Source organism: Pseudomonas sp. MPDS, from assembly GCF_013283895.1.
GTDB classification, from domain to species: Bacteria; Pseudomonadota; Gammaproteobacteria; order Pseudomonadales; family Pseudomonadaceae; genus Aquipseudomonas; species Aquipseudomonas rhizophila.
In genome coordinates, this window is sequence record NZ_CP054128.1 from 4,218,302 (window position 1) to 4,448,987 (window position 230,686).

Annotated in this window: 190 protein-coding genes, 1 other RNA gene and 1 pseudogene (2 of these 192 cut by a window edge); 96 read left to right on the plus strand and 96 right to left on the minus strand. The window is 61.0% G+C overall.

Translation table 11 applies throughout. The annotated features are described in order from the left end of the window. Both queF and HQ912_RS18575 read right to left on the minus strand, forming a co-directional pair. Positions 1-137: the start of an NADPH-dependent 7-cyano-7-deazaguanine reductase QueF gene (gene queF, locus HQ912_RS18570; RefSeq protein WP_139050702.1), read on the minus strand. Its footprint begins 694 nt before the window's first position; only the first 137 of its 831 coding nucleotides appear in the window; the start codon lies at positions 135-137; its stop codon lies off the left edge, out of view. Positions 138-198: 61 nt separating this feature from the next. Beyond that, positions 199-720 (minus strand): plastocyanin/azurin family copper-binding protein, encoded by a 522-nt coding sequence (locus tag HQ912_RS18575; RefSeq protein ID WP_047227226.1) that lies wholly within the window; start codon positions 718-720, stop codon positions 199-201. 151 nt (positions 721-871) lie between these two features. Here HQ912_RS18575 and HQ912_RS18580 point away from each other — a divergent pair, with 151 nt between their 5' ends. Together HQ912_RS18580 and HQ912_RS18585 are read left to right on the plus strand one after the other, a co-directional pair. After that, positions 872-1,552 (plus strand): heavy metal response regulator transcription factor, encoded by a 681-nt coding sequence (locus tag HQ912_RS18580; RefSeq protein ID WP_047227225.1) that lies wholly within the window; start codon positions 872-874, stop codon positions 1,550-1,552. After that, positions 1,549-2,901, plus strand: a complete 1,353-nt coding sequence (locus tag HQ912_RS18585) for a heavy metal sensor histidine kinase (RefSeq protein WP_173407143.1) — start codon at positions 1,549-1,551, stop codon at positions 2,899-2,901. Before HQ912_RS18580 ends, HQ912_RS18585 begins: the two co-directional genes overlap by 4 nt. Positions 2,902-3,085: 184 nt before the next feature. Here the strand turns inward: HQ912_RS18585 and HQ912_RS18590 are convergent, their stop codons facing one another. The 3 genes from HQ912_RS18590 to HQ912_RS18600 form a co-directional block, all read right to left on the minus strand. Beyond that, on the minus strand, positions 3,086-4,330 hold the full coding sequence (locus HQ912_RS18590) for a lipoprotein-releasing ABC transporter permease subunit (protein WP_076385584.1): 1,245 nt from the start codon (positions 4,328-4,330) through the stop codon (positions 3,086-3,088). A 63-nt stretch (positions 4,331-4,393) separates the two neighbouring features. Then, the gene (gene lolD / locus HQ912_RS18595; protein ID WP_162843734.1) at positions 4,394-5,077 is read right to left on the minus strand and encodes a lipoprotein-releasing ABC transporter ATP-binding protein LolD; all 684 of its coding nucleotides are present in this window, start codon (positions 5,075-5,077) and stop codon (positions 4,394-4,396) included. A gap of 7 nt (positions 5,078-5,084) precedes the next feature. Continuing rightward, on the minus strand, positions 5,085-6,335 hold the full coding sequence (locus HQ912_RS18600; RefSeq protein WP_173407144.1) for a lipoprotein-releasing ABC transporter permease subunit: 1,251 nt from the start codon (positions 6,333-6,335) through the stop codon (positions 5,085-5,087). Between the two features lie 94 nt (positions 6,336-6,429). Between HQ912_RS18600 and HQ912_RS18605 the strand changes: the two genes are divergently transcribed. Together HQ912_RS18605 and HQ912_RS18610 are read left to right on the plus strand one after the other, a co-directional pair. Further along, positions 6,430-7,026, plus strand: coding sequence for a PilZ domain-containing protein (locus HQ912_RS18605; RefSeq protein WP_076385586.1), 597 nt, complete (start codon positions 6,430-6,432; stop codon positions 7,024-7,026). After that, complete coding sequence (locus HQ912_RS18610; RefSeq protein ID WP_047227220.1) at positions 7,023-7,745, plus strand: glycerophosphodiester phosphodiesterase; 723 nt, start codon at positions 7,023-7,025, stop codon at positions 7,743-7,745. Before HQ912_RS18605 ends, HQ912_RS18610 begins: the two co-directional genes overlap by 4 nt. A gap of 42 nt (positions 7,746-7,787) precedes the next feature. Here HQ912_RS18610 and sthA read toward each other — a convergent pair whose 3' ends face one another. Together sthA and HQ912_RS18620 are read right to left on the minus strand one after the other, a co-directional pair. Next, positions 7,788-9,182 carry a Si-specific NAD(P)(+) transhydrogenase gene (gene sthA / locus HQ912_RS18615; protein ID WP_047227219.1) on the minus strand — a complete coding sequence of 465 codons (1,395 nt, stop codon included), beginning with the start codon at positions 9,180-9,182 and terminating at the stop codon, positions 7,788-7,790. A gap of 210 nt (positions 9,183-9,392) precedes the next feature. Continuing rightward, positions 9,393-10,391, minus strand: coding sequence for an FAD:protein FMN transferase (locus HQ912_RS18620; protein ID WP_230682616.1), 999 nt, complete (start codon positions 10,389-10,391; stop codon positions 9,393-9,395). A gap of 225 nt (positions 10,392-10,616) precedes the next feature. Here HQ912_RS18620 and HQ912_RS18625 point away from each other — a divergent pair, with 225 nt between their 5' ends. Next, on the plus strand, positions 10,617-11,915 hold the full coding sequence (locus HQ912_RS18625) for an MFS transporter (protein ID WP_173407145.1): 1,299 nt from the start codon (positions 10,617-10,619) through the stop codon (positions 11,913-11,915). Positions 11,916-12,067: 152 nt separating this feature from the next. On the opposite strand, the gene HQ912_RS18630 is transcribed toward HQ912_RS18625, so the two are convergent. Beyond that, on the minus strand, positions 12,068-13,531 hold the full coding sequence (locus HQ912_RS18630) for a glyceraldehyde-3-phosphate dehydrogenase (protein WP_047227217.1): 1,464 nt from the start codon (positions 13,529-13,531) through the stop codon (positions 12,068-12,070). 168 nt (positions 13,532-13,699) lie between these two features. Between HQ912_RS18630 and mfd the strand changes: the two genes are divergently transcribed. From mfd to HQ912_RS18645, 3 genes are read left to right on the plus strand one after another with little or no spacing between them, the layout of a single operon-like run. Beyond that, on the plus strand, positions 13,700-17,149 hold the full coding sequence (gene mfd, locus HQ912_RS18635; RefSeq protein ID WP_173407146.1) for a transcription-repair coupling factor: 3,450 nt from the start codon (positions 13,700-13,702) through the stop codon (positions 17,147-17,149). Between the two features lie 10 nt (positions 17,150-17,159). Then, positions 17,160-17,726, plus strand: a complete 567-nt coding sequence (locus HQ912_RS18640; protein WP_160893006.1) for a CsiV family protein — start codon at positions 17,160-17,162, stop codon at positions 17,724-17,726. A gap of 11 nt (positions 17,727-17,737) precedes the next feature. Beyond that, a complete protein-coding gene (locus HQ912_RS18645; protein ID WP_173407147.1) occupies positions 17,738-20,431 on the plus strand; it encodes a DEAD/DEAH box helicase in 2,694 nt (897 codons plus the stop codon). A gap of 200 nt (positions 20,432-20,631) precedes the next feature. Here the strand turns inward: HQ912_RS18645 and HQ912_RS18650 are convergent, their stop codons facing one another. The 6 genes and pseudogenes from HQ912_RS18650 to HQ912_RS18665 form a co-directional block, all read right to left on the minus strand. Then, the gene (locus HQ912_RS18650; RefSeq protein WP_260990042.1) at positions 20,632-21,468 is read right to left on the minus strand and encodes an IS3 family transposase; all 837 of its coding nucleotides are present in this window, start codon (positions 21,466-21,468) and stop codon (positions 20,632-20,634) included. Continuing rightward, positions 21,465-21,767 (minus strand): IS3 family transposase, encoded by a 303-nt coding sequence (locus tag HQ912_RS27880; RefSeq protein WP_047230570.1) that lies wholly within the window; start codon positions 21,765-21,767, stop codon positions 21,465-21,467. The genes HQ912_RS18650 and HQ912_RS27880 overlap by 4 nt, the downstream gene beginning before the upstream one ends. 1,311 nt (positions 21,768-23,078) lie before the next feature. Further along, positions 23,079-23,225, minus strand: a pseudogene (locus HQ912_RS28155) (hypothetical protein); the annotation flags it as partial. 57 nt (positions 23,226-23,282) lie between these two features. Next, positions 23,283-24,023, minus strand: a complete 741-nt coding sequence (locus HQ912_RS18655; protein WP_173407148.1) for an S-methyl-5'-thioinosine phosphorylase — start codon at positions 24,021-24,023, stop codon at positions 23,283-23,285. An 11-nt stretch (positions 24,024-24,034) separates the two neighbouring features. Further along, positions 24,035-25,033: a beta-N-acetylhexosaminidase gene (gene nagZ / locus HQ912_RS18660; RefSeq protein ID WP_173407553.1), complete on the minus strand. Its 999-nt coding sequence runs from the start codon at positions 25,031-25,033 to the stop codon at positions 24,035-24,037. 183 nt (positions 25,034-25,216) lie between these two features. After that, a complete protein-coding gene (locus HQ912_RS18665; RefSeq protein WP_047227211.1) occupies positions 25,217-25,924 on the minus strand; it encodes a TetR/AcrR family transcriptional regulator in 708 nt (235 codons plus the stop codon). A gap of 240 nt (positions 25,925-26,164) precedes the next feature. Here HQ912_RS18665 and lexA point away from each other — a divergent pair, with 240 nt between their 5' ends. Then, entirely contained in the window at positions 26,165-26,773 is a 609-nt protein-coding gene (gene lexA, locus HQ912_RS18670) for a transcriptional repressor LexA (RefSeq protein WP_047227210.1), read from the plus strand. A 10-nt stretch (positions 26,774-26,783) separates the two neighbouring features. Further along, complete coding sequence (sulA, locus tag HQ912_RS18675; RefSeq protein WP_047227209.1) at positions 26,784-27,257, plus strand: SOS-induced cell division inhibitor SulA; 474 nt, start codon at positions 26,784-26,786, stop codon at positions 27,255-27,257. Between the two features lie 71 nt (positions 27,258-27,328). Here sulA and HQ912_RS18680 read toward each other — a convergent pair whose 3' ends face one another. The 7 genes from HQ912_RS18680 to HQ912_RS18710 all read right to left on the minus strand — a co-directional run bounded on the left by HQ912_RS18680 (position 27,329) and on the right by HQ912_RS18710 (position 35,795). Next, positions 27,329-27,562 carry a hypothetical protein gene (locus HQ912_RS18680; protein ID WP_047227208.1) on the minus strand — a complete coding sequence of 78 codons (234 nt, stop codon included), beginning with the start codon at positions 27,560-27,562 and terminating at the stop codon, positions 27,329-27,331. Between the two features lie 106 nt (positions 27,563-27,668). Beyond that, a complete protein-coding gene (locus tag HQ912_RS18685; RefSeq protein ID WP_107322906.1) occupies positions 27,669-28,193 on the minus strand; it encodes a DUF6586 family protein in 525 nt (174 codons plus the stop codon). Positions 28,194-28,441: 248 nt separating this feature from the next. After that, positions 28,442-31,054: a type I DNA topoisomerase gene (gene topA, locus HQ912_RS18690; RefSeq protein ID WP_173407149.1), complete on the minus strand. Its 2,613-nt coding sequence runs from the start codon at positions 31,052-31,054 to the stop codon at positions 28,442-28,444. Positions 31,055-31,169: 115 nt separating this feature from the next. Continuing rightward, complete coding sequence (locus HQ912_RS18695) at positions 31,170-31,406, minus strand: DUF1653 domain-containing protein (protein WP_047227205.1); 237 nt, start codon at positions 31,404-31,406, stop codon at positions 31,170-31,172. Between the two features lie 108 nt (positions 31,407-31,514). Further along, positions 31,515-32,690: an acetyl-CoA C-acyltransferase FadA gene (gene fadA, locus HQ912_RS18700; protein WP_025212747.1), complete on the minus strand. Its 1,176-nt coding sequence runs from the start codon at positions 32,688-32,690 to the stop codon at positions 31,515-31,517. A gap of 30 nt (positions 32,691-32,720) precedes the next feature. Further along, positions 32,721-34,868 carry a fatty acid oxidation complex subunit alpha FadB gene (fadB, locus tag HQ912_RS18705; protein ID WP_047227204.1) on the minus strand — a complete coding sequence of 716 codons (2,148 nt, stop codon included), beginning with the start codon at positions 34,866-34,868 and terminating at the stop codon, positions 32,721-32,723. A gap of 489 nt (positions 34,869-35,357) precedes the next feature. Next, complete coding sequence (locus tag HQ912_RS18710) at positions 35,358-35,795, minus strand: hypothetical protein (RefSeq protein ID WP_076385600.1); 438 nt, start codon at positions 35,793-35,795, stop codon at positions 35,358-35,360. Positions 35,796-35,905: 110 nt separating this feature from the next. On the opposite strand from HQ912_RS18710, the gene HQ912_RS18715 reads away from it, so the two are divergent. Then, positions 35,906-36,346 (plus strand): universal stress protein, encoded by a 441-nt coding sequence (locus HQ912_RS18715; RefSeq protein ID WP_047227202.1) that lies wholly within the window; start codon positions 35,906-35,908, stop codon positions 36,344-36,346. 168 nt (positions 36,347-36,514) lie between these two features. Here HQ912_RS18715 and HQ912_RS18720 read toward each other — a convergent pair whose 3' ends face one another. Beyond that, the gene (locus tag HQ912_RS18720; protein ID WP_076385602.1) at positions 36,515-38,434 is read right to left on the minus strand and encodes an ATP-binding cassette domain-containing protein; all 1,920 of its coding nucleotides are present in this window, start codon (positions 38,432-38,434) and stop codon (positions 36,515-36,517) included. 214 nt (positions 38,435-38,648) lie between these two features. On the opposite strand from HQ912_RS18720, the gene HQ912_RS18725 reads away from it, so the two are divergent. After that, complete coding sequence (locus HQ912_RS18725; RefSeq protein ID WP_076385604.1) at positions 38,649-40,577, plus strand: transglycosylase SLT domain-containing protein; 1,929 nt, start codon at positions 38,649-38,651, stop codon at positions 40,575-40,577. Positions 40,578-40,784: 207 nt separating this feature from the next. On the opposite strand, the gene HQ912_RS18730 is transcribed toward HQ912_RS18725, so the two are convergent. Continuing rightward, positions 40,785-42,563, minus strand: coding sequence for an ABC transporter transmembrane domain-containing protein (locus HQ912_RS18730; RefSeq protein ID WP_160892048.1), 1,779 nt, complete (start codon positions 42,561-42,563; stop codon positions 40,785-40,787). 249 nt (positions 42,564-42,812) lie between these two features. Here HQ912_RS18730 and HQ912_RS18735 point away from each other — a divergent pair, with 249 nt between their 5' ends. After that, complete coding sequence (locus tag HQ912_RS18735; RefSeq protein WP_003199629.1) at positions 42,813-42,992, plus strand: PA1571 family protein; 180 nt, start codon at positions 42,813-42,815, stop codon at positions 42,990-42,992. Between the two features lie 204 nt (positions 42,993-43,196). Here HQ912_RS18735 and pdxB read toward each other — a convergent pair whose 3' ends face one another. Beyond that, positions 43,197-44,339 carry a 4-phosphoerythronate dehydrogenase PdxB gene (gene pdxB / locus HQ912_RS18740; RefSeq protein ID WP_173407150.1) on the minus strand — a complete coding sequence of 381 codons (1,143 nt, stop codon included), beginning with the start codon at positions 44,337-44,339 and terminating at the stop codon, positions 43,197-43,199. Between the two features lie 243 nt (positions 44,340-44,582). On the opposite strand from pdxB, the gene HQ912_RS18745 reads away from it, so the two are divergent. Beyond that, a complete protein-coding gene (locus HQ912_RS18745) occupies positions 44,583-46,025 on the plus strand; it encodes an MATE family efflux transporter (protein WP_409936831.1) in 1,443 nt (480 codons plus the stop codon). Here the strand turns inward: HQ912_RS18745 and tusA are convergent. Then, positions 46,022-46,273: a sulfurtransferase TusA gene (gene tusA, locus HQ912_RS18750; RefSeq protein WP_107322910.1), complete on the minus strand. Its 252-nt coding sequence runs from the start codon at positions 46,271-46,273 to the stop codon at positions 46,022-46,024. The two genes, HQ912_RS18745 and tusA, sit on opposite strands and share 4 nt — an antisense overlap. A 187-nt stretch (positions 46,274-46,460) precedes the next feature. Continuing rightward, positions 46,461-47,534: a 23S rRNA (cytidine(2498)-2'-O)-methyltransferase RlmM gene (rlmM, locus tag HQ912_RS18755; protein ID WP_047227196.1), complete on the minus strand. Its 1,074-nt coding sequence runs from the start codon at positions 47,532-47,534 to the stop codon at positions 46,461-46,463. Positions 47,535-47,706: 172 nt separating this feature from the next. Here rlmM and acnA point away from each other — a divergent pair, with 172 nt between their 5' ends. From acnA to HQ912_RS18770, 3 genes are all read left to right on the plus strand, one after another. After that, on the plus strand, positions 47,707-50,448 hold the full coding sequence (acnA, locus tag HQ912_RS18760) for an aconitate hydratase AcnA (protein ID WP_047227195.1): 2,742 nt from the start codon (positions 47,707-47,709) through the stop codon (positions 50,446-50,448). 125 nt (positions 50,449-50,573) lie between these two features. After that, positions 50,574-51,362: a CPBP family intramembrane glutamic endopeptidase gene (locus HQ912_RS18765; RefSeq protein WP_107322911.1), complete on the plus strand. Its 789-nt coding sequence runs from the start codon at positions 50,574-50,576 to the stop codon at positions 51,360-51,362. A 76-nt stretch (positions 51,363-51,438) separates the two neighbouring features. Next, complete coding sequence (locus HQ912_RS18770) at positions 51,439-53,004, plus strand: methyl-accepting chemotaxis protein (protein WP_076385612.1); 1,566 nt, start codon at positions 51,439-51,441, stop codon at positions 53,002-53,004. Positions 53,005-54,000: 996 nt separating this feature from the next. On the opposite strand, the gene HQ912_RS18775 is transcribed toward HQ912_RS18770, so the two are convergent. Beyond that, positions 54,001-54,687: an alpha/beta family hydrolase gene (locus HQ912_RS18775; protein WP_047227192.1), complete on the minus strand. Its 687-nt coding sequence runs from the start codon at positions 54,685-54,687 to the stop codon at positions 54,001-54,003. A 96-nt stretch (positions 54,688-54,783) separates the two neighbouring features. Between HQ912_RS18775 and ccoN (HQ912_RS18780) the strand changes: the two genes are divergently transcribed. The 20 genes from ccoN (HQ912_RS18780) (at position 54,784) to HQ912_RS18875 (ending at position 77,026) form a co-directional block, all read left to right on the plus strand. Beyond that, complete coding sequence (gene ccoN, locus HQ912_RS18780; RefSeq protein ID WP_014339375.1) at positions 54,784-56,208, plus strand: cytochrome-c oxidase, cbb3-type subunit I; 1,425 nt, start codon at positions 54,784-54,786, stop codon at positions 56,206-56,208. A 10-nt stretch (positions 56,209-56,218) separates the two neighbouring features. Next, complete coding sequence (gene ccoO / locus HQ912_RS18785) at positions 56,219-56,827, plus strand: cytochrome-c oxidase, cbb3-type subunit II (RefSeq protein ID WP_047227190.1); 609 nt, start codon at positions 56,219-56,221, stop codon at positions 56,825-56,827. A 4-nt stretch (positions 56,828-56,831) separates the two neighbouring features. Then, on the plus strand, positions 56,832-57,035 hold the full coding sequence (locus HQ912_RS18790; protein ID WP_047227189.1) for a cbb3-type cytochrome oxidase subunit 3: 204 nt from the start codon (positions 56,832-56,834) through the stop codon (positions 57,033-57,035). Continuing rightward, complete coding sequence (gene ccoP, locus HQ912_RS18795; RefSeq protein WP_047227188.1) at positions 57,032-57,985, plus strand: cytochrome-c oxidase, cbb3-type subunit III; 954 nt, start codon at positions 57,032-57,034, stop codon at positions 57,983-57,985. Before HQ912_RS18790 ends, ccoP (HQ912_RS18795) begins: the two co-directional genes overlap by 4 nt. A gap of 481 nt (positions 57,986-58,466) precedes the next feature. Next, positions 58,467-59,909 carry a cytochrome-c oxidase, cbb3-type subunit I gene (gene ccoN / locus HQ912_RS18800; RefSeq protein ID WP_047227187.1) on the plus strand — a complete coding sequence of 481 codons (1,443 nt, stop codon included), beginning with the start codon at positions 58,467-58,469 and terminating at the stop codon, positions 59,907-59,909. Further along, complete coding sequence (gene ccoO / locus HQ912_RS18805) at positions 59,909-60,517, plus strand: cytochrome-c oxidase, cbb3-type subunit II (protein ID WP_014339380.1); 609 nt, start codon at positions 59,909-59,911, stop codon at positions 60,515-60,517. The genes ccoN (HQ912_RS18800) and ccoO (HQ912_RS18805) overlap by 1 nt, the downstream gene beginning before the upstream one ends. 5 nt (positions 60,518-60,522) lie before the next feature. Continuing rightward, positions 60,523-60,708 (plus strand): CcoQ/FixQ family Cbb3-type cytochrome c oxidase assembly chaperone, encoded by a 186-nt coding sequence (locus HQ912_RS18810; protein WP_003183474.1) that lies wholly within the window; start codon positions 60,523-60,525, stop codon positions 60,706-60,708. After that, a complete protein-coding gene (gene ccoP, locus HQ912_RS18815; RefSeq protein ID WP_076385618.1) occupies positions 60,705-61,688 on the plus strand; it encodes a cytochrome-c oxidase, cbb3-type subunit III in 984 nt (327 codons plus the stop codon). Before HQ912_RS18810 ends, ccoP (HQ912_RS18815) begins: the two co-directional genes overlap by 4 nt. A 148-nt stretch (positions 61,689-61,836) precedes the next feature. After that, the gene (locus HQ912_RS18820; protein WP_076385620.1) at positions 61,837-62,091 is read left to right on the plus strand and encodes a type II toxin-antitoxin system Phd/YefM family antitoxin; all 255 of its coding nucleotides are present in this window, start codon (positions 61,837-61,839) and stop codon (positions 62,089-62,091) included. Further along, the gene (locus tag HQ912_RS18825; RefSeq protein WP_076385622.1) at positions 62,091-62,501 is read left to right on the plus strand and encodes a type II toxin-antitoxin system VapC family toxin; all 411 of its coding nucleotides are present in this window, start codon (positions 62,091-62,093) and stop codon (positions 62,499-62,501) included. Before HQ912_RS18820 ends, HQ912_RS18825 begins: the two co-directional genes overlap by 1 nt. A 90-nt stretch (positions 62,502-62,591) precedes the next feature. Further along, complete coding sequence (locus HQ912_RS18830) at positions 62,592-66,995, plus strand: RHS repeat-associated core domain-containing protein (protein ID WP_260990043.1); 4,404 nt, start codon at positions 62,592-62,594, stop codon at positions 66,993-66,995. 6 nt (positions 66,996-67,001) lie between these two features. Further along, positions 67,002-68,012, plus strand: a complete 1,011-nt coding sequence (locus HQ912_RS18835; RefSeq protein ID WP_076385624.1) for a hypothetical protein — start codon at positions 67,002-67,004, stop codon at positions 68,010-68,012. A gap of 488 nt (positions 68,013-68,500) precedes the next feature. Continuing rightward, positions 68,501-69,916 (plus strand): cytochrome c oxidase accessory protein CcoG, encoded by a 1,416-nt coding sequence (ccoG, locus tag HQ912_RS18840; RefSeq protein ID WP_047227182.1) that lies wholly within the window; start codon positions 68,501-68,503, stop codon positions 69,914-69,916. A gap of 11 nt (positions 69,917-69,927) precedes the next feature. Continuing rightward, positions 69,928-70,467, plus strand: a complete 540-nt coding sequence (locus tag HQ912_RS18845) for a FixH family protein (RefSeq protein ID WP_047227181.1) — start codon at positions 69,928-69,930, stop codon at positions 70,465-70,467. A 147-nt stretch (positions 70,468-70,614) separates the two neighbouring features. Continuing rightward, on the plus strand, positions 70,615-73,065 hold the full coding sequence (locus HQ912_RS18850) for a heavy metal translocating P-type ATPase (RefSeq protein ID WP_076385626.1): 2,451 nt from the start codon (positions 70,615-70,617) through the stop codon (positions 73,063-73,065). Between the two features lie 24 nt (positions 73,066-73,089). Then, positions 73,090-73,308, plus strand: a complete 219-nt coding sequence (ccoS, locus tag HQ912_RS18855; protein WP_047227179.1) for a cbb3-type cytochrome oxidase assembly protein CcoS — start codon at positions 73,090-73,092, stop codon at positions 73,306-73,308. Further along, positions 73,301-73,984, plus strand: coding sequence for a sulfite exporter TauE/SafE family protein (locus HQ912_RS18860; protein ID WP_047227178.1), 684 nt, complete (start codon positions 73,301-73,303; stop codon positions 73,982-73,984). Before ccoS ends, HQ912_RS18860 begins: the two co-directional genes overlap by 8 nt. A gap of 207 nt (positions 73,985-74,191) precedes the next feature. Further along, entirely contained in the window at positions 74,192-75,574 is a 1,383-nt protein-coding gene (gene hemN / locus HQ912_RS18865; RefSeq protein ID WP_160891999.1) for an oxygen-independent coproporphyrinogen III oxidase, read from the plus strand. 93 nt (positions 75,575-75,667) lie between these two features. After that, on the plus strand, positions 75,668-76,402 hold the full coding sequence (gene fnr, locus HQ912_RS18870) for a fumarate/nitrate reduction transcriptional regulator Fnr (RefSeq protein ID WP_047227176.1): 735 nt from the start codon (positions 75,668-75,670) through the stop codon (positions 76,400-76,402). 75 nt (positions 76,403-76,477) lie between these two features. Then, positions 76,478-77,026, plus strand: coding sequence for an adenine phosphoribosyltransferase (locus HQ912_RS18875; protein WP_041020481.1), 549 nt, complete (start codon positions 76,478-76,480; stop codon positions 77,024-77,026). Positions 77,027-77,158: 132 nt separating this feature from the next. On the opposite strand, the gene recR is transcribed toward HQ912_RS18875, so the two are convergent. The 4 genes from recR to dnaX all read right to left on the minus strand — a co-directional run bounded on the left by recR (position 77,159) and on the right by dnaX (position 81,605). Next, positions 77,159-77,761 carry a recombination mediator RecR gene (recR, locus tag HQ912_RS18880; protein ID WP_047227281.1) on the minus strand — a complete coding sequence of 201 codons (603 nt, stop codon included), beginning with the start codon at positions 77,759-77,761 and terminating at the stop codon, positions 77,159-77,161. 66 nt (positions 77,762-77,827) lie between these two features. Further along, positions 77,828-78,862, minus strand: coding sequence for an NADP-dependent oxidoreductase (locus HQ912_RS18885; RefSeq protein ID WP_047227175.1), 1,035 nt, complete (start codon positions 78,860-78,862; stop codon positions 77,828-77,830). 273 nt (positions 78,863-79,135) lie between these two features. Next, positions 79,136-79,474, minus strand: coding sequence for a YbaB/EbfC family nucleoid-associated protein (locus HQ912_RS18890; RefSeq protein WP_003183512.1), 339 nt, complete (start codon positions 79,472-79,474; stop codon positions 79,136-79,138). A 64-nt stretch (positions 79,475-79,538) separates the two neighbouring features. Then, positions 79,539-81,605: a DNA polymerase III subunit gamma/tau gene (dnaX, locus tag HQ912_RS18895; protein ID WP_173407151.1), complete on the minus strand. Its 2,067-nt coding sequence runs from the start codon at positions 81,603-81,605 to the stop codon at positions 79,539-79,541. 143 nt (positions 81,606-81,748) lie between these two features. Between dnaX and HQ912_RS18900 the strand changes: the two genes are divergently transcribed. Continuing rightward, complete coding sequence (locus HQ912_RS18900; RefSeq protein ID WP_047227173.1) at positions 81,749-82,516, plus strand: substrate-binding periplasmic protein; 768 nt, start codon at positions 81,749-81,751, stop codon at positions 82,514-82,516. On the opposite strand, the gene HQ912_RS18905 is transcribed toward HQ912_RS18900, so the two are convergent. After that, on the minus strand, positions 82,468-84,210 hold the full coding sequence (locus HQ912_RS18905) for a bifunctional diguanylate cyclase/phosphodiesterase (protein ID WP_173407152.1): 1,743 nt from the start codon (positions 84,208-84,210) through the stop codon (positions 82,468-82,470). The genes HQ912_RS18900 and HQ912_RS18905 overlap by 49 nt on opposite strands. A 338-nt stretch (positions 84,211-84,548) precedes the next feature. On the opposite strand from HQ912_RS18905, the gene HQ912_RS18910 reads away from it, so the two are divergent. Continuing rightward, entirely contained in the window at positions 84,549-84,863 is a 315-nt protein-coding gene (locus HQ912_RS18910) for a helix-turn-helix domain-containing protein (protein WP_047227171.1), read from the plus strand. A gap of 105 nt (positions 84,864-84,968) precedes the next feature. Here HQ912_RS18910 and HQ912_RS18915 read toward each other — a convergent pair whose 3' ends face one another. From HQ912_RS18915 to HQ912_RS18930, 4 genes are all read right to left on the minus strand, one after another. Continuing rightward, entirely contained in the window at positions 84,969-85,259 is a 291-nt protein-coding gene (locus tag HQ912_RS18915) for a type II toxin-antitoxin system RelE/ParE family toxin (protein ID WP_076385640.1), read from the minus strand. After that, entirely contained in the window at positions 85,252-85,497 is a 246-nt protein-coding gene (locus tag HQ912_RS18920; RefSeq protein WP_047227170.1) for a type II toxin-antitoxin system ParD family antitoxin, read from the minus strand. Before HQ912_RS18920 ends, HQ912_RS18915 begins: the two co-directional genes overlap by 8 nt. A 258-nt stretch (positions 85,498-85,755) precedes the next feature. Further along, positions 85,756-85,852, minus strand: an RNA gene (gene ffs, locus HQ912_RS18925) — signal recognition particle sRNA small type. 147 nt (positions 85,853-85,999) lie between these two features. Continuing rightward, complete coding sequence (locus HQ912_RS18930) at positions 86,000-87,160, minus strand: putative zinc-binding metallopeptidase (protein WP_047227169.1); 1,161 nt, start codon at positions 87,158-87,160, stop codon at positions 86,000-86,002. A 419-nt stretch (positions 87,161-87,579) separates the two neighbouring features. Between HQ912_RS18930 and HQ912_RS18935 the strand changes: the two genes are divergently transcribed. Further along, positions 87,580-87,939, plus strand: a complete 360-nt coding sequence (locus HQ912_RS18935; protein WP_160891993.1) for a DUF6124 family protein — start codon at positions 87,580-87,582, stop codon at positions 87,937-87,939. 178 nt (positions 87,940-88,117) lie between these two features. On the opposite strand, the gene ligA is transcribed toward HQ912_RS18935, so the two are convergent. The 4 genes from ligA to HQ912_RS18955 form a co-directional block, all read right to left on the minus strand. Then, complete coding sequence (gene ligA / locus HQ912_RS18940) at positions 88,118-90,475, minus strand: NAD-dependent DNA ligase LigA (RefSeq protein ID WP_173407153.1); 2,358 nt, start codon at positions 90,473-90,475, stop codon at positions 88,118-88,120. Positions 90,476-90,731: 256 nt separating this feature from the next. After that, positions 90,732-91,577 carry a cell division protein ZipA gene (gene zipA, locus HQ912_RS18945; protein WP_047227166.1) on the minus strand — a complete coding sequence of 282 codons (846 nt, stop codon included), beginning with the start codon at positions 91,575-91,577 and terminating at the stop codon, positions 90,732-90,734. Between the two features lie 258 nt (positions 91,578-91,835). Next, positions 91,836-95,324, minus strand: coding sequence for a chromosome segregation protein SMC (gene smc, locus HQ912_RS18950; RefSeq protein WP_173407154.1), 3,489 nt, complete (start codon positions 95,322-95,324; stop codon positions 91,836-91,838). Positions 95,325-95,326: 2 nt separating this feature from the next. Next, the gene (locus tag HQ912_RS18955; protein WP_047227164.1) at positions 95,327-95,986 is read right to left on the minus strand and encodes a GntR family transcriptional regulator; all 660 of its coding nucleotides are present in this window, start codon (positions 95,984-95,986) and stop codon (positions 95,327-95,329) included. A gap of 382 nt (positions 95,987-96,368) precedes the next feature. Between HQ912_RS18955 and xdhA the strand changes: the two genes are divergently transcribed. From xdhA to guaD, 4 genes are all read left to right on the plus strand, one after another. After that, positions 96,369-97,823 (plus strand): xanthine dehydrogenase small subunit, encoded by a 1,455-nt coding sequence (gene xdhA / locus HQ912_RS18960; RefSeq protein WP_173407155.1) that lies wholly within the window; start codon positions 96,369-96,371, stop codon positions 97,821-97,823. Beyond that, the gene (gene xdhB, locus HQ912_RS18965; RefSeq protein WP_173407156.1) at positions 97,816-100,209 is read left to right on the plus strand and encodes a xanthine dehydrogenase molybdopterin binding subunit; all 2,394 of its coding nucleotides are present in this window, start codon (positions 97,816-97,818) and stop codon (positions 100,207-100,209) included. The genes xdhA and xdhB overlap by 8 nt, the downstream gene beginning before the upstream one ends. 128 nt (positions 100,210-100,337) lie before the next feature. Then, entirely contained in the window at positions 100,338-101,180 is an 843-nt protein-coding gene (gene xdhC / locus HQ912_RS18970; RefSeq protein ID WP_173407157.1) for a xanthine dehydrogenase accessory protein XdhC, read from the plus strand. Positions 101,181-101,199: 19 nt separating this feature from the next. Continuing rightward, on the plus strand, positions 101,200-102,504 hold the full coding sequence (gene guaD, locus HQ912_RS18975) for a guanine deaminase (protein ID WP_173407158.1): 1,305 nt from the start codon (positions 101,200-101,202) through the stop codon (positions 102,502-102,504). Between the two features lie 131 nt (positions 102,505-102,635). Here guaD and HQ912_RS18980 read toward each other — a convergent pair whose 3' ends face one another. Then, positions 102,636-103,400, minus strand: coding sequence for a GntR family transcriptional regulator (locus HQ912_RS18980; RefSeq protein WP_058545542.1), 765 nt, complete (start codon positions 103,398-103,400; stop codon positions 102,636-102,638). 240 nt (positions 103,401-103,640) lie between these two features. Between HQ912_RS18980 and HQ912_RS18985 the strand changes: the two genes are divergently transcribed. Then, positions 103,641-104,831: a benzoate/H(+) symporter BenE family transporter gene (locus HQ912_RS18985; RefSeq protein WP_173407159.1), complete on the plus strand. Its 1,191-nt coding sequence runs from the start codon at positions 103,641-103,643 to the stop codon at positions 104,829-104,831. A 158-nt stretch (positions 104,832-104,989) separates the two neighbouring features. Here the strand turns inward: HQ912_RS18985 and HQ912_RS18990 are convergent, their stop codons facing one another. Next, complete coding sequence (locus HQ912_RS18990; RefSeq protein WP_047227158.1) at positions 104,990-105,334, minus strand: YggL family protein; 345 nt, start codon at positions 105,332-105,334, stop codon at positions 104,990-104,992. A 232-nt stretch (positions 105,335-105,566) separates the two neighbouring features. Here HQ912_RS18990 and dacB point away from each other — a divergent pair, with 232 nt between their 5' ends. Further along, positions 105,567-107,033, plus strand: a complete 1,467-nt coding sequence (gene dacB / locus HQ912_RS18995) for a D-alanyl-D-alanine carboxypeptidase/D-alanyl-D-alanine-endopeptidase (protein WP_076385650.1) — start codon at positions 105,567-105,569, stop codon at positions 107,031-107,033. A 125-nt stretch (positions 107,034-107,158) separates the two neighbouring features. On the opposite strand, the gene HQ912_RS19000 is transcribed toward dacB, so the two are convergent. Then, entirely contained in the window at positions 107,159-109,543 is a 2,385-nt protein-coding gene (locus HQ912_RS19000) for a GGDEF domain-containing protein (protein ID WP_173407160.1), read from the minus strand. Between the two features lie 143 nt (positions 109,544-109,686). Beyond that, positions 109,687-111,957 carry a bifunctional 23S rRNA (guanine(2069)-N(7))-methyltransferase RlmK/23S rRNA (guanine(2445)-N(2))-methyltransferase RlmL gene (rlmKL, locus tag HQ912_RS19005; protein WP_139050738.1) on the minus strand — a complete coding sequence of 757 codons (2,271 nt, stop codon included), beginning with the start codon at positions 111,955-111,957 and terminating at the stop codon, positions 109,687-109,689. Between the two features lie 531 nt (positions 111,958-112,488). On the opposite strand from rlmKL, the gene rmf reads away from it, so the two are divergent. Continuing rightward, entirely contained in the window at positions 112,489-112,704 is a 216-nt protein-coding gene (rmf, locus tag HQ912_RS19010) for a ribosome modulation factor (protein WP_003223300.1), read from the plus strand. Positions 112,705-113,011: 307 nt separating this feature from the next. Here the strand turns inward: rmf and HQ912_RS19015 are convergent, their stop codons facing one another. Continuing rightward, on the minus strand, positions 113,012-114,031 hold the full coding sequence (locus HQ912_RS19015) for a quinone-dependent dihydroorotate dehydrogenase (protein ID WP_047227154.1): 1,020 nt from the start codon (positions 114,029-114,031) through the stop codon (positions 113,012-113,014). A 238-nt stretch (positions 114,032-114,269) separates the two neighbouring features. Here HQ912_RS19015 and HQ912_RS19020 point away from each other — a divergent pair, with 238 nt between their 5' ends. The 8 genes from HQ912_RS19020 to cobA all read left to right on the plus strand — a co-directional run bounded on the left by HQ912_RS19020 (position 114,270) and on the right by cobA (position 126,027). Further along, on the plus strand, positions 114,270-115,481 hold the full coding sequence (locus tag HQ912_RS19020; protein WP_047227153.1) for a CmpA/NrtA family ABC transporter substrate-binding protein: 1,212 nt from the start codon (positions 114,270-114,272) through the stop codon (positions 115,479-115,481). Positions 115,482-115,495: 14 nt separating this feature from the next. Next, complete coding sequence (locus HQ912_RS19025; RefSeq protein ID WP_047227152.1) at positions 115,496-116,071, plus strand: ANTAR domain-containing response regulator; 576 nt, start codon at positions 115,496-115,498, stop codon at positions 116,069-116,071. A 387-nt stretch (positions 116,072-116,458) separates the two neighbouring features. After that, positions 116,459-117,670, plus strand: a complete 1,212-nt coding sequence (locus HQ912_RS19030) for a nitrate/nitrite transporter (RefSeq protein WP_047227151.1) — start codon at positions 116,459-116,461, stop codon at positions 117,668-117,670. Between the two features lie 9 nt (positions 117,671-117,679). Further along, on the plus strand, positions 117,680-119,350 hold the full coding sequence (locus tag HQ912_RS19035; RefSeq protein ID WP_173407161.1) for a bifunctional protein-serine/threonine kinase/phosphatase: 1,671 nt from the start codon (positions 117,680-117,682) through the stop codon (positions 119,348-119,350). Positions 119,351-119,776: 426 nt separating this feature from the next. Continuing rightward, the gene (nirB, locus tag HQ912_RS19040; RefSeq protein WP_047227149.1) at positions 119,777-122,230 is read left to right on the plus strand and encodes a nitrite reductase large subunit NirB; all 2,454 of its coding nucleotides are present in this window, start codon (positions 119,777-119,779) and stop codon (positions 122,228-122,230) included. After that, complete coding sequence (gene nirD, locus HQ912_RS19045; protein WP_047227148.1) at positions 122,227-122,544, plus strand: nitrite reductase small subunit NirD; 318 nt, start codon at positions 122,227-122,229, stop codon at positions 122,542-122,544. The genes nirB and nirD overlap by 4 nt, the downstream gene beginning before the upstream one ends. Continuing rightward, positions 122,544-125,261 carry a nitrate reductase gene (locus HQ912_RS19050; RefSeq protein ID WP_107322191.1) on the plus strand — a complete coding sequence of 906 codons (2,718 nt, stop codon included), beginning with the start codon at positions 122,544-122,546 and terminating at the stop codon, positions 125,259-125,261. Before nirD ends, HQ912_RS19050 begins: the two co-directional genes overlap by 1 nt. Positions 125,262-125,271: 10 nt before the next feature. Beyond that, positions 125,272-126,027, plus strand: a complete 756-nt coding sequence (gene cobA / locus HQ912_RS19055) for a uroporphyrinogen-III C-methyltransferase (RefSeq protein ID WP_173407162.1) — start codon at positions 125,272-125,274, stop codon at positions 126,025-126,027. Between the two features lie 203 nt (positions 126,028-126,230). Here cobA and HQ912_RS19060 read toward each other — a convergent pair whose 3' ends face one another. The 8 genes from HQ912_RS19060 to ppsA form a co-directional block, all read right to left on the minus strand. After that, positions 126,231-127,265 (minus strand): OmpA family protein, encoded by a 1,035-nt coding sequence (locus HQ912_RS19060; protein ID WP_047227145.1) that lies wholly within the window; start codon positions 127,263-127,265, stop codon positions 126,231-126,233. A 107-nt stretch (positions 127,266-127,372) separates the two neighbouring features. After that, the gene (gene sigX / locus HQ912_RS19065; RefSeq protein WP_042729583.1) at positions 127,373-127,963 is read right to left on the minus strand and encodes an RNA polymerase sigma factor SigX; all 591 of its coding nucleotides are present in this window, start codon (positions 127,961-127,963) and stop codon (positions 127,373-127,375) included. A gap of 91 nt (positions 127,964-128,054) precedes the next feature. Next, positions 128,055-128,879, minus strand: a complete 825-nt coding sequence (locus HQ912_RS19070) for a mechanosensitive ion channel family protein (protein ID WP_047227144.1) — start codon at positions 128,877-128,879, stop codon at positions 128,055-128,057. Positions 128,880-128,881: 2 nt separating this feature from the next. Further along, a complete protein-coding gene (locus HQ912_RS19075; protein ID WP_014337331.1) occupies positions 128,882-129,127 on the minus strand; it encodes a hypothetical protein in 246 nt (81 codons plus the stop codon). 63 nt (positions 129,128-129,190) lie between these two features. Further along, complete coding sequence (locus HQ912_RS19080) at positions 129,191-130,186, minus strand: zinc transporter ZntB (protein ID WP_047227143.1); 996 nt, start codon at positions 130,184-130,186, stop codon at positions 129,191-129,193. A 25-nt stretch (positions 130,187-130,211) separates the two neighbouring features. Continuing rightward, a complete protein-coding gene (gene rraA, locus HQ912_RS19085; RefSeq protein WP_047227142.1) occupies positions 130,212-130,703 on the minus strand; it encodes a ribonuclease E activity regulator RraA in 492 nt (163 codons plus the stop codon). Positions 130,704-130,830: 127 nt separating this feature from the next. Then, positions 130,831-131,820: an alpha/beta fold hydrolase gene (locus HQ912_RS19090; protein ID WP_047227141.1), complete on the minus strand. Its 990-nt coding sequence runs from the start codon at positions 131,818-131,820 to the stop codon at positions 130,831-130,833. Positions 131,821-132,033: 213 nt separating this feature from the next. Then, positions 132,034-134,409 carry a phosphoenolpyruvate synthase gene (gene ppsA / locus HQ912_RS19095; protein WP_047227140.1) on the minus strand — a complete coding sequence of 792 codons (2,376 nt, stop codon included), beginning with the start codon at positions 134,407-134,409 and terminating at the stop codon, positions 132,034-132,036. Between the two features lie 179 nt (positions 134,410-134,588). Here ppsA and HQ912_RS19100 point away from each other — a divergent pair, with 179 nt between their 5' ends. Further along, positions 134,589-135,407, plus strand: a complete 819-nt coding sequence (locus HQ912_RS19100; protein WP_003199510.1) for a pyruvate, water dikinase regulatory protein — start codon at positions 134,589-134,591, stop codon at positions 135,405-135,407. A 138-nt stretch (positions 135,408-135,545) separates the two neighbouring features. Here the strand turns inward: HQ912_RS19100 and HQ912_RS19105 are convergent, their stop codons facing one another. The 5 genes from HQ912_RS19105 to HQ912_RS19125 form a co-directional block, all read right to left on the minus strand. After that, on the minus strand, positions 135,546-135,773 hold the full coding sequence (locus tag HQ912_RS19105; protein ID WP_047227138.1) for an MbtH family protein: 228 nt from the start codon (positions 135,771-135,773) through the stop codon (positions 135,546-135,548). Between the two features lie 84 nt (positions 135,774-135,857). Continuing rightward, positions 135,858-137,270 (minus strand): aspartate aminotransferase family protein, encoded by a 1,413-nt coding sequence (locus tag HQ912_RS19110; protein WP_047227280.1) that lies wholly within the window; start codon positions 137,268-137,270, stop codon positions 135,858-135,860. Between the two features lie 118 nt (positions 137,271-137,388). Beyond that, positions 137,389-137,895: a GNAT family N-acetyltransferase gene (locus tag HQ912_RS19115; RefSeq protein WP_047227137.1), complete on the minus strand. Its 507-nt coding sequence runs from the start codon at positions 137,893-137,895 to the stop codon at positions 137,389-137,391. A 116-nt stretch (positions 137,896-138,011) separates the two neighbouring features. Continuing rightward, the gene (locus tag HQ912_RS19120; RefSeq protein WP_047227136.1) at positions 138,012-139,337 is read right to left on the minus strand and encodes an ATP-binding protein; all 1,326 of its coding nucleotides are present in this window, start codon (positions 139,335-139,337) and stop codon (positions 138,012-138,014) included. Then, the gene (locus tag HQ912_RS19125) at positions 139,334-140,014 is read right to left on the minus strand and encodes a response regulator (RefSeq protein ID WP_047227135.1); all 681 of its coding nucleotides are present in this window, start codon (positions 140,012-140,014) and stop codon (positions 139,334-139,336) included. Before HQ912_RS19125 ends, HQ912_RS19120 begins: the two co-directional genes overlap by 4 nt. 175 nt (positions 140,015-140,189) lie before the next feature. On the opposite strand from HQ912_RS19125, the gene dsbD reads away from it, so the two are divergent. The 3 genes from dsbD to dsbG are packed head-to-tail and all read left to right on the plus strand — an operon-like array spanning position 140,190 to position 143,529. After that, positions 140,190-141,917, plus strand: a complete 1,728-nt coding sequence (gene dsbD, locus HQ912_RS19130; protein WP_173407163.1) for a protein-disulfide reductase DsbD — start codon at positions 140,190-140,192, stop codon at positions 141,915-141,917. After that, positions 141,917-142,786, plus strand: coding sequence for a TlpA disulfide reductase family protein (locus tag HQ912_RS19135; protein WP_139050747.1), 870 nt, complete (start codon positions 141,917-141,919; stop codon positions 142,784-142,786). Before dsbD ends, HQ912_RS19135 begins: the two co-directional genes overlap by 1 nt. Next, a complete protein-coding gene (dsbG, locus tag HQ912_RS19140; protein WP_076385669.1) occupies positions 142,762-143,529 on the plus strand; it encodes a thiol:disulfide interchange protein DsbG in 768 nt (255 codons plus the stop codon). Before HQ912_RS19135 ends, dsbG begins: the two co-directional genes overlap by 25 nt. 122 nt (positions 143,530-143,651) lie before the next feature. Here dsbG and HQ912_RS19145 read toward each other — a convergent pair whose 3' ends face one another. Then, positions 143,652-144,458: an alpha/beta fold hydrolase gene (locus HQ912_RS19145; protein ID WP_076385671.1), complete on the minus strand. Its 807-nt coding sequence runs from the start codon at positions 144,456-144,458 to the stop codon at positions 143,652-143,654. A 199-nt stretch (positions 144,459-144,657) separates the two neighbouring features. Beyond that, positions 144,658-157,644, minus strand: a complete 12,987-nt coding sequence (locus tag HQ912_RS19150; RefSeq protein ID WP_173407164.1) for a non-ribosomal peptide synthetase — start codon at positions 157,642-157,644, stop codon at positions 144,658-144,660. A gap of 325 nt (positions 157,645-157,969) precedes the next feature. Between HQ912_RS19150 and HQ912_RS19155 the strand changes: the two genes are divergently transcribed. Further along, entirely contained in the window at positions 157,970-158,518 is a 549-nt protein-coding gene (locus tag HQ912_RS19155) for an RNA polymerase factor sigma-70 (protein WP_025212663.1), read from the plus strand. Between the two features lie 136 nt (positions 158,519-158,654). On the opposite strand, the gene HQ912_RS19160 is transcribed toward HQ912_RS19155, so the two are convergent. The 3 genes from HQ912_RS19160 to HQ912_RS19170 all read right to left on the minus strand — a co-directional run bounded on the left by HQ912_RS19160 (position 158,655) and on the right by HQ912_RS19170 (position 161,266). After that, complete coding sequence (locus HQ912_RS19160) at positions 158,655-159,668, minus strand: GNAT family N-acetyltransferase (protein WP_139050752.1); 1,014 nt, start codon at positions 159,666-159,668, stop codon at positions 158,655-158,657. Positions 159,669-159,738: 70 nt separating this feature from the next. Next, entirely contained in the window at positions 159,739-160,536 is a 798-nt protein-coding gene (locus tag HQ912_RS19165; RefSeq protein ID WP_260990044.1) for a substrate-binding periplasmic protein, read from the minus strand. Positions 160,537-160,642: 106 nt separating this feature from the next. Next, positions 160,643-161,266, minus strand: coding sequence for a TetR/AcrR family transcriptional regulator (locus HQ912_RS19170; protein ID WP_139050753.1), 624 nt, complete (start codon positions 161,264-161,266; stop codon positions 160,643-160,645). A gap of 181 nt (positions 161,267-161,447) precedes the next feature. On the opposite strand from HQ912_RS19170, the gene HQ912_RS19175 reads away from it, so the two are divergent. From HQ912_RS19175 to HQ912_RS19200, 6 genes are all read left to right on the plus strand, one after another. Beyond that, on the plus strand, positions 161,448-163,238 hold the full coding sequence (locus HQ912_RS19175) for an acyclic terpene utilization AtuA family protein (RefSeq protein WP_173407165.1): 1,791 nt from the start codon (positions 161,448-161,450) through the stop codon (positions 163,236-163,238). A 43-nt stretch (positions 163,239-163,281) separates the two neighbouring features. Continuing rightward, on the plus strand, positions 163,282-164,898 hold the full coding sequence (atuC, locus tag HQ912_RS19180) for a geranyl-CoA carboxylase subunit beta (RefSeq protein ID WP_076385681.1): 1,617 nt from the start codon (positions 163,282-163,284) through the stop codon (positions 164,896-164,898). A 44-nt stretch (positions 164,899-164,942) separates the two neighbouring features. Further along, positions 164,943-166,100 carry a citronellyl-CoA dehydrogenase gene (atuD, locus tag HQ912_RS19185; RefSeq protein WP_107322182.1) on the plus strand — a complete coding sequence of 386 codons (1,158 nt, stop codon included), beginning with the start codon at positions 164,943-164,945 and terminating at the stop codon, positions 166,098-166,100. An 81-nt stretch (positions 166,101-166,181) separates the two neighbouring features. Further along, positions 166,182-168,152, plus strand: a complete 1,971-nt coding sequence (locus HQ912_RS19190; protein WP_107322181.1) for an acetyl/propionyl/methylcrotonyl-CoA carboxylase subunit alpha — start codon at positions 166,182-166,184, stop codon at positions 168,150-168,152. Between the two features lie 62 nt (positions 168,153-168,214). Further along, positions 168,215-168,757 (plus strand): exonuclease domain-containing protein, encoded by a 543-nt coding sequence (locus HQ912_RS19195; protein ID WP_047226403.1) that lies wholly within the window; start codon positions 168,215-168,217, stop codon positions 168,755-168,757. A 95-nt stretch (positions 168,758-168,852) separates the two neighbouring features. Next, entirely contained in the window at positions 168,853-169,137 is a 285-nt protein-coding gene (locus HQ912_RS19200; protein ID WP_173407166.1) for a pyrimidine/purine nucleoside phosphorylase, read from the plus strand. A 126-nt stretch (positions 169,138-169,263) separates the two neighbouring features. Here HQ912_RS19200 and HQ912_RS19205 read toward each other — a convergent pair whose 3' ends face one another. After that, complete coding sequence (locus tag HQ912_RS19205; protein WP_173407167.1) at positions 169,264-170,073, minus strand: MOSC domain-containing protein; 810 nt, start codon at positions 170,071-170,073, stop codon at positions 169,264-169,266. 71 nt (positions 170,074-170,144) lie between these two features. Further along, positions 170,145-171,068 (minus strand): chemotaxis protein CheV, encoded by a 924-nt coding sequence (locus HQ912_RS19210; RefSeq protein ID WP_076385689.1) that lies wholly within the window; start codon positions 171,066-171,068, stop codon positions 170,145-170,147. A gap of 480 nt (positions 171,069-171,548) precedes the next feature. Between HQ912_RS19210 and HQ912_RS19215 the strand changes: the two genes are divergently transcribed. The 3 genes from HQ912_RS19215 to HQ912_RS19225 all read left to right on the plus strand — a co-directional run bounded on the left by HQ912_RS19215 (position 171,549) and on the right by HQ912_RS19225 (position 173,802). Then, a complete protein-coding gene (locus tag HQ912_RS19215; protein WP_047226399.1) occupies positions 171,549-172,019 on the plus strand; it encodes a hypothetical protein in 471 nt (156 codons plus the stop codon). Between the two features lie 233 nt (positions 172,020-172,252). After that, on the plus strand, positions 172,253-173,146 hold the full coding sequence (locus HQ912_RS19220; RefSeq protein WP_107322180.1) for a sensor histidine kinase: 894 nt from the start codon (positions 172,253-172,255) through the stop codon (positions 173,144-173,146). Beyond that, positions 173,143-173,802, plus strand: coding sequence for a response regulator (locus HQ912_RS19225; protein ID WP_047226397.1), 660 nt, complete (start codon positions 173,143-173,145; stop codon positions 173,800-173,802). The genes HQ912_RS19220 and HQ912_RS19225 overlap by 4 nt, the downstream gene beginning before the upstream one ends. Here the strand turns inward: HQ912_RS19225 and yegS are convergent. Next, a complete protein-coding gene (gene yegS, locus HQ912_RS19230) occupies positions 173,786-174,703 on the minus strand; it encodes a lipid kinase YegS (RefSeq protein ID WP_047226396.1) in 918 nt (305 codons plus the stop codon). The two genes, HQ912_RS19225 and yegS, sit on opposite strands and share 17 nt — an antisense overlap. A 343-nt stretch (positions 174,704-175,046) precedes the next feature. On the opposite strand from yegS, the gene HQ912_RS27885 reads away from it, so the two are divergent. Continuing rightward, a complete protein-coding gene (locus HQ912_RS27885) occupies positions 175,047-175,355 on the plus strand; it encodes a hypothetical protein (RefSeq protein ID WP_225248412.1) in 309 nt (102 codons plus the stop codon). A 61-nt stretch (positions 175,356-175,416) separates the two neighbouring features. Here HQ912_RS27885 and glp read toward each other — a convergent pair whose 3' ends face one another. Both glp and moaB read right to left on the minus strand, forming a co-directional pair. Next, positions 175,417-176,604, minus strand: coding sequence for a gephyrin-like molybdotransferase Glp (glp, locus tag HQ912_RS19240; RefSeq protein ID WP_173407556.1), 1,188 nt, complete (start codon positions 176,602-176,604; stop codon positions 175,417-175,419). A gap of 22 nt (positions 176,605-176,626) precedes the next feature. After that, positions 176,627-177,166, minus strand: a complete 540-nt coding sequence (moaB, locus tag HQ912_RS19245) for a molybdenum cofactor biosynthesis protein B (RefSeq protein WP_047226393.1) — start codon at positions 177,164-177,166, stop codon at positions 176,627-176,629. Positions 177,167-177,244: 78 nt separating this feature from the next. On the opposite strand from moaB, the gene mobA reads away from it, so the two are divergent. Together mobA and HQ912_RS19255 are read left to right on the plus strand one after the other, a co-directional pair. Next, positions 177,245-177,847, plus strand: a complete 603-nt coding sequence (gene mobA, locus HQ912_RS19250; protein WP_047226392.1) for a molybdenum cofactor guanylyltransferase MobA — start codon at positions 177,245-177,247, stop codon at positions 177,845-177,847. A gap of 76 nt (positions 177,848-177,923) precedes the next feature. After that, positions 177,924-178,145, plus strand: a complete 222-nt coding sequence (locus HQ912_RS19255) for a YgdI/YgdR family lipoprotein (RefSeq protein ID WP_047226391.1) — start codon at positions 177,924-177,926, stop codon at positions 178,143-178,145. Between the two features lie 78 nt (positions 178,146-178,223). On the opposite strand, the gene HQ912_RS19260 is transcribed toward HQ912_RS19255, so the two are convergent. The 3 genes from HQ912_RS19260 to HQ912_RS19270 all read right to left on the minus strand — a co-directional run bounded on the left by HQ912_RS19260 (position 178,224) and on the right by HQ912_RS19270 (position 179,837). Next, positions 178,224-179,114: a pseudouridine synthase gene (locus tag HQ912_RS19260; RefSeq protein ID WP_047226390.1), complete on the minus strand. Its 891-nt coding sequence runs from the start codon at positions 179,112-179,114 to the stop codon at positions 178,224-178,226. A 70-nt stretch (positions 179,115-179,184) separates the two neighbouring features. After that, positions 179,185-179,505: a transcriptional regulator gene (locus HQ912_RS19265; protein WP_047226389.1), complete on the minus strand. Its 321-nt coding sequence runs from the start codon at positions 179,503-179,505 to the stop codon at positions 179,185-179,187. A 92-nt stretch (positions 179,506-179,597) separates the two neighbouring features. Beyond that, a complete protein-coding gene (locus tag HQ912_RS19270; protein ID WP_047226388.1) occupies positions 179,598-179,837 on the minus strand; it encodes a glutaredoxin family protein in 240 nt (79 codons plus the stop codon). Between the two features lie 191 nt (positions 179,838-180,028). On the opposite strand from HQ912_RS19270, the gene HQ912_RS19275 reads away from it, so the two are divergent. Next, complete coding sequence (locus HQ912_RS19275; RefSeq protein WP_173407168.1) at positions 180,029-181,741, plus strand: cation:proton antiporter; 1,713 nt, start codon at positions 180,029-180,031, stop codon at positions 181,739-181,741. Between the two features lie 2 nt (positions 181,742-181,743). On the opposite strand, the gene HQ912_RS19280 is transcribed toward HQ912_RS19275, so the two are convergent. Continuing rightward, entirely contained in the window at positions 181,744-182,952 is a 1,209-nt protein-coding gene (locus tag HQ912_RS19280) for an ammonium transporter (RefSeq protein ID WP_047226386.1), read from the minus strand. Between the two features lie 337 nt (positions 182,953-183,289). On the opposite strand from HQ912_RS19280, the gene HQ912_RS19285 reads away from it, so the two are divergent. From HQ912_RS19285 to HQ912_RS19315, 7 genes are all read left to right on the plus strand, one after another. Beyond that, the gene (locus HQ912_RS19285; protein WP_047226385.1) at positions 183,290-183,604 is read left to right on the plus strand and encodes a YqjD family protein; all 315 of its coding nucleotides are present in this window, start codon (positions 183,290-183,292) and stop codon (positions 183,602-183,604) included. A gap of 2 nt (positions 183,605-183,606) precedes the next feature. Beyond that, positions 183,607-183,996, plus strand: a complete 390-nt coding sequence (locus HQ912_RS19290; protein WP_047226384.1) for a phage holin family protein — start codon at positions 183,607-183,609, stop codon at positions 183,994-183,996. Next, entirely contained in the window at positions 183,993-184,328 is a 336-nt protein-coding gene (locus HQ912_RS19295) for a hypothetical protein (protein WP_047226383.1), read from the plus strand. The genes HQ912_RS19290 and HQ912_RS19295 overlap by 4 nt, the downstream gene beginning before the upstream one ends. Positions 184,329-184,412: 84 nt before the next feature. Then, positions 184,413-185,741, plus strand: coding sequence for a deoxyguanosinetriphosphate triphosphohydrolase (locus tag HQ912_RS19300; RefSeq protein WP_047226382.1), 1,329 nt, complete (start codon positions 184,413-184,415; stop codon positions 185,739-185,741). Positions 185,742-186,118: 377 nt separating this feature from the next. Continuing rightward, a complete protein-coding gene (locus HQ912_RS19305) occupies positions 186,119-186,745 on the plus strand; it encodes a response regulator transcription factor (RefSeq protein ID WP_047226381.1) in 627 nt (208 codons plus the stop codon). A 74-nt stretch (positions 186,746-186,819) separates the two neighbouring features. Next, positions 186,820-190,377, plus strand: coding sequence for a transporter substrate-binding domain-containing protein (locus tag HQ912_RS19310; protein ID WP_155417160.1), 3,558 nt, complete (start codon positions 186,820-186,822; stop codon positions 190,375-190,377). A gap of 117 nt (positions 190,378-190,494) precedes the next feature. After that, positions 190,495-193,443, plus strand: coding sequence for an HD domain-containing phosphohydrolase (locus HQ912_RS19315; RefSeq protein ID WP_076385706.1), 2,949 nt, complete (start codon positions 190,495-190,497; stop codon positions 193,441-193,443). 69 nt (positions 193,444-193,512) lie between these two features. Here the strand turns inward: HQ912_RS19315 and HQ912_RS19320 are convergent, their stop codons facing one another. Together HQ912_RS19320 and HQ912_RS19325 are read right to left on the minus strand one after the other, a co-directional pair. Further along, the gene (locus HQ912_RS19320) at positions 193,513-193,995 is read right to left on the minus strand and encodes a GAF domain-containing protein (protein ID WP_173407170.1); all 483 of its coding nucleotides are present in this window, start codon (positions 193,993-193,995) and stop codon (positions 193,513-193,515) included. Then, positions 193,992-194,882, minus strand: coding sequence for an ATP-binding protein (locus HQ912_RS19325; protein WP_047226377.1), 891 nt, complete (start codon positions 194,880-194,882; stop codon positions 193,992-193,994). Before HQ912_RS19325 ends, HQ912_RS19320 begins: the two co-directional genes overlap by 4 nt. Positions 194,883-195,045: 163 nt before the next feature. On the opposite strand from HQ912_RS19325, the gene HQ912_RS19330 reads away from it, so the two are divergent. Next, a complete protein-coding gene (locus tag HQ912_RS19330) occupies positions 195,046-197,367 on the plus strand; it encodes a response regulator (RefSeq protein ID WP_173407171.1) in 2,322 nt (773 codons plus the stop codon). On the opposite strand, the gene HQ912_RS19335 is transcribed toward HQ912_RS19330, so the two are convergent. The 3 genes from HQ912_RS19335 to msrB form a co-directional block, all read right to left on the minus strand. Beyond that, positions 197,351-197,812, minus strand: coding sequence for a MarR family winged helix-turn-helix transcriptional regulator (locus tag HQ912_RS19335; RefSeq protein WP_047226375.1), 462 nt, complete (start codon positions 197,810-197,812; stop codon positions 197,351-197,353). The two genes, HQ912_RS19330 and HQ912_RS19335, sit on opposite strands and share 17 nt — an antisense overlap. Continuing rightward, a complete protein-coding gene (locus HQ912_RS19340) occupies positions 197,809-198,294 on the minus strand; it encodes a glutathione peroxidase (protein WP_047226374.1) in 486 nt (161 codons plus the stop codon). The genes HQ912_RS19335 and HQ912_RS19340 overlap by 4 nt, the downstream gene beginning before the upstream one ends. A 184-nt stretch (positions 198,295-198,478) precedes the next feature. Then, positions 198,479-198,874, minus strand: coding sequence for a peptide-methionine (R)-S-oxide reductase MsrB (gene msrB / locus HQ912_RS19345; RefSeq protein WP_047226373.1), 396 nt, complete (start codon positions 198,872-198,874; stop codon positions 198,479-198,481). A gap of 220 nt (positions 198,875-199,094) precedes the next feature. On the opposite strand from msrB, the gene HQ912_RS19350 reads away from it, so the two are divergent. Further along, on the plus strand, positions 199,095-200,306 hold the full coding sequence (locus tag HQ912_RS19350) for a pyridoxal phosphate-dependent aminotransferase (RefSeq protein WP_047226372.1): 1,212 nt from the start codon (positions 199,095-199,097) through the stop codon (positions 200,304-200,306). 299 nt (positions 200,307-200,605) lie between these two features. Then, positions 200,606-201,493 (plus strand): protease HtpX, encoded by an 888-nt coding sequence (htpX, locus tag HQ912_RS19355; RefSeq protein ID WP_047226371.1) that lies wholly within the window; start codon positions 200,606-200,608, stop codon positions 201,491-201,493. 193 nt (positions 201,494-201,686) lie between these two features. Here the strand turns inward: htpX and HQ912_RS19360 are convergent, their stop codons facing one another. Continuing rightward, the gene (locus HQ912_RS19360; RefSeq protein ID WP_173407172.1) at positions 201,687-202,340 is read right to left on the minus strand and encodes a thiopurine S-methyltransferase; all 654 of its coding nucleotides are present in this window, start codon (positions 202,338-202,340) and stop codon (positions 201,687-201,689) included. A gap of 104 nt (positions 202,341-202,444) precedes the next feature. Between HQ912_RS19360 and HQ912_RS19365 the strand changes: the two genes are divergently transcribed. Continuing rightward, entirely contained in the window at positions 202,445-203,212 is a 768-nt protein-coding gene (locus tag HQ912_RS19365) for a DODA-type extradiol aromatic ring-opening family dioxygenase (RefSeq protein WP_173407173.1), read from the plus strand. 184 nt (positions 203,213-203,396) lie between these two features. Here the strand turns inward: HQ912_RS19365 and HQ912_RS19370 are convergent, their stop codons facing one another. Together HQ912_RS19370 and HQ912_RS19375 are read right to left on the minus strand one after the other, a co-directional pair. Beyond that, the gene (locus HQ912_RS19370; protein WP_173407174.1) at positions 203,397-205,070 is read right to left on the minus strand and encodes a DEAD/DEAH box helicase; all 1,674 of its coding nucleotides are present in this window, start codon (positions 205,068-205,070) and stop codon (positions 203,397-203,399) included. 338 nt (positions 205,071-205,408) lie between these two features. Continuing rightward, positions 205,409-206,164, minus strand: a complete 756-nt coding sequence (locus HQ912_RS19375) for a spermidine synthase (protein WP_047226367.1) — start codon at positions 206,162-206,164, stop codon at positions 205,409-205,411. 135 nt (positions 206,165-206,299) lie between these two features. Between HQ912_RS19375 and HQ912_RS19380 the strand changes: the two genes are divergently transcribed. Beyond that, positions 206,300-207,646, plus strand: coding sequence for a class II 3-deoxy-7-phosphoheptulonate synthase (locus HQ912_RS19380; protein ID WP_047226366.1), 1,347 nt, complete (start codon positions 206,300-206,302; stop codon positions 207,644-207,646). A 133-nt stretch (positions 207,647-207,779) separates the two neighbouring features. Here the strand turns inward: HQ912_RS19380 and HQ912_RS19385 are convergent, their stop codons facing one another. Further along, positions 207,780-209,009, minus strand: a complete 1,230-nt coding sequence (locus HQ912_RS19385; protein WP_047226365.1) for a winged helix-turn-helix domain-containing protein — start codon at positions 209,007-209,009, stop codon at positions 207,780-207,782. A 64-nt stretch (positions 209,010-209,073) separates the two neighbouring features. Beyond that, entirely contained in the window at positions 209,074-209,295 is a 222-nt protein-coding gene (locus HQ912_RS19390) for a DUF1127 domain-containing protein (RefSeq protein ID WP_047226364.1), read from the minus strand. A gap of 97 nt (positions 209,296-209,392) precedes the next feature. On the opposite strand from HQ912_RS19390, the gene HQ912_RS19395 reads away from it, so the two are divergent. Beyond that, positions 209,393-210,247 (plus strand): LysR substrate-binding domain-containing protein, encoded by an 855-nt coding sequence (locus tag HQ912_RS19395; protein ID WP_171061402.1) that lies wholly within the window; start codon positions 209,393-209,395, stop codon positions 210,245-210,247. Here the strand turns inward: HQ912_RS19395 and HQ912_RS19400 are convergent. Beyond that, entirely contained in the window at positions 210,237-210,971 is a 735-nt protein-coding gene (locus HQ912_RS19400; protein ID WP_047226362.1) for a sulfite exporter TauE/SafE family protein, read from the minus strand. The genes HQ912_RS19395 and HQ912_RS19400 overlap by 11 nt on opposite strands. Before the next feature lie 161 nt (positions 210,972-211,132). Here HQ912_RS19400 and HQ912_RS19405 point away from each other — a divergent pair, with 161 nt between their 5' ends. The 3 genes from HQ912_RS19405 to HQ912_RS19415 all read left to right on the plus strand — a co-directional run bounded on the left by HQ912_RS19405 (position 211,133) and on the right by HQ912_RS19415 (position 213,426). After that, the gene (locus HQ912_RS19405) at positions 211,133-211,594 is read left to right on the plus strand and encodes a MarR family winged helix-turn-helix transcriptional regulator (protein WP_047226361.1); all 462 of its coding nucleotides are present in this window, start codon (positions 211,133-211,135) and stop codon (positions 211,592-211,594) included. 363 nt (positions 211,595-211,957) lie between these two features. Further along, positions 211,958-212,377 carry an organic hydroperoxide resistance protein gene (locus tag HQ912_RS19410; RefSeq protein ID WP_047226360.1) on the plus strand — a complete coding sequence of 140 codons (420 nt, stop codon included), beginning with the start codon at positions 211,958-211,960 and terminating at the stop codon, positions 212,375-212,377. Between the two features lie 35 nt (positions 212,378-212,412). Next, positions 212,413-213,426 carry an alpha/beta hydrolase gene (locus tag HQ912_RS19415; protein ID WP_173407175.1) on the plus strand — a complete coding sequence of 338 codons (1,014 nt, stop codon included), beginning with the start codon at positions 212,413-212,415 and terminating at the stop codon, positions 213,424-213,426. Positions 213,427-213,634: 208 nt separating this feature from the next. On the opposite strand, the gene HQ912_RS19420 is transcribed toward HQ912_RS19415, so the two are convergent. Both HQ912_RS19420 and earP read right to left on the minus strand, forming a co-directional pair. Beyond that, positions 213,635-214,204, minus strand: coding sequence for an elongation factor P (locus tag HQ912_RS19420; protein ID WP_003199385.1), 570 nt, complete (start codon positions 214,202-214,204; stop codon positions 213,635-213,637). A 48-nt stretch (positions 214,205-214,252) separates the two neighbouring features. After that, positions 214,253-215,386, minus strand: a complete 1,134-nt coding sequence (gene earP / locus HQ912_RS19425) for an elongation factor P maturation arginine rhamnosyltransferase EarP (RefSeq protein WP_047226358.1) — start codon at positions 215,384-215,386, stop codon at positions 214,253-214,255. A 124-nt stretch (positions 215,387-215,510) separates the two neighbouring features. On the opposite strand from earP, the gene HQ912_RS19430 reads away from it, so the two are divergent. Then, positions 215,511-215,897 carry a cytochrome b/b6 domain-containing protein gene (locus HQ912_RS19430; protein ID WP_139050766.1) on the plus strand — a complete coding sequence of 129 codons (387 nt, stop codon included), beginning with the start codon at positions 215,511-215,513 and terminating at the stop codon, positions 215,895-215,897. Positions 215,898-215,899: 2 nt separating this feature from the next. After that, positions 215,900-216,382, plus strand: coding sequence for a GreA/GreB family elongation factor (locus HQ912_RS19435; RefSeq protein ID WP_173407176.1), 483 nt, complete (start codon positions 215,900-215,902; stop codon positions 216,380-216,382). A 10-nt stretch (positions 216,383-216,392) separates the two neighbouring features. Here the strand turns inward: HQ912_RS19435 and cysB are convergent, their stop codons facing one another. From cysB to HQ912_RS19455, 4 genes are all read right to left on the minus strand, one after another. Next, positions 216,393-217,367 carry an HTH-type transcriptional regulator CysB gene (gene cysB, locus HQ912_RS19440; RefSeq protein WP_018603112.1) on the minus strand — a complete coding sequence of 325 codons (975 nt, stop codon included), beginning with the start codon at positions 217,365-217,367 and terminating at the stop codon, positions 216,393-216,395. Between the two features lie 111 nt (positions 217,368-217,478). Then, positions 217,479-217,979 (minus strand): universal stress protein, encoded by a 501-nt coding sequence (locus tag HQ912_RS19445; RefSeq protein WP_047226355.1) that lies wholly within the window; start codon positions 217,977-217,979, stop codon positions 217,479-217,481. A gap of 96 nt (positions 217,980-218,075) precedes the next feature. Then, positions 218,076-218,981: a 5'-nucleotidase gene (locus HQ912_RS19450; protein WP_173407177.1), complete on the minus strand. Its 906-nt coding sequence runs from the start codon at positions 218,979-218,981 to the stop codon at positions 218,076-218,078. Positions 218,982-219,002: 21 nt separating this feature from the next. Continuing rightward, positions 219,003-219,956: a putative 2-dehydropantoate 2-reductase gene (locus HQ912_RS19455; RefSeq protein ID WP_160892035.1), complete on the minus strand. Its 954-nt coding sequence runs from the start codon at positions 219,954-219,956 to the stop codon at positions 219,003-219,005. Positions 219,957-220,249: 293 nt separating this feature from the next. On the opposite strand from HQ912_RS19455, the gene HQ912_RS19460 reads away from it, so the two are divergent. After that, complete coding sequence (locus HQ912_RS19460; RefSeq protein ID WP_003199364.1) at positions 220,250-221,326, plus strand: 3-deoxy-7-phosphoheptulonate synthase; 1,077 nt, start codon at positions 220,250-220,252, stop codon at positions 221,324-221,326. A 136-nt stretch (positions 221,327-221,462) separates the two neighbouring features. Here HQ912_RS19460 and HQ912_RS19465 read toward each other — a convergent pair whose 3' ends face one another. Further along, on the minus strand, positions 221,463-221,744 hold the full coding sequence (locus HQ912_RS19465; protein ID WP_047226353.1) for a GNAT family N-acetyltransferase: 282 nt from the start codon (positions 221,742-221,744) through the stop codon (positions 221,463-221,465). Positions 221,745-222,376: 632 nt separating this feature from the next. Between HQ912_RS19465 and oprI the strand changes: the two genes are divergently transcribed. After that, entirely contained in the window at positions 222,377-222,628 is a 252-nt protein-coding gene (gene oprI / locus HQ912_RS19470) for an outer membrane lipoprotei OprI (RefSeq protein ID WP_011335311.1), read from the plus strand. A gap of 126 nt (positions 222,629-222,754) precedes the next feature. On the opposite strand, the gene HQ912_RS19475 is transcribed toward oprI, so the two are convergent. The 3 genes from HQ912_RS19475 to HQ912_RS19485 form a co-directional block, all read right to left on the minus strand. Continuing rightward, positions 222,755-223,726: a L,D-transpeptidase family protein gene (locus HQ912_RS19475; protein ID WP_047226352.1), complete on the minus strand. Its 972-nt coding sequence runs from the start codon at positions 223,724-223,726 to the stop codon at positions 222,755-222,757. 243 nt (positions 223,727-223,969) lie between these two features. Continuing rightward, positions 223,970-224,263, minus strand: a complete 294-nt coding sequence (locus HQ912_RS19480) for a hypothetical protein (protein WP_047226351.1) — start codon at positions 224,261-224,263, stop codon at positions 223,970-223,972. Between the two features lie 56 nt (positions 224,264-224,319). Next, positions 224,320-224,925 carry an arylesterase gene (locus tag HQ912_RS19485; RefSeq protein WP_047226350.1) on the minus strand — a complete coding sequence of 202 codons (606 nt, stop codon included), beginning with the start codon at positions 224,923-224,925 and terminating at the stop codon, positions 224,320-224,322. A gap of 10 nt (positions 224,926-224,935) precedes the next feature. On the opposite strand from HQ912_RS19485, the gene HQ912_RS19490 reads away from it, so the two are divergent. Genes HQ912_RS19490 through greB form a run of 3 tightly spaced genes read left to right on the plus strand, consistent with a single transcriptional unit; the run spans position 224,936 to position 228,655 of the window. Continuing rightward, positions 224,936-225,619, plus strand: a complete 684-nt coding sequence (locus HQ912_RS19490; RefSeq protein ID WP_092397715.1) for an ABC transporter ATP-binding protein — start codon at positions 224,936-224,938, stop codon at positions 225,617-225,619. Beyond that, the gene (locus HQ912_RS19495) at positions 225,619-228,123 is read left to right on the plus strand and encodes an ABC transporter permease (RefSeq protein ID WP_076385720.1); all 2,505 of its coding nucleotides are present in this window, start codon (positions 225,619-225,621) and stop codon (positions 228,121-228,123) included. The genes HQ912_RS19490 and HQ912_RS19495 overlap by 1 nt, the downstream gene beginning before the upstream one ends. Positions 228,124-228,157: 34 nt before the next feature. Further along, the gene (gene greB, locus HQ912_RS19500; protein WP_047226347.1) at positions 228,158-228,655 is read left to right on the plus strand and encodes a transcription elongation factor GreB; all 498 of its coding nucleotides are present in this window, start codon (positions 228,158-228,160) and stop codon (positions 228,653-228,655) included. 47 nt (positions 228,656-228,702) lie between these two features. Here greB and HQ912_RS19505 read toward each other — a convergent pair whose 3' ends face one another. The 3 genes from HQ912_RS19505 to HQ912_RS19515 form a co-directional block, all read right to left on the minus strand. Next, positions 228,703-229,011 carry a hypothetical protein gene (locus HQ912_RS19505; RefSeq protein ID WP_047226346.1) on the minus strand — a complete coding sequence of 103 codons (309 nt, stop codon included), beginning with the start codon at positions 229,009-229,011 and terminating at the stop codon, positions 228,703-228,705. Between the two features lie 250 nt (positions 229,012-229,261). Then, on the minus strand, positions 229,262-229,696 hold the full coding sequence (locus HQ912_RS19510; RefSeq protein ID WP_047226345.1) for a DoxX family protein: 435 nt from the start codon (positions 229,694-229,696) through the stop codon (positions 229,262-229,264). Between the two features lie 99 nt (positions 229,697-229,795). Beyond that, positions 229,796-230,686, minus strand: the 3' portion of a protein-coding gene (locus HQ912_RS19515; RefSeq protein WP_047226344.1) for a transglycosylase SLT domain-containing protein. The gene runs 531 nt beyond the window's last position; 891 of the gene's 1,422 nt are visible here — the last part of the coding sequence; its start codon lies beyond the right edge, outside the window — the gene reads right to left on this strand; the stop codon is at positions 229,796-229,798.

Consider the following 230,686-nt stretch of genomic DNA (forward strand, 5'->3'; position numbering starts at 1 on the left):
TACGGCAGGGTCTCGGCCGTCAGGCCCAGTTCCGCCCATTTCGCGGTGCGCGGGATCGGAAACAGCAGTGACGGCGTGTACGTGGCGATGTATTCGCTGGATTTGCCCAGCGGCGAATGTTCGGCTGCGGGATGCATGACGGAAACCTGACTGAAGAATCAGCCAATTCTATCAGCCTTTGCCCCAGCCTTTGAGTGCTTACTGACTGACTGTCAGCTTGCCTTTCATCCCGGCCTGGTAGTGGCCGGGCACATTACAGGCGAACTCCAGCCGCATGGCCTTGTTGAAGGTCCAGGTCAGCTCGGCGGTTTTGCCCGGCTCCACCAGCACACTGTTGGGGTCTTCATGGCGCATGCCGGCCTCCCCGTGCCCCATGGAGTCATGGGCCATCCCTTGCTTCATTGCGGTCGGGGTCAGTTGTCCGCTCTGTTGCATCTTGAGCATTTCCTGCTGATGCTGGGCGTGCATCGCGGCATTGCCCAGGTTGAACTCATGCAGCAACTGACCTTTATTGATCAGCACGAACCGAACGGTCTCGCCAGCCTTGATATCAAGTGCACCGGGGTCGAAGGTCATGTCCCCCATCACCACATCGATGCTGCGACTGGCCTTGGCCGCCGAGGCAGGCTGGCCGAAATCAAAATGGCCCGGTGACGCCCACGTGGGCGTACTGAGCACCAGTGCAAAGGCGGTCAGGATCAAGCGGTTTGCCATTAACATGTCCATACTCCTGTCAGATTCAGCGTGTGAGAACTCTATCTCTGCACACCTGCCAATCGGCTTACGGCTCGATTACAACTTTGTCAGGTAGAGCCACGGCTACGTCCGACGCGGTATAACGCCCTCGTTCCAACAACGCCTTGAGCTGCCTATGAAACTGCTGATCGTCGAAGACCAAACCAAAACCGGCCAATACCTGCGCCAGGGCCTGACCGAAGCCGGGTTCAACGCCGACCTGGTGGCCGATGGCATTACCGGCCAGCAATTGGCCTTGAGCGGTGAATATGCCTTGCTGATCCTCGATGTGATGCTGCCCGGCCGCGATGGCTGGCAGATTTTGCAGGCCGTGCGCGGGGCCGGCCTGGATACGCCGGTGCTGTTTCTCACCGCGCGGGATGCGGTCCAGGATCGCGTGCATGGCCTGGAGTTGGGCGCCGACGATTACCTGGTCAAACCCTTTGCCTTTTCCGAACTGCTGGCGCGAGTCCGCAGCCTGTTGCGCCGTGGTAGTTCGACGCCCCAGGAAACCAGCTTGCGACTGGCGGACCTGCGCCTGGACCTGATCCGCCGCCGCGTCGAACGCAGCGGCCAGCGCATCGACCTCACGGCCAAGGAGTTCGCGTTGCTGGAAATGCTCCTGCGTCGCCAGGGCGAGGTCCTGCCCAAATCCCTGATTGCTTCCCAGGTCTGGGATATGAATTTCGACAGCGACACCAACGTCATCGAGGTCGCGATACGGCGCCTGCGAATCAAGATCGACGACGATTTCCCCAGCAAGCTGATCCACACCGTGCGGGGCATGGGGTATGTCCTTGAAGAGCGCAACCTGTGAGGGGGCGTTGGTCGCTGAGCAGCCGGCTGGCGCTGCTGTTCGCCGCCTGCACCGCCGTGGTCTCCCTGTTTGCTGGCGTGCTGTTCAGCCGTGGCAGCGAGGCGCACTTCATCGAGCTGGATCAGCAACTGCTCGAAGGCAAACTGATCGGCCTGCGTCGCGCCCTGCAGGGGCTGGATGCCGAGCAAACCCAAAGCCGTCTGGCAGATGAACTCAGTCGCCAGGCCGACCTGGCCTTGCGCATCAAGGATAGCGATGGCGTGCGCTGGTACGACAGTTCGCTGCGGATTCCGGCTCAGTTGCCGGAGCGTCCTGGCCTGTCCACCCTCAGCGATGCCGACACTGACTACCGGGTATTGAATGCACCGCTGTACCCCGACCGCCCGGACTCGCCGCAACTGACGCTGCTGCTGGACATCACCCACCACCAGCATTTCCTGCAACGCATGCAGCGCCTGATCTGGCTGACGGTCGGCCTCTCGGCCCTGGCTACCGCCCTGCTCGGGGCCTGGGCCGCCCGGCGCGGCTTGCGACCGTTGCGGCGTATGGGGGCCATCGCCGGCAGCGTCTCGGCCCGCTCTCTCAATGCCCGACTGCCGGAAGAACACATGCCCGCCGAACTGGCGGAACTGGCCCACAGCATCAATGACATGCTCCGACGTCTCGATGATGCGTTTCAACGGCTCTCGGCGTTCTCTGCCGACATCGCCCATGAACTGCGCACCCCTTTATCGAACCTGCTGACCCACACCCAGGTCACCCTCACCCGCGAACGCTCGCTGGAGGATTATCGCGAAGCACTGCACAGCAATCTTGAAGAGCTGCAATGGATGGCGCAGCTGGTCAACGACATGCTCTACCTGGCCAAGGCTGACCACGGCTTGCTGGCACCCAGCCGCGAACCGCTGGAACTGGCTCAGGAAGTGGATCTGCTGCTGGAGTTTTTCGCCCCGCTGGCCGAAGACGCCCACGTCCGCTTGAGCCGTGAAGGCAACGGCCGCATCGACGGAGACCGCAGCATGCTGCGCCGGGCCCTGTCCAATTTGCTGGACAATGCTTTGCGCTTCACGCCTGACGGTGGCGAAGTACGAGTACATATTGTCGAGGGCGTTGGGCAGATGCATGTAAACGTGGAGAACAGCGGTGACGGGATTTCAGCGCACTTGCTGCCGCGTCTGTTCGACCGTTTCTATCGCGCCGACCCGGCCCGCCAGGAAGGCAGCAGTGAACACGCCGGGCTGGGGCTGGCCATCACCCGCTCCATCGTCCGCGCCCATGGCGGGCAGATCCGCTGCGAATCGGCCGATGGCTGGACGCGGTTTTTGATCGAGTTGCCCAAGGGGGATTAAGCCCAACGCAAACCCTGGTGGCGAGGGGATTTATCCCCGCTGGGCTGCGAAGCGGCCCTAAACCCTGGCACCTGGGTGTAGCAGGCAGGTTGAGTTGACTGTATTGGGGCTGCTTCGCAGCCCAGCGGGGATAAATCCCCTCGCCACAGAGAGTGTCGCCCTTGGCACAAGGTTTTGCGCTGATTCAGGAATAGCGCAACGCCTGTGCCGGCTCGACCTTCGCCGCACGCCAGGCCGGGTAAACCGTGGCGAGGAAGCTCAGGATGAACCCGGCCGAGCAGATCAGCACTACATCACCGCGTTGAAGCTCCGAAGGCAGGTTGCTGACGAAATACACGTCGGAACTGAAAATATGCTGGCCAGTGACCCTTTCCACCCAACCCACTAAATCACTGACGTTCAGTGCCGCAATCACCCCCAGCACGCCGCCAATCAGCGTGCCGACCACGCCAATCACCGTGCCCTGGACCATGAAAATCGCCATGATCTGCCGTGGCGTGGCGCCGATGGTGCGCAGGATCGCGATATCCGCGCCCTTATCGTTCACCACCATGATCAGGGTCGCGATGATGTTGAAGGCCGCCACCGCGACAATCATCAACAACAGCAAACCGATCATGGTTTTTTCCATCTTCATGGCACTGAACAGGCTGCCCTGAGTGTGGGTCCAGTCGTCGGCCTTGTAGTCCGCGCCGAGGCCCGTGGCGATGTCGCCGGAAACTCGCGGCGCGGCGTACAGGTCCTTGACCGCCAGGCGCACACTTTGCACCTGGTTTGGCTGCCAATGTTGCATTTGCGCGGCGTCGGCCACGTGGATCAGCGCCATGGAGCCATCCAGTTCGGCGCCTACCTTGAACACGCCGACCACATTCAAGCGCTGCATCCGCGGGGTGATGCCACCCGGCGCGGTGCTGATTTCCGGCACGATCAGGGTCAGTTTGTCCCCGACGTTCAAACGGAAGCGCCGAGCAGTGATTTCGCCGATCACCACGCCAAACTCGCCCGGTTTCAAGGCATCGAGACGCCCCTGGACAATATGCTGGGCGACAATGGACACCTTGCCCTCCTGGGCCGGGTCGATGCCGCTGATCTGGATCGGTTGCATCGCGCCTTTATGGCTGAGCATGCCTTCCATTTCAGTGAACGGCACGGCAGCGATCACCTCAGGATTTTTCAGCGCCGCGGCAGCCACCGGCTGCCAGTCGTCGATCGGCTTGACGCCGATGATGGTGGCGTGGGGCACCATGCCCAGGATGCGCGAGCTCATTTCGCGCTGGAAGCCATTCATCACCGACAGCACCACGATCATCGCCAGCACCCCCAGGGCGAGGCCGATCATCGAGGTCATGGAAATGAACGAAACAAAGCGATTGCGGCGCTTGGCGCGGGTATAGCGCGTGCCGATGAAGATCGATAACGGTCTGAACATTCGCGGGGCACCGTATGAAAATAAAAGACCCGGCGCTTGCAGCAAGCGCCGGGTTTCGGTCGGTCAAATGGGCGTCAGGCAACCTTCCTGCAAGTGCAGGACGCGGTCCATCTGCCGGGCCAGGTTCATGTCGTGGGTCACCACCAGGAACGCGGTACGCATCGAGGTACTGAGTTCCAGCATCAGGTCCTGAATGCCTTGGGCGGTGTGGGAGTCGAGGTTGCCGGTCGGCTCGTCGAGCATCACCAGCCCCGGCTTGTTGACCAGGGCCCGAGCAATCGCCACGCGCTGGCGCTCGCCACCGGACAACTCCGCCGGCTTGTGCTCCAGACGATGGCCCAACCCGACCCGCTCCAACAACGCCGTGGCCCGCTGGCGGGCTTCAGGGATCGCGGTGCGACCGATCAGCAGCGGCATGCAGACGTTCTCCAGCGCGGTGAACTCCGGCAGCAAATGGTGGAACTGGTAAACGAAGCCCAGGGAACGGTTGCGCAGCAGGCCACGGGCCTTCTCGTTCAGCGCCGAGAGTTCCTCGCCGGCCAGCCAGACACTGCCGGCAGTCGGTGTATCGAGGCCGCCCAACAGATTGAGCAGGGTACTTTTGCCCGACCCGGACGTACCGACAATCGCCACACGCTCGCCCGGATGCAGCTCCAGCTGCAAGCCCGACAACACCACCACCGATTCCGGCCCCTCCTCGTAGGATTTGCCCAGGTTACGGCAGCTCAAGATTGCTTTTTCACTCATACCCGACTCACTCATAACGTAACGCCTCCGCAGGCTGGGTGCGCGCGGCACGCCAGGCTGGATACAGGGTGGCGAGGAAACTCAGGACCAACGCGGCGCCGCAGACCATCAACACATCGTCTGTCTGCAACTGCGACGGCAGGTAGTCGATGAAGTACACGTCGGCGTTGAGAAACTTGTGCCCGATCAGGCCTTCGAGAGCGGCAATCGCGGCGCTGACGTTCAGCGCGGCAAACATCCCGACCAAGGCGCCGACCACCGTACCGATCACGCCAATGACCGTGCCCTGGACCATGAAGATCCGCATGATCTGCCCCGGCGTGGCGCCAAGGGTGCGCAGGATGGCGATGTCACCTTTCTTGTCGTTCACCACCATCACCAGAGTGGAGATGATGTTGAATGCCGCCACCGCGACGATCAGCAACAAAAGCAGACCGATCATGGCTTTTTCCATGCGGATCGCCTGGTACAGGTTGCCGTGGGTGCGGGTCCAGTCTCGGGCGTAGTAGCGCTCTTCGCCGAGCTGCTGGGCGATGGTCCACGCGACGCGCGGCGCCTGGAACAGATCATCGAACTTCAGCCGCAGGCCCTGGACCTGATCCGGCTTCCAGCGATGCAGGCGCGCCAGGTCCTGAAGGTTGGTGACGCCCAGGTAACCGTCCAGCTCGCCGGCGCCGACATGGAAGATGCCGACCACGGTAAAGCGCTTCATGCGCGGGAACATACCGCCCGGGGTCACGGTGACTTCCGGTGCCACGAAGGTCAGCTTGTCGCCGATGGCGGCGCCGAGCTTGGCAGCGGCCTTGTCACCGATGACGATGCCAAAGCTGCCTGGCGCCAGGTCGTCGAGTTTGCCCTGCTTCATGAAGTTGTCGATGATCGACACCTGCCGCTCAAGCCCAGGGTCAATGCCATTGAGCAAGACCTTGGAAACCTTGCCATTGTGGGTCAGCAGCCCCTGCATCTGGGTGAACGGCGCAACCGCCAGCACCTGCGGGTTCTGCTTGACCTTGGCGGCCAGGCTCGGCCAGTCGCTGATGGCTTCGCCGGTTTCGAGGGTGGCGTGGGGCACCATGCCCAGCACGCGAGTGCGCATCTCATGGTCGAACCCGTTCATCACCGACAGCACGACGATCATCACGACCACGCCAAGGGCCAGCCCGATGATTGAAGTCAGGGAAATGAACGATACGAAATGATTGCGACGTTTTGCACGGGTATAACGCGTGCCGATAAATACGAAGAGAGGTCTGAACATGTCGGGGCTTGTTCGGAGGGAAAAGGAACGTCCTTGTGGCGGGGGTCACAAACCAGCTTTACACTCAGACCACCGCCGCTACCATGGGTTCGCCATGTCGACATTAGATGAAGAAGATCGCCGCGAATACTACCGTATCGAGGACACGATCGCACTGGAAATTCGGCCCCTCTCCATTCCTGAAGCTGCTGGCCAGGAAGTGTTGCAGGATGCTTCTCCACTATTCAATCTGCTCAGCGAATTACACCTGAGCGAATTCGAATCGCAACACCTGCTGCGCCAGATCAGCGAGCGCGAGCGCAGCATCGCGGCTTACCTCAAGGCGATGAATAAACGCATCGACCTGCTCAGTCAGGTCATTGCCCTGACGGCGCTCGGCGAAATCGGCGAACCGCAGCCGGTGATCATCTCCGAGGGCGGCATCGACTTCCAGCACGCCACGCCTGTCGGCGTTGGCACGCACCTGTCGATCAAGATGGTGCTGATGCCCCAGGCCCTGGGGCTGTTGCTCCGGGCCCGGGTCACTCATTGCGACCCCAAGGGCGACGGCTATGACGTGGGCACCGAGTTCGAACGCCCCACCGACGCCCAGCGCCAGTTACTGGCCCGCTACATCCTGCAGAAACAGGCGCAAGAGCGACGCCTGGCGCGGGAACTGAACGAATCCGGCATCAATAAGGAAGAACCGTGACCCTCATTTATGGCCACCGTGGCGCCAAGGGCGAAGCGCCAGAAAATACCCTGACCGGTTTTCAGGAGTGCCTCAAGCACGGCGTGCGCCGATGCGAGCTGGACCTGCACCTTTCAATGGACGGCGAGTTGATGGTGATCCACGACCCGACCCTCAAGCGCACCACCGATCGCCGGGGCAAGGTGGTGGAGCATTCGGCCGCCGAGCTGGTGACCTACGATGCGCGCAAGGGTGGCCCGGGCTGGATCAAGCCGTGCCCGATCCCGCGCCTGGAGGAGCTGTTCGAAAAATGTGATTTCGAGCATTGGCAACTGGAGGTCAAGAGTGCCTCACGCACCCGCGCCGCCGCCACCGTGCTGGGGATCCGCGAAATGGCCCAGCGTTTCGGGTTGCTGGACAAAATCACCATCACATCCAGCTCCCGGGAAGTGCTCAAGGCTGCCCTGGACCTGACCCCGGACATCTCCCGCGGGCTGGTGGCCGAATACGCCTGGCTCGACCCACTGAAGGTCGCCCAGAGTTACGGCTGCGAGATTCTGGCGCTCAACTGGACGCTGTGTACGCCGGAACGCCTGATCAAGGCCCAGCGTCAGGGGTTGCATGTATCAGTGTGGACGGTCAACGAACCCGCGCTGATGCGCAGGCTCGCCGACTTCGGCGTTGACAGCCTGATTACAGACTTTCCCGGTTTGGCCACTGCCACCCTCGAGAATTGCTGAAATCGGTCTCCCCGGCCGGCTCAGGCCACCGGCCGGAGCCGCTCAAAAAAGCCGGTTGAGCCCGTCATAGGCCGCTACCCGATAGGCTTCGGCCATGGTCGGGTAGTTGAAGGTCGTGTTGACGAAGTATTTCAGCGTGTTCAGCTCGCCCGGCTGGTTCATGATCGCCTGGCCGATGTGAACGATCTCCGACGCCTGGTAACCGAAACAGTGCACGCCCAGCACTTCCAGCGTCTCGCGGTGGAACAGGATCTTCAGCATGCCCTGCGGCTCTCCGGCGATCTGCGCCCGCGCCATGCTCTTGAAGAAGGCCTTGCCCACTTCATAGGGCACCTTGGCCTGGGTCAGCTCCTGCTCGTTCTTGCCGATCGAGCTGATCTCCGGAATGGTGTAGATGCCGGTCGGTACGTCGTTGACGAAGCGCCAGCTCCCGTTGTCAACAATGCTGCCGGCCGCTGAACGGCCCTGGTCATGGGCGGCGCTGGCCAGGCTCGGCCAACCGATCACGTCACCGGCACCGTAGATGTTCGTCACACAGGTGCGGTAGTTCTCGTCAACTTCGATCTGGCCACGGCTGTTGACCTTCACGCCGATGTTTTCCAGGCCCAGGGTGTCGGTGTTGCCGGTACGGCCGTTGCACCAGAGCAAGGCGTCGGCCTTGATCTTCTTGCCGGACTTGAGGTGCAGGATCACGCCGTTGTCCACGCCTTCGACGCGGTCGTAGTCCTCGTTGTGACGCACGGTGATGTTGTTGTTGCTGAAGTGATAGCTCAGGGCCTGGGAGATTTCCGAGTCCAGGAAGCTCAGCAACTGGCCACGGTTATCCACCAGCTCCACCAGCACACCGAGGCCGCTGAAGATCGATGCGTATTCGCAACCGATCACCCCCGCGCCGTAGACAATCAGCTTACGCGGGGTGTGGCCCAGGCTCAGGATCGTGTCGCTATCGTAGATACGTGCGTGGTTGAAATCGATATCGGCCGGACGATACGGGCGCGAGCCGGTGGCGATGATGATGTGCTTGGCCACCAGCTTTTCGACCACGCCATTGCCGCAAACCACTTCAACGGTCTGCTCGTCGGCAAAGCTGCCGGTGCCGAAGAACACGTCGACCCGGTTGCGGGCGTAGTAACCGGTGCGCGAGGCGACTTGCTTGGAGATCACCTTCTCGGCGCTCTTGAGCACGTCCGGGAAGGAGAACCAGCGCGGCTCGCCGATGGCGCGGAACATCGGGTTGGTATTGAACTGCATGATCTGCCGGACCGAGTGACGCAAGGCCTTGGACGGGATGGTGCCCAAGTGGGTGCAGTTGCCACCGACCTGCCGACGGCTGTCGACCATCGCGACCTTGCGCCCTGCCTTGGCGGCGTTCATTGCCGCGCCCTCTCCCGCCGGGCCGGAACCCAATACCACCACGTCGTAGTTGTAGACAGCCATGCGTACTCCTCAGAACAGGCCGCGGCGCCACATTTGGCTCCACGGCTAAATCATGCCGGCCAGCGACATGAAGGAACAATTTGGGGCCGGTTCATGAGCCCGGCCACAGTCTATAGAAGCGTCAACGCCGCGCACATTACCCCTTGGTCGCGTCGTAGGCTAGTTTTGCCTGCGCTATTTCGCCACAGGTGCGCTTTCAGCGCGCTGTCATCATTGGGTTTTTCCGCCAGTCATCCGTTCAAATGCTTCATTGGTGCGAACGATGAAACGGTCATTGTCCCGCAATACGAAAAATACCCCGATGCCATGCTTCTGGGCATAGTCCCAACCCCGTTCAGGACCGAGAATGAGCAACAGCGTCGATAGTCCATCGGCCATCAACGCCGAAGGATGAATCACGGTGACTGACGCCAGGTTGTGTAGGACTGGTGTACCGGTGCGCGCATCAAAGGTATGGGAGTAACGCCTGCCGCCCTGTTCGAAATATTTACGGTAGTCGCCCGAGGTGGAAACCCCGTAGCCGTTGACCTCGATGACGCGCTCAGCCACCCGCCGGTCGTCCCGGGGTTCTTCCAGGGCGATACGCCAGGCGGCACCATCGGGTTTGCGTCCGGCGGCCTTGAGTTCGCCAGTGACCTCGGCCAGATAGCTGTCGATGCCCAAGGCCTTGAACCGGCTGGCGATCCGGTCGACGGCATAACCGGCGGCGATACTGTTGAAGTCGACTTCCACCGCGGCGTCTTTGCACAAGCGGTCGCCGTCGATGCGCAGATGAGCATGCCCGACGCGTTGGCGCACCTGGGCCAGGGCTTCTGCGGTCGGTACTTTCTCTGCTCGGGACTGGGGACCGAAGCCCCACAGGTTGAGCAGCGGCTCCACCGTCAGATCGAAAGAACCGTCGCTTTGGGAGGACAACTGCTCACCCACGCGGATCAACTCCAGGACAGGGCCAGGCATGATCTGGCAGCTATTGGCCGGCAACGCATTGAACCGTTCGATGTCCGAATCGCTGCGATAGGTCGAGAACTGTCGATCCACTTCGGCGAGGATGCTTTCCACCTCGGCCCGCACCGCTTTCGGTGCAGGCGCGGCGGAATGCCTGACGTACTGAATCGAATAGTGGCTGCCCATGGTCGGGCCGTCGAAGCGCTCCAGGGTGTCGCCGTTGCCGCAACCGGACAACACGCCGACCAGCACCACAAGCCCCATCCATCGTCCAGTTAACAAATCTTCATCCCCCCTCGAAACCGCGCCGGCCATTATGGGCTTCAGCGCCCTTCAGTCCAGATGCAAAAAACTGTGGGAGCGAGCCTGCTCGCGATAGCGTCGGATCAAACGACATTGATGTGACTGACACACCGCTATCGCGAGCGGGCTCGCTCCCACAGTGGGTGCAGCGCTTTCATACAAGATTGTCAGAGTGAGTACCTACCCATGCCTTCCAACACCAGCAACGGCAAGGCGATCTTTCGCGTTGTCAGCGGCAACTTCCTGGAGATGTTCGACTTCATGGTCTATGGCTTCTACGCCACGGCCATTGCCAAGACGTTCTTCCCGACCGACAGTGCTTTCGCCTCGCTGATGCTGTCCCTGGCCACATTTGGCGCCGGGTTCTTGATGCGCCCGCTGGGGGCGATTTTTCTCGGGGCCTACATCGACCGGCACGGCCGCCGCAAAGGCTTGATCATCACCTTGGCGATGATGGCCGCCGGCACCGTGCTGATCGCTTGTGTGCCGGGTTACACCACCCTCGGCGTGGCGGCACCGCTGCTGGTGCTGCTGGGGCGATTGCTGCAGGGCTTTTCCGCCGGGGTTGAGCTGGGCGGCGTATCGGTGTATCTGGCGGAAATTTCCACGCCGGGGCGCAAGGGTTTCTTTGTCAGTTGGCAATCCGCCAGTCAACAGGCCGCCGTCGTGTTTGCCGGCCTGCTGGGCGTTGGCCTCAATCACTGGCTGAGCCCCCAGGAGATGGGCGAATGGGGCTGGCGCGTGCCGTTTCTGGTGGGTTGCATGATCGTGCCGGTGATATTCGTGATTCGTCGCTCCTTGGAAGAAACACCTGAGTTCCAGGCGAGAAAACATCGCCCTACCCTGTCGCAAATCATCCGTTCCATCGGTCAGAACTTCGGCATCGTCCTGGCGGGCATGGCGCTGGTGGTGATGACCACGGTGTCGTTTTACTTGATCACGGCGTACACGCCGACCTTCGGTAAAGCCGAACTGAACCTGTCGGACCTGGATGCGTTGCTGGTGACGGTATGCATCGGGCTGTCGAACTTCTTCTGGCTGCCGGTGATGGGCGCATTTTCCGACAAGATCGGACGCAAGCCCTTGCTGCTGGGTGCGACTATTCTGGCGATCCTCACGGCATATCCGGCGCTGTCCTGGCTGGTGGCGAACCCCAGCTTCAGCCATTTGCTGATCGTGGAGTTGTGGTTGTCGTTCCTGTATGGATCGTACAACGGTGCCATGGTAGTCGCCTTGACGGAAATCATGCCGCTGGAAGTGCGCACCACCGGTTTCTCCCTGGCCTACAGCCTGGCAACAGCGACCTTCGGCGGGTTTACGCCAGCGGCCTGTACTTATCTGATTCATGTGCTGGGCAACAAGGCCGCGCCAGGGATCTGGCTCAGTGGCGCGGCAGTGCTGGGGTTGATTGCTACCTTGGTGTTGTTCAAGGGTAATCGGCATGAACTGCGGACTGCGCAGGCATTAGCGGCGAGCGGTGCCTGACAGATTGCTATCGCGAGCAGGCTCGCTCCCACAGGGATTTACGCGCTCCAATGTGGGAGCGAGCCTGCTCGCGATGAGGCCAGCCCAGGCGACAGAAAAGCCAGAAAAAAAACGCCCCGACAAGTCGGGGCGTTTTCACAAGCGGCTAAAGCTTAGCGCGGGAATGCTGGCGGGTTTACACCGGCCATGTCTTCCATCACGCGAACGACCTGGCAGCTATAACCGAACTCGTTGTCGTACCAGACGTACAGCACAACGCGGTTATCCTGAACGATGGTCGCTTCAGCGTCGACCACGCCGGCATGGCGCGAGCCAACGAAGTCGGTGGACACCACTTCCTGGGAATTGACGAAATCGATCTGCTTGTGCAGGTCGGAGTGCAGCGCCATATAGCGCAGGTACTCGTTCATCTCTTCACGGGTGGCGGCTTTCTCAAGGTTCAGGTTGAGGATGGCCATCGACACGTTCGGCGTCGGTACACGGATCGCGTTGCCGGTCAGCTTGCCGGCCAGCTCAGGCAAAGCCTTGGCAGCAGCGGTGGCGGCACCGGTCTCGGTGATCACCATGTTCAGCGCGGCGCTGCGGCCACGACGGTCGCCTTTGTGGAAGTTGTCGATCAGGTTCTGGTCGTTGGTGTACGAGTGAACGGTTTCAACGTGACCGTTGATGATGCCGAACTTGTCGTTCACAGCCTTGAGCACCGGCACGATGGCGTTGGTGGTGCACGAAGCGGCGGAGACGATCTTGTCGTCAGCGGTGATTTCGTTGTGGTTGATGCCGTGAACGATGTTCTTGAGCTTGCCCTTGCCAGGTGCGGTCAGAACAACGCGGTCGACACCCGGGCATGCCAGGTGCTGGCCCAGGCCATCGGCGTCACGCCATACACCGGTGTTGTCCACCAGCAGTGCGTCCTTGATGCCGTACTGGGTGTAATCCACCTCGGTCGGGTTCTTCGCGTAGATCACCTGGATCAGGTTACCGTTGGCCGTGATGGTGTTGTTTTCTTCGTCGATGGTAATGGTGCCGTTGAACGAACCATGGACCGAATCGCGACGCAGCAGGCTGGCGCGCTTGGTCAGGTCGTTCTCCGCGCCTTTGCGCACCACGATGGCACGCAGGCGCAAACCATCGCCACCACCGGTTTTCTCGATCAGGATGCGCGCCAGCAGACGACCGATACGACCGAAGCCGTAGAGCACGACGTCGGTGCCTTTGCGTGCCGAAACGTTTTGCTGGCCAACCACATCAGCCATCTCTTCGCGAACGAACTGCTCGGCGCTACGGCCGTTGCCCTCGTTACGGAATTTGAACGCCAGCTTGCCCAGGTCCACCGAAGCCGCGCCGAGCTTGAGCTCGCTCATGGCCTTGAGCAGAGGGAATGTTTCGTGGACGGAGAGTTCGCTGTCGTCGGAAGAACGGTGGCGAGCAAAGCGGTGAGCCTTGAGAATCGCGATGACAGACTGGTTGATCAGGCTGCGGCCATAGATCGAGCTCACCACGTTGTTATTGCGGTAGAGCTGACCGATGAGAGGGATCATCGCTTCTGCGAGTGCTTCACGATCGATCCATTCACCAAGACACTGGTCGGGCTTCTGAGTCACGGGAACCTTCCACATGTAGGGGCTGAAAAAAGGGGCTACATTATGCCGCCGACTCTTCGGCGGAGCAATGCGCGCCTGTCGCACCGTGGTTTTCCTGTTCGCCAGGGTAGTCTGCGACTGACAGCTGCCCCCTTCCCCCGCTACAATTGCCGACTTTGTCGCAACGCTGGAGCTCAACCTTCCGTGCCCGTTCTGCGTCTCCCGCTTCTCCCTGCCGCGGCAGGTAAACAGCACTGGGGCAACCTGCCCGGTGCCGCCCTGAGCCTGGCCATTGCCGAGGCTGCCAGCGCTGCAAAGCGCTTTACCCTGCTGCTGACCGCCGACAGCCAAAGCGCCGAGCGGCTCGAACAGGAACTGAGTTTCTTCGCCCCGGATTTGCCTGTGCTGCATTTCCCGGACTGGGAAACCCTGCCCTACGATCTGTTTTCGCCCCACCAGGACATCATTTCCCAGCGAATCGCCAGCCTTTATCGATTGCCGGAGCTCAGTCATGGCGTTTTGGTAGTGCCGATCACCACGGCCCTACATCGTCTGGCACCGACCCAGTTTTTGCTCGGCAGCAGCCTGGTGCTGGACATCGGCCAGAAGCTCGACGTCGAGCAAATGCGCAGCCGTCTTGAAGCCAGTGGCTATCGTTGCGTCGACACGGTGTACGAGCACGGCGAGTTCGCGGTACGCGGCGCGCTGATCGATCTGTTCCCGATGGGCAGCAAGTTGCCTTACCGCATCGACCTGTTCGATGACGAAATCGAAACCCTGCGCACCTTCGACCCGGAAAACCAACGCTCCATCGACAAAGTACAGTCGGTGCGCCTGCTGCCGGCCAAGGAATTCCCGCTGCAAAAAGACGCCGTGACCCGCTTCAAGGCGCGCTTTCGCGAACGTTTCGATGTGGATTTCCGTCGCTGCCCGATCTTCCAGGACCTGAGCAGCGGGATCACTCCCGCCGGTATCGAGTACTACCTGCCGCTGTTTTTCGAAGAAACCTCCACCCTGTTCGATTACCTGCCCCAGGACACTCAGGTGTTTTCCCTGCCCGGCATCGAGCAGGCGGCGGAAAACTTCTGGAACGATGTGCGCAATCGCTACGAAGAGCGCCGCGTCGATCCTTCCCGTCCTTTATTGCCACCGGCCGAGCTGTTCCTGCCGGTGGAAGACTGCTTCGCCCGGCTCAAGAACTGGCCACGCGTGGTGGCAAGCCAGCAGGACGTGGAAACGGGCGTCGGCCGCGAACGCTTCCCGGCCAAGGCCTTGCCGGACCTGGCGATCGAAGCCAAGGCCACGCAGCCACTGGCGGCCCTGGCCGGTTTTCTCGACGGTTTCCCCGGCCGCGTGCTGTTCACCGCCGAATCCGCCGGTCGTCGTGAAGTGCTGCTTGAACTGCTTGAACGCCTGAAACTTAGGCCGAAAACCGTCGATAGCTGGCCAGACTTCGTCGCCGGCAAAGACCGCCTGGCGATTACTATCGCGCCGCTGAACGATGGCCTTGTCCTGGAAGACCCGGCCCTGGCGCTGGTGGCCGAAAGCCCGTTGTTTGGTCAGCGCGTCATGCAGCGTCGTCGTCGCGAAAAACGCGCCGACGCCGCCAACGACGCGGTCATCAAGAACCTCACCGAGCTGCGCGAGGGCGCGCCAGTGGTGCACATCGACCACGGCGTAGGCCGCTACCTGGGCCTGGCGACCCTGGAAATCGACAACCAGGCCGCCGAGTTCCTCACCCTGGAATACGCCGAGGGTGCCAAGCTCTACGTGCCGGTGGCTAACCTGCACCTGATCGCCCGCTACACCGGTAGCGACGACACCCTGGCGCCGCTGCATCGGCTGGGTTCGGAAACCTGGCAGAAAGCCAAGCGCAAGGCCGCCGAACAGGTGCGCGACGTGGCTGCCGAACTGCTGGACATCTATGCCCGTCGCGCCGCCCGCGAGGGGTATGCCTTCGCCGACCCGAAAGCCGACTACGAAACCTTCAGCGCCGGGTTTCCCTTCGAGGAAACCGTCGACCAGCAGACCACCATCGAGGCCGTGCGCGCTGACATGCTCGCGCCCAAACCGATGGACCGGCTGGTGTGCGGCGATGTCGGTTTCGGCAAGACCGAAGTGGCGATGCGCGCCGCATTCATTGCCGTGCACGGCGGCAAGCAGGTGGCAATCCTGGTGCCCACCACCCTGCTTGCCCAGCAGCACTACAACAGTTTCCGCGACCGCTTCGCCGACTGGCCGGTGACCGTGGAGGTGATGAGCCGCTTCAAGTCCACCAAGGAAGTGAACGCGGCGGTGGCCGATCTGGCCGAGGGCAAGATCGACATCGTCATCGGCACGCACAAACTGCTGCAGGACGATGTGAAGATCAAAAACCTGGGGCTGGTGATCATCGACGAAGAGCACCGCTTTGGCGTGCGCCAGAAAGAACAGCTCAAGGCCCTGCGCAGCGAGGTCGACATCCTGACCCTGACGGCCACGCCGATCCCGCGCACGCTGAACATGGCAGTGTCGGGCATGCGTGACCTGTCGATCATCGCCACGCCGCCGGCCCGTCGCCTGTCGGTGCGCACCTTCGTCATGGAGCAGAACAAAAGCACGATCAAGGAAGCCCTGCTGCGCGAGTTGCTGCGTGGCGGCCAGGTCTATTACCTGCACAACGACGTCAAGACCATCGAGAAATGCGCCGCCGATCTGGCCGAGCTGGTGCCGGAAGCGCGCATCGGCATCGGCCACGGGCAGATGCGCGAACGTGAACTCGAACAGGTGATGAGCGATTTCTACCACAAGCGCTTCAACGTGCTGATCGCCTCGACCATCATCGAGACCGGCATCGATGTGCCGAGCGCCAACACCATCATCATCGAGCGCGCCGACAAATTCGGCCTGGCCCAGTTGCACCAGTTGCGCGGTCGGGTCGGGCGCAGTCACCACCAGGCCTACGCCTACCTGTTGACGCCACCGCGCCAGCAGATCACCCCGGACGCGGAAAAGCGCCTGGAAGCCATCGCCAACACCCAGGACCTGGGTGCCGGTTTCGTGCTGGCCACCAACGACCTGGAAATCCGCGGTGCAGGCGAATTGCTGGGCGACGGCCAGAGCGGCCAGATCCAGGCCGTGGGTTTCACCCTGTACATGGAAATGCTCGAACGGGCGGTCAAGTCGATCCGCAAGGGTGAGCAACCGAACCTCGACCAACCGTTGGGCGGCGGGCCGGAAATCAATCTGCGGGTGCCGGCGCTGATCCCGGAAGACTACCTGCCGGATGTCCACGCACGGCTGATCCTCTACAAACGCATCGCCTCGGCCACTGACGAAGAAGGCCTCAAGGACCTGCAAGTGGAGATGATCGACCGCTTCGGCCTGCTGCCGGAGCCAACCAAGAATCTGGTGCGTACCACCTGGCTCAAGCTCAAGGCCGAGCAACTGGGCATCAAGAAAGTCGACGGCGGCCCCAATGGTGGTCGTATCGAGTTCGAAGCCCAGACGCCGGTCGATCCGCTGGTACTGATCAAGCTGATCCAGGGCCAGCCCAAACGCTACAAGTTTGAAGGTGCCACGATGTTCAAGTTCATGGTGCCCATGGAACGCCCGGAAGAGCGTTTCAATACCGTAGAAGCGCTGTTCGAGCGCCTCACTCCGACCCCTGCTTGAAGGACGCCCCATGCGCCTGTTTCGCTCACTGACCTTGTTGATGACCCTGGTCGCTCCCCTGGCGTTTGCCGATGACCTGTATCAGGTTGAAATGATCCTGATGCGCCAGAACGCCGAACCGGCGATTGTCAGCCGCGCCGCACCGGAGGACTGGGACGCGGGCGCGCAACGCCTGGACGCGAAGAGCCAGCGCACGCCTGCATTGGGTCACATCGTGGAAAAACTCAACGCCAGCGGCCAGTACACGGTGCTGATGCACAAAGCCTGGCAGCAGAACCTGGGCGAACAGGGCAGCCGAATCGCCGTCAGTGATGGCGTAGAACAGTTCGGCCAGTTTCCCATCGAAGGAACCCTGGAACTGAAACTGGGGCGGTTTACCGACGTGGACGCCGACTTCTGGATCAACCAGATCGACACCAATGGCCTGGTCACTTCCAGCGAACGCCTCAAACAGCAGAGCCATACCAAAAATGGCCAGTTGAATTTCCTCGACAACGGCCACCTCGGCCTGCTGATCAAAATCACCTCGCTGACTGCGCCTGCGCCACGGCAGGCGCCTGACGTCATTCCGGACTGATCGGCGCGCCTATGCCCTCGCCCCTGAGCAAACCCCTGGCACCCTCCTGGGTCAATCGATTCAAGGAACAGAGCCTGGAGCGCGGGCGCCGTTACGCGCTGGAAAACCGCGTCAGGATCGTCGAGGCTGGCGACAGCACCATCACCGCCAGCTGTGAAGGCTCTGGGGGTAACGTTTACCGCCAGACGATTCGCCTGAAAGAATCAGCCAAAGGCACGTTGATTCTGCTTGAAGCCGCCTGTACCTGCCCGGTGCGCATCAACTGCAAGCACTGCGCGGCGGTGCTGCTGCAAGTCCAGGAAACCCTGGCCTACCCGGCCGCCGAGAAAGACGCGCAGTTGCTGGAGAAACTCCAGGCCGTGCTGGAAAACCGCAGCCCCAAGGCCCCGCCGCAAGTGCTGGTGGACAACGTCCAACCAATGCCGCGGCTGTGGCTGGCGAGCATCGAGTTCAGCGCTTTCGAGCCGCGCAATGGCAAGATGCAGCGCTACATCCAGCACCGCGCCGCCCTGTCTTTCAGCTACCTGGACGAATACGTCAGCGGCCAGCGCAACACTGACGTGCTGATTCGCCAGGACACACAGACGCTGCGGATAAAACGCCAGACAGAAGTGGAGCAGTCCTACCGCGAACAGCTTCGAATCCTCGGCTTCAAAATCGCAACCCGCCAAAGCAAGGCCCTGCCCGAAAGCGCCGGTGAACTGTACGAGATGGTCAACGACAGTGCGTGGCTGACGTTCACCCTCAACGATCTGCCGAAACTGCGTAGCCAGGGCTGGGAGTTGCAGATCGACGAGGATTTCGGTTTCGACCTGACGGCGGTGGACGAATGGTACGCCACGGTCGAAGAAGCGCCGGAACGGGACTGGTTCGATCTGGAACTGGGGATCATCGTCAACGGTGAGCGATTGAGCCTGCTGCCGATTCTGCTGAACCTGATGCGTTCGCACATCGAGCTGTTCAACCCGGAACGCCTGGCCAGGCGCCGCGATGACGAACTCATTCTGGTCAACTTGCCTAACCGCCCGAACTCCGAGTTCGGCCCGCAGCAAGTGGCCCTGCCCTATGGCCGGCTGAAACCGGTGCTGGCCACCCTGGGCGAGTTCTACCTGCAAGAACCGGGCACCACCAAACTGCGCTTGAACAGCGCGGATGCCCTGCGCCTGAACCCGCTGCAAGACATGCCCCTGCGCTGGGAAGGCGGCGAGCACATTCGTGGCCTGGCCCAACGCCTGCGGGACATCAAGGACTTCACCAGCACGGCGCCAGAAGGCCTGAACGCCACGCTGCGGCCTTATCAGCTCGAAGGTTTAAGCTGGATGCAATCGCTCAGGCAACTGGAAGTCGGCGGCATCCTCGCGGACGACATGGGCCTGGGCAAAACCCTGCAAACCCTGGCGCACATCCTCAGCGAAAAAAACGCCGGGCGCCTCGACCGCCCTTGCATGGTGGTCATGCCCACCAGCCTGATCCCCAACTGGCTCGACGAGGCCGCCCACTTCACCCCGCAACTCAAGGTGCTGGCCTTGTACGGCGCCGGGCGCAAGAAGCACTTTGACCGGCTGAACGATTACGACCTGGTCCTCACCACCTATGCGCTGTTGCCCAAGGATGTCCAGCGCCTGGCGGAGCAGCCGTTACACGTGCTGATCCTCGATGAAGCCCAGTACATCAAGAACCCGAACAGCAAAGCCGCCGAGGCCGCCCGCGAACTCAACGCCCGCCAGCGGCTGTGCCTGTCCGGTACGCCGCTGGAAAACCACCTGGGCGAATTGTGGTCGTTGTTCCACTTCCTGCTGCCGGGATGGCTCGGGGACGTCAAGAGCTTCAACCGCGACTACCGCGTTCCGATTGAAAAGCGCGGCAGCGATGTGCGACTGCAGCACCTCAACGGTCGGATAAAACCTTTTCTGCTGCGCCGGACCAAGGAGCAAGTGGCGACAGAACTGCCACCCAAGACCGAGATCATCCATTGGGTCGAGCTCAGCGATGCCCAGCGGGACGTCTACGAAACCATGCGCCTGGCCATGGACAAGAAGGTACGCGACGAGATCACCCGCAAAGGCGTGGCTCGCAGCCAGATCATCATTCTCGAGGCGCTGCTCAAGCTGCGCCAGGTCTGTTGTGACCTGCGCCTGCTCAACGATGCCGCCCTGCCTGCCCGCGGCAGCACCTCAGGCAAGCTCGACAGCCTGATGGAGATGCTCGAAGAGCTGTTTGAAGAAGGTCGCCGGGTGCTGCTGTTTTCTCAGTTCACATCGATGCTGTCGCTGATCGAAGACGAACTGAAGAAACGCGGCGTCGATTACGCCATCCTGACCGGCCAGACCAGGGACCGACGTACGCCGGTCAAGGAATTCCAGAGCGGCAAGCGTCAGATCTTTCTGATCAGCTTGAAGGCCGGCGGCGTAGGCCTGAACCTCACCGAGGCGGACACGGTGATCCACTACGATCCATGGTGGAACCCCGCCACCGAAAACCAGGCGACCGACCGCGCCTATCGCATCGGCCAGGAGAAGCCGGTGTTCGTCTACAAAATGATTGCCCGAGGCACGGTGGAAGAGAAGATTCAGCTGCTGCAGAAGGAAAAATCCGACCTCGCAGCCGGCGTATTGGACGGGCGCGTGGCCGGAGACTGGAAACTGCAAAGCGACGATATCGAGGCGCTATTCGCGCCACTGCCGGACAAGCTGGAAAAACGCTGATTCACAGCAATCCCTGTGGGAGCCGAGCTTGCTCGCGATAGCGGTGGTTCAGATGTTGAAGATGTTGGCTGTGCCGCCGTCATCGCGAGCAAGCTCGCTCCCACATTGCCCTGAGGTGAGCGCTGGATAGGTCTGCACCCCGAATCTCCTGTGGGAGCGAGCCTGAACTGGTCAAGTAATTCTGGACACCAGTTAAGGTTTCACGCCGCCAGTTTCTCCATGGCTACCGGCGACCGGTAGTCGTTGTAGCTATGGAGCCTGACGTTGTTGTATCGCATCACATAACGTTGCACATCCACGCGGGCTTCATGCTCCGAGCTGTAGCCATCGTCTGGCACCCACTCTGATTTCAGGCTCCCAAAGAAACACTCCATCGGGGCGTTGTCCCAGCACTCACCTTTACGACTCATGCTGTGCAGGAGTCCATGCTTGCGCATCTCATTCCTGAATTTGTGGCTGGTGTATTGGCAACCTTGGTCAGAATGAAACAGCACCTCTTTTGGACAGCCTCGCAATTGAACCGCCATTCGCAACGCTTCGCAGGTCAGCGTGGCATCGGAAATCATTGAAAACGACCACCCCACGATCCGGCGAGCAAACAAATCCAACACTGCCGCGAAATACATCCAGCGCTTACCCACCTTGATGTACGTCACATCTCCACACCACACCTGGTTGATCGCCGTGACATCAAACTTGCGCTTGAGCACATGCGGCGCTACCAGCGCTTCCACGCCGGAAGATTTGTACTTGTGCCGCCGCCGCTGATGACTGGCAACACCGGCTTCGCGCATCAAACTGCGAGCCAGATGTCGCCCGACACGATGCCCCTTTGCTTGCAGTTCCTTGGAAAGGGTGCGAGACCCGGCGGATGCTCTGGATTCCTTGTGATGCTCGACCAGCACGGCTTTGAGTTTCTCCCGCTCAGGCTTCACCTTGCCTTGGCGCTGACGCCAGGCGTAAAAGCTGCTGCGGTTGACCCCAAACGCCCGACAGCAATTGTTAACGCCGTACTGCTCGTCCAGCTCGTTGATCAACGAGAATGATCTTTGGAGTCCAAAAGCAGGAGAGCACTGGCCTTTTTTAGGATTTCAATGTCCAGGTCTTTTTGCCTGAGCAACGCTTTGAGCTGCTGAATCTCTCGCTGATCGGCGGTAATCGCCTTAGCCCCCTCGGGGGTCGAACCCAAGCGCTCTTTGCGAACCTGGTCGACCCAACGGCGCAAGGCGGTAGGGCCAATATCCAGGCTGGCACAGACTTCGGGAACGGACTGGCCCTCGTCCAGCACCATGCTGGCAGCCTTGAGCTTGAACTCACTGGAATAAGATTTGCGCATATCCAAACACCTCAGATTTGGGCGCCATCATAGCGCCCGATTGAAGTGTCCAAAATCATTAGGCCAGTTCAGCCTGCTCGCGATAGCGGTGATTCAGATGTTGGAGATGTTGGCTGTGCCGCCGTCATCGCGAGCAGGCTCGCTCCCACATTGCCCTGAGGTGAGCGCTGGATAGGTCTGCACCCCGAATCTCCTGTGAGAGCGAGCTTGCTCGCGATAGCGGTGGTTCAGTTGTTGGATATCTTGGCTGTGCCGCCGTCATCGCGAGCAGGCTCGCTCCCACATGGCCCTGAGGTGAGCGCCGGATAGGTCTGCACCCCGAATCTCCTGTGGGAGCGAGCCTGCTCGCGATAGCGGTGATTCAGATGTTGAAGAGGTTGGCTGTGCCGCCGTCATCGCGAGCAGGCTCGCTCCCACATGGCTCTGAGGTGAGCGCCGGATAGGTCTGCACCCCGAATCCCCTGTGGGAGCGAGCTTGCTCGCGATAGCGGTGGTTCAGTTGTTGGATATCTTGGCTGTGCCGCCGTCATCGCGAGCAGGCTCGCTCCCACATGGTCCTGAGGTAAGCGCCGGATAGGTCTGCACCCCCGCATCTCCTGTGGGAGCGAGCCTGCTCGCGATAGCGGTGGTTCAGTTGTTGGAGATGTTGGCTGTGCCGCCGTCATCGCGAGCAAGCTCGCTCCCACATGGTCCTGAGGTGAGCGCTGGATAGGTCTGAACCACAAAACCTCCTGTGGGAGCGAGCCTGCTCGCGATAGCGGTGATTCAGTTGTTGGAGATCTTGGCTGTGCCGCCGTCATCGCGAGCAGGCTCGCTCCCACATTGCCCTGAGGTGAGCGCCGGATAGGTCTACACCCCGAATCTCCTGTGGGAGCGAGCCTGCTCGCGATAGCGGTGGTTCAGATGTTGAAGAGGTTGGCTGTGCCGCCGCCATCGCGAGCAGGCTCGCTCCCACATGGCCCTGAGGTGAGCGCTGGATAGGTCTGCACCCCCGAATCTCCTGTGGGAGCGAGCCTGCTCGCGATAGCGGTGGTTCAGTTGTTGGAGGTCTTGGCTGTGCCGCCGTCATCGCGAGCAAGCTCGCTCCCACATGGCCCTGAGGTGAGCGCAGCATAGGTCTGCACCCCGAATCTCCTGTGGGAGCGAGCTTGCTCGCGATAGCGGTGGTTCAGTTGTTGGATATCTTGGCTGTGCCGCCGTCATCGCGAGCAGGCTCGCTCCCACATTGCCCTGAGGTGAGCGCAGCATAGGTCTGCACCCCGAATCTCCTGTGGGAGCGAGCTTGCTCGCGATAGCTGACTAACCGGTAGACACCTTGTCACTTTGAAAATCCCTCACCGGCGTACGCCGATCCGTGGTGCTGCCGGTCAACAACGAATAGTCAAGGCTGCGCTTTTGCAGCTCCTCCTCAATCAAGGCCAGCATTGAGGTGAACTGGGAAAACAACAGAATCTTGCGCGAATAGCCCTTGCTGGCAGCAGGAAACCTTTGCGCCCGTTTTCACTGCCTGTTCCGCTAGCCAGCCATCAATACCCGCGCCAACGTCGACTTCACCTTCCCCATCCCGTCATGCAGCGCCTGCTCGATTTCCGCCATGGTGATCACAGCCGTGGACTTTCCCGCCGCCGGATTCACCACCAGCGCCAGGCAGGCGTAATCGAGCTCCAGCTCACGGGCCAGCGCCGCTTCCGGCATGCCGGTCATGCCGACGATGTCGCAACCGTCGCGCTCCAGGCGGGCGATTTCGGCCACGGTTTCCAGGCGCGGGCCCTGGGTGCAGGCGTAGACGCCATGGCTGCTGTAGCCACAGCCTTCGGCGGCCAGGGCGGCGATCAGTTGCTGGCGCAGCGCCTCGCTGTAGGGGTAGCTGAAATCAATGTGGGTAACCGCCTCCAGGTCATCGGCAAAATAGGTGTGCTGACGGCCGCTGGTGTAATCGATCAATTGGTGAGGCACGCAGAAATGCCCGGTCCCCATCGCGGCGTGAATCCCGCCCACGGCGTTGACCGCCAGGATCGCCTCGGCGCCGGCCTGCTTCAGGGCCCAGAGATTGGCGCGATAGTTCACTTGGTGAGGTGGAAAGCGATGAGGATGGCCGTGACGGGCCAGAAACAGCACTTCGCGCCCGGCGTAGTCACCGATCTGCACCTCGGCCGATGGCGCACCATAGGGCGTTTCTACTGCCAGGGACTGGCGAATGGTCAGACCTTCGAGTTGGGTCAGGCCAGTGCCGCCGATAATTGCGCAAACGGTCATGACAAACGTCCTTAATCGATCAGTTGGGCGGCTTTCAGCGCGCTGATTGCCGTCAGCCAGCGTGGGTCCTGGCGGTACTCGGTGGAGGCGAAGGCCTGCCCGCGCATGCGTGCGATGCGCGCCGATGGTTTGACCTTCAACTGCTGGGCGGCGCTCAAGGCCAGTTCGGCGGCGGCGCGGTCGTTGCACACCAGCCCCATGTCGCAACCGGCCGACAACGCCGCCTCGATACGACTGGCGGCATCACCCACCACATGAGCACCCGCCATCGACAGATCATCGCTGAAGATCACACCATCGAACTGCAATTCGCCACGCAGAATGTCCTGCAGCCAGCGCCGGGAAAAACCGGCTGGATTGGCATCGACCTGCGGATAAATGACATGGGCCGGCATGACGGCCGCCAGTTGCTTGCTCAGTTTGGCGAACGGAACGAGATCGTGGGCGCGGATCTGTTCAAGGCTGCGCTCATCGTTGGGAATGGCCACATGGGAATCGGCTTCGGCCCAGCCGTGGCCGGGGAAATGCTTGCCGGTGGCAGCCATACCGGCGGCGTTCATACCCCGAATGAAGGCACCTGCCAGCAGCGCTGCGCGCTCGGGGTCGCCTTCGAAGGCACGACTGCCGACCACCGCGCTACGTTGATGATCGAGGTCCAGCACCGGGGCAAAACTCAAATCGAGGCCGACCGCCAGCACTTCAGTGGCCATGATCCAGCCGCACTGCTCGGCCAGGTATTCGGCATTCGGGTTGTCGGCAATCGCCCGCATTGCCGGCAAACGCACAAACCCCTGGCGCAGGCGCTGCACACGCCCGCCTTCCTGATCGACCGCCAGCAGCAGGTCGGGGCGGATGGCGCGAATCGAGGCGCTCAGCTCGCGCACCTGGCGTGGATGCTCGATATTGCGAGCAAAAATGATCAGGCCACCCACTTCGGGCTGGCGCAACAGGTGGCGATCTTCGGCCGTCAACCAGGTACCGGCGACGTCCACCATCAACGAGCCTTGCAGGCCAGCAGTCATAATATTTCCTTGATAACAATGAACCCGCACAGCGGCGCACGCACGACCGCGCCGCCGGGCTCCAGGCCCGGCAGGTCACGGTTATGCAATGAAATATAAAGCGGGTTCGAAACGAGAGTCGGCATGGGCCGCTAGCTTAGCGGATGTAGGCAGCCGCGCCCACCCGTGCACTCAGGCCTTGGCGAGCGCCGGGGTTGATTTGCTGCGCGGGCGCAACTGCGCGGCAGCCATGGCCTCATCGGTGACGCCACTTTCGGCGCGCATGCCAGCAGCCAGGAATGGCACCATCAGACGCATCACTTGCTCAATCGAGGTATTCACACCGAAATCGGTTTCAGCGATGGCCCGCAGCGCCTTGATGCCGGACATGCTGAAGGCAGCGGCGCCGAGCATGAAATGCACGCGCCAGAACAACTCGATCGGCGGAATGCGCGGCGCGGCCTCGTTGACCAGAAGCATATAGCGGCGGAAAACCTTGCCGTACATGTCTTCCAGATACCGCCGCAGGTGGCCTTGGCTCTGGCTGAATGCCAGGCCCAGCAAGCGCATGAAAATGGAAAGGTCGTTACCGCTGCGTGGCTGCACGACAAGGGCTTGCTCGACCAGGATCTCCAGCAGCTCTTCCAGGGTTGGCTTGACGTCAGGCTTGGCCTGACGCCGCTCCAGCTCACGATCCAGGCTGACACAGAAAGGCCCGAGGAAACGCGAGAACACGGCCTGGATCAGCGCTTTCTTCGAACCGAAGTGATAATTCACCGCCGCCAGGTTCACCCCGGCCTTGCTGGTGATCAGACGCAATGAGGTTTCAGCGAAACCTTTTTCCGCGAACAATTGCTCGGCAGCATCGAGAATGCGTTCTACGGTTTCCGACTGGGCCATGGCTACTCCGCCTGACAAACACTTGTTTGAAACATACGTTTCAGCCTTGGGGTTGTCAAGCCTGCCGGGACGTTTTGCGAACGCTCGGTCAGATATTTAACCACACCTGCGGCCCGCTGTAGCCCATGACGTTTTTGCGGCCCGACCGACCGTCCAGCGGCCTGTGCGAAAAGGAGGATTGCCAAGCCGCGCCCACTGTATATAATCCCAGTCACTGTATAAAAAGACAGAGCGATCAATATGCTAAAGCTGACGCCACGCCAAGCAGAGATTCTAGCCTTCATCAAACGCTGCCTCGAAGACAACGGCTACCCGCCGACCCGCGCGGAAATCGCCCAGGAACTGGGCTTCAAGTCGCCCAACGCGGCTGAAGAGCACCTCAAGGCGCTGGCTCGCAAGGGCGCTATCGAAATGACCCCGGGCGCGTCCCGTGGCATTCGCATCCCCGGTTTCGAGGCCAAGGCCGACGAAACCACCCTGCCGATCATCGGCCGGGTAGCAGCAGGTGCTCCGATCCTCGCCGAGCAGCATGTCGAGGAATCCTGCAACATCAACCCATCGTTCTTCCATCCGCGAGCTGACTACCTTCTTCGCGTGCACGGCATGAGCATGAAGGACATCGGCATCTTCGACGGCGATCTTCTTGCGGTCCACACCACTCGCGAAGCCCGCAACGGCCAGATCGTGGTGGCGCGAATCGGTGATGAAGTGACCGTCAAGCGTTTCAAGCGCGACGGCAGCAAGGTCTGGCTGATTGCCGAGAACCCCGAGTTCGCCCCCATCGAAGTCAATCTTAAAGATCAGGATCTGGTCATCGAAGGCTTGAGTGTCGGCGTTATTCGCCGCTAAAGGAGGCTTTATGCAGTTCCCACACACACCACAACACACTCAACTTCCGCTGTTCGAGGCGTTCATGGCCCAACCGCTGGTTCCCGCCCTCAAAGAGGTGATCGAGTCACCTTGGGGCGCCGAGCCCGAAGCCTTCAGCGAACTGTCGTTACGTGGTGCCGCCGGGAACTGCCTGAACCTGCTGGCGCCGATCCTGCGCGAGCTGAGCCAGGACCAGGACGCTCGCTGGCTGACGCTGATCGCACCACCGGCCAGTGTCACCCAGGCCTGGCTGCGAGATGCGGGCCTGAACCGTGAGCGCATCCTGCTGCTACAGCCGCGGGGCACTCAAAGCGCCCAGCAACTGACCTGCGAAGCGTTGCGCCTGGGCCGCAGCCATACGGTGGTCAGCTGGCTCAATCCGTTGACCACGACCGCACGGCAACAGTTGATCAGCGCCGCGCGCACCGGGGACGCACAAAGCCTGAATATTCGATTGGGCTAAAAAACTCAGGGCTTCTCCAGGACAGAGAAGCCGGCTAGGAACACTATCGTCCAAAAAGCCGACAGGCGGGATCAATGAAGAACCCGCGGCCCCTCTTCCTTGTTGAATTCGCCTTCAACCAGACGACCTGCCATCTGCACGCCCACACTCAACATCGCCTTGGCGACTTCGACGTGCTGGCCTTGCAGGAAGGCCTTGGCGTCCTCAGAGAAGTTCAAGGTAACCAGAGAACCCTCGTCCTCGGCCCTGCGCAGCTCGATGCGGCCATCAGGAAGTTCGACAATTTCTAGAAAGGACGTTGGCATAAAAGTCTGTTCTCCACGAAAGGCGAGGATTATATAGTCATCGGCCAGGCTTCGCTCGGGATCTTGACCAAGCGTTATGGGCGAATATTACGGATCGAGGGAAAACTCAGCACTCGTTCAGCCCTTCGCGAAAGCGGATTGCCAGGCTCTTGAGGTTCTGACGCCAGCTTTCCAGCTCCTCTCGGCTCAACGCCTGCTCGGGCTCTTCTTCGTCCAGATTGACCGCCATGATCAAAGGTTGGGTCACGTCGCCCTTAGGCTTGCGAGGAGCACGGGGTGGCTCGAACAGTGCCGCGTGTGCCGCCAACAGTTGCGCCAGCCAGGTTTGCGGGTTGTGCGCCAGCTCGACCATTTCGGCCAGTTCCGGAATGGCGACGGTTTCCAACACTTCTTGTGTCAACAACAGTTCGGCCCGGGGCGCATTTGCCTGCGGCAGACGGTAGAAACCGGCAATTTCGTGGCAAAGCCCCAACAACGCGCCGTACAGATGAAACAGCGCTGATTCGCGCCCAGCCTGGGTCAGCGCGGGGGAATTCATCGCACGCCCATCCTCTGCCCTGGCGAGCGCTTCGAGCGACAGGCCGGCGAAATAAATTTTCTGATTGGTGCGGGTGTAGAGTTCGTGGGCCATGGCGGCATTCTCCCCAACGAAATAAAAGCTTCACGCAAGGGCGACAGTGTCGTGGAACAACCGAGGCCACTGCAAGGCAAAAACAAAAAGGCCGCATGAAAACCTACGGGTTGTCATGCGGCCTTTTGTTTACTTGAGGCTATTGGGACGGCTGCGCCCGAAATATCGGACTGGTCCAGCGGGAGCAAGCTCCCTCGCCACAGGGAGCCCTAAAGCAAGCCCCCCCCTCTTCAGACAAGCCTTTGCGATCAGCGCTTGTCTTCAACCGTCCATTTACCGCCGTCGTAGTACGCCTTCCAGCCGGTTGGCTTGCCGTCGACTTCGGTCTGCACGTACTGCTCCTTGGTCTTGCGGCTGTAACGAATCACCGCCGGCCGACCCTCCGGATCCTTCTGCGGAGCTTCGCAGAGGAAATGGTACTTCGGATCGATTTCGTCCTTGTGCGGCACGATCTCCAGCACCAGCGGCGCACGGGTCTCGCGGTTTTTCGGGAACTGGCTCGCCGCCAGGAACAGGCCGGACGCGCCGTCGCGCAGGATGTAGGTGTCGTTGACCTTCTCGCACTTGAGTTCAGGCATCTTCACCGGGTCCATCTTCGGCGGCGCCGCATCACCGCTCTTGAGCAGTTTGCGGGTGTTCTTGCAGGTCGGATTGGTGCAGCCGAAGAACTTGCCGAAGCGGCCGGTCTTGAGCTGCATCTCACTGCCACACTTGTCGCACTCAAGGCTCGGACCTTCATAGCCCTTGATGCGATAGGTGCCCTCTTCGATCTCGTAACCGGCGCAATCGGGATTGTTACCGCAGATGTGCAGCTTGCGCTTCTCATCCAACAGGTAGGCATCCATCGCTGTGCTGCAGATCGGGCAGCGGTGCTTGCCGCGCAGCACCAGGGATTCCGATTCACCCTCGTCGTCCGCGGCGATTTCGTCGCCCGGCACCAGGTTGACCGTCGCCTTGCAGCGCTCCTTGGGAGGCAGACTGTAGCCCGAGCAACCCAGGAACACGCCAGTCGAGGCGGTACGGATCTGCATCGGACGACCACACGTCAGGCATGGGATGTCGGTCATGACGGGCTGGTTGGCCCGCATGCCGTTCTCGGCACTTTCGGCTACTTCGAGCTTTTTCTTGAAGTCGCCATAAAACTCGTCGAGGACGTTTTTCCAGTCCCGCTCACCCTGGGCCACATCGTCGAGGTTCTCTTCCATGCCGGCGGTGAAGCCGTAGTCCATCAGGTTGGAGAAGCTCTCGGACAAACGTTCGGTGACGATGTCGCCCATCTTTTCCGAATAGAACCGACGGTTGTGCAGCGCCACGTAACCGCGGTCCTGGATGGTGGAAATGATCGCCGCGTAGGTCGAAGGACGACCGATGCCACGCTTTTCCATTTCCTTGACCAGGCTGGCTTCCGAATAACGGGCCGGCGGCTTGGTGAAGTGCTGGGTCGGATCAAGCTCGATCAGCTTCATCACATCGCCCTGGGCCATGTCAGGCAGGACGTCGTCGTCACCCGGCTTGGTGATTTGCGGCATGACGCGGGTGTAGCCGTCGAACTTCAGGATGCGGCCCTTGGCGCGCAGCTCGAAGTCGCCAGCACCGACGGTGACCGTGGTCGACAGGTATTGCGCCGGCAGCATCTGGCAGGCCAGGAACTGGCGCCAGATCAGCTCGTAGAGGCGCTCGGCATCGCGCTCCATGCCCGACAGCTTGCTTGGCTCGGTGTTGGCATCGGAGGGACGAATCGCTTCGTGAGCCTCTTGTGCGCCTTCCTTGCTGCTGTAGACGTTCGGCGTCTCCGGCAGGTATTTCTTGCCGAACTCGCTTTCTATATAAGTGCGCGCCATTGTCACGGCATCGGCCGAGAGGTTGGTCGAGTCGGTACGCATGTACGTGATGTAGCCCGCTTCGTACAAACGCTGAGCCATCATCATGGTTTTCTTCACGCCGAAACCCAGGCGGTTGCTCGCGGCCTGTTGCAACGTGGAGGTGATGAACGGTGCCGACGGCTTGCTGCTGGTCGGCTTGTCTTCGCGCTTGACGATGCTGTAGCTGGAAGCCTTGAGCTTCTCCAGCGCAGCCATGGCCTGGGCTTCGTTGAGCGGCTTGAAGGCTTCACCCTTCTCGCGCGCCACGTCGAAGCGCACGGTGGCGCCCTTGGCGGTGCCGAGGTCGGCGTGGACTTCCCAGTATTCTTCAGGGATGAACGCACGGATCTCCCGCTCGCGCTCCACCACCAGCTTCACGGCGACCGACTGCACACGCCCGGCCGACAGGCCACGGGCGATCTTGGCCCACAGCAGCGGCGAAACCATGTAGCCCACCACGCGATCAAGGAAGCGCCGCGCCTGTTGGGCGTTGACCCGATCGATGTCCAGCTCGCCTGGCTGGGAGAAGGCCTCCTGGATGGCCTTCTTGGTGATTTCGTTGAACACCACGCGCTTGTAGCGGCTGTCATCCCCACCGATGGCTTCGCGCAGGTGCCAGGCAATGGCTTCCCCTTCGCGGTCCAAGTCCGTCGCCAGATAGATGGTGTCGGCATCCTTGGCGAGCCGACGCAGTTCTTCGATGACCTTTTCCTTGCCCGGGAGGATCTCGTACTTGGCTTTCCAGCCGTGTTCCGGATCAACCCCCATGCGCGAGACCAGCTGCTTGCGCGCCTTGTCCTTGGGCGACAGCGCCGGCGCTTCACCGGCAGCAGCCTTGCCGCGCTTGGCGGCTGGCTCCTTGCTGGCGCTAGCCGAACCGCTGGTGGGCAGGTCTCGGATATGGCCGATACTCGACTTCACCACGTATTGGTTGCCCAGATACTTGTTGATGGTCTTGGCCTTAGCCGGGGATTCCACAATGACCAGCGATTTGCCCATGGATCAGAAAATTCCTGAATTCTAAAAAGTGAAAGGCGGTTGGCGCCTGACGCGGCACCGCTATATATAGTGGCTGCAAGGTGAGGTCAAGCGCAGGGTTGCCCCGGTATCGGCCTCAAGGCTTGGAAAAAAGGCTCTCTTCGGCCTGCACCAAAGCAAAGCGTGGCACCTGCTCGCCGTCAACTTCGACAGACTCCTGAAACATGCTCAACGGTCGTACCCAAAAGCCGTAATCGCCATACAGGGCTTGATAGAAGACCACTTCTTCCTCGGTCTCGGAATGCCGCGCGATGCTGAATACGCGGTACTGCGGACCTTTGTAATGTTGGTAGAGCCCAGGTTGTATCGGCATGCTTCGGCCCTCGCTCAAATATTTTTTAAATAAAAACAAAATCTTTTTTTCTAAACCCGGAAAAACAAAAACCGGGGCACTTGGCCCCGGCTTCCATCGACGTAACGCTTAGACGCGTTCGAAGACAGTGGCGATGCCCTGGCCGAGGCCAATGCACATAGTGGACACCCCAAAGGTGCCGCCGTTCTGCTTCATGACGTTGAGCAGCGTGCCGGAGATACGCGCACCGGAGCAACCGAACGGGTGACCCAGGGCGATCGCGCCGCCGTGCAGGTTAACCTTCTCGTTCATCTTGTCGAGCACTTTCAGATCTTTCAGCACTGGCAGGGCCTGTGCGGCGAAAGCTTCGTTGAGCTCGAAGAAGTCGATATCGGAAATACTCAGACCCGCACGCTTCAAGGCTTTCTGCGTCGCCGGTACTGGACCATAGCCCATGATTGCCGGATCAACACCGGCCACGGCCATCGAACGAATCACCGCCATCGGCTGGATGCCCAGGTCCTGGGCACGCTGGGCCGACATCACGATCATGCACGAAGCACCGTCGGTGATCTGCGAAGAAGTACCGGCTGTCACGGTGCCGCCCTTTGGATTGAAGGCCGGCTTGAGGGCTGCCAGGCTTTCCAGGGTGGTTTCCGGACGAATGGTTTCGTCGTAGTCGAACAATTTCAGGAAACCGTTCTCGTCATAGCCCTGCATCGGGATGATTTCGTCCTTGAACTTGCCTTCCACGGTCGCCTTGTGGGCGAGCTGGTGGGAGCGCACGCCGAAGGCGTCCTGCTGTTCGCGGGTGATGCCGTGCATTTTGCCGAGCATTTCCGCGGTCAGGCCCATCATGCCCGAGGCTTTCGCCGCGTACAGCGACATGTGCGGGTTCGGATCGACGCCGTGCATCATGCTCACGTGGCCCATGTGCTCGACACCGCCGACGACGAACACATCACCGTTGCCGGTCATGATCGCCTGAGCAGCGGTATGCAGCGCGCTCATGGACGAACCGCACAGACGGCTGACGGTCTGGCCGGCCGCGGTGTGAGGGATCTGGGTCATCAGCGAAGCCATGCGGGCGATGTTCCAGCCCTGCTCCAGGGTCTGGTTCACACAGCCCCAGATTACGTCTTCGACTTCGTTGGGGTCGACCTTGACGTTACGTTCCAGCAGCTTGCTGATCAGGTGCGCCGACATGTCTTCGGCGCGGGTGTTGCGGTGCATGCCGCCCTTGGAGCGGCCCATCGGCGTACGACCGAAGTCGACAATCACGACGTCTCTAGGATTCAAGCTCATAAATGTTCTCTCGCTCTAGTCGTTGGGCGCTTAACCGAAGAAGCTCTGGCCGTTCTTGGCCATTTCACGCAGCTTCGCGGTCGGGTGGTACAGCGCGCCCAAATCAGCGTACTGGTCTGCCAGGGCAACGAACTCGGCCACACCGATCGAATCGATGTAGCGCAGCGCACCGCCACGGAATGGAGGGAAACCGATACCGTAGACCAGACCCATGTCGGCTTCGGCGGCGGTTTCAACAATGCCGTCTTCCAGGCAACGCACGGTTTCAAGGCACAGCGGGATCATCATCCAGTTGATGATGTCCTCGTCGGTGACTTCGCGCTGCTCGTAGACGATCGGCTTGAGCACTTCCAGCACCGACGAATCGGCCACTTTCTTCTGCTTGCCGCGCTTGTCAGTCTCGTAGGCGTAGAAGCCCTTGCCGTTCTTCTGGCCCAGGCGCTTGGCTTCGTAGAGCACGTCGACGGCCGACCGGCGGTCGTCTTTCATGCGGTCTGGGAAGCCTTCAGCCATGACGTCACGACCATGGTGGCCGGTGTCGATGCCGACCACGTCCATCAGGTACGCCGGACCCATTGGCCAGCCGAATTTTTCCATGATCTTGTCGATGCGCACAAAGTCCACACCGGCGCTGACCAGCTTGGCGAAACCGCCGAAGTATGGGAACAGTACGCGGTTGACCAAAAAGCCCGGGCAGTCGTTGACGACGATCGGGTTCTTGCCCATTTTCTTGGCGTAGGCCACGGTGGTGGCGATCGCTAGTTCGCTGGACTTCTCGCCACGGATCACTTCCACCAGCGGCATCATGTGCACCGGGTTGAAGAAGTGCATGCCGACGAAGTTTTCCGGACGCTTGAGGGCCTTGGCCAGCAGCGAGATGGAAATGGTCGAGGTGTTCGAAGCGAGGATGGTGTCCTCTTTGACCTTGTCTTCGACTTCAGCCAGTACCGCCTGCTTGACCTTCGGGTTCTCGACAACGGCTTCGACCACCAGGTCGACATGGCCGAAATCGCCGTAAGACAAGGTCGGACGAATGCCGTTGAGCACTTCGGCCATCTTCGCCGCGGTCATGCGACCTTTATCGACGCGGCCAACCAGCAGCTTGGCCGCCTCGGCCAGGCCTTGCTCGATACCGTGCTCGTTGATGTCTTTCATCAGGATCGGCGTGCCTTTGGACGCCGACTGATAGGCGATACCGCCACCCATGATACCGGCGCCGAGTACGGCGGCCTGCTTCACGTCACGGGCGATTTCGTCGTAGGCCTTGGCCTTTTTCTTCAGTTCCTGGTCATTGAGGAACAGACCGATCAGGCTTTGGGCAGCCGAGGTCTTGGCCAGTTTGACGAAGCCGGCGGCTTCGACTTCCAGGGCCTTGTCGCGACCGAAGTTCGCGGCTTTCTGGATGGTCTTGATCGCTTCGACCGGCGCCGGGTAGTTCGGGCCTGCTTGACCTGCGACGAAACCCTTGGCGGTTTCGAAAGCCATCATTTGTTCGATGGCGTTGAGCTTGAGCTTTTCCAGCTTCGGCTGGCGCTTGGCCTTGTAGTCGAACTCGCCACTGATGGCGCGCTTGATTGTTTCAAGGGCCGCTTCCTGGAGTTTGCCAGGCTCGACCACGGCATCCACGGCGCCGACTTTCAGTGCGTCTTCTGCACGGTTTTCCTTGCCGGCGGCAATCCACTCGATGGCGTTGTCGGCACCGATCAGGCGCGGCAGACGCACGGTACCGCCAAAGCCCGGGTAGATGCCCAGCTTGACTTCCGGCAGGCCGATCTTGGCCGTGCTGGACATGACGCGGTAATCCGCTGCCAGGCACATCTCAAGGCCGCCACCCAGGGCGATGCCGTTGATGGCCGCGACGGTCGGTACGTTGAGGTCTTCGAAGTCGCTGAAAATACGGTTCGCTTCAAGGTTGCCAGCGATCAGTTCGGCATCGGGCAGCTTGAAGTTATCGACGAATTCGGTGATGTCGGCGCCGACGATGAAGACGTCCTTGCCGCTGCTGACGATCACACCCTTGATCGAAGCATCTGCCTTGATAGTGTCCACAGCCTGACGCAGTTCATTCAGGGTTAGACGGTTGAACTTGTTGACGGACTCACCCTTGAGATCGAACTTCAGTTCGACGATGCCACTTTCAAGAGCCTTAACCGTGATGGCTTTACCTTCGTAAATCATCAACTGATCTCCACGATATGGAAGCTGAACAGTACACGTTGAACGCTGACTGCTGGTTCGGCATTGACGTTTACCGCCGATGCTACGCCAATCCGCCAGGCACACCCGTCAACGCGATAGTCGGGGTTCTGTAGGAACGTTCGGAAAATACAAACGCTCAATTCATACGCCCGTTTGATTTGGGTACGCCACCTTCACGGAATTTCCGACAATTGTCAATCGCCCTAAACAGGGGCTTGAACGCGACTTCCCGGTCATTTGCGTACCGCACGGATCCCAACACGGCGCTGCATGTACAGCCATTCACAGGATCAATAATTAGAAAAGTCGCCCTAATTCCAAGCGCGCTGGATTCAACCGACTACTCTGTCGGGAGCGCGATTGAAGATTTTGAGCAAAGGACGTTACGAACGAACGTCCGGATAGGCGTTTTGATTACCGGCCTGCCTGGCCAACCCGCCCGATGAGACTGTCGGGCTTTTTTATGCCTCAGGCCAGCGCCTTGAGCACCGCGCAAATATCCTGCAACACAGCGGCTTCGCCCTTCTCGCCCCAATACAAGGCGATCATTTGCCCATCGGCCTCGATTTTGTAGACGTTGGCTGGCAATTTTTCGAAATGATTGAGCAACGACTCATCCTGGCAGACTTCGCGCCACTGATTGACCCATACGCCCGGCGCGGTTTGCCAGTAGGTCCAGATAGCCGGCTGCTTGCCCCGTCGGGGCCGATGGTACTGGGCGCAGGGGTTTGGCGCCTGCTGCCCGAGCCAGTGGGGCCACTCCTGCGGAGCCAGTTGCATGGCCAGGCCAAGGCGTCGCGCCTCCATGCGCAACGCCATGCGACCGCTCTGAACACGGGACGGGCGCAACCATGCCAGGGGGCTTAATACCACCAACAGGATTGACACCACTATCCAGACCGTCATATTCGTACTCCCCGAATTCTGATGAGCCCATTGACGATTGACCCACGTCGCCGTCGATGCGCTTGAAACCAGCCATACTTACCGTATCGCAATTCTCTGGAGTGCCTTCCATGTACTACGAACACGTCCTGGTCGCCGTCGACCTCACTGAAGAATGTGATCCCGTCGTCAAGCGTGCTCTGGCCCTTTGCGAAGGTCGAGACACCAAACTGTCGCTGGTTCACATCGTCGAACCAATGGCCATGGCCTTCGGTGGTGATGTGCCGATGGACCTTTCCCAGTTGCAACAACAACAATTCGATCAAGCCAAGGAACGCCTTGACCGGCTGATCGTGAAATATCCCGCCCTGAAAAAGGAATACAGCCACCTGACCTACGGCCAGCCGCGTCAGGAGATCCATCACCTGGCCAAGGAACAGGGTTGCGACCTGATCGTCGTGGGCAGCCATGGCCGTCATGGCCTTGCACTGCTGTTGGGCTCTACAGCCAACGACGTGCTGCATGGCGCGCCTTGCGATGTGCTCGCGGTGCATCTGGTCAAGCGCACATAAAACCTAAACCTGTGGGAGCGAGCCTGCTCGCGATAGCGTTGGGTCAGCCAATACCCATATTACTGACCCACCGCTATCGCGAGCAGGCTCGCTCCCACAGGGGAATAGCGTTTCAAATAGAAATCCCGGCGTTCATCTCTGAGCACCGGGATTCTTTACAACAGTGGATCAAGCGTCCAGTTCAGCCCAGCGCTCGACCAGCGCATCCAGCTCGGCCTGCAGCTGCTCCAGATGCGCGATCACCTTGGCGGTTTCAGCCGCAGGGCGCTGGTAGAAGCCAATGTCAGCCATTTCGGCTTGCACCGCTGCGATCTGCTGTTCCTTCGCGTCGATATCACCCGGCAATGCTTCCAGCTCACGCTGCAACTTGTAGCTGAGCTTCTTCTTTGCCGGTGCCGCCGCCGGTGCAGCAGCAACCGGAGCAGGCTCGGCCTTGACCACCGCCGAATTCAGGTCGGCCTTGCCGGACTTGCTCTCAGTCACGCCCAGCAAGCGCGGCGAGCCACCCTGGCGCAGCCAGTCCTGATAACCACCGACGTATTCACGCACCAGGCCTTCGCCTTCGAACACCAGGGTGCTGGTCACCACGTTGTCGAGGAATGCCCGGTCGTGGCTGACCATCAGCACAGTACCGTTGAAGGTCAGCAGCACCTCTTCCAGCAACTCGAGGGTTTCCACGTCCAGGTCGTTGGTCGGTTCGTCGAGCACCAGCAGGTTCGCCGGCTTGCTGAACAGTTTGGCCAGCAGCAGACGGGCACGTTCACCGCCGGACAGCGCCTTGACCGGGGTACGAGCACGTTGAGGGCTGAACAGGAAGTCGCCCAGATAGCTCAACACATGGCGGCTCTGGCCATCGATGTCGATGAAATCGCGGCCTTCGGCAACGTTGTCGATGACGGTTTTTTCAAGGTCCAACTGATGGCGCAACTGGTCGAAGTAGGCGACGTCGATCTTCGTGCCCTCCTCCACCTTGCCATTGGTCGGTACCAGACCGCCGAGCATCAGCTTGAGCAAGGTGGTCTTGCCGGTGCCGTTGGCGCCCAGCAGACCAATGCGGTCACCACGCTGCAGCACCATGGAAAAGTCCTTGATCAGGAACGGGCCGCCAGGGTGCGCAAAACTCACGTTCTCAAGAACCATCACCTGCTTGCCGGACTTGTCAGCGGTATCCAGCTGAATATTGGCCTTGCCGGTGCGCTCGCGACGCTCACTGCGTTCCATGCGCAGTGCCTTGAGCGCTCGTACACGGCCTTCGTTGCGGGTGCGACGGGCCTTGATACCCTGGCGAATCCAGACCTCTTCCTGGGCCAGCTTCTTGTCGAACAGCGCGTTCGCGGTTTCTTCCGCCGCCAGCGCCGCTTCCTTGTGCACCAGGAAGCTGGCGTAGTCGCCGTTCCAGTCGATCAGGCCGCCGCGATCCAGTTCGAGGATACGGGTCGCCAGATTTTGCAGGAAAGAACGGTCGTGCGTGATGAACAGCACCGCGCCCTGGAAATCCTTCAGGGCTTCTTCAAGCCAGGCGATGGCGCCGATGTCCAGGTGGTTGGTGGGCTCGTCGAGCAGCAGCAGGTCCGGCTCGGACACCAGGGCCTGGGCCAACAACACCCGGCGACGCCAGCCACCGGACAGCTCGGCCAGGGTCTTGTCGGCCGGCAGTTGCAGACGGCTCAGGGTGCTGTCCACCAACTGCTGCAGGCGCCAGCCATCGCGGGCTTCGAGGTCGTGCTGCACGTGCATCAACTTGTCCAGGTCGGCATCGGTGACGATGTTCTGGCTCAGGTGGTGATACTCGGCCAGCAGCGCGCCGACACCGTCCAGGCCTTCGGCGACCACGTCGAACACCGTCCGCTCGTCGGCCACCGGCAGTTCCTGGGGCAATTCGCCGATTTTCAGGCCTGGCGCGCGCCAGACCGAGCCGTCATCGGGCTTCTGATCGCCCTTGACCAGCTTCATCATGCTGGACTTGCCAGTGCCGTTGCGGCCGATGATGCACACCCGCTCACCACGGGCGATCTGCCAGGACACCTTGTCCAACAACGGCATAGCGCCGAAAGCAAGGGACACATCGCTGAATTTGAGCAGGGTCATGAGCTTCTCCAAAAACCGGGCGCGCATTCTACCTGAGATGAGGCCTCAGAAGTCCGCCAATTTCGCCCTCGAAGCACTCTGCATAACAAATGTTGCGAACTTGCGCGGATGACCCCGCAAAGCTTTCGCCCATTGCTGGCAAAAGGCTAAGCTACAGACAGTTACCCTGGGTCAAACCTTGGGCTTGTCATGTTTTTTTCTGCCCGGACGTATCATGCGCAGTCGCCTTTTCAGTGTTTTATCTTGCTTGTTTGTATGTGCCACTGCCGTTCAAACCGCCCAGGCGGTGGATATCTCCACCCAGCGTCAGTATTACGATGAAGCCAAGCGTGCCTTGGCCAAAGGTGATTCCGGCCCCTATTTTCGCTACAGCCAGGCCCTGCGTGACTATCCGCTGGAACCCTACCTGGCCTACGACGAACTGACCGCTCGCCTCAAGAGCGCCAGTAATGCCGAAATCGAGAAATTTCTCGCCGAACATGGCGACCTGCCCCAGGCCAACTGGATGAAGCTGCGCTGGTTGCGCTGGCTGGCCGACCGTGGCGATTGGGCGACCTTCGTCAAGTACTACGACCCCAAGCTCAACTTCACCGAACTGGACTGCCTCAACGCCCAGTATCAGCTCAGTCATGGCCTCAAGGCCGAAGGCTACGCCAACACCGAAAAGCTTTGGCTCACCGGCAAATCCCAACCGGCCGCGTGTGATGCGCTGTTCGGCCTGTGGGCGACCCAGGGTCAACTGACTGAACAGAAGCGCTGGGAGCGCGCCAAACTGGCCGCCCAGGCCCGCAATTATCCACTGGCTAAAAGCCTGATCAGCGGCCTGAGCACCCTCGCCCCTCGCGGCCAACTGCTGATAGACGTGGCGCAAAAACCGGAACTGCTCAATCAGCCATCGCGTTTCCGTCCGGCCGATGAGCCGATGGCCGATATCGTCAGCCTCGGCTTGCGGCGCCTGGCCCGTCAGGATCCAGAGAAAGCCATGGCGCTGTTGGACGGCTACGCCAGCACCATGCATTTTTCCAAGCCTGAGAAAGTCGCCATCGCCCGGGAAATTGGCCTGACCCTGGCCAAGCGTTTCGACAGTCGCGCCTTGGGCGTGATGACAAAATATGACCCGGAACTGCGCGACGATACCGTCTCGGAATGGCGCTTGCGCCTGCTGTTGCGCCTGGCCCGCTGGGACGACGCCTATGAGTTGACCCGCCGCCTGCCCGAGACGCTGGCCAGCACCAGTCGCTGGCGTTACTGGCAGGCCCGCAGCCTGGAGCTGGCGCAGCCTCAGAATCCCGAGGCGCTGACGCTTTACAAGCATCTGGCCCGTGAGCGGGACTTCTACGGTTTCCTGGCCGCCGATCGTTCTCAATCGCCCTATTCGCTCAACAACAAGCCGCTGGTGATGAGCCAGGCGCTGATCAATAAAGTGCGCAACACACCGGGTATTCGTCGGGCCCTGGAGTTTCATGCCCGGGGTCAGATCGTCGACGGTCGCCGCGAGTGGTATCACGTCACTCGCCACTTCAACCGGGACGAGATGGTCGCCCAGGCGAAACTGGCCTACGACCTGAAATGGTACTTCCCGGCGATCCGCACCATCAGCCAGGCCAAGTATTGGGATGACCTGGATATTCGCTTCCCAATGGCCTACCGCGACACTCTGGTGCGTGAAGCCAAGGTTCGCGGCCTGCATTCAAGCTGGGTGTTCGCCATCACTCGACAGGAAAGTGCCTTCATGGAAGATGCGCGCTCCGGTGTTGGCGCCAGCGGCCTGATGCAGTTGATGCCGGCCACCGCCAAGGAAACCGCACGCAAGTTCAACATCCCGCTGGCCTCGCCCAAGCAAGTGCTGAACCCGGACAAGAACATCCAGCTGGGCGCGGCGTACCTGAGCCAGGTTCACAGCCAGTTCAACGGCAACCGCGTCCTGGCCTCCGCCGCCTACAACGCCGGCCCTGGTCGGGTGCGCCAGTGGCTGCGCGGTGCCGACCACCTGAGCTTCGATGTCTGGGTCGAAAGCATCCCCTTCGACGAAACCCGGCAATACGTGCAGAACGTGTTGTCGTACTCGGTGATCTACGGCCAGAAACTCAACTCGCCGCAACCGCTGGTGGACTGGCATGAGCGCTATTTTGATGATCAGTGAGTGGGCAGCAGCAAGCCATAGGCTTCAAGCGGCAAGTTGTTCCTGAAAAAATGCCCGCATCTTTCGATGCGGGCATTTTTTTGCTCGGTTGCAGACCCTGTGGGAGCGAGCCTGCTCGCGATAGCGGTGTGACAGTCGACCTCATGGTTGCCTATCTGCCCCTATCGCGAGCAGGCTCGCTCCCACATTGGTTTCGGCTCGGCAGGCTCACGGAACAGAATCACCCTGCTGATTGAACTGCAACGCTGCCAATCGCGCATACAGCGCGTTACTGGCCACCAGTTCCTGATGGGTGCCCACGGCGACTACTTTGCCCTGGTCCATCACCGCGATCCGGTCGGCATTTTTCACCGTGGCCAGGCGGTGGGCGATGACCAGGGTGGTGCGATTTTTCATCAGGCTGGGCAGCGCTTGCTGGATCAAGTGTTCGCTTTGCGCGTCGAGGGCGCTGGTGGCTTCGTCCAATAGCAGGATCGGTGCGTCCACCAACAGCGCTCGGGCGATGGCCAGACGCTGGCGTTGACCGCCGGATAACCCCAGACCGCCGTCACCCAGGTGGGTCTGGTAACCCTCCGGCATTTTTTCGATGAAATCGTGGGCATGGGCGATCTGCGCGGCTTCGCGCACCTGCTCGGACGTCGCCTCGGGGTTGCCGTAGCGGATGTTCTCTTCAACCGTGCCGAAAAACAGCGCCGGGTTCTGCGAAACCAGGGCGAAATGGCGACGCAGGTCCAGTGGATCGAGCTGGGTCAGCGGCACATCATCGATGAGAATCCGCCCTTGCGCCGGGTCGTAGAAGCGCAGGAGCAAGTCATACACCGTGGATTTCCCGGCACCGGACGGCCCGACCAGGGCCAGGGTCTCGCCAGCCTGGACGCTCAGGTCCAGGCCGTCGACCGCATAGCTGTCTGGCCGGGACGGATAAGAGAAGCGCACGCCTTCGAGACGCAAATCACCCCGTACCCGCTCAGGCAGAGTCACCAGGCCAGAAACCGGCGGCTGGATGATGTTTTCCGAGCGCAGCAATTCGGCAATGCGCTCAGCCGCACCAGCCGCCCGCTGCAACTCGCCGATGACTTCGCTCAGGGTGCCGAAGGCGCTGCCGACGATCAGGCTGTAGAACACAAACGCCGCCAGTTCACCCCCGGAAATCCGTCCGGCGATCACATCCATGCCCCCGACCCAGAGCATCACCCCCACCGCCCCCAGCACCAGCACGATCACCAGTGTGATCAGCCAGGCCCGCTGGGCGATGCGCTTGCGGGCGGTGTCGAAGGCCTGCTCCACGGTCACGGCAAAGCGCCGTTCATCCTGGACCTGATGGTTGTAGGCCTGCACAGTTTTGATCTGGCCGAGGGTCTCGGAGACGTAGCTACCGACATCGGCAATGCGGTCCTGGCTCTGGCGTGACAGGCTGCGCACCCGCCGCCCGAATATCAGGATCGGCGCCAAGACCAACGGCAGCGCGATCACCACGATACTGGTGAGTTTGGGGTTGGTGATGAACAACAACACAATGCCGCCGACCACCATCAAGGCGTTACGCAAGAATAGCGACAACGACGAGCCGATTACTGACTGCAACAAGGTCGTATCGGCGGTCAGGCGCGACTGGATTTCCGAGCTGCGGTTGTTTTCGTAAAAGCCCGGGTGCAGGTACACCAGATGGTTGAAGACCTGCCGGCGGATATCGGCCACCACTCGTTCGCCAATCCAGGACACCAGGTAGAAACGGGAAAAAGTGCCGATCGCCAATCCCACCACGAGCACCATGAACAGGCCAATGGACTGGTTGAGCAGGTGCGGGGAGCGCGTCATGAAGCCCTGGTCCACCAGCAACCGGATGCCTTGCCCCATGGACAAAGTGATTGCGGCGGTGACGATAAGGGCCAATAAGGCGCCAGCAACCTGCTTGCGATAAGGAGCAATGAAGCCACTGGCCAGGCGTATGGCACGGCGTTGTTGGGAAGAGAGCATCAGAAGCATCCGATAATGCAGCAGGAAATGGACCGCCCGGCGACACCGAAGCGCAGCGGAACTTGGTTGAATCAGAATGAGTCAGGTTAAATATGACCGTAGCGACTAGAGGCTAGATGTTATCGGTCTAAAGTCTGGCTGGAAACGCGACCGTGTTTCTGATTGAGTGGAGCTGTCGCCATGAACCTACAAGGAGTGTCATGGCTCGGTCACCTGGCGACACTAAAATAGGCACACAACCTGATGAGGAGACAGGCCATGTCCTTGCAACACAGCAGCGACGACAAGATTCAAGTGATCCGCACGCAACCGGACCAGTCTCTGGGCTGCTCGTTCATCGACGCCCAAGGGCGCGAAGTACCGATCACCGAAGACATGATCCAGAAAGCCTGCAGCGAGCTGGAAAAACGACTGGTCAAGCCTGCCGAACAAAAGTGATACAGCCCGTCTTCATTGAACCCGACCATGATGTCGGGTTTTTTATGCCCGCAGCCTTTGCGGGCTCCTGTGACCTGGCGCTTGTGGGTTGGCTCTTGTGGCGAGGGAGCTTGCTCCCGCTCGGCTGCGCAGCAGACGCCAGGTTTTGGGCCTGCTTCGCAGTCCAGCGGGAGCAAGCTCCCTCGCCACAAAAGCGATCCACGATTAAAGGCTGGTGGCGCCCAGAGCGCTCACGATCTGTTGCAACGCCGGCGACTGTCCCTCGATGCGAACCTTCAGGCTATCGATCTCCCGACGCGGCGGATAATGCTTGCGCAGGGCATCGAAAGCGCTGCGTTGGTCGCTGACCGTTCCCACCAGGCTGCGACGAAAATCCGCGTCGTCACGACGTGGGTCATACACGCCACGGCACAACATCGCCAGCGCCCAGGCCGGATCAGTGTCAGCGTCCAGCGTGATGCCGCCCAGCCATGGCCGGGGCAGCAGATCGCTCAACCGGACCGCAACCGGTTGCTCGAGGAATGCGCACAAGGATTCGTAGATCTGCGCCGTACCACGCTGGCGACCATCGAGGCTGTAGCCGGCAATGTGCGGGGTGGCGATCACGCACAGGTCGGCCAGATCCGCATCCACGCTCGGCTCATGCTCCCAGACATCCAGCACCGCTTGCAGGTCTTCGCGCTCCAGCAACACCTCGCGCAGCGCCGTGTTGTCGATCACCGGTCCACGGGCTGCGTTGATCAGCCAGATACCGGGCTGGAGCCGGCGCAGGCGCTGCTCATCGAACAGGTGCCAGGTCGGTTGCGCGCCGTCGCGAGTCAACGGTGTGTGCAGGCTGATCACATCGCACTGTTCGATGATCTGTTCCAGACTCACGTAGTCGCCGCCTTCGGTAGCCTGACGGGGTGGATCGCAGACTTTCACCGTCCAACCCAGGCCCTTGAGCACCTCAACCAACCGCCCGCCCACCTGCCCGGCACCGACCACGCCAAAGGTGCGTTGCTTGAGGTCCGCGCCTTCGATTTCAGCCAGGGTCATCAGGCTGCCCAGCACGTAGTCCACCACGCCACGGGCGTTGCAACCCGGTGCGCTGGCCCAACGAATACCGGCCTCGGCGAAATAATCCAGATCCAGGTGATCGGTGCCGATGGTGCAGGTGCCGACGAACTTCACCTTGCTGCCTTCCAGCAGCGTGCGGTTGACCTGGGTGACGGAGCGCACCAGCAACACATCGGCCTGCTCGACCATTGACCGGTCAATCCCCCGGCCCGGAACCCGGCGGATCTCGCCAAACCCTTGGAAAAACGCATCGAGCAGGGGAATATTTTCGTCGGCGACGATCAGCATGGCAGAGCTCCTTTGGCGGGATGGGCAGTGTAGGCGTTCCGTTAGGCCTGTGCATTACCCGAAGCAAATGATGTTGTGGCGAGGGGATTTATCCCCGCTGGGTGCGCAGCCCCCCAACGACTTTGCGACTGCTGCGCAGTCGAGCGGGGATAAATCCCCTCGCCACAAGGTATTCGCAAGCCAGCTAAACGATTACAAATCCACAACACAGGTTTTTTCCTGACCACTGTGTCAAGGCGTAGAATGCGCCGCCTCGCGCTTATTTTTTCGGACGTTTCGCCTGTGAATCCTGTGATCGACCACGCCACCACCCTCTCCCGCCCGGCCCGGGTTCGCCTGGAGCTCAAGACGCTCCTGGCCCTGGCATTGCCGATCATGGTGGCGCAGCTGGCGACCACTGCCATGGGCTTTGTCGACGCGGTGATGGCCGGCCGGGTCGGACCACGGGACCTGGCGGCGGTGGCACTGGGCAATTCGATCTGGGTGCCGGTGTTCCTGTTGATGACCGGCACACTGTTGGCCACCACGCCGAAAGTCGCCCAGCGCTTCGGCGCCGGCACGTTCGACGAGATTGGTCCGCTGGTGCGCCAGGCGTTGTGGCTGGCGCTGGTGGTGGGGTTGATTGCCACGCTGGCGCTGCTCGGCGCCGAACCGATCCTGCACATCATGAACGTGGACCCCGAACTGATCGGTCCTTGCATGGAGTACCTGCAAGGCATCGCCACCGGCCTGCCGGCGGTGGCGCTGTATCACGTGCTTCGCTGCTTCAGCGACGGCCTGGGCCGAACGCGACCGGCGATGGTCCTGGGTTTGTGCGGGCTGGCGCTGAACATCCCGCTCAATTACATCTTCATTTACGGGCATCTGGGCCTGCCCGCCATGGGCGGCGTCGGTTGCGGCTGGGCCACGGCCCTGGTGATGTGGTTCATGGCCCTGGGCATGGCCGGTTGGGCGCGCTGGGCGCCGGCCTACCAGTCGAGCCGGCTATTCAACCGCTTCGACTGGCCACAATGGACCGTCATCAAGCGCCTGCTGGGGATCGGCCTGCCGATTGGCATCGCGGTATTTGCCGAATCGAGCATTTTTGCAGTGATTGCCCTGCTGATCGGCAGCCTCGGCGCCACCGTGGTGGCCGGGCACCAGATCGCCCTGAACTTCAGCTCTCTGGTGTTCATGATTCCCTATTCGTTGGGCATGGCTGTGACGGTGCGGGTCGGCCAGGCCCTGGGCCGGCGCCAGCCGCGCGAAGCGCGCTTCGCCGCCGGAGTCGGCATGGGTACGGCGCTGGCGTATGCCTGCCTGTCGGCGAGCCTGATGTTCTGGCTGCGCGGGCCCATCGCGGCGATCTATACCGGCGATCCGGTGGTGATCGAAGTGGCGTCGATGTTGATCGTCTATGCGGCGTTGTTTCAGTTTTCCGACGCGATCCAGGTCACGGCGGCGGGCGCGTTGCGCGGCTACCAGGACACCCGGGTGACGATGATCCTGACGCTGTTCGCCTACTGGGGCATTGGCCTGCCCGTGGGTTACATCCTGGGCCTGACCGACTGGCTCGGCACCGCCAGCGGTCCGAGCGGGTTGTGGCAGGGCCTGATCGTGGGCTTGAGCTGCGCAGCGCTGATGCTGTCGATCCGCCTGACACGCAGCGCACGCAAGCAGATCCGCATCAGTCGTTCGGCGGACTAAGCGAGCTTCTTGCGGATCCAGTAGCGGTAGGTGCCATCGACCTCGTCCTGGGCCACCAGTTCGTGGTCGAGGAACACACAGAACTTGGGAATGTCGCGACGGGTCGAGGGGTCGGTGGCAATCACCTTCAACAGCCCGCCGGGCATCAGGTCGCGGATGTGCTGGTGCAGCATCATCACCGGCTCCGGGCAATTGAGGCCGGTGGCATCCAGCGTGCCGTCGACCGGCGTATCGTTCATTTCAATCATGTTCTACTCCTGAAACTGGCGGGCATTGTCGCGCAATGTCGGTGCAAGGTCACCTCTGGCTTAACACCGCCCCCTGTGGGAGCGAGCCTGCTCGCGATAGCGTCGGGCCACCCAACATCGATGTCCACTGATGCACCGATATCGCGAGCAGGCTCGCTCCCACAGGGATTTCATTGCCTTTCAAGCGCTAGCGGGACTTGGGCTTTTTGGTGTCCAGCCGCCGCAGATGGCACGTCACTTCCTCACGGTCGTGGTACAGCTGCTTGCAGCCGATCTCGACCTTGATGCCCCGGGCCTTGAAGCCGTCGGCGATACGTTCGAGCAGGCGTTTCACTTCGGCGTAACGCTGCTTCATCGGCAGCTTGAGGTTGACCACCGCCTCGCGGCAGTGCCCTTCGCCGATCCACTCTTCCAGCATCGCCGCATTACGCGCCGGCTTCTCGACGATGTCGCAGACCATCCAGTCCACCGGCTGCTTGGGTTTGAACGTAAAGCCGTCCGCCATCAGGTGCTGCACCAGCCCCGTGTCCATCAGGCTTTCGGCCATCGGCCCGTTGTCGATGGCCGTCACCAGCATGCCGCGGTTGACCAGTTGCCAGGTCCAGCCACCCGGCGCGGCGCCGAGGTCCACACCGGTCATGTCGCTGTGCAGGCGCTCGTCCCACTGATCCCGAGGAATAAAGTGGTGCCAGGCCTCTTCAAGCTTGAGGGTGGACCGGCTGGGCGCCTCCCGAGGAAACTTCAGGCGTGGAATGCCCATCGGCCACATGGCCGAATTATCGGCCTGCGCCAGGCCCAGGAAGACTTCGCGACCGCTCTTGAAGGTCAACAGCAGGCGTGGCTTGTACGGGTCATCCACCAGTTTGCCGGCGCCGGTCAGCGCCTTGCGCAGCGGCCCTTCGAATTTCTTGCAGAAGTTCGACAGCTCTTTACCGTCATTGGTGTCCACCACCTCCAGCCACAAGCTGCCGCAGGTCGGGAAGGCGCTCATGTGGGCCAGGATGACACTGATGCGGTCGGTTTCCGGCAGATCGATGAAGCTGCCGCGCGCCCACTGGCGCGGAAAAATCAGCTCGGCGAAACGCTGGCCGCGCATCAGTCGCTCGGCACCGTCGTCTTCGGTACAGACAAATTCGGCGCAGGCGCTGGCCGGCTTGGCCTTGGCGTAGCCGGCCACGTTCAGCCGTGCGGCGTGTTCGGCGATCTCGGAACAGACCTCGCCTTCGAAACCTGGTCGGCAGTGCATGAAAAGCGTGTTCATTGAAACTCCGTAGCAAAGCCTGTCACGAAAACCGGCGCATGATAGCGGAGTTCGGAACCCCAAACCCGCTCGTAGAGTCCAGTGATTAGTCATACGCTCAAAACAGGGCTAGGTTAAAGGCTCTGTCCGTCCCGTCAGTCCGTAGCCGTGCGGACTCAAAGGAGTCATTTCAATGCCGTCCCTCGATAGCCTGAAAACCCTTAAAACGCTGCAAGTCGACGCCAGGATTTACCACTATTTCAGCCTGCCCGACGCCGCCCGAAGCCTGGGAGACCTGGACCGGTTGCCCATGTCCCTCAAAGTGCTGCTGGAGAACCTGCTGCGCTGGGAAGATGAAAAAACGGTCACCGGCACCGATCTCAAGGCCCTCGCCGGCTGGCTGAAGGAGCGTCGTTCCGACCGGGAAATTCAATACCGTCCTGCTCGGGTACTGATGCAAGACTTCACCGGCGTCCCGGCCGTGGTCGATCTGGCCGCCATGCGCGCCGCCATGGAAAAGGCCGGTGGCGATCCGCAGCGGATCAACCCGCTGTCACCCGTGGACCTGGTGATCGACCACTCGGTGATGGTGGACAATTTCGCCAGCAGCCAGGCGTTCGAACAGAACGTCGACATCGAAATGCAGCGCAACGGAGAGCGCTACGCCTTCCTGCGTTGGGGCCAGAGCGCCTTCGACAATTTTAGCGTGGTGCCGCCGGGCACCGGCATCTGCCACCAGGTCAACCTCGAATACCTGGGCCGCACCGTGTGGACCAAAGAGGAAGACGGACGGACCTATGCGTTCCCGGACACCTTGGTGGGCACCGATTCCCACACCACCATGATCAACGGCCTCGGTGTACTGGGCTGGGGCGTCGGCGGGATTGAGGCCGAAGCGGCCATGCTCGGCCAGCCGGTGTCGATGCTGATTCCAGAAGTCATCGGTTTCAAACTCATCGGCAAGCTGCGCGAAGGCATCACCGCCACCGACCTGGTGCTGACGGTCACCCAAATGCTGCGCAAGAAAGGTGTGGTGGGCAAATTCGTCGAGTTCTATGGCGACGGCCTTGCCGACCTGCCGCTGGCCGACCGCGCCACCATCGCCAACATGGCCCCGGAATACGGCGCCACCTGCGGTTTCTTCCCGGTGGACGACGTGACCCTGGACTACCTGCGCCTGTCCGGACGTCCGACCGAAACCGTGAAGCTGGTGGAAGCCTACTGCAAGGCTCAGGGCCTGTGGCGGCTGCCCGGCCAGGAACCGGTATTCACCGACACGCTGGAACTGGACATGGGGAGTGTCGAGGCCAGTCTCGCCGGGCCCAAGCGTCCTCAAGACCGGGTCTCACTGCCGAATGTCGGCCAGGCTTTCAGCGACTTCCTGGGCCTGAACGTCAAACCCACCAGCAAGGAAGAAGGCCGCCTGGAAAGCGAAGGCGGCGGTGGGGTCGCGGTAGGCAACGCCGATCAGGTGGGGGAAAGCGAATACGAGTTCGAGGGCCGGACCCATCGCCTGAAAAACGGCGCAGTGGTGATTGCGGCCATTACCTCTTGCACCAACACCTCCAACCCCAGCGTGATGATGGCCGCCGGGCTGCTGGCGAAAAAAGCCGTGGAGAAAGGCCTGACCCGTAAGCCGTGGGTCAAGAGTTCCCTGGCACCAGGTTCGAAGGTGGTCACCGATTACTACAAGGCCGCCGGGCTGACCGAGTACCTGGACAAACTGGGTTTCGATCTGGTGGGTTACGGTTGCACGACCTGTATCGGCAACTCGGGGCCGTTGCCCGAGCCGATCGAAAAAGCCATCCAGAGCGCCGACCTGACGGTGGCCTCGGTGCTGTCGGGTAATCGTAACTTCGAAGGCCGCGTGCACCCGTTGGTAAAAACCAACTGGCTGGCGTCACCGCCCCTGGTGGTCGCCTATGCCCTGGCCGGCACGGTGCGCATCGACATCAGCAGTGAACCGCTGGGCAACGACCGCGACGGCAACCCGGTGTACCTGCGCGATATCTGGCCCAGCAGCCAGGAAGTCGCTAACGCGGTGGCTCAGGTCAACACCAGCATGTTCCACAAGGAATACGCCGCCGTGTTTGCCGGTGATGAGCAATGGCAGGCTATCGAGGTGCCGCAAGCCGCGACTTACGTCTGGCAATCGGACTCAACCTACATCCAGCACCCGCCGTTCTTCGAGAACATCAGTGGGCCGCCACCGGCCATCAACAATGTCGAAGGTGCACGAATCCTGGCTTTGCTCGGCGACTCGGTGACCACCGACCACATCTCTCCGGCCGGCAATATCAAGACCGACAGCCCGGCCGGCCGTTATCTGCGCGAACAGGGCGTGGAGCCCCGGGACTTCAATTCCTACGGTTCAAGACGCGGCAACCATCAGGTCATGATGCGCGGCACCTTCGCCAATATCCGGATCCGCAACGAAATGCTCGGCGGCGAAGAAGGCGGCAATACGATCTACATCCCCAGTGGCGAGAAAATGCCGATCTACGACGCCGCCATGTCGTATCAGGCCATGGGCACGCCTCTGGTGGTGATCGCCGGACAGGAATATGGCACCGGCTCGAGTCGGGACTGGGCCGCCAAGGGCACCAATCTGTTGGGGGTCAAGGCGGTGATCGCCGAGAGCTTCGAGCGCATCCATCGCTCCAACCTGGTGGGCATGGGCGTGCTGCCGTTGCAGTTCAAGCTCGATCAGAATCGCAAGAGCCTGAACCTAACCGGCAAGGAAACCCTGGACATCCTGGGCCTGAGCGACGTCGAACTGACACCACGCATGAACCTGCCACTGATCATCACCCGCGAGGACGGCCGCCAGGAGCGGATTGAAGTGTTGTGCCGGATCGACACCTTGAATGAAGTGGAATATTTCAAGGCTGGGGGGATTTTGCACTACGTCCTACGGCAATTGATTTCAGAATAAAAAGAAGCGTCTTACGAAAACACCGCCTGTTAATAGGCGGTGTTTTCGTATGGGTCTGCCTATAATCCCGCCGGTCCTGCCATCACCATCGCCACAAACGGTTCTTCAGTCTCAAAGGATGTGATATGCCTGCCCTGCCCTGGCCATACCTGGCCTTCCTTTCCATCGGCTATGCCTTGGCCCTGGCCTTCGGCCATCTGGCCTGGACTGCTGCGATCTCGGTCGCGCTGCTGCTGTTCGCCGGGTATGCGGTGCGCCAGCAGCAGACACCGGTCGGGCAGTTTCTCGGCCACGCCCTGTTTGTGGTGATGGCCCTGGCGTTGGCCTTGCACTGGATGCCGGGTTTTTTCAATGGCCGGGCAATCGCGCCGCAACGTTTTACCGACGATGCCGTGCCGTTTGCCATGTACCTGAACCAGGACAAGCCACTGATCGGCTTCTGGTTACTGCTGGCGTGTCCCTGGATCGTCGGCAGGCGCTCGTTTCGCCTGTCGCTACAGGCCACGGCCCTGGGGCTGACCCTGAGCGCCGTGCTGGCGCTGGGCGGGGCGATGCTGCTGGGAATGATCCATTGGGCACCGAAGTGGCCGGAGTCGGCCTGGATATGGGTACTCAATAATCTTTTATTGGTGACGTTGGTGGAGGAAGCGCTGTTTCGTGGCTACATTCAGGGTGGCCTGAGCCGACGCTTCAAACATCTGAACTATGGCGACAATCTGGCATTAATCCTGGCCTCACTGCTGTTCGGCCTGGTGCATGCCGGGGCGGGATGGCAATGGGTGTTGCTGTCGGGCATGGCGGGGGTCGGTTATGGCCTGGCTTATCGCTTTGGTGGGCTGGGCGCGGCGATTGCCGCCCACTTTGGCCTCAATCTGCTTCATTTCGCCCTATTTACCTACCCGATGCTGGCGTGATACCGACCGGAAAAATAACTTCAATAAAAACCTGACGGCGCCGACAACCTTTCAAAGCCTTGCGGATCTACACACCATGCGTAACAACCAGCCCGTCACACAACGCGAAAGGACCTTCCCGGCCCAACAACGTCTGATTTCCACTACCGATGCCAAAGGTGTGATCACCTATTGCAACGACGCGTTCGTTGAAATCAGCGGGTTTTCCAAGGAGGAACTGATCCGCTCGCCCCACAACCTGGTACGCCATCCCGATGTGCCGTCGGCCGTGTTCGCCCATATGTGGAACACGCTCAAACAAGGCTTGCCATGGATGGGTATCGTCAAGAATCGCTGCAAGAGCGGTGACCATTACTGGGTCAACGCCTATGTCACCCCCGTGTTCGAAGGTAACCAGGTGATCGGCTACGAGTCGGTGCGGGTCAAGCCCAGCGCCGAGCAGATCAGCCGGGCCGAAGCGCTCTATCAACGCATCAATCAGGGCAAGCCGGCGATCCCGCGCAGCGACAAATGGTTGCCGATCCTGCAGGACTGGCTGCCGTTTATCCTGGTCAGCCAATTGAGCTTCGTGGTTGGCGCATTTCTCAATTCCTCCTGGGGCTTTGCCCTGGCTGCCGTGCTCTCGGTGCCCCTGGGCCTGATGGGCCTGCAATGGCAACAGCGCGGGATCAAGCGCCTGCTGCGTCTGGCCGAGCAAACCACCTCCGATCCGTTGATCGCCCGGATGTACACCGACAGTCGAGGCGTCCAGGCGCGCCTGGAGATGTCGATCCTCAGCCAGGAAGCTCGCCTGAAAACCTGCCTGACCCGGTTGCAGGACACTGCCGAACACCTCAACGAGCAGGCGCGGCAGTCGAATTCGCTGGCCCATAACAGCTCCAGTGGGCTGGAACGCCAGCGAGTGGAGACCGAACAGGTGGCCACCGCCGTCAACGAGATGGCCGCGACGACCCAGGAAGTCGCCAGCCACGTGCAACGCACCGCCGACGCCACCCAGGAAGCCAATCGCCTGACCAGTCGTGGACGCGACATCGCCGGGGAAACCCGTGAAGCCATCGAGCGTTTGTCGGTGGTGGTGGGCGAGACCGGGCAGACCGTGACCCAGCTGGCCAAGGACAGCGACGAGATTGGTGGCGTGGTGGACGTGATCAAAGGCATTGCCGACCAGACCAACCTGCTGGCCCTCAACGCCGCCATCGAAGCGGCCCGCGCCGGAGAGATGGGTCGCGGCTTTGCCGTGGTGGCGGACGAAGTGCGCCAACTGGCGCAACGTACCAGTGAATCCACCGGGCAGATCCACGCCCTGATCGCCAAGCTCCAGCAAACCGCCACCAATGCCGTGCAGACCATGGATGCCGGCCACCGCCAGGCTGAAGAAGGCGTGGCTCGGGTCATGGAGGCGGACGCAGCGCTGGTGGGGATCAGTGAAGCGGTGGCCAACATCACCGACATGACCACCCAGATCGCTGCCGCTACCGAAGAGCAGAGTTCGGTGGCCGAAGAGATCAGCCGCAACATCAGCAACATCTCGGAACTGGCCGACCAGACCTCGGGCCAGGCCCACAGCTCGGCGCTACTGAGCGAAGAACTGACCCGCACCGCCAATACGCAGTATTCACTGGTGGAGCGGTTCAACCGCTGATAGAAGCCTGCCTCATGAAAAACCCGGACAGCGCAAGCTTCCGGGTTTTTTGTTGCCTGACAGACCGCTATCGCGAGCAGGCTCGCTCCCACAGGGGGTCAAGGTTGCTCATTCAAAGGCATTCCAATTGTGGGAGCAGCCTTACTCTCTCAGAGGGTCAAGGTTGCTCATTCAAAGGCATTCCAATTGTGGGAGCAGCCTTACTCCCTCAGAGGGTCAAGGTTGCTCATTCAAAGGCATTCCAATTGTGGGAGCAGGCTTACTCCCTCAGAGGGTCAAGGTTGCTCATTCAAAGGCATTCCAATTGTGGGAGCAGGCTTACTCCCTCAGAGGGTCAAGGTTGCTCATTCAAAGGCATTCCAATTGTGGGAGCAGGCTTACTCCCTCAGAGGGTCAAGGTTGCTCATTCAAAGGCATTCCAATTGTGGGAGCAGGCTTACTCCCTCAGAGGGTCAAGGTTGCTCATTCAAAAAGGCATTCCAAATTGTGGGAGCAGGCTTACTCCCTCAGAGGGTCAAGGTTGCTCATTCAAAGGGTGGGAGCAGGCTTACTCCCTCAGAGGGTCAAGGTTGCTCATTCAAAGGCATTCCAATTGTGGGAGCAGGCTTACTCCCTCAGAGGGTCAAGGTTGCTCATTCAAAGGCATTCCAATTGTGGGAGCAGGCTTACTCCCTCAGAGGGTCAAGGTTGCTCATTCAAAGGCATTCCAATTGTGGGAGCAGCCTTACTCCCTCAGAGGGTCAAGGTTGCTCATTCAAAGGCATTCCAATTGTGGGAGCAGCCTTACTCCCTCAGAGGGTCAAGGTTGCTCATTCAAAGGCATTCCAATTGTGGGAGCAGCCTTACTCCCTCAGAGGGTCAAGGTTGCTCATTCAAAGGCATTCCAATTGTGGGAGCAGCCTTACTCCCTCAGAGGGTCAAGGTTGCTCATTCAAAGGCATTCCAATTGTGGGAGCGAGCCTGCTCGCGATGAGGCCTTGATAGTCGGCAAGGAACCTACTGAAGAAACCCGGCCACCCTGCCCGCCGCCGCCTCCAAGTGCTGCTCATGACTAAACCCCGAGGCCTTCAGCGGTTTCAGATCATGATCCCCCGCCACCAGCCACATCACCTCGATACTCGGTGACAGCACGTAACCCTGCACCGCCTCGCGGTTACCCAAGGCATCGCGCTCGCCCTGGACGATCAAGGTCCGGGTCTTCAATGCTGCCAAGTGCTCGACCCGCGGTTTCTCCGGTTTGCCCACCGCGTAGAAGGGATACCCCAGGCACACCAGGGCATCAGCTTTCAGCTCATCGGCCAGCAAACTCGCCATGCGCCCACCCATGGACTTGCCGCCAATGGCCAACCGCCCAGCGACATAAGGCCGCACCGTGGCGTACACCTCACGCCAGCATTCCAGCAACTTGGGAGCCGGGTTCGGCGGACGTTTACCGCCGTCCAGGCGTCGTTGAGCCATGTAGGGAAACTCAAAACGCAACACGTTGATGCCATGCCCGGCAAGGCGCGCGGCCATTTCGTTCATGAACCCGCTGTCCATCGGCGCGCCGGCGCCATGGGCCAGGATCAGGGTCGGTGGCTCGGCGCTGACACCCGTTTGCGCCGCCGTCCATAGCCAACCGTGTTCGGCCACACATCGCGCCCATTGATCCCCGTCAATACTGGCCTTGTGCTGTTTGTCCATGCTTGCCTCGCTTTTAGTCTGCCTATAACTCCAGGCGAAGAATGCCGCGCTGCCTTGCGCAAGCGCTCACTTCGGCTGAACCGTGGATGGGGAACCATGAACACATCTATCAGTACCGCCTACAACTACAAGGTGGTCCGCCAATTCGCCATTATGACGGTGGTGTGGGGCATCGTCGGCATGGGGCTCGGGGTTTTTCTCGCGGCCCAATTGGTCTGGCCACAGCTCAACTTCGATTTGCCGTGGACCAGCTTCGGCCGCCTGCGCCCGTTGCACACCAACGCGGTGATCTTCGCCTTCGGCGGCTGCGCCCTGTTCGCCAGTTCGTTCTACTCGGTGCAACGCACCTGTCAGACACAGCTGTTCGCGCCGAAAATCGCCGCGTTCTGCTTCTGGGGCTGGCAATTGGTGATCCTGCTGGCGGCCATCAGCCTGCCGCTGGGCTACACCAGCTCCAAGGAATACGCCGAACTGGAATGGCCGATCGACATTCTGATCACCATCGTCTGGGTCGCCTACGCCATCGTGTTCTTCGGCACCGTGGCCAAGCGCAACACCAAACACATCTATGTCGGTAACTGGTTCTTCGGCGGGTTCATCCTGACCGTGGCGATCCTGCACATCGTCAACAACCTGGAATTGCCGGTGAGCTTCACCAAATCCTACTCGGTGTATGCCGGGGCCACGGATGCGATGGTGCAATGGTGGTACGGCCACAACGCCGTAGGCTTTTTCCTCACCGCCGGCTTTTTGGGGATGATGTACTACTTCGTGCCGAAGCAGGCCGAGCGTCCGGTGTACTCCTATCGGTTGTCCATCGTGCACTTCTGGGCGCTGATCACCCTGTACATCTGGGCCGGCCCGCACCACCTGCACTACACCGCGCTGCCGGACTGGGCACAGTCCCTGGGCATGGTGATGTCGCTGATCCTGCTAGCACCGAGCTGGGGCGGCATGATCAACGGCATGATGACCCTGTCGGGCGCCTGGCATAAATTGCGCAGCGACCCGATCCTGCGGTTCCTGGTGGTGTCCCTGGCGTTCTACGGCATGTCGACCTTCGAAGGCCCGATGATGGCCATCAAGACCGTCAACGCCCTCTCCCACTACACCGACTGGACCATCGGCCACGTACACGCTGGTGCCTTGGGTTGGGTGGCGATGATTTCCATCGGCGCGCTGTATCACATGATCCCGAAAGTCTTCGGCCGCCCCCAGATGCACAGCATCGGCCTGATCAACGCGCACTTCTGGCTCGCGACCATCGGCACCGTGCTGTACATCGCCTCCATGTGGGTCAACGGCATCGCCCAGGGCCTGATGTGGCGTGCGGTGAACGAGGACGGGACCCTGACCTACTCCTTCGTTGAAACCCTGGTGGCCAGCCACCCCGGTTTCGTCGTACGGCTGGCGGGCGGGGCGATCTTTCTCCTCGGCATGCTGCTGATGGCCTACAACACCTGGCGCACCGTGCGGGCCTACCAGCCTGCCGAAGCCGCCGCTGCCGCGCAGATGGCTTGAGGAGTCCGCCATGAAACACGAAACAATCGAAAAAAACGTCGGCCTGCTGATGCTGCTGATGGTTCTGGCCGTGAGCATTGGCGGCCTGACCCAGATCGTGCCGCTGTTCTTCCAGGACGTGACCAACAAACCGGTGGACGGCATGAAGCCCTACACCGCCCTGCAACTGGAAGGTCGCGACATCTATATCCGCGAAGGCTGCGTCGGCTGCCATTCGCAGATGATCCGTCCGTTCCGCGCCGAGACCGAGCGCTACGGCCACTACTCGGTGGCCGGTGAAAGCGTCTGGGACCACCCGTTCCTGTGGGGCTCCAAGCGTACCGGGCCGGACCTGGCCCGGGTCGGCGCGCGCTACTCCGATGACTGGCATCGCGCCCACCTGTACAACCCGCGCAACGTCGTGCCTGAGTCGAAGATGCCGGCCTACCCATGGCTGGTGACCCAAACGGTGGACAGCAGCCACACCGAAGGCAAGCTGCGCGCCATGCGCACCCTGGGCGTGCCGTACACCGACGACGACATCGCCGGCAGCGTGGCCTCGCTCAAGGACAAGACCGAGATGGACGCGCTGGTGGCCTACCTGCAAGTGCTCGGCACTGCCATCAAGAGCAAGAGGTGAGCCTATGTTTCTTGAAATGAGCACTGGAATGATCCGCGGCCTGGGCACGGTCGTGGTGTTCGTGGCCTTCATCGGCCTGACCCTGTGGGTATTCAGCAGCAAGCGCAACTCGGAGTTCGCTCAGGCGCGCCTGCTGCCGTTCGCCGACGAGCCATCCGCCGACATCGCCAACCCCCAAGACCCTGCAACAAGGAGCACCCGGCCATGACCACCTTCTGGAGTACGTGGATCAGCGTACTGACCATCGGCAGCCTGATCGGTCTGACCTGGCTGCTGATCGGCACCCGCAAGGGCGAGACCAAGGGCAGTGTCGACCAGACCATGGGCCACAGCTTCGACGGCATCGAGGAGTACGACAACCCGCTGCCGCAGTGGTGGTTCCTGTTGTTCGCCGGCACCTTGGTGTTTTCCGTCGGCTACCTGGTTCTCTACCCGGGCCTAGGCAACTGGAAAGGCATCCTGCCCGGCTACGAAAATGGCTGGACCGGCGCCCATGAATGGGAAAAGGAAATGGCCAGGGCCGACGCCAAGTTCGGGCCGATCTTCGCCAAATTCGCCGCCATGCCGGTGGAAGAAGTCGCCAAGGACCCACAGGCCTTGAAGATGGGTGGCCGCTTGTTCGCCTCCAACTGCTCGGTCTGCCACGGCTCGGACGCCAAGGGTGCCTTCGGCTTCCCGAACCTGGCCGACAGCCACTGGCGCTGGGGCGGCAGTGCCGAAACCATCAAGGCCACCATCATGGGCGGTCGCATGGCCGCGATGCCGGCCTGGGGCGAAGTGCTGGGCGAAGCCGGCGTCAAGAACGTGGCCGCGTATGTGCGCCATGATCTGGCGGGCCTGCCGCTGCCGGCAGACAGCGGCGCCGACCTGCAAGCAGGCCAGCAAGCGTTCAACACCACTTGCGTTGCCTGCCACGGTGCCAACGGTAAAGGCACCGAAGCCATGGGCGCGCCAGACCTGACCTTGCCGGCCGGCTTCATCTACGGCACCAGCCTGGCGCAACTGCAACAGACCATCCGTCATGGCCGCCAGGGCCATATGCCGGCGCAGAATGAGCTGCTCGGCAATGACAAGGTGCAACTGCTCGCGGCTTACGTCTACAGCCTGTCCCACGCGGCGGGCGCCGAGCGTCTGCAAGCTGAACGCAAAAGCGAATAAATCCTGACCACGCGAACAGCCGCATCCATCTGGATGCGGCTGTTTCGTGCCCCTGCGCGACGCATTGTCGCACCCTCCCTTCGTCTTCCTTTCGGTTCCCCGGAATCAAGTCTAAGCTTGCCTCTGCGTGCGCTGGCGACTGCCGGTTTCAGGTCTACCCGACCCGATGCGTTCGACAATCGTTCGACAAAAAGGCCGCAAAGGCAGGTGAATACCGGCTGTTGCGACAGTTACCTGGCATCACCCGAACGCCGTGCTCGAACACACCCCGTTACAACCGACCTGCCCCCCTCGCCTCTTTCCTTCGTTGCGACATTTTACCGAGGGCCAATTTTGTCCCTACTCAGCACATGGAAAGGCCGCAGAATCTGCTTTGGAAAGCATTGACCCAGGTCATGGCGCGTTGCAATGACCCCCCGCTTTCTCCATACTTGCGACCGATTTTTATCCTAATAAAACACCCAAACCGTGGAACCTTAGAATGAGCACAGCAATCAGTCCGACTGCTTATAACTATAAGGTAGTCCGCCAGTTCGCCATCATGACGGTGGTCTGGGGGATCCTTGGCATGGGGCTCGGTGTATTCATCGCCTCGCAACTGGTCTGGCCGGAGTTGAACTTCGATCTGCCATGGACGACGTTTGGACGCCTGCGCCCGCTGCACACCAACCTGGTGATCTTCGCCTTCGGTGGTTGTGCGTTGTTTGCCACTTCCTATTACGTCGTGCAGCGAACCTGCCAAACGCGACTGATTTCCGACAGCCTCGCCGCCTTCACCTTCTGGGGTTGGCAAGCGGTCATCGTCGGTGCGATCGTGACCTTGCCGATGGGTTTCACCACCACCAAGGAATACGCAGAGCTGGAATGGCCCCTGGCTATTCTGCTGGCCATCGTCTGGGTGACCTACGGTCTGGTGTTCTTCGGCACTATCGTCAAGCGCAAGACCAAGCACATCTATGTCGGTAACTGGTTCTACGGTGCCTTCATCGTCGTGACCGCCATGCTGCACATCGTCAACCACGCGTCCCTGCCGGTCAGCTTCTTCAAGTCTTACTCGGCCTACTCGGGCGCCACCGACGCGATGATCCAGTGGTGGTACGGCCACAACGCCGTGGGCTTCTTCCTGACCACCGGCTTCCTGGGGATGATGTATTACTTCGTGCCGAAACAGGCCGAGCGTCCGATCTATTCCTATCGCCTGTCCATCGTCCACTTCTGGGCGCTGATCACCCTGTACATCTGGGCCGGCCCGCACCACCTGCACTACACCGCGCTGCCGGACTGGGCACAGTCCCTGGGCATGGCGATGTCGATCATTCTGCTGGCTCCGAGCTGGGGCGGCATGATCAACGGCATGATGACCCTCTCGGGCGCCTGGCATAAGCTGCGCACCGACCCGATCCTGCGGTTCCTGGTGGTTTCCCTGGCGTTCTACGGCATGTCGACCTTCGAAGGCCCGATGATGGCCATCAAGACCGTCAACTCCCTGAGCCACTACACCGACTGGACCATCGGTCACGTACACGCCGGGGCCTTGGGCTGGGTTGCGATGATTTCCATCGGCGCGATCTACCACATGATCCCGAAACTGTTCGGTCGTGCGCAGATGCACAGCACCGGCCTGATCAACACTCACTTCTGGCTCGCCACCATCGGCACCGTGCTCTACATCGCCTCGATGTGGGTCAACGGCATCACCCAGGGCCTGATGTGGCGTGCAATCAACGACGACGGCACCCTGACCTACTCGTTCGTTGAAGCGCTGCAAGCCAGCCACCCTGGTTTCATCGTCCGTGCCCTGGGCGGCGCGTTCTTCGCCAGCGGCATGCTGTTCATGGCCTACAACGTGTATCGCACCGTTCGTGCCTCTGACCCGGCTGAAGCTGAAGCCGCCGCCAAGATCGCCGTAGTTGGAGCTCACTGATGAAGCACGAAACAGTAGAGAAGAATATTGGCCTGCTGGCCTTCTTCATGGTCATCGCCGTCAGCATCGGCGGCCTGACCCAGATCGTTCCGCTGTTTTTCCAGGACGTGACCAACAAGCCGGTCGAAGGCATGAAGCCACGCACCGCCCTTGAACTGGAAGGTCGCGACGTCTACATCGCCAACGGCTGTGTCGGCTGCCACTCGCAGATGATCCGTCCGTTTCGCGCCGAAACCGAACGCTATGGCCACTACTCGGTTGCCGGTGAAAGCGTCTGGGACCACCCGTTCCTGTGGGGTTCCAAGCGTACCGGCCCGGACCTGGCCCGTGTGGGCGGTCGCTACTCCGACGACTGGCAGCGTGCGCACCTGTACAACCCGCGCAACGTAGTGCCTGAGTCGAAAATGCCGGCTTACCCGTTCCTCGTAGAAAACAAGCTCGACGGCAAAGACACCGCCAAGAAAATGGAAGTCTTGCGTACCCTGGGCGTGCCTTACACCGATGAAGACATCGCCGGTGCCAAGGATGCCGTGAAGGGCAAGACTGAAATGGACGCGCTGGTGGCCTATCTGCAAGGCCTGGGCACCATCATCAAAAGCAAACGGTGATTTAGATGGATATCGGGATGATTCGTGGCCTGGGCACCGTCGTCGTGATGGTGGCCTTTATCGGTCTGGCGTTGTGGGTGTTCAGCCCCAAGCGCAAGTCGGAGTTTGACGACGCGACCTTGCTGCCGTTCGCGGATGATCCCGAAGCCATCAAGCACGTCGAGCAAGCTTCTAGGAGTAACAAAGAATGACTACGTTCTGGAGTCTGTACGTCACAGTCCTCAGTCTGGGTACGATCTTCGCCCTGACCTGGCTGCTGCTGTCGACCCGTAAGGGCCAGCGCGCCGAACAAACGGACGAGACTGTTGGTCACTCGTTCGATGGCATCGAAGAGTACGACAACCCACTGCCTAAATGGTGGTTCATGTTGTTCGTGGGCACCATTGTCTTCGCCTTGGGTTATCTGGTGCTCTACCCGGGCTTGGGCAACTGGAAAGGCCTGCTGCCAGGGTATAACTACCTGGACACCGAAAAGCAGACCCCTTTCGCCAATGGCCAGACCGGCTGGACCGGCGTTCACGAGTGGGAAAAGGAAATGGCGCGTTCGGATGCCAAGTTCGGCCCGATCTTCGCCAAGTTCGCCTCCATGCCGATTGAAGAAGTCGCCAAAGACCCGCAAGCCCTGAAGATGGGTGGCCGCCTGTTCGCCTCCAACTGCTCGGTCTGCCACGGTTCCGACGCCAAGGGTGCCTATGGCTTCCCGAACCTGACCGACGCCGACTGGCGCTGGGGTGGTGAGCCGGAAACCATCAAGACCACCATCATGGGCGGTCGTCATGCCGTGATGCCGGGCTGGGCTGCCGTGGTTGGCGAGCAAGGCGTTGCCGACGTCTCCGCCTACGTGGTGACCAGTCTGCACGGCCGTAAACTGCCGGAAGGCGCCAAGGCCGATCCGGCCAACGGCCAGAAGCTGTTCGCGGCTAACTGCGTGGCCTGCCACGGCCCAGCTGGCAAGGGCACGCCTGCCATGGGCGCACCTGACCTGACGCACCCGGCCGGTTTCATCTACGGTTCGAGCTTCGCTCAGCTGCAGCAGACCATCCGTTACGGTCGCCAGGGCCAGATGCCTGCCCAGGCCGATCTGCAGGGTAACGACAAGGTCCACCTGCTGGCTGCGTACGTCTACAGCCTGTCTCATGGGGAACCGGCGCCAGCCGCCGATGCCCAGTAAGGCACACGCCTGATGTACCAAAGGCCCCGTCAACCCATGTTGGCGGGGCCTTTTTTATTGGTGGGTATCCAGGAGCGAAGCTGTTTAACTTGCTCGCCGCCCACGCCAGTAGTAACGTGCCTACATTGTAGTTTATGAGGGCACTGCCATGTCCATCACGACCATTTCCAGCCGCGAATTCAACCACGACACAAGTGGTGCCAAAAAAGCCGCCCGCCAGGGGCCAGTCATCATCACTGACCGTGGCAAGCCGGCCCACGTACTGCTAAGCATTGAGCAGTACCAGAAACTGACCGGCATTGGCACCAGCATTGTCGAGTTGCTGGTCATGCCTGACGCGCCGGATACCGATTTCGATACCGAACGTGCCGTCATCACTCCCCGGCCAGTGGACCTGTCCTGATGTTTCTACTCGACACCAATGTCATTTCGGAACTGCGCAAGCCGCATGCAGATAAAAACGTACAGGCCTGGGCACGGAGCGTGTCCGCCCCCAACCTGTATGTCTCGGCAATCACCGTATTGGAGCTGGAAACTGGTGTAATGCGCTTCGAACGCAAAGATCCGGTGCAAGGCAGCCGCCTGCGCGCGTGGCTGGATAACCACGTCCTGCCCGCATTTTCCGGCAGGATCCTGGCGGTCGACCGCACCGTCGCGCTGCGCTGCGCTCGCCTGCATATACCGGATCGCAGCAATGAATGCGATGCACTGATTGCCGCCACCGCGCTGGTCCATGGCCTGACCGTGGTCACCCGCAATGTGAGTGATTTTCAAAGCAGCGGCGTGGCCTTGCTCAATCCATGGTCAAGCTAATATAACGTCGCGACGGACCATCAATTACCGCCAAGGAGATAGGCGCAATGGGCATCGAAACACTTCAGCGCGCAACGATGAGCCCCCGGCATGTCTGACGCGCTCTGGGCCGCTCGCCTGGGCGATGCACTGAACCACACCTCCATGATGGCCGACATTCTCGGCGGCGTGCTGGAAGTGGCGGCCAACATCGCCATCACCGCCCTGGCGACGGCAGCGGTGGTGGCCGCCACCGGCATCACCGTCGCCACGGGTGGCTTGGGTTGTTTCCTGCTCGGTGCGGTGGTGGGGGCGGTCGTGGGCATTGCCATGAGCAAGACCGGGGCCGACGAAGGCCTGAGCAATATCTGCGAAGGCATCGGCAACGCGCTCTTCCCGCCCACGGTGCAGGCCAACATCCTCACCGGCTCCAAGGACACCTTTACCAACAACATCCCCTCGGCCCGCGCCGCCGGAGCGGTTGTTTCCCATGTCGCGCCGGCCGGCACTGAACTGGACATGCCCGAGCCGGAAGAAGAAGCCGAGCCCAGTTACCTGGACATGGCCGGCAACTTCTTCTCGCAGATGTGGCGCCCCACCGTCGCCTCGCCCGCCCCCGGCACAGAGACTCGGCCGGAAGACCTGGTGATCTGCACCAAGCACCCCCCGATGCCGCCGCAGTTCATGGCTGAAGGCTCGGACAAAGTCACCATCAATGGCCAGCCCGCCGTGCGCAGCGGCGACCGCAGCACCTGCGATGCGACGGTGGTCTCGGCCGGGTTGATTTCCCCGGACGTGACCATCGGCGGCGGCTCAGTGGTGGTGCGTGAGATTCGCAGCGGCAAGACCCCGGGCGTGGGGCTGGCGGTCACCGCGTTGCTGATGCTCAAGGGGGGCAAGGGCAAGTTCTTCAGCAAACTGCCGTGCATGCTGGCCGGTGGCGCGGCGTCGATGGCGGTCAGCAGCGCTATGGGCGCCGCGGCCAACGCCGCCATGGGTTCGTCGAACCCGGTGCATGCCGCCACCGGCGCCAAGGTGCTGGGCCGCGATGAAGAGCTGGACTTCGTTTTGCCCGGTGTTCTGCCAATCGACTGGCAACGCTTCTACAACAGCCGCGACGAGCGCCGCGAAGGTATGTTCGGTGCGGGCTGGAGCGTGGTCTACGAGGTGCAGGTGGAGATCCTGGCCCATCCCGAGGGCGGCGAGACCCTGCTCTACACCGACGAACAGGCCCGGCCCATCGACATGGGTTCGATCCCGTTGGGCGGCGCGGTGTTCAGTGCTGGCGAAGGCCTGGCCGTGCGACGTCATCTCAACGGGCAGTTGCTGATCGAAAGCGACGACGGTGTGTATCGCCTATTCGAACCCACGCCGGGCCACACATCCCTGCTGCGCCTGAGCCAACTCGGTGACCGCAACGACAATCGCATCTTCCTCGACTACGACGCCGCCGGACGACTGATACGCCTGCGCGACACCTTCGATCTGGTGCAAGTCGAGCTGATCCGCGAGCGCGAACGCGTCACCCAGATAGAACGCCTCTACCCCGACCAACAGCGCGAAGTGCTGGTCAGCTACGCCTACGACACAGCGAACAACCTGAGCGAAGTACGCGACGCCACCGGCCAGGTGCAACGGCGTTTCAGCTACGACGCCGGCCAGCGAATGCTGGAACACCAACTGCCCACTGGGCTGCGTTGCTTCTACGAATGGGCCTTGGTCGAAGACCAGGAATGGCGCGTGGTCCGGCACTGGACCGACGAGGGCGACACCTACCAGTTCGACTATGACCTCAAGGCCGGTGTAACCCGCATTACCGACGGTTTGCAGCGCGTCAGCACGCGCCACTGGAACAGCCAACACCAGATCACCCGATACAGCGACAACCTCGGCCAGACCTGGCTGTTCGAGTGGAACGACGAACGCCAACTGCTCAGCGCCACCGACCCACAGGGCGGGCGCTATGAATACAGCTACGACGAGGCCGGTAACCTGATCGGCGAGACCGATCCGTTGGGCCGCAGTGATTCGACGTTATGGCTCGAGCACTGGGCGCTGCCGCTGGTGGACACCGACGCCGCCGGCCACAGCTGGAAATACCGCTACGATCAACGCGGCAACTGCACCGCCGAAACCGATCCCCTGGGCCACGTCACCCGCTACCGCTATGACGCCCACGGTCAGGTCATCGAAATCATCGACGCCACCGGCAAGCTTAAAAAGCTGCGCTGGAATCCGTTCGGGCAGTTGGTGGAGCACATCGATTGCTCGGGTTACCCGACACGGTTCAGCTACGACCAGCGCGGCTACCTGCAGACCATCACCGACGCCCTCGGCGAGCGCACCCAGTTCAGCTACGACGCCCAAGGCCGTTTGCTCAGCAGCCAATTGCCGGATGGCCGCACCGAACAGTACCAGCGCGACCTCGCCGGGCAGTTGACCGGCTACACCGACCCGGCCGGGCACACCACGCTCTACCAGCACAACCGTCGCGGTCAGGTCCGCCAACGCACCGACGCCCAGGGCCGGCAGGTGCAATTCGCGTACGACAGCTACGGGCGGCTGCAGGCGCTGGTCAATGAGAACGGTGAGAGCTATCGGTTTACCTGGGATGCGGGGGATCGGTTGGCCGAACAGCGCAACCTTGATGGCAGCGCCAAAGGCTACACGTACGACGTCCTCAACAACGTAAAACGAGTCGAAACTATCGCAGCGCCGCGAGGTGATCATCAGCCCAGTGAAAGGACCATTGTTCATCATCTCGAACGTGATGCCATTGGCCGGCTGACCACCCGAATCACACCTGATGGACAGTCCCGGTACAGCTATAGCCCGTTGAATCAGTTAATCGAAGCCACCGTCATCGCTAACGACGGCAACGAACAACGACTGGGCTTTGCTTATGACGCGCTGGGTTATCTGATTGAGGAGCAGAGTTCAGCGGGCGTTCTGAAGCATCACTACGACGAACTCGGCAACCTGATCCAGACCCACCTACCCGACGGCCGTTGGGTCAGCCGCCTGTACTATGGCAGTGGTCATCTGCACCAAATCAACCTCGACGGCCACGTCATCAGCGACTTCGAACGCGACCGGCTGCATCGAGAGGTGCTGCGCACCCAAGGCCAAATCAGCACACGGAGTGAATATGACCGTAGCGGGCGCTTACGCAGCCGCCAACGCCGGCATACCAGCCAGCCGTCGTTGATGCCTGCCGCAGATCAAACCCATTTTGAGTTTGATCCTGGCGACCACCTGGTGGCGCGCCTTGAACGGCAGCCAAAAGGTCAACAACGCCAATTGCTGCACTACGATGTGACCGGCCGCATCCTGGCAAGCCAGGGCACTCGACAAGGCCAGAATGAAACATTTTCCTTCGATGCCGCCGCCAATCTCCTCGACAGTTCACCTGGTACAGGTGGGCGGGTTACGCACAACCAACTCAAGCGCTATCAGGATAAGCATTATCGCTACGATGATTTTGGCCGAATGATTGAAAAGCGCAGTGGGCGACATGGCCTGCAGCGCTTCAGTTACGACTCGGATCACCGGCTGGTTGAAGTTCGAACCCAGAAATCCGACGGTGAAAACGTCGTCAGGATGCGCTACGACCCGTTGGGCCGAAGGATTGAGAAAACCGAACATGACGACAACGGGCGTCTCATCGCCCGCACGCGTTTCGACTGGGATGGCCTGCAATTACTCAAGGAACATAAAAATAGCCTGACCAGCCTGTACCTCTATATTGGCGACAGTCACGAGCCCTTGGTCCGGGTCGACGGCATCGGTGAACATCAACGCATCCGCTATTACCACAACGACCCCAATGGTCAGCCACAGGCCTTGACGGAAAGTGACGGCCATCCGCTATGGCACGCTCACTACCAGGTATGGGGCAATACCACTGATGAAGTCCGTGAGCCGTACTACATCGAAGAACAGAACCTGCGTTTTCAGGGGCAATACCTGGACCGGGAAACAGGCCTGCACTACAACACCTTCCGCTTCTATGATCCCGACATAGGCCGCTTTACCACGCCCGACCCCTTGGGCCTGGCCGCAAGCCTGAATCTTTATCGCTACGCACCGAATCCATTTACCTGGATCGACCCGCTGGGGCTTAAAGAGAATGAGATTATCCGGTACATGGGCGAGAGCGAAACCGTCTCGTCCAAGGCCGCCAACGGAGGCAAAGGCGGCTTGGTTCCGAATATCCGAGGAGAGAAAGCGGTCTGGGTCAACCAGGACAGTAACCCTGGATTCAACCCAGGCAATGAGAAGTATCGGGTAGTGGCCACCGTCAATAACGAAGGGGTCAGCATGCTCAATAACCACAAGGACATCTCTACCGTTGACTATAAAGAGACGGGCCTGAAAGATGGCGTGCTGTCCAAGACGAATGAGCCCAAGGCCAGAGGCATCGGTTTCCGATTATTGGATAAATTCAATAAAACCATTACGTCATTTCGTGTCGAGAAGAAAGGCCCGAACGGAAAATGGAAGACCTGCGGATAAAGCCAGATGGACATATTCGATCTTCTCTCATACAAGCTTGAAAATTTCCTGAACGTCCGGCCGTATCCGAAGGCGTTGGGTGCTGTTTTTTACAAAGAAGACGAGCCTTCGCTACTGAACGTCGTCGCGAAAAAACACAATGGCGCTCCCTTCAGCGTTAGCCGCTGGCGGGACTTGTTTTCCACCAGCGCTTTCGAAAAAGCCATGCTGAAGAACGGCTTCACGGAACCCGACTGCTACGCCCTCCTCCTGGTCCTGTCGCGCTTTGGCTACCTGCTTGAAATCGACAACCGTCAACGAACCAACAAGGAATATTTTATTTTCTTCTACCTGATCCAACTGATCAGCTTGAAGAACAGCACCCTGGATGCGGATGCGCGCCTCAGGAACTACATGCTTAGGTTCCTCCTCTTCGAATTGAGCATCGATGACGAGGCGTATCGTCGGTTCAGCATCGAGGGCAATCAGTTGATGATGGCGACCGATGGGCTGGGGTCCGTGGCTTTTCTGGATGTGATTGATCTGGTTTACAAAGCGATCAAGGCCGACAGCAGGAAAGAGCATCAACTGCTGAGTACGTTGAAAACGTTTCAAACAAGCACAGTCAGATTACTCAGCGAGCCCGACGATACCCATTACCGCTGCGCGATCAATGATCGTCACAGCGAGCTTATGTACCCCGACGTTTTTTTGCCCACCTATGCTCAGGACAGGCAAAAAATATTTGATGCTTTGATCGACGCGGTCAATCCGCTTCAGTCAACGGCAAACCTGTTCGTCTCCAATATGGTTGTGATGAATTACGCCTTTCACGTCCTGAAAGACAAGCCTCACGAAATTCTAAAACTAAAAAAACACGTCCGTGATGAAGCGCTGTTCGGCCAATTGCTGGAGGTGATCATCATGCGTCGGATGGCAGTCAACAAAGCGCTGTTCGAAAAAATTCCCACGGGGCACGATCTGTCCTTGATCAAGGATGAGCAAACCGCGTTCTACAACATTTTGTACCGCCGGTAGAAACTTGATGCATTTGTGCGCCTGACGCTTCTCTTTGCAGCGCACAAAAATAATCAGAGCCGGGATTCGGCTGTGCTCAAGAAAACCCTGGCGGCTAGATCAAATTGGGAAACAAGCAGTTCGATCTGGCGCTTGCGAACAAATGACCAGGCGCAGGTTAAGCGCAAATCCCCGTGGCGAGGGAACTTACCCCCGCTGGGCGGCGGAGCCGCCAAAAATAGTGGCACAAAACAATCAGGAGGGGCTGTCGAACGAGTCGGCAGGCCCTTGGTTTTTTCGCCAACGCCATGGAATGTCTATAGTCAATTGATCTGGGTCATGACTTGTTACATCCGCTACACCATTCTATGCAGAGTCCCAACGCGACCAAAGGTCGCACCCTTGAGCTAGACCTACAGGCGTATCATTGCACCACTGCAATACCCTTTCTGACCGTGGTCGGCACGTACTGATCCCGGCACTTTTCCACTGCCGTGGGATGCATTTTGATGAGTAACCAGATTCCGGTACATGACGTCACCCCGCCTGCCAAGGACGCGAACCAAAGCGTCGACCTGTATGCCTCTCGGGAAAAAATCTACACCCGTGCCTTCACCGGCCTGTTCCGCAACCTGCGGATGGTCGGCGGTGGCGTGTTGTTCCTGCTGTATTTCGGTACGGTCTGGCTGAACTGGGGCGGGCATCAGGCCGTCTGGTGGAACCTGCCCGAACGCAAATTCTTCATTTTCGGTGCGACCTTCTGGCCGCAGGACTTCATCCTCCTGTCCGGACTGCTGATCATTGCCGCCTTCGGCCTGTTTTTCATTACGGTCTATGCCGGGCGGGTCTGGTGCGGCTACACCTGTCCGCAAAGCGTGTGGACCTGGATTTTCATGTGGTGCGAGAAGGTCACCGAAGGCGACCGCAACCAACGCATCAAGCTCGACAAGGCGCCCATGAGCGGGAACAAGTTCCTGCGCAAGTTGGCCAAGCACAGCCTGTGGCTGCTGATCGGTTTTGTGACCGGCATGACCTTCGTCGGTTATTTCACGCCGATTCGCGAACTGGTGTTCGAATTCTTTACCGGCCAGGCCGATGGCTGGTCGTATTTCTGGGTCGGCTTCTTTACCCTCGCCACCTACGGCAACGCCGGCTGGCTGCGCGAGCAGGTGTGCATCTACATGTGCCCTTACGCCCGTTTCCAGAGCGTGATGTTCGACAAGGACACCCTGATCGTTTCCTACGACCCGCGTCGGGGCGAAAGCCGTGGCCCGCGCAAGAAGGGCGTTGACTACAAGGCCCTGGGCCTGGGGGACTGCATCGACTGCACCATGTGCGTCCAGGTCTGCCCCACCGGTATCGACATTCGCGATGGCCTGCAGATTGAATGTATCGGCTGCGCGGCGTGCATCGACGCCTGCGACAACATCATGGACAAGATGGATTATCCGCGCGGGCTGATCAGTTACACCACCGAACATAACCTCTCGGGGCAGAAAACCCATAAACTGCGCCCACGCCTGATCGGTTATGCCCTGGTGCTGCTGGCAATGATCAGTCTGCTGGTGACCGCGTTCTTCATGCGTTCGCTGGTCGGTTTCGACGTCAGCAAGGACCGCGTGCTGTACCGCGAGAACGCCGAAGGCCGGATCGAGAACGTCTACAGCCTCAAGATCATGAACAAGGACCAGCACGACCATACGTACGTGCTGGAGGCCTCCGGCCTGCCGGATCTCAAGCTCCAGGGACGACGGGAAATCAAGGTCGCGGCCGGTGAGATCTTCACCCAGCCGGTAGAACTGTCCAGTGCACCGGACCAACTGCCGTCGAGCACCAACGAGGTGACGTTCATCCTCAAGGATGCCGATGACGACAGCGTTCATGTTGAAGCCAAGAGCCGGTTCATCGGCCCACAAATTCGTTGAGAGAACTGAACATGCCTGCAGCAACCGCCACCAGCCCCTGGTACAAGCATCTCTGGCCGTGGATCATCATTGCGATCCTGGCCTGCTCGGTGACGCTGAGTCTGACCATGGTGACCATCGCCGTGAACAACCCGGACAACCTGGTCAACGACAACTACTACGAAGCCGGCAAGGGCATCAACCGCTCCCTGGAGCGCGAACTGCTGGGCCAGACCCTGCAACTGCATGCCAACGTGCAACTGGATGACGTCACCGGCGAAGTGAACCTGCGCCTGAGCGGCGACAGCCGGCCCCAGACCCTGGAACTGAGCCTGATCTCGCCCACCCAGCCGGAGAAGGATCGCAAGATCGTCCTGACGCGCAACGACAGCGAGCCGGGACGGTATGTCGGTCAATTGACGGACAAGATCGAAGGCCGGCGCTTTGTCGAATTGCTGGGTGTGGAGAACGACAAGACCTGGCGCCTGTTCGAAGAAGAGCAGATCAACCATGACCAGGCCATCCTGCTCGGCGATGAACCGCTGCAAGGCGCTGAAGACCTGAAGAAATAGACGGCTGCGCTGCGCGCAATCGCGAGCAGGCTCGCTCCCACATTGAGGTGTCGTTAGGTTCAATTCACAGCGACGCAGACCTGTGGGAGCGAGCCTGCTCGCGAAAAGGCCTTCAGATGCCAGAAAGTTTCGATATGTGAATACCTCATGACCACCCCACTGCCTTGCTACCACTGCGCCCTGCCCGTCCCCCCGGGCAGTCGCTTCACCGCCGTTGTCCTGGGTGAAACCCGTGAGCTGTGCTGCCCGGGCTGCCAGGCGGTGGCCGAGGCCATTGTCGCTGGTGGTTTGGAAAGCTATTACCAGCATCGCAGCGAAGCGTCGGCCAACCCCGAAACCCTGCCGGTCCAGTTGATCGATGAGCTGGCGCTGTACGACCGCCCGGACGTGCAGCAGTCGTTCGTGCGCCATGAAGGCGAGCTGGCCGAAACCACGCTGCTGATCGAAGGCATCAGTTGCGCCGCCTGCGGCTGGCTGATCGAAAAACAACTGCGCAGCCTGCCGGCCGTGGCCGAGGCGCGGCTGAACCTGTCCAATCACCGCCTGCACGTGAGCTGGGCCGACGCTCAATTGCCGCTGAGCACCTTGCTGGCCGAACTGCGCCAGATCGGCTACGTCGCCCATCCCTACCAGGCCGATCAGGCCAGCGAACAGTTGGCCGCGCAAAATCGCCTGGCCCTGCGCCAATTGGGCGTAGCCGGTTTGCTCTGGTTCCAGGCGATGATGGCGACCATGGCCACCTGGCCGGAATTCAACATCGACCTGAGCCCGGAGATGCACACCATCCTGCGCTGGGTCGCGCTGTTCCTCACCACACCTATCGTGTTCTATAGCTGCGCGCCGTTCTTCAAGGGCGCGATGCGCGACCTGCGCACCCGACACCTGACCATGGACGTTTCGGTGTCCCTGGCCATTGGCGGTGCCTACGTGGCCGGGATCTGGACGTCCGTCACCGGGGTGGGCGAGCTGTATTTCGATGCCGTGGGCATGTTCGCACTGTTCCTTCTGGCCGGTCGCTACCTGGAACGCCGTGCCCGGGAGCGCACCGCTGCCGCCACCGCACAACTGGTCAATCTGCTGCCGGCCTCGTGCCTGCGCCTGGAGGATAACGGCCAGAGCGAACGAATCCTCCTCAGCGAATTGCGCACCGGCGACCGGGTCCTGGTGCATCCCGGAGCGGTTCTGCCGGCCGACGGCAGAATCCTCGACGGCCAGTCCAGCGTGGACGAATCACTGCTGACCGGCGAATACCTGCCACAACCTCGCCAAGTGGGCGACACGGTGACGGCCGGCACCCTTAACGTAGAAGGCGCATTGACGGTCCAGGTGTTGGCACTGGGGCAAGACACCCGGCTGTCGGCCATCGTCCGGTTGCTGGAACGAGCCCAGGCCGAAAAGCCGCGGCTGGCGGAAATCGCCGACCGCGCCGCGCAATGGTTCCTGCTGTTCTCCCTGGTCGCTGCGGCGGCCATCGGTCTGCTGTGGTGGCAACTGGATGCCTCTCGCGCCTTCTGGATCGTGCTGGCGATGCTGGTCGCTACCTGCCCTTGCGCACTGTCCCTGGCCACGCCAACCGCTCTTACCGCCGCCACCGGCACGCTGCACAAGCTTGGCCTGCTGCTGACTCGCGGCCATGTGCTGGAGGGCCTGAACCAGATCGACACGGTGATTTTCGACAAGACCGGCACCCTCACCGAAGGGCGTCTGGCGTTGCGCGCCATTCGAACGCTGACGGCCCTGGACAGTGATCAATGCCTGGGCCTGGCCGCTGCCCTGGAAAATCGCTCCGAACACCCCATCGCCCGTGCCTTTGGCCGCGCGCCACTGGCCGCCGAGCATGTGCAAAGCACCCCGGGGCTGGGTCTGGAAGGGCTGGTGGGTGACCAGCGCCTGCGCATCGGCCAACCCGGTTTTGTCTGCGAACTCAGTGGCGCAGCGGTGCCGGTGATGCCGGATGAGCCCGGACAATGGTTGCTGCTGGGTGATGACATCGGTCCGTTGGCCTGGTTCGTCCTCGACGACCGCTTGCGTACCGACGCCCCGGCATTGCTGGCCGCCTGCAAAGCGCGGGGCTGGCGCACACTGTTGCTGTCGGGCGACAGTTCGCCCATGGTTGCCAGTGTCGCCGCCGAACTGGGCATCGATGAGGCCCGCGGCGGTTTGCGCCCGGACGACAAACTGGCCGTGTTGCAACAGTTGCACCAGCAGGGCCGCAAGGTGCTGATGCTCGGCGACGGGGTGAACGACGTGCCGGTGCTGGCGGCGGCGGACATCAGTGTCGCCATGGGCTCGGCCACCGATCTTGCCAAGACCAGCGCCGATGCGGTGCTGCTGTCCAACCGTCTCGACGCCCTGATCCACGCCTTCAGCCTGGCCCGGCGCACACGGCGGGTGATCATCGAGAACCTGGTGTGGGCGGCACTGTACAATGGCCTCATGTTGCCGTTCGCCGCCCTCGGCTGGATTACGCCGGTGTGGGCCGCGATCGGCATGTCCATCAGTTCGCTGACCGTGGTGTTGAATGCGCTGAGGCTGACTCGCCAGCCCAAGATGCAGGTTTTCGATGCCTCGCCCGATACCCGCCCGCTGCCGGCCTGAGCCGCGCGGGCATGGAGTTCCGACATGCCAGCTCTTTACGTGATGATCCCGGCCGCACTGCTGATCGTGGCCATTGCCGTCTACATCTTCTTCTGGGCCGTGGACAGCGGGCAGTACGATGACCTCGACGGTCCGGCCCACAGCATTCTGTTCGACGATCAGGATCCGAACCACAAGGCAGCGGTGGACGAAGCCAGCGGCGAGCCCCGCAAGCCGGACGACAAGGCCCCGCCCCATGCTTGATCTGGCGCCATTGTTGGTCTCGGCGCTCATCCTAGGTTTATTGGGCGGCGGCCATTGCCTGGGGATGTGCGGCGGCCTGATGGGCGCCCTGACCCTGGCAATCCCCAAGGAACAGCGCAGCCGGCGCTTTCGATTGCTGCTGGCCTACAACGTTGGGCGGATTCTGAGCTACGCCAGCGCAGGGTTGCTGATCGGCCTGGCTGGTTGGGCCGTGGCCAATAGTCCGGCGGCGATGGTCATGCGCGTGTTGGCCGGCCTGCTGTTGATCGCCATGGGCCTGTACCTGGCGGGCTGGTGGAGCGGCCTGACCCGCATCGAAGGCGTCGGTCGTGGCCTGTGGCGGCATATCCAGCCCGTCGCCAACCGCTTGCTGCCGGTGTCGAGCCTGCCCAGGGCCTTGCTGCTCGGCGCGCTCTGGGGCTGGCTGCCGTGCGGGTTGGTCTACAGCACCCTGCTCTGGTCGGCCAGCCAGGGCGATGCGCTGGACAGCGCGTTGCTGATGCTCGCCTTCGGTCTCGGCACCTGGCCGGTGTTGCTCGCCACGGGCATGGCCGCCGAACGCATCACCGCCCTGTTGCGCAAACGCAGCGTGCGCATGGCCGGTGGTTTGCTGGTGATTGTCTTTGGTGTCTGGACCCTGCCAGGGCCGCATCAGCATTGGCTCATGGGGCATTGACCGAGTCGCCGCCATCGCGAGCAGGCTCGCTCCCACACTGGATCGCGGCTGACCCAAACCTCATGAACACCGCAAATCCCTGTGGGAGCGAGCCTGCTCGCGATTGGCCCTCGCCCAGACTCCACCCCCCGTTGACGCAAATCAAAACCGCCCCGCGCCCTCCCTCTTAAACTCTCGCCCATGCCAGCCTATCCGGGAAACGCCCGCATGCTCGACGCCATTCGTTGGGACTCAAACCTGATCCACCGTTACGACTTGGCGGGGCCCCGCTACACCTCGTATCCGACCGCGGCGCAATTCGGCAGCCAGGTGGGGACCTTCGACCTGCTCCACGCCCTGCGCGACAGCCGCAAAGCCTTGAGGCCACTGTCGTTGTATGTGCATGTGCCGTTCTGCGCGAACATTTGCTACTACTGCGCCTGCAACAAAGTCATCACCAAGGACCGCAGCCGCGCCCATGCCTATCTGCAACGCCTGGAACAGGAAATCCAGCTGATCGGCTGCCACCTCGACCCGGCCCAGCGCGTAGAACAGTTGCACCTGGGCGGCGGCACCCCGACGTTCCTCAACCATGACGAACTGCGCCAGTTGATGGCCAGGTTGCGCCAACACTTCAACCTGCTGGAGGACGATTCCGGCGACTACGGGATCGAAATCGATCCCCGGGAAGCCGACTGGTCCACCATGGGCCTGTTGCGGGAACTTGGTTTTAACCGCGTCAGCATCGGCCTGCAGGACCTTGACCCGGCCGTGCAGCGCGCCGTCAACCGCCTGCAAAGCCTGGAAGAAACCCGCGCGGTGATCGAAGCCGCCCGGACCTTGCAGTTCCGTTCGATCAACATCGACCTGATCTACGGGCTGCCCAAACAGACCCCGGAAAATTTCGCCCGCACGGTCCAGGAAGTCATCCAGCTGCAGCCGGACCGGCTTTCGGTGTTCAACTACGCCCACTTGCCGGAACGCTTCATGCCCCAACGCCGCATCAACAGCCAGGACCTGCCCAACCCGGCGCAGAAACTAGCGATGCTGCAAGGCACCATCGAACAACTGACCGCGGCGGGTTATCGCTATATCGGCATGGACCACTTCGCCCTGCCCGACGACGAACTGGCGATTGCCCAGGAAGACGCCACCCTGCAACGCAACTTCCAGGGCTATACCACCCATGGTCACTGCGACCTGATCGGCCTTGGCGTGTCAGCCATCAGCCAGATCGGCGATTTGTACTGCCAGAACAGCAGTGACCTGAGCCATTACCAGAACACCCTGGCCGACGGTCAACTGGCGACCAGTCGCGGGCTGCTGTGCAATGCCGACGATCGGCTGCGGCGCGCGGTGATCCAGCAGTTGATCTGCCATTTCAATTTGCTATTCACCGACATCGAACAAACGTTCAACATCGATTTTCGCGGTTACTTCGCACCGTTGTGGCCACAACTGCAAGAGATGGCTGCGGACGGCCTGATCGAATTGGACAGCAGCCACATCAAGGTACTGCCCGCCGGGCGCCTGCTGGTGCGCTCGGTGTGCATGGTCTTTGATGCCTATCTGGAAGGACACAACCGACAGCGCTTCTCCCGAGTCATCTGAGCGCGACAATTTGACGATGAAAGCCCACTGGCCGGAGTACCTTAGCTGAGTTACCCTTACGGCTTATGTGTGTTTCCCACAAGGATTTAAGAAATGTCCGAGCCAGTCAAACTGCGCGCCCACAACCAGGCCCATTGCAAGGATTGCAGCCTGGCTCCGCTCTGCCTGCCACTTTCATTGAATCTGGAGGATATGGACGCGCTGGACGACATCGTTAAACGGGGCCGACCGTTGAAAAAAGGTGAATTCCTGTTTCGCCAGGGCGACACCTTCGATTCCGTCTATGCCGTGCGCTCGGGCGCCTTGAAAACCTTCAATCTGAGCGATGGCGGCGAAGAACAGCTCACCGGCTTCCACCTGCCCAGCGAGCTGGTGGGTCTGTCGGGCATGGACACCGAAACCCATCCGGTCTCGGCCCAGGCGCTGGAAACCACCTCGGTGTGCGAGATACCCTTCGATCGCCTGGACGAACTGGCCTTGCAACTGCCGCAACTGCGTCGTCAGTTGATGCGAGTCATGAGCCGGGAGATCCGCGACGATCAGCAAATGATGCTGCTGCTCTCGAAGAAAACCGCCGACGAACGCATCGCCACGTTCCTGGTCAACCTCTCGGCACGTTTCCGCGCTCGCGGGTTTTCGGCCAACCAGTTCCGCCTGAGCATGTCGCGTAACGAAATCGGCAATTACCTGGGCCTGGCGGTGGAGACCGTGTCCCGGGTATTCACCCGTTTCCAACAGAACGAGTTGATCGCCGCCGAAGGCAAGGAGATTCATATTCTCGACCCGATCCAGCTCTGCGCCCTGGCGGGTGGCTCGATCGACGGCTGATGAGCATGCGCGCGGCCCAGGTTCGCCTTGCCGCGCTATACTCCGGCGTTTGCAGCCTGCCAGGACACCTAGACGATGGTCTTCGACTCCTTCGATATCAAATCCCTGATCCGCCCCGTGATCGATTTCCCCAAACCGGGCGTGATCTTTCGCGACATTACCCCACTGTTCCAGTCCCCCACCGCGCTGCGGCTGGTGATGGACAGCTTCGCCCATCGTTATGTCGAGGCCGAGTTCACCCACATCGGCGCGATGGATGCGCGAGGCTTCCTGATCGGCTCAATCCTGGCTTATCAGTTGAACAAGCCCTTGGTGCTGTTTCGCAAGCAAGGCAAGCTGCCGGCGGATGTGCTGGCCGAGGGTTACCAGACCGAATACGGCGAAGCCTTCCTTGAAGTTCACGCCGACAGCCTGTGCGAGGGTGATTCGGTGGTGATGTTCGATGACCTGATCGCCACCGGCGGCACGCTGATCGCCGCCGCCAACCTGATCCGCCGCATGGGCGCCAAGGTCCACGAGGCCGCGGCGATCATCGACCTGCCGGAGTTGCTTGGCTCGCAGCGCCTGGAAGACATGGGGATACCGACGTTCTGCCTGACGCAGTTTTCGCTGAGCGAAAGATAACGCCCGTCAATAGCACACACACTCCATGTGGGAGCGAGCCTACTCGCGATAGTGGTGTGTCAGCCGACATCAATGGTGGCTGATCTGCCGCTATCGCGAGCAGGCTCGCTCCCACAGGGTTATTCGTGGCAGTTATAAAGCGATCGGTTTGCGCCCGGCAAACGAATGCGCCAGCGTCCCGCCGTCCACCAGTTCCAGCTCGCCGCCCAGCGGCACGCCATGAGCGATGCGTGAGGCGATCAGGCCCTTGTTGTTGAGCAATTGCGCGATGTAGTGGGCGGTGGCTTCGCCTTCGACCGTCGGGTTGGTGGCGAGGATGACTTCGGTGAAAGTCCCGGCCTCTTCGATCCGCGCCATCAGTTGCGGAATGCCGATGGCTTCCGGTCCCAGGCCGTCGAGCGGAGACAAATGCCCCTTGAGCACGAAATAACGGCCGCGAAAACCGGTCTGCTCCACGGCGTACACATCCATGGGTCCTTCCACGACGCATAGCAGGCTGTCGTCCCGACGCGGGTCGGCGCATTGCGGGCAGAGGTCGTCTTCAGTGAGGGTGCGGCATAAGCGGCAATGCCCTACCCCTTCCATGGCCTGGCTCAGGGCCAGAGCCAGACGCGAACCGCCGCTGCGATCACGCTCAAGCAATTGCAACGCCATGCGCTGAGCAGTTTTCTGACCCACACCCGGCAAAGTTCGCAGGGCGTCGATCAGTTGGCGAATCAAAGGGCTGAAGCTCATGGAGGAAATGTCCGACATAACAACGAGACGCGGTTTATACCCGCGCCTCCGATTAGCGTCAAATACTCAATCCTGCGCCACCCGCACCACCAGCTTGCCGAAGTTGCGCCCTTCCAGCAGGCCGATAAAGGCCTGTGGTGCATTCTCAAGGCCATCGACCACGTCTTCGCGGAACTTGACCTTGCCGTCACGCACCCAAGGCGCCATGGCGCTGATGAACTCCGGCTGACGACCACTGAAGTCGTCGAACACGATAAACCCCTGGATCCGCACGCGCTTGGTCAGCAAGGTGCGCTGCAATTGCGGCAAGCGATCCGGGCCAGTGGGGGCTTCATGCTCGTTGTAGGACGCGATCAGGCCACAGAGGGGAATGCGCGCCTTGGCGTTGAGCAGCGGCACTACGGCGTCGAACACCTTGCCACCGACGTTTTCGTAATAGATGTCGATGCCCTTGTCGCAAGCCCGGGCCAGTGCCTCGGCAAAGTCATCGCGCTTGTGATCGACACAGGCGTCGAACCCCAACTCGTCGACCACGTACTTGCATTTCTCGGGGCCGCCGGCCACACCGACCACCCGCAGGCCCTTGATCTTCGCCACCTGGCCGACCACCGAGCCGACTGCGCCCGAGGCCGCCGCGACCACCAGGGTTTCCCCGGCCTTGGGCTGACCGATCTCCATCAGGCCCATGTACGCGGTCATGCCCGGCATGCCCAGCACACCCAGCGCCATCGACGGGCTGGGCAGCCCGGACGGGATCGGAATGACATTGCGGCCATCGCTGACAGTGTGGCTCTGCCACCCCGTGGCGCCCACCACCAGATCCCCCTCCTGAAACTTCGGATGCATCGAACGTTCGACCCGGCTGACAGCACCACCGGTCATCACCTCATCGATTTCCACCGGCGCGGCATAGGAAGGTGCATCACTCATACGCCCACGCATGTAAGGGTCCAATGAGAGAAACAGCGTCTTGAGCAGGATCTGCCCCTCCTGCAGCTCCGGCAACGTCACCTGCTCCAGACGGAAGTTGTCCGGGGTGGGAGCACCTGTGGGGCGGGAGGCGAGGACGATGCGCTGGTGGGTGGTCGATGCTTGTGACATGGAAGCGTCTCCTTGATCGTTGAGTGGCACTTACAGGAAGCAGACCATTGCCGGCTGGGCGGCGTTCGATGTTTGTTCAGTGGGTACTGGTGGGAGCAAGGCTTGCCCGCGATGCAGACGCCTCGGTTCGTCGCAGCGGCACGTCATCGTCCATCGCGGGCAAGCCTTGCTCCCACAGGTAAAGTTTCTAGCGCACTCGCCTTGTGACACAAACAAAAATGCCAGGCGCGATGCCTGGCATTGTATGTAGCCCATCCCGATCGGGATGGCGAGTCAGAACGGCAGTTTCATGCCCGGCGGCAGTTGCATGCCAGCGGTCATGCCGGACATTTTGTCCTGGCTGTTGGCTTCGATCTTGCGCACTGCGTCATTGACGGCGGCGGCGAACAGGGCTTCGAGCATTTCCTTGTCGTCTTCGCTCAGGCCTTCGACCACGCTCGGGTCGATGCTGACACGCTTGATGTCGTGGCGACCGGTCATGACCACGGTCACCATGTCGCCGCCGGACTTGCCGGTGACTTCGGCGTTGGCCAGTTCTTCCTGCATCTTGGCCATTTTTTCCTGCATCTGCTGCGCCTGCTTCATCAGGCCGGCCATGCCACCTTTCATCATGGGAATCACCTCGAAAGTACTTGGATAAACACCGCGCCCGGCCCGTTCGGCCTGACGCTTTCAGTTATGAGCCCTGGGTCACCGGGGCCTCGACAGGTTCGATAGTATCGTGACGGACCACGGCACCGAACTGTTGCATCATTTGCTGGATGAACGGATCACCGTGGATCGACTCCTCGGCTTCGCGCTGACGGTCGGCACGGCGGCGGGACGCGGCCTGGGCCGGCGTCTCCTGCTCAGGCTTGATCAGCTCGATGCTCAGCGTCAGCGTGCGCTGGTGATACTGGTTCAGTGCATCGTTGAGACGGCGCTGCTGCGTGGCGTTGAACAGCGCGCTGTGGGCCGGGTCCAGGTGCAGCAGCCAGTGGTCGCCCTCCACGGAGATCAGCGTGCAGTTGGCGGCAATGCTGCCGGTCATGCCGGTAATCGGCAGTTTCGGGAACAGCTCCAGCCATTGCAGGGCCAGCCCGGTAGCCGGCATCGCCGCCGGTTCAGGCTCGGGCTCCGGGGCCGGCTCGGCGGCGTGCTCGCTGGCCAGTTCATCCAGATAGCTGTAGGCCGAATCCATGTCCGGCTCGATGTAATCCTCGTCCAGTGGCGGCTCATCATCCAGGTCCATGCCTGGCGTGGCGACATCAACGTCCGCCACCGTGGGCTCAGGCACCGGTGCAGCCACCCACTCGGGCGCGTCGGGTACCACGCTGTCGGGCGTGGGCATAGGCATCGGTGGCAACTCGGGTTGCTCGGCGACGGTTTCCAGCACCGGTTCCACGGCAGGCTGCTGGACGACCTGAGCCTCGACCGGGTCGTTCCAGGGCAGGTCGACCACTTCTTCAGCGACCGGCTGCGGCAACGCCTCGACGACAGGCTCGGGCTCGGGCTCAGGCGCTGCGACGACAGGCACCGGGGCCGGTTGCTCAACCGCTGCCGGGGCAGAGGCCACTGCCGGCGCAACGACGGGCGCGGCAGCCACTGGCTTGGCGGAATCAGCTGTGGCCTGGCTGATCCCCACTGGCTTTAGCGGTTGCCTCGGGGAGTTGTCCGTGTCGGCTGGCCGGAACGCGAGCATTCGCAGCAGCACCATTTCGAAACCACCGCGCGGATCCGGCGCCAGGGGTAGGTCGCGCCGACCGATCAGCCCCATCTGGTAGTAGAACTGCACGTCTTCGGCCGGCAGCGCCTGAGCCAATGCCAGCACCCGATCGCGGTCGCCATGACCGTTGTCGACCCCCTCGGGCAAGGCCTGGGCGATGGCGACACGGTGCAACACGTTGAGAATCTCCGAAAGCACGCCATTCCAGTCCGGCCCCTGCTCGGCCAGGTGACGCACCGCTTCGAGCAACGCCTTGGCGTCACCGTCGATCAGCGCATGCAACACGTCGTAGACCTGGCCGTGGTCGAGGGTGCCAAGCATGGCCCGCACATCGGCAGCCATGACCTTGCCTTCACCAAAGGCAATGGCCTGGTCGGTCAGGCTCATGGCGTCACGCATCGAACCATCGGCGGCGCGACCCAGCAGCCACAGCGCATCGTCTTCGAACGGTACGTTCTCGACACCCAACACGTGGGTCAGATGCTCGACCACCCGCTCCGGGGTCATGTTCTTAAGGGAGAACTGCAGGCAGCGGGACAAAATCGTTGCAGGAAGCTTCTGCGGGTCGGTGGTCGCCAGGATGAACTTGACGTAGGGCGGCGGCTCTTCGAGGGTCTTGAGCAGCGCATTGAAGGAATGGCTGGAAAGCATGTGCACTTCGTCGATCAGGTAGACCTTGAAGCGCCCACGGCTTGGCGCGTACTGCACGTTGTCGAGCAGTTCACGGGTGTCTTCGACCTTGGTGCGGCTGGCGGCGTCGATCTCGATCAGGTCGACGAAACGGCCTTCGTCGATTTCCCGGCATACCGAGCACTCGCCACACGGCGTCGAGGTAATACCGGTTTCACAATTCAGGCACTTGGCGATGATCCGCGCGATGGTCGTCTTGCCGACGCCGCGCGTGCCGGTGAACAGGTAGGCGTGATGCAGCCGCTGGCTGTCCAAGGCATTGATCAGGGCCTTGAGCACATGGGTCTGGCCGACCATTTCGCGGAACGAGCGCGGACGCCATTTGCGTGCAAGAACCTGATAACTCATCGAAAACCATCGCCACTGGAAAGCAGAAGCGGCTAATGCTAGCGGAGCAGGGGCGAAATTGCATCCGGTGTGCTCGTCTAATCTGTCTAAGCTTGGGTCAGGGGCCTGGTTGCCGACAGGATTTTGCACCATCAGGAGAGTTTATGCGTTCGGCCATGGGGGCTTTGCTGTTATTGGGTTCAGGGTGTTTTGCTGGCGAAATCCCGTTGCGTTTCGCCATTACCGACAGTTGGGCCATGCCCATGGTGCAGACTGAAGAAGGTCGCCCGATCCAGGGTATCATCCCCGACGTAATGACCCGCCTGGCGGCCCAGGTGGGGATGCCGGCGCAGTTTCATGTGCTGGCCCGCGCCCGGCTGGACAATGCCATGAACCACGGCGAAGTCGACGTACGGTGTTATGTCACCCCCGAGTGGGTAAAGGATACGGGGGGCAATTACCTGTGGAGCGTCCCGCTGTTTTTCCAGCGCGACGTGCTGGTGGGCACGGCCAGCTCCCCCAAGGTGGTGACGCCCGCCACCCTGCCCCACCAGCCGGTCGGGACCGTCCTCAGCTATACCTACCCGACCTTGCAGCCGTTATTCGACGGCGGGCATCTGCGACGTGACGATGCACGCAGCCAGGAACAAGTCCTGGCCAAGCTTCTGGCCGGGCGCTATCGCTACGCGGTGAGCAATCAATGGGCGCTGGACTGGTTCAATCAACGACATCCCCCAGACCGGCAACTGCGTGCCGTGGCAGTTCTCCAGGAGCGCGTGCTGGGCTGTTATGTGCGCGATGATCAAAACATTCCGGCCCAACGCATTCTGCGCACCTTATTGAAGATGAAAACGTCGGGGGAAATCGACGCGATCATCCAGTCCTACACCGGACATAAAGAATCGCCGCAAGCCGGATCCGATTCGCCCTGAACGTCCGACTGATGCTGCCATTGCGGCGGCGAAACAAATCCTTTCACCCAGCCAGGCACCTGGTCGGGTGGCATGGGCCGGGCGATGAAATAGCCTTGGGCCACTTCGCAGCCCAGGCGCAGCAGCAATTGACCATGCTCCAGGCTGTCCAGCCCCTCCGCCACCACCTGGCGCCCAAACGCCCTGGCCAAACCGATGACCGCTTCGGTCAGCGCCAGATCATCGCGGTCATTGAGTATGTCGCGGACAAAGGTCTTGTCGATCTTGATGGTCTGCGTGCGCAGGTGTTTGAGGTCATTGAGCGAACAGTATCCCGTGCCGAAACCGCCCAGGGAAAACCCCACGCCCAAGGCCTGGCACGCCTGGAGACAGGCGCTGACGTGGGCAAGGTTTTCCACCGCCAAGGATTCAACGATCTGCAGATCCAGCATGCGCGGCGACACCGCCGGGTGCCGTTGCAGCACCTGCCGCAACCGCTCGACGAAATCTGCCCGCTGGAAATGCCGCGCCGAGATATTGATGCTCACCGGCCAGACTTGCCCCGCGTGCTGCCATTGCTGCAACTGAATCAGCACCTGCTCCATGACCCACTCACCGATCTCGACGATCAGGTCGGTTTCCTCCACCAGCGGCAGGAACTCCCGGGGCGGTACCAGGCCCCGTTGGGGGTGTTTCCAGCGCAGCAGCGCCTCGAGCCCCACCACCGTGCCATGGCGCATGTTGACCTTGGGCTGAAAATGCAGGCGCAATTCGTTGCCGGCCATGGCCTGCCGCACCCGCTCGACGGTCTGGTAAGTGGCCCGCACTTCCTGGTCCCGGGACACGTCGAACAAATGAAAGCGATTGCGGCCGCTCTGCTTGGCCACGTACATCGCCTGGTCGGCGTGGCGCAACAAGGTATCGGCGTCTTCGTTGTCACCGGGAAACAGGGTGACGCCAATGCTGGCGAAAACCTTGATGGCCTTGCCATCAATGGCATACGGCATGGAGACGGCAATCAGCACCCGGTTCAACGCGGCATGCAATTCCTCAAGCCCGCATACATGGCGCAGTACCAGCACAAACTCATCGCCGGCCAACCGCGCCACCACATCCTCCCCGCGCACGATGCTGCGCAGACGCCGGGCGACCTCCACCAGCAACTGGTCACCACTGGCATGGCCGTGACCGTCGTTCACGGCCTTGAAGCCATCCAGGTCAAGCATGCACACCGCCAGGGGCAAGCTCTGCGCCCTGGAAAACTCCAGGGCCTGATCCAGCAGGTCGGACAGGTAGGTGCGGTTGGGCAACCCGGTCAACACGTCGTGACCGACCCGCCATTGCAGCGAATGCAACAGCTGACGCTTCTCGCTGACATCAAAACGAATCGCCAGATAGCGTTCGATCCGACCGGTCGCGTCGTCGATCACCGGCACCAGGGTGGTATCGACCCAATGCAGCGTACCGTCCTTGGCCCGGTTGCAGATCTCCCCCTTCCAGACCTGCCCCAGGGCGATGGTGCGCCACATGGCGCTGAAGAACTCGTCCGGGTGCTGGCCGGAGTTGATCACGCGATGGTTAGCCCCCAGCAGCTCATCGCGCGGGTAGCCAAAAAGCTTACAGAACTGGTCGTTGACGTAGGTAATGCGCCCGCTCAGATCGGTTTCAGAAAAAATCGCGGCGGCGTCAACGGCTCTGCGGTACTTCTTATCCATCGAAGCAGTCATCCATGAGTCAGGCTCATTTGTCGCGCGCGGTTGCACCGCCCCAGGACAGGCGAAAAATCAACTAGGCTCAAACACCTTGAGATACGCTGGAGCGCGGGCCGTGGCGGTGCTACCTGAAGGCGCCAAGCGTCGCCTTGTGTACAACAAGAAAACGCAAGGCTCGCCTTTTTCGCACATCCAGGCTTCTGAAGCAGGTCACCAAATGCCCGTGCCAAAGGCCGATTCTACGAAACACATCACATTTTGCAAAGCAAGGTGATGGATCATGCGGTTGCCTAATGCAAAAATCTATCGTTAAGTTCTTGATTCTAAATGGGAATTAAGCGATGCAAATTTCAAGTTTGGGTCCGGCCATCAGACGCTATCGCAAAGTAGCGGGGCTTACTCAGGCTGAACTTGGCGAAAAAACCGGTTTTGACCCCAAAACCATCAGCCGCTTCGAAACCGGCACCTACACCCCGAGCATGGAAGCCTTGGTCTTGCTTGCCGACAAACTGGATGTGCAGCTCAAAGCATTTTTTGCCGACATGGACGATGAGGACGAACAGCGAGCGTACCTGTTTGGTGTCATACACAGAGCCACCGCAAAGGATCTGGGGAAGCTGATTGCGGCGGTAGACCAGGCACTGTCGAAGCCTTGAAGCAGACATGAAAAAAGAGGAGTCCGGGCTGTCGGTGTGCGACGGATCGGGTTCCTCTTTGGCTTTTTTGCTTGTTCGCTGTCCGGCTCTATTGAAAGGCTACTGTCACAAATTCCGAAGTGTATCCATCCGATCATGCAAGACACGAATCACCGCAATCCCATAAGCCGTGATCCGAAAGTAAATCATGTGTCGTTCGACACTACGTCGGCGATAACCAGTTCGAACATGGTCACAGGCTGGAGCTATCTTAGGCTGCTGCGCCAGTTCAGAAAACGCCGCAATGATGGTATCAACGTATCGATTGGCCTGCGCCACGCCCCATCGTTGGGCGGTATAGGTCCAGACAATTTCAAGATCACGCTCGGCGGCAGGTGTAAGGCGGTATTCAGCCATGCGCTGTCAGCATTCTCTTCTTGAACGCATCGGGATCGAATGGTTGAGGTTTTCCACTGGATTCACCCTCTTTCAGGGCGGACCGGATAGCCTCAAGTTCAGCGCTACGCTCCTGCTCGCGCCGAATCAGATCGCGAATGTATTCGCTATCATTGGTGTAGTGACCCGCTTCGATCTGAGCCTTGATCCAGCCGTCTTGTTGGTCGGTGACGGTGATGGTTTTTCGAACGGTACCCATGATGAGCCTCCGGGAAAATGATCGACTCACGCAAAATTATCATACTATTGGTGCGATATCGAGAATGAGCACTGCAAAGGCCCGTACGCAAATCCTTTGCCCCCTCCAGTCAAAAAGCCCCACTGCGCAGCAACGCACTGGAGCTCTTTGCTTTCCATCAGGCAGCAGAAAATATCGACCGGTAATCGATCAACAAACAAAGTAGATAAGAAAATTCGACAAACCTTGCGAACGAAGGCCTGGGCGTTATGGAGGCAACCCCACCAGCCACACCCCGGCACACAATGTTCCCGCTGTGGCTGCTTCCTTCCGGATCTGACCAGGTTCACGGGTAATCGTTGCGGGGGGACCGATGGGGTCACCATAACGACGCCCGCCTGACGGCGAGCCGCGCCATTGTACCTATCTGACGAGAAGTTACAACCGTTCGCGCCGGATTAAAAAACTGAAGATGTTCAAGCACTTGCCTGTGAGAACAAAGCTTGCTCCCACAAGTCGGCGGTTACAGCAGCACCTCGTCAGCCCGGCCGCCCTCCTCCTGAATCACCAGATGGATGAAATGCAGCTTGGTAATCACCGCGGCGGGTACGACGAACGGGTAGAAATCCGGTTGGCCCATGCTGCGCGACAGTTCGTTGAGCATGCCGGCCAGTTCGATCCAGGCGTTGACGAACGAAAGAAAGGCCACGCCCCCCGTATGTTCAGGGTCGAACAAGGTCTCGGGCGGGAACGGCTGGTAGTCGAAATCCATTTCCCCGGCGCTCATGCCAAAACCCAGGGCCGTGTCCACCGCGTCCATCATATGCAGGTAATGCGCCCAGGTTTCCGCCCAGTCTTCCCAAGGATGCATGGTGGCGTAGGCGCTGACGTAGTGGGTTTGCCAGTCCAGCGGCGCGCCTTGCTGATAGTGACGTTCCAGGGCATCGCAATAGCTGGCCCGCTCGTCACCAAACTGCTCGCGAAATGCATCGAGCCAATGGCTGTTGGCGATCAACCGGTCCCAGTAGTAGTGCCCCACCTCATGACGAAAATGCCCGAGCAAAGTGCGATACGGCTCGCGCATCTGCTGGCGCACATGCTCGCGGTGGGCATCGTCGGCCTCTTTGATGTCGAGCGTGACCAACCCGCTGGCGTGGCCGGTGGTCGGAGGCGTGCCATCGAGGTCGACGCCGATGAAATCGAAGGCCAGCCCCTCACTTTCACTGACGGTTTTTGGGATGACAGGCAAACCGAGGGTGATCAATTGCGCCACCAGCCGCCGCTTGGCGGTTTCGACCTTGCACCAGCGTTCGGGGTTTTCCGGGATCGACAGGTCGGGAATGGTGCGGTTCAAGCTACAGGCGATGCACAAGGTGTCGTGCCCATTGGCCGGCAGCAGCCAATTGCAGGCCGCCGGCGTGTCGAGGTTGGCGCAACGGCGAAACAACCCGGCTTGTGGGTCGGCATCCAGGGTCCAGGTGCCAGGCTGCTCGCCGGGTTGCAGGGACGACAAGCGGCTTTGCTCAGGCTGATAGCCCAACACCGCCTGGCAGGCCAGGCACTGGCTGTTGCGAAAAAACAGCGACTGGCCGCAACGACACGGCCAGATTTTGCTGTTACGCGAGCGATCGCCCGTAAAGGGCGCGGCGATGCGTGAACTCAGTTGCTCGAAGAAGCGGTACATGGTGATCTCCGGGGGCCTGCAAGACTAGATCCCCTCCTGTGCGTGATCGTTCCCAGGAGCGTGCGAATCATCCGAAGATTGTGAGCATTGTGTAGGACGCTGCCGGGTCGGGCTACCCCGCCTTGCGCCATTGCCTACAACTGCGCCAGAATCCGCCGGCTTGTGCGCCTATGGGCCGGACTTTATCGTTTCCGGGTCGCTGACGAATCAGCGATCGGGTTTAGCGACCCGGATCATTCTAGGTGCATAAGCGGCCCATGCTTCGTTGCAGGTCTAACTGCAATGACGTTATGGCGGCTGTATGTGGGAGACCTTCGAGTCTGCCGGGTGCCTATGACCGGTTCGCTAACCTGCGTGCAGCCGCCACCATTTCTGTTTAGCGACAGGCCTTGGTGGCTCCATCCCATAGGAGCGTCACCATGTTCAAAGCAACCCCCAACCCACCGGACACCGATCCAACATCCCCGCACAAAACCGCCGCCGCTAAGAAACTCGACGAAGCCGCCGAGCGCGCCCTCGACTTCTACCTGAAGCCAAAACCGGAAACGCCGGAAGCTGATCCCGCACCCGCTCAGCTCTTCACCGTGATCAACGGCATCGACACCGAATGCCTGCTCGCCAACCTCAGTGAAACCCTGGCTTCGGCCGATGCCATGATCAGTGATCTGGCGTTCGAGCTGGAGGGTTCGCGGCGGCATGTGGCGCTGGGTATTCAGCAGTTGATCGAGCTGGGAGGGTTGCTGGCGAATCGGGCACTGGATAACGTCGACCCGCGCTAGCCGACTCGCCACATAACCCTGTGGCGAGGGGATTTATCCCCGCTGGGCCGCGCAGCGGCCCCAATCCTGTCGACTCAATCAGCCAGGCAGACCGAGATGGCAGATTTTAGGGCTGCTGCGCAGCCCAGCGGGGATAAATCCCCTCGCCACAATGGGTCCGAGTTTCCTGGCGACATGACTAAACCGTGATGCCGTGCTGACTCAAGAACGCCACAAACGCTTCTTCATCCAGCACCTTGAGCCCGAGCTCATTGGCCTTGGTCAGTTTCGACCCGGCCCCCGGCCCGGCGACGACGCAATGGGTTTTCGCCGACACGGAACCGGCCACCTTGGCCCCCAGGCTTTCCAGTTTGTCCTTGGCGACATCGCGACTCATCAATTCCAGCGATCCGGTCAGCACCCAGGTGTGCCCGGCTTCGGGCAAACCTTCGACGACTTTTTTCTCGCTCTGCCAGTGCATGCCGAAGGCCTGTAGTTGCTTCTCGGCGGCTTCGGCCTGTTGGCGGTTGGCGGCGATGGCGAAGAACTCGCGCACGGCGTTGGCCTGTTTTTCCGGCAGGGCCTGGCGCATGTCCAGCCAGTCGGCGTTCATCACCGCTTCGAGCGAGCCGAACTTGTCCGCCAGTTTCTGCGCCCCGCCCGGCCCGACCGAGGGAATGTTCAGCTTGTCCAGGAAACCGCCCAGGGTGGTGCTGGCGGAGAACTCCGCGCCCAGTTCGCCCTGGTCCTGGATATCCAGGCCATGGCGCAGCAAGCCCTCGATCACCTGGCGGTTGTGCGAGTCTTCGAAGAAGCTGTGGATCTCGTGGGCCACTTCCAGGCCGACGTCCGGCAAGTACGTGAGCACTTGCGGCAAGGCCGCCTGCACACGCTCCAGTGAACCGAGGGAGCGGGCCAGGACCTTGGCGGTTTCCTCGCCCACGTCCGGGATGCCGAGGGCGTAGATGAAGCGCGCCAGGCTCGGCTTCTTGCTGTCGACGATGGCCGCCAACAGGTTCTTGCTCGACAGTTCGGCGAAGCCTTCCAAGTCGACCACTTGCTCGAAGGTCAGGGCATACAGATCGGCAGGCGAGCCCACCAGCCCTTCGTCCACCAACTGCTCGACACTCTTCTCGCCCAGGCCTTCGATGTCCATGGCCCGGCGCGACACGAAATGAATGATTGCCTGCTTGAGCTGCGCACCACAGGCCAGACGACCAACGCAGCGGTACACCGCGCCTTCGCTGATGGTTTCACGACCCTTGCTGCGCTTGACCAGCTGCGTACGCTCCACATGGGAGCCACACACCGGGCACTGTTGCGGGATTTCAACGGGACGGGCGTTTTCCGGGCGACGCTCGGTGACCACTTGCACCACTTGCGGGATCACATCACCGGCGCGGCGGATAATCACCGTGTCGCCGATCATCAGGCCCAGGCGCGCCACTTCGTCCATGTTGTGCAGCGTGGCGTTGGCCACGGTCACACCGGCTACCTTGACCGGCTTGAGCCGCGCCACGGGTGTCACGGCGCCGGTGCGGCCGACCTGGAACTCGACGTCCAGCAGTTCGGTGAGTTCTTCGCTGGCCGGGAATTTATGGGCGATGGCCCAGCGCGGTTCCCGGGCGCGGAAACCCAGTTCGCGCTGAGAGGCGATGCTGTTGACCTTGAACACCACGCCGTCGATTTCGTAAGGCAGCGCGTTACGCCGCTCGCCGATGTCGTGGTAGTAATCCAAGCACTCGTCGATGCCGTGGGCCAGTTTCAATTCGCGGCTGATGGGCAGGCCCCAGGCCTTGAGCTGCTTGAGATTGCCGATGTGGGTGTCGGCAATATCGGCGGTTACCTGGCCGATGCCATAGCAGCAGAATTCCAGGGGACGGTTGGCGGTGATCTTCGAATCCAGCTGGCGCAGGCTGCCCGCGGCCGCGTTGCGCGGGTTGGCGAAGGTCTTGCCGCCCGCCTCCAGTTGCGTGGCGTTGAGACGCTCGAAGCCGGCCTTGGACATGTACACCTCGCCGCGCACTTCCAGCACCGGCGGCCAGCCACTGCCCTGCAACTTGAGGGGGATGTTGCGCACGGTGCGCACGTTGACGCTGATGTCTTCGCCGGTGGTGCCGTCGCCGCGCGTGGCGCCGCGCACCAGCAGGCCGTCCTGATACAGCAGGCTGACCGCCAGGCCGTCGAGCTTCGGCTCACAGCTGTACTCCACCGCCGCGCCACCGCCCAGCAAGTCGCCCATGGGCAGGTCGAGGCCTTCAGTCACCCGGCGGTCGAATTCACGCATGGTGGTTTCGTCGAAGGCATTACCCAGGCTGAGCATCGGGATTTCGTGGCGGACCTGGCTGAAGGCCGACAGTGCAACACTGCCGACACGCTGGGTCGGGGAGTCGCTGGTCACCAGCTCCGGATGCTGCTCTTCCAGGGCCTTGAGCTCATGGAACAGGCGGTCGTACTCGGCGTCCGGGATGCTCGGTTCGTCGAGGACGTGGTAGCGGTAGTTGTGCTGATCCAGCTCGGTACGCAACTGTTGGATGCGGGTTTGGACGGCAGTCATGGATGTTCTCTCATAAAGCAAAAGAGCAGCCTAGGCTGCTCAATTTTTTGAAATCATCGGCAGTCGGACCTGAGCCCGCCGAACATACAACCTGTGGCGAGGGGATTTATCCCCGCTGGGCTGCGAAGCAGTCCCAAAGCTAACGACTCAACTAGCTGATAAGGCCAAGGCGCCAGGATTTAGGGCTGCTGCGCAGCCCAGCGGGGATAAATCCCCTCGCCACAAAAGCCCTTCAGCCAAAAAAATTCTGCCGACTTTAGCGCTTCTGGGTCAGCGCCCGGCGTTCGAATTCGACGATGCGCTGGCGGTAGTGTTCGATGGTCTGGGCGGTCAGCACGCTGCGCTGGTCGTCCTTCAGCTCACCGTTGAGTTCCTGGGACAGCTTGCGCGCCGCGGCCACCATCACGTCAAAGGCCTGCTTGGGATGACGCGGGCCGGGCAGGCCGAGGAAGAAGCTCACCGCCGGGGTGCTGAAATGGTCGATGTCGTCCAGGTCGAACACGCCTGGCTTGACCGCGTTGGCCATGGAGAACAGCACCTCGCCGTTGCCGGCCATGCTTTCATGGCGGTGAAAAATGTCCATCTCGCCAAAACGCAGGCCGCTCTCCAGGATGTTCTGCAACAGCGCCGGGCCCTTGAAGCCGGCCGGGTCGCGGCAGATCACGCTGATCACCAGCACTTCCTCGGCCTGGGCCTGGTCCTTGTCGCCGCGCACGGGTTTGTTCTCGTCCGGGAAGTCGTCGTCGCGGCTGCTGAAGCTCGGGCCGCCGTCCAGGTCAAGATTGAGGTTCAGGTCGCCCTGGGACGGTTCGCTGTTGCGCTTGCCGCGCTTGGAACCCGTTTCCCGTGGCTCGCGCACTGGCGCGCTCATCGACGGCAGGTCATGCTCATCCAGTTGCGGCTCCTTATGGGTATCCAGCACCCGGGGCGGGCCCAACAGCTCGGCATTGCCATCGTCATCCGGCAGGTTCGACAGGCTGCGGTCGAGACGAAACTTGAGTTTCCCCTTGCCGCCGCGCATGCGGCGCCAGCCGTCGAAAAGAATACCGGCAATGACAATAATGCCGATGACGATCAGCCACTCGCGCAGACCGATTTCCATGTAATCCCGTGCCTCTATAAAAATGCTGAAAAATAAGGGGCTTAGCTATGTGCAAACCGCTTTAAAACGTGGCGCCAACTCTATGTTCTGAATGGCGTTTTGCCCACGCATACGAAAAATTGACATTAAACTAGCACGACCAAAGATAACTTTACACCGTCTGTCGCGTAGGCTTGCGCCATTCTGTGAATTGAACGACAAGCCCAAGGCTCAAAAAAATCCTACAGCATCCTAAATAGATGCCCTACAAGCAGTGTTTCACGCGTCCACCATCGCCATCGCCTCCTCCACATCCACGGCCACCAGACGCGAGCAACCCGGCTCATGCATGGTCACGCCCATCAACTGGTCGGCCATTTCCATGGCGATCTTGTTGTGGGTGATGTAGATGAACTGCACCGTTTCAGACATCTCTTTTACCAGCCGCGCATAACGCCCCACGTTGGCGTCGTCCAGCGGCGCGTCCACCTCATCGAGCATGCAGAACGGCGCCGGGTTCAATTTGAAAATGGCAAAAACCAGGGCCAATGCCGTCAGCGCTTTTTCACCCCCGGAGAGCAAATGGATGGTGCTGTTCTTCTTGCCCGGGGGACGCGCCATGATGGTCACCCCTGTATCGAGTAAATCTTCGCCCGTCAGTTCCAAGTAAGCGCTGCCGCCACCGAAAACTTTCGGGAAAAGTGCCTGCAAACCGCCGTTGATCTGATCAAAGGTATCCTTGAAGCGATTACGGGTTTCCTTGTCGATCTTGCGGATGACGTTTTCCAGGGTCTGCAACGCTTCCACCAGATCGTCGTTCTGGGCATCCAGATAGCGCTTGCGCTCGGACTGCTGCTGGTACTCGTCGATGGCCGCCAGGTTGATAGCGCCCAGACGCTGAATGCGCGCGGCGATGCGTTCCAGCTCTTCTTCGGCGTCTTTCTCGTTGGCCCCGGCCACCAACGTGGCGAGCACGCCGTCGAGGTCGTAGCCGTCTTCCAGCAATTGGTCCTGCAAGGCTTTGCGGCGCACCGTCAGGGCCTGCCATTCCATGCGTTGCTGTTCCATCTGGCTGCGGATCAGCTGGGATTGCTGTTCGGCCTGGCTACGACGCTTTTCGGCGTCGCGCAGTTCGCGGTCGGCATCTTCCAGGGCAATTTGCGCAGTCTTGAGTTCTTCATCAACGCTCATGCGCTTGTCGAGCAACTCTTCGAGTTTGAGGCGCAACTCTTCCAGCGGCGCTTCGCCCTCCTCCAGGTTCAGGCTCAATTGCTCGCGCTTTTCGGTCAGGCGTTCGGACTGCATTTCCAGCCGCTCCAACGCTTGGCGCGTGGAATCGTACTGGGCCTTGAGCGAGCCCAGGCGCACCGCCAACTGATGGGCGTGATCCTTATGCTGGCGGGCATCCTGGCGCACCCGGTCGAGGCGTTCGCGCAGACTGTCGCGCTGAGCCAGCAGCAACTCGCGCTGCTCGGTGTCCACGGCCATGGCATCGAGGGCTTCCTGCAGTTGCAGGCGCGCTTCACCGATCTGCTCATGCTCCAGCGCCCGCTGCTCGCCCAGCTCGGCGATTTCTTCCTCAAGGCGCGTGCGGCGCAAGGCCAGTTGTTCAACCTTGGCCTTGCCGGCGGACAACTGCGCCTTGAGCTCGCCCTGCTGGCGTGCTTCGTCCTGCAACAACCGACGCAAGTGTTCGCGACCATTCTCCTGCTGGCGCTGTTGCGCCCGCAGATTCTGTAATTCGGTTTCCAGGGCTTCGACGCTCGCTTCGCGTTCTTCACGCTCGGCGCTCAGGCGCTGGATTTCCTGGCCTCGGGCAAGCATGCCGCTCTCGGCTTCGCTGGCCCGGCGCACCCGCAGGAAATGCCGACCGACCCAATAGCCGTCCCGGCTGATCAGGCTTTCCCTGGCCGCCAGTTGTCCGCGCAGGGCCAAGGCCTGTTCAAGGCTGTCCACCGGTTTCACCTGCCCCAACCAGGGAGACAGGTCGACCTGGGCCTCGACTTTATCCAGCAAGCTGCCCGGCATCCGCACGCCATCGCCAGGCGGGCTGAGCAGGCGCAGATCGCCCTGAGTGAAGCCCGACAGATCGAAGCCTGCGAAGTCATCCACCAGCACCGCTTGCAGATCGGCGCCCAGCACGGTTTCCACCGCCAGTTCCCAACCGGCATCGACCTTCAGGCCTTCGGCCAGTCGCGGACGCTCGGCCAGATGCTGGTCGCGCAGCCATTCGGCAGCGCCGGTGCCGGGGTCCAGCGCCGCTTGCTGCAAGGCCTCCAGCGAAGCCAGACGGCCATTGAGGCGCTGCAATTCACCCTGGGCCTGCTGCTGATTCTGCAGGGCCAGTTGCAAGGCCTGGCGCAGTTGCTCGAGCCGCTCGACCTGGGCATCTTCGCTGGCTTGCAAGTCTTCAAGGGTGGCTTCGCTGGCAGCCAGTTGTTCGCTCAGATCGACAATCGCCGCGTCTTCAGGGTCCGCCGCGAGCAAGGCGCGCTCTTCGGCCAAACGGCGCTGACGCTCGGCCAGGCGTTCCATGCTGGCTTCCAGTTGCTGGATGCGCGACTGCTGGACTTCGGCCTGACGCCGCGGCTCGGCAGAGCTCAGGTTGAAACTGTCCCACTGCTCTTGCCAGCCATGCATGCTCAGCTCGGCTTCTTCCAGGGCGGCGGCAGCCTCTTCGGCGGCGGCGCTGGTGAGTTCCTGCTCGGGCGTGAGCCGGTCCAGTTCTTCGCCCAGGGTCAGCAGCAACGTGCGGTCGTGGCCCAGGTGGGATTCGGTTTCCAGGCGCGCGCGCTCGGCCTCTTTCAAATCATCCTGCAGCTGGCGCAGCCGTTGCTGACCGTGCTGGATGCTCTGTTCGACCCGGGCGATGTCGCCACCCACCGAATAGAAGCGCCCTTGCACCAGGTTGAAGCGTTCGGACAGGTCGTGGTGGCCGTCACGCAGGCGCTCGATGGCGGCGTCGGCATTGCGCTGCTCGGCCACCAGGGCTTCAAAGCTGACTTCCTGATTGCCAATGATCGCCTCGCGCTGGCCGACCTGCTCGTTCAGCGCCTGCCAGCGCAGGGCCGAAAGCTGGGCCTTGAGCTGACGTTCTTCGCCTTTGTATTCCTGATATTTCTTGGCGGCTTCGGCCTGGCGGTGCAAGCGCTCGAGCTGGCGTTCGAGCTCTTCGCGCAGGTCGGTCAGGCGGGCCAGGTTTTCGTGGGTGCGACGGATGCGGTTTTCGGTCTCGCGCCGCCGCTCCTTGTACTTGGAGATGCCGGCGGCTTCTTCGATGAAGTTGCGCAGGTCTTCGGGCTTGGCCTCGATCAGCTTGGAGATCATGCCCTGCTCGATGATCGAATAGCTGCGCGGGCCGAGGCCGGTGCCGAGGAAAATATCGGTGATATCGCGACGTCGGCACTTGGCGCCGTTGAGGAAATAACTGTTCTGGCTGTCGCGGGTCACTTTGCGGCGAATGGAGATTTCCGCGTAGGCCGCGTACTCGCCAATCAGGGTGCCGTCGGAATTGTCGAACACCAGCTCGATGCTCGCCTGGCTCACCGGTTTGCGACTGGTGGAGCCGTTGAAGATGACGTCGGTCATCGACTCGCCGCGCAGGTTCTTGGCCGAGCTCTCGCCCATCACCCAGCGTACGGCGTCGATGATGTTCGACTTGCCGCAACCGTTGGGCCCGACCACCGCCGCCATGTTACTGGGGAAGTTCACCGTGGTCGGGTCGACGAAGGATTTGAACCCCGCCAGTTTGATGCATTTGAGCCGCACGTTCAGGCCGCCGTCAGGGCAGAAACCACCAGATCGCAACTGCGCTGGGCATAAGCCGTCAGCACGATGCGGATCTGCGGCAAATCACGGGCCAGCACGGCGGTCAGCAAGCGCTGGAACAGGTCGAGGAATTCGCTCATCTCGGCCTTGCGTTGTTCCAGGGCCAGGAAGTAGGCGCGGCTCATGGCCGGTTGCAGGTTCTCGACGGTTTCCTGCAAGTACGGGTTGTTGGCGAAGGGATACGCGGCGCGCATCACGCTGAAACTTTCATCGACGAAGGTGCGGATGTCCTGGCGCGCGAAGGCGTCCTGAAGACGCTGCTGGATCTCGATGAACGGCGCCATGTCGGCCTGTTCCTGCCAGCCATGAGCCACGGCGTTGCCCAGCAGGATGTACAGCTCGCTCATCAGCGCACAGAGGCTGCGCACCTTGTGTTCGCTCAATTCGGTGACGTGTGCACCACGGCGAGGCAGGATCGCGATCAGATGCCGGCGCTCCAGTATCAGCAAAGCCTCACGGACCGAACCGCGACTCACGTTGAGCGCCAGCGTGACCTTCTGCTCCTGGATGCGCTCGCCCGGCTTCATTTCACCACGAATGATGCGCTCGGCCAGGTGATGGGCGATTTGCTCGGCGAGGCTGTCCGGGGCCTTGAACGTCATGGTTGTCCTTCAAACTCTTCGATTTGCACAAGCGGCGCAGTGTAGCGCACTCAATACGTCATGGCGCAGGGCCTGCAGCGGGTTTTTGGCACGATCCAAGCAAAAAAGTTTGAGCCCTCATCCTGAAACAGAATCTGTGGAAGAACCTGTGGGAGCCGAGCTTGCTCGCGATAGCGGTCTGTCAGCATGCATCCATACTGAATGTACCGCCGTCATCGCGAGCAAGCTCGGCTCCCACAGGGTTCTACAGTGTCTATAGACCGTTGTTCATCGACCAAGCGGATTTTCTTGACCTTTAAGTCAGAAAATCGTTGACCGCAAAGTCAGACCTGCTAAATTCAGCCCAAGTCGATACAACAATAATGAGTCTGCGAGGCCTTCCGTGATCCAGTTTTTACTCAACCAGGAACTCCGTAGCGAGCACGCCCTGGACCCGAACCTGACCGTGCTCAACTATTTGCGCGAACACCTCGGCAAATCCGGCACCAAAGAAGGCTGCGCCAGCGGCGACTGTGGTGCGTGCACCGTGGTGGTGGGCGAGTTGCAGACCGACGAGGACGGCCGTGAACGCATTCGTTATCGCAGCCTCAATTCGTGCCTGACCTTCGTCTCGTCCCTGCACGGCAAGCAGTTGATCAGCGTCGAAGACCTCAAGCACCAGGGCCAGTTGCACAGCGTCCAACAGGCGATGGTCGATTGCCACGGTTCGCAATGCGGCTTCTGCACACCGGGCTTCGTGATGTCCCTGTTCGCCCTGCAAAAGAACAGCGAACAGCCCGACGCCCATAAGGCCCACGAAGCCTTGGCCGGCAATCTGTGCCGCTGCACCGGCTACCGGCCGATTCTGGCGGCCGCCGAGCAGGTCTGCTGCGCCAGGCAAGCGGACCAGTTCGACGCCCGCGAAGCCGAGACCATCACTCGCCTCAAAGCCATCGCACCGACTGACACGGGTGAACTCAACAGCGGCGACAAACGCTGCCTGGTGCCGTTGACCGTGGCCGACCTGGCCGATCTTTATGACGCGTATCCCCAGGCGCGCCTGCTGGCCGGTGGCACGGACCTGGCCCTGGAGGTCACCCAGTTCCATCGCACCCTGCCGGTGATGATCTACGTGGGCAACGTCGCTGAGCTCAAGCGTATCGAGCGTTTCGCCGATCGCCTGGAGATTGGCGCCGCCACCGCACTCTCCGACTGCTACGAAGCCTTGCAGGCTGAATACCCGGACTTCGGCGAACTGCTGCAGCGCTTCGCTTCGTTGCAGATCCGCAACCAGGGCACCTTGGGCGGCAACATCGGCAACGCCTCGCCGATTGGCGACTCGCCGCCCTTGCTGATCGCCCTCGGCGCGCAGATCGTCTTGTGCAAGGGCCAGACCCGTCGCACCCTGGCGCTGGAAGACTATTTCATCGATTACCGGGTGACCGCCCGCCAGGAAAGCGAATTCATCGAGAAGATCATCGTGCCCCGGGCCAGCGCCGAGCAGGCGTTCCGCGCCTATAAGGTCTCCAAGCGCCTGGACGATGACATTTCCGCCGTATGCGCGGCGTTCAACCTGCGTATCGAGCATGGCGTGGTCCAGGACGCCCGGATGGCCTTCGGTGGCATGGCCGCGACGCCCAAGCGCGCCAAGCATTGTGAAGCCGCGTTGATCGGTGCCGCGTGGAACGACAACACCGTCGAACGTGCCTGCGCCGCACTGGCCGAGGACTTCACACCGCTGTCGGACTTCCGCGCCAGCAAGGAATACCGCCTGCTCAGCGCCCGCAACCTGCTGCGCAAATACTTCATCGAACTGCAAACGCCGCACATCGAGACTCGGGTGACCGCTTATGTCTAACCATCACGCCGTAGAGAAGACTCAAGCCGAGCTGGCCGAACTGTTCGCCCGCGACCTGACCACCGGCGTGGGCCGCAGCGTCAAGCATGACAGCGCCGCCAAGCATGTGTCCGGCGAAGCCCAGTACATCGATGATCGCCTGGAATTTCCGAACCAGTTGCACGTCTATGCCCGGCTGTCGGACCGCGCCCACGCCCGGATCTTGCGCATCGACACCGCGCCTTGCTACGCCTTCGAAGGCGTGCGCATCGCCATCACCCATGCAGACGTGCCCGGCCTCAAGGACATCGGCCCGCTGCTGCCCGGTGACCCGCTATTGGCCATCGATGACGTGCAGTTCGTCGGCCAACCGGTGCTGGCCGTTGCCGCCAGGGACCTGGAAACCGCGCGCAAGGCAGCGATGGCGGCCATCATCGAATACGAAGATCTGGAACCGGTGCTGGACGTGGTCGAGGCCCTGCGCAAGCGGCATTTCGTGCTGGATAGCCACACCCACCAGCGCGGAGATTCGGCGGCGGCACTGGCCAGCGCCGAACATCGCATCCAGGGCTCGCTGCACATTGGCGGCCAGGAACACTTTTACCTGGAAACCCAGATTTCCTCGGTGATGCCCACCGAAGACGGCGGCATGATCGTCTACTGCTCCACACAGAACCCCACCGAAGTGCAGAAACTGGTGGCCGAAGTGCTGGACATTTCGATGAACAAAGTCGTGGTGGACATGCGCCGCATGGGCGGCGGCTTTGGTGGCAAGGAAACCCAGGCCGCCAGCCCGGCGTGCCTGTGCGCGGTCATCGCCCACCTCACCGGCCAACCGACCAAGATGCGCCTGCCCCGGGTCGAAGACATGCTGATGACCGGCAAGCGCCACCCTTTCTACATCGAATACGACGTCGGCTTCGACAGCACCGGGCGCCTGCACGGTATTGCCCTGGAGCTGGCCGGCAACTGCGGTTGCTCGCCAGACCTGTCGGCCTCGATTGTCGACCGGGCGATGTTCCATGCCGACAACGCCTACTACCTGGGCGATGCAACCATCAACGGCCATCGTTGCAAGACCAATACCGCGTCGAACACCGCTTACCGTGGCTTCGGCGGGCCGCAAGGCATGGTCGCCATCGAAGAGGTGATGGACGCCATCGCCCGGCATCTGGGGCTGGATCCGCTGGCGGTGCGCAAGGCCAACTACTACGGCAAGACCGAGCGTAACGTCACCCACTACTACCAGACCGTCGAGCACAACATGCTCGAGGAGATGACCGCCGAACTCGAGCAAAGCAGCCAGTATGCCGAGCGCCGCGAAGCGATCCGCCGCTACAACGCCAATAGCCCGATCCTGAAAAAAGGCCTGGCGCTGACCCCGGTGAAATTTGGTATTTCCTTCACCGCCAGCTTCCTCAACCAGGCCGGGGCGCTGATTCATGTCTATACCGACGGCAGCATCCACCTGAACCATGGCGGCACGGAAATGGGCCAGGGCTTGAACACCAAAGTCGCGCAAGTGGTGGCCGAAGTGTTCCAGGTGGAAATGGACCGGGTACAGATCACCGCGACCAATACCGACAAGGTGCCGAACACCTCGCCCACCGCTGCCTCCAGCGGTGCCGACCTCAATGGCAAGGCTGCGCAGAATGCCGCCGAAACCATCAAGCAGCGCCTGGTGGAGTTCGCCGCGCGGCAGTACAAGGTCAGCGAAGAAGACGTGGCGTTCCACAACGGCCATGTGCGGGTGCGCGATCACATCCTGACGTTCGAGGCGCTGGTGCAGCAGGCGTATTTCGCCCAGGTCTCGCTGTCGAGCACCGGTTTCTACAAGACCCCGAAAATCTATTACGACCGCAGCCAGGCCCGGGGCCGGCCGTTCTACTACTACGCCTACGGCGCAGCGTGCGCCGAGGTAATCGTCGACACCCTGACCGGCGAATACAAGATGCTGCGCACCGACATCCTCCACGACGTCGGCGCCTCGCTGAACCCGGCCATCGACATCGGCCAGGTCGAGGGCGGTTTCATCCAGGGCATGGGCTGGCTGACCATGGAAGAGCTGGTATGGAACGACAAAGGCAAGCTACAGACCTGCGGCCCGGCCAGCTACAAGATTCCGGCGGTGGCCGACATGCCGCTGGATCTGCGGGTCAAGCTGGTGGAAAACCGCAAGAACCCGGAAGACACGGTGTTCCATTCCAAAGCCGTGGGCGAACCGCCGTTCATGCTCGGCATCGCCGCGTGGTGCGCCATCAAGGATGCCGTGGCGAGCCTGGGGGATTACCAGCACCAGCCGAAAATCGATGCACCGGCGACACCGGAGCGGGTGTTGTGGGGGTGTGAGCAGATGCGTGGGTTGCGGGTGGCGAAGGTTAAGGAAGCCGAGCCCGAAGCCATTTGATGATCGTTCCCACGCTCTGCGTGGGAATGCAACCCCCGACGCTCTGCGTCGAAGTTTGAAGAGCGGACGCGGAGCGTCCAAAGATGCATTCCCACGCAGAGCGTGGGAACGATCAGTTGAGGTGAAATATGTACAACTGGATCAGCGCCCTCGCCGACCTGCAAGATCGCGGTGAACCCTGCGTGCTGGTGACGATCATCGAAGAACTCGGCTCGACCCCACGCAATGCCGGTTCGAAGATGGTGATCAGCGCCAGCCAGACGTTCGACACCATCGGTGGCGGCCACCTGGAATACAAAGCCATGGAGATCGCCCGGCAGATGCTCGCCAGCGGCCAGCAAAGCACCCATCTGGAGCGCTTCAGCCTCGGCGCCAGCCTGGGCCAGTGCTGCGGCGGCGTGACCGTGTTGCTGTTCGAACCCATGGGCCAGGTCCAGGCGCAGATCGCCGTATTCGGCGCCGGCCACGTCGGCCGCGCCCTGGTGCCGCTGCTGGCGAGCCTGCCCTGCAAGGTGCGCTGGATCGACTCCCGGGAAGCGGAGTTTCCTGAACACCTGCCCCACGGCGTGCGCAAGATCGTCAGCGAAGAGCCGCTGGATGAAATCGACGAACTGCCCGCCGGCAGCTACTGCATCGTCATGACCCACAACCATCAGCTCGACCTGGAACTGAGCGCCGCGATCCTCAAGCGCAACGACTTCGCTTACTTCGGCCTTATCGGTTCGAAAACCAAACGGGTCAAGTTCGAACATCGCCTGCGCGAGCGCGGCTTCGACAGCAGCACCTTGCAGCGCATGCGCTGCCCGATGGGCATTGGCGACGTCAAAGGCAAGTTGCCTGTGGAAATCGCCATCTCCATCGCCGGTGAAATCATCGCCACCTATAACGCGGATTTCGGCCAGCACACCACGCGCGCCGAACCGATTGCCAAGCTGTTGCCGGCCTCGCGCCGCAGCCAGGCGAACCGTTGAACAATCGTTGAGAATTCCCATGCCCCTGACACGTAAAGCCTACCGCGCCGCCCTGCTCCACAGCCTCGCCGACCCTGCCGAAGTCGGCATTGAAGCGTCCTATGAATATTTTGAAGACGGCCTGCTGGTGGTGGAAAACGGCCAGATCAGCGCCATCGGCCACGCCAGCGAATTGCTGCCGACCCTGGCGGCCGACATCGAGATCACTCATTACCAGGACGCACTGATCACGCCCGGCTTCATCGACACCCACATCCACCTGCCGCAGACCGGCATGGTCGGGGCTTACGGCGAGCAATTGCTGGACTGGCTCAACACCTACACCTTCCCCTGCGAAAGTCAGTTCGCCGACAAGGCTCATGCCGACGCCGTCGCCGATATTTTCGTCAAGGAACTGCTGCGCAACGGCACCACCACCGCGCTGGTGTTTGGCAGTGTGCACCCGCAATCGGTGAACGCGTTTTTCGAGGTGGCCGAGAAACTCGACCTGCGGATGATCGCCGGCAAAGTGATGATGGATCGCAACGCCCCGGACTACCTGATCGACACCGCCGAATCCAGCTACACCCAAAGCAAAGCGCTGATCGAGCGCTGGCATGGCAAGGGCCGCCTGCATTACGCCGTGACCCCGCGTTTTGCGCCGACCAGCACGCCGGAACAACTGGCCCTGGCGGGTCAGTTGCTGGGGGAATATCCCGACCTGTACATGCAGACTCACATCAGTGAGAACCTGCAGGAAGTGCAATGGGTCAAGGAACTGTTCCCCGAGCGCAAAGGTTATCTGGACGTCTACGACCACTACCAACTGCTCGGCGAACGCTCGGTGTTCGCCCACGGCGTGCACCTGTGTGACGACGAATGCGCGCGCCTGGCCGAGACCGGTTCGGCCATCGCGTTCTGCCCGACCTCGAACTTTTTCCTCGGCAGCGGCCTGTTCAACCTGCCAATGGCCGAGAAGCACAAAGTGAACGTGGGGTTGGGTACGGATGTGGGGGGCGGCACCAGTTTTTCGCTGCTGCAAACCCTGAACGAAGCCTACAAGGTGATGCAGTTGCAGGGCGCCCGCCTGAGCCCGTTCAAGTCGCTGTACCTGGCCACGCTTGGCGGCGCCCGGGCCTTGCGCCTGGAAGACCGGATCGGGACCTTGCAGCAGGGCAGCGATGCGGACTTTCTGGTGTTGGACTACAACGCCACGCCGCTGTTGAGCTATCGCCTCAAGCAGGCCCGGGACATTGCCGAGAAGTTGTTTGTGTTGATGACACTGGGGGATGACCGGACGGTGGCGCAGACCTTTGCGGCGGGCCGGTTGGTGCATCAGCGCTAGATTTCTAGCGCCTGTCAGACTGCCAATCGCGAGCAGGCTCGCTCCCACAGTGGATTTGTGTCAATCACATAACCCTTGTGGGAGCGAGCCTGCTCGCGATGAAGGCAACTCGGTATGACTGATTCAACTCATCAAAGCTTGGCCGTCGACCGCCCTGGCTTCTTGCTCTGCAACAAATGCGAAAACACCGCATGCAAATCATCCGACGCGCTTTCTTCGTCGAGGTTGAGCTTGCTGTCGATGTGGTCCATGTGGTGCATCATCAGGTCCACCGCCAGGGTGGCATCGCGGGCCTCGATGGCGTCGATCAATTGGGTGTGTTCGTCGTAGGAACAGTGGGAGCGGTTGCCGCTTTCATACTGGGCGATGATCAGCGAGGTCTGCGACACCAGGCTGCGCTGGAAGCTGATCAGCGGGGCGTTCCTCGCCGCCTCGGCCAGCTTGAGGTGGAACTCGCCTGACAGGCGGATGCCGGCGCCACGGTCACCACGGGAAAAACTGTCGCGCTCGTCGCTGACCATCTGCCGCAGCTCGGCAAGCTGCTCGGCGGTGGCGTGCTGCACGGCCAGTTCGGTGATGGCCCGCTCCACCAGACGCCGGGCCATGAATACCTGGCGGGCCTCTTCAACACTCGGGCTGGCCACCACGGCGCCGCGATTGGGCCGCAACAGCACCACGCCTTCGTGGGCCAGGCGTGACAACGCGCGGCGAATGATGGTGCGACTGACCCCGAAAATCTCCCCCAACGCCTCTTCGCTCAACTTTGTACCGGGCGCCAGACGCTGTTCGAGGATGGCCTCGAAAATATGCGCATAGACAATATCGTCCTGGGTTCCGCTGCGGCCGGCTTTGCCTGCTCGCGGTTGTTTCTTGAGGGGCTGCAACTGTTCGTTCATGGGCACTCGAGTCGGAGAACTGCGGCGAATTGACCGTGACTGTAATACGCCTCAGCGGGTCGCTGACAAGTATCACGTAAATAATACGTCGATTGTACACAACCTCTGATGGCAACACGACTGTACGGCTGTTTACGGACGTGGCTGTATTGCAATTGGCAATGGAGTTGAGTTTAGGCTTAAACCCCGAATCTGTGGCCCCCGCCCTCCTGCAATTTACAACAAGGACCACCGCCCACCATGACCGAAGTCACGACCACGCCACTTCGTCCGTTGGCCGATACATCGCCATCGGCGATCGTCGCCGGTTTCATCGCCATGATGACCGGCTACACCAGTTCGCTGGTGTTGATGTTCCAGGCCGGACAGGCGGCAGGGCTGACCAGCGGGCAGATTTCTTCGTGGATCTGGGCGATTTCCATCGGCATGGCCGTGTGCTCCATTGGCCTGTCGTTGCGGTATCGCACACCGATCACCATCGCCTGGTCGACACCCGGCGCGGCGCTGCTGATCACCAGCCTGGGCGGGGTCAGTTATGGCGAGGCCATCGGCGCCTACATCACCTGCGCGGTGCTGGTGACGATCTGTGGCCTGACCGGCAGCTTCGAGCGCCTGGTCAAGCGCATTCCGGCCTCGCTGGCGGCGGCGTTGCTGGCGGGGATCCTGTTCAAGATCGGCAGCGAGATTTTCGTCGCCACCCAGCATCGAACCGGTCTGGTGCTGGGGATGTTTTTCACCTACCTGATCGTCAAGCGCCTGTCGCCGCGCTACGCAGTGCTGGCGGCGTTACTGATCGGTACAGCTCTGTCAGGCTTGATGGGGCTGCTGGACTTCAGCGGCTTTGCCCTGGAAGTCGCCACACCGGTATGGACCACGCCGCACTTCTCCCTGGCGGCCACCATCAGCATCGGCATTCCATTGTTCGTGGTGGCGATGACTTCGCAAAACATGCCTGGCATCGCGGTGCTGCGGGCCGACGGTTACAACGTACCGGCCTCGCCGCTGATCACCAGCACCGGCATCGCCTCGCTGCTGCTGGCGCCGTTCGGCTCCCACGGCATTAACCTGGCGGCCATCAGCGCGGCCATCTGCACTGGGCCCCACGCCCATGAGGATCGTAACAAACGCTACACGGCAGCAGTCTGGTGCGGGGTTTTCTATGGGCTTGCCGGGGTGTTCGGCGCGACACTGGCGGCGTTGTTCGCGGCGCTGCCCAAGGAGTTGGTACTGTCCATCGCGGCGCTGGCGCTGTTCGGCTCAATCATCAATGGCTTGAGCATCGCCATGAGCGAAGCCCGGGAACGGGAAGCGGCACTGATCACCTTCATGGTCACGGCATCGGGGTTGACGCTGTTTTCCATCGGCTCGGCGTTCTGGGGGATTGTGGCGGGGGTGTTGACCTTAGTGATCCTGAACTGGCGTAACGATTGATCGTGCCCACGCTCTGCGTGGGCATGCCACCCGTGACGCTCCGCGTCACTGGACGCGGAGCGTCCCTAGAGGCATTCCCACGAGGAGCGTGGGAACGATAACCCCAACCGACAGGCACAAAAAAACCGGCACCCAAACGGGCTGCCGGTTTCAGACCATCAAGCGACCGGATTGATCGGCTTTTCCGGGTACCAGACGTCCATCAGCGGGCTGACTTCAACGCTGGTCAGCTCAGGACGCGCCTTGAGCCAGGCTTCAACGGCCGCACGCTGCTCTTCGGACACCGAGCCACGCTTCTGCAGGCAAACCAGACCGTAGTCGTCGCCGCCAACATAGCCCAGGCCATTGGCTTCCATGGCTTCTTTCAGGAAAGCGTCGAGGAAAGCGTCAACGGCCTCATCGGCCAGATCTTCTTTGAAATCCAGGTTCAGTTCGAAACCCAGCTCTTGAAATTCATCCACGCACAGTTTTTTGCGCAGACGCTGGGAACGGTTAGTCGCCATTGGAACAATCCTCATAAGTAATAACGGCCGGCACTCTACCAGTTTGGTGCACTGTTTGCCCGCCTGATCGGGTGTGTGGGCCTACCGTCGGTAAAAAATAGCGCCCTGAAGGGCTCAGGCACGGCACAAGCCGTTGCACCTTGGGGCATAATGCCGACACTTTCATGACGTTGAGGGCGTTCATTTTCATGTCCTCGTTTTTTCCCCCCTCGCCCGTAGGGTTTTATTTCAAATGATCAGATCTTTGCGTCCACTGCTTTTGGCGAGCCTTCTTCTTCCCCTGGCCCTGCCCGCATCCACCAGCGCCGCCACTATCAACACGGCCCTGACGCCCAATGTGCAAAAGGCCCTCAAGAACAGCAAGCTGCAAAACAACGCCTTGTCCCTGGTGATGATCCCGCTCAACGGCCCTGGCACCCCGACCCTGTACAACGCCGACGTCTCGGTGAACCCGGCCTCCACCATGAAGCTGGTGACCACCTATGCCGCCCTGGAGATGCTGGGGCCCAATCACCAGTGGAAAACCGAGTTCTATACCGACGGCACCCTCAGCGGCGGGATTCTCAACGGCAACCTGTACCTCAAGGGTGGCGGCGACCCCAAGCTGAACATGGAAAAACTCTGGCTGCTGATGCGCGACCTGCGGGCCAATGGCGTGCAACAGGTGACCGGGGACCTGGTGCTGGACCGTGGTTTCTTCATCAAACCGCAGTTGCCTGAATTCAACGACGACGGCAACGACAAGAACAAACCGTTCCTGGTCAAGCCCGACTCCTTGCTGGTCAACCTCAAGGCCCTGCGTTTTGTCGCCCGCAATGACGCCGGCCGGGTGCTGGTGTCGGTGGAGCCGCCGATTGCCAGCATTCGCATCGAAAACCAGGTCAAGGCACTCAACTCCAAGCAATGCACCGGTGGCGTGCGCTACAACCCGGTGCCCCAGGCAGACGGCAGCGTGACCGTGACCGTCGGCGGCCAGCTCGGTGACGGTTGCAGCTCCCAGACTTACCTGGCGCTGCTGGACCACCCCACCTACACCGCCGGAGCGGTGCGGGCGATCTGGAAGGAACTGGGCGGCAGCATTCAGGGCAAGGACCGCCTGGCGGCGACCCCGAGCAGCGCCAAGGTGCTGGCCCGGGCGTTCTCGCCGGACCTGGCGGAGATCATTCGCGACATCAACAAATACAGTAACAACACCATGGCCCAACAATTATTCCTGAGCCTGGGCGCAGAGTTCCGCAACGAAGCCGACGGTGACGACGCCAAAGCGGCACAGCGGGTGGTACGCCAGTGGCTGGCCAGGAAAGGCATCACCGCGCCGCACCTGGTCATGGAAAACGGCTCCGGCCTGTCCCGCGCCGAAAGGGTGAGTGCCCGGGAAATGGCGGCAATGCTGCAAGCCGCGTGGCGCAGCCCGTACTCCGCCGAATTCATCAGTTCGATGCCCATCGCCGGCACCGACGGCACCATGCGCAAACGTCTCAAGACCACCGCCATGGCCGGCGAAGCCCACGTCAAGACCGGCACCCTGAACACCGTTCGCGCCATCGCGGGCTACAGCCGTGACATCAACGGCAACACCTGGGCCGTCGTGGCGATTCTCAACGATCCGCGGCCATGGGGCGCTTCGTCGGTGCTGGACCAGGTACTGCTGGACCTGTACCGCCAGCCGAAACTGCCGCAGACGGCTTCGGTGCTCTAAACCCGTACCAAATTGAATGTGGGAGCGAGTCTGCTCGCGATGCGTCAGCCAGTGAACAGCGATGTTGAATGGCACACCGTTATCGCGAGCAGGCTCGCTCCCACATCGATCACCGGCGCGAACGCCTACCCCAACTGCACCTCAACCCGATCCCGTCCGGCCTGCTTGGCCGCGTACACCCCCGAGTCGGCCCGCAGCAGCAGCGCATCCGCCCCCTCCCCGACCCGCCAGGTGGCGATACCGAAGCTGGCCGTGATGACACCCACGTCCTCGATCGGCGCGCTGCGCAGCCCTTCCCACAACCCTGTGGCCAAGGCCTGGGCACTTTCGCCGTCGGTGTCCGGGCATAACACCACGAACTCTTCACCGCCCAGCCGACAGAACACGTCGGTACGTCGCAGCCGCTGGGTGATGCGCTGGCAAACCGCCTGCAACACCCGATCGCCCACTGCATGACCATGCTGATCGTTGATGCGCTTGAAGTGATCGATGTCGAGCATGATGACCGCCAACTCGCCGGTGCCCCGCTCCACCCGCGCCATCTCCGTGGTCAGGCGCTCCTGGAAATAGCGCCGGTTGCGAATACCTGTCAGGGCGTCGGTCACTGACAAGGCTCGCAGTTCTTCTTCCACCCGCTTGAGATCGGAAATGTCGGAAATATAACCGTGCCACAACACCCCGCCGCCTGGCAGCTCCTCAGGCGTGGCCTCGCCGCGCACCCAACGCAACCCCCGCTGCGGCAGCTGCAGGCGATACTCCTCGCGCCATGGGCTCAGGGTGTCGGCCGAAGTGCGGATCGATCTGCGCACGCGCGCACTGTCCAGCGGATGGATGCGCGAGAAAATCGATTCGGCGTTGCGCACCAGTGTCTCGGGCTCCAGTTCATAGATATCGCGAATGCCATCACTGGCATAAATCACGCTGAAACGCCCATTGAAATCCATCTTGAACTGGTAGATGCCCCCAGGCACGTGGGCACTGAGCTTTTTCAGCAACAGGTCCCGGGCGGCCAAGGCCTCATGAACGCGCTTGCGTTCGGTGATGTCGATGCAGATCGCCAGATGCCCGACCCACAGCCCCTGATCATCGAGCATCGGTGTCGCCAGCATGTTCACGGTCAGATGGCTGCCATCGCGGCGCACCAGAGTCCATTCCCGGGCCTGCTGGCCACCCTGTTCGCCGCCCTCGACCAACATTGCGTGGCACGTGGGAATCGGTTTGCCATAACGCGCAGCAAGTTGTACGGCCCGGGCCTGGAGCTCGCGCGGCAAGTGAAGGCTTTCGAGGGTCATGCAGTGCAGAACCTCGCCGCTGTCGTAGCCAAGCATCTGCTCGGCGCCCGCATTGAACGTGGTGATCACCCCGCGAAGATCCGTGGCGATGATCGCAACCTGGGTCGCGGCATTCAGCACACCACGCAACTGACCATGAGTGCCCCGCAGTTCCTGCTCACGCTCGCGCAGCTCTCGGGTCCGCAGCTCGACCAACTGCAGGGCCCGCTGTCGCTGGCTGACCAGCACATACAGCAGCGCACTGAGGAGCAGGCTGAGCAAGCCCCCCAATACCACCAGGCTGGCCACCGAGGAAGGGTTGGTGGACAGGAACATGTGACTGGGCCGCAACTCTATCCGATAGTCACGATCGGCCAGGCGCAACAGGCGGGTCGCCGACAAGTCACTTTCGCCCGGTGGATCGAGTGACTCGAACAGCACTTCCTCCCGATCGTCCGTGGACAGGTCCATGACCCGCATCGAAAGGTTGTCCTGACCGGGCGCCGGCAGGCCATCACCCACCAGTTGGCGCATGCTGACGGCAGCCACGACGTAACCGAAAGGTTCCTTGGACCACGCCTTGGAGACCGGCGCGACCAGCAACACCCCGCGGGTGGCGGTGGCGGCCTCTCCCGCCAGGTCCAAAGGTTGCGATACCACTATGGTCTCCCGATGGCGAGCGCGCTCAAGGGTGGCACGGCGCAAGGGCTGGGCGAGCAGGTCCAAGCCCCGTGGAGCCTTGAAGGAAGGTTGACTCTGGAGGTACAACACCGGCACGTATTCGTCCCGTTCGGCGGCCAGACGCAAGCCACCGGAGTCGTCGGGCTCACGGATGGAAAACGTATCGCCCCCCTCGGTGCGGGCTTGTTGTTCGAACGATGATCGTTCGTCGCGCAGCACCCGAGGCGCCCAGGCGAACGCCTGGGTGCGCCGCAGCAACGCTTCGGCATAGCCATGGAATTCCCTCTCGGAAACCCCGGCCGAGTTGGCAAAGAAACGCCTCAGGCTGTCGAGACGTTGCTCCTGGTCCTGAAAACGTTCCTCGATGCGGCTAAAGCGTTCATCGGCTTGCAGTTCAAAGCGCTGGCGCAATTGCTGGTCAAACAGATTGGCCATCGCCCAGGTCAGCAAACCGGTCAGGAACGCACCGGCCAGCAGCACCAGCGAAGCCACCAGCCAGGCCGACACATCTTCGCTGATAAAACCCAGGATTCTGGGGCGTACCTGATGCAATGCCATAAATACAACTCAGAAAGGGGCAGGCAGTAGGTACTGCCCTGTCCACAGGCTTAAGTTATAGCTATTAGCCATCACTTTGACCAGCACAAAAACGCCTGAAAGCCTTGAGTTTCAAGGCTTCCATGGATCCAATCGGCTATAGGTCAGCGGGCCATGATTTTCCAGGCACGGTGAATCTTGCCATTGCGGGCAAAATCCGGATCGATGGTCTTGGCGGTGATTTCCTCCACCGCGTAACGCTCCGCCAGATTGTCCTCGAGCTGGAACTTGCGGAAGTTGTTGGAGAAGTACAGCACACCACCCGGCGCCAGGCGGGCCATGGCCAGGTCCAGCAGTTGGACGTGGTCGCGCTGCACGTCAAACACCCCTTCCATGCGCTTGGAATTGGAGAATGTCGGCGGATCGATGAAGATCAGGTCGTATTCGTCACGACTGGCTTCAAGCCAAGCCATCACGTCGCCCTGCTCCAAGCGGTTCTTGTCCGAAAAACCATTGAGCGACAGGTTGCGCCGCGCCCAGTCCAGGTAGGTTTTCGACAGGTCGACACTGGTGGTGCTGCGCGCACCGCCCTTGGCAGCGTGGACACTGGCGGTCGCGGTGTAGCAGAACAGATTGAGGAAGCGCTTGCCGGCCGCCTCTTTCTGGATCCGCAGGCGCATCGGCCGGTGGTCGAGAAACAGCCCGGTGTCCAGGTAGTCGGTGAGGTTGACCAGCAGCTTCACGCCGCCTTCGTTGACCTCGGTGAACTTGCCTTGGGTGCTCTGGCGCTCGTACTGCTTGGTGCCGCTCTGCCGCTCGCGACGCTTGATCACCACTCGGCTCTTGTCAACGTTCAGTGCCTGGGGAATCGCCGCCAGGGCGTCGAACAGCCGGGCCGAGGCCTTTTCCGGGTCGATGGATTTTGGCGCGACGTATTCCTGGACGTGAACCCAATCGTGGTACAGGTCGATGGCCATGGAGTATTCCGGCATGTCGGCATCGTAGACCCGGTAGCAGTCCACGCCTTCACGCTTGGCCCATTTACTCAGCAGCTTGAGGTTTTTTTGCAGGCGATTGGCGAACATCTGCCCGCCTTCGCTCAAACGGGCCTGCTCGACCACAGGAGCCGGAGCCGGAGCCGGCTTGATCGGGTTACCGTTCTTGTTGTACTGGCGCTCTTGCGGTACTTCCGGCGCCTGATCGTACTCAGCCAGCTCACGCTCGGCCTGGCGCTGTTCCGGGGTACGACGCTCGCCGGTGACGAACTGATCGGGCAGGACCTTGATCAGCAGCAATTTGCACGGCAAGGCGCCGTTCCAGAACGAATACTGCTTGTGACTGCGAATGCCCATGCGCTTGCCCAGGTCCGGCGCGCCGGTGAACACTGCGGCCTCCCAGTTCAGGCAGGCCTGGCGCAGGCGCTCGCCGAGGTTCTGATAGAGATAGAGCAAGCTGGCTTCGTCGCCCAGACGCTCGCCGTACGGCGGGTTGCAGATCACCAGGCCTTTCTGGTTCTGGTCCGGGCGGGGTTCGAACGTGGCGACTTCCCCCTGATAAATCTTGATCCACTCGCTCAGGCCCGCCCGCTCAACGTTGTTGCGGCCCGGCTGGATCAGCCGTGGGTCGGCTTCGTAGCCGCGAATCCACAATGGTGGCTTGGCCAGGCCGGCAGCGGCACGCTCGGTGGCTTCTTCGTGGAGCTTCTTCCACAACGCCGGCACATGGCCGAGCCAGGCGGTAAAACCCCACTGCTGGCGACGCAGGTTCGGCGCCATGTCGGCGGCGATCATGCCGGCTTCCACCAGGAAGGTACCGACGCCGCACATCGGGTCAGCCAACGCCCCGCCTTCAGCGGCAATACGCGGCCAGCCGGCACGGATCAGGATGGCCGCGGCGAGGTTTTCTTTCAGGGGCGCGGCGCCTTGCTGCAGGCGATAGCCGCGCTGGTGCAGGCTGTGGCCAGAAAGGTCCAGGGAAAGGATCGCTTCGCCGCGGTCCAGGCGCAGGTGGATGCGCAGGTCCGGGTTGAGCTTGTCGATGGATGGCCGCTCGCCTGTCGGGGTACGCAGCTTGTCGACAATGGCGTCCTTGACCTTCAAGGCGCCGAAGTGGGTGTTGTCGATACCCGAGCCGTGGCCGCTGAACTCCACCGCCAGGGTGCCATCGGCGAGCATGTGGTCTTGCCAATCCACATCCAGCACGCCGTGGTACAAGTCTTCGGCATCCTTCATCGGGAAGCGCTTGAGCACCAGCAATACGCGGTTGGCCAGGCGCGACCACAGGCACAGGCGATAAGCCGTTTCCATGTCGGCCATGCCGCGCACGGCCGAGGTGTGCTCACGCGCCTCTTCAAGGCCAAGCCCGACGGCTTCCTCGATCAGCAGGCCTTCAAGACCTTTGGGGCAAGTGAGGAAGAGTTCGAAACGATCGGACATGGGATTTCCAGAGCCTTTGGCTAAGTGGACCGGGCAACGCATTGCCGGGCCGGGTTCAATCAGGTGCTTTTCTCAAGAGCACCCGTGTGGCACGAAAGTGTGCCGTGCCGCCCTCGCCGCTCAGGTTAAAAGAGCTTAGAGGCGAGGGCAGATAAAAAATTCTGTGCAACAAATTGTGAAAACTCGACCCTTTCGTCGAATAGTACCCGAGTGCAACGGGGGGACATTCTCATTCGCCTGAGGGCTGCACCCTTCGATGCAGGGCCGATCATACAGGGGTCTTGCCTGAAAGCGGGTGACGAACATCATGTTACTTATCGCCCTAACATCTTTATTGTTACGTGCTTATGACAAAACGATCATTCCATCCATGTGACGCTTTGGTTAGAACTCAACACAGGTTGACGTCGCAACGGCGTCAACACCTCGGCTCGTCACGCCGGCAACGAGCCACCAACGGCAGAATGATTCTGCCCCGGCCTCGATAGAGGTCGACGCTAAGCAACAGTCAACAAGTGAGGGCAACACCCTATGAGAAGACTTAAGCGTGATCCGTTGGAAAGAGCATTTTTACGCGGTTACCAATATGGCGTTGGTGGTAAATCCCGTGAGCTTTGCCCCTTTACTCTACCGTCGGTACGTCAAGCCTGGATCAATGGCTGGCGAGAAGGACGCGGCGACAACTGGGACGGTATGACCGGCACTGCGGGTATCCATAGACTCAACGAACTTCACGCCGTCGGCTGACACAGGGCTTAACACTCAAGAACTCGACAATTTGATACTCACATCGATTTAACCACGCACGTCCCATCCGGACGGCGGGCTTCGGCCCAGGGGGCTCCTTCGAGGAGCCCTTTTTAATGCCTGGGTTTCATGAACACTGCAAAAAGCTGGGCTGTGAATACAGTTGTGGCGAGGGGATTTATCCCCGCTGGGCTGCGCAGCAGCCCCTCAGAGTGTCAGGTTTAACGAGTGAGCTGTTTGGGGCCGCTTCGCGCCCCAGCGGGGATAAATCCCCTCGCCACAGTTGAATCGCGTTGCACCTTGAGAATCAACGCAGTGCAGCAATCGCATCCACCGATTCCCGAATCAACGCCGGCCCCTTATAGATAAAGCCCGAATAAATCTGCACCAGGCTCGCGCCTGCGCTGATTTTTTCGGCAGCATGCTTGCCCTCGGTGATGCCACCCGCCGCGATGATCGGCAAGCGCCCCGCCAGTTCGGCGGCCAGCACTTTCACGGTATGGGTGCTCTTGTCCCGCACCGGCGCACCGGACAGCCCGCCCGCCTCGTCGGCGTGTTCCACCCCTTCGACGCCTTCGCGACCCAGCGTCGTGTTGGTGGCAATCACCGCGTCCATTCCGGTGTCGATCAGGGCCTGGGCCACCTGTGCGGTCTCTTCGTCGGTCATGTCCGGGGCGATCTTGATGGCCAGTGGCACATGCTTGCCATGGATCACCGCCAATTCGGCGCGACGTCGAGCCAGGTCAGCCAGCAGTTGCTTGAGCGAATCACCAAATTGCAGGCTGCGCAGCCCCGGAGTGTTCGGGGAACTGACGTTGACGGTCACATAACTGGCGTGGGCGTAGACCTTGTCCAGGCAGATCAGATAATCGTCAACCGCGCGCTCCACCGGTGTGTCGAAGTTCTTGCCGATGTTGATGCCCAGCACGCCCTTGTACTTGGCGGCAGCCACACGCCCCAGCAAATGGTCGACGCCCAGGTTGTTAAAGCCCATGCGGTTGATGATCGCCTCGGCTTGCGGCAGGCGGAAAATCCGTGGCTTGGGGTTGCCCGGCTGGGCACGCGGGGTAACGGTGCCGATTTCCACGAAACCGAACCCCAACTGGGCAAAACCGTCGATGGCCGCGCCATTCTTGTCCAGGCCCGCCGCCAGCCCGACCGGGTTGGGGAACTCAAGCCCCATCACATTCACCGGCAATTTAGCCGGCGCCTTGCACAGCAGACCATTGAGGCCCAAACGTCCACCCGCACCGATCAGGTCCAGGGACAGATCGTGGGAGGTTTCCGGGGAAAGTTTGAACAGCAGTTCACGGGCCAGGGTGTACATGGGCGGCTTGGACTCAGGCGACGAAATGAGGCGGCGATTATAGCCGGGCTACGACGACGCACGCGAGGCGCCTGCACAAAACAGCGGCGATGGCATATGCCTTGCACCACTTGCGTTCATCGGCACCCATGCCAACGACGGAATGAGTGCCACACTGTATTTGAAGGACAACGGCGTCGTCATCCGGCCTTGCAAGCGTCCGGATACGGCGCCTTTTTTTGTGGAAAGGTGATGCGCGATGAATGAAGTTCCAGCCAACCCCCTGGCCTGGGTCAACGGCAGCGATGCCCCGGAAAAGAGCGCGATCAATCTTGGCTTCATGGCCTTGAGCGACTGCGCGCCGCTGGTGGTGGCCGCCACCCAGGGCTTTGCCCAGCCTTACGGGCTGACTTTGAACCTCAAGCGCCAAGCGTCCTGGGCCAACCTGCGGGACAAGCTGGTCAGTGGTGAAATCGATGCCGCCCACAGCCTGTATGGCCTGATCTACGCGGTGCACCTGGGCATCGGCGGGGTCGCGCCGACCGACATGGCGGTGTTGATGGGGCTGAACCAGAACGGCCAGAGCATCAACCTTTCCCATGGCTTGCAGGCCCAAGGCGTGACCAGTCCTGAGGCACTGGAACAGCATGTGCACCAAACTCGCCCGAAACTGACTTTCGCCCAGACCTTCCCCACTGGCACCCACGCCATGTGGCTCTATTACTGGCTCGCCGCTCAAGGCATCCATCCGCTGTCGGATGTCGACAGTGTGGTGGTACCGCCGCCGCAAATGATCGCCCACCTGCAGGCCGGACGGATCGACGGGTTCTGCGTGGGCGAGCCGTGGTGCGCCAGTGCGGTCAAACAGAACCTGGGCTTCACCCTGGCGACGACTCAAACCATCTGGCCCGATCACCCGGAAAAAGTCCTCGGCTGCACCCGTGCATTCGTCGAGCAATACCCCAATACCGCCCGCGCACTGGTGATGGCGATCCTGCAAGCCAGTCGCTTCATTGAGCAAAGCACCGAGAACCGCCGCAGCACCGCACAACTATTGAGTGCCCCCGAATACCTGGACGCACCGCTGGATTGCATCGAGCCGCGCCTGTTAGGGATTTACGCCGACGGGCTGGGCAACAGCTGGCAGGACCCTCACGCGATGCGTTTCCACGGCAACGGCGAAGTGAACCTGCCCTACCTGTCCGATGGCATGTGGTTCATGACCCAGTTCCGCCGCTGGGGCCTGTTGCGTGAAGACCCGGATTATCTGGCCGTGGCACAGCAAGTCCAGCAGCTCACGCTATACCGTCAAGCCTGCGCGGCACTGGACATCGCCGCCCCCCGCCAGGACATGCGCAGCAGCCAATTGATCGACGGCACCATCTGGGACGGCTCGGATCCGGCCGCTTATGCCAAAAGCTTCAAACTGCACGCTTTGAGCGATGCGGCTCCCCTCTTCGCCAGCCGCTGACAGGAGCCACGACCATGCTGCGTATCCTGCTGATCAACGACACCGCGAAAAAAGTCGGCCGTCTCAAAGCGGCCCTGATTGAGGCCGGGTTCGAAGTCATCGATGAATCCGGATTGACCATCGACCTGCCGGCACGCGTCGAAACAGTGCGTCCGGACGTGATCCTGATCGATACCGAGTCACCCGGACGCGATGTCATGGAGCAAGTGGTGCTGGTCAGCCGCGACCAGCCACGACCGATCGTCATGTTTACCGACTCCCACGACCCGGATGTAATGCGCCAGGCGATCAAGTCGGGCGTGAGCGCCTACATCGTCGAAGGCATCCACGCCGCGCGCCTGCAACCGATCCTCGACGTGGCCATGGCCCGCTTCGAAAGCGACCAGGCCCTGCGCGCCCAGCTCCTGGCCCGGGACCAGCAACTGGCCGAACGCAAACGCATCGAACTGGCCAAGGGCATGCTGATGAAGATGAAAGAATGCAACGAAGAACAGGCCTACACCCTGATGCGCCGCCAGGCCATGAGTCGCCAGCAGAAGCTGATCCAGGTGGCCGAGCAGATCATTGCGATGAATGAGTTGCTCGGCTGAAAGCCTTGCAGCGCCTGGCCCGGCGCTATCGCGAGCAGGCTCGCTCCCACAGATCCTGTGGCCACTGGAACTCCAATGTGGGAGCAGGCCCGCTCCCACAGGTTTCATGGCCACTGAAGATCCACTGTGGGAGCGAGCCTGCTCGCGATAGGTCTCACACTGCTCCCCTGTTGGCACAGTTCTCGCTTTAGCAAAGCCACAGGTAACCAACGGCGGTTGCCCCACCTACGACAAAGACGTCGCACACCCTCCTCGCCCCCTGGCGATTCGGGTTGCGGCGTTTTTTTGTTTTGATCCCACAGTCCGGGGTCGGTGGTGCAGCCACAGGCGGCGCACTGCTTCAAGGCACTGACTCATTTCTCGAGACTTTTACAGCTGAGGTGCGCGATGAATTCAAGCTTCTGGAAATCCGGCCACACCCCGACACTGTTCGCGGCCTTCCTCTATTTCGACCTGAGTTTCATGGTCTGGTACCTGCTCGGTCCACTGGCGGTGCAGATCTCTGCCGACCTGCACCTGACCACCCAGCAACGCGGCCTGATGGTGGCTACGCCGATCCTGGCCGGTGCCGTACTGCGCTTGTTCATGGGCCTGCTGGCCGACCGGATTTCACCGAAAACCGCCGGTATGGTCGGTCAGGTGATTGTGATCGGTGCACTGTTCTGTGCCTGGAAACTGGGCATCCACAGCTACGAACAAGCCTTGCTGCTGGGGCTGTTCCTCGGCGTGGCCGGTGCGTCATTCGCCGTGGCCCTGCCGCTGGCCTCCCAGTGGTATCCGCCACAGCACCAGGGCAAGGCCATGGGCATTGCCGGCGCTGGTAACTCGGGCACCGTACTGGCTGCGCTGATCGCACCGGTAATGGCAGTGGCATTCGGCTGGAGTAACGTGTTCGGTTTCGCGCTGATCCCGCTGATCGTGACCCTGATCCTCTTCGCCTGGCTAGCCAAGAACGCTCCCGAGCGGCCAAAAGCCAAATCCATGGGCGACTACCTCAAGGCCTTGGGCGACCGGGACAGCTGGTGGTTCATGTTCTTCTATAGCGTCACCTTCGGCGGCTTCATCGGCCTGGCCAGCGCACTGCCCGGCTACTTCAACGACCAGTACGGCCTGAGCCCGGTGACCGCCGGTTACTACACCGCCGCTTGCGTCTTCGGGGGCAGCCTGATGCGTCCACTGGGCGGCGCCCTGGCGGATCGTTTCGGTGGCATTCGCACCCTGTTGGGCATGTACACCGTGGCCGCTGTCTGCATCGCGGCAGTGGGCTTCAATCTGCCAAGCTCCTACGCGGCCCTGGCCCTGTTCGTCTGCACCATGCTCGGTTTGGGTGCGGGCAACGGCGCGGTATTCCAACTGGTGCCACAACGCTTCCGTCGCGAGATCGGCGTGATGACCGGATTGATCGGCATGGCCGGCGGCATCGGCGGTTTCGCCCTGGCGGCAGGCATGGGCGCGATCAAGCAAAGCACCGGCAGCTATCAACTGGCACTGTGGTTGTTCGCCAGCCTCGGCGTCCTGGCTTGGTTCGGCCTGTACGGCGTCAAGCGTCGCTGGAGGACCACCTGGGGTTCGGCCGCTGTCACCGCGGCTCGGGTATAAATAGCCTCCATGAGCCTGCAACTGAGTTTTGCCGAAGCCAGTGCCATTGGCCCTCGGGAAGAAAACCAGGACTCCCTGCGCCTGGTGACCCCGGCGCCGGCCCTGGCCGCGAGCAAGGGGTACCTGTTCGCCATCGCCGACGGTGTGAGCCAATGCGCCGATGGCGGGCTGGCCGCCCGTTCGACCTTGCAGGCCCTGGCCCTGGACTACTATTCCACGCCGCAAACCTGGGGTGTGGCCCAAGCGCTGGACCGGCTGTTATTGGCACAGAATCGCTGGCTGCAAGCCAACGGTGGCGGGCAACCGCTGCTCACCACCGTCAGCGCGCTGGTCCTGCGGGGCCGGCGCTTCACCCTGGCCCACGTGGGCGATTGCCGGGTCTACCGCTGGCACGACAATCATCTGCAGCGGGTCAGTGAGGATCACGTCTGGGAACAACAGGGCATGCAGCACGTGCTCAAGCGTGCCCTGGGGCTGGATCAGCACCTGATCCTGGACTTCCTCGATGGCGAACTGCGCGCCGACGAGACCTTCGTACTGCTCAGCGATGGCGTCTGGGCGGTTCTGGGGGACACGGCCATCGCCGGTATCCTTCGCGACCAGCCGGACCTGGACATTGCCGCGCAAACCCTGGTCAACGCTGCGCACCTGGCCGGCAGCCAGGACAACGCCAGCGCACTGCTGGTGCGGGTCGATGCGGTGGGTGAAGCGAGCATAGGCGATGCGCTGGCCCAGTTACAGCAATGGCCCCTTCCCCCGGCATTGAAACCGGGGCAAGTGTTCGAGGGCTGGCAGATCGAAAGCCTGCTCGGCCAGAGCCAGCAATCGTTGCTCTACCGGGTACACGATGGCCAGGGCCAACCGTGGTTGCTGAAAACCTTGCCGGGGCATCTACGGGACGATACTCAGGCCGGGCAGTCGTTGCTGTCGGAAGAGTGGTTCCTCAGGCGGGTCGCCGGGAGGCAGTTTCCGGAAGTCCACGGCGTTGCCCAGCGTCAGCATTTGTACTACGTCATGCGGGAATATTCGGGCAAGACCCTGGCCGAGCTGTTCAACCAGGGCGGCCCGTTGCCTCTGCCCCAGTGGCAGGATCTGGCGCAGCGGCTGGTGCACGCGGTGGGCCTGTTGCATCGAAGACAGATCTTTCACCGCGATATCAAGCCGGAGAACCTGCACCTGGGCGAGGATGGGGAACTGCGCTTGCTGGATTTCGGCCTGGCGTACTGCCCGGGATTGTCCGAAGACCAGGCCAACGTGCTGCCCGGCACGCCCAGCTATATCGCCCCGGAAGCCTTCGGGGGTGCGCCGCCGACGGCGCAACAAGACTTGTATGCGGTCGGCGTGACTTTGTATTTCCTGCTCACCGGACACTATCCCTACGGCGAAATCGAGGCGTTCCAGCGACCGCGCTTTGGCATACCGGTCAGTGCCCATCGCTATCGACCGGACCTGGCCGAATGGCTTGGGCAAAGCCTGGAGCGTGCCGTGGCGGCGGATCCTGGGCAACGGTTTGAAACCGCCGAGGAATGGCTGTTGCTGCTGGAACAGGGTGAACGGCGCAGCTTGGGCGTCAGGCCTCGGCCGCTACTGGAAAGGGAGCCGCTGAAGGTTTGGCGCACATTGGCGCTGGTGTCTTTGGTGGTGAATCTGGTGCTGCTGTATTTAGCGTTTCATGGCTGAAACCCAGTCGCGTCTATCGCGAGCAGGCTCGCTCCCACAGGTTTTGTGTCCACCGCAGATCCAATGTGGGAGCGAGCCTGCTCGCGATGGCGGCCTGATGGTCCCTGCAACTGCGCCTGCGGGACGCTCCAATACCGGGCAACACGCTTTGATTCGGTGCAATAAATCCCGCTCCAATCCGCACAACCCGCCTCCCCTCCAATAAATCCGCGCCCTCAAGCCAGTTGGCACAACCACTGCATAACCTCTCTCACCATACATAAAGCAACGCCTCCAACGATGAGGGCGGTGCTTCCCGAGAGAACGGGACAAGGACAAAGGCGTCCTCGCTAGGCAACTAGCGGGACGCCTTTTTTTGTTTTCGTAAAAGTATCGAGCCAGTCCGAGCACCGTGATGAACCGGGCCTGAGCTTGTGGAGAACCCTGATGAAGAAACTCAAACTGGTGATGATCGGCAACGGCATGGCCGGGGTTCGAACCCTTGAAGAACTGCTCAAGCTGAGCAATGAGCTATACGACATCACGGTGTTCGGCGCCGAGCCTCATACCAACTACAACCGAATCCTGCTCTCGCCCGTGCTCGCCGGCGAGCAGACGTTTGAAGAGATCGTGCTCAACGACCTGAGCTGGTACCTGGACAACAACATCAAGCTGCTGCTCAACCGCAAGGTCGTGGAGATCGACCGAGTCAAGCGCCGGGTCATCGCCGAGGACGGCAGCGAAGCCGAATACGACCGTCTGCTGATCGCCACAGGCTCCACGCCATTCATCCTGCCGATCCCCGGCAACACCCTGGATGGCGTCATCGGCTACCGCGACATCGCCGACACCCAGGCGATGATCAACACCGCCAAGACCCACAAACACGCCGTGGTGATCGGCGGCGGGCTGCTCGGCCTGGAAGCCGCCAACGGCTTGAAACTGCGGGGCATGGACGTGACAGTGGTGCACCTGGGTGAATGGCTGCTGGAGCGTCAGCTGGACAAGACCAGCGGTCAGTTGCTGCAAACCGCCCTGGAAAATCGCGGGCTGAAATTCCGCCTGAGCGAACAAACGCAAGCCCTGCACGACGCCGGCAATGGCCGGGTCGGCTCGGTGCAATTCAAAAACGGTGACATCATCCCGGCCGATCTGGTGGTGATGGCCGCCGGTATCCGCCCCAATACCGAACTGGCGGAAAAGTCCGGCATCCCTTGCAACCGCGGGATTCTGGTCAACGACACGATGCAAACCTACGACCCGCGCATCTATGCCATCGGTGAATGCGCCAGCCACCGTGGAACCGCCTACGGCCTGGTGGCACCGCTGTTCGAGCAAGCCAAGGTCTGTGCCAACCACCTCGCGCAACTGGGCTTCGCCACCTACAAGGGGTCAGTGACCTCGACCAAACTCAAAGTCACCGGCATCGACCTGTTCTCCGCCGGGGACTTCATGGGCGGCGAAGGCACCGAGACCATCACCCTTTCCGACCCGATTGGTGGCGTCTACAAAAAACTGGTGATCAAGGATGACGTGCTGGTCGGCGCCTGTCTGTACGGCGATACGGCAGACGGTGGCTGGTATTTCCGTCAGATCCGTGAGAACCACACCATCAGCGAGATCCGCGATCACCTGATGTTTGGGGAAAACGCCCTGGGAGACGTAGGACACCAGGGCCAGGACAAAGCCATGAACATGGCCGACACCGCCGAAGTCTGCGGCTGCAACGGCGTGTGCAAGGGCACCATCGTCAAGGCGATCCAGGAGCATGGGCTGTTCAGCGTCGATGATGTGAAAAAACACACCAAGGCCGCCAGTTCCTGTGGCTCCTGCGCCGGTTTGGTGGAGCAGATCCTGATCAACACCGTGGGCGGCGCGGCGGACGTCAAACCGAAAAGCGAAAAAGCCATCTGCGGTTGCAGCGATCTCAACCATGGGCAGATTCGCCAGGCGATCCGCGACCAGCATCTGCTGACCATCGCCGCAACCATGAGCTACCTGAACTGGCGCACCCCAAACGGCTGCGCCACCTGCCGCCCGGCGCTCAACTACTACCTGATTTCCACCTGGCCCGGCGAAGCGCACGACGATCCGCAGTCGCGCCTGATCAACGAGCGTGCCCACGCCAACATCCAGAAAGATGGCACTTACTCCGTCGTCCCGCGGATGTGGGGTGGCGTGACCAATCCGTCTGAGTTGCGGCGCATTGCCGATGTGGCCGACAAATACAACGTGCCGATGGTCAAGGTCACCGGCGGCCAGCGTATCGACTTGCTAGGGATCAAAAAGCAGGATCTACCCGGAGTCTGGAAAGACCTGGACATGCCGTCCGGCCACGCTTATGGCAAATCCATCCGCACCGTAAAAACCTGCGTAGGCAGCGAATTCTGCCGTTTTGGCACGCAGAACTCCACCCAATTGGGAATCGAGCTGGAGCACGACCTCTTCAACATGTGGTCGCCCCACAAAGTGAAGCTGGCCGTTTCCGGTTGCCCCCGCAACTGCTCGGAAGCGGGCATCAAAGATGTCGGCATTATCGGCGTCGATTCCGGCTGGGAGATGTACATCGGCGGTAACGGCGGGATCAAGACTGAGGTCGCCGAATTCTTCGTCAAACTCAAGACCGCCGAAGAAGTGCGCGAATACAACGGCGCATTCCTGCAGTTGTACCGCGAAGAAGCCTTCTACCTCGAACGCACCGTGCACTACATGCAACGGGTCGGCATGGAGCACATCAAGAAAGCAGTACTTGAAGATCCGCAACGACGCAAAGCCTTGCATGACCGCCTGAAGTTCTCCCTGTCGTTGGAACAGGACCCATGGAAAGAACGCCTGGAACAGCCCCAGCTGAAGAAAGAGTTTGAAGTCATCACCGTGAAAAACCTGGAGGTACCGGCATGAACTGGCTGGATATCTGCGCACTGGAAGAGATCAACGCCCTGGGCTCGCGCATCATCAATGGCCCGAAAGGCGATATCGCGATTTTTCGTACCAGCGACGATGAGGTTTTCGCACTCGATGACCGCTGCCCGCACAAGGGTGGCCCGCTGTCCCAGGGGTTGATCTATGGCAAGCGCGTGGCCTGCCCGCTGCACAACTGGCAGATCGACCTGGAAACCGGCCAGGCTCAGGCCCCGGATGTGGGTTGCGCTCATCATCATGCGGCGCGGGTCGAAAACGGCCGGGTGATGCTGGCATTGCGGGAAGCAAGCTGATGAGCCGTCAAACCACCGCCTCGACCTGCTGTTATTGCGGGGTCGGTTGCGGCGTGCTGATCGAACATGACGACGAGCGTATCCTCGGCGTCAGTGGCGATCCCGCTCACCCGGCCAACTTTGGCAAACTGTGCAGCAAGGGTTCGACCCTGCACCTGACCGGCGACCTCGCCGCGCGCGCCTTGTATCCCGAACTGCGCTTGGGCAAGGGCCTGTCCCGCGCCCGCACCGATTGGGACAGCGCGCTGGATCACGCGGCCAGCATCTTCGCCGATACCATCGCCGAACACGGCCCCGACAGCGTGGCGTTCTACATCTCCGGGCAACTGCTGACCGAGGACTACTACGCCTTCAACAAACTCGCCCGGGCACTGGTGGGCACCAACAACATCGACAGCAATTCCCGGCTGTGCATGTCCTCGGCGGTGGTGGGTTACAAGCGCAGCCTCGGTGCCGACGCCCCGCCCTGCAGCTATGAAGACCTGGAGCTGAGCGACTGTGTGATGATTGTCGGCAGTAACATGGCCTACGCCCATCCGATCCTGTTTCGCCGCCTCGAGGACGCCAAGTCCCGCCGACCACAGATGAAAATCATCGTCATCGACCCACGGCGTACCGACACCTGCGACCTTGCCGACCTGCATCTGGCGATCCTGCCGGGCACCGATGTCGCCTTGTTCCATGGGATTTTGCACCTGTTGTTGTGGGAAGACTGGGTCGACCGCGGCTTCATCAAGGCCCACACCGAAGGCCTGGCGGACCTCAAGAACCTGGTGCGCGACTACACCCCGGCCATGGTCGCCCAGATCTGCGGCATCAGCGTCGAGCAACTGCACCAGTGCGCCGAATGGGTCGGCACGTCGCCCAGCTTCCTGTCGTTGTGGTGCATGGGCTTGAATCAGTCCACCGCCGGCAGTGCGAAGAACAGCGCGTTGATCAACCTGCACCTGGCCACCGGCCAAATCGGCCGGCCGGGCGCCGGGCCCTTCTCGCTGACCGGTCAGCCCAATGCCATGGGCGGTCGGGAAACCGGTAGCTTGTCGAACCTGCTGCCGGGTCATCGCGACGCCGCCAACGCCGAACATCGCGCCGAAGTCGCTCGCTACTGGGGTGTTGAGCAATTGCCCGCGACCACGGGTTTGAGCGCCATCGAACTGTTCGAACAGGTTCGCAGTGGCAAGATCAAGGCACTGTGGATTGCCTGCACCAACCCCGCGCAGTCGATGCCTGACCAGACGGCGGTCCGGGAAGCCCTGCAAGCCTGTCCATTCGTGGTGCTGCAAGAGGCCTTCCGGACCACCGAAACCGCCGCGTTTGCCGACCTGCTGCTGCCAGCGGCCAGTTGGGGCGAGAAAGAAGGGTCGGTGACCAATTCTGAACGGCGTATTTCCCACGTCCGCCGGGCGATTGCCGCACCGGGTGAGGCACGGCCGGACTGGGCAATTACCGTGGATTTCGCCCAACGCCTGGAGAAACGCCTGCGCCCGGGTCAACCCAGCCTGTTCGCCTTTGAAACCCCGGCCCAGTTGTTCGATGAATACAAGCAACTGACCCGTGGCCGCGACCTGGACTTGTCCGGTATCAGCCATGCCCTGATCGATCAACTCGGTCCTCAGCAATGGCCCTTCCCGCAAGGCGCCAGCAGCGGAACACCGCGCCTGTATCTGGACGGGATTTTTCCTACCGACAATGGCCGCGCGCGGTTTGTCGCAGAACCGTATCGCGCCGCCAAAGAGTTGCGCGACGCCCGCTACCCATTGACCCTCAACACGGGTCGCCTGCGGGACCAATGGCATGGCATGAGCCGCACCGGCACCGCCGCGCAATTGTTCGGTCATGTGAACGAAGCCGTGCTCAGCCTGCACCCTGACGAACTGCTTCGCCATCGGCTGCAAGCCGGTGACCTGGTCAGCCTCAAGAGCCGTCGTGGCGCCGTGATCGTGGCGGTGGACAGCGACGACAGCGTGCGCCCCGGGCAGGCGTTTCTGCCCATGCACTGGGGCGATCGCTTTCTCAAGGGTGGGGTCAATACCCTGACTCAACCGGCCTTCGACCCCCTGTCAAAACAGCCGGAACTCAAACACAGCGGCGTGCGCCTGGAACCGGTGAACCTGCCCTGGCAGCTTTTCGCCCTGGTCGAAGGCGATGTTCAACAGCACTTGGAGACTTTGCGACCACTGTGTGAGGCGTTTGCCTACGTCAGCCTGAGCCTGACTGGGCGCGAACGTCCCGCGTTGCTGATTCGCGCGGCCAGCGCCGTCGCCCCCGAACCGCAGTTGCTGCAGGCGATCGACGAGCAATTGGGGCTGATCGAAGGGCCGGTGCTGGCCTATGACGACCCGCGTCGTTCCATCGGTAAACGGGTGCGAATCGAGAACGGTCGCATCACCGCCATTCGCCTGGCCGGCGAAACCCTGGCCCGCCACTGGCTGCAAAACCTCTGGCTGGAAGGCCGCGCCGATGAGCAGTTGCGGCGCTGGCTGCTGGCGCCTTTGAGCGCCCCACCAGGCAATGCCGGCGCCGCCGTTGGCGGCAGCAAAACACTGTGCAACTGCATGAACGTCAGCCAGCGTGCGATCTGCGCCGGCATTGAACGTGGCCTGGACTTGCAGGGGCTGAAACAGGAACTGGGCTGCGGCACGCAATGCGGCTCCTGTGTACCGGAAATCAAACGCCTGCTGGTTGCCACCGCGCAACCGGTGGCCGCTGTCTCGTGAGGAAAACACTATGAACGCAAAAGTCTGGCTGGTGGGTGCAGGTCCTGGCGACCCTGAATTGCTGACCCTCAAAGCCGTGCGCGCCTTGGGCGAAGCCGACGTGGTGTTGATCGACGATCTGGTCAACGATGCGGTGCTGGAGCACTGCCCTGGCGCGCGGATCATCGCCGTCGGCAAGCGCGGCGGATGCCGTTCCACGCCACAGGCTTTTATCCATCGGCTGATGCTGCGTTATGCCCGTCAGGGCAAATGCGTGGTACGCCTCAAGGGCGGCGACCCGTGCATCTTCGGCCGGGGCGGCGAAGAGGCGCAGTGGCTGCGCGAGCATGGCGTCGAAGTGGAACTGGTCAATGGCATTACGGCCGGCCTCGCGGGTGCGACGCAATGTGATATTCCGCCGACGCTGCGTGGGATTGCCCGGGGCGTGACGCTGGTCACCGCCCACACCCAGGACGGTAGCAGCCTGAACTGGCAAGCCCTGGCACAAAGCGGGACCACCTTGGTGGTGTACATGGGGGTGGCGAAACTGAGCGAGATCCGCGAGCAACTGCTGGCCGGAGGCCTGGCGGCGGACACGCCGGTGGCGATGATTGAAAATGCCTCTCTGCCCCATCAGCGCGACTGTCGCAGTGACCTGACCTCGATGGAGGCCGATGCAGGCGCATTTCAACTCAAGAGCCCGGCGATCCTGGTGATTGGCGAGGTGGCCAGAGCTGCTGAGCTGGCAGGCGCGCAACCGGCCTGGGTCCAGGCTTCGGCGCTATAGCACAGACACCAGCAAACCTGTGGGAGCGAGCCTGCTCGCGATGGCGGTGGATCAGCAACATTGATGCTGACTGACACACCGCCATCGCGAGCAGGCTCGCTCCCACAGTTTTTTGTGTTTCTCCAGCCCCGCCCCTGATTTTCATAAATCGCAGGCAAAGAAAAGCCCGGCCTAAGCCGGGCTTTTCCAAAGCTGTGGGCTAATTACTTAGCTTCGGCTTCAACCTGCGCTTCTACGCGACGGTTAACAGCACGGCCAGCGTCAGTAGCGTTGTCGGCAACTGGGCGGGATTCGCCGTAGCCAACAGACTGAACGCGGGACGATTCAACACCGTACTGGTTGGTCAGGACTTGCTTAACGGCGTTTGCACGACGCTCGGACAGAGCCTGGTTGTAAGCGTCAGGACCGACGGAGTCAGTGTGACCTTCAACAGTAGTGGTGGTGGATGGGTACTGCTTCATGAAATCAGCCAGGTTCTTGATGTCGCCGTAGCTGTTATCTTTAACGACCGCCTTGTCGAAGTCGAACTTGACGTCCAGCTCAACACGTACGACTTCAGCAACAGCTGGGCAGCCATCAGCGTCAACGGTTACGTTGGCTGGGGTGTCAGGGCACTTGTCGACGTTGTCGCACACGCCATCGTTGTCGCTGTCGGAGCAGACTTCAGCCGGAGCTGGAACTGGAGCAGCAGCAGGCTTGGAGCCGCCACCGAAGTTCACACCGATACCGACGCTTGGAGCCCACTCGGTGTCGCCCTGGTCGATGTTGTACTGAGCTTCAACGCCGGCACGGGCGTAGAAGTTGTCAGTGAAGTACAGCTTGGCACCGCCGCCAACGTTGGCGAAGGTGGAGCCGTTGCGACCGCTACGGCCGTTCTGACCGATGCTCTGATCGGAGAAACCAGCCGATACGTAAGGACGCAGCATGTCGCCTGGGTTGTTGAAGTGGTACAGAGCGTCCAGAGCGGTGTTGGAGCCCTTGATGTTACGACCGTCTTCGGCACGTGCGTTGTGCACTTCGTCGTAGGCCAGACGCAGTTCTACGTCGTCGGTCAGGAAGTAACCAATCGAGCCGCCGAACAGGTTGCCGTTGTTCTTGAAGTCGCGAGCGCTGTCGAACATTTCTTTCTTGGCGAAGCCTTCGATTTCAACTGCGCCTTGGCCTTGTGCCAGAGCGCCGAACGAAGTGGCAGCAATCAAAGAACCAATGGCAAAGCCCAAGGTGTTTTTCAGTTTCATCCGTTAAATCCCCATCTGGTGATTGTAAAGCAGTCCCGCAAACCGGGGGACAACTCGGCGACAAGTCTATCAGAACTTGCCTACACGTAAGAGATATTTGCGCCGAACTAAGTTTCAGCAATACCCGCAAATTTCTCACGCAATTTATCAAGAGCGCGCTTGTAACGCATTTTTGTCGCGCTCAACCCCATGTGCATTATGTCTGCGATCTCTTGGAATTCCAGCTCTGCGACAAATCGTAGCACCAGAATTTCCCGGTCGATCGGGTTCACATGGACAAGCCAGCGATCCAGCCCACCCTTTTCCTCTGGTTTGGGCGCCTTTTCTTCAGACGCTTCCTCCAGAGGATCCAGGCTCAAAGCATCCATCAAGCGACGCTTTCGCCGTTCCTTGCGGTACTGCGTGATGCATTCGTTGTACGTGATGCTATAGAGCCATGTCTTGAACTTCGATTTCCCCTCGAAGTTCTTCAGACCATACAGCACCTTCAACATCACCTCCTGACAGACATCGTCAGCATCACGATCGTTCCCCAGATAACGCGCACAAACGTTAAATAATGTTCTCTGGTAACGGCGCATCAATTCTTCGTAAGCACGCGTTACGTGGAAAAGTTCCGTATGCGCGCGCGCGACCAACTCCTCATCGGAGAGATCACGGGGGTCGTAGCGCGTGGATAGCGATTGGGGTTTGTTCAAAACAAGTCGGGCCGACAGTCTAGGTCAATGTGCGCCGCAGCCTGCGTTAACGGGCATTTTGCGGCGGCATACATTAGCAGGGTTTGCCGGGTTAGCGGCTACTCACATGCTGTTCCAGTAGGATCCGATTGGAGAGCGATACCAATTCACCCTCCTCGGTCAGCAATGTGGTCTTCACCGTGCCGATCTCTTCGATCTGGCCTTCGACCTCGCCAACACGCACTTGTTGCCCAACCTCATACAATTCACGCACATAGATTCCCGCAAGAATCTGGCCGGCGATTTCCCGGCTTCCCAACCCCATTGCCAGCGCAACCGCCAGACCAACGGTAATCAATACGATGACGATCACATGGTTGAGCAGGTCAGTCTTGACCTCCAACTGGCTGATCGCGACCGAAATACTGATGATGATCACCAGGCCCTGGGCAATTCGCCCCAAGCCCTGGGCGTAGTCAAGCCCGACACCTTCGGCCGCGCCGCGCACCAGCCCGTTGGCCAATTGCGCCAGCAGAACGCCCACCAGCAATACCAGCGCGGCACCGAAAACCTTCGGCAAATACAGCGCAAGCATATCGAGCGTAGCTGAAACTCGCTCAAGGCCCAGGGATTCAGCGGCAGAAACCAGGAAAATCAGCAGAACGAACCAGTAGACGATCTTGCCGACCAAGGTCGAGATCGGAACCTGAATGCCACCGCGCGACAGCAGCTTGGTCAGGCCGGTGCCGCCCATCAGGCGGTCGAGCCCCAATTTGGCGAGCAGTTTTGAAAGCAGGGTGTCCAGCAGCTTGGCCACCACGAACCCCAACAACAGCACCACCAGGGCGCCGAAGAGGTTGGGGATGAAATTAGCCACCTTGGTCCACAACGCGGTCATTGCCGTGACGAGGCTCTGGGTCCAGAGATCAAGTTCCATATTCAATCAGCCTTATCAGCGGTGCGAGTAACAGGTTTACGACGGGAAACCGGCGAAACGTGGGCCGACCCGTTATTCAGGGCGATCATCAGCGCGGGCAACCAGCGGCCCAGCAGGCTGAACAGATCGCCGGCGCCAACCTGGCGGTTGGCGGTTTTCAGTACACGTCCCAGGCATGCATCGTCGTCCCGGCTGGACGGCGAAGCCTTGAGCATGTCGCGCAAAGACTGTTCAAACGGATCGTGCATACGCACCTCTCGTGATGTCTGTGAAAGACGCGATCAAATTTCGGCAGGTCACATGGCGCCCCGTCAAACCCAGCGCAAACGGCGGAACAGCCACCACTGACCGAGGGCCACGCCGACCATCAACAGGCATGCAACCAGGAAGCCATAAGGGCTTTCGGAGAACGGAATACCGCCGACGTTGATGCCCAAAAGACCGGTGAGAAAACTCATCGGCAGAAAAATCCCGGTGATGATGCCGAAGCGGTACATGGTGCGATTCATACGCACCGACAGACGCCGGTCCTCGGCCTCCAGCACAAGCCCCACGCGCTCTCGGGTCAATTCCAGCTCTTCGAGGTAGCGGGTCAGGCTGTTGTTCAATTCATTCCAGTAATCGCCATCATCCTCGACAAACCACGGCAGTTTGAGCCGTGTCATCTGGCCGAAAATATCCCGCTGGGGGGCCAGGAACCGCTTCAGCCCGGCCGCCCTTCTGCGAATGTGCAAAATGGCATCATGCTCGGGGGTATACCGTTCGTCGGTATCAATCTTTTCTTCTTCGCTATCGACGATTTCCGAGAGCTGGGTGACCAGATCCTGCACCTTGTTGGTCAGGTACTGCGCCATATAAAGGATGAGTTCCGACGCAGTCCTTGGCCCCTCGCCCTCGGCCAGTTGCGTCAACAGTTCATCGGTGGCGCGCAACGGACGCAGGCGCAGGGAGATCACTCGCTGGGGGGACGCGAAGATCCGCACCGACACCATGTCCTCCGGTTCTGCGCCCGGATTGAGGTTGACGCCGCGCAGAAACAGCAGCAGTTCGGCGTTGGGCAGCGGCAACAGGCGCGGCCGGGTGTTCTCCTCCAGCAGCAGGTCGCAGTTGAATTCGCTCAGGCCACTGGACTTGCGCAGCCAGGTGTGGGTTTGCGGATGACTGCGATCCCAGTGTAGCCACAAGCTTTCGTGGGCCTGTAACTGCAAATCGTCGAGTTCTGTCCGGGCTATCGAACGCGCGCCACCATTACCGTCCAGCACCAGGGCATGCACCAGCCCCCATTGCGCGTTTTCTTCCTCGAACATCCTCATCCCTTATGGCTTTGACGCTTCATTCAGGCATTTTCAGCGGGCTGGGCGACACAATCACGCCGTTGTTGTCCGCATAGACATACTCGCCTGGACGAAACGTCACGCCGGCAAAGGTCACCGCGACATTGAGATCGCCGATGCCACGCTTGTCGGTTTTCATCGGATGGCTGGCCAGGGCCTGGACACCAAGGTCTGTCTGGGCAATGACGTCGACGTCGCGGATGCAACCGTAAATCACCAGCCCTTCCCAGCCGTTTTTCGCGGCTTTTTCGGCCAGCATGTCACCCAGCAATGCCCGGCGCAGTGAGCCGCCGCCATCGACCACCAACACTTTGCCGTTGCCCTTGAGTTCCACCTGCTCCTTGACCAGGGAGTTGTCCTCGAAGCACTTGATGGTCACGATTTCGCCACCGAAGGAATCGCGGCCACCGAAATTGCTGAACATCGGCTCCAACACTTGCACCAACTCCGGGTAGGCGTCGCACAGGTCGGGCGTGAGGTAATGGTTCATTGAACAACTCCTGTAAAGGCTGGAACGTCAGGCTGAGTGAGCAACCGTTTGTGACCGGAACCGCGTATCGCGTCATATCTTAGCCGCAAGCCGACAAGAGCGAAATGCCCTTGTCAGAGCCTTCGCTTCAAACCGCTTCGGCCAGCCTGGATGGATCCGCCAGTAGCGGTGCATGCTGATCTGCCAGCCAACGCGCCACCAACGGCCAGACCTCAGCATGGGCCGCTTTGCTGACCAGCATCTCGACATGGCCGAAATCGTCGGTAAAGCCCTGCTCCCGGCCCAGGCAGACAAACTGCTTGTGCGCAGAGCCGACCTGCTCGAAGAGTTTGCGGCAAGCCCAGGTCGGATCCTGCTGGTCGCCGGCCGCGCTCACCGCCAGTATCGGCACCTGCACATCGGCCAGCCCCGCCCACCAGTTCTTCTGCGCATCACCAAAACGCCCGAACAGGCCATACCAGCGCATGCTCTCCAGCGCCAGGCCGATGGGCTCGTCCTCCGGGCCGCGCTTGAGCCGCGAACCGGACAACTGGGCAAAACGCTTGAGAATGAAACGTCCGCTCCATTCCACCGGCGGGATCTTCAGCGGCCAATAGGTGCGGCTGACCTGGGTGCCAAAAAACGCCGCCGAAGCCACCGCCGGCTCGCCCAGATAGTGACCGCCCAACGCCGCCGCCAGGGTGATGCCGCCCAAAGAGTGGCCGATCCAGTGTGGCACCTGTCCGCTCTGCTCACGCACAAAAGCACCGATGGCCGGCAGGTCGTAACGAGCGTAATCGGCCACGCGGTTCTTGCGGTAGTCGTGATTGCGCTGGGACAGGCCATGACCGCGCATTTCGGGAATCCACACGTCAAAGCCCAGCCGCGCAAGATAGGCCCCCAGTCCCAGGCCCTTGGGCGAATACCAGAAGCGCCGGTTGGAAAAACTGCCGTGCAGCAGGATCACGGGAACGCCGCGAACCTCGCTGCCGTCGGCCATGCCCAGTCGGGTGACGGCCAGTTCAACGCTGTAGTCCGGGCTGTTGCCGGGCTTCAGACGATAGACGTCTTCGCTCAGATCACCACGCCGCTCGGCGCTGATCAGGGCGACAGGAAAAAGGTTGCTGCTGCTTTGCATAATGCTCTTGCACAAAAAAGGGCGGCATCCGCCTGGAGCCCGCCCTACTTCAATCAAAAGGGGCTGCCGCGCAACCTGTGGGAGCGAGCCTGCTCGCGATGGCGGTGGATCAGCAAATCAACGTTGACTGACACTCCGCCATCGCGAGCAGGCTCGCTCCCACAAGGGCTGCGCTCACCGACTGACATCAGCCGGTGAGGCCCCTTCACTCGATCAGACCGCAGCCTGACCTTCAGCCAGGAAGAACCAGGTCTCCAGCACGGAGTCGGGGTTCAACGAAACGCTTTCGATGCCCTGCTCCATCAGCCACTTGGCCAGATCCGGGTGGTCCGAAGGGCCCTGACCGCAGATGCCGATGTACTTGCCGGCCTTGTTGCAGGCGGCAATGGCATTGGCCAGCAGCTTTTTGACCGCCGGGTTCCGCTCGTCGAACAGGTGCGCGATGATGCCGGAGTCACGGTCCAGGCCCAGGGTCAGCTGGGTCAGGTCGTTGGAGCCGATGGAGAAACCGTCGAAGAATTCAAGGAATTCTTCAGCGAGGATCGCGTTGGACGGCAGCTCGCACATCATGATCACGCGCAGGCCGTTGTCACCACGGGCCAGGCCGTTTTCCGCCAACAGATCGACAACCTGGCTCGCTTCGCCCAGGGTGCGCACGAACGGCACCATGATCTCGACGTTGGTCAGGCCCATCTCGTTGCGCACACGCTTGAGGGCGCGGCACTCGAGTTCGAAGCAGTCACGGAACGATTCGCTGATGTAACGCGAAGCGCCTCGGAAGCCCAGCATCGGGTTTTCTTCTTCCGGCTCGTAGAGCTTGCCGCCAATCAGGTTGGCGTATTCGTTGGACTTGAAGTCCGACAGGCGCACGATGACCTTTTTCGGCCAGAACGCAGCCGCCAGGGTGCTGATGCCCTCCACCAGTTTCTCGACGTAGAAACCGACCGGATCGTTGTAACCGGCAATGCGCTTGTCGACGCTGTCCTTGATCTCCGGCGGCAAGCCGTCGTAGTTCAGCAACGCCTTGGGGTGCACGCCAATCATGCGGTTGATGATGAATTCCAGGCGGGCCAGGCCCACACCCGCGTTCGGCAGTTGCGCGAAGTCGAAGGCGCGATCCGGGTTGCCGACGTTCATCATGATCTTGAACGGCAGGTCCGGCATGGCGTCCACGGAGTTCTTCTTGATGTCGAAGCCCAGTTCGCCTTCGAAGATATAGCCGGTATCGCCTTCGGCGCAGGACACGGTGACGCCCTGGCCGTCCTTGAGCAACTGAGTGGCGTTGCCGCAACCGACCACAGCCGGAATGCCCAGTTCACGGGCGATGATCGCCGCGTGGCAGGTACGTCCGCCGCGGTTGGTGACGATGGCGCTGGCGCGCTTCATCACCGGTTCCCAATCCGGGTCGGTCATGTCGGAAACCAGCACATCGCCGGCCTGGACCTTATCCATCTCCGAGACGTCCTTGATGATCCGCACCTTGCCGGCGCCGATGCGCTGGCCGATGGCACGGCCTTCCACCAGCACGGTGCCGGTTTCCTTGAGCAGGTAACGCTCCATGACATTGGCCTGGGTACGGCTCTTCACGGTTTCCGGACGGGCCTGCACGATATACAGCTTGCCGTCGTCACCGTCCTTGGCCCATTCGATGTCCATCGGGCACTTGTAGTGCTTCTCGATGATCATCGCCTGCTTGGCCAGCTCGCTGACTTCGGCGTCGCTCAGGCAGAAGCGCGCGCGCTCGGCCTTGTCCACGTCGACGGTCTTGACCGAACGACCGGCCTTGGCTTCGTCGCCGTAAATCATTTTGATGGCCTTGCTGCCCAGGTTACGGCGCAGGATGGCCGGACGACCGGCTTCCAGTGTGCCTTTATGGACATAGAACTCATCCGGGTTCACCGCGCCTTGTACGACGGTTTCACCCAGGCCGTAGGCGCCAGTGATGAACACCACGTCACGGAAACCCGACTCGGTGTCGAGGGTGAACATTACCCCGGCGGTGCCGGTTTCGGAGCGGACCATGCGCTGCACACCGGCAGACAGGGCGACCAGTTTGTGGTCGAAGCCCTGATGCACACGGTAGGAAATGGCACGGTCATTGAAAAGGGAAGCGAAGACTTCCTTGGCGGCACGGATGACGTTTTCCACGCCACGGATATTCAGGAAGGTTTCCTGCTGGCCGGCGAAGGAGGCATCCGGCAGGTCTTCGGCGGTGGCCGAGGAGCGCACGGCGACGGCAACGTCGGGATTGCCTTCGGACAGTTTGGCGAAGGCGGTGCGAATTTCGGCGTTCAGCTTCTCGGGAAACTCGGCTTCCATGATCCATTGGCGGATCTGGGCGCCGGTCTTGGCCAAGGCGTTGACGTCATCGACGTCCAGGGCATCGAGCGCGTCGTGGATCTGTTTGTTCAGGCCGCTCAGTTCCAGAAAGTCACGATAAGCCTGAGCCGTCGTGGCGAAGCCACCTGGCACCGATACGCCGGCACCGGCGAGGTTACTGATCATCTCGCCCAGGGATGCGTTCTTGCCCCCCACATGCTCTACATCATGGACGCCGAGCTTATCGAGGGAAACTACGTACTCTACCAAGGTGATCTCTCCACTAACTGTGTTGGAAAAGCTCAAGGCACCGGTGGCTCCAGGGGAGCAAATACCGGCGATATGGCCTGGACCTGGAAAATAAGTGAGAATGCGGGCCACTGGCGGCCGGCAAATCGCGCCTATCATATCCAAGAATCGTCACTAGCTCACTAGGGCCCAAGGCGCAAATGAAACGATCTGCTTTCTTTATCTCCGACGGCACCGGCATTACAGCCGAAACACTGGGCCAAAGCCTGTTGGCGCAATTCGAAAACATTACCTTCGCCAAATTCATACGTCCGTACATCGACAGTGTCGACAAGGCGCGGGCCATGGTACAGCAAATCAATAAAGCCGCCGAAACCGACGGTTTCCGCCCGATTATCTTCGATACCATCGTCAATCAGGACATCCGTGAGATTCTCGCAACCTCCAATGGTTTCATGATCGACATTTTTTCCACCTTCCTGGCGCCTCTGGAGCAGGAGCTGAGCGAGCATTCCTCCTACTCGGTCGGCAAGTCCCATTCCATTGGTCATAACTCCAACTACATGGAGCGCATCGAGGCGGTCAACTTCGCCCTGGACAACGATGATGGCGCCCGTACGCATTATTACGACAAGGCCGATTTGATCCTAGTGGGTGTGTCGCGCTGTGGTAAGACGCCGACGTGCCTGTACATGGCGATGCAATTTGGTATCCGCGCGGCCAACTATCCGCTGACCGAGGACGACATGGAGCGCCTGCAACTGCCCAGCGCCCTGCGCGCCCACCAGCACAAGCTGTTCGGTTTGACCATCGATCCGGATCGCCTCACTGCGATCCGCAACGAGCGCAAGCCCAACAGCCGCTATTCGAGCTACGCCCAGTGCGAATTCGAAGTGCGCGAGGTAGAAAACCTGTTCCGGCGGGAGAACATTCCCCACATCAACTCCACGCATTTTTCCGTGGAAGAGATTTCGGCGAAGATCCTGGTGGAGAAAGGGGTGGAGCGGCGGTTCAAGTAACCCGCAACAACACAAAACCCTGTGGGAGCGAGCCTGCTCGCGATAGCGGAGTGCCAGCCAACATTAATGTCGCTGATCCACCGCTATCGCGAGCAGGCTCGCTCCCACAGGGGTTGAGGCGTTCTTACATGCTCTGCATTAATGGACTACCGCCACCTGCTCATCCATTTTCTTGCGCAGGCTCAAGGGACGCATGTCGGTCCAGACTTCTTCGATGTAGGCCAGGCAGTCCTTTTTGAAGCCGCTTTTGCCAACTGCACGCCAACCTTCGGGGATGGCTTTGTACTCAGGCCAGATCGAATACTGTTCTTCGTGGTTGACCACGACCTGAAAGACGATGTCCTCGCGGTCGAATACTGAAGTCATGGGTGTCTCTCCATCTTTGCTCGAGGTTCACTGCGGCGCATGCGCAGCCAGGGTATGAAAGGAACGTTTGGAGCCGGGTGAAAATTAGGCTTGGGCAACGGCAGCCTTCAAGGCGCGTCCGAAAATTTCGGCAACCCGGTCGATCTCCGTCGCCGTGATGGTCAGCGGCGGCAGGAAACGCACCACGCCGCCCTGCCGGCCACCCAACTCCAGGATCAACCCACGTTTGAGGCATTCACGTTGCAACCGTGGCGCCAAGCGCGCATCTACCGGCGGGTGGCCCAAGGCATCCGGCATTCCGGCCGGGTCAACCAGTTCGACGCCAAGCATCAGCCCGCGTCCACGGATATCGCCCAGTTGCGCAAAATCCCGCTGCAGGACGTGCAGGTGTTCGCTCAAGCGATCGCCCATGGCGCTGGCGTGGGCCGGCAGGTTGTGTTCCACCAGATAACGCATCACCGCGGAACCGGCAGCCATGGCCATTTGATTGCCACGGAAGGTCCCGGCATGGGCTCCCGGCAGCCAGGTGTCGAGCCAGTCGCGATAAACCACCACCGCCAGCGGCAGACTGCCGCCGATGGCCTTGGACAGCACCACCACGTCTGGAATGATGCCGGCGTGTTCGAACGCGAACATTTTACCGGTGCGGCCAAAACCACTCTGGATCTCGTCGACAATCAACGCCACGCCCGCCTGCTCGGTGATGCGCCGCAACCCGCGCAGCCAATCCAGATCGGCCGGTATGACCCCGCCCTCGCCCTGCACCACCTCGACGATCACCGCCGCCGGCAATTGCACGCCGGCCTCGGGGTCGGTCAGCAGGTTTTCCAGATAATGCAGATTGGCCTTCACCCCCGAGGCACCGCCCAAACCGAACGGACAGCGGTAATCGTAGGGGTAAGGCATGAATTGCACACCGTTGCCGAGCAAGGCGCCCAAGGGTTTCTTCGGTCCCAGGCTGCCCATCAGGCTCAACGCACCCTGGCTCATGCCGTGATAACCGCCCTGAAACGACAACACGGTGCTACGCCCGGTGGCCGTGCGCACCAATTTGAGAGCGGCTTCCACCGCATCAGTACCGGTGGGGCCACAGAACTGGATCTTCGCCTCGGCGGCAAGGTCTGCCGGCAACAGGCCGAACAGGTCCTGGACGAAGCGATCCTTGACCGGCGTGGTCAGGTCCAGGGTATGCAAAGGCAACTCATCGCTCAGCACCTGCTGGATCGCCTCGATCACCACCGGATGGTTATGCCCCAGGGCCAGGGTGCCAGCCCCGGCCAGGCAGTCGATGAAAGTGCGACCCTCGACGTCCTCGACATACAAACCCCTGGCGCGCTTGAGGGCCAAGGGAATGCGCCGTGGATAGCTGCGGGCGTTGGACTCCTGCCGGCTCTGGCGGGCCAGCAGCGGCGACTCGTTGAATTGGTAGAGCGTCTCGGTCGGCGCGCAACTGACCCGCGCCGGCTGTGCTTCGATAAGACTATTGGCGACTGACATCTCTCGACCCCGCAATACACTGTAGTAGTGACCCAAATGGCACACCGGGCAGGTGCGCATCCGGTCGGGGCGCACGTGCAGGTTTCCTGTTGTGGAAACGCACCGGCGCGGCAAGGATTTACTCTGGGATCGAACTTTCCCCCGCAGGGTCGACCAGTGGCTTGTGCATGGCAATGGCGGTGACACCGCCGATGGCGAAAGCCTCGGCGCTTTGCCTGAACCCCAGGTGTCGATAGAACCCGTGGCTGCTGCGCGTGCTGTTGAGGGTCGCCTGGACGACCCCGCGACCGCGCAACCACGCCTCGATGTCCCGTACCAGCGCTCGCCCGGCACCGCGGCGAAACCATTCCGGTTGCACATAGCAGAACGCGATTCGTCCTGAAACCGAGGCCATGGCGGTGCCCACCAGCCGCCCCTGCAAACGCGCCAGGGTCAGGCGCAACCTTGGGTCGAGCAGTAAGGGTTGTAGGTGAGCGAGGGTGTTGTGGCGTATCCAGGCTGCCACGATGCGCGGGTCGTTACGGTGTTCGGCGGCACATCCGAGGCGGATGGAGCGTTCGGCGATCCGGCTGATGATGCCGGCATCGCTGGGGGTGGCGGTGCTGATTTCAATGAGTGGTTCCATGGCGCGGTGTTCCTCAGTCCTTGAGTCGAGCTGAGAAAAACATAGCCCCGGATGAGGTGGGTGCGCCAATGGCAGGTCGTTACAACGGATGTATGCAGCTCCCCGGTAGACCTGGGTTAACCCACCTGTACAGGCATCGTCAATTCAACCCGCAATCCGTCCGGACGGCTGTCGAAATGCAGACCGCAACCACAACGCTGGACGATGGCCTGGACAATCGCCAACCCCAGTCCGCAGCCGGTGCTCTGGCCGTTGCGCCAGAAGCGCTGGGTCAGGTACTGGATATCGTCGGCGTCAATGCCGGGACCATGATCGCGAACCTGGAAGCGTACACGCTGGCCAATCATTTCCAGGCTCAATTGCACCTCGGTCCCGTCCGGCGTATGCCGCAAGGCGTTGTCCAGCAGATTGCGCAAGGCGGCGATGGAAAGCACCGCCGGCATTTGCACCGGCGCGTCGGACACCCCGGGTGCCAAGTGCAGCTTGATCCGCTGGGGAGCGCCGCCGGTCGCATCCTGGATCGCCAGTCGCGCCACTTGCTCGGCGTTGCATTGCACGCCATCGTCGAACGACAGGCTGCCCTCGACCCGGGCCAGCAGCAACAACTGTTCGAGGGTGCGGTGCAAGCGGTCGGCGCCCTCCTCGGCCCGGGCCAGGGACTGATCGCGGGCGACGCCTTCGGTCATGCGCGCCACTTGCAGGTGAGTCTTGATAGCCGTCAACGGGCTGCGCAGCTCATGGGCGGCATCGCCGGTCAGCCGGCGCTCGCGCTCAATGGTCTTGCCGATACGCTGGAACAGCTGGTTCTGGGTCTCCAGCAACGGCCGCAGCTCACTGGGCAGCGGATGGATCTGCAGAGGCTCCAGGGAGTCGGCATTGCGTCGCATCAATGCATCGCGCATGCGATTGAGCGGTGCCAGGCCCTGGCCGATGCCCAGCCATAACAGGCACAGGCAGCCCAGCAGCGCCACGCCGACCGGTACCGAGGCCGCCAACAGCACCGACATGTTCAAGGCTTCGCGTTCGATCTGGCGGTCGGCGGTGGTGATGCGCAAATCCCCTCGGGCCAGGGTGAAACTGCGCCAGGGCGCGCCGTCGATCATCTGGTCGTGAAAGCCCAGCTTCTCGGCTTCCAGGGTTTGGTCTGGGGTGCCATGGCTGCGGGCCAGGATCTCCCCCCGCAAGGAGCTGACCTGGCAAGCCATGCCCCCCGGAATGCTCACATGCTCGGTCCTCAGGTGCGTGCCTTCACCTTTGCTGGGCAATGGCGGCATCTGCTCCAGCAGCCCGGCGACCATCCGCGCCGAAGCCACCAGTCGCTGGTCAAGGGAAAACATCATCTGGTTGCGCAGATCACTGAGCATCCACGCCGCCGCCAGGGCCCAGATCAGGGCGAAGGCCGCGCCGAGGGTCAGACTCAGGCGCAATCGCAGGCTCATCACTTGGAGGACTCCCCGTCGTCGGCCGGCCCCAGCCGATAACCCAGCCCGCGGACCGTCTCGACAATGCCATTGCCGAGCTTGCGCCGCAGGTGATGGATATGGACGTTGAGGGCGTTGCTTTCCAGTTCGTCATTGAACCCGTAGACGCTGTCCTTGAGTTGCTCGGTGGACAGGACCCGACCGCGACTGTGCAACAGCGCCTGCAGCAATGACTGCTCACGCCGGGAAAGGTCCACCGGCTGTCCGCCGAGGGTGGTTTCCCGGCTGCTGGGGTCGTAGGTCAGGCGACCGTGCTCGATCAGATTGACGCTGCGCCCCGCCACGCGCCGTAGCAAGGTGTGCAGGCGCGCCGCGAGTTCACGCAGATCAAAGGGTTTGAGCAGATAATCATCGGCACCGGCCTGCAAGCCGTCGACCCGGTCGGTCACCGAGTCCCGGGCGGTGAGGATCAGCACCGGTATTTCCAGACCTTGCTGGCGCAATTGGCGCAACAATTTAAGGCCGTCCTCGTCGGGCAGCCCCAGGTCCAGCACCATGACGTCGAACCGGGCCACGCCGACCATCGCCCGCGCCGCCGACGCCGTGGCGACGTGTTCGACGGTCAGGCCCTGGGCCGTGAGCCCGGCGACGATCCCGCTGGCGATCAACTCATCGTCTTCGCAGACCAGTACGTGCATGGTAAGCCCCGTGGAAAAAGGTACATTAGGCCGCCGGCCGATTAAGCCGACATTATGCGACGAGTACGGCAAACATGGGCGATCATTGCTACCTGCCGATCGTCGCCGGGTTAATCGACGGTTAATCGCCAGTCGCCATCGTGCATTCCACTTGCTCCGTTCTAAGGCTTTATCCATGCGTCGATTGTTTTTGCTGTGGCTGCTCCTGATCTCGGGCCTGGCCCAGGCCGCCAATCCCTTCGAGACCAAAACCGATTTCCTGCCGGTGGAAAAGGCCTTCGTGTTTACCTCCGAACGCCTGGACTCCGGTGAAACCCAGTTGTTCTGGCAGATTGCCGACGGCTACTACCTGTATCAGCAGCGACTCAAATTCGGCGGTCTTGCCGAGGCGCAAAAGCCGAAGTTGCCGGAGGGTGAAGCCCATAGCGACGAGTTTTTCGGCGATCAACAGGTTTATCGCCAGGCGCTGGAACTAAAGATTCCCGCCGGTGCCACCGGCAAGATCAAGGTCGGCTTCCAGGGCTGCGCCGACGCGGGCTTGTGTTATCCGCCCCAGACCCAGGTGGTGGACCTGGGTGGCACTGCACCAGCGGTTGCCAATGGTGAGGCGCCGGACCAGGCCTTGGCCAGCGGCCTGCAGCAACGGGCCTTGGGCTGGAGCCTGCTGGTGTTCTTTGGCCTGGGCCTGTTGCTGGCGTTTACGCCGTGCTCGCTGCCCATGTTGCCGATCCTGGCCGGGGTGGTGGTGGGCAGCGGCGCCAGCCCTCGGCGTGGATTGGCATTGGCCATCAGCTACGTGATCAGCATGGCCCTGGTGTATGCCGCCATGGGCGTAATCGCCGCGCTGCTGGGGGCCAACCTTCAGGCACTGCTGCAACAACCGTGGCTGCTGGGCACTTTCGCGGCGATCTTCGTGGTGCTGGCGCTACCGATGTTCGGTTTCTTCGAATTGCAGTTACCGGCCGCCCTGCGCGACCGCCTGGAAAGTGCCGGACGCCAGCGCCGCGGCGGCAGCCTGGTGGGCGCCGGTATTCTCGGAGCCTTGTCCGGCCTGTTGGTGGGCCCGTGCATGACTGCCCCGCTGGCCGGTGCGCTGCTGTACATCGCCCAAAGCGGCAATGCGTTGCACGGCGGGCTGATCCTGTTCGCCATGGGCGTGGGCATTGGCCTGCCGCTGTTGCTATTGGTGACCGTGGGCAATCGTTTCCTGCCCAAACCCGGCGCCTGGATGAATGTGCTCAAGGGCGTGTTCGGTTTTCTGTTCCTGGGCACCGCGATCCTCATGATCCGCCCGGTCATCGACGGCTCGCTGTGGATCGGCCTGTGGGGCACGCTCTTGTTGATTGCCGCCTATAGCGCCTGGCGGCAGACCGAAGGTTTCGGTCGCACAGCCTATGTATGCGGCAGCGCGTCGCTGCTGTTCGGTCTGTGGGGCAGCCTGCTGGTGATCGGCGCGGCGGGTGGCGGCGATGATTTCTTCCAGCCCCTGGAGGTCTATGCAGGCACCTCGGAAAGCTCGGCCGTCAGCACCCATGATGCCTTTATCACGGTCAGCGAGCCTGCCGCCCTGCAGCGGGAACTGGATGCGGCCAAGGCCCAGGGCCAATGGGTCTTGCTGGACTACTACGCCGACTGGTGCGTGTCCTGCAAGATCATGGAAAAACAGGTGTTCGGCCGCGCCGATGTGCTGGACGCCTTGAAAGACGTACGTCTGGTGCGTCTGGACGTCACCGCCGACAATGCCGCCAGTCGCGAACTGCTGGGCCGCTATCAAGTGCCGGGGCCACCGAGCCTGCTGTGGATTGGCGCCGACGGTCAAGAGCGGCGCAGCCAGCGGATCACCGGGGAAGTCAATGCCAAGGAATTCCTGGAGCACTGGAACATGACTCGGAACGCGCGCTGATGCTGACGTTTACCCTCGGCACCTTTGCCATTGCGCTTAACCATCTATTGCTGATCAGCGCGTTGGCACTGGCGACCCTGGTGGGCTGGCGAGTAGCCAAGCGCGGTGGCGAAAACCCGGAATCGGTGCTGTTCGTGCTGTTTTTGCTGGGGCTTCTGGCCGCACGGATCGGCTTCGTCGCCGCCTACTGGAACCATTACCAGGATGACCTGTGGCAGATCGTCGACCTGCGCGACGGCGGTTTCCTGGCCTGGCCGGGGATTGTCGCGCTGGTGATTGGCGCGTTGCTGTGGAGCCGGCACCGACCGGCCTTGCGCCGGCCGTTGGGTTTCGGCGTGGGCAGCGGCCTGTTGTTCTGGCTGGTGGCGACGATGTCGTTGACGATCTATGAACAAGGTACCCGACTGCCGGAAATCAATCTGCGTAACGCCAACGGCGAGACGGTGAAACTCACCGATTATCAGGGCGGGCCCCTGGTGATCAACCTCTGGGCCACGTGGTGCCCACCCTGCCGGCGCGAAATGCCCGTGCTGGAAGAGGCCCAGCAGCAGCGCCCGGATCTGACGTTCCTGTTCGTCAACCAGGCCGAAAGCATGCAAAGCGTCAGCACTTATCTGGCCACCCAGGGCTTGAGCCTGGACAACGTGCTGTTTGATGGCAGCGGTCGCCTCGGTCAAGCCGTCGGTTCCATGGCACTGCCAACCACCTTGTTCTACAGCGCCGACGGCCGCCTGCTGGACAGTCACTTGGGCGAATTGTCAGAAGCGAGCCTGGCCCGCGCCCTGGAGAACTTCGAAACGCCGGATTCAACCTCGGCTCCCCACTCCGCCACAAGGAAACCCTCATGCCCCGCCTCCGCCACTTGCTGACCCTGGCCGTCGCCGCCACGCTGTCGCAGGCACCGCTGCTGCACGCCGAAGAACTGCCCGCGGCCATCAAGAAAATCGAAGCCAAGGGCGCGAAAATCGTCGGCACGTTCGAGGCGCCGGACGGATTGCGCGGTTACGCGGCGCAATACCAGAACCGTGGGATGGCGCTGTACCTGACACCCGATGGCCAGCATGTCTTGCTGGGCAACCTGTACGACGCCGACGGCAAGGACCTGAGCGCCGAGCCGCTGCAAAAGCTGGTCTATGCCCCAATGGCCAAGGCCATCTGGGGGAAGATGGAAGCGAGCAACTGGATCGCCGACGGCAGCAAGGACGCGCCGCGCACCGTCTATCTGTTCAGTGACCCGAACTGCCCGTACTGCAACATGTTCTGGGAACAGGCACGGCCATGGGTCAAAGCCGGCAAGGTGCAGTTACGCCACATCATGGTGGGCATCATCCGTGAAGACAGCCCAGGAAAATCCGCCGCATTGCTGGCGGCCAAGGACCCTGAGCAGGCCTTGGAAACCCACGAGAAGGCCGGCAAGGGCAGCGCGCTCAAACCCCTCAAAAACATACCGCCGGCCATCCAGGCAAAACTGGACGCCAACCTGCAGTTGATGGAAGAACTGGAACTGTCCGCCACCCCGGCGATTTTCTACCTGGATGACAAGGGCGAACTGCAACAGCAGCAAGGCGCACCGTCGCCGGACAAGCTGGTGAAGATTCTCGGGCCGAAGTGAGATCGACCTAGAGGGCCTCATCGCGAGCAGGCTCGCTCCCACAGGGGATATGTGGCGACGACAAATTCAGCGTCAGGCACAGATCAAAATGTGGGAGCGAGCCTGCTCGCGATGGCGTCAGGTCAGCTGCGCAGAAACTCCAGCAAGGCTCGGGTGACGAATTCCGGGTTTTCCAGGTTGGAGATATGCCCAGCCTCTGGAATCAGCACATGCGGGCAGCCAATCAGCTCAGCCATTTCCAGCGCCTCGGACGGTGGTCGCGGTTTGTCCTGGTCGCCGCACATCACCAGCGTGCGCCCGGCGTCGAGCTCAGGCAGGCGCGGCAGGATGTCGTCCCGACCAAAAATGATCCGTCCCAACGGCACGATACTGTCGCGCAGGCGGTCGGCCGGCAGTGCAGCCAGCGTGGCGCGGAACTGCTGGTAGAGCGCTGACTGCGGATCGATGCCCGACCGGAAAAAGATCGGCACGACAATGTCCAGCAACGGCTCGGGGATGCTGCCGCTGGCTTCGATCTTGTCGAACAACGAAAAGTAATACTGGCGAGTCGGTTCAGGTTCGACCCCCACGTAAGTGTCCATCAACACCAACGCCTCAAGCCGCTTGGGCGCCATCAGCGCCAGCCGTGCGCCCCACATCCCGCCCACCGAAAGCCCCACCAGACTGAAGCAATCGACCTCCAGATGATCCATCAACGCCAGTGCCTGGCGGGCCAGATCGTCCAGGGATTTCATGCCCTCAGGCAAACGCCCGGACTGGCCGTGGCCCCAAAGGTCCAGGGCGATCACCCGGTAATGCCGGGACAGTGCCTCGATCTGCGGCGCCCACATGGTGTGATCCCACAGGTAGCTGCTGCCCAGCAGCACCACCGGGCCCTGGCCTTGGTCCAGGTAGTGAAGTGATTGCCCATCAAGGGTTGCAAAAGGCATTGATGACCTCCTTGTGTTGAATGGAGAAAAAGCCTTGGGAGACTGAGCCGTACAGGGCGAGGCGTCAACCTTGGGCTTTGCGGTGTTAGTAATGACGCCATCGCGAGCAGGCTCGCTCCCACCGGGGATTTGCGTCGATCACAAATCCATTGTGGGAGCGAGCCTGCTCGCGATGAGGCCTCTTATAGACGCCGCAGAACTACAATCCTTCCAATTGCGCCATCAAATCATTCAACCGATCCACCTTCTCCTCGGTGATTTCACTCGCCGTCAGCCCATCGATGTATTCGGCCAGTTCCTGCACCGTGCTGCACTCGAACATCGCCCGCAGCGGCACATTGCGTTGCAGGGCCTTTTGTACCCGCGAGGCGATTTGCGTCGCCAGCAACGAGTGGCCGCCCAGTTCGAAGAAATTGTCTCGCACCCCCACCCGCTCGACCTTGAGCACCTGGGCCCAGATGTCCGCCAGGGTCTGCTCCAGCTCATTGCCTGGCGCCTGGTAATCCTGGCTGTGCAACTGGCCGATTTCCAGGGCCGGCAAGGCGTTGCGGTCGAGTTTGCCGTTGGCGTTGAGGGGCAAGCGCTCAAGCCACAGCCAGTGCAGCGGTACCATGTACTCCGGCAGTTCGGCGCGCAGACGCTGCTTGATGCGTTCCAGGCGTTCGGTCGGCTTCAATGCCGAATCGGCGGCGACCAGATAGCCCACCAGATGCTTGCCGTTGGCGCCTTCCTGCACCCCCACCGCGCCATCGCGCACCTCGGGCTGTTCATGCAAGCGCGCTTCGATTTCCCCCAGTTCGATGCGGTAACCACGAATCTTTACCTGATGATCGATGCGTCCGACGTACTCCAGCACGCCATCGCGACGCCGCCGCGCCAGGTCACCAGTGCGGTACAAGCGCTCCCCTGGCGCCCCAAACGGGTTGGGCACAAACACTGGGGCAGTGCGCAATGGATCACTGACGTAACCGCGCCCTACCCCGGTGCCTGCCACGCACAACTCGCCTACCGCACCCAGCGGCACCAGGTCCAGCGCACCATCGAGCAAGTACAAACGGTTGTTGTCGGTGGGCGTACCAATCGGCAGGTAGCTGCCACGGATCGAGGCCATGTCGACCCGGAAGAACGCCACGTCATCGGAGCATTCCGCCGGGCCATAGGCGTTTACCAGGCCAATGTCCGGGTAACGCAATAACCATTGATGGGCCAGCTCCGGCGGCATCGCTTCACCGGTGGGGAGCATCCAGCGCAGGCCGTCCAGGCCGATGCGTTCCTGGGCGAGCATGCCCTGGATCAGTGACGGCACGCTTTCCAGCACCGTGATGGCCTGGCGTTGCACATGCTCGAGCAGCCCTTGCGGGTCGTGGGCGATAACGTTGGGCACGATGTCCACCCGGGCGCCGAACAACGGCGCGGCGAGGAACTGCCACACGGAAATGTCGAAACTCTGGGAGGCGGTCTGGGCGATCACGTCAGTCTCGCTCAAGGCCAGGTACGGCACCTTGCTGAGCTGGTTGTTGAGCATGCCGCGTTGTTCCACCATGACGCCTTTGGGCAACCCGGTGGAGCCCGAGGTGTAGATCACGTACGCCAGGTTGTCCGGGCCGCTGTAGATGCCAGGGTTTTGCTGCGAAACATCGCTGGCCTGGACGCTTTCCCACACCAGCAACTTCGGCCGCCCGGAACAGGCGAACTCGTCCAGCAGCGCCAGCGCCTGGGCATGACAGGCCTGGGTGCAGACCAGCACCGGCGTGCGGCTCAGCTCAATGATGCGGCTCAGACGCTGACTCGGCAGGCCTGGGTCCAGCGGCAGGTAACCGGCACCGGCCTTGAAGCTGCCGATGATCATGCCGAGCAGGTCAAGGTCGCGCTCGGCCAGCAACGCCACCGGTTGATCGAGGCCCACGCCCGACGCGATCAAGGCATGGCCGAGGCGGTTGCTCCGTGCATTCAACTCGGCGTAGCTGTACGTCCTGTCCAGGCAGGTGGCGGCCACCCGTTGCGGATGGGCCGCGACCCGGGCCTCGAACAGCTCGACGTAACTTTGCTCCAACGCATAGGCACGCTCGCTCTGGTTGCAGCCTTCGATCAGGAAGTCCTGCTCCTGGGCGCCAATCAGCGGCAGCTCGGCCATGTCACCGTGAAAACCTTCCATCAGTGCCAGCAGCAAGCGCTTGAACTCACCCAGCAAGCCCTGGACAGTGGATTCATCGAAGTAACGCTGGTCGTAGGACAGATGCAACCCCAAGTCATCCCCCGGGTAGCAGACCGCCGTGAGCGGGAAGTTGGTGTGGGTGCGGCCCGAGTCAGAGGTGGCGTTGAGGCTTTGGGCGCGATCCAACACCGAAACTTCCACCGGCGCGTTCTCAAACACGAACAGACTGTCAAACAACGGTTGGCCCTTGGGCAGTTCGCTGACTTCCTGGATGCTCACCAATGGCAGGTATTCGTACTCGCGCAGTTGCATGTTGCTGTCGAGCAACTCACTGAGCCATTGGCGCACACTGCAACGCTGATGATCGTCGGGCATCCGCACGCGCAAGGCGATGCTGTTGATGAACAGGCCGACGGTGCGTTGCATTTGCGGCAGTTCCACCGGGCGTCCGGCCACGGTGACGCCGAACAGCACGTCCCGATCGCCGCTCACCCGCCGCAGCACCAGCGCCCACGCGGCCTGGGCGAAGGTGTTGACCGTCAGTTGGTGAGCCTGGGCCAGTTCGCGCAACCGGGCACCGTCGTGGACATCGAGGCGGGTGTAGCAGTCACCGACAATCATGCCGCCGCTGTCACCGGCGTGTTCACGCAGCAACGGCCGGTCGGTGGGGATCGGCGTGGTCCGTTCGAAACCTTGCAGGTTGCGCGTCCACCATTGCCGCGCCTCGGCCAGACTCTGGTGTTGTAACCAGCCGATGTAATCGCGATAACGCGGCGGCTCGGCCAGTCGCGGTTCGCGGTGTTCGCCAAGGGCGGTGTAGATCTCGAAGAAATCCTCCATCAGCAACGAACGGCACCAGGCATCGATCAGGATGTGGTGGTTGCTCATCATGAACCAGTAACGCGCCGCGCCAACCCGGATCAGGCGCAAGTGGAACGGGGCCTGGTTCAACAGATCGAAACCGGCCTCGCGCTCGTGCTTGAGCAACGCCTGGAGTTTGGCGTCCTGCTGATCCTCGGGCACTTCACACCAGTCCAGATAATCCACTGGCGTGCTGCCAGGCTTGTGGATGATTTGCAGCATTTCTTCGCCGACATTCCAGCAGAACGACGCGCGCAAGGCTTCATGACGAGCGATCACGGCTTGCCAGGCTTGAGCGAAACGTTGCCGATCCAGTTCGCTGTTGATGCGGTAGCGGTCCTGCATGTAGTACAGGCCCGTGCCTGGCTCCAGCAATGTGTGCAGCAGCATGCCCTCCTGCATCGGCGTCAGCGGGTAGACATCTTCGATCTGCGCGGCCGGCACCGGCAGGCTGTCGAGTTGGGCCTGGGTCAGTTTCGCCAGGGGGAAGTCCGAGGGCGTCAGGCCGCCCGCCGCGTCCGTCAGGCAATGTTCGATCAGGCCCTGCAGCTCATCGAGGTAGGCATCGGCCAGCGCAGCGATGGCCTGGCGGTCGTGCCGCTCAGCGCTGAACGTCCAGCGCAGCACCAGCTCGCCGCCGCTGACCTGACTGTCGACACTCAGCTCGTTGGGCAGCGGCGCATCGGGGTCGTGGATCGCCCCCAACGCAGCGTCCAGCGGCTGGAACAGCGCGTCGTGGCCCAGGGTCTGATCGAGCTGCCCCAGGTAGTTGAAGGTGATCGCCGCGTGCGGCAGGCCGGCCATCGCCTGGCGCGTCGCGGCGTCAGCCAGGTAGCGCAACACGCCGTAACCGAGGCCCTTGTGAGGCACCGCGCGCAGTTGTTCCTTAATGGCCTTGATCGAGGTGCCGAAGTCGTCACCCGCCGGGCTCAGGCGCAATGGATAAACGCTGGTGAACCAACCCACCGTACGGGTCAGGTCGATGTCATCGAACAGCGCCTCACGGCCGTGCCCTTCGAGCTGGATCAGCGCCGATTCGTGGCCGCTCCAGCGACACAGCACCCGGGCCAGGGCGGTGAGCAGCAGGTCGTTGACCTGGGTGCGGTAGGCCCGCGGTGCCTGTTGCAACAGTTGCCCGGTGCGCTCGGCGTCCAGGCGCACGCTGACGGTTTCGGCGTGACGTTCCTCAAGCCCGCCGTCAGGATGGGCGCAGGGCAGCGCCACATCCGGGCCGCTCAACCGCGCTTGCCACCAACCCAGTTCCTCGCGCAGCGACTCGCTGCCGGCGTAGGCCTGCAAACGCGCGGCCCAATCCCGGAACGGGCTGGTCTTGGCCGGCAGGTCTGCGGTTTGCCCGGCGCTGATCTGGCGGTAGAGCGTTTGCAAGTCATCCATCAACACCCGCCACGACACACCATCAACGACCAGGTGATGGATCACGATCAGCAGACGTTGGCGGCCATCGGGCAACTGCGCCAGCACCGCGCGCAGCAAAGGCCCGCTCGACAGATTCAGGCTGCGCTGCGTCTGGGCAAACACCGTTTCACAGGCCTGCTCACTCTCCACGTCCACCTGCCGCAACAGCGCCGCTTCGGACAATGGTCGGTGCTCGGCGCGCCAATGCCCGGCCATGTCGGCAAAGCCCAGGCGCAACGCATCGTGCTGTTGGAAAACGCTGCGCAGTGCCTGCTCCAGCACGGACGGTTGCAGGGTGATGGCCGGCTCCAGCAACAACGCCTGGTTCCAGTGGTGACGGTTGGCAATCCTGCTATCGAAGAACCAATGCTGGATCGGCGTCAGCGCCGACTCACCGGCGAGCAGCCCCTGCTCAGCGCTCACTGACTGACTGTGGCTGGCAACACAGGCCAGGGCCTGCACGGTCTGGTGCTGGAACAGGTCACGGGGCGTGAAGTGAATGCCCTGTTGCCGGGCACGGCTGACGACCTGGATGGACAGGATCGAGTCGCCGCCCAGTTCGAAGAAGTTGTCGTTCAGGCCGACCTGCTTCACGTTCAGTACGTCGCACCAGATCGCCGCCAGGGCCTGCTCCAGGGCACTGCTCGGTGCCAGGTAATGTTGGCGATTGAGCTCAGGATCCGGCATTGGCAAGGCACGCCGGTCGAGCTTGCCATTGGCGGTCAGCGGCATGCTCGCCAGCAGGATCAGGTGGGTGGGCACCATGTAGTCCGGCAGTTGAGCCTTGAGGTGATTTTTCAGCGCTTCGCGCAGGGCCGCTTGTTGCTCGGTGCCCTGTTCAACGACGTCGGTCACCAGGTAGCCGGCCATTTGCTTGCCGCCTGGCAGATCAAGCGCCAGTACCACCGCCTCGCGCACGGCGTCATGTTCCAGCAGGCGGCTTTCGATTTCCCCCAGTTCGATGCGGAAACCGCGAATCTTCACCTGATGGTCGATCCGTCCCAAATACTCCACCTGACCATCGACGCGCTGGCGCACCAGGTCACCGGTGCGGTACAGCCGTCCACCATCGGCGGCAAACGGATCGGCGACGAAGCGTTCGGCGGTCATGCCCGGACGCCGGTGATAGCCCTGGGCCAATCCCGCGCCGCCGACGTACAACTCCCCGGTGGCGCCTTGGGGCACCAGAGCCAGGTCGGCATCGAGGATATAGGCCACCCGCGCGCCGATCACGCTGCCAATCGGCACACTCGCCGCGCCCTCTTCCAGTTGCTCAGGGGCCAGGCTCGCCAGTGGCATGACCACGGTTTCGGTCGGGCCATAGGCGTTGAAGAACAGGCTCGGCTTGAACGCCGCCCGGATGCGTTGCAAATGCTCGCCGGTCAGGGCTTCGCCACCGGTGATGCACATGCGCACCGGCAGGGTTTGTCCCTGGGTCGCCAGCCATTGCGCCAACTGGCTGCCGTAGCTGGGGGTGAAGCCGAGGATGTTGATGCGTTGTTCGCGAATCAGCCCGCAGATCTGTTCGGCGTCCCACTGCCCTTGTGCGCGCAGCACCACCTGGGCACCGCTGAGCAGCGGCACCAGCAGGCGCTCGGTGGCGGCGTCGAAGTTGATGGAATAGAAATGCAGCTCGCAATCGTCCGGGCGCATGCCAAAACGCTGGATCACCGCCTGGCAGTGCATGGCGATTTCACCGTGGGACACCACCACGCCCTTGGGCTTGCCAGTGGAACCTGAGGTGTAGATCAGGTAGGCCTGATGCTGCGGCAGGTTGATCAGCGGCGGTGCCTGGTCCGGGTAGCCGGCCAGGGCCGGGCTATCGTCCTCCAGGCACCAGCCCTCTACACCGGCCGGCAATGGGCCCAAGGCCTGGAACATCGCCCGGTCGCTGAGCAGCAGACCGAGGCCACTGTCTTGGATCATGTAATGCAAACGATCCAGCGGATATTCCGGGTCCAGCGGCACGTAGGCGCCGCCGGCCTTGAGGATCGCCAACAGGCCAACGACCATCTCCAGCGACCGTTCCAGGGCCAGGCCCACCCGCACCTGCGGCCCGACGCCGCGCTCGCGCAGCATCCAGGCCAGGCGGTTGGCACGGCGTTCGAGTTCGGCGTAAGTCAGGGTCTGCCCAGCAAAGGTCAGGGCCGGTGCGTCGGGGCGCGCCAGGGCCTGTTCGCTGAACAGTTGATGGATGCATTGATCCAGGCGGTGTTCGCCGGGTTCGACGCCGAGGCTGTCGAGCATCTGTTGCTGCTCGCGGGCATCGAGCAACGGCAATTCGCTTAGCCGCTGGGTTGGATCGGCCAGCAGTGCCTCCAGCAGATTGCGCCAGTGTCCGGCCATGCGGGCGATGCGCGGTTCGTCGAACAGGTCGGTGCTGTAGGTCAGGCAGCAACCCAGGCGATGGTCCAGGTCGGTGACTTCCAGATTCAGGTCGAACTTGGTGGCCCGGGCATCGTTGGCCAGGTATTCGACGCTCATCCCGGCCAGCGTGCGGCTCTGCTGGAACTCCCAGCGCTGCACGTTGCACATCACCTGGAACAGCGGGTTGTACGCGGCACTGCGCGGTGGTTGCAGGGCTTCGACCAGATGATCGAACGGCAAATCCTGATGGGACTGGCCTTCGATCACCGTCTGACGCACCTGCTCGAACAACTCAGCCACCGACATTTGCCCCTCGAGCTGGCAGCGCAGTACCTGGGTATTGAGGAACGCACCGATCAGCCCTTCGCTTTCCGGACGGATGCGGTTGGCCACCGGCGCGCCGATGCGCAGGTCGGTCTGGCCGCTGTAGCGATAAAGCAGCACGGCCAGGGCGGCGGTCATGGTCATGAACAGGGTTAAGCCCTGTTGCGCATTGAAGGCGCGGACTCGGGAGGCGAGATCATCACTGAGGTCGAATCGGAACAATTCACCGCGATGGCTTTGCACCAGCGGACGCGGACGGTCGCCCGGCAATTCGAGCAACGGGTGTTCGCGACCCAGTTGTGCGGTCCAGTAGTCCAGTTGCCGTTGACGCTCGCCAGACTCCAGCCACTGGCGCTGCCAGACGCTGTAGTCCAGATACTGCACCGGCAAGGGTTCCAGTGGCGATTCACGGTCGTCGATAAAGGCTTCGTACAGCGCACTCAGTTCCCGGGCAAAAATATCCATTGCCCAGCCTTCGGTGACGATGTGGTGCAGGGTCAGCACCAGGTAATGTTCCTGCTCGGCGGTCTTGACCAGACAGACCCGCAGCAATGGCCCGGTTTCCAGGTCGAAGGGTTTGTGGGCTTCGCTGTCGGCCAGTTGCTGCACCCGCTGTTGGCGAATATCGACGGCCAACGTCGAAAAATCTTGCCAGTCCATGCGCAGGCCGGTGTTGGCGTGCACCTGCTGCCGGGGCACGCCATCGACGCTGGGGAAAGTGGTGCGCAGGGTTTCATGGCGCAGGACCAACGCCTGCAACGCCGCCTCGAAACGCCCGACATCCAGCACCCCGCGCAACCGCGCCATGCCGCCGACGTTGTAGGCCGGGCTGTCGGGCTCCATTTGCCAGAGGAACCACATGCGCTGCTGGGAATAAGACAACGGCACCGGTTGGCTGCGATCGACCTTCTCGATCGGCGGTTGCCGGTTGGTCTGGCCGCTGGCCTTTATCAAGCGCACCTGTTCGGCGAACGCACCCAACTCGCTGGCCTCGAACAAGGTGCGCAACGGCAGCTCGATATCGCAGGCCTGGCGGGTGCGGGAAATGATCTGGGTCGCCAGCAGCGAATGACCGCCCAGTGCAAAAAAGTCGTCCCGCAGACCGATGCGGTCGAGCCCCAGCACGTCGCGCCAAATGCCAGCGACCTGCTGCTCGAGGGCACTGACCGGCTCGACGTGTTCACGTACTTGCCAGTGCGGTTCGGGCAAGGCACGACGGTCGAGTTTGCCGCTGGGGCTCAGGGGCATGGCGTCCAGGCGCAGCAATTGCGCGGGCACCATGTAGTCCGGCAGTTCGGCGGCCAGGGCGGCGTTGAGTCGGGCGTTTTGGAGGTCCTGATCTTGCCCGACATCGCAAGCGGTGTAATAGCCGATCAGTTGCGGGCCGGCCGAGGTCTCGCGTACCAGCACCGCCACTTGGGCCACGCCGTCCTGGGCCAGCAGCCGCGCTTCGATTTCCTGTGGTTCGACCCTGAAGCCGCGCAGCTTGACCTGTTGGTCGAGACGACCGAGGTATTCGATCACGCCATCGACGCTCCAGCGCGCCCGGTCACCGCTGCGATACAGCCGCGTGCCCGCTACGCCCAGCGGGTCGGCGATAAAGCGCTCGGCGCTCAAACCCGGACGCCCGAGGTAACCCCGAGCCAGCCCCAGGCCGCCTATACACAATTCACCCGGCACACCGGCGGGCACGGGGTTGAGTTCACTGTCGAGCACGCGGCACACCACATTGCCCAGCGGCCGGCCGATGGGCGAGCGCTCGCCGTCGGCGACGCTGCAATGCCAGTGGGTGACGTTGATGGCGGTTTCGGTCGGGCCATAACGGTTGTGCAATTGCGCCGACGGCAGCTGCGCCAGCACGCGGTTGCGCAGTTCGGCCGGCAAGGCCTCACCGCCACAGAAGACCCGGCGCAGGCTGGTGCAGCGGGCGCTCAGGGGCTCGTCGATAAACAGGCTGAGCAGCGGCGGCACGAAGTGCAGCGTGGTCACGCCAAATTGTTGGACCAACTGCGCGATGCGGTGCGGGTCACGGTGTTCGCCAGGGCCGGCCAGCACCAGTTGGCAACCGGTGATCAGCGGCCAGAAACACTCCCACACCGACACGTCGAAACTGATCGGCGCCTTTTGCATCAACACATCGGTTTCGTCCAGCCCGTAAGTGTCCTGCATCCATTGCAGTCGCTCGGCCAGGGCGGCATGGGTGTTGCCGACGCCTTTGGGTTGGCCGGTGGAGCCGGACGTGTAAATCACGTAGGCCAGGTGATCGCCATCCAGGTGCAAGCCCGGCGGGTTGCTCGGCCATTGCTCCAGGTGCAAGGCATCCATGGCGATGACGCTGACGCCCTCGCAGAGGGGCAAGCGTTCAAGCAATGCAGTTTGCGTCAGCAGCAGATCGACGCCGCTGTCCTTGAGCATGTAGGCCAAACGCTCGGCCGGGTAATCGGCATCCAGCGGCACGTAGGCGCCGCCGGCCTTGAGGATAGCCAGGACACCGATGAGCAACTGCGGCGAACGCTCGGCGGCAATCGCCACGCACACGTCCGGACCGACGCCTTTGTCGCGCAGGTAATGGGCCAGGCGATTGGCCTGGGTGTGCAGCTCGGCGTAATCCAGGCAGCCATCGTCCCACAGCAGCGCAGTGCGTTGCGGCGTGCGCCGGGCCTGCTCGTTCAACAGCTCCGGTAGCCATTGGCCGGCCGGCGCGCACGGGGCCGCGCCCCACTGCTGCTGTTGGGTGTATTCATCGGCGCTCAATAACGGCACATCGCCGATGGCCTGCTGCGGATCGGCACAGACCGCGTGCAACAGGTTGCAGTAATGCATCGCCAACCGCGCGATGGTCGGAGCCTCGAACAGCTCGTCGGCGTAGTCGAACGACAGCGTCAGCCGGCCGTTGCGATCCTCTTCGCTGTGCAGTTGCAGGTCGAACTTGGCTTCGCGGCTGTGCCACGGCAACTCCTCGGCCAACAGCCCCGGCAAACGACGCAAGGCGCTCAGGTCTCGCTGTTGATGGTTGAACATCACCTGGAACAGACCTTGCTCGCGCGCCTGAGGGAACGCTTCGAGCAGTTGTTCGAACGGCAGGTCCTGATGGGCCTGGGCACCGAGCGTGGCCTCCCGAGCCTGGGCCAACAGTGCGGCAAACGGCTGGCGCGAATCGATCTGCCCGCGCAGCACCTGGGTATTGATGAAAAAGCCGATCAGCCCCTGGGTCTCCAGGCGTGGACGGTTGGCGTTGGGCACGCCGATGCGGATGTCGGACTGGCCGGTGTAACGCTGTAACAGCGCCTGGAAGGCCGCCAGCAACAGCATGAACGGGGTTGCATCGTGGGCCTGGGCCACTTGGCGCAAGGCATCGCCGAGGCCTTTGTCCAGGCGCAGACTATGGCGGGCGGCGCTGCGCTGGCGTTGCGCACTGCGGGGATGGTCCGTGCTCAGGGCGAGGGTCGGATGTTCGTCGCCCAGTTGCTGTTTCCAGTATTTCAGTTGCCGCTCGGCCTCCCCTTGAGCCAACCACTGGCGCTGCCAACTGCCATGGTCGGCGTACTGCAACGGCAACGGCGCCAACGCGGCGACCTGCCCCTGGCATGCAGCAATGTACAACCGGGAAAACTCATCGATCAGTACGCTCATCGACCAGCCGTCGGCGATGATGTGGTGCAGCGTGACCAACAATTGGTGGTCACCCTCATCGAGACGCAACAAGGTGACCCGCCACAGTGGGCCCTTCTGCAAATCGAACAGCAGCGCCGCTTCATCGTCACGCATCTGCCGCGCCTGGGCTTCGCGTTGGTCGGCGGGCAGGTCGCTGAGGTCGATCACGCGCAGCTTGAACTCACCGGCCGGATCGACCTGTTGCAGGGCGACACCCTCGCGCTCCAGAAATCGTGTGCGCAGGGCTTCGTGGCGTTCGAGCAGTTGCTGGAAACTTGCCCGTAGTGCGTCTTCGTCCAACTCACCGCGCAGGTGCAAGCCGCCGGGGATGGTGTAGGCGCTGCTCGCCGGATCCAGTTGCCAGGTGATCCACAACCGATTCTGGGCAAGGGATTGCGGCAACGCTTCGTGGCGCGGCAACGGGCTGATCACGCCTTGGGCCTCGCCCCCTGCCTGTTGCTGATTCGCCACCGCTGCCGTGAACGCTGCGAGGGTCGGCGCTTCGAACAACAAGCGCAGATTCAGCGCCAGCCCCAGCCGCTCTTGCAGCCGTGCGACCACTTGAGTGGCGGCGATGGAGTTACCGCCCAACAGGAAGAAATGATCGTCGCCATGGACGTGTTCAATCTGCAACTGCTCGCACCAGACTTGGCCGATCAATGTTTGCAACGGCGATGACGAGCGAGCGTCAGGGCTTGCTTCAACCGCGACTGAGGGGAACAGCGCATAACTGTCAAGACTGCCGTCGGCCCATCGGGTCCGACAGGCCGAGCGTTGCAACTTGCCGCTGGAGGTCTTGGGCAACGCGCCCGGATTGAGCAACACCACCACACTCGGCGCTTGCTGACAGGCTTCGGCCACCGCCTGGCGAATGGCTTTGATCAACGCTTCGGGTGGCAGGATCTTCTGCACGCTGCGGCTGATTTCCGCCGCGATGCCGATGCCTTCCTCGCCGCCAGCGTCGACCGCGAACGCCGCCACCCGGCCCTTGCGCACGACTTCCACTTCCCGCTCGATGGTTTGCTCGATGTCCTGGGGGTAGAGGTTATGACCGCGCACGATCATCAGGTCCTTCAGGCGGCCGGTAATGAACAGCTCACCCTCACGCAGGAAACCCAAGTCGCCGGTGCGCAGCCAGGTGCGGCCATCGTACTGGACGAATGTCTTGGCGCTGGCCTCAGGGTTTCGCCAGTAGCCATGCGCAATGCTCGGCCCGCAGGCCCAGACTTCGCCGACCCGGTTGTCGGTCAGCGGCTGCAACGTGTTGGGCTCGACGATCAGCACCGCATGCCCGGGCTGGCTCACGCCGCAACTCATCACTGTACTGCCCTGCCCTGGCTCGGCACGATGGTGCGCCAGTGCCGTGTCGTCCATTTGCAACGACGGGATGCCTTGACTGCGCGGTGTGCCCGCGACGAACAAGGTCGCTTCAGCCAGGCCATAGGACGCCATGAAACTGTCCGGCGTGAAGCCGCACGGCGCGAATTTCTCGGCAAAGCGTTCCAGGCTGTCGAGACGGATCGGCTCGGAGCCTGAATAAGCCACGCGCCAGCCGCTCAGGTCGAGGCGCTTGAGCGCCGACTCACTGACCCGCTCGCTGCATAGCCGATAGGCGAAGTCCGGGCCGCCGCTGATGGTGCCGCCGTATTCGCTGATCGCTTCCAGCCAGCGCAACGGCCGGGCCAAGAAGTATGCGGGCGACATCAGCACGCAGGGCACACCGCTGAAAACCGGCTGCAACAGACCGCCGATCAGGCCCATGTCGTGGTACAGCGGTAGCCAGCTGACGATCACGTCATCAGGGTTCAGATCAATGCCGAAGCCGTGGCGGATCAATAATTCGTTGGCCACCAGGTTGCCATGGCTGACCTGCACCCCCTTGGGCAATGCGGTGGAGCCGGAGGTGTATTGCAGGAAAGCGATGTCATGGTCCTGCAGATTCGGTTGCAGCCATTGCCCGGCGCGGGCCGGATCAAGGGTATCGACACACAGCACCGGCGGTGCCGACTCGATGGCTTGCAGCGGCTCGCGCAGATCGCTGCGGGTGAGCAACAGGCGCGGCTCGGCATCGGCAATGATCGACAGCAGGCGTTCCTGGTGGTGGCGACGGGCGGACTCCGGCGGATAGGCCGGCACCGCGATCACACCCGCGTACAGACAGCCAAAAAACGCCGCGACGTAGTCCGGGCCACTGGGAAACAGCAAAACCGCACGGTCACCGAACGCCGCTTCGGCCTGCAAGGCGGCGGCGATGGTCCGGGCACGCAGGTCCAGGTCACGATAACTCAGTACAACACTTTGCTCCGGGACGTCGGCAAGGAAGCGCAAGGCCACACGGTCCGGCGACAACGCGGCGCGGCGCTGAAGGGCATGAGCCAGGGTGCTGGGGAGTTCGAACGCGTCGGTCATGAGGTTTCCTGCCTGAAATTCGGCTTGCGAGTGGTATCTGGTGGCCTGCGGAATGCGGTTCGGCATCGGGACTGCCGCCCGAAACCTTCATCCCTGAGAACGGATACCGTCGGCAAATAATTAGTCAGCAGCCTCTTGATCCAGACCCGCCGGAAAGCAGAACACCGCGGCAACGGGTCGCAGTTCTCACGCTGGACTTCTCAGCATCAATAATTCTTCTTCTCAATTGACAATCATTATCATTCAGCCTAATTTGTCGCTCGATATGCAGGACGAGTCGGACAGATCCCTCGTCCTGCTAACTTTTTGCAACAAGGTGAATTCCATGACGGAACAAGTATCCACAAGCAGGTGCGACTCACCGTTACTTCAGGCATTCGTGGATAACCGGATGATCCTGGTCAAGATCGCAGCACGAATCACCGGTTGCCGGTCCCGGGCAGAAGACGTGGTGCAGGATGCGTTTTTCCGGCTGCAATCGGCGCCCCAGATCACCTCGTCCTTCAAGGCTCAGCTCAGTTACCTGTTTCAGATCGTGCGCAACCTGGCGATCGACCATTACCGCAAGCAGGCGCTGGAACAGAAATACTCGGGGCCGGAAGAGGAAGGGTTGAATGTGGTGATCCAGGGGGCTTCGCCAGAAACGTCACACATCAATTTCTCGACGCTGGAGCACATCGCCGACGCGCTCACCGAACTGCCCAGCCGCACCCGCTATGCCTTCGAGATGTACCGCCTGCACGGCGTGCCACAGAAGGATATCGCCAAGGAGCTGGGGGTCTCACCGACCCTGGTGAACTTCATGATCCGCGACGCCCTGGTGCATTGCCGCAAGGTGTCGGGAGTGCGTGGGGATACCTTTGCCCGGCGGTGATTTTGCACTGATTTTTCGGGCCTTATCGCGAGCAGGCTCGCTCCCACAATGGATCTGCGCACTCACAAAGTCTGTGCTGTGCGCAATCCCTGTGGGAGCGAGCCTGCTCGCGATGGAGCCCTAGGGGCTTACAACCTCACCTCAACCCACACCGATCAAAAAACCGCTCACGCCCCAGAATCATCAGCGCCGCGCGCTTGTGGGGGAAATCGAATTCCTTTTCACAGTGGAAACACTGGTTGTGCAGATGACCGATCATCCGGGCGTTGTCGGCTCGAGGTTCGGCCACCACCCGCTCGGTGCGCGGGTCGTCGAGAAACAGGTAATGCACCAGCGCCGACAGCCAGCTCGCCACCTTGTGCGGGCCGCGGTGTTGCTCCTCGCCCACCAACATGTGAATGCCGCGATCATAATTGTGCACGTCATAGAACGGCGCGATCCGATCCTCCTTGGCCCAATAGGCTTCGAAGTAGGCGAAAGGCTGGTCGTCGAAACAACCGATCAAGGTCAGCACCCGGGGATCGCGCTGCAGTGTGCTCAGATACTCGCGATGTTGTTCCAGGCTGCCCTCCTCCTGCCAGAAACTCGCCACCCGAGGACTGTTCTGCCAGCGGTTGAAGCGCGTCAGGTCCTGTTCGATTTCCAGGGTGCGCAAGGACACCCAGGCTCCCAGGCGCGCATCGAAGCGCCGATACACCTCGCCTCGCGGCTTCATGGGCCGGCGCGGATGACGCTTGCCATCGGTGATAATCATCTGTTGCGGATAGCTGCCGTTGAACGACTCCCCCAGCCAGGGTTGCGGCAGTTGCCAGAACATCGTGCGCTCACAGATGTATTCGTCGGCACACTCGCCGGGCGTCAGCAGTCCGCTGAGCAAGGCTTCACCGGGGCGCTCGGGCAGATGCCAAGTCAGGCGCCGGCATTCAGGATCGCGGGCGAACAGCCAATAGCAGGCCGCCCAAAGCGCCGGGCCTACGGGCCGATCGTTGATTTCCTGCAAATGCACATGCAGCTCGGTTCCACGCTCCAGGCGCAGCCGGATCAGCGGCGCGCCCTCAAGCATCAGGCTCAGGTGGCGTTCGGTTTCATCGGCGCCGAGACGGCGACCGCCGGGTAAAGGCAGCGTCGTCGGGTGCTTGAGATTGGACATGGGCGGGGCTCACGTAGTCGTCGGTAGTCAACGTGTGACGTGAGCCAGGCAGGGAAATTTAGTGCCCCGTTCAATGATCGTGCGCTGGCACCAGCTGTATCTGGTAGGGCTTGAAAATCGCCAGCATCTGCCCGTCGTCCCGCAGCTTTTGCAGCAGTCGCTCGAACGCTTCGCCAGAGATCGGCGCCTGGGGGCGGATCAGCGCGTAATGGTGGTAAATCTGATCGATACGTTCGGATATCAGCAATTGAGGGTCGACGTCAGGATTGCGCAGCACGTAGTCGATGAGGTACGAACGGGTGACCAGCGCAATGTCCGCACGCCCGCGCAAGACCATCAGCAGGTTGCTGTCATGGGAATACGTCAGCGTGGCGTTGTATTGGCCGGTCAGGAACTTGGGGTCGGCGTTGAATTCGGCAAAGGCGTAGTGGTAGCCGCTGAAGAGCGCCAGGCGCTTGCCCCTCAGATCAGAGAAATAGTCTTGCTGACGATCCGGTTGACGCTGGGCAACGAAGATTTCCGCATCTTCCAGGCCCATGTCTACCGCAGTATGAGGCACATCCTTCCAGCCCCAGTCCGGGTTCTCGAAAATGGCCATGTCGACCCGGCCCTGCTTGAAATCATTGAAACGGCGCGGAATCGACGTCGGAACCAGCACGAATTGATAGTCGCTTTGGGCCTTGTTCAAGGCTTCTACCAACTGCGGCAGCAAACCGGTATCCGCGCCAGTTTCGGGGCGTATCGTGTAGGGCGGAAAATGCGCTGCGCCAATCCGGACCAGTTGCGCCGCCGTGGCCGGCAACGCGAACACTGCAATAAACGCAGCCAGCAAGACGCGCGAGGCTATCCCCTTCGTTGAAAACGTCAAGACAGCTCACTCCCCAGAAAATTAATCATCAGTGAATCCAACCAGGCATCTCAATGCATCACGCAGGGCACGCAGGGCGACCACTCAGCGGCATTGCTGCCTCTTTTTATTTTTCTTCAAGCACCAGAATCAAGGCCTGCTCGGCCAACTCATCAAGACTCATGCTGCCCTCGGCGCGAAACCAGGTGGTGGTCCAGGACAGGGCGCCGGTCAGGAAACGACGGGTGATGAACACGTCGCCCCGAATATACCCCGCGTCCTTGGCCTGCCCAAGAACCTCAAGCCACAGGGCCTCATAAATATCACGCAAAGCCAGCACCTGTCTTTGACCTTGCTCAGACAACGAACGCCATTCGTAGACCAGGACCGCCATCGCCTCGCCGCTGCCGCCCATGATCGATTGCAACTCGCAGCGAATCAGCGCCAGGACCCGCTCGCGCACACTATCGGCCTCGGCCAGCGCCGCGCGCATCAACGCCGTGTTGTAGCGAATGGTCTCTTCCATCACCGCCCGCAGGATCTCGTCCTTGCTTTTGAAGTGATGAAAGATGCTGCCCGACTGGATGCCCACCGCGCTCGCCAGGTCGCGCACCGTGGTGCGCTCGAACCCTTTGTTGCGAAACAGGTGGGCGGCGGTCTGGAGCAGTTTGCCGCGAGCGCTGTCAGGATCGGTCAGTTGCCCGTTATCGACCAGCTCACGCATCACGTTCAGGGCTTTTTGCTCATCCACCCATTCTCTCCTACAGTCGATCGATCAACGTCGGGCCACGCTTGCGGAACCGACGAGGTGGCGCGGGCAATTTAAGCTGGCCGGGGCACCCAAGCAAGCGCTTGGATCGAAGAACCGGCGGTCGTTTACAAACCAAGCGCTTGCTTGGTAGTCTCGAGCGACGTCGGCCGGAGGGAGCACCATGCCAAAAACGATACGTATCGGTTGTGCCAGCGCCTTCTGGGGCGACACCTGTACCGCTGCGGCGCAACTGGTCGAAGGCGCCGAACTGGACTACCTGGTGTTCGATTACCTGGCCGAGGTCACGATGTCGATCATGGCCGGGGCGCGCATGAAAGACCCTCGGGGCGGCTATGCCACGGACTTCATCGAAGTGCTCACACCGCTGCTTGCTCGTTTGCATGAACGCAAGATCCGCGTCATCAGCAATGCCGGCGGGGTCAACCCCCAGGCCTGCGCCGCCGCTCTGCAAGCGGCCTGCGACAAGGCCGGCGTGCCCTTGAAGATCGCGGTGCTGCTGGGAGACGACCTGCAACCACGATTCGAACAGCTCGCCAGCCAGGGCATTGTCGAGATGTTCAGCGGCGCGCCCCTGCCGGCGGTGTGCGTGTCCACCAACGCTTACCTGGGTGCCCCCGGCATTGTCGAGGCCTTGCGTCTGGGAGCCGACATCGTGATCACTGGCCGAGTGGTGGACAGCGCCGTGGTCAGCGCGGCCCTGGTGCATGAGTTTGGCTGGGCCTGGCACGACTACGACAAACTGGCCCAGGCCGCATTGGCCGGACACCTCATTGAGTGCGGGGCTCAATGCACGGGCGGTAATTTCACCGACTGGCGGGAAGTACCGGATTACGAGCACATCGGTTTTCCCATCGTTGAAGTCAGCGCCGACGGCCAATTCATCGTCACCAAGGCCGAAGGCACCGGCGGGCTGGTCACGCCGCTGACGGTCGGGGAACAACTGCTCTATGAAATCGGCGATCCCCAAGGCTACCTCTTGCCGGACGTGATCTGCGACTTCAGCCAGGTCAGGTTGATCCAGCAAGGCAAACACGCGGTGCGCGTCCAAGGCGCCAAGGGCTTGCCGCCCACCGATCAATACAAGGTCTGCGCCACCTGGGCCGACGGTTTTCGCTGCACCGCCCTGTGCCTGATCGCCGGCATCGATGCGGTGGCCAAGGCCGAACGGGTCAGCCAGGCGATCATCGCCAGGACTTCGCAGCTGTTCAGTTCGCGCGGCTGGGCGCCCTACAGCGAGGTGAACATCGAGCTTCTGGGCAGCGAAGCCACTTACGGCCAGCACGGCAGGCGCCAGGACAGCCGTGAAGTGGTGATCAAACTGGCGGTGCGCCACCCCGACAAACAGCCGCTGGTGCTGTTTTCCAGGGAAATCGCCCAGGCCGCCACCGGCATGGTGCCGGGGCTGACCGGCCTGATGGGCGGTCGCCCGACGGTGTATCCGTTGATTCGCCTGTTCTCGTTCCTGATCGACAAATCCGCTTGCCGGCTCGACATTGAACTCGACGGGCAGAGTCATCCTTGCCTGCTGCCCGCCGTTGAAGCGCTGCAAACCCGCGACTTGCCGGTCGCTCCCGACCCGCCCAAACCCCAGGGCCGGGCTGATGCCAGCGTGCCGTTGGTCAAACTGGCGGTGGCGCGCTCCGGCGACAAGGGCAACCACAGCAACATCGGTGTGCTCGCCCGCGCCCCCGAATACTTGCCGTGGATCGCCGAGGCGCTGACGCCCCAAGTGTTGGTTGACTGGATGAGCCACGTGCTCGACCCACTGCTGGGGCGCGTCGAGCGCTGGTATCTGCCGGGCACCCACAGCCTGAACTTCGTGCTGGAAAATGCCCTTGGCGGCGGTGGTGTCGCCAGCCTGCGCATCGACCCGCAGGGCAAGGCGTTCGCTCAGCAGTTGCTGGAGATCCAGATACCGGTGCCACAGAGCATCGCCGATCAGGTCAATTAAAGGACGATCGCCATGGCGTTCGGTTCGAGCACAAGGAACACCCATGCCAGTCATCGAATCGCACCTTGACCCACACAGCGCCGACTTCGCCCGCAACCACGCGGCCATGTTGGCTGGCGTCGCACACCTGCGTCAGATCGAACAGGCGGTGCTGGAGAAAGCCGCCCAGGCCCAGGCCAGGTTCGAGCAACGCGGCCAACTGCTGCCACGCGAGCGTCTGAACCTGCTGCTGGACCCCGGCGCGCCGTTCCTGGAACTGGCGAGCCTGGCCGGCTACAAACTCCATGACGACAAGGACGGCAGCCAGGCCGGTGGTGGTTTGATCGCGGGGATCGGCTACGTCTCCGGCGTTCAGGTCTTGGTGGTGGCGAACAACAGCGCGATCAAGGGCGGGACCATCTCCCCCAGCGGCTTGAACAAGACCCTGCGTCTGCAACAGATCGCCATGGAGAACAAACTGCCGGTCATCACCCTGGCCGAAAGCGGCGGCGCCAACCTCAATTATGCCGCGCAGATTTTTGTCGAAGGAGCACGCAGCTTCGCCAATCAGGCGCGGATGTCCGCCATGGGCTTGCCGCAGATTACTGTGGTGCATGGTTCGGCCACGGCGGGCGGGGCCTACCAGCCGGGGCTCTCGGATTACGTAGTAGTGGTGCGCGACAAAGCACGGCTGTTTCTGGCCGGCCCTCCGTTGCTCAAGGCCGCCACTGGCGAAGTCGCCACGGAAGAAGAACTGGGCGGTGCGCAAATGCATGCGCAGGTGGCCGGCACCGCTGAATACCTGGCCGAGAATGACGCCGATGGCATACGCCTGGCCCGGGAGATCGTCAGCCTGTTGCCCTGGAACGAGCAACGGCCGACACCGCCTGAACGCACCTGGAAAGAGCCACTCTACCCGGCCGATGAGTTGCTGGGGTTGATCCCCGACGACCCGAAAAAGCCCTATGACGTGCGGGAAATCGTCGCCCGCATCGCCGATGGTTCGGACTTCCTGGAATTCAAAAGCGAGTTCGATCAACAGACGATTTGTGGCCACCTGCGCATTCGTGGTCATGCCTGTGGCCTGATCGGCAACAACGGCCCGATCACGCCCAAGGGCGCGAGCAAGGCCGCGCAGTTCATCCAGCTGTGCGACCAGAGCCGCATACCGCTGCTGTTCCTGCACAACACCACCGGCTTCATGGTCGGCACCGAGTCGGAACAACAAGGGGTGATCAAGCATGGGGCGAAGATGATCCAGGCCGTGGCCAACGCCCGAGTGCCGAAGCTGACGGTTGTGGTGGGCGGCTCCTACGGCGCCGGCAACTACGCCATGTGCGGCCGAGGGCTGGACCCACGCTTCATCTTCGCCTGGCCCAACAGCCACACGGCGGTGATGGGTGGAGCCCAGGCCGGCAAGGTTTTGCGCATCGTCACGCAGGCGACGCAGATCAAGAATGGCCTCACCCCCGACCCGAAGATGCTGGACCTGCTCGAACACACCACCGCGCAGACACTCGACAGCCAGTCCACTGCGCTATACGGCAGCGCCAACCTGTGGGATGACGGGCTCATCGACCCGCGCGACACCCGCACGTTGCTAGGCTACCTGCTGGACATCTGCCACGCGGCTGAGCTTCGCCCGCTGCAACCCAACAGTTTCGGTGTGGCCCGTTTCTGAACGTGTGAAGGACTTTTGATCGCTGCTCACAGGAGAACAATAAAATGATCTTCACCCAGGAACACGCAGCTCTGCGGCGCACCGTTCGCCAGTTTGTCGACCAGCAGATAAACCCCTATGTCGACGAATGGGAGAAGGCTGGACGGTTTCCCATCCACGAGGTTTTCCGCAAGGCCGGTGAACTGGGGTTGCTGGGTATATCCAAGCCGGAGCAGTTCGGCGGCATGGGCCTGGACTACAGCTATTCGATCGTCGCCGCCGAGGAGTTCGGCACCATTCATTGTGGCGGCGTGCCGATGTCCATCGGCGTGCAGACCGACATGTGCACCCCGGCCCTGGCGCGTTTCGGCTCCGATGAGCTGCGTGAAGCATTCTTGCGCCCGGCCATCAGCGGTGAGCAGGTCGGTTGCATCGGCGTCTCGGAAGTCGGCGCCGGCTCTGATGTCGCCGGGCTCAAGACCACGGCCCGCAAGGATGGCGATGACTACGTCATCAACGGCAGCAAGATGTGGATCACCAATTCACCGAGTGCCGATTTCATGTGCCTGCTGGCCAACACTTCGGACGACAAGCCCCACATCAACAAATCACTGATCATGGTGCCGATGAACAGCCCGGGTATCAGCCTCGGCGGGCACCTGGACAAACTCGGCATGCGCAGTTCGGAAACCGCCCAGGTGTTCTTTGACGACGTACGGGTGCCGCAACGCAATCGCGTTGGCCAGGAGGGCGCCGGGTTCATGATGCAGATGTTGCAGTTCCAGGAGGAACGCCTGTTCGGCGCGGCGAACATGCTCAAGGGGCTGGAGCACTGCATCGACAGCACCATCGAGTACTGCAAGGAGCGCAAGACCTTCGGCACCGCCCTGATCGACAACCAGGTGATCCACTTTCGCCTGGCGGAACTGGCCAGCGAGATCGAATGCCTGCGGGCGCTGGTCTACCAGGCCACCGAGCAGTACATCAACGGCCAGGATGTGACGCGGCTGGCGTCCATGGCCAAGCTCAAGGCCGGGCGCCTGGCCCGGGAAGTCACCGACAGTTGCCTGCAATACTGGGGCGGCATGGGTTTCATGTGGGACAACCCGGTGGCGCGGGCGTATCGCGACGTGCGACTGGTGTCCATCGGCGCCGGTGCGGACGAGATCATGCTGGGCATCATCTGCAAACTCATGGGCATTTTACCGGGCAAGAAAAAATGACTGTGTTCACTCTCCATTGTGGGAGCGAGCCTGCTCGCGATGAGGCCCTGACTGCCACCGAAAAACCCAGGAATGACCACCATGCCCGCCTTCAGCAAGATCCTCATCGCCAACCGCGGTGAAATCGCCTGCCGGATCCAGCGTACCGCCCAGGCCCTGGGCTATCGCACCGTGGCGGTGTTCAGCGAGGCCGACGCCGACGCGCTGCACGTGCGCATGGCCGATGAAGCGGTACTCATCGGTGCAGCACCGGTGCCGCAGTCCTACCTCAATCAGCCGGCCATTCTCGATGCGGCCCGGCGTACTGGCGCCGACGCCATCCACCCTGGCTACGGTTTTCTCTCGGAAAACGCCGGATTCGCCAAGGCCTGCGCAGAGGCCGGTATCGTGTTCATTGGCCCCAGCCCCGACGCCATCGACCTGATGGGCAGCAAACGTCGCTCGAAAATCGCCATGATCGCCGCCGGCGTACCGTGCATCGCCGGTTACGAAGGCACCGATCAGGACGACGACACCTTGTGCCGTGAAGCCGAACGCATCGGCTATCCGTTGATGATCAAGGCCAGCGCCGGCGGTGGTGGCCGAGGCATGCGCCTGGTTTGGCGGGCTGAAGACCTTTTGGAACAGTTACGCACCGCGCGCTCCGAGGCGTTGCATGGTTTTGGCAACGATGAGTTGATCCTCGAACAGGCTCTGATCAATCCACGGCATGTGGAAATCCAGATTTTCGGGGACCATCACGGCAATCTGCTCCATTTGGGCGAAAGGGACTGCTCGATCCAGCGACGCCACCAGAAAATCATTGAAGAAGCGCCCTGCCCGGTCATGACCGCCGATCTGCGCCAGGCCATGGGTGACGCCGCGCTCAAGGCTGGCCGCGCGGTCAATTATGTGGGTGCCGGGACCGTGGAGTTTTTGCTCGCCCCGGACGGCGGTTTTTACTTTCTGGAGATGAACACGCGCTTGCAGGTCGAACATCCGGTCACCGAGCTGATCACCGGACTGGACCTGGTGGCCTGGCAACTGGATGTGGCCGCCGGCCTGCCACTGCCCCTGCGCCAGGACCAGGTCCAGTTCAGTGGTCACGCCATGGAGGTGCGGTTGTATGCCGAAGACCCGGCTGCGAACTTTCTGCCGCAAACCGGCCATTTACTCAGTTGGGAACCCCCTATCCGCGACGGTGTACGAATCGACCATGGTTTGCTTGAAGGCCAGACCATCAGCCCGTTCTACGACCCGATGCTGGGCAAAGTCATCGCCCACGGCGCTACCCGTGAAGAGGCCCGACGCAAATTGCTGCGAGCCGTGGAGGACTGCGTGCTCCTGGGTGTACAGGCCAATCAACGCTTGCTGGCGGGGTTGCTGGCTCATCCACAATTCATTGATGGAGATTTCGGCACCGATTTCATCCACCAACACTTCGCCGATCATCCTGCCTTGCAGGCCCCCGCCCCCTCGGCTGAGCAGCTCGCCATCGCCGCAGCCTTGTTCTATCAGGCCATGCATGCACGTCATGCGCCCGGCCTGGGAGGATGGAGCAACAATAGCGGCGCGGTGCGGCGCTATCGCATTGGCCTGGGCGAGCGCGACTGGCCCCTGACCCTGACCGCCGCAACCGGCGGCACGCTGCATATCCGGATAGCCGAGCGTGTGATCGAGTTGAAGTTGCTCGAAGCTGATCAGTGCGGCGCGACGCTGATGATCGACGGCATTCGCCAACGCCAGGCCTGGCACCTCGATGGTAATGACCTGTGGCTGTTCACTCGCCCAGGCGGCCTGCATTTACAGGATCGGACCCAGGCCCCCGTCGCCGCCAGGGCCAGCGTCAGCGATGGCTCCCTCAACGCGCCAATGGACGGCGCTATCGTCGAAGTACTGGTCAGCGAAGGGACGGCAGTACGCCAGGGACAGCTACTGATGGTGCTCGAAGCGATGAAAATGGAGCACCCACTCAAGGCAGGTATTGATGGAGTGGTCAGGACCTTACACGTCAAGCCAGGCGATCAGGTGAAAAACCGCCAGTTATTATTGCAGGTTGAAACAGCGCACTAGGCGGATGCGCAGGGTTTGACTACGCTCAAACCCATCAGCACGCCGATACCGGGAACCTTGCGATGCCTCACTGGCTGGTGATTGATTTGGAGGCCACCACCGATGAAGGTGGCTGGCCGGTAACCGAAATGGAAATTATCGAAATCGGCGCCACGCTGGTGAATCGGGATGGCCGCGAGCTGGACCACTTCCAGCGGTTCGTAAAGCCGTTGAGGCGCCCGTTGCTCACACCTTTCTGTCGCGAGCTGACCCACATCACCCAGGCCAATATCGACAGCGCCGCGCCTTTGACCGAGGTCTGGCCGGCGTTCGAACGCTGGCTGGCGCAGTACCACGCGAACCTGGAGAGCTGGGTCAGTTGGGGCGATTACGACCGCAAGCAATTGCTTCAGGAATGGCAGCATCAGCGGTTGCACAGCTTTCTCGGCCAAGTGCCGCACATGAACCTCAAGCAGCGCTTCGCCAAAGCCCGCCGGCTGGAGCGCCCCCTGGGGCTCAACGGGGCGCTGCAACTGGCCGGCCTGCAATTCTGCGGTCAACAACACCGGGCCCTGGAAGATGCGCGCAATACGGCGCGGTTATTACCCTTGGTACTCCCAGGCTGAACGCGAGCCAAGACTGCGGCGCGGCAGATGACGAACGTTGAAGCCTTGTGCATACTGGCCGGCCTTTTCCAGCCCCTTTTTTCGAGGAATCGCCCATGTTTAAAGTCAACGAGTACTTCGAAGGCACCGTCAAGTCGATCGCTTTCGGCACTGCCGAAGGCCCTGCGACCATCGGCGTCATGGCTGCGGGCGAATACGAATTCGGCACGGCCCAGCGGGAAATCATGCATGTCGTCTCCGGCGCCCTGACCGTGAAACTGCCCGACAGCACCGACTGGGAAACCTTCGAGGCCGGCAGCCAGTTCAATGTACCGGCCAATAGCAAGTTCCAGCTCAAGGTCGCCGTCGACACCGCCTACCTGTGTGAATACCGCGGCTAAGCCTGTAGCGAGGGGCGGTGCGACGCTTCGCTAAATCCCCTCGCCACAAAAGCCCCGGCTTGGTATCGGGTAATGAAAAATGCCCGTGTCCAGTGGACACGGGCATTGTTTTTTCAAAAGCGGTGTTTATTCGAGCACTTCAACCGGCATACCCACTTCAAGCCAACCATTGCTGTCATTGACCAGGTTCTGGCCGAACATCGCACCGTCCGGTGTCGAACGATACTGCTGCAGCGTGGCGAAGGGTTCGCGGTCAGGGTCGCGTTCGCCGGTTTGCGGGTCGACCGTGGTCATGATGCAGCGTGAGCAGGGCTTGACCAGCCGGAACTCCACATCGCCGATACGAATGCGCTTCCAGCCATCCTCGGCAAATGCCTCACTGCCCTCGATAACCAGGTTGGGACGAAAGCGCAGCATCTCCAAAGGGCGGCCGACCCGATCGGACACGTCCTGCAAAGAGGCCTGGCCGATCAGCAGCAAGGGGAAACCGTCCGCGAACGCCACCTTGTCGTCATCCTTGCCGTAACCGGCGGCGGTGGTGCGCGCCAGTTCCACCGGAACGTGAACCAGCCGGGTGGGCTTGCCGATGAACTCGCTGACCCAGGCCGCCGCCTCGTCACCGGCATCCGGTACGCGCAAGGTGTCGCGCCAGATGATCACACCGCGCCGTTGCTCTTCGTCAGCCGATGGCAGGGGCACATCCAGAGTGGCAAAACCTGGCGCACTGAGCGTCAGACCGCCGGCCTCATTCCACAATGCCGAGAGCTGGCTCATCTGGGTCACCGCCCGCTGGGTCAGGAAGCGCCCGGTGCCCTCGTCCACCAGCATCCAGCGCCGGTCACCGTCCAGGCCCAGCTTGTCCAGGCCTATGCCTTGCAGGAGCTGGCCCTTGCCGGACTTCAACGGATAACGATACAGCGCGCTCAGCCGCAACATGGTCGACTTCCCCGGTGACGAAAAAACGCCACCTTATACGAGCCGGCCATTGAAGCAAACCATGATCAGCCTCAGTCGAGCATCAGTCGCTGGCGTACCACATCAACCAGCTTGTCCGGCTGGAACTTGGAGAGGAAGTTGTCGCAGCCGACCTTCTTGACCATCGAATCGTTGAAGCTGCCGGACAGCGAGGTGTGCAGCACCACGTAGAGCCCGCGCAAACGTGGGTCGTTGCGGATCTCGGTAGTCAGGCGATAGCCGTCCATTTCCGGCATTTCCGCGTCGGTGAAAATCATCAGTAATTTGTCGGTCATCACTTCGCCAGTATCGGCCCAGGCCTTGAGCATGTTCAGGGCTTTCAAACCGTCGCTGGCAACGTGCATCTTCACACCCAACTGACCCAGCGTATCGCGCAGTTGAGAGAGCGCGACATTGGAGTCGTCCACCAGCAGCACTTCGCGTCCACGGGCGCGCTCCAGTACCGGATCTTCGAGCTTGTCCCGGGAAACCTTGGCGTTATAAGGCACGATTTCGGCCAGGACCTTTTCCACGTCGATGATTTCCACCAACTGATCGTCAACCTTGCTGATCGCCGTCAGGTAGTGCTCACGCCCAGCGCTGGTCGGGGGCGGCAAGATGGCTTCCCAGTTCATATTGACGATGCGGTCCACGCCGCCCACCAGGAACGCCTGAACCGAACGGTTGTATTCAGTGACGATAATGGTGCTGTTAGCTCCCGGCACCAGCGGACGCATACCGATGGCCTGGGACAGGTCGATCACCGGCAATGTCTGGCCCCTCAGATTGACTACACCGCACACAAACGGATGGCGCTGCGGCATCAACGTCAGCTTCGGCAACTGCAGTACTTCCTGGACCTTGAACACGTTAATGGCGAACAACTGCCGCCCTGCCAGGCGAAACATGAGAATTTCCAGGCGATTCTCACCCACCAGTTGGGTTCGTTGATCTACTGTGTCGAGAATGCCGGCCATCTATGACTCCTAGGCTTGTTCGGATGAATCCATGAAGGAGATATCGGCCGTGCAGACGGGATCTTGACCCCTGTATAAAATCTCGCGCAGGGCATTGATGTCACATTAGCATCATGCTTTACTTGCTTCACGGATTTCATCCCCCAGCTCTGCCGCTGCGCGACCTCAGTTTGCGCACAAAGTTCCCCCGCCTAGGGGTTTCCCCTAGGGACAATCAGGTCCAACCTGATATTCCCGCTATCCAATAGCCATTAATGTGACGCCATTCTCATTGCTGAACGGAGTCAGGCTTTTGTGCGCGACCGCAGGACACCGGACTTCCAGCCATTTGGCCGATCCCGCCAGTGCAATCGTTTGCGCGCATGCCTTTGTCTACGGGCGAAAGAGTGCCTGCGGGTCTTCGTTAGTTGCCGGCCGAGAAGTCCAGCCGTTCGCCACACGCGATTTTCTTGCGTCTGACATGATGTTGTGGAGATAAGCATGCCGAACGATCGTAAAAACTGGAATCAGCGCCTTCCCGAATTTCTGATCGAGGCCGAAACGCTTTTGGCCAAGTCAGAGGAATGCCTGACCCATCTGCAGCTGATCAACGACGACAGGGACGCCATTGATTGCATGCTCAGCACCTTGCTGAAGCTGGCAAACAAGGCCGACGCCCTGGCGCTGGAAGCCATTTCAGAATTTTCGCTGCATATCCATGGCTTGCTCAGCAACGCGCAGAGTCACGTTGAATTGCATGAGCAGGCGCTGGGCGCGCTGAAGGATTGCTTCACCCTGATGGCCTGGCAACTGGAACTGGTCGATCACACCACCGGCCAGCTCAGCCTGGACAGCAGCGAACAGACCTCGTTGATCGAAGCCTTTGCCTTCCAGGTAGGCCAGAGTCCTGGCCAGACATTGCCTGCTTCGCGCCCCCTGGGTTTGGTGCCCTACTCACAAAAGCAGGCCTGAGGCCGATGAGTGCGGTTCGACCCGATGCGGCTGACACTTGGCACTTTCACGCCACCATGCTGAACGCGACCAACGAAATATGAAGTGGTACTATCTCCCGCGTCAGAGGCTTCAAGATAGTGGCATTAAGCCGCCAACTAAGGCCATCTTCGACCTGAAACGTTTATCCGTCCCGGCCTGTCAGATACGCTGACCGGCCTGCCCGCAGCGAACATTCATTGGCTCCATCCGTCATGTACGCCAGCCTCAAGTCAATCATCACCTGGCCACCCTCCCGAGAAAATGCCCGCCGTTTCACGTTGTTGTTGTGCGTCTGCTCGACCCTTGGCAGCCTGCTGGCCTATCTGTTCGCCTCGACCGTCCCGTTGAGTTTGCTGGCGCTCAATAGCGCAGCCATGACCTGTGTCTGGATCCAGCATCGCCTGTCACACAAATCCATCAAGTTCCAGCCCCAGGAATTGGCCGATCGGTTGCTTGAGGTCCAGGAAAACGAGCGTCACAGGCTCAGCCGTGAATTGCACGACGATATCGGCCAGTTGCTGACCGCGGCCAAACTGCAAAGCGAATGGCTCAAGCGCCGTATTCCGGAAGAACTGCACGGCCAGTGCACGATCCTCTGCGAGACGCTGGACGAAACGCTCAACAAGGTTCGCGACGTATCAGCCATTCTCAACCCAAGACAACTGACCAGCCTGGGACTTGAAGCCAGCCTGCGCGCGCACCTGCTCAAGACGCTGGCTAATACGCCGCTGAAATGGAGCCTGGACTGCCAGCAACGCATGACCGGCATCCCTGAGGAAATGACGGTCGCCGCGTTTCGAATCACCCAGGAAGCCGTGACCAATATTTTGCGCCATGCCCAGGCGAAAAACCTGCTGGTGCGCCTGCAACGCTTGCCCGAAGGCCTGACCCTGTTGATCAGTGACGATGGCAAGGGATTCGTCCCGGCCTCCCACCCCGCTCATGAAGGACAACGCGGCATGGCCGGCATGTCGGAGCGGGTTGAACAACTGGGCGGCACCTTGAAGGTCATCAGCGAGGCCGGCAAAGGCACCCATATTGAGGCAAGCTTTCCCTGGACACCTCGCGCCCTGGAACGGGCCAGCAAGAATAAGGTTCTCCATTGATTTGTAATTTGCTTCTGATAGATGACCACTCGCTGATCAGGGCCGGTGTGCGCGCCCTGGTTATGGATCTGCCCGGATATGCCGTGATCGGCGAAGCCAGTGACGGGACGCAATTGCTGGAACTGGTTGAACGGCTGGTTCCAGATATCGTCTTGCTGGATATCTCCATGAAAGACACCTGCGGCCTGGACGCGCTGCAACAGCTCAAGCGCGTGCGTCCCCAGAGCAAAGTGCTGATTCTGTCGATGCACACCGATCCGGCGTTAATCATGCAGGCGCTGGAATCCGGAGCCCATGGCTATCTGCTCAAGGACACCACCGCCACCGAGCTGGAACACGCGCTGGAAGCGCTGCGCAACAACGAACGCTACCTGAGCCCTGCCATTGCCCACACCGTGATCAACCAGGCACTGACCCGTACCCAGAAACCGCAACCCGATCCTGGCCAAGCTCATAATCTGACCGCCCGCCAGTTGGAGATCCTGCGGCTGATCGTGCGTGGCAAGTCCACCCGGGAAATCGCCAACGGCCTGAGCTTGAGCATCAAGACCATAGAAACCCACCGGGCGCAAATCATGAAACGCCTGCAGATCCATGATGTGGCCGGACTGGTGCTGTTCGCCGTGCGCGAGCAGATCATCAGCCTGGACGATTAAGCGCCACCGAGGTACTCAGCAAAGGCGAATCGGCGGGCAGGTGAACACGCAGCGCTTTGGCCTGCACAGTGAAACGCAAACTGTCGACCTGCAACGGTTCGCCATCAAGATTGATATCCAGGCCTTGAGCGACCTTGATTTCCACCCATGGCAGGCGTGCGCGCACGAACATGTTGTCGATCCCCAGGCCACCGGCCAGCAAATCCTTCAGGGTGCTGACCACTTCCTGAGGCGCCGGCAGGACACTGATGTCCAGCAATCCATCATCGACCAGCGCCTCAGGGCACAGTACATGCCCCCCTCCGGCCTGCCGGCCATTGCCGATGCCCAGCGCCAGCAAATCGCCCTGCCAGTGGAAATCCGGGCCCTGCAGCTCACCGTAGGCCGCACTCAGTTCACTGAAACGTGATAAACCGGTGAACAAATAGGCGGCGCCACCCAAGACCTTTTTCAAGTCCTCGGAGGTGTTCGCCGTCACTTGGCTGCCAAAACCGCCCGTGGCCATATTCAGGAAGATCTGACCGCCCACTTCGCCCAAATCGATGGCCTGGGGCGTCACATCCAGCAGATCCAGGGCCTGCTCCGGCTCCAGCGGGATACCGGCGGCACGGGCAAAGTCATTGGCCGTACCCAGCGGCAGCAATACCAGGCTGACCTCACTCGATTTACGCACGATCGCCTCGGCGATATCACGCAAGGTCCCGTCCCCACCGCCGGCGATCAGCGTCGTGTAACCGGCATCCAGCGCCTCATCGACACAGCGTCGGGCATCGCCGGCCTCCCACGTCACTCGGACCGCAAGGTCCCAGCCCTGCTTGCGCTTGAGCATCACTGCGGCGCGAACCTCATCGTTGAGCGCTTGCTTGCCATGCAAAATCAACAGCGCCTTGCCTTTGCTCATTGTTATCTCCGTCATGGGAAGGTTCAGAGAATGGGACCACTCACACGGCCGAAAAAGCCCGGACCGATTCAAATTAAATAAAAGACTGCGCCGCGCGCCCATGGGGAAAACCGGCGGACAGCCCCCGCCGCCCACTTCTCGACTCGAAGAATTTTCTTACAAGAACTGGCGAATCAGCTCAATTGACCCGTCAACGGTATTGAGACACTTTGGTGCTCTGTTGTGCTGGATCGTTTAAATGCTCATTACACAAGGATGTCTTAACCCATGGATGGATACATCACGGCCCGCAGGGGCCGGAACAGTGGTTCGAACAGTTATGGCCAAGGGGATGAAACGCCCCATGCATAGCCATAAATACAAGCTGTCGCCCCGGCAGCTCGCATCATTTGGAAGCGAACAGGCCAACGTTCAAAACGAATGCAAAAGTTGCAGTAATCCCGCAGGAGGAATTGATTTGGAACCGCGCGTCGTTGAACTGGAAACTCACCTTAAATACATCCGTAAAGACATGGATGAAATCCGAACCGATGTGAAGGTCATCCGCCACAGGCTCGCCTATTCAGCAGGCGCAGCAGCGGTGGTCTTTGGCCTGCTGGGCTGGATTGCGAACAGTCGATTCGATCAACTGGTCATGCTGCTCTCGCGATAAAGCCGATGGGCATGAAAAGCCCGAGCACTCGACTCGGGCCGGATACCCCAGTGCCGCAGCGCTAGCCCAGGACCTCGCTCAAGGGAATAAAACCCACTTCGTCGCCTTCGACCAGGGTTCGCCCCTCAAGCACCTCAACCAGTCCTTCAGCCCAGGCCGCGCTGCGCAGCACACCGGAGCTTTGATTGCGGTAGATGATCGCCCGACCGTTCTCGAGGCGACCTCGCAAGTATTCTCGTCGACCGCCTGCCTTCGGCCAGTCGAAGCCAGCCGGTACCTTGAACTTGAGCGGCGTTACCGCCTGAACACCCTGGCGGCGTAACAAGTAAGGCCGGGCTAACAATGCGAACGTCACCAAGGTCGAGGCAGGGTTTCCGGGCAGGCCGATCACAGGCACACCACGAAAATGCCCGAACGTCAGCGGTTTCCCAGGCTTGATGGCAAGCTTCCAGAGCGCGAGTTCACCCTCTTCGCGCAAGGCGGTCCCCAGGAAGTCAGCCTCCCCCACCGATACGCCGCCAGTGGACAGGATCAGATCGACATCCGACAACTGCCCCAGACGCTGGCGGGTGGCGGGCAAGTCGTCGGGCAGAATACCTGCGTCGACCACCTCACAACCCAGCTGCTGCAACCAGCCACAGAGCAGTACGCGATTGCTGTTATAGATCTGGCCAGGGCCCAGCGCCTGACCTGGCTCTACCAGTTCGTCACCGGTGGAGAGCACTGCAACACGCACCTTGCGCACCACCTCCAGCGACGCGCAGCCAAGAGACGCCGCCAGCCCCAGCTCAATCGGCCCCAGGCGAGTACCGCAGGAAAGAACCGTTTCTCCGACCGTTGCCTCCTGCCCCTGCGGGCGGATGTTTTGCCCGCTCACCATCGGCTCGGTAAAGCGTATGCGCAGGTCATCTTCAACCACGGCGTTTTCCTGCATCTCGACGCAGTCAGCGCCGGCAGGGACAGGCGCTCCGGTGAAGATCCGTGCACAGGTTCCTGCAGCCAGCGGCTCCGGGGCCTGGCCGGCGAAAATTCGCTGACTGACCACCAGCGGCTCACCTGTGCAGTCAGCCAGCCGCAACGCGTAGCCGTCCATGGCGCTGTTGGGCCATGGCGGCAAATCAAGGGTCGATACCAGATCTTCTGCAAGCACCCGGCCTTGCGCCGCGGCTAAAGGCAAACGTTCACGCTGGACAATCGGCGTAGCCGCCGCCATCTCAAGCAAACGCTCCAACGCCACCTCCACGGCCATCAAGGCACCGGCCTTGCCCGGTTTACCCACGGGATTCACAAGGCGCTGCCTGTTTCAGATGGGCCACGAAGTTACACGGACGATGCCGCGCATCCAGTTGCTCGGCCAGTATCCCGTCCCAGCCAGTACGCACCGCGTTGGTTGAGCCAGGCAGGCAACAAACCAGCGTGCCATTGGCCAGACCTGCCAGCGCCCGAGACTGGACGGTGGAAGTGCCGATGTCCGCCACCGATATTTGGCGAAACAGTTCACCGAAGCCGTCGACCTGTTTGTCCAGCAGGCACGCGACGGCTTCCGGAGTGCTGTCGCGCCCCGTGAAACCGGTGCCGCCAGTAATCAGCACCACTTGCACCACGTCCTCGGCGATCCAGTTCGCGACTTGCGCGCGGATCTTGTACAAATCATCTTTGAGCAGAACCCGCGCCGCCAGGTTGTGACCGGCCGCCGTGAGCCGATCGACAAAGACCTGCCCCGACGTATCGGTTTCAAGGGTGCGGGTATCACTGACTGTCAGCACCGCGATATTGAGCGGCACGAAAGGTACATCAGCCTTGGCTTTCATAGGCTCGTCCAGTTGTAGAGGAAACAGCCCGGTGTTATATCACAGCGCTTCATTTTTTCGCCCGTGCGGAGACACACCATGACCTCGAATACTTCCCCGCCATCATGCTCCATCCTGCTGCTGGCGGGGGGGCGCGGACAACGCATGGGCGGGCAGGACAAGGGCCTGTTGCAGTGGCAGGGCGAACCGTTGATCGCCCATCTGCATCGACAGACGCGCGCACTGAGCGACGACCTGATTATCTCCTGCAACCGCAATCCGGAACGCTATGCGCTGTATGCCGATCAATTGGTGCATGACGATGAAGGGGGCTTCCCCGGTCCGTTGGCAGGCATCCGGGCGGGCCTCAAGGTGGCACGATACCCTTCTCTGCTGGTGCTGCCGTGTGATGTACCGCAGATCGACTCCAGCCTGCTCGACAGCATGCTCAGCGAGGCGAGCCAGCATCCCGACAAGCCGCTGATGGTACGTCATGGTGAACATTGGGAACCGTTGCTGTGCGTCATTCCTGTGGCGCTGGCCCCGGCTTTCGAACAGGCCTGGAGCGAAGGCGAACGCAGCCCGGGCCGCATCATGCGGGCGTTGCATGCGACTGCACTGCAATGCCCTGCCAACGATATTCGCTTGGCAAATCTGAACACGCCTGAACTGCTCAGCGGCCACAAAGGTGTGTCAGATTGACACTAGCCAGGAACTTGCGCGCGCTGTATACGTCTGAAGGTCAGTAACTTGAAGAATCCTATTTCGGAGAAACACCATGACTCAACGGACCCTCGCCACTTTCATGCTCGCACTGGGCCTCGCCACTCTCGCCGGGTGCGCATCGCCAACAGTGATTACCTTGAATGACGGTCGCGAAATCCAGGCCGTCGACACCCCCGAGTACGACGAAGACACCGGCTTCTACGAATTCGAGCAACTGGACGGTAAAGAGACTCGCGTGAACAAGGATCAGGTTCGTACCGTTAAAGACCTGTAACCTTCAACGCCACACCCAGCTACAGAAAAGCCCGCGATACTTGCGGGCTTTTTGATGCCTGTTCGAAAGTCAGCCCGATTACCACTGCAAGCTGATATCGCTTTGAAAAACACGTTCCTGGCCGGTGACAGGATCGATAAAACTCAACCCCTGGGCCAGCAGCTTGAGCGGGTTGGCGTAATCGTCCTCCACGTCCCGCAGCACGTCCGGGTAGAACGGATCGTTACAGATAGCCGCCCCGAGGGCATTCATATGCACTCGCAACTGGTGCTTCTTGCCCGTGACCGGAGACAGACCGTAGCGCCACAACTCGCCGTTCTTTTCCAGGACTTCGATGGCCGTTTCGGTATTGGGCTCGCCCGGCCCTTCCTGCATCCGGAAGAACGGCTCGCCATCGATCATTCGGCTCTTATGCACCCGAGGAAAGGTCATCTGAGGTAGCGCAGGGGCTATGGCCTGGTAGCGTTTCTCGATTTTGCGCGTTGGAAACAGCGACTGATAAGCCGAACGGGTCTGCGGGTTGGCTGAAAACAGCACCAGCCCCGCCGTATGCCGGTCGATACGGTGCAAGGGCACCAGATGGGGATTGTCCAAACGTCGGATCAGACGTCGCAACAGGGTCTGCTCGACATACTCGCCCGCTGGAGTGACAGGCAGAAAATGCGGCTTGTCTGCTACCACCAGATGTTCGTCGGCATACAGAATCGATTCCACGACCGGGATCGGCTTCTCGTCAGGCACCTCACGAAAGTAGTGGATGCGCAGGCCTTCCCGGTACGGCAGGTCGGCAGCAATGGCCCTGCCCTCGCCGTCCAATACCCGCCCCCGGGTGATGCGGTCCAGCCACTGCTCGCGACTGATGGTGCTGAAATGCTCGCACAGGCACTCCAGCACCGTCTGCCAGGAGCCGGGCGGAAGATACAAGGTACTGGCCTGATGGTGAGCGGCGCAAAATGATGACCGGGACATTGAAAACTCTAATCTTTTGGCAGGGCGGCATTATCCGCCAGCCGCCCATGTCAGCCCAGCAATGATTGCTTCACGCCGGGATCGACGTCGTCTTTGCTGCCGCTTCAGTGAACTCTTTCAGCCAGCGCAGCACCTCCACCGCCTCCCAGCGACCCGGATCGTACAATGCATACAACAGGCCCTGGTAACCCACCACATCCAGTTGCTTGTGGTAGCCGGCACGCTGGAACAATGCTTCGATCTCGGCGAAGCAGGTGTTGAAATGCAGTTTGTTGAAGGGCGTCTTGCCTTCGGTTACCAGCCCGTCCAGGCGCAACTCCTGGACCGCCTCGCGCACAACGTCCACGGACATCCTGTTCACGCTGTTTTTCAGTTGTTCGACATTGACCAAGGGACGCACTCCAGATAGCTGTATGGGCATACAGTAACCGAAGAAGGGGATTTTCGCCAATGGCAGTGCCCGGACGCGACGTATGGCAGGCTTCAACTCAGGAAAGCGGCCACCTGATCAGCATCGTCAAAAGGCCAATCCAGTTCCGCGCCCGTATCGATCCGGCGCAGGACCGGGATTCGTAGCCCATAACGTTCGGACAAAACCTCGCTCTCGGCGATATCCACCAGCTCCACCAACAATCCATGCTCGACGAAAGACATCAATACACCTTCGGCAACTTCACAAAGATGACAACCCAGGGTGCCGAACAACTGGCATTCAGGAGGCATGGCAGGTAGACCCACTAAAGAGAGACGGTCATTCTAGGCCCACCCTGCAAAACCGTCGAGCCGGGTAGAAAATCTGACAGTGCTTCGGTAAAACGCTGTGCAAATCATTGAGCGCCAATACTTTTCCGGCAATGCCCGGCGCTTATTTTCCTTCTACGCTGTGTGGCGCAAACCTTGAAACGGAGTACCCCTTGTTTGCCAATCTGCTGATCATTCTTGCCTCGTCCCTGGTGGTCATCGCCCTCTTCAGGCGACTGCGCCTGCCACCGGTACTGGGTTATCTCTGTGTCGGTCTGGCGGTCGGCCCCACCGCCCTGGACTGGGTGAACGACAGCGAAGAACTGCCAGACCTGGCCGAGCTCGGGGTGGTTTTCCTGTTGTTCTCGTTGGGGCTGGAGTTCTCCCTGGCGAAGATGATCGAACTGCGCAGGGTCGTGTTCGGCCTTGGCAGCCTGCAGGTGCTGTGCTCAGGGATACTGCTGGGCAGTCTGCTGCTGCTCTTCGGCGCCCCACCTGTCGCGGCCATGCTGCTCGGCGCCGGGCTGGCCTTGTCCTCCACCGCTATTGTCAGCAAGGAGCTGACCAGCCTGGGGGAAATATTCAGCAGCCATGGCCAGAACGCAATCGGTGTGCTGCTGTTTCAGGATGTCGTCGCGGTGTTGCTGTTGACCCTCGTTCCCGTGTTCGCCGGCAGCAGCGAGCAACCATGGTACTGGGCGTTGCCCCTGACCCTGGGCAAGACCCTGGTGCTGTTCGGCGGTTTACTGCTGGCCAGTCGTCTACTGCTGCCGCGGCTGTTCCATGAAGTGGCCGAATCCCGGTCCGCTGAGCTGTTCGTGCTGCTGGCCCTGGTGATCGTATTGCTGACAGCGTGGCTGACCCATCTGCTGGGTCTGTCACCGGCGCTTGGGGCGTTTCTGGCAGGCATGTTGTTGGGGGAAAGCCATTACCGACATCAGATCGAGGCAGACATACGGCCGTTCCGCGACATTCTGCTGGGGCTGTTTTTCGTCAGCATCGGCATGCTGATCGATCTGCAGTTGTTTGTGGAGGACGGCTTGCTGATCCTCGGGTTGACCCTGGGATTGATGCTTATCAAAGGCTGCGTGGTCGCAGTGCTGGTGAAATGGCAAGGGGACGACGGCGAAACCTCCTGGCGCAGTGGCCTGGCCCTGGCCCAGGGCGGCGAATTCTGTTTTGCCCTGATGGCACTGATGCAGCAGAACCGCCTCATGCCCGCCGACATCAGCGGCCTGCTGCTGGCAGCGACCTTCTGCTCGATGCTGCTGACGCCACTGCTGCTGCGTGCCGCGCCGCACATTGCAGCCCGCCTGCACCGCAAACCCAACGAAGAGGCACAACTGGACCAGATAAGCGCACTCAATGCCGATTTGTCGGGTCATGTGGTCATTTGCGGGTATGGTCGCGTCGGCCAGTCAATCGGCAGGTTTCTGCGCAGGGAACGCCAGGCGTTCGTGGCCCTGGACGACGATCCAGTCATCATTCAGGAAGCCAGCGTCGGGGAAAGCTGCGTGCACTATGGAGATTCACGCCGGGGCGACCTGCTGGCCGCCGTCGGACTGAGTCGCGCCAAGCTGCTGGTGATCGCCGTGGACAAAACCGACATCGCCATCAGCGTGCTCAAGGAAGCCCGCCGGCTCAATCCCCAGGTGCCGATTCTGGTGCGTACCCGCGATGACAGCCAATTGGCGGAGTTGCAGGCTGCCGGGGCCAGCGAAGTGGTCCCGGAGCTGCTGGAGTCAAGCCTGATGCTGGCCTCCCACGCCCTGATCATGCTCGGGCTGCCGAACCAGCAGGTCCAGCAGCATGTGGATCAGGTCCGCCACGACCGCTATCGCTTGCTACACGGTTTTTATCCTGGGAATCAGGACAAAGAGCCTTAGGATCAGTCCTGACTGACCGCGCCGATCTTGTGAATCGAAAGGTCGGCGCCGTAATACTCCTGCTCCTGAGTCAGCCGCAGTCCCACCACAGCCTTGATCGCACCATAGACCGCGAACCCGCCGCACAGGGCAACGACAACGCCCAGCGTGGTGCCGATCAGTTGGCTGATCAAACTGACCCCGCCCAGGCCGCCCAGAGCGCTCTGGCCGAAGATCCCGCAAGCAATGCCGCCCCAGACACCACACAACCCGTGGAGCGGCCAGACGCCCAGTACATCGTCGATCTTCCACTTGCCCTGGGCCGCGGTGAAAAACCAGACAAACAAGGCACCGGCAATAGCGCCGGTCACGAGTGCGCCGATCGGGTGCATCAGGTCCGAACCGGCACAGACCGCTACCAGCCCGGCCAACGGACCGTTGTGCAGAAAGCCGGGGTCATTGCGTCCGACGACCAACGCCGCCACGGTCCCGCCGACCATGGCCATCAATGAATTGATCGCCACCAACCCGCTCACCGCCGGCAGCGTCTGGGCGCTCATCACGTTGAAGCCGAACCAGCCGACAATCAGGATCCACGACCCCAAGGCCAGGAAAGGAATACTCGATGGCGCGAACGCCACCAGACGACCGTCGCGGTAACGGCCGTTACGCGGCCCCAGCAAGAGCACGGCCGCCAGCGCCAGCCATCCGCCCATGGCATGCACGACCACCGAACCGGCAAAATCATGGAAGCCAGCGCCGAACTGGGCTTGCAACCAGGCCTGCAGGCCGAAATTGCCATTCCAGACCACGCCTTCGAAGAATGGATACACAAACGCGACGATCAACACCGTGGCACACAACTGAGGGGCAAATCGGGCACGCTCGGCAATACCGCCGGAAATGATCGCCGGGATCGCGGCGGCGAACGTCAACAGGAAGAAAAACTTCACCAGGCTGTAACCATGATCGACGTTGAGCGCCGCAGCAGGTTGCAGGAAGGTCACGCCGTAGGAAACCCAGTAGCCCACGAAGAAATAGGCCAGGGTAGAGACGGCGAAATCACTGAGAATTTTCGACAGTGCATTGACCTGGTTCTTCTGTCGGACAGTTCCCACTTCAAGGAACGCGAAACCGGCGTGCATCGCCAGAACCATGACCGCACCGAGCAAAATGAACAGCGTGTTGGAGCTGTGGACCAGAGTGTCCACAGCGCTTTGCATATTTTCCATGGTTGGCAGACCTGAAAAGTTGAAAAAAGCACCAAACCGGTTCGCCCGCCCAGGCGACGCACCAAGTCGAGACATCTCATCTGACTACCGAAAAACCGATGAACCGAATGAGTGCACAAAAAATCGACAATGCGGTGTTGCGCTTGGAGTGCTTCGCGGATTTTGTTTTTCTGGGTTAAGGTTTTGCGGGCTGACGCCCAGCTTCAGCGCACAGGCGCAGGGGGACGCACCAGTACATGGCAAAACCCTGAGCAAAAGTTGTACCAGCCAGTTTCACTGAACCTTCCGGTATGGCTCATACTCGAACGCTTCAGACGTCACTTACGGAGATTCCCCCATGGCCAGAACCCAGGCAAAGACTGCTCAAGAAATCCTGATGGAAGATTTTCAGACGCTGGTCAGCGACACCGAACGGCTGTTGGATCACACCGCGACACTGGCTGGCGACCAGGCCGATGAGCTGCGCAGTCAGATCCATGAAACCCTTCTGCGCGCCCGCGAGACCCTGAAGTTGACCGAAGACTCGGTGCGTGAGCGCGGCCAGGCGGCGGTGATCGCCACCGAGGAATACGTTCAGGCCAATCCTTGGCAATCCGTCGGCATCGCAGCCGGCGTGGGCTTTCTGATCGGCCTGCTGGCGACACGGCGCTAATGATGGGCATTGACGAATCCGGCTCGTCCGAAGCGGGCACCCAACCTACAGCACGCCGCCTGGGCGCCGCGTTCCTTGGCTTGCTGCACAGTCATGTCGAATTGTTCGGCATCGAATTGCAGGAACAGAAAGCACGCACAGTCAGCCTGTTGTTGTTCGCCGGGCTGGCGCTGGTATTTGCGTTGTTGCTACTGGTGGGGCTGTCGGCGCTGGTACTGATCCTGGTATGGGATACCTATCGTCTGGCGGGGATTATTGGCTTGTGCCTGTTTTATCTGCTGGCCGCCCTGTTCTGCGGCCTGCGACTCAAGGCAGCGATCTATGACGAGTCCTCCCCTTTCCATGCCACTTTGGAAGAATTGGCCAACGACCGGGAGCGCCTGTTGCCATGAGCCTGCCTGATATTCCTCAAGCCCGGACCCGCCAGGAAATGCGCAAGGCGCTGGTACGTCTGCGCATGGAAATGCACCGACAGGAAATCCGCCAGGAAACCCGTCAACTGTTGCAACCTCTGCAGCGGGTGCGCGGTTTCACGCAGAGTTGGCACGAGGGCTTCGGCATCAAGCACGCGCCGCTCTGGGGCGTGGCGGCGGTGTCCTTGCTCGGTTTTCTCACCGGCAAACGGACCCGCAGCGGCCGTACCAGCAGCCTGACGGGACTGATCCGGCTGGCAACGACCCTGCTGCCGCTCATCAAGCTGGCCAAAAGTGTGCGCAAACCCTGACGCAGCAATAGCCTATAGGCCTTGCGAGGTGCCCCGCGAACCGCGAAGCTAGGACATCGACCTTATCAAACGGAGCAACCAGCCTTGGATTGGCACACCCTGCTGACTCGCGAGCGCCTCGGAAAAACGCTGCACAGCCCGGAAGAGTTGGGCCGCAGCCCGTTCCACAAAGACCATGACCGCATCATTTTTTCCGGTGCGTTCCGGCGCCTGGGACGCAAGACCCAGGTGCATCCGGTCTCCAGCAACGACCACATCCACACACGCCTGACCCATTCGCTGGAAGTCAGTTGCGTCGGACGCTCCCTGGGCATGCGCGTGGGAGAAACCATCCGCAGCGCCCTGCCTGAGTGGTGCGAGCCAAGTGACTTGGGCATGGTGGTGCAATCGGCCTGCCTGGCCCATGACATCGGCAACCCGCCATTCGGTCATTCCGGTGAAGACGCCATCCGCTATTGGTTCCAGCAGGCCGCAGGCCGCGGTTGGCTCGACGCCATGACCGAGGCCGAGCGCAACGACTTTCTCAATTTCGAAGGCAACGCCCAGGGGTTCCGGGTGCTCACCCAGCTTGAATATCACCAGTTCGACGGTGGTACGCGGTTGACCTATGCCACCCTCGGCACTTACCTCAAATACCCCTGGACCGCCCGTCACGCGGACTCCCTGGGCTACAAGAAGCACAAGTTCGGTTGCTACCAGAGCGAACTGCCGTTGCTGGAACAGATCGCCCACAAGCTCGGCCTGCCTCAGCTCGAAGACCAGCGCTGGGCACGGCATCCGCTCGTTTACCTGATGGAAGCCGCCGATGACATCTGCTACGCGCTGATCGACCTGGAAGACGGCGTGGAAATGGAGCTGCTGGAATACCCGCAAGTGGAGTCGCTGCTTCTGGACCTGGTGGGCGACGATCTCCCGGACACTTACCGTCAACTTGGACCACTGGACTCGCGAAGACGCAAACTGGCGATCCTGCGGGGCAAGGCCATCGAACATCTGACCAACGCCGCAGCCAGGGCTTTCGTCGAGCAGCAGCAAGCGTTGCTGGCCGGTACGCTGCCAGGGGACCTGGTGGAACACATGCATGGCCCAGCCAAACGTTGCGTATTGAATGCCAAGGACATGGCGCGCAAGAAGATCTTCCAGGACAAGCGCAAGACCCTGCATGAGATCGGCGCCTACACCACGCTGGAAATCCTGCTCAACGGATTTTGCGGCGCCGCCCTGGAGCAACATGGCGGTCGCACGCCTTCGTTCAAGAATCGGCGAATTCTCGACCTGCTGGGTAACAACGCGCCCGATCCGAACGGTTCGTTGCATGGTGCATTCTTGCGGATGATCGATTTTATCGCCGGGATGACTGACAGCTACGCCAGCGAAATGGCTCAGGAGATGACGGGCCGTACTCGCCAATGAGAGGGCGTCGGCGGCAAGCCTGGATGCGAAGGCACAGTCATGGAGGTTTGGCAGGCCCGCCCCTCGGGGCGGGGTAAACGGCAATGAAGCGTCGTACTCGTTTCTGAAAAGTCGATGGCCTGCCATTTAATACTGAATAAACCCTTCCTCTATTTGTTTGTATAAACAACATCCTGAAAGAAATCTCCCCTTCAAAACGGGCAATAATTCCCCTTCCTAGTTCATTCACCTACTAAAAACCCAATCACATCGTAGTACCCCGCCTCTTTTTTTGTAGGAAACTTCTGAAATTGAATATGTATGCCTGTCTCCTCATACGACCCCGGCATTAACTGGGCTAAGGTGCGCGCTTTATTAAGCTCGTAGGGACTTTATTCATGAACTCCGTTTTCATTGTCGACGACCACCCGGTCATCCGCCTCGCCGTTCGCATGCTCCTGGAGCATGAGGGCTATAAAGTCGTAGGGGAAACTGACAACGGTGTGGATGCGATGCAAATGGTGCGCGAATGCATGCCGGACCTGGTCATTCTGGACATCAGCATCCCCAGGCTTGACGGGCTGGAAATTCTCTCACGGTTCAACGCCATGACCACGCCCCTTAAAACATTGGTGCTCACCGCTCAGTCCCCAACGCTTTTCGGTATCCGGTGCATGCAATCCGGTGCCTCTGGATACGTTTGTAAACAGGAAGACCTCAGCGAGCTGGTCAGCGCAATCAAGGCCGTTTTGTCCGGTTATAACTATTTCCCCAGCCAGGCACTGAACCCGGTCCGCCAGGATGATCCTCGCAGCATAGAGCTGGATCTGTTCAAAAGTGTCAATGACCGAGAGTTGATGGTGCTGCAACTTTTTGCTCAGGGCCGTACCAATAAGGAAATAGCCAAAGGTATGTTTCTCAGCAATAAGACTGTCAGCACTTACAAAAAAAGATTGATGCAAAAACTCAAGGTCAAGTCCCTGGTAGAACTGATTGAAATGGCGAAGCGCAACGCGCTGGTGTGAGAAAAGACCGGATGCTCAAATGCATAAGTAGATGCCTCCTGCTATTAAGCGCGGGGTTATATGCGCACGTCCTCATGGCGACGCCGGGCACGCCCGAGCACTACACGCTTTTGGGTCGTTCGACGGCGGCTCATGTCGAGGTCCTGCTGGATGACGCTCACCGTAGCCTGTTACAGGACCGGCAGGAATTGGTACTGGGAACGTCTGCCCCTGATTATCCGCCCTTCGATCTGTCCACCAGCGGGCAAGACTACGAGGGCATGACTGCCGACTACGCCGGCGTCATCGCCAGGGCGATCGGTCTGCCAATGCGGGTTTTGCGTTTCGCTTCCCGGGACGAGGCCATTGCGGCCCTCAAGAATGGAAAAATCGACCTGCTCGGCACCGCCAATGGTTTCGAAGCGCGCACCCCCGGCATTGTGCTATCGACCCCTTATGCAGTGGACCAGCCCGTTCTCGTCACCCGGACGAATGAAAGCCGTTCCCTGACCGAAGATCTCCAGGGATTGCGGCTGAGCATGGTTTATCACTACCTGCCGCTGCGGGAAATCGAAAAGCTTTACCCCAAGGCAATCATCAGCACCTACCCCTCCTACCAGAACGCCATAAACGCCGTCGCTTTCGGCCAGGCGGATGTCTTTCTCGGCGATACCATTTCCACCCACTACATGATCAGCAAGGGTTACCTGAGCAACATCCGCATGGCCAGCTTCGGCAAGCATGAGTCCTATGGATTCGGTTTCGCGGTTCGAAGTCACGATACCCGGCTGCTGGAGGCCATCAATGCCACGCTGAACCAGATTTCCATCACCGAGCAAGCGGCCATTTCCAAACGCTGGAGCGCTGGCAGCGACTTGTATCTCACGGAACACAAGATACAACTGACCGCCCGGGAGCAACGCTGGCTGGCACGGCACCCGGTGGTGCGAGTCGTGGTCAACGAAACCGCGGCGCCCTTCACTTTTTTCGACTCCGATGGTGACTTTCGCGGCATCAGTGCCGACCTGCTGGAGCTGATCCGGTTGCGCACCGGCATCCGCCTGGAGATCCAACGCACTCAGAATGACAGCGAAATGATTGCCGCGGTCCTGAACGGTCAGGCCGACATGATTGCAGCGCTTTTGCCGAGCAGCGCGCGGCAGCAACAGTTGAAGTTCAGCCGCCCCTACGTCGACAGCTCATTCGTCCTGCTGACCCGCAAGCAAGCCGACACCCCGGCAACCCTCGACCAGTTCGGCGACCGAAGCCTGGCCATCACTCAAGGCAATCCGGTCATTGAATGGCTACGCAGCCAGTATCCGGACATCAAGATCATCGAAACCGACGACCCTCTCCATGCCGTTGAAATGCTCGCCAAGGGCCAGATCGACGGCAGCGTGAACTCTCTGGTCATGGCCAATTACTTCATCTCGTCGCACTCGTTGCGAGACACCTTGCAAATCAGCAGCACCGTAGGAACCCGCCAGGCCATGTTCTCGTTGGCCACTGCCAAAGACGCCGTGGAGCTGAACTCCATTCTCGACAAAGCCCTCACCAGCATCGACCCGGACGAACTGGGCGTGATCAATAATCGTTGGCGAGGTTACGTGTCGGCATCGGAACACGTGTGGCGCACCTATAACCGCCTGTTTTTCCAGATCGTCGCCGGCGTCGGCCTCTTGTTGCTGCTGTCGCTGGCATGGAATGCCTACATGCAGCGCCAGATCAGGCAACGTCAACGGGCGGAGCTGGCCCTCAATGACCAGCTTGAGTTCATGCACTCGCTGCTCAACGGCACCCCCCACCCGATCTACGTCAGAGATCGCAACGGTTTCCTGCAAAGTTGCAATGACAGTTACTTGCAGACGTTCAACGTGAAACGCGAAGAGGTCATCGGCAAGAACGTCATGCCTGGGTCCATGAGCAATGCTTTCGAAGCGCAGGAGTACCAGGCGGACTATCAGCGGGTCATGGCCGAAGGCACTCCGCTGGTCCTGGATCGCCCGTTACATATCGGGGCTGACAAGCTGACCATCTACCATTGGATTCTCCCCTATCGCAACTCAAACGCCGAAGTACAGGGCATCATTGGCGGCTGGATCGACATCAGCGAACGACGCCAATTGTTCGACGAACTGCGCGCCGCCAAGGAGCGGGCCGACAATGCGAACCGCGCCAAAAGCACGTTCCTGGCGACCATGAGCCATGAGATCCGCACCCCCATGAACGCGGTGATCGGCATGCTGGAGCTGGCTTTGAAACATGCCGACAAGGGCCATCTGGACCGTTCGACCATAGAAGTGGCGTACGAATCGGCTTCCGGCATGCTCGAGCTGATCGGCGACATCCTGGACATTGCACGGATCGAGTCAGGTCACCTGAGCCTGGCGCCCGAGCGGGTCAATCTCAGGGCCTTGCTGCAATCGGTCATACGGGTTTTCGAAGGCGTTGCTCGACAGAAGAACCTGGCATTGTCGCTGCTGTTCGACCCGGCCGAAGGCAACCCGGACGTCCTGATAGATCCCTTGCGATTCAAACAGGTGCTCTCGAACCTGATCAGCAATGCCCTCAAATTTACCGAACAGGGTCAAGTTCAAATCAAGGTCCAACTGTCTCCGGCCGCCCCGGATGACACCCTGCACATGCAACTGGAGGTCAGCGACAGCGGCATCGGCATCAGTGCGGCAGACCTGCAACGTCTGTTCGAGCCGTTTTCCCAGGTCGACAACACCGGCCGGATGGCGCGAACGGGCGCAGGACTTGGCCTGGTGATCAGTCGCAACCTGTGTCAGATGATGGGCGGCAGTCTGCACATGAGCAGTGAGCCGGGCATCGGCACCCGGGTCCAGATTTCACTGCAACTGACTACCCTGCCGACCACCACGGTTTGCGTGCCCCCGGAACCTGTCGTTGAAACGGCCACGGCCGCCTTGAGCGTTCTGGTCGTGGATGACCATCCGGCCAATCGCTTGTTGATGTCGCAACAACTGGAGTACCTGGGTCATCACCATCAGGTCGCCCATGATGGCGCACAAGGACTCAAAGCCTGGCATGAAGGGGATTTCGACCTGGTCATCGCCGATTGCAACATGCCCATCATGAGTGGCTACGAACTGGCCAGTTCGATTCGTCGCCATGAGTGCGAACGCGAACTGCCGCGCTGCACCATCCTGGGGTTTACCGCCAACGCACAACCGGAGGAAAAACAACGCTGCCGGGACGCCGGAATGGACGACTGCCTGTTCAAACCGATCAGCCTGAGCGCCCTGAGCCAATGGATGAAAACAGTCAGATCCACCAGCCGGCCCAAGGCTTTCAATGTGCAAAGCCTGCAGACCTTGACCGGTGGCAACCCCTTGTCCATCCGGCGCCTGTTGGAAGAACTGCTCAGCAGCAATCGCTCGGACCGCCGGGAGTTGCTCGATATTGCCCGCAGTGGGGACCGACAGGCACTGACCGAGGCCGCGCACAAAATAAAAGGCGTCGCCCGAATCGTGCAGGCGACCTCGTTGATACAAAGATGTGAGGCGCTGGAACACGCCTGCCACCAGGCACAGGGTGCGCAACCCATTGGCGAATGTACCGAGGCGCTCGACCAGGCCATGACCGAACTGGAGCGCGCCCTGGAAACAGAGATCGCCAAGGCAAAATAATCCAGCGTTTACTATGCTGATCGCTCAGCAGTGCGCACCAGGGGCGTTCTCGATTGGTTTCCCCCGGCGCGGCAGGGAATGAGTTGGGAACGCCCATCAACACTTGGAGTGACTGCAATGCCCAGCGCACCGCGTCCGCAACAACGCCGGTTCCCCTTGCACGTACACATCAGCGTGATGTTTACGTTGCTCCTGCTGCTGACCGGTGTGGTGCTAGGCATTTTCAACTATCACCAAACCACACAAATCATCCTGTCCAGCAGTGAAAAACTGTTCAACCGCATCGAGCAGGACGTACGCCTGGATTTGTATGACACCTATGAACCCATCCGCCACCTGTTGGGCCTGCTAGCCGATTACCCGGCGACACGTGAACCCAGGATCGCTCAGCGCCTGGCCCTGCTCGCCCCCTTCAGCCAGGCGCTGCGGGACAACCCGAACCTGGCGTCGCTGTACCTGGGCGACAGCAATGGCGACTTCCTGATGGTCCGTCCCTTGCGTACCGAAGCCCTGAAGACCGCGCTGAAAGCACCGGCCAACGCGGCCTACCAGGTCTGGACCGTGGATAGGACAGCTACCCCCGGCCAGGTTCGTGCCCAGTCGCTGTTCTACGACCAGAGCCTGACGCTCGTCAGCCGTCAGGACATTGCCGACGAATCCTACGATCCACGCAACCGAGGCTGGTTTCGCAGCGCGCTGGGAAGCGCCGAGCAAATCACCACCGAACCCTACGTATTCTTCTCCACCCAAAACCTGGGCACCACCCTCGCCCGGCGCAGTGGCGAACAGGCGGTCATCGCTGCCGACCTGACCCTGGCGTCCCTGTCCCAGACCCTGGCCAAGCACAGGGTGACCGCCGGCACCGAAATTGTGCTGCTCGACCCCCAGGGCAATACAGTCGCCTACCCCGACAGTCATCGGCTGATCACCGACACCCAGTCGGCACGCCTGATCAAGGCACGCGACCTCAGCCCGGCCATCGCCGCCGCACTCGACGACAACACCGACACCCCACGCCTGGAGGCTGGTGGACGCCAATGGATCGTTTCGCGCAGCCACATGCAGGAAGGCGGGCCGCAGGGCCTGGAACTGGCGTTGCTGGTCCCTGAGGATGAGTTGCTGGCCGATGCCTATCGCATGCGCTGGCAAGGCGCGCTGATTACCCTCGCCACTCTGCTCCTGTGCCTGCCCCTGGGCTGGTTGACCTCCAGGATTCTGGTCAAGCCCCTGCGCGCACTGGTGCAGGAGGCGGACGCCATCCGCAGCTTCGATTTCAACTACCCGGTGTCCCGTCGCTCCCCCGTGCTGGAGGTCGATCAGTTGGGCGTCTCGATGGCGCGAATGAAAGAGACCCTGGCAAGCTTCTTCGAAATCACCGCCAGTCTGCGCGCCGAAACCCGCTTTGCCCCGTTGCTGGAGCGGGTGCTGTTCGAAACAGTGAAAATCGGCCAGGCCCAGGCCGGCCTGATTTACCTGCGCGAGAACGATGACGATCAGGTCAGGCCCTATGGGTTGGTCATCGATGGAAGGCCTCGGGACCTTGCTGCCTTCGGCTTGCAAGGTCATGCGCTCAAGGCACAGGACAGCCCGCCATGGCTGCAGCAACTGGACGCCTCGGACAACCTCGTCACCTCGTTGGGCTTCGAGCAGGTCGGCGACCTCAAGAGTGTCCTGCTGGCACTGGATGCGCCACGGGTTCACCTGATCGGCATCCGCCTGCGCAATCGTCACCAGGAAACCGTCGGGGTTCTGGTGTTGCTGATAACCGACAGCGGCACCGAAGCCGACCTGGAAAAACTGCAGCCAGACCGCATCGCCTTCCTGCAGGCCGTGTCCGGCGCCGCCACCGTGAGCATTGAAGGCCAGCGCCTGCAAGCCCGGCAAAAACAACTGCTCGATTCGTTCATTCAACTGCTGGCTGGGGCGATCGATGCCAAGAGTCCTTACACCGGCGGTCATTGCCAGCGGGTGCCAGCCCTGACGCTGATGCTCGCCCAGGCCGCCGCTGCCAGCCAGGCGTCGGCATTCCAGGCCTACCGTCCCACGGAAGATGAGTGGGAAGCGCTGCACATCGCCGCCTGGCTGCACGATTGCGGCAAGGTCACCACCCCCGAATACGTGGTCGACAAAGCCACCAAACTGGAAACCCTGAACGACCGGATCCACGAGATCCGCACGCGCTTCGAGGTGCTCAAGCGCGACGCCTGGGTCGATTATTGGCAGGCCCTGGCAACGGGTGGCGAGCCGTCATCCCTGGCCCAGCGACGCGACGCCACACTGGCCAGCCTCGATGACGACTTTGCTTTCGTCGCCCGCTGCAACCTCGGCTCCGAGGCCATGGCCGACGCCGACCTGCAACGTTTGCAAGATATCGCCCAACGCCCCTGGACCCGGACCCTGGATGACCGCCTGGGGGTTTCCTGGGAAGAGAACCGGCGCCAGGCACGCACGCCCAAGCCTGCGCTTCCAGTCACTGAACGGTTGTTGGCGGACAAGCCCGAGCACCTGCTGGAGCGGCACGAAGCCGAGCTGATCCCGACAGACAACCCGTGGGGGTTCCAGCTCGACGTGCCGCCCTGGAAGTACAACCGCGGCGAGCTTTACAACCTCAGCATCAAACGAGGCACGCTGACGCGTGAAGAGCGTTACGTCATCAACCATCACATGGTGCAAACAATCCTGATGCTCAGCCAGTTACCCTTTCCCAGCCATTTGGGCAACGTGGCGGAGATCGCTGGCGGGCATCACGAGAAGATGGACGGCACGGGATATCCCAAGCGGCTCAAACGCGAGGAGATGAGCCTGCCGGCACGCATGATGGCGATTGCGGACATTTTCGAAGCACTGACGGCTGCCGATCGTCCTTACAAGAAGGCCAAGAAACTGAGTGAAGCCCTGGGCATCATGGCCACCATGTGCCGTGACGCCCACATCGATCCAGAGCTGTTCGGGCTGTTCATCGATGAAAAGATCTACCTGAGCTACGCCAACCAGTTTCTCGATCCGCGCCAGATCGATGAGGTCGACCCGGACAGCCTGTTGGACAAGGCCGGACTGAAGGCATGAAAGCCGCCGTTGTAGGCGCTGCCGAGCCGAACGCGGTCCGAGCTTTGGCCAACTGCTACGGCAAGCGGGTCAGCAGTCTGTCAGGCGCAGGAAGATATCGGCCAGTTGCTCGATACCGGCCCGGTCATGCTCGGTAAAACGCGCCAGCTTCGGACTGTCCAGGTCGAGCACGCCGATCAGGCGCCCGCCCTTGACCAGCGGCACCACCAGTTCGCTGTTCGACGCGCTGTCGCAGGCGATATGCCCGGCAAAGGCATGGACGTCTTCAACACGCTGAGTCTGGCGGGTCGCCGCCGCTGTCCCGCACACACCACGGCCAAAGGGAATTCGCACGCAGGCGATCTGCCCCTGGAATGGGCCCAGCACCAGTTCTTCGTTGCGATTGAGGTAAAAGCCGGCCCAGTTCAAGTCCTCCAGCTGACTGAACAGAAAGGCCGAAAACTGCGCGGCATTGGCGATGAAATCACGCTCATCGGCCAGCAAGGATTCAAGCTGTGCCGCTAACAAGCCATAGCCGTCGAGACCTTCGCCGGTGCCTTTCAAATCGATCATGCCTTATTCTCCAGAAGTTTGAGGCCCACCCAATATCGGGCAAACTGATAAGCGCACCGTCCGTTGCGGTTGCCGCGCCCGGTGGCCCAACGCACTGCCTGCACATCCAGCGCTTCATCACGCTGCCAGGCCAGCCCGGCCTTGGCCGCCAGCTCGCCGATCCAGTGCTCCACCACGTTGAGGAAATGCTCCTGGGTAAACGGATAAAACGACAGCCACAACCCGAAACGGTCAGACAGGGCGATCTTGTCCTCCACGGCCTCGCTGGGGTGAAGCTCGCCATCGACCCGCTTCCAGTTCTCGTTGTCGCTTTCCTTTTCCGGCACCAGGTGACGGCGGTTGGAGGTGGCGTACAACAGCACGTTGTCCGGCGCCTGTTCCAGAGACCCGTCCAACACGCTTTTAAGAACGCGGTAATCGCCCTCCCCGGATTCGAACGACAGGTCATCGCAGAACAGCACAAAGCGCTGCGGCAGCTTTGCGATTTGTTCGACCACCCGGGGCAGATCGGCCAGGTGATCGCGCTCGATCTCGATCAACCGCAAGCCATGCTGGGCATGTTCGGCCAGCAACGCGCGCACCAGAGACGACTTGCCAGTGCCACGCGAGCCCCACAGCAACGCATGGTTGGCCGGCATGCCATCGATGAACTGGCGGGTGTTGCGACCCAGCTGTTCAACCTGACGATCCACGCCAATCAGGTCCGACAGGCGCATGTCGAGGCTGACCTCAAGCGGCAGCAGGTAACCACTGCGCCCGTCGCGCTGCCAACGGGCCGCCAGCGTTCGGGTCCAATCGATAGCCGGCCGTGGAGCAGGCAACAAGGGCTCTATGCGAGCCAGCACTGCATCGGCACGCTCAAGAAAAGCATTCAATCGAGAGTCCATGTCTTCTCCTCGGACAGGTTCACAGTGATGATGGCGCTACAGCGACGAAACGCCGTACCCAATGGCGGGTCTATCCCACACAACATAAACCGGCTGCATCGGTATTCAGAGATGATCAGCTATGCTTGAGCGGCGAAGGGAAACGTAAGTGGTTCATCATTCCATGGACATCAGATTCACCCAACGGCTGTCCTACAAGCAGGCCCGGCTGACCGTTCTGGTGGGTTTCGTGCTGGGTACTTTGCTCAGCCTGATGCAGATCGGCATCGATTATGCCAGCGAAGACGCGTCGATCAACCGTGAAATCCTGTCGCTGTTGGAAATCAGCCACAACCCGGCATCGCGTATCGCCTATAACATCGATGCCGAACTCGCCCAGGAGCTGTCCTTGGGCCTGTTGCGCTCACCGGCCATCATCGGTGCCCAACTGATCGATAACAACAACACCGTGCTGGCCAGCGTCAAACGCCCCGAACTGCAGAGCAGTTACCGGTTCATCAGCGACTTTCTCTTCGGGGCCCAGCGCCAGTTCGAAGACCGCCTCTATCTGGACCACCTGCCGGCCGAGTCCCTGGGCGTGCTGCGGCTGGAGGTCGACACCTATGCTTTCGGCAGCCGGTTCCTGCGCCGGGCCGAAGTGACGCTGCTCAATGGTTTCGCCCGCAGCCTGATCCTGACCGGTCTGCTGCTGGCGTTGTTTTATGTGATGCTGACCAAGCCGCTGGTTCGGGTGATCCGCGAACTGAGCAGCCGCGATCCCAGTAGCGGCGAGCAGAGTCGTCTGGAATGCCCCTCCGGCCACCAGCAGGACGAGATCGGTGTACTGGTCTCGGTGGCCAACCAGCAGTTCGAAAATATCGCCACCGAGATTCAGCAACGGCGCACGGCCGAAAATCGCCTCACCGATTACCTGGAGCAGTTGGAAAACATTGTCTCGGCCCGTACCGCCGAACTCAAAGCCATCAATGCCCGCCTCAGCCAGTCCAACGAGGAGTTGGAAGTGGCCCGGCGCACCGCCCTGGATATGGCCGAAGCCCGCTCCGTCTTTCTGGCCAACATGAGCCATGAGATCCGCACGCCGCTCAACGGTCTGTTGGGAATGATCGCGCTGTCACTGGATGGCCCCCTGACGGCCGAACAACAGCAACAGCTATCGATCGCCCATGACTCGGGCAAGGTTCTGGTTGAACTGCTCAACGACATTCTTGATCTGTCGAAATTCGACGCCGGTCAACTGGAACTCGAACGCATCCCGTTCGACCTTGGCTCGCTGGTCGAAGACACCGCCAACCTGCTTTCCCAGAACGCCGCTCCCAGCGTCGAGCTGGCCTGCCTGATCGACCCGGCGCTTCCAGCCCAGGTCCTGGGTGACCCGACCCGGGTGCGCCAGATCGTCAGCAACCTGCTGTCCAATGCGCTGAAATTCACTCGCTTCGGCCGAGTCGACGTACGTTTGAGTCCACATGAAGACGGCGTGCGAATCGAGATCTGTGACACCGGCATCGGCATCCCCCAGGAAGCCCAAGCACGAATTCTCCAGCCGTTCACCCAGGCCGGTGTTGGCATTACCCGCCAATTCGGTGGCACCGGGCTGGGCCTGGCGCTGACCTACAACCTCTGTGAAGCCATGCAAGGCCAGTTGACGATCACCTCCGAGGCCGGTTTCGGCAGCCAGTTCTGTGCTGACCTGCCCCTGCCCTGCCATACCCCGGCGACGCCCGTCGAGCCCTTGCGCGGCAATATTGTGGCCATCACCGACCGCAGCAGCGGCCTGGCCGAATTGCTCAACATGCTATTGCCCGGCTGGGGGCTGGACTATGAAAGACGTTCGGTGGATGACGGATTGCTGGGCCTCAAGCCTGATGTCCTGATTACCGACTGCCCGGAATGCCTGTTCACTATGCGTCCCACTTTCGACGCGCCCATCCTGCTGGTCACCGCATATGGCAGTTTTCTGCCCAGCGAAGAAGCCGCCGCCCTCGCCCCCTTGTTACAGCAGGCCCGGCCCCTGGCGCGCCATGCCCTCTATCAGATCCTGCGTCGCGCCTTGCAAAGCGACGCCACCACCATCAATGACGCTCAGATCGAAACCCTGGCGCCGTCCAAACGCGGGCGGGTGTTGCTGGTGGAAGACAATCCGGTCAACCAACTGGTGGCCAAGGGCATGCTGGTGAAGCTCGGTTGCGAAGTCATCGTCGCGGCCCATGGCGCCGAAGCCCTGGACCTGCTCGAACAGAGGGATTTCAATTTGGTCCTGATGGATTGCAACATGCCGGTCATGGACGGTTACGAAGCCAGTCGCCAGATCCGTCGCAGCGGGCGCTGGCCGGATCTGCCGATTGTCGCACTGACAGCCAACGCCATGCCTGAGGAACGTGAGCGATGCCGGGCCGCCGGCATGAACGATTACCTGTCCAAGCCGTTTCGGCGCGAAGAGCTGGCGGCGTTGCTGGACCAGTGGGTGCCGCTTACGTCAGCGCTTTGATCTGCCCCAACAGATGATCGAGACCGTCTCGCAACTCTCCCAGGCGGTCCAGGTCAAGCCCGCTGTCGCATAACAGGCGGGCCTTGAGCGGACCGACCTGCTCACGCAATTCCCAGCCGGTTTGCGTAAGGCTCAGATGCACCTCCCGCTCATCGCGGGCCGAACGCTGGCGCTGAACCAGGCTCAGTTGTTCCAGGCGCTTGAGCAACGGCGTCAGCGTGCCCGAATCCAGCAGTAGCCGTTCGCCCAGAGCCTTGACCGTGGGTTGTTCCGGCGCATTTACCTGCCACTCCCACAGCACCAGCATCGCCAGGTATTGCGGATAAGTCAGGCCCAGCTGATCGAGCATGGGCTTGTAGCCGCGAATGACCGCCCGCGACGCGGCGTACAGTTTGAAGCACAACTGGCTGTCGAGTTTCAGCGCATCGACTGACAGATCATTCATTTGAGTAAGGCTTCGATCTCACCGGTCAGGTCCTGGGGTTTGGTGGTCGGCGCAAACCGCTTGACCACCTGACCGTCCTTGCCGATCAAGAACTTGGTGAAATTCCACTTGATGCCCTTGGACCCCAGTACGCCGGGCGCCCGCTGCTTGAGCTGGACAAACAGCGGATGGGCATTGGCGCCGTTGACCTCGATTTTCTTGAACAGCGGAAAACTCACACCGAAGTTCAACTCACAGAACTCGGAAATCGCCCCCTCGTTGCCCGGCTCCTGCTTGCCAAATTGATTGCAGGGAAAGCCCAGCACCACCAGGCCCTGGTCCTTGTAGGTCTGCCACAACGCCTCAAGCCCCTTGTACTGCGGGGTGAAGCCGCACTGGCTGGCAGTATTGACCACCAGCACAGCCTTGCCGGCGAAATCGGCGAGGGTCTTTTGCTCACCCTTGATCGTGGTGCACGGGATGCTCAGCAGGTTGTCGCTCATGGCAAGGCTCCAGATGGGAAGAAGAGGACACTGAAGATAGCGAGCAATTAAATTGCATGCAATTTAATTATCCAAAAATACCCGCATCACAGATTGTGGGAGCCAGGCTTGCCCGCGATGAAGGCGACACGGTCTTTCAGAGATCGAGGTGCCTTCATCGCGAGCAAGCTTTGCTCCCACAGAGTTACCCTCGGGGCACCAGATCCAGGCACACCGAATTGATGCAATAACGCAAGCCCGTGGGTGGCGGGCCGTCAGGGAAGACGTGGCCCAGGTGCGCGTCACATTTGGCGCAGACCACTTCGGTGCGGATCATGCCGTGGCTGACATCGCGCACTTCCACCACTGCGCTGCCTTCGATCGGCGCGTAGAAACTGGGCCAGCCGCAGCCGGAATCGAATTTGGTCTGCGAATCGAACAATGGCTCGTTGCAGCAGATGCAGTGGTACACACCATCAGTCTTGGTGTCGTTGTATTTACCGGAGAATGGCCGTTCGGTGCCCTTCAACCGACAGACGTTGTACTGCTCCGGGTCAAGCATGGCGCGCCATTCTTCAAGGGTTTTCTGCAACTTTTCCATCGTCCTACCTCGGCAATTGAAAAAGCCCGATCCGACGCTTTTCCGCAGATCGGGCGGCACGTATGATTGCGCCTCGTCAGGCGCCAGTCTGGCAGTCACGTCATGCGCATTCAAACGGATTGTCACGCATGTACCGCGTCAAGCCTGGGCACAGACGCAGGATCCCCAGTACGGTAGTTCACTCGCCGCCTGGATCGTTCATTTTCGGGAACACATCGCCATGCAGGTCAGCAAATCGAACAAGCTCGCCAACGTCTGCTACGACATTCGCGGCCCGGTGCTCAAGCACGCCAAACGCCTGGAAGAGGAAGGCCATCGCATCCTCAAGCTGAATATCGGCAACCCGGCACCCTTTGGTTTCGAAGCGCCCGATGAAATCCTCCAGGACGTTATCCGCAACCTGCCGACCGCCCAGGGCTACAGCGACTCCAAGGGCCTGTTCAGCGCCCGCAAGGCCGTGATGCAGTACTACCAGCAGAAACAGGTCGAAGGTGTCGGCATCGAAGACATCTACCTGGGCAACGGCGTGTCCGAACTGATCGTGATGTCGATGCAGGCCTTGCTCAACAACGGCGATGAGGTGCTGGTGCCGGCCCCGGACTACCCATTGTGGACCGCCGCCGTGAGCCTGTCGGGCGGCAACCCGGTGCATTACCTGTGCGATGAACAGGCCAACTGGTTTCCCGACCTGGCGGACATCAAGGCCAAGATCACCCCGAACACCAAGGCACTGGTGATCATCAACCCGAACAACCCCACTGGCGCGGTGTACTCCAGGGAGGTCCTGCTGGGCATGCTGGAACTGGCTCGCCAGCATAACCTGGTGGTGTTTTCCGACGAGATCTACGACAAGATCCTGTACGACGATGCCGTGCACGTCTGTACCGCTTCCCTGGCGCCGGACCTGTTGTGCCTGACCTTCAACGGCCTGTCCAAATCCTATCGGGTGGCGGGTTTCCGCTCCGGCTGGATCGTTATTTCCGGTCCCAAGCATCACGCCCAGAGCTACATCGAAGGCATCGACATGCTGGCCAATATGCGCCTGTGTGCCAACGTACCGAGCCAACACGCGATCCAGACGGCGCTGGGTGGCTACCAGAGCATCAACGACCTGGTCCTGCCCCAGGGCCGGTTGCTGGAGCAACGCAACCGTACCTGGGAATTGCTCAACGACATTCCTGGTGTCAGTTGCGTCAAGCCAATGGGTGCGTTGTACGCCTTTCCGCGGATCGACCCGAAGGTCTGCCCGATCCACAACGATGAAAAATTCGTCCTCGACCTCCTGCTGTCCGAAAAGCTGCTGGTGGTCCAGGGCACGGCGTTCAACTGGCCATGGCCGGATCACTTCCGCGTCGTGACCCTGCCCCGGGTCGACGACCTGGACCAGGCCATTGGCCGGATCGGCAACTTCCTCAAGTCCTACCGCCAGTAATCCAGGTGGCGTGCGAGGGGACGACTCGCACGCTGTTTGATTCAGCAACACATCCGTTTCGCCCGTTGCGGCAGGCCTTCTACACTGAAGGCGCGGCAGACGGTGCGCGGCGCGACTCAACGTTCACGGGGTACGGGCGCTCCTTTTCTTTTCCGCGGTCACTTTCAGAAAAGTCTTTCAAACATTTGCGACGCGTGTAGGACACAGTTTGAAATAGTCGGCGTGTTGAATAGCCTGCGGCGGCACCTTATATACCCCGCATAACGCTACATCTTTAGCATGAGGAGATTTCCACAACCATGATGCGCATCCTGCTGTTTTTGGCCACTAACCTGGCGGTCGTGCTGATTGCCAGCATCACCCTGAGCCTTTTTGGCTTCAACGGGTTCATGGCGGCCAACGGGGTTGACCTCAACCTCAGTCAGCTGCTGATCTTCTGTGCGGTGTTCGGTTTCGCCGGTTCCCTGTTCTCGCTGTTCATCTCCAAGTGGATGGCGAAGATGAGCACCAGCACCCAGATCATCACTCAGCCGCGCACTCGCCACGAACAATGGCTGCTGCAAACCGTCGAGCAGCTGTCACGCGAAGCCGGCATCAAGATGCCGGAGGTGGGCATCTTCCCAGCCTACGAGGCCAACGCCTTCGCCACCGGCTGGAACAAGAACGACGCGCTGGTCGCCGTCAGCCAGGGCTTGCTCGAGCGGTTTTCGCCGGATGAAGTCAAGGCTGTGCTGGCCCATGAGATCGGTCACGTCGCCAACGGCGACATGGTGACGCTGGCGCTGATCCAGGGTGTCGTGAACACCTTCGTCATGTTCTTTGCCCGCATCATCGGCAACTTCGTCGACAAGGTGATCTTCAAGAATGAAGAGGGCCAGGGCATCGCCTACTACGTGGCGACCATTTTCGCCGAGCTGGTATTGGGCATCCTCGCCAGCGCCATCGTCATGTGGTTCTCGCGCAAACGTGAGTTCCGCGCAGATGATGCCGGCGCACGCCTGGCTGGCACCAGCGCCATGATCGGCGCCCTGCAACGCTTGCGTGCCGAGCAAGGTTTGCCGGTACACATGCCCGACACCCTCAATGCCTTTGGCATCAACGGTGGCATCAAGCAAGGCCTGGCTCGCATGTTCATGAGTCACCCGCCACTGGAAGAGCGTATCGACGCACTGCGTCGTCGCGGCTGACAGGTTCAAGCTTCAAGAAAAAGCCCGCAGCGACGCGGGCTTTTTTCTGTCTGATTTATGAGTTGCCTGGTCTGGCCCCATCGCGAGCAGGCTCGCTCCCACAGGGGGGCTTCGGCGAGCGCCAATTCTCAGTTCGCAACGGATCAACTGTGGGAGCGAGCCTGCTCGCGATAAGGCCAGCGGGCACGCCACGTCAACGACTGGAAACCCGATACACCCGCTCATCCAGCCTTTTGACCCCAGCCTGCAAGAACTTCCAGCTTTCCCCCAGCACATCCTGCTCCTGCAATACCTCCAGTTGCCAGACCTCGCCCAGCAACCTCTGCACTTCGTCATCCCCTACGGAAAACGGCGGGCCAGGCATTTCATCCTGTGAGTAATCCAGAGTAATGAGCAATCCGACACACTGCGGCAGAATCTTCTGCAGATGAGCCGCATACCGCTCCCGCATCGGCCCTGGCAGGGCGATCAATGCAGCGCGATCGTACAGCGCCGTGCAATCGCTCACATCCTCCGGGCTCAGGGCAAAGAAATCACCGCAGCGGATTTCAATGTCAGCGGCACGGAACACCTTGAATGCGCCCTCTTCACTCACGCTCGGCTCAAGCTGATGCTCAAGGAAGAAATCCGCGGCGGCCTTTTCCGACAGCTCCACCCCCAGTACCGAATACCCCTGTTGGGCAAGCCACAAGAGGTCGAGCGTCTTCCCGCATAGGGGCACCAGCACCCGACTGCCCTGCTCAACCCCCAGTTGCGACCAGAAACGTTGCAGATAGGGATTCACCTCTGGCAGATGAAAACCGATCTGATTCGTTGACCAGCGCTTGTGCCAAAACTCAGGCTCCATCACTCACTCCAGAAAAACCGATTAAAACGGGCTAAAACTTATATTAGATTTAGATCATAGACCTGACAGAAGATGGCGACATCTTAACGCTCAGGAGTCCGTTCATGCTGCCCAGCCTGTTTATCTCCCATGGCTCACCGATGCTGGCCCTGGAACCCGGCGACAGCGGCCCGGCACTGGCTCGCCTCGCCGCGCAATTGCCCACACCCAAAGCCATCGTCATCGTGTCCGCGCACTGGGAAAGCAGTGAACTGCTGGTCAGCGCCAATCCGCATCCACGGACTTGGCACGACTTCGGCGGCTTCCCGCCGGCTCTGTACGAGGTGCAATATCCGGCGCCGGGCGATCCACAACTGGCAGTGCAAGTGGCGGACCTGCTCAACGCCGCACACCTGCCGGCACGCCTGGACACGGAGCGCCCCTCCGATCATGGCGTGTGGGTGCCGTTGTCCTTGATGTACCCCAAGGCCGAGATTGCCGTCGTGCAGATCTCCCTGCCCAGCCGACAAGGGCCGGCCCTGCAAACCCAGGTCGGCCGGGCCTTGGCGAGCCTGCGCCAGCAAGGCGTGTTGCTGATCGGCTCAGGCAGCATCACCCATAACCTGCGCGACCTGGACTGGAACGCCGGCCCCGAAAGCATTGAGCCCTGGGCCAAGGCTTTTCGTGACTGGATGGTGGAGAAATTGGCGGAGGACGACGAAGCCGCGCTGCATGATTACCGTCGCCAGGCCCCCCACGCCGGGCGCAGCCATCCCAGTGACGAGCACTTGTTGCCGTTGTATTTTGCCCGGGGTGCGGGAGGTGAATTCAGCGTTGCCCATCAGGGGTTCACCCTGGGCGCTTTGGGGATGGACATCTATCGGTTTGACTGATGAACCGAGTCGCGTTCAATCGCGAGCAGGCTCGCTCCCACATTTGACTGCATTTACCTGTGCCACTGTGGGAGCGAGCCTGCTCGCGATGGGCTCCCCCTGAAAAGACACCCAGCTTCAGGCAAAAAAAATCCCCGAACCAGTCGGGGATTTTTTATGTTCGATCAATCAGCCCGAGAGCGGATCAATCTTCGCGATAGCGACGCAGTTTAAGCTGCTTGCCGGCGACACGAGTGTCCTTCAGTTTGGTCAGCAACTTCTCCAGACCATCTTCCGGCAGCTCTACCAGGCTGAAGCTGTCACGTACCTGGATGCGACCGATGGCCTCACGAGCCAGACCGCCTTCGTTGAGGATGGCGCCCAGCAGGTTCTTGGCCGCGATGCCGTCACGGGCACCCAGCGCAGTACGGCAGCGCGCACGGCCTTCGGCCAGCGGGATCGGCGCACGACGCTCGCGATCACCACGGTCCGGACGATCACCGCTACGCTCTGGACGATCGCCACGCGGTGCGTTGTTCGGCACCAGTGGACGTTCTTTCTCGATCGCAGCGAGGGTCAGCGCCTGGCCATTGGTGGCCTTGCGCAGCAGAGCAGCGGCCAGGGCACGTGGGGTGCAACCGATGTCGGCGGTCAGGCGATCGAGCAGATCACCGTGGGTCGATTCGGCGTCAGCCACCAGTGGCGACAGGCTGTTGGTGAGCTTCTTGATGCGGGCATCGAGAACTGCCTGGGCGTCCGGCAGGCGAACCTCGGCGACCTTCTGACCGGTTACACGCTCGATCACTTGCAGCATGCGGCGCTCACGCGGGGTGACCAGCAGCAGTGCACGACCTTCGCGACCGGCACGGCCAGTACGGCCGATACGGTGAACGTAGGATTCCGGATCGTACGGCATGTCCACGTTGAACACGTGGGTGATGCGCGGAACGTCCAGGCCACGGGCGGCAACGTCAGTGGCCACAACGATGTCCAGACGGCCATCCTTGAGGGAGTCGATCACACGCTCACGCTGGTTCTGGGCAATGTCACCGTTCAGCGCAGCGGCTTTGTAGCCTTTGGCTTCCAGGGCGCTGGCCAGGTCCAGGGTCGCTTGCTTGGTACGTACGAACATGATCAGGGCGTCGAAATCCTCGACTTCCAGCAGGCTCAGTACGGCCGAGGTCTTCTGATCGGCGTGAACCAACAGGTGAGCCTGTTCGATCGCGGTGACGGTCTGGGTCTTGGTCTGGATCTTTACGTGTTGCGGATCGCGCAGGTGGCGCTCGGCAATGGCGCGGATCGACTGCGGCAGAGTGGCCGAGAACAATACAGTCTGACGGGTCGCTGGCAGGGCCTTGAAGATGACTTCCAGGTCATCCATGAAACCCAGCTTGAGCATTTCGTCGGCTTCATCGAGAACCAGGTGGTTCACGGTGGCCAGGACTTTTTCGTCACGACGCAGGTGGTCGCACAGACGGCCCGGAGTGGCGACAACAACCTGCGCGCCGTTACGGATGGCTTTGAGTTGCGGGCCCATTGGAGCGCCGCCGTAAACAGCCACAACGGTTACACCAGGCATCTGCTTGGAGTAGGTTTCAAAAGCGGTTGCTACTTGCAGCGCCAACTCACGAGTTGGCGCCAGGATCAGGGCTTGCGGTTCGCGCTTAGCAGGATCGATGCGATGCAGGATCGGCAGGGCGAACGCGGCGGTTTTACCCGTACCGGTTTGCGCCTGACCAATCATGTCGTGACCGGCCATGATGATCGGGATCGATTGCTGCTGAATAGCCGAAGGTTCTTCGTAACCGGTCGCAATGACGGCTGCAAGAATGTTCGGATTAAGATTAAAAGCGACGAAGCCGCCGGTTTCCTGGGTCATGGGTCTGCCTCTAAGTGCATCCGCAAAGACCCATGCTCCAAAGCTGCGCATGCCGTGTTGAGACTCAAGAGTCGCCCTGGCTGCTTTGTCGGCGGGGATTTGCGAAAACGAATGAATGAAAAAGAACGTCGTGGAAGCATCCGTTGTGCGGACATGCAACCGAAGCTGGCTTCGGGGAATTGCGCTACCTTGACGCGGCCCGGCTAAAGGCCGGCGCGCACTATACCGGAAATCGCCCGAAAAGGGAGATTTTTTATTGCCAAACCCGGTTATGGGACTGGCTGTCATGGGCGTCGGGACAACCGGCTTAAACGATTTACCTTCCGACAGCTTGCCTATCAAGTCGCCGGACGAATGGCCTTGATCAACGACTGCAACGAATAACCCAGCCGCGGCGCCAGCCCTTCGGCCCGGGCGACCAGTCCTTGCATGTCCAGTTCCTGGTCCAGATCCGCCGGCACGATCAGGATGACATTGCCTTCTTTAACCGGCAGCTCCCAGTAATGCCGGTGGTACAAGCCGCGCAGCAGCGCCGCGCCCAATGGCTTGCCGTCGTCGGTGGCCCATTGGTTGATCACCAGCCAGCCGCCGGGGTTGAGGCGTTTCTGGCAGTTCTCCAGAAAACCCCAGGCCAGGTGCCCGACGCCAGGGCCGACGTCGGTATAGAGGTCGACAAAGATCAAATCCGCAGGCTCGGCGGTTTCAAGCAGCTCCAGGGCATCGCCGACGCGGATGTACAGCCGCGGATCGTCGTCCAGCCCCAGGTATTGGATGGCCAGGCGCGGCACATCGGGGCGCAGTTCGATGGCTTCGACATCTTCCAGCGGCAGAAACTTGAGGCAAGCCTGGGTCAGCGTCCCGGCGCCCAGCCCAAGAAACAGCGCGCTTTCCGGCTGCTCGTGGCACAACGCGCCAATCAACATGGCGCGGGTGTAATCATATTCGAGCCAGCTCGGGTCGGCCGTGAACACGCAGCTCTGTTCGATGGCATCGCCAAATTCCAGAAAACGGTAGTCCGCCACTTCGAGAACCCGGATAACACCGAACTCGTCATGCACTTCGGCGAGCAAATGCTCGACGCGCTCCTCTGTCATTTCATCTCCTGTGGCTGCGCTGACCCTGAACATAACCGGGGCAAAAGCGCGATTGTCCGCGAAGCGACGCAAACAGGTCACGCACTAATTTGCTGATAACATGGCAGCCCGAGCGTAAACCACCTAGAGATCATGATGAGCCAACCCTGGAGCCCTGACAGCTGGCGCGCCCTGCCGATCCAGCAGCAACCCCAATACCCCGACGCGGCGCATTTGCTGCAGGTCGAGCAGACCCTGGCCAGTTATCCGCCGCTGGTGTTTGCCGGTGAAGCCCGGGAGTTGCGCCGTCAGTTCGCCGAAGTCACCCAAGGCCGGGCCTTCCTGCTGCAGGGCGGCGACTGCGCCGAGAGCTTTGCCGAGTTCTCGGCGGCGAAGATCCGCGACACCTTCAAGGTGTTGCTGCAAATGGCCATCGTCATGACCTTCGCCGCCGGTTGCCCGGTGGTCAAGGTCGGTCGTATGGCCGGACAGTTCGCCAAACCGCGCTCGGCCAACGATGAGACGATTGGCGGGGTAACCCTGCCGGCCTATCGCGGCGACATCGTCAACGGCATCGGCTTCGACGAAAAAAGCCGCGTACCGGACCCGGAGCGGCTGCTGCAGTCCTACCATCAGTCCACCGCCACCTTGAACCTGCTAAGGGCCTTCGCCCAGGGCGGATTCGCCGATCTGCATCAGGTGCACAAGTGGAACCTGGACTTCATCGCCAACTCGGCCCTGGCTGAGAAGTACAGCCACCTGGCCGACCGTATCGACGAAACCCTGGCCTTCATGCGCGCCTGCGGCATGGACAGCTCGCCGCAATTGCGCGAAACCAGCTTCTTCACCGCCCACGAAGCGCTGCTGCTCAATTACGAAGAAGCTTTCGTGCGCCGCGACAGCCTGACCAACGACTACTACGACTGCTCGGCCCACATGCTGTGGATCGGTGACCGCACCCGTCAGTTGGACGGTGCCCATGTCGAATTCCTGCGCGGGGTGAACAACCCGATCGGCGTCAAGGTCGGCCCGAGCATGAACCCCGACGACTTGATCCGTCTGATCGACGTGCTCAATCCGGACAATGATCCGGGGCGGCTTAACCTGATCGCGCGAATGGGCGCGAACAAGGTCGGCGATCACCTGCCGCAGCTATTGCGCGCCGTGCAACGAGAAGGCAAGCAGGTGCTGTGGAGTTCGGACCCGATGCACGGCAACACCATCAAGGCCAGTAGCGGTTACAAGACCCGGGACTTCGCGCAAATCCTCGGGGAAGTGAAACAGTTCTTCCAGGTTCACGAAGCCGAGGGCACCTATGCCGGGGGCATCCACATCGAAATGACCGGGCAGAACGTCACCGAGTGCATTGGCGGCGCGCGGCCGATCACCGAGGACGGGCTGTCGGACCGTTACCACACTCATTGCGATCCGCGGATGAATGCCGATCAGTCGCTGGAACTGGCGTTTTTGATTGCCGAGACGTTGAAGCAGGTGAGGCGGTGAGTCAGTAAGTCATTCGCCGTTTGTTGGATTGCTATCGCGAGCAGGCTCGCTCCCACATTGACCGCGGCGTTCACAAATCCTGTGTTCATCAAAGGTCAACTGTGGGAGCGAGCCTGCTCGCGATGAGGCCAGTTCAGTCACCCCCCACCTCAGCCAACGCCCCCGCCAGCCGAACCCCACCCGCCCGAGCGCAATTGAGCTGGACCCGCGCCAACCCCAGCCAGTCGGCCAAGCGTCGCAGGTTCACCGCCAAAGCCTGCATCCCTTCCTCGTCCAGCCCCGGCGCCTCCTCGTGCACGGCATGCACCGCCAATCGACCCAAAGCCCGCTCCGCCCGCAGATCCACCCGCGCGGCGATACGTTCGTTGTGCAGGAATGGCAGCACGTAGTAGCCGTACACCCGCTTGTGAGCCGGGGTATAAATCTCCAGTCGATAACGGAAGTCGAACAGCCGCTCGGTACGGCTGCGCTCCCAGACCAGTGAATCGAAGGGCGACAACAACGCACTGGCCGCCACCTTGCGGGGAATCTTCGCGGTGGGTCGGCACCAGGCCGGTTGCTTCCAGCCTTGCACCTGGCAGCGCACCAGTTCACCGGCCTCCTCCAGTTCGGCCAGTCGTCCACGGCTATCGGCCGGATCGAGTCGAAAATAGTCGCGCAAATCTTTCTCGGTGCCCACACCCAAGGCTTGGGCAGCATGCAGCAGCAAGGCGCGCTGAGCCTGGGGCTCGTCCGGCAGCGGTTGTTGCAGGACCGAGGACGGAAACACGCGTTCCGGCAAGTCGTAAAGCCGCTCGAAGCCCCGCCGCCCCGCCACCGTCACTTCACCCGCCGCGAACAGCCATTCCAGCGCATGCTTCTCGGCGCTCCAGTCCCACCAGGGGCCGGCCTTTTCCTGGCGCGTGGACAAGCTGCCCGCCCCCACGGCGCCTTGCTCGCGGACCGAAGCCAGTACGCGACGAATGACATCCTGACGCTCCTGACCGAACTGCGCCAACTGTCGATAAATGCCCTCACCGCGGGACGCACGCTCCATGCGCCAGCGCATCAGCGGATACATCGCCAGCGGCAGCAATGAGGCTTCATGCCCCCAATATTCGAACAGCGTACGGCGTCGGCCCTGGCTCCAGGCTGCCTGGTCGAGCAAATCAGGGGGGTAGTGACCGAGACGGGAAAACAGCGGAAGGTAGTGCGAACGCACCAATGCATTGACCGAATCAATCTGCAGGACGCCGAGGCGTTCAATCAGGCGGTTAAGGCGCGCCGGTTGCACCGAAGCTGACGTCGGCCGCCCGTCGAATCCTTGGGCGGCCAGCGCCAGACGCCGGGCCTGTTTGAGGGTAAAGGACAGAGTCGCGGGCATGAAGATCTCCTTGTCTGCTCGCAACCTACCTCACCATTAAGCGGTTTGTGTAGGGAAGGATGGCTCATTTGTGCATCGGGTCATCCCAGAATGGCCGAACCACTTCCTTTTCGACGTCGGCACGGCTGACGCCGATGTCCTTGAGCGCCTCATCGCTCATTCCGGCAAGCAGTTCACGTTCGTGGTGCAATTCGTACCAGCGGCTAAACTTGTGCAGCAGAGCGCTGATGGAAAAGCCATGGGATGAGAGTTTTTCTATCAGTAGATAACCTTTTTGACCTTTCATCGTGATGTCCTCCGTTGGGGATGGCTCAAGTCTCACGCTAACGCTAAGATCAATCCAACGAATGTTTCTTATGCAATACATCTCGGAGATTGATCAATTGTCGAGTTACCCGAGCATCGATACGGAAGTGCTGCGTACCTTTGTCGCCATCGCTGACCAGGGCGGTTTCACCCGTGCCGGTGAGTTGGTCAATCGCACCCAGTCCGCCGTCAGCATGCAGATGAAGCGACTGGAAGAGGATGTATTGCAGCGGCGGCTGTTCGAGCGTGACGGGCGCCAGGTCAAGCTGACCGCCGAAGGCCAAGTGTTGCTCGGCTACGCCCGACGGATCCTCAAGCTGCACAGCGAAGTGTTCAACACCCTGCGTGAGCCGCACATGGTCGGCACGGTGCGCATCGGCACCCCGGACGATTATGTGATGCGTTTTTTGCCGGGGATCCTGCAGCGCTTCGCCCAGTTCTATCCCTTGATCGAAATTGAAGTGCACTGCGAGTCGTCCAAGCAGTTGCTGCTGCGCCAGGATCTGGACCTGTCCATCGTCACCCGCAAACCGGGGGACGAAATCGGCCAGTTATTGCGCAAGGAGCGCTTTGTCTGGGCCGAAGCGGCATGCTTCAACGTCCACGAACAAACACCGTTGCCGCTGGCGATGTTCAACAGTGATTGCTTCTGCCGGCAATGGGCCTGCAATGCACTGGATGCCATGGGCCGCGATTATCGCGTGGCGTACAACAGCTCGAGCCTGTCGGCGCTCATGGCAGTGGTTGGCGCGGGCCTGGCGATCACCGCGCAACTGGAAAGCCTGCTGACCCCGGACATGCGCGTGCTGGGCGAGGCGGAAAACCTGCCGCAGTTGCCCGAAGCGAGCATCATGCTGATCCGCAACCTGCATAATCCGTCGCCGATCACCGAGTGCCTGGCCGAGCACATCGTCGAAGGTTTCAAACTTTAAAGGCGAGCAAGATCGCGCACAGCACCAGGAAACCGCAGAACAGCCCGCGCAGCAGCCGCTCCGGCATGGCGTGGGCGACTTTTACCCCCCAACTGATACTGAGCAAGCCACCAGCGGCCAGCGGCAGGCCGATCCACCAGTCCACTTGGTGATGCACCGCATACGTGGCGAGGGTCACACCAGTACTGGGCAAGGCCAACGAGAGAGACAACCCCTGGGCGACCACCTGACTGGTACCGAACAGGCTGGTCAGGAACGGCGTCGCGACGACCGCCCCGCCGACACCGAACAATCCGCCCATGGTCCCCGACGCCGCCCCCAACACGGCGAGCCACGGCCAGCCATAACGCATCTGCGCCGAAGCCGGGGGGCTGGCGGCAAACATGCGAATCAGGTTGTAGGCCGCCAGCACGATCAGGAAGGCCACGAAGCCGATTCGCATGCTTTGCGCGTCGATACCCACCGCCCAGATCGAGCCAAGCCAGGCAAAGCAAAAACCCATGGAGGCCAGTGGCAGTACATGACGCATTTCAATGCGATTGCGCTGGTGGTAGCGCCACAAAGCGAGCATCACGTTTGGCACGACCATCACCAGGGCCGTGCCCTGGGCGATCTGCTGATCGAGGCCGAACAACAGGCCCAGCACCGGAATGGCGATCAACCCGCCACCAATCCCGAACAATCCCCCCAAAGTGCCCAATGCGGCACCGAACGCCAGATACATCACACCTTCGATCACAGCCGATTCCCCCTTGATCAGGGCGCTTATCCTACGCAGTCGGCGCTCGCGGGGGAACGCAACTTCCGATCAGAACGTCAGAATTATCTGGCGCATTAAAGGTTCGCCCGCTAGATTCGTAGCGATCATTGATTGAAGGTTCTGCCATGAGCACCCAACGCGACACCCCCGACCCCTGCGAAGCCCTGTTGCTCGACAACCAGGTGTGCTTCGCCCTGCACTCCACGTCGCTGCTGATGACCAAAGTCTACAAGCCGCTGCTGCAAGCCCTGGGCCTGACTTATCCGCAGTACCTGGCGATGATGGTGCTGTGGGAAAAGGACGGCCTGACTGTCGGGGAAATCAGCAACCGCCTGCTCACCGATCCGGGTTCACTGACCCCGTTGCTCAAGCGCCTGGAGGCCGAGGGCTTGCTGAGCCGCACCCGCAGTCGTGAGGATGAACGCGTGGTCATCGTCGAGCTCACCGAACAGGGACGCGCCCTGCAGGAAAAGGCCCTCAACATTCCCCAGTGCATTCTCGGCGCCAGTGGCCAGACCCTGGAGCAATTGAAGAAGCTGCAGCATGACCTGCAAGAGCTGCGCGGGAATTTGCAAGACAGCCTCTGAAACGCAGCCTGTCCAGCAGCACCGTCAACTGCCCCAACGCTATCGCGAGCAGGCTCGCTCCCACATTTTGATCTTTGGTGAACGCACTTTTTGTGTTTAACACAGATCGTTGTGGGAGCGAGCCTGCTCGCGATGGCACCAGTCCGATCACCTCCTGCCCCCCTTCGCCCCTCCCTGAAAAAAAAATTTCAGCTGATGAAACCGCTCTATCTCAAGGGATCTACGCCGTTTGAGCGAGCGAAATTCAATTTCCCTTAAAAATTTATCTTGCGCGCAAAATATTAGCGCTATACATTTGCCTCACACCTACTTAGCGCACAAACATTTAGCGCTGCAACAGCAACCAAAACCGAGGCTCTCACCATGCAAACGCTCTACACCGCAATCGCAACTTCCACCGGTGGCCGTGATGGTCGTGCAATCTCCAGCGACAACATCCTGGACGTCAAACTCGCCACCCCCAAAGAACTCGGCGGTGCAGGCGGCGCGGCAACCAACCCGGAACAACTGTTCGCTGCCGGCTACTCGGCCTGCTTTATCGGTGCCCTGAAATTCGTCGCAAGCCAAAGCAAGCGCAAGATTGCGGATGACGCCTCGATCACCGCCCATGTCGGTATCGGCCAGATTCCCGGTGGTTTCGGCCTCGACATCGACCTGCACATCAGCTTGCCCGGTCTGGACCTGGCCGATGCACAGAGCCTGGTGGACGCAGCTCACCAAGTCTGCCCGTACTCCAACGCCACTCGTGGCAACGTCGATGTGCGCCTGCACGTCACCGTTTAACCAACGCCTTCCAGCCTGCACTTAAGGAGATGCACATGAACACCTTCAGCAAAGCCTTGACCGGCACCCTTCTGGCACTGAGCGTCGGCAGCGCGTTCGCCGACGGCATCGTGGAACACAACACCCAGGCGTTTCTCGACGCGCTGAATGCCGGCACCGGCAAGCCATTGGAGCAACTGTCGCCCAAGGACGCCCGCGCGGTACTGGTCGGCGCCCAGGCCGGGGTGAAACTGAGCTTGCCCAAGGCCGACGTCAGCGAGAAAACTATTGAGGTCGATGGCCAGCCGATCAGCCTGACCGTCGTCCGGCCGGCCGGCGTCAAGGGTGAACTGCCGGTGTTCATGTTCTTCCACGGCGGTGGTTGGGTATTGGGGGATTTCCCAACCCACGAACGGTTGGTTCGGGATCTGGTGGCCGGATCAGGTGCCGTCGCGGTGTTCGTCAACTACACGCCTTCGCCGGAAGCGCATTACCCGGTAGCGATCAACCAAGCCTACGCCGCGACGAAATGGGTGGCCGAGCATGGCAAGCAAATCAATGTCGACGGCAAGCGCCTGGCCGTGGTGGGCAACAGCGTCGGCGGCAACATGGCAGCGGTCGTGGCGTTGATGGCCAAGGACAAAGGTACCCCGGCGATCAAATTCCAGGCCTTGTTGTGGCCGGTGACCGATGCCAGCTTCGAGACGGCGTCCTACAACCAATTCGCCGAGGGACACTTCCTCAGTAAAAACATGATGAAGTGGTTCTGGGACAACTACACCACCGATGCCGGGCAACGCAGCGAGATCTATGCCTCCCCGTTACGCGCCAGCACCGCGCAACTCAAGGGCCTGCCGCCCGCGCTGGTACAGACCGCCGAGGCCGACGTGTTGCGCGATGAGGGTGAAGCCTACGCCCGTAAACTGGACGCGGCTGGCGTGCCGGTCACGGCGGTGCGCTACAACGGCATGATTCACGATTATGGTTTGCTCAATGTGGTGAGCCAGGTGCCAGCGGTGCGTTCGGCGATGTTGCAGGTATCCCAAGAACTGAAACAACATCTGAAGTGACTTGTGGCGCAACCCTGTGGGAGCAAGGCTTGCCCGCGATGAACACAGCGCGGAACCGAGGCGCCTGGATCGCGAGCAAGCCTTGCTCCCACAGGGCAGGATTAAATCCCCTCGCCACCGTCTCCATCCTGCCCTCTGTCTGAACATGATCCGCAGGCATGAAAAAGCCCGACTCAATGGTCGGGCTTTTTCATACACAAGACTTCGCTTATTTAGCGCGGCCTTTGTAGGAACCGCCTTCGCGGGTATCGATCTCGATCATGTCGCCGATTTCGATGAAGTCAGCAACCGACAGCTCGGTACCGTTCTTCAGTTTGGCAGGCTTCATTACCTTGCCGGAAGTGTCACCGCGAGCGGAACCTTCGGTGTAGTCAACCTGACGCACGATGGTGGTCGGCAGTTCTACGGAGACCAGACGCTCTTCGAAGAACACGGCTTCGCAGACGTCGGTCATGCCTTCTTCGATGAACGGCAGAACGCTTTCGATGTCTTCGGCGTTCAGCTCGTACATGGTGTAGTCAGTGGTGTCCATGAACGTGTAGGTGTCGCCGCTGATGAAGGACAGGGTCGCTTCTTTGCGGTCGAGGATCACGTCGTCCAGTTTGTCATCGGCGCTGTAGACGATCTCGGTTTTGTAACCGGTCAGCAGGTTCTTCAGCTTGGTCTTCATGATCGCGCTGTTACGACCCGACTTGGTGAACTCAGCTTTCTGAACCAGCCAAGGATCGTTTTCGAGACGGATCACGGTCCCGGGTTTCAGTTCTTTACCAGTTTTCATTGCGAATATCCGAATTTGGATGGGATTTACAAAAATCTAGGCCGCGTATCATATCCAATTTACATAAAACTTCACCAGCGCTGCGGCAAGATCGGGTCGCGAGGCCTGTTCTAGACACCATGCCTGGGCATGATCAAGCAGTTCCTGCTGCTGTTGATCGACCATTTTCCAGTGTTCGGCCATGTCCTGGCCAGCATTCCAGGATCGCCAGAGACCGCTGATCGCTTTTTCAGCCGGCTCCGAAAGGCCGTGGGTGTACAGCCGGAGAAATGCCTCGAGTTTTTCCAGATGAACGTCTTCTTCCTGCTGGTAGATATGCCAGAGCAGCGGCCGACCCGCCCATTGGGCGCGCACGAAGGAGTCTTCACCCCGCACGGCGTTGAAATCGCAGCACCATAGCAGTTGATCGTACTGATCCTGGCGGACGAACGGCAGCACCTGCACCGTCAGGGCACCACGTTGTTGTACCGCACCGGCCTTCAGGCCATCGATGCCCAGCCAACGCTGGACATCGCCGAGCACCCGACCTTCGGGAATCAATACATGAGAGGCCTGGGTATCGGTCGCCATGGCATCGAACCAACTGGCAAGCCCGGCGTTTTCGTAGGCAAACAGCGAGATCAGACGCGAGCCCGGCGTCCGATGGACGCCCAACGCCTCCAGGAAAATCCGTTGCGCCTGGGCATCCTGCTGAAACTGCCGACGCCGCTCCAGCAGGCCGGCTTCACGCAGCAGCCCGCCCGTGCCCTCGCGGAAGCCCGGAAAAAAGAAATATTTCTGCACGTGCTTGTATTTGACCGAGGGTAATCCGTGGCACCCGATCACCCAATCTTCCGCACTCAGGTAATCGAGGTTCATCCACAACGGCGTGGTCTGCCGCTCGGCCATCGCATCCATGTAGGCGCTCGGCAACTGGCAGGCAAACGCGGCGATGACTACATCGGCGGCGTCGGTGGACGGCCAGACCTCAGGCCAATGGCAGACTTGCACACCCTGCTGCCATTGCTCGGACAGCGTGATGTCGATTTGCGGACACAGTCGTTCAAAGGCCCGCAGGTCATCTACCCATAACCGCACCGCACATTGATGCTCGGCCACCAATTGCCGAGCCAGGCGCCAAGTGACGCCGATGTCGCCAAAGTTATCGACGACGGTGCAAAAAATATCCCAGCGCACGGTCATTCCCGACTCCCTGTGGCAAAGGCCTGATTGTCCCGCATTAAACCGATGATGCAGAAGAGCCGACGGCGATTAATCTTCATGCGACAATCGCCGCCTATCACGTGTTCATTGCCAGGAAGCAGCCATGTCCGATCACCCGCCAGCGCCACGCCTTACAGCCCTGCAATTGACCGTCAGCATTGCCCTGGGCCTGTGGCTGGGGTTTCTCGCCATCGTATTGACCGGCTGGCTGCTGTCCAGATTCCTGTTCAACGAACAACTGGCGCCAGTGGCCGCAGCCGTGCACCAACTGGGGCAACCACCGGCGGTGCAACCGGCCCCGGAACCGCCAACCCCCATGTTCGAGCAGTACCAGCAAAATCTGCAACGAAACGAACAACGACAGGCCCTGGATCAAGCCCGCAGCGATCCTCGCAACCTGTCCAACCCCAAGTGTCAGTTCTGGTTGCAACAGGACCAGAACGCGCCCAGTGAAAAGAGCCGGGCCAACGTTTTGCAGTTTTGCGATTGATCATGAACAAACAGATCGTTCACCAACTGATTCTCGACAAACTCAGGATTGACCTGGGTATCGCTGAGCGCGCCGCGCAGACGGCCTACGAAACCGCGACCCACGAGGAAAACATCGCCGAGAACAAATACGACACCCTGGGTCTTGAAGCGTCTTACCTCGCTGCCGGGCAAGCCAGGCGTGTCGAAGAAATCCGCCAGGCCCTCGCCCGCTGCCAGAACCTGATACTCCGGCCCTACGACGAACAGCGCGGCATTCAGATTGGCACCCTGATCGGGCTGGCGGATGAGGATGACCGCCAGCAATGGTTGTTTCTGGGACCGGATGCCGCGGGCTTGAAAGTGTCGCTGGTGGGCCAGCCAATCACCGTCATCACCCCTCGCTCGCCGCTGGGACGAAGCCTGCTGGGCAAGTTCGAAGGGGATGAAGTAGAGATCGTCGTCGCAGGCGCCCGGCAACAGTTCGCTGTCACCGAGGCGATCTAGCACTCACTGTTCAGTGCACCGGTAATTCCACACCGTCGAACAGCTCTTCGAGTTCCTGCTTGTTGTGGCACTGGATGGCCTTGGCCATGACTTCCCGGGTCAGGTGTGGCGCGAACTTTTCGATGAAGTCGCACATGAAGCCACGCAGGAAGGTGCCACGCCGGAAACCGATCTTGGTCACGCTGGACTCGAACAACTCGCTGGCATCCAGCACCACCAGATCGCCGTCCAGCTTGGTATCGACGGCCATTTTCGCCACGATGCCCACGCCCAGGCCAAGGCGGACATAGGTCTTGATGACGTCGGCGTCGGCGGCGGTGAACACCACTTTCGGGGTCAGGCCGCGATGGCTGAAGGCTTCGTCGAGTTTCGAACGGCCGGTAAAACCGAACACATAAGTCACGATGGGGTATTCGGCCAAGGCTTCAAGCGTCAACTTTGGCAGCTTGGTCAGCGGATGGCCCTGAGGCACAACCACGCAGCGGTTCCAGCGGTAGCACGGCATCATCACCAGATCGCCGAACAGTTCCAGAGCCTCGGTGGCGATGGCGAAATCCACGGTGCCGTCCGCCGCCATTTCGGCAATCTGCATCGGCGAGCCCTGGTGCATATGCAAGGCTACGTCCGGGTATTGCTTGATGAAGTTGCTGATCACCGGAGGCAGTGCATAACGGGCCTGGGTGTGGGTGGTGGCAATCGACAGCGTGCCTTTTTTCTCGTTGGAAAATTCCTGGGCAATCTGCTTGATGCTTTCGACCTTGCGCAGGATCTCTCCGGCCGTGGTGATGATGCGCTCACCGGCCGGGGTCACGCGGGTCAGGTGCTTGCCGCTGCGGGCGAAAACTTCGACACCCAGCTCATCCTCCAACAGGCGGATCTGCTTGCTGATGCCGGGTTGCGACGTGTAGAGGCTTTGGGCAGTAGCGGAAACGTTGAGGTCGTGGTGCGCCACTTCCCAGATGTAGCGCAGTTGTTGAAGCTTCATATGTATCCCTCAAAGCAGTTGGACGCCACGGGCATCAGCGACGGTATATAACTATATGAATGGTTGCATCAATTAATCTAGAACTTTTTATGAAAAAGCCACTACTTTGCCTCAAGCCTCCCCCTGACGTCGCCGCTGCACCAACGGCACCAGGTAGACCGGTACCCGGGATAACTGCAATACCCGCGCAGCGGTCCTGCCCAGCGGCGTTTCACCGCTCGCCCCTTGGCAGTGACTGCCTACGATCAGCAAATCCACAGAGAGTTTCGCAGCCTGATCGAGAATGACCTGGGATGGATCGCCCTGGAAAACCCGCACCGACTTGATCAGCTTCAAGTCCTGCTGCCCCTCACCCAACTCTTCACGAAAGCTGTCGAGCACCCGCTGCTCAATGTTGGCCATCACCGTATTCAGACCCTGGCGATGAAATTCGTTCAGCGCTTGCTCATCGAGATAACTTTGCAACACCGACTCCGCGAACAGCCCCATTGGCTCTACCGCGTGCACCACATACAACTCGGCTTCGAACGTCCGTGCCAACGCCAAGGCATGCTGCATCACATAAGGGGCGTAAAGTCCCAGGTCTGTGGCGTACAGCATCGAACGAATCATGTGACCTCCTCGCGTGCCAGAATGGCGGAGATGGATTCAGCTTAGCAGCGCCTTGAGGAGTACGACGTCCAGCGTAACGCCCTAAACAACGGGCAGTCAGAGCTTCACTTCATTGCTGATGCCGTGAGGCACATGCCCCGTGGCGACCACCTCGCGAGCCAGTTCGCAGTGGCCGGTCTGGTCGTCGAAAAAGACGTCGGCGGCGAAGGCTTCGAGAAATGCCGATTTGGTCAGGCCACCGAGAAACAGCGACTCATCCAGACGAATGTCCCATTCGCGCAACGTCCGGATGACGCGCTCGTGGGCCGGTGCCGAACGGGCAGTGACCAGCGCCGTGCGAATCGGGCAGGCGTCTTCGGGGAACTCGCGTTGCAGTGCATTGAGTGCCGCCAGAAACCCCTTGAACGGCCCGCCTCGCAGCGGCTCACGAGCCGCTTGCCGTTCGCTGGCCTGGAATGCAGCCAGGCCGCCGCTCTGATAGACACGCTCGGATTCGTCGGAAAACAGCACCGCATCGCCGTCGAAAGCGATACGCAGTTCCTCGCTGGCGGCGCGGCTGGCGCCACCCGACAGAATGGTCGCAGCGGCGAATCCGGCGTCCAGGGCACTGCGCACATCTTCAGCGTGGGTGGACAGGAACAGATCACAGCCGAACGCCTTCAGATAGGGGTAAGGACTGCGGCCGCCGACGAACGCCGCGCGGGAAATCGCCAGCCCGTAATGATGAATCGAGTTGAACACCCGCAGGCCGGTGTCGGCGCTGTTGCGCGAAACCAGAACTACCTCGACTCGCGCACGCCCCAGATGCTCGTTGAGACTCAGCAGCTTTTGCACGAGAGCGAAGGCGTCGCCGGGTTCGAGGACTTCGTCCTCATGCTCAATCTGATATTGCCGGTAAGCCTCGACGCCGCCCGACAGATACACCTTATGGCTGTCACTCAGATCGAACAGCGCCCGCGACGAAATCGCCAGCACCAGTTTGTCGTCGATGTTGTTTGCCATGTCGCTCCCCCTTTCGCCTGATCAGCGGTTTCGTCGGTCCATAAATGCCAACGCCTGATACAAGGCTTCGATTTTCGGCAGCTCACAACCGGCTTTTTTCGCCGCCGCCAATGGTCGGCTGTAAATAGCCTCCAGCTCCAGCGCGCGCTGGTGGGAATAATCGTGATACATACTCGGCCAGTAGTCGGGCATCTTTTCGGTCATCGCAAACAGATACTCGGCATAGCCCGGCGCAATCTGGTGACCGCAAGCCTGAGCACCCCGCACCACCTCCCCCATCAGGGCCTGGATCAAGCCTCGGCTGTCACTGTCGGCCATCAACGGCGTGGTACTGGCACCCAACAGAACCGAAAGACCGTTGTAGGGCACGTTCCACACCAGTTTCTGCCAGCGCGCCTGCCGCAGGTCGGGCATGGCCTGGGAATCCAGGCCGGCGGCACAGAACAGCCCGGCCCCCTGCTCGACAATCGCCATGCGTTGCGCCTGATCGTGGCAAGGACCGCTGTGGTAACCGAGGTTGACTGCACCGAGGGCCTGGTGGGCAATGACGCCAGGACCGACCCGATGCACACAGATCAGGCACAGGCCGCCCAGCAGATGCAGCGAATCGGGCAGCAACGGTCGGAGGTCGTCCTCAACATCCAGGCCATTTTGCAGCAACAGGACTTTTGCACCCTGAGCGGCAGCTTGAATGATGGCCGGGGCCAGGTCGGCATTGCTGGTGGTCTTGGCACCGACCAGTAGCCAGTCGCAGGGCGGCATGTCCGCCGCCGAACGATACGCCTGGACCGGGTTGAGCGTCAGGGCGCCGTGAACCGCGCTGTCGACTCGCAAGCCGCCCTCGGCCACCGCCCCAAATTCGCTGCGCAGTAAAAAATGCACGTCAAAACCGGCGCGAGCCAGCATCACGCCATAGAACCCACCGATCGCACCGGTGCCGATCATCCCGATCCGCGGTTTAACGCCTGCCTGCATCATTGCCACTCCTCAGCTAACAGTCCATGCGCATCATTACATAGGTGCGGGCCAACGTGGCGAGACAGCCGGGTTCCGCCGGGCCGGTTCACGTTCGGGCGCAGCAGGTCCTTTTGTGAAGGCTGCGCCGTCAAGCGCGAGCAAGCTCCCCCGCCGCAATTAACCCGTCCCTGCCCATTGTCGAGCAACCTCGTAACGCGCTAAGGTTCCGCTCCCCGACGCGCTTAAATCCGCTGTGCACCGCCGCGCGGGGATCGCTGGCGGCCGGCACCCGTGACCTGACGAGTAACACGATGGCTGATTTACCGATCAATGACCTTAACGTCGCCTCCAACGAGACCCTCATCACGCCTGACCAGCTCAAGCGCGATATCCCCCTGAGCGACGCTGCCCTGCGCACCGTGACCAAGGGCCGGGAAGTCATTCGCAACATTCTCGACGGCACCGACCATCGCCTGTTCGTGGTCATCGGGCCCTGCTCGATCCATGACATCAAGGCCGCCCACGAATATGCCGAGCGCCTGAAAGTGCTGGCGGCGGAAGTTTCCGACACCCTGTACCTGGTAATGCGGGTGTATTTCGAAAAGCCGCGCACCACCGTCGGCTGGAAAGGCCTGATCAACGACCCGTACCTGGACGACTCCTTCAAGATCCAGGATGGCCTGCACATCGGTCGCCAATTGCTGCTGGATCTGGCCGAAATGGGCCTGCCCACCGCCACCGAAGCCCTGGACCCGATCTCCCCGCAATACTTGCAGGACCTGATCAGTTGGTCGGCCATCGGTGCGCGGACCACCGAATCCCAGACTCACCGTGAAATGGCCTCCGGCTTGTCCTCGGCCGTGGGTTTCAAGAATGGCACCGACGGCGGCCTCACCGTGGCGATCAACGCCTTGCAGTCGGTTTCCAGCCCTCACCGCTTCCTGGGCATCAACCAGGAGGGTGGCGTCTCGATCGTCACCACCAAGGGCAACGCTTATGGTCACGTGGTGCTGCGCGGTGGCAACGGCAAACCGAACTACGATTCGGTCAGCGTCGCGCTGTGTGAGCAGGCACTGAACAAGGCCAAGATCAAACCGAACATCATGGTCGACTGCAGCCACGCCAACTCCAACAAGGATCCGGCGCTGCAACCGCTGGTGATGGAGAACGTGGCCAACCAGATTCTGGAAGGCAACCAGTCGATCATCGGCCTGATGGTCGAAAGCCATTTGAATTGGGGCTGCCAGGCGATCCCCAAGGATCTGGCGGACTTGCAGTACGGTGTGTCCATCACCGATGCCTGCATCGACTGGAGCGCAACCGAGAACACCCTGCGCAGCATGCATGCCAAGCTCAAGGACGTGTTGCCTAAACGTCAGCGTGGCTAAAAGGATCGCAGCCTCGTTGCACTCGACGGCGCCTAGGCCGGCTATGTGTAGGCGAAGGCTGCGACCTTTGCTCTTTTCAAGGCTAAAAAAACGCCGGGCTTTTCAGCCCGGCGTTTTTATTGGGGAATCCGTAAGGTCAGAGCTTGGCCGCGTGACGCTGGTGACGCTCCATGTAGCGCTCCACGTAGGAGCAGGACGGGATCACCGTGTAGCCCATTTCGTCGGCGTATTGCAGCGCCCTTTCGGTCAGCGCCGCCGCAATGCCGCGTCCGCGCAAGGCATTGGGCACGAAGGTGCGATAGATATCCAGGGTCTGTTTGCCCAGGTCCATATAAGTCAGATAGGCACGATGACCGTCCACATTGGTCTCGAACTGATGACCAGCCTGGTCATGGTGGATGGACAACGCCTCGCTCATCACTACTCCTCGCGGGTCTGAATGCTGACCCCTACCTTACCGATGTTTTTCCGGCGAAGGAACATCTACGCCACCCCGTGCCTGTCTGGTCACCGAGCGCCAACACCCACCGCTCAACCCCGAGCACGTCGTGAATAGTAGGCACCAATGACGCAAATGCTCAAGGCACGCCCGTCAATGGGGGTAAAACCCGGTCGGGTTTATCGATTGAGCGCCACCGTCACGCGCTAGTCGGCCAAGGCGCAATAGCTGAACATCGCCAGTTGTTGAGTCGTGAGACGAGCGCCGGTTATTAAAGTCACCGCCAACACCAATAAAGATAGCCGCCCCCCTGAGCAAAAAACGCTCAAAAGTGTAGACGAATCAATAAACAACGACGTTAACGGCTTAAGGAAAGTTCTCCCGCGCACGGAACTTTTGCTCAATGACGCGCTCAAGCCAGGTGCCGGAGGCTGCATATTTTTTAAACAACACCCCAAAAAGTTGCTCGAAAAAGAATCACCGCCTACAATTTTTTTGCTTCTTGCGCGACGTCAGTTTACTTACTACAAGTAATGGGTAGTATGTACGCCGGCTAACTCCTCGCTGTGAGGAGACAGTCACTTAATAGAAAGTCCTTGAAGGGGAACACGATGAACAACGTTCTGAAATTCTCTGCTCTGGCCCTGGCCGCAGTTCTGGCTACCGGTTGCAGCAGCGCATCGAAAGAAACCGAAGCACGTCTGACTGCTACCGAAGACGCAGCAGCTCGCGCCCAAGCTCGTGCAGACGAAGCTTACCGTAAAGCTGATGAAGCTCTGGCTGCTGCTCAAAAAGCACAACAGACTGCTGACGAAGCTAACGAGCGTGCTCTGCGCATGCTGGAAAAAGCTAGCCGCAAGTAATAGTCCTCCGGGATTGTTATCGAGCCGACCCATTTTTTGGGTCGGCTTTTTTATTGCCCGGCGTTTCCCCAGGCGATAAAAAACCCGCCGACATCGCGAAACGCCGGCGGGTCTCTATTGCAGGTTTTACTGTTGCAGATCGATCGGCGCGCTGGAGACCATCGGTGCCGAAGTATTCGGAACGGCGATCTCGACCGGCAGGCCGTCTTCGGCCGCCACCACATCACGCACCACATCCCAGTCCATGCGCAGGTTGCTGGTGATGTCCTCACGCTTGAGCATCGTGTTGATCACCGCGGTGTGCTTGTCCACCACCGATGGGTTGCCGTTGTCGTCCAGCGGCGTGTGGGCCTCCAGATAAACCTTCCCGCCGCTCACACCCAGCTTGTAGGGATCGTTGATGATCCGTACCGAGGTGCCCACCGGCACCATGCCGGCCATCTGCAGTACGTTGTTGTTGAACATGCGGAAGCAGCCGTGGCTGGTGCGCATGCCGATGCCGAACTTCTTGTTCGAACCGTGGATCAGGTAACCCGGGGTGCCCAGGGTGAACTTGAACGGACCCAAGGGATTATCGGGACCGGCCGGCACCACGTTCGGCAACGGATCGCCGTCGGCGGCATGCTCAGCCTTGATCGAGGCCGGCGGAGTCCAGGTCGGATTCGGGGTCTTGGCAATGATGCTGGTGTGGGCGATCGGCGATCCCCAACCTTCACGGCCAATGCCCAGCGGGAAGGTGTAGACCACATTCCGGCCCTTGGGGAAGTAGTAGAGACGGTACTCGGCGAGGTTGATCACGATGCCTTCGCGCGGGCCAGGCGGCAGGATGAAACGGGTCGGCAGCACGACCTCGGTGCCCGCACCCGGCAACCAGGGATCGACGCCCGGGTTGGCAGCGACCATCTCGGTGTAGCCCAGGTCGTAGGTAGTGCCCAGGTCGGCGAAGGTGTCTTCGTATTTGGCCTTGATGACCTGCACCTGGCCAACAATGTCTTCGCCTGGCGGTGGCAGAGGCAGCTCCAGGGCGGCAACGGGACCAGCCATGCACAGGGCGGCAAGAGACAGGCAGCGGGTGACGGCAGGCAAGCGCAGCAACATCCGGGAAATCCTTTGCAGGTCGAACAGAGGGTATGAAGACTGTGATTGTACACCGCCCCCCGTTATTTCGGGGAGGGCGACAATGAGGCGTCCGATGCCTAGCATGTCTGGAGACTGAAATAAAAACCTGTGGGGGCGAGCCTGCTCGCGATAGCGGCGGCACATCCAACATCAATGCAAGCAGGCCCACCGCCATCGCGAGCAGGCTCGCTCCCACAAGGGGCATGCCGGGGATCTGGGGAATTACAATTCGAACCGCAGTTCCGGCCAGATCGGCGAGGTGCCGCGCTTCTGGGACTCCAGGATCGCCCGGCACAATGAACACAGGCGATGGTCCTGGAATATCTTGCGGTCAACAGCCGACCAGCGCGGCTGGGCCGGCAGCAGGCTGCCGCACAGGGTCCGGTCGGCCGAGCCACCGAGTTCCAGTTGCCGGGTCACCAGATGCACCCGCACTTCCTGGCAGGCGAACAGGTCCAGCTGTTCGTCAGGCTCGATCAGTTGGTAGGCAAACAGGGACCAGGCGGGACGCGGCATCGGGGGCTCCAAATCGGGGGCGCCACATTAGCCGAAAGACCGCCTGTAGAAAAGCTTCACAGCAGCGGTTTTAGCGTCGGCCAGACATTTTCCAGCAACTTGCCCTGGGCCGCGACGGACGGGTGCAAGCCATCGCCCTGCATCATCCCCGGAACACCACCAACGTCCTGAAGGAAAAACGGCACCAGCGGCACGTTTTTCTCCTCGGCCAGGGTGCTGTAGACCCGGGCAAAGGCATCGGTGTAGCGCTGCCCATAATTGGGCGGCAACTGCATGCCCAGCAGCAGTACCTTGGCACCGCTGGCGCGGGAGCTGTCGATCATCGCTGCAAGGTTTTGTTGCAATTGCGTTGGCGGCTGTCCACGCAAGCCATCGTTGCCACCCAGTTCCAGGATCACCAGGTCCGGCTTATGGGCTGCAAGCAGCGCCGGCAGCCGCGCCTGGCCGCCTGCACTGGTGTCACCACTGATAGAAGCATTGACCACTTTGTCGTCGAAACCTTCGGCCTTGAGCCGTTGTTCGAGCAAGGATACCCAACCTTGCCGGGTATCCAGGCCGAAAGCGGCGCTGATACTATCGCCAACGATCAGGACTGTACCCGCCGCTGCGTTCTGGGCCATGCACATCAGGGCCAGGCCGGCACTCAAAAACCACACACGCATCGGATTCTCCATGGGCTCAAGCATTCTCACCGCGAAGGACCTTAGCAAAGTGGTTCCCAGCGCGGAAGGTGAACTGACTATCCTGCACGAACTCAGCCTGGAACTGAACAAGGGCGACAGCCTGGCCATTGTCGGCGCATCCGGTTCCGGCAAATCCACCCTCCTGGGCCTGCTGGCCGGCCTCGACCTGCCCAGCAGCGGTGAAGTGACCCTCGCAGGTCAAGCCCTCAGCGTTCTGGATGAAGACCAGCGGGCCCGGATCCGCGCCGAGCATGTCGGCTTTGTCTTCCAGTCGTTCCAGTTGCTCGACAGCCTCAATGCGCTGGAAAACGTCATGCTGCCATTGGAGCTTGATGGTCGCCAGGATGCCCGCGAACGCGCTACGGAATTGCTGCAGCGGGTCGGCCTGGGCCAGCGTCTGACCCATTCGCCCCGCCAGCTCTCCGGCGGCGAGCAGCAACGCGTGGCGATTGCCCGTGCCTTTGCGGCCGAGCCGGACGTGCTGTTTGCCGACGAACCCACTGGCAACCTCGACAGCCACACCGGTGAGCGCATCAGCGATCTTCTGTTCGAGTTGAACAAGGAAAGCGGCACGACCCTGGTGCTGGTCACCCATGACGAACGCCTGGCCCATCGTTGCCGGCGCCTGATTCGACTTGAAGCCGGCCAGATGGTCGCCCCCCTGGAGCCTTGATGGCACGCTTGCCGCTGTTGCGTCTGTTCAGTCTCGCTGTCCGCCAATTGCTGCGCGACGCCCGCGCCGGCGAACTGCGGGTGTTGTTCTTCGCCCTGCTGGTGGCGGTGGCGGCGAGTACCGCCATCGGCTACTTCGGAGCCCGTCTCAACGGCGCGATGATGATGCGCGCCACCGAATTCCTTGGCGCCGACCTGCTGCTCGAAGGCAGCTCGCCTGCCCGTCCCGAACAGATTCGCGGCGGCACCGATCTGGGCCTCGAACATGCCCGGGTGGTGGAGTTTTCCAGCGTCGTGGCCACCGACAATGGCATTCAGCTCTCCAGCGTCAAGGCCGTCGATGACATCTACCCCCTGCGCGGCGAACTGAAAAGCGCCCCTGCCCCGTTCGCCCCGGAAGAAACCGGCGGGCGACCGAACCCTGGCGAGGCCTGGGTTGAAGCACGGCTGCTGACGGCACTGGACCTGAAAATAGGCGACAGCATCGACGTCGGCAACCAGCCCCTGCGCCTGAGCCGTGTGTTGACCTACGAACCGGATCGCGCCGGCAATTTCTATAGCCTCACGCCCCGGGTCATGATCAACCTCAAGGACCTGGACGCTACCGGCGTCGTGCAGCCCGGCAGCCGCGTCAGTTATCGCGACCTGTGGCGCGGCCCGGCACCAGCGCTGCAAACCTACCGCGACCTGATCAAGCCGGGCCTGGAGCCCAATCAGCGGCTGCAGGATGCACGCGATGGCAACCGGCAGATCGGTGGCGCCCTGGGCAAGGCCGAACGGTATCTGAACATGGCCAGCCTGGTGGCGGTGCTGCTGTCCGGCGTCGCCGTCGCCCTCTCGGCCAACCGCTTTGCCACCCGACGCTTTGATGCCAGCGCACTGCTGCGTTGCCTGGGGTTGTCACGCCGGGAAACCATGGTGCTGTTCAGCCTGCAATTGACCGTGCTGGGCCTGCTGGCCAGCCTCAGCGGTGCGCTGCTTGGCTGGGTCGCCCAACTGGGTCTGTTTGCACTGCTGCATGACCTGTTACCCACGACCGTCCCGCCGGGTGGCCTGCTGCCGGCCATTGCCGGAATCGGCACCGGAATGGTGGCGTTGGCCGGCTTCGCCCTGCCCCCTCTGGCCGCGCTGGGACGGGTACCCCCCTTGCGCGTTTTACGCCGGGACATGCTGCCGATTCCTTCCAGCACCTGGGTGGTCTATGGGGCCGCCCTGGGTGCCCTTGGCCTGATCATGTGGCGCTTGAGCCTGGACCTGGTCCTGACGTTCGCCCTGCTCGGCGGTGGCGTCATCGCAGCACTGGTGCTCGGCGGCCTGCTGTTGCTGCTGCTCCAAAGCTTGCGCAGGATGCTGGCCCGCGCCTCGTTACCCTGGCGGCTCGGCCTGGGCCAGTTGCTGCGCCACCCCTTGGCGGCGGCCGGCCAGGCGTTGGCATTCGGCTTGATTCTGTTGTCCATGGCGCTGATCGCCCTCTTGCGCGGCGAGCTGCTGGACACCTGGCAAAACCAGTTGCCGAAAAACGCCCCGAACTATTTCGCCCTGAATATCTTGCCCAACGACAAGCAGGCCTTCACCGACAAGCTGCTGGCGTTGTCGGCGCAATCGGCGCCGCTCTACCCCGTGGTACCGGGACGCCTGATCAGTATCAACGGCGAGCCGGCCAAGGAATTTGTCACCAAGGACTCGGCCGGTGACCGGGCCCTGCAGCGCGACCTGAGCCTGACCTGGGCTGCGGACCTGCCGGCGGGCAACGTCGTCACGGCCGGGACCTGGTGGCCGCAGCAACCGCCGGACGATATTCCGGGCGTTTCGGTAGAAGGCAAGGTGGCCGAGAACCTCAAGATCCAGCTGGGGGACCGTCTGGTTTTCAACGTGGGCGGCGTCAATCGCGAGGCGAAGGTCACCAGCTTGCGAGAAATCAACTGGGACAACTTCCAGCCTAACTTTTTCATGATCTTCCAACCCGGCACGCTGAAGGATCTACCGGCCACCTATCTGACCAGCTTCTATCTGGCGGCGGGCCACGACCAGCAGATTGTCGACCTGTCCAGGGCCTTCCCGGCGGTGACGATCCTGCAAGTCGAAGCCCTGCTCGAGCAGTTGCGCAGCATCCTGGCCCAGGTCACCCTGGCCGTGGAATATGTGTTGCTGTTTGTACTGGCTGCGGGAATGGCCGTGCTGTTCTCCGGCCTGCAAGCCACCCTCGATGAACGGATCCACCAGGGTGCGCTGCTCCGCGCCCTGGGTGCCGAACGAGCCCTGTTGGTCAAGGCCCGGCGCATCGAGTTCGGGCTGTTGGGTGCGGTCAGTGGCTTGCTCGCGGCCTTGGGTTCGGAACTGGTGAGCTTGGTGCTTTACCGTTACGCGTTCGACCTGCCCTGGCATCCGCATCCATGGTTGCTGGTACTGCCTTTGGTGGGAGCGTTATTGATCGGGGCTGCCGGTGTGTTCGGCACGCGTCGAGCCCTCAATGCCAGCCCGCTGACAGTCTTGCGCGAGGGTTGATAGACTCCCGGCTTCGCCACCACAAGAAGTTGCCATGAGCCGTTATCGCCCACCCCGCACCGCCGGCACCGCGTTGATCACCCCTGAGGGCGAGGCGCGGATGCGCGCTGAATTTCATGAACTGTGGCATGTGCGCCGCCCTCAGGTGACCCAAGCAGTCAGCGAGGCGGCGGCCCAGGGGGATCGTTCGGAAAACGCCGAATACACCTATGGCAAGAAAATGCTGCGGGAAATCGACAGCCGCGTGCGTTTCCTCACCAAGCGCCTGGAAGCCCTCAAGGTGGTCAGTGAAAAACCCAGTGACCCGAACAAAGTGTATTTCGGCGCTTGGGTCACGGTTGAAGATGAGGACGGCAAAGAGTCTCGCTATCGCATCGTCGGCCCCGACGAACTGGACCTGAAAAAGAACCTCATCAGCATCGACTCGCCCTTGGCGCGGGCGTTGATCGGCAAAGCGCTGGATGCTGAGATCAAGGTTCAAACGCCCGCAGGTGAACAACTTTTATATGTCACTCACATTGAATACATATAAAGCTTCACCGGCCCAAGGCCCGAAAAACCAAGTCATCTCAGCTCACCTCAGCGGCGAGTAATCAGCCCCTGTCGGGCCACGCGGGTCAATTGCCGGATCATTTCGCTGGCGTGCGCCGCACTGGGGGACTGGATAACGGCCAGATCGAAACTGTCGTCGGCAAAACGCGCCAGAGACTCACCGTCTTCGACAAACTGGATAAGGAACGCCGCCGGCCCGTGGTTGCGTCGCGGCCAGCCGTCGAGATAGCGCAATAGCGTAGGCTGGTGAGTACCGCCCAGAAGGATTTTTGGATTGCGTTGCAGAAGGTTCGCCGTGATCGGCGCAAGACGTACAAGGGGGCTGGATGCGTTCATCGTGTCGTGTCTCTGCCTCAAAAGTCTGCATGGCAGGTGAGAGGCAACACCGAACCAGCGCTTTAGCGGTATTTCGAAGCCCCGTGTAACCGGCTTCTATCGGTGACTATGAGTCACCTGGCGCCCCGCAAGTAGCTGTTTAAATCGGCGCATGAGCGGCATCCTAGAGAAGCTGACCGGCCATTGTCAAGAATCTGCGCGCACAAAAAAGGCCCGTTCCAGACGGGCCTTCAATGATTCAGGTATGCAATCAGCGGGCGATGGCCTGGTCGACAGACAACTTGCCAGCACCTTCGATCAGCACCGCGACGCTGCCTGCCAGCAAAGCCAGGGCAAACTCATAACCGTTGTTGGCCATGAACAGACCGTTGCCAATGTGCACGGAGAAAATCGCCACCAGCGACAGGAAGGCCAGTCCCAGCGCCGCTGGACGGGCCAGCAGACCGATGATCAAGGCCAGCCCGGCGAAAAACTCAGTACCGCCGGCCAGTGTCGCCATCAGATAACCGGGGGTCAGGCCAATGCTTTCCATCCACTGCGCCGTCCCCGTCAGGCCGTAGCCACCGAACAGGCCGAAGAGTTTCTGGGAGCCGTGGGCGGCGAAGATGATCCCGACAACGATGCGCAGGACAGTCAGGCCATAGCCAGCGCGAGTAAACAGAACTTTGTTGATGAAAGTGCTCATTAGGTTCATTCCTTGGGATAAGTGGGTTGGCCGCTATATTAATCAACAAAATGCATGATAAAAGCGGAAAAAATCCGTGATACCAATCAGTTTACTCGATCATTTACGCACAACAACCTTTTGTTCCCTGGGTTCCAGCGACTCCCGTTCACGATCAAATGCCAGATAGTATTTGTTCACACTATTAACGTAGCTTACTGCGCCCATTCCCACCTGCTCCATGGCGATGCGTTCGACCTGGAAGAACCACTGATTGGGATTGAGTCCCCGCCGCCTGGCCTCGGCCCGCATGCCTTGGACACGCTCAGGCCCCATGTTGTAGGCGGCCAGGACGAAGGCCATTCGCTCGCGCTCATTGAGCTTGGGGCTGGCGAAAAACTTTCGGCGTATCAAGGCCAGGTACTTGGCGCCAGCCTGCACGTTGGCGTCCAGGTTCTGGATGTTGCGCACCCCGACCCTCTGGGCTGCTGAAGGGGTAATCTGCATAAGACCCGTAGGGCCGCTGCCACTGCGGGCATTGGGTTGCAGGGAAGACTCCTTGAACGCCAGTGCCGCCAGGTTCAGCCAATCCATGCCTTGGGCCGTGGCATGTTTTTGCAACACCGGGCGCAGTTTCTCAAGACGCTGGCGATTGGCACGGGCCAGCGGATAGTGAACCCGGTACAAGCGGCGATAGATGCGCAGAAACGCCGCGTCCTGATTGGAAGGCGCCTTATAAGTCGTCAGGAAGCGGTCGATGCTCGCTCGCAGCATGGCGGCGTCACGACGGACAAACCAATACTCGTCAGCCGGCTCGCCAATGAGCACCTGCCGGTCGAAACGCAGCTTGGGCAGGATCTTGCTCCAGCGTTCGGCAATGGGCTGCTCGACGATGGTCAGATGGAAAATCCCGGCCTGAACCATTTCCAGCACATCTTCCACCGCCAGGGTCGGGTCGACCCACTCGATCTTCACCGGCGGTAATTTACGCAGTGCCAGCTTCTGGTTGAT

Excerpts from the sequence above, each read along its gene's own strand:
- HQ912_RS18575 (WP_047227226.1), bottom strand. The coding sequence starts at position 720 with ATGTTAATGGCAAACCGCTTGATCCTGACCGCCTTTGCACTGGTGCTC.
- HQ912_RS18580 (WP_047227225.1), top strand. The coding sequence starts at position 872 with ATGAAACTGCTGATCGTCGAAGACCAAACCAAAACCGGCCAATACCTG.
- HQ912_RS18590 (WP_076385584.1), bottom strand. The coding sequence starts at position 4,330 with ATGTTCAGACCGTTATCGATCTTCATCGGCACGCGCTATACCCGCGCC.
- lolD (WP_162843734.1), bottom strand. The coding sequence starts at position 5,077 with ATGAGTGAAAAAGCAATCTTGAGCTGCCGTAACCTGGGCAAATCCTAC.
- HQ912_RS18600 (WP_173407144.1), bottom strand. The coding sequence starts at position 6,335 with ATGTTCAGACCTCTCTTCGTATTTATCGGCACGCGTTATACCCGTGCA.
- HQ912_RS18605 (WP_076385586.1), top strand. The coding sequence starts at position 6,430 with ATGTCGACATTAGATGAAGAAGATCGCCGCGAATACTACCGTATCGAG.
- sthA (WP_047227219.1), bottom strand. The coding sequence starts at position 9,182 with ATGGCTGTCTACAACTACGACGTGGTGGTATTGGGTTCCGGCCCGGCG.
- HQ912_RS18620 (WP_230682616.1), bottom strand. The coding sequence starts at position 10,391 with ATGGGGCTTGTGGTGCTGGTCGGCGTGTTGTCCGGTTGCGGCAACGGC.
- HQ912_RS18625 (WP_173407145.1), top strand. The coding sequence starts at position 10,617 with ATGCCTTCCAACACCAGCAACGGCAAGGCGATCTTTCGCGTTGTCAGC.
- HQ912_RS18630 (WP_047227217.1), bottom strand. The coding sequence starts at position 13,531 with ATGTGGAAGGTTCCCGTGACTCAGAAGCCCGACCAGTGTCTTGGTGAA.
- HQ912_RS18640 (WP_160893006.1), top strand. The coding sequence starts at position 17,160 with ATGCGCCTGTTTCGCTCACTGACCTTGTTGATGACCCTGGTCGCTCCC.
- HQ912_RS18645 (WP_173407147.1), top strand. The coding sequence starts at position 17,738 with ATGCCCTCGCCCCTGAGCAAACCCCTGGCACCCTCCTGGGTCAATCGA.
- HQ912_RS27880 (WP_047230570.1), bottom strand. The coding sequence starts at position 21,767 with ATGCGCAAATCTTATTCCAGTGAGTTCAAGCTCAAGGCTGCCAGCATG.
- HQ912_RS18655 (WP_173407148.1), bottom strand. The coding sequence starts at position 24,023 with ATGACCGTTTGCGCAATTATCGGCGGCACTGGCCTGACCCAACTCGAA.
- HQ912_RS18665 (WP_047227211.1), bottom strand. The coding sequence starts at position 25,924 with ATGGCCCAGTCGGAAACCGTAGAACGCATTCTCGATGCTGCCGAGCAA.
- lexA (WP_047227210.1), top strand. The coding sequence starts at position 26,165 with ATGCTAAAGCTGACGCCACGCCAAGCAGAGATTCTAGCCTTCATCAAA.
- sulA (WP_047227209.1), top strand. The coding sequence starts at position 26,784 with ATGCAGTTCCCACACACACCACAACACACTCAACTTCCGCTGTTCGAG.
- HQ912_RS18680 (WP_047227208.1), bottom strand. The coding sequence starts at position 27,562 with ATGCCAACGTCCTTTCTAGAAATTGTCGAACTTCCTGATGGCCGCATC.
- HQ912_RS18685 (WP_107322906.1), bottom strand. The coding sequence starts at position 28,193 with ATGGCCCACGAACTCTACACCCGCACCAATCAGAAAATTTATTTCGCC.
- topA (WP_173407149.1), bottom strand. The coding sequence starts at position 31,054 with ATGGGCAAATCGCTGGTCATTGTGGAATCCCCGGCTAAGGCCAAGACC.
- HQ912_RS18695 (WP_047227205.1), bottom strand. The coding sequence starts at position 31,406 with ATGCCGATACAACCTGGGCTCTACCAACATTACAAAGGTCCGCAGTAC.
- fadA (WP_025212747.1), bottom strand. The coding sequence starts at position 32,690 with ATGAGCTTGAATCCTAGAGACGTCGTGATTGTCGACTTCGGTCGTACG.
- fadB (WP_047227204.1), bottom strand. The coding sequence starts at position 34,868 with ATGATTTACGAAGGTAAAGCCATCACGGTTAAGGCTCTTGAAAGTGGC.
- HQ912_RS18710 (WP_076385600.1), bottom strand. The coding sequence starts at position 35,795 with ATGACGGTCTGGATAGTGGTGTCAATCCTGTTGGTGGTATTAAGCCCC.
- HQ912_RS18715 (WP_047227202.1), top strand. The coding sequence starts at position 35,906 with ATGTACTACGAACACGTCCTGGTCGCCGTCGACCTCACTGAAGAATGT.
- HQ912_RS18720 (WP_076385602.1), bottom strand. The coding sequence starts at position 38,434 with ATGACCCTGCTCAAATTCAGCGATGTGTCCCTTGCTTTCGGCGCTATG.
- HQ912_RS18725 (WP_076385604.1), top strand. The coding sequence starts at position 38,649 with ATGCGCAGTCGCCTTTTCAGTGTTTTATCTTGCTTGTTTGTATGTGCC.
- HQ912_RS18730 (WP_160892048.1), bottom strand. The coding sequence starts at position 42,563 with ATGCTTCTGATGCTCTCTTCCCAACAACGCCGTGCCATACGCCTGGCC.
- HQ912_RS18735 (WP_003199629.1), top strand. The coding sequence starts at position 42,813 with ATGTCCTTGCAACACAGCAGCGACGACAAGATTCAAGTGATCCGCACG.
- pdxB (WP_173407150.1), bottom strand. The coding sequence starts at position 44,339 with ATGCTGATCGTCGCCGACGAAAATATTCCCCTGCTCGATGCGTTTTTC.
- HQ912_RS18745 (WP_409936831.1), top strand. The coding sequence starts at position 44,583 with ATGCGCCGCCTCGCGCTTATTTTTTCGGACGTTTCGCCTGTGAATCCT.
- tusA (WP_107322910.1), bottom strand. The coding sequence starts at position 46,273 with ATGATTGAAATGAACGATACGCCGGTCGACGGCACGCTGGATGCCACC.
- rlmM (WP_047227196.1), bottom strand. The coding sequence starts at position 47,534 with ATGAACACGCTTTTCATGCACTGCCGACCAGGTTTCGAAGGCGAGGTC.
- acnA (WP_047227195.1), top strand. The coding sequence starts at position 47,707 with ATGCCGTCCCTCGATAGCCTGAAAACCCTTAAAACGCTGCAAGTCGAC.
- HQ912_RS18765 (WP_107322911.1), top strand. The coding sequence starts at position 50,574 with ATGCCTGCCCTGCCCTGGCCATACCTGGCCTTCCTTTCCATCGGCTAT.
- HQ912_RS18770 (WP_076385612.1), top strand. The coding sequence starts at position 51,439 with ATGCGTAACAACCAGCCCGTCACACAACGCGAAAGGACCTTCCCGGCC.
- HQ912_RS18775 (WP_047227192.1), bottom strand. The coding sequence starts at position 54,687 with ATGGACAAACAGCACAAGGCCAGTATTGACGGGGATCAATGGGCGCGA.
- ccoN (WP_014339375.1), top strand. The coding sequence starts at position 54,784 with ATGAACACATCTATCAGTACCGCCTACAACTACAAGGTGGTCCGCCAA.
- ccoO (WP_047227190.1), top strand. The coding sequence starts at position 56,219 with ATGAAACACGAAACAATCGAAAAAAACGTCGGCCTGCTGATGCTGCTG.
- HQ912_RS18790 (WP_047227189.1), top strand. The coding sequence starts at position 56,832 with ATGTTTCTTGAAATGAGCACTGGAATGATCCGCGGCCTGGGCACGGTC.
- ccoP (WP_047227188.1), top strand. The coding sequence starts at position 57,032 with ATGACCACCTTCTGGAGTACGTGGATCAGCGTACTGACCATCGGCAGC.
- ccoN (WP_047227187.1), top strand. The coding sequence starts at position 58,467 with ATGAGCACAGCAATCAGTCCGACTGCTTATAACTATAAGGTAGTCCGC.
- ccoO (WP_014339380.1), top strand. The coding sequence starts at position 59,909 with ATGAAGCACGAAACAGTAGAGAAGAATATTGGCCTGCTGGCCTTCTTC.
- HQ912_RS18810 (WP_003183474.1), top strand. The coding sequence starts at position 60,523 with ATGGATATCGGGATGATTCGTGGCCTGGGCACCGTCGTCGTGATGGTG.
- ccoP (WP_076385618.1), top strand. The coding sequence starts at position 60,705 with ATGACTACGTTCTGGAGTCTGTACGTCACAGTCCTCAGTCTGGGTACG.
- HQ912_RS18820 (WP_076385620.1), top strand. The coding sequence starts at position 61,837 with ATGTCCATCACGACCATTTCCAGCCGCGAATTCAACCACGACACAAGT.
- HQ912_RS18825 (WP_076385622.1), top strand. The coding sequence starts at position 62,091 with ATGTTTCTACTCGACACCAATGTCATTTCGGAACTGCGCAAGCCGCAT.
- HQ912_RS18830 (WP_260990043.1), top strand. The coding sequence starts at position 62,592 with ATGTCTGACGCGCTCTGGGCCGCTCGCCTGGGCGATGCACTGAACCAC.
- HQ912_RS18835 (WP_076385624.1), top strand. The coding sequence starts at position 67,002 with ATGGACATATTCGATCTTCTCTCATACAAGCTTGAAAATTTCCTGAAC.
- ccoG (WP_047227182.1), top strand. The coding sequence starts at position 68,501 with ATGAGTAACCAGATTCCGGTACATGACGTCACCCCGCCTGCCAAGGAC.
- HQ912_RS18845 (WP_047227181.1), top strand. The coding sequence starts at position 69,928 with ATGCCTGCAGCAACCGCCACCAGCCCCTGGTACAAGCATCTCTGGCCG.
- HQ912_RS18850 (WP_076385626.1), top strand. The coding sequence starts at position 70,615 with ATGACCACCCCACTGCCTTGCTACCACTGCGCCCTGCCCGTCCCCCCG.
- ccoS (WP_047227179.1), top strand. The coding sequence starts at position 73,090 with ATGCCAGCTCTTTACGTGATGATCCCGGCCGCACTGCTGATCGTGGCC.
- HQ912_RS18860 (WP_047227178.1), top strand. The coding sequence starts at position 73,301 with ATGCTTGATCTGGCGCCATTGTTGGTCTCGGCGCTCATCCTAGGTTTA.
- hemN (WP_160891999.1), top strand. The coding sequence starts at position 74,192 with ATGCTCGACGCCATTCGTTGGGACTCAAACCTGATCCACCGTTACGAC.
- fnr (WP_047227176.1), top strand. The coding sequence starts at position 75,668 with ATGTCCGAGCCAGTCAAACTGCGCGCCCACAACCAGGCCCATTGCAAG.
- HQ912_RS18875 (WP_041020481.1), top strand. The coding sequence starts at position 76,478 with ATGGTCTTCGACTCCTTCGATATCAAATCCCTGATCCGCCCCGTGATC.
- recR (WP_047227281.1), bottom strand. The coding sequence starts at position 77,761 with ATGAGCTTCAGCCCTTTGATTCGCCAACTGATCGACGCCCTGCGAACT.
- HQ912_RS18885 (WP_047227175.1), bottom strand. The coding sequence starts at position 78,862 with ATGTCACAAGCATCGACCACCCACCAGCGCATCGTCCTCGCCTCCCGC.
- HQ912_RS18890 (WP_003183512.1), bottom strand. The coding sequence starts at position 79,474 with ATGATGAAAGGTGGCATGGCCGGCCTGATGAAGCAGGCGCAGCAGATG.
- dnaX (WP_173407151.1), bottom strand. The coding sequence starts at position 81,605 with ATGAGTTATCAGGTTCTTGCACGCAAATGGCGTCCGCGCTCGTTCCGC.
- HQ912_RS18900 (WP_047227173.1), top strand. The coding sequence starts at position 81,749 with ATGCGTTCGGCCATGGGGGCTTTGCTGTTATTGGGTTCAGGGTGTTTT.
- HQ912_RS18905 (WP_173407152.1), bottom strand. The coding sequence starts at position 84,210 with ATGGATAAGAAGTACCGCAGAGCCGTTGACGCCGCCGCGATTTTTTCT.
- HQ912_RS18910 (WP_047227171.1), top strand. The coding sequence starts at position 84,549 with ATGCAAATTTCAAGTTTGGGTCCGGCCATCAGACGCTATCGCAAAGTA.
- HQ912_RS18915 (WP_076385640.1), bottom strand. The coding sequence starts at position 85,259 with ATGGCTGAATACCGCCTTACACCTGCCGCCGAGCGTGATCTTGAAATT.
- HQ912_RS18920 (WP_047227170.1), bottom strand. The coding sequence starts at position 85,497 with ATGGGTACCGTTCGAAAAACCATCACCGTCACCGACCAACAAGACGGC.
- HQ912_RS18930 (WP_047227169.1), bottom strand. The coding sequence starts at position 87,160 with ATGTACCGCTTCTTCGAGCAACTGAGTTCACGCATCGCCGCGCCCTTT.
- HQ912_RS18935 (WP_160891993.1), top strand. The coding sequence starts at position 87,580 with ATGTTCAAAGCAACCCCCAACCCACCGGACACCGATCCAACATCCCCG.
- ligA (WP_173407153.1), bottom strand. The coding sequence starts at position 90,475 with ATGACTGCCGTCCAAACCCGCATCCAACAGTTGCGTACCGAGCTGGAT.
- zipA (WP_047227166.1), bottom strand. The coding sequence starts at position 91,577 with ATGGAAATCGGTCTGCGCGAGTGGCTGATCGTCATCGGCATTATTGTC.
- HQ912_RS18955 (WP_047227164.1), bottom strand. The coding sequence starts at position 95,986 with ATGACGTTCAAGGCCCCGGACAGCCTCGCCGAGCAAATCGCCCATCAC.
- xdhB (WP_173407156.1), top strand. The coding sequence starts at position 97,816 with ATGTCTAACCATCACGCCGTAGAGAAGACTCAAGCCGAGCTGGCCGAA.
- xdhC (WP_173407157.1), top strand. The coding sequence starts at position 100,338 with ATGTACAACTGGATCAGCGCCCTCGCCGACCTGCAAGATCGCGGTGAA.
- guaD (WP_173407158.1), top strand. The coding sequence starts at position 101,200 with ATGCCCCTGACACGTAAAGCCTACCGCGCCGCCCTGCTCCACAGCCTC.
- HQ912_RS18980 (WP_058545542.1), bottom strand. The coding sequence starts at position 103,400 with ATGAACGAACAGTTGCAGCCCCTCAAGAAACAACCGCGAGCAGGCAAA.
- HQ912_RS18985 (WP_173407159.1), top strand. The coding sequence starts at position 103,641 with ATGACCGAAGTCACGACCACGCCACTTCGTCCGTTGGCCGATACATCG.
- HQ912_RS18990 (WP_047227158.1), bottom strand. The coding sequence starts at position 105,334 with ATGGCGACTAACCGTTCCCAGCGTCTGCGCAAAAAACTGTGCGTGGAT.
- dacB (WP_076385650.1), top strand. The coding sequence starts at position 105,567 with ATGATCAGATCTTTGCGTCCACTGCTTTTGGCGAGCCTTCTTCTTCCC.
- HQ912_RS19000 (WP_173407160.1), bottom strand. The coding sequence starts at position 109,543 with ATGGCATTGCATCAGGTACGCCCCAGAATCCTGGGTTTTATCAGCGAA.
- rlmKL (WP_139050738.1), bottom strand. The coding sequence starts at position 111,957 with ATGTCCGATCGTTTCGAACTCTTCCTCACTTGCCCCAAAGGTCTTGAA.
- rmf (WP_003223300.1), top strand. The coding sequence starts at position 112,489 with ATGAGAAGACTTAAGCGTGATCCGTTGGAAAGAGCATTTTTACGCGGT.
- HQ912_RS19015 (WP_047227154.1), bottom strand. The coding sequence starts at position 114,031 with ATGTACACCCTGGCCCGTGAACTGCTGTTCAAACTTTCCCCGGAAACC.
- HQ912_RS19020 (WP_047227153.1), top strand. The coding sequence starts at position 114,270 with ATGAATGAAGTTCCAGCCAACCCCCTGGCCTGGGTCAACGGCAGCGAT.
- HQ912_RS19025 (WP_047227152.1), top strand. The coding sequence starts at position 115,496 with ATGCTGCGTATCCTGCTGATCAACGACACCGCGAAAAAAGTCGGCCGT.
- HQ912_RS19030 (WP_047227151.1), top strand. The coding sequence starts at position 116,459 with ATGAATTCAAGCTTCTGGAAATCCGGCCACACCCCGACACTGTTCGCG.
- HQ912_RS19035 (WP_173407161.1), top strand. The coding sequence starts at position 117,680 with ATGAGCCTGCAACTGAGTTTTGCCGAAGCCAGTGCCATTGGCCCTCGG.
- nirB (WP_047227149.1), top strand. The coding sequence starts at position 119,777 with ATGAAGAAACTCAAACTGGTGATGATCGGCAACGGCATGGCCGGGGTT.
- nirD (WP_047227148.1), top strand. The coding sequence starts at position 122,227 with ATGAACTGGCTGGATATCTGCGCACTGGAAGAGATCAACGCCCTGGGC.
- HQ912_RS19050 (WP_107322191.1), top strand. The coding sequence starts at position 122,544 with ATGAGCCGTCAAACCACCGCCTCGACCTGCTGTTATTGCGGGGTCGGT.
- cobA (WP_173407162.1), top strand. The coding sequence starts at position 125,272 with ATGAACGCAAAAGTCTGGCTGGTGGGTGCAGGTCCTGGCGACCCTGAA.
- HQ912_RS19060 (WP_047227145.1), bottom strand. The coding sequence starts at position 127,265 with ATGAAACTGAAAAACACCTTGGGCTTTGCCATTGGTTCTTTGATTGCT.
- HQ912_RS19070 (WP_047227144.1), bottom strand. The coding sequence starts at position 128,879 with ATGGAACTTGATCTCTGGACCCAGAGCCTCGTCACGGCAATGACCGCG.
- HQ912_RS19075 (WP_014337331.1), bottom strand. The coding sequence starts at position 129,127 with ATGCACGATCCGTTTGAACAGTCTTTGCGCGACATGCTCAAGGCTTCG.
- HQ912_RS19080 (WP_047227143.1), bottom strand. The coding sequence starts at position 130,186 with ATGTTCGAGGAAGAAAACGCGCAATGGGGGCTGGTGCATGCCCTGGTG.
- rraA (WP_047227142.1), bottom strand. The coding sequence starts at position 130,703 with ATGAACCATTACCTCACGCCCGACCTGTGCGACGCCTACCCGGAGTTG.
- HQ912_RS19090 (WP_047227141.1), bottom strand. The coding sequence starts at position 131,820 with ATGCAAAGCAGCAGCAACCTTTTTCCTGTCGCCCTGATCAGCGCCGAG.
- HQ912_RS19100 (WP_003199510.1), top strand. The coding sequence starts at position 134,589 with ATGAAACGATCTGCTTTCTTTATCTCCGACGGCACCGGCATTACAGCC.
- HQ912_RS19105 (WP_047227138.1), bottom strand. The coding sequence starts at position 135,773 with ATGACTTCAGTATTCGACCGCGAGGACATCGTCTTTCAGGTCGTGGTC.
- HQ912_RS19110 (WP_047227280.1), bottom strand. The coding sequence starts at position 137,270 with ATGTCAGTCGCCAATAGTCTTATCGAAGCACAGCCGGCGCGGGTCAGT.
- HQ912_RS19115 (WP_047227137.1), bottom strand. The coding sequence starts at position 137,895 with ATGGAACCACTCATTGAAATCAGCACCGCCACCCCCAGCGATGCCGGC.
- HQ912_RS19125 (WP_047227135.1), bottom strand. The coding sequence starts at position 140,014 with ATGCACGTACTGGTCTGCGAAGACGATGAGTTGATCGCCAGCGGGATC.
- dsbD (WP_173407163.1), top strand. The coding sequence starts at position 140,190 with ATGCGTCGATTGTTTTTGCTGTGGCTGCTCCTGATCTCGGGCCTGGCC.
- HQ912_RS19135 (WP_139050747.1), top strand. The coding sequence starts at position 141,917 with ATGCTGACGTTTACCCTCGGCACCTTTGCCATTGCGCTTAACCATCTA.
- dsbG (WP_076385669.1), top strand. The coding sequence starts at position 142,762 with ATGCCCCGCCTCCGCCACTTGCTGACCCTGGCCGTCGCCGCCACGCTG.
- HQ912_RS19145 (WP_076385671.1), bottom strand. The coding sequence starts at position 144,458 with ATGCCTTTTGCAACCCTTGATGGGCAATCACTTCACTACCTGGACCAA.
- HQ912_RS19150 (WP_173407164.1), bottom strand. The coding sequence starts at position 157,644 with ATGACCGACGCGTTCGAACTCCCCAGCACCCTGGCTCATGCCCTTCAG.
- HQ912_RS19155 (WP_025212663.1), top strand. The coding sequence starts at position 157,970 with ATGACGGAACAAGTATCCACAAGCAGGTGCGACTCACCGTTACTTCAG.
- HQ912_RS19160 (WP_139050752.1), bottom strand. The coding sequence starts at position 159,668 with ATGTCCAATCTCAAGCACCCGACGACGCTGCCTTTACCCGGCGGTCGC.
- HQ912_RS19175 (WP_173407165.1), top strand. The coding sequence starts at position 161,448 with ATGCCAAAAACGATACGTATCGGTTGTGCCAGCGCCTTCTGGGGCGAC.
- atuC (WP_076385681.1), top strand. The coding sequence starts at position 163,282 with ATGCCAGTCATCGAATCGCACCTTGACCCACACAGCGCCGACTTCGCC.
- atuD (WP_107322182.1), top strand. The coding sequence starts at position 164,943 with ATGATCTTCACCCAGGAACACGCAGCTCTGCGGCGCACCGTTCGCCAG.
- HQ912_RS19190 (WP_107322181.1), top strand. The coding sequence starts at position 166,182 with ATGCCCGCCTTCAGCAAGATCCTCATCGCCAACCGCGGTGAAATCGCC.
- HQ912_RS19195 (WP_047226403.1), top strand. The coding sequence starts at position 168,215 with ATGCCTCACTGGCTGGTGATTGATTTGGAGGCCACCACCGATGAAGGT.
- HQ912_RS19200 (WP_173407166.1), top strand. The coding sequence starts at position 168,853 with ATGTTTAAAGTCAACGAGTACTTCGAAGGCACCGTCAAGTCGATCGCT.
- HQ912_RS19205 (WP_173407167.1), bottom strand. The coding sequence starts at position 170,073 with ATGTTGCGGCTGAGCGCGCTGTATCGTTATCCGTTGAAGTCCGGCAAG.
- HQ912_RS19210 (WP_076385689.1), bottom strand. The coding sequence starts at position 171,068 with ATGGCCGGCATTCTCGACACAGTAGATCAACGAACCCAACTGGTGGGT.
- HQ912_RS19215 (WP_047226399.1), top strand. The coding sequence starts at position 171,549 with ATGCCGAACGATCGTAAAAACTGGAATCAGCGCCTTCCCGAATTTCTG.
- HQ912_RS19220 (WP_107322180.1), top strand. The coding sequence starts at position 172,253 with ATGTACGCCAGCCTCAAGTCAATCATCACCTGGCCACCCTCCCGAGAA.
- yegS (WP_047226396.1), bottom strand. The coding sequence starts at position 174,703 with ATGAGCAAAGGCAAGGCGCTGTTGATTTTGCATGGCAAGCAAGCGCTC.
- HQ912_RS27885 (WP_225248412.1), top strand. The coding sequence starts at position 175,047 with ATGCATAGCCATAAATACAAGCTGTCGCCCCGGCAGCTCGCATCATTT.
- glp (WP_173407556.1), bottom strand. The coding sequence starts at position 176,604 with ATGGCCGTGGAGGTGGCGTTGGAGCGTTTGCTTGAGATGGCGGCGGCT.
- moaB (WP_047226393.1), bottom strand. The coding sequence starts at position 177,166 with ATGAAAGCCAAGGCTGATGTACCTTTCGTGCCGCTCAATATCGCGGTG.
- mobA (WP_047226392.1), top strand. The coding sequence starts at position 177,245 with ATGACCTCGAATACTTCCCCGCCATCATGCTCCATCCTGCTGCTGGCG.
- HQ912_RS19255 (WP_047226391.1), top strand. The coding sequence starts at position 177,924 with ATGACTCAACGGACCCTCGCCACTTTCATGCTCGCACTGGGCCTCGCC.
- HQ912_RS19260 (WP_047226390.1), bottom strand. The coding sequence starts at position 179,114 with ATGTCCCGGTCATCATTTTGCGCCGCTCACCATCAGGCCAGTACCTTG.
- HQ912_RS19270 (WP_047226388.1), bottom strand. The coding sequence starts at position 179,837 with ATGCCTCCTGAATGCCAGTTGTTCGGCACCCTGGGTTGTCATCTTTGT.
- HQ912_RS19280 (WP_047226386.1), bottom strand. The coding sequence starts at position 182,952 with ATGGAAAATATGCAAAGCGCTGTGGACACTCTGGTCCACAGCTCCAAC.
- HQ912_RS19285 (WP_047226385.1), top strand. The coding sequence starts at position 183,290 with ATGGCCAGAACCCAGGCAAAGACTGCTCAAGAAATCCTGATGGAAGAT.
- HQ912_RS19290 (WP_047226384.1), top strand. The coding sequence starts at position 183,607 with ATGGGCATTGACGAATCCGGCTCGTCCGAAGCGGGCACCCAACCTACA.
- HQ912_RS19295 (WP_047226383.1), top strand. The coding sequence starts at position 183,993 with ATGAGCCTGCCTGATATTCCTCAAGCCCGGACCCGCCAGGAAATGCGC.
- HQ912_RS19305 (WP_047226381.1), top strand. The coding sequence starts at position 186,119 with ATGAACTCCGTTTTCATTGTCGACGACCACCCGGTCATCCGCCTCGCC.
- HQ912_RS19310 (WP_155417160.1), top strand. The coding sequence starts at position 186,820 with ATGGCGACGCCGGGCACGCCCGAGCACTACACGCTTTTGGGTCGTTCG.
- HQ912_RS19315 (WP_076385706.1), top strand. The coding sequence starts at position 190,495 with ATGCCCAGCGCACCGCGTCCGCAACAACGCCGGTTCCCCTTGCACGTA.
- HQ912_RS19320 (WP_173407170.1), bottom strand. The coding sequence starts at position 193,995 with ATGATCGATTTGAAAGGCACCGGCGAAGGTCTCGACGGCTATGGCTTG.
- HQ912_RS19325 (WP_047226377.1), bottom strand. The coding sequence starts at position 194,882 with ATGGACTCTCGATTGAATGCTTTTCTTGAGCGTGCCGATGCAGTGCTG.
- HQ912_RS19330 (WP_173407171.1), top strand. The coding sequence starts at position 195,046 with ATGGACATCAGATTCACCCAACGGCTGTCCTACAAGCAGGCCCGGCTG.
- HQ912_RS19335 (WP_047226375.1), bottom strand. The coding sequence starts at position 197,812 with ATGAATGATCTGTCAGTCGATGCGCTGAAACTCGACAGCCAGTTGTGC.
- HQ912_RS19340 (WP_047226374.1), bottom strand. The coding sequence starts at position 198,294 with ATGAGCGACAACCTGCTGAGCATCCCGTGCACCACGATCAAGGGTGAG.
- msrB (WP_047226373.1), bottom strand. The coding sequence starts at position 198,874 with ATGGAAAAGTTGCAGAAAACCCTTGAAGAATGGCGCGCCATGCTTGAC.
- HQ912_RS19350 (WP_047226372.1), top strand. The coding sequence starts at position 199,095 with ATGCAGGTCAGCAAATCGAACAAGCTCGCCAACGTCTGCTACGACATT.
- htpX (WP_047226371.1), top strand. The coding sequence starts at position 200,606 with ATGATGCGCATCCTGCTGTTTTTGGCCACTAACCTGGCGGTCGTGCTG.
- HQ912_RS19360 (WP_173407172.1), bottom strand. The coding sequence starts at position 202,340 with ATGGAGCCTGAGTTTTGGCACAAGCGCTGGTCAACGAATCAGATCGGT.
- HQ912_RS19365 (WP_173407173.1), top strand. The coding sequence starts at position 202,445 with ATGCTGCCCAGCCTGTTTATCTCCCATGGCTCACCGATGCTGGCCCTG.
- HQ912_RS19370 (WP_173407174.1), bottom strand. The coding sequence starts at position 205,070 with ATGACCCAGGAAACCGGCGGCTTCGTCGCTTTTAATCTTAATCCGAAC.
- HQ912_RS19375 (WP_047226367.1), bottom strand. The coding sequence starts at position 206,164 with ATGACAGAGGAGCGCGTCGAGCATTTGCTCGCCGAAGTGCATGACGAG.
- HQ912_RS19380 (WP_047226366.1), top strand. The coding sequence starts at position 206,300 with ATGAGCCAACCCTGGAGCCCTGACAGCTGGCGCGCCCTGCCGATCCAG.
- HQ912_RS19385 (WP_047226365.1), bottom strand. The coding sequence starts at position 209,009 with ATGCCCGCGACTCTGTCCTTTACCCTCAAACAGGCCCGGCGTCTGGCG.
- HQ912_RS19390 (WP_047226364.1), bottom strand. The coding sequence starts at position 209,295 with ATGAAAGGTCAAAAAGGTTATCTACTGATAGAAAAACTCTCATCCCAT.
- HQ912_RS19400 (WP_047226362.1), bottom strand. The coding sequence starts at position 210,971 with ATGTATCTGGCGTTCGGTGCCGCATTGGGCACTTTGGGGGGATTGTTC.
- HQ912_RS19405 (WP_047226361.1), top strand. The coding sequence starts at position 211,133 with ATGAGCACCCAACGCGACACCCCCGACCCCTGCGAAGCCCTGTTGCTC.
- HQ912_RS19410 (WP_047226360.1), top strand. The coding sequence starts at position 211,958 with ATGCAAACGCTCTACACCGCAATCGCAACTTCCACCGGTGGCCGTGAT.
- HQ912_RS19415 (WP_173407175.1), top strand. The coding sequence starts at position 212,413 with ATGAACACCTTCAGCAAAGCCTTGACCGGCACCCTTCTGGCACTGAGC.
- HQ912_RS19420 (WP_003199385.1), bottom strand. The coding sequence starts at position 214,204 with ATGAAAACTGGTAAAGAACTGAAACCCGGGACCGTGATCCGTCTCGAA.
- earP (WP_047226358.1), bottom strand. The coding sequence starts at position 215,386 with ATGACCGTGCGCTGGGATATTTTTTGCACCGTCGTCGATAACTTTGGC.
- HQ912_RS19430 (WP_139050766.1), top strand. The coding sequence starts at position 215,511 with ATGTCCGATCACCCGCCAGCGCCACGCCTTACAGCCCTGCAATTGACC.
- HQ912_RS19435 (WP_173407176.1), top strand. The coding sequence starts at position 215,900 with ATGAACAAACAGATCGTTCACCAACTGATTCTCGACAAACTCAGGATT.
- cysB (WP_018603112.1), bottom strand. The coding sequence starts at position 217,367 with ATGAAGCTTCAACAACTGCGCTACATCTGGGAAGTGGCGCACCACGAC.
- HQ912_RS19445 (WP_047226355.1), bottom strand. The coding sequence starts at position 217,979 with ATGATTCGTTCGATGCTGTACGCCACAGACCTGGGACTTTACGCCCCT.
- HQ912_RS19450 (WP_173407177.1), bottom strand. The coding sequence starts at position 218,981 with ATGGCAAACAACATCGACGACAAACTGGTGCTGGCGATTTCGTCGCGG.
- HQ912_RS19455 (WP_160892035.1), bottom strand. The coding sequence starts at position 219,956 with ATGCAGGCAGGCGTTAAACCGCGGATCGGGATGATCGGCACCGGTGCG.
- HQ912_RS19460 (WP_003199364.1), top strand. The coding sequence starts at position 220,250 with ATGGCTGATTTACCGATCAATGACCTTAACGTCGCCTCCAACGAGACC.
- HQ912_RS19465 (WP_047226353.1), bottom strand. The coding sequence starts at position 221,744 with ATGAGCGAGGCGTTGTCCATCCACCATGACCAGGCTGGTCATCAGTTC.
- oprI (WP_011335311.1), top strand. The coding sequence starts at position 222,377 with ATGAACAACGTTCTGAAATTCTCTGCTCTGGCCCTGGCCGCAGTTCTG.
- HQ912_RS19475 (WP_047226352.1), bottom strand. The coding sequence starts at position 223,726 with ATGTTGCTGCGCTTGCCTGCCGTCACCCGCTGCCTGTCTCTTGCCGCC.
- HQ912_RS19480 (WP_047226351.1), bottom strand. The coding sequence starts at position 224,263 with ATGCCGCGTCCCGCCTGGTCCCTGTTTGCCTACCAACTGATCGAGCCT.
- HQ912_RS19485 (WP_047226350.1), bottom strand. The coding sequence starts at position 224,925 with ATGCGTGTGTGGTTTTTGAGTGCCGGCCTGGCCCTGATGTGCATGGCC.
- HQ912_RS19490 (WP_092397715.1), top strand. The coding sequence starts at position 224,936 with ATGGGCTCAAGCATTCTCACCGCGAAGGACCTTAGCAAAGTGGTTCCC.
- HQ912_RS19495 (WP_076385720.1), top strand. The coding sequence starts at position 225,619 with ATGGCACGCTTGCCGCTGTTGCGTCTGTTCAGTCTCGCTGTCCGCCAA.
- greB (WP_047226347.1), top strand. The coding sequence starts at position 228,158 with ATGAGCCGTTATCGCCCACCCCGCACCGCCGGCACCGCGTTGATCACC.
- HQ912_RS19505 (WP_047226346.1), bottom strand. The coding sequence starts at position 229,011 with ATGAACGCATCCAGCCCCCTTGTACGTCTTGCGCCGATCACGGCGAAC.
- HQ912_RS19510 (WP_047226345.1), bottom strand. The coding sequence starts at position 229,696 with ATGAGCACTTTCATCAACAAAGTTCTGTTTACTCGCGCTGGCTATGGC.